Annotated in this window: 181 protein-coding genes and 2 tRNA genes (1 of these 183 cut by a window edge); 78 read left to right on the top strand and 105 right to left on the bottom strand. The window is 46.3% G+C overall.

Annotation, left to right across the window (positions count from 1 at the left end):
• The 4 genes from DW947_RS05485 to DW947_RS05470 all read right to left on the bottom strand — a co-directional run.
• Positions 1-429 carry the start of a serpin family protein gene (locus DW947_RS05485; protein ID WP_005827075.1) on the bottom strand. It extends 804 nt beyond the left edge of the window, so the window shows 429 of its 1,233 coding nt (coding positions 1-429); it begins with the start codon at positions 427-429; the stop codon falls past the left edge of the window.
• 209 nt (positions 430-638) lie between these two features.
• Positions 639-2,096 carry a methyltransferase RsmF C-terminal domain-like protein gene (locus DW947_RS05480; protein ID WP_117963456.1) on the bottom strand — a complete coding sequence of 486 codons (1,458 nt, stop codon included), beginning with the start codon at positions 2,094-2,096 and terminating at the stop codon, positions 639-641.
• 90 nt (positions 2,097-2,186) lie between these two features.
• A complete protein-coding gene (locus DW947_RS05475; RefSeq protein ID WP_005827082.1) occupies positions 2,187-4,610 on the bottom strand; it encodes a TonB-dependent receptor in 2,424 nt (807 codons plus the stop codon).
• A 64-nt stretch (positions 4,611-4,674) separates the two neighbouring features.
• Positions 4,675-5,016 carry a hypothetical protein gene (locus DW947_RS05470; protein ID WP_008664012.1) on the bottom strand — a complete coding sequence of 114 codons (342 nt, stop codon included), beginning with the start codon at positions 5,014-5,016 and terminating at the stop codon, positions 4,675-4,677.
• A 255-nt stretch (positions 5,017-5,271) separates the two neighbouring features.
• Here DW947_RS05470 and DW947_RS05460 point away from each other — a divergent pair, with 255 nt between their 5' ends.
• The 6 genes from DW947_RS05460 to DW947_RS05435 all read left to right on the top strand — a co-directional run bounded on the left by DW947_RS05460 (position 5,272) and on the right by DW947_RS05435 (position 9,443).
• Positions 5,272-5,895 carry a DUF6249 domain-containing protein gene (locus tag DW947_RS05460; RefSeq protein ID WP_005833085.1) on the top strand — a complete coding sequence of 208 codons (624 nt, stop codon included), beginning with the start codon at positions 5,272-5,274 and terminating at the stop codon, positions 5,893-5,895.
• A complete protein-coding gene (locus DW947_RS05455; protein WP_009037971.1) occupies positions 5,892-6,437 on the top strand; it encodes an RNA polymerase sigma factor in 546 nt (181 codons plus the stop codon). Before DW947_RS05460 ends, DW947_RS05455 begins: the two co-directional genes overlap by 4 nt.
• A complete protein-coding gene (locus DW947_RS05450) occupies positions 6,424-6,750 on the top strand; it encodes a DUF5056 domain-containing protein (RefSeq protein ID WP_005827095.1) in 327 nt (108 codons plus the stop codon). Before DW947_RS05455 ends, DW947_RS05450 begins: the two co-directional genes overlap by 14 nt.
• A gap of 62 nt (positions 6,751-6,812) precedes the next feature.
• Positions 6,813-8,042, top strand: a complete 1,230-nt coding sequence (gene cls, locus DW947_RS05445; protein ID WP_171029041.1) for a cardiolipin synthase — start codon at positions 6,813-6,815, stop codon at positions 8,040-8,042.
• Between the two features lie 72 nt (positions 8,043-8,114).
• Positions 8,115-8,909 (top strand): thymidylate synthase, encoded by a 795-nt coding sequence (locus DW947_RS05440; RefSeq protein WP_005827101.1) that lies wholly within the window; start codon positions 8,115-8,117, stop codon positions 8,907-8,909.
• A gap of 45 nt (positions 8,910-8,954) precedes the next feature.
• Positions 8,955-9,443: a dihydrofolate reductase gene (locus tag DW947_RS05435; RefSeq protein WP_005833093.1), complete on the top strand. Its 489-nt coding sequence runs from the start codon at positions 8,955-8,957 to the stop codon at positions 9,441-9,443.
• Between the two features lie 2 nt (positions 9,444-9,445).
• Here DW947_RS05435 and DW947_RS05430 read toward each other — a convergent pair whose 3' ends face one another.
• Positions 9,446-9,922 (bottom strand): Lrp/AsnC family transcriptional regulator, encoded by a 477-nt coding sequence (locus tag DW947_RS05430; protein ID WP_005827104.1) that lies wholly within the window; start codon positions 9,920-9,922, stop codon positions 9,446-9,448.
• 239 nt (positions 9,923-10,161) lie between these two features.
• On the opposite strand from DW947_RS05430, the gene DW947_RS05420 reads away from it, so the two are divergent.
• Both DW947_RS05420 and DW947_RS05415 read left to right on the top strand, forming a co-directional pair.
• Complete coding sequence (locus DW947_RS05420) at positions 10,162-11,439, top strand: IgA Peptidase M64 (protein WP_016272989.1); 1,278 nt, start codon at positions 10,162-10,164, stop codon at positions 11,437-11,439.
• A gap of 24 nt (positions 11,440-11,463) precedes the next feature.
• Complete coding sequence (locus tag DW947_RS05415) at positions 11,464-12,000, top strand: GNAT family N-acetyltransferase (RefSeq protein WP_005827111.1); 537 nt, start codon at positions 11,464-11,466, stop codon at positions 11,998-12,000.
• Between the two features lie 75 nt (positions 12,001-12,075).
• On the opposite strand, the gene DW947_RS05410 is transcribed toward DW947_RS05415, so the two are convergent.
• From DW947_RS05410 to DW947_RS05370, 9 genes are all read right to left on the bottom strand, one after another.
• Entirely contained in the window at positions 12,076-12,540 is a 465-nt protein-coding gene (locus DW947_RS05410; protein WP_005827114.1) for an ExbD/TolR family protein, read from the bottom strand.
• A complete protein-coding gene (locus DW947_RS05405) occupies positions 12,540-13,130 on the bottom strand; it encodes an ExbD/TolR family protein (RefSeq protein WP_005827116.1) in 591 nt (196 codons plus the stop codon). Before DW947_RS05405 ends, DW947_RS05410 begins: the two co-directional genes overlap by 1 nt.
• A gap of 36 nt (positions 13,131-13,166) precedes the next feature.
• Positions 13,167-13,652 carry a hypothetical protein gene (locus DW947_RS05400; protein WP_005827118.1) on the bottom strand — a complete coding sequence of 162 codons (486 nt, stop codon included), beginning with the start codon at positions 13,650-13,652 and terminating at the stop codon, positions 13,167-13,169.
• A 5-nt stretch (positions 13,653-13,657) separates the two neighbouring features.
• A complete protein-coding gene (locus DW947_RS05395; RefSeq protein ID WP_009037966.1) occupies positions 13,658-14,461 on the bottom strand; it encodes a MotA/TolQ/ExbB proton channel family protein in 804 nt (267 codons plus the stop codon).
• Positions 14,462-14,538: 77 nt separating this feature from the next.
• Positions 14,539-14,626: transfer RNA gene (locus DW947_RS05390), tRNA-Ser, on the bottom strand.
• A 162-nt stretch (positions 14,627-14,788) separates the two neighbouring features.
• Entirely contained in the window at positions 14,789-15,568 is a 780-nt protein-coding gene (locus DW947_RS05385; protein ID WP_005827124.1) for a TatD family hydrolase, read from the bottom strand.
• 8 nt (positions 15,569-15,576) lie between these two features.
• On the bottom strand, positions 15,577-16,278 hold the full coding sequence (locus DW947_RS05380; RefSeq protein WP_005827126.1) for a hypothetical protein: 702 nt from the start codon (positions 16,276-16,278) through the stop codon (positions 15,577-15,579).
• A gap of 18 nt (positions 16,279-16,296) precedes the next feature.
• Entirely contained in the window at positions 16,297-17,271 is a 975-nt protein-coding gene (locus DW947_RS05375; RefSeq protein WP_034525526.1) for a polyprenyl synthetase family protein, read from the bottom strand.
• 80 nt (positions 17,272-17,351) lie between these two features.
• A complete protein-coding gene (locus DW947_RS05370; RefSeq protein ID WP_005827130.1) occupies positions 17,352-18,038 on the bottom strand; it encodes an energy transducer TonB in 687 nt (228 codons plus the stop codon).
• 262 nt (positions 18,039-18,300) lie between these two features.
• Here DW947_RS05370 and cmk point away from each other — a divergent pair, with 262 nt between their 5' ends.
• The 3 genes from cmk to pfkA all read left to right on the top strand — a co-directional run bounded on the left by cmk (position 18,301) and on the right by pfkA (position 20,990).
• The gene (cmk, locus tag DW947_RS05365) at positions 18,301-18,996 is read left to right on the top strand and encodes a (d)CMP kinase (RefSeq protein WP_034525522.1); all 696 of its coding nucleotides are present in this window, start codon (positions 18,301-18,303) and stop codon (positions 18,994-18,996) included.
• Positions 18,997-19,003: 7 nt separating this feature from the next.
• On the top strand, positions 19,004-19,870 hold the full coding sequence (locus DW947_RS05360) for a 4-hydroxy-3-methylbut-2-enyl diphosphate reductase (RefSeq protein WP_005827134.1): 867 nt from the start codon (positions 19,004-19,006) through the stop codon (positions 19,868-19,870).
• Positions 19,871-20,009: 139 nt separating this feature from the next.
• Positions 20,010-20,990, top strand: a complete 981-nt coding sequence (pfkA, locus tag DW947_RS05355) for a 6-phosphofructokinase (RefSeq protein WP_005827137.1) — start codon at positions 20,010-20,012, stop codon at positions 20,988-20,990.
• A gap of 60 nt (positions 20,991-21,050) precedes the next feature.
• On the opposite strand, the gene DW947_RS05350 is transcribed toward pfkA, so the two are convergent.
• The 6 genes from DW947_RS05350 to DW947_RS05325 form a co-directional block, all read right to left on the bottom strand.
• Positions 21,051-21,890, bottom strand: a complete 840-nt coding sequence (locus DW947_RS05350) for an SDR family oxidoreductase (RefSeq protein WP_005827139.1) — start codon at positions 21,888-21,890, stop codon at positions 21,051-21,053.
• A 36-nt stretch (positions 21,891-21,926) separates the two neighbouring features.
• Positions 21,927-23,150 carry an NADH:flavin oxidoreductase gene (locus DW947_RS05345; protein ID WP_008664036.1) on the bottom strand — a complete coding sequence of 408 codons (1,224 nt, stop codon included), beginning with the start codon at positions 23,148-23,150 and terminating at the stop codon, positions 21,927-21,929.
• A gap of 79 nt (positions 23,151-23,229) precedes the next feature.
• Complete coding sequence (locus DW947_RS05340; RefSeq protein WP_005827144.1) at positions 23,230-24,000, bottom strand: DUF1295 domain-containing protein; 771 nt, start codon at positions 23,998-24,000, stop codon at positions 23,230-23,232.
• 246 nt (positions 24,001-24,246) lie between these two features.
• On the bottom strand, positions 24,247-25,590 hold the full coding sequence (locus DW947_RS05335) for a citrate/2-methylcitrate synthase (protein ID WP_009037962.1): 1,344 nt from the start codon (positions 25,588-25,590) through the stop codon (positions 24,247-24,249).
• Between the two features lie 12 nt (positions 25,591-25,602).
• On the bottom strand, positions 25,603-26,763 hold the full coding sequence (icd, locus tag DW947_RS05330; RefSeq protein WP_117600023.1) for an NADP-dependent isocitrate dehydrogenase: 1,161 nt from the start codon (positions 26,761-26,763) through the stop codon (positions 25,603-25,605).
• 3 nt (positions 26,764-26,766) lie between these two features.
• Positions 26,767-29,010: an aconitate hydratase gene (locus DW947_RS05325; RefSeq protein ID WP_044468479.1), complete on the bottom strand. Its 2,244-nt coding sequence runs from the start codon at positions 29,008-29,010 to the stop codon at positions 26,767-26,769.
• 132 nt (positions 29,011-29,142) lie between these two features.
• Between DW947_RS05325 and DW947_RS05320 the strand changes: the two genes are divergently transcribed.
• On the top strand, positions 29,143-31,038 hold the full coding sequence (locus tag DW947_RS05320; RefSeq protein ID WP_117963477.1) for an AAA domain-containing protein: 1,896 nt from the start codon (positions 29,143-29,145) through the stop codon (positions 31,036-31,038).
• Between the two features lie 61 nt (positions 31,039-31,099).
• On the opposite strand, the gene ilvC is transcribed toward DW947_RS05320, so the two are convergent.
• From ilvC to ilvD, 5 genes are all read right to left on the bottom strand, one after another.
• A complete protein-coding gene (ilvC, locus tag DW947_RS05315) occupies positions 31,100-32,143 on the bottom strand; it encodes a ketol-acid reductoisomerase (protein WP_005833131.1) in 1,044 nt (347 codons plus the stop codon).
• Between the two features lie 50 nt (positions 32,144-32,193).
• Positions 32,194-32,943 (bottom strand): acyl-[acyl-carrier-protein] thioesterase, encoded by a 750-nt coding sequence (locus tag DW947_RS05310; RefSeq protein WP_034523242.1) that lies wholly within the window; start codon positions 32,941-32,943, stop codon positions 32,194-32,196.
• Positions 32,943-33,503, bottom strand: coding sequence for an acetolactate synthase small subunit (gene ilvN / locus DW947_RS05305; RefSeq protein WP_005833135.1), 561 nt, complete (start codon positions 33,501-33,503; stop codon positions 32,943-32,945). The genes DW947_RS05310 and ilvN overlap by 1 nt, the downstream gene beginning before the upstream one ends.
• 32 nt (positions 33,504-33,535) lie before the next feature.
• Positions 33,536-35,287, bottom strand: a complete 1,752-nt coding sequence (ilvB, locus tag DW947_RS05300) for a biosynthetic-type acetolactate synthase large subunit (protein WP_057087213.1) — start codon at positions 35,285-35,287, stop codon at positions 33,536-33,538.
• Between the two features lie 84 nt (positions 35,288-35,371).
• Positions 35,372-37,174, bottom strand: a complete 1,803-nt coding sequence (ilvD, locus tag DW947_RS05295) for a dihydroxy-acid dehydratase (RefSeq protein ID WP_057087212.1) — start codon at positions 37,172-37,174, stop codon at positions 35,372-35,374.
• A gap of 488 nt (positions 37,175-37,662) precedes the next feature.
• On the opposite strand from ilvD, the gene DW947_RS05290 reads away from it, so the two are divergent.
• Positions 37,663-38,235: a peptidylprolyl isomerase gene (locus DW947_RS05290; RefSeq protein ID WP_005833142.1), complete on the top strand. Its 573-nt coding sequence runs from the start codon at positions 37,663-37,665 to the stop codon at positions 38,233-38,235.
• Positions 38,236-38,349: 114 nt separating this feature from the next.
• Here the strand turns inward: DW947_RS05290 and DW947_RS05285 are convergent, their stop codons facing one another.
• From DW947_RS05285 to DW947_RS05275, 3 genes are all read right to left on the bottom strand, one after another.
• On the bottom strand, positions 38,350-39,630 hold the full coding sequence (locus DW947_RS05285) for a serine dehydratase subunit alpha family protein (RefSeq protein WP_117749856.1): 1,281 nt from the start codon (positions 39,628-39,630) through the stop codon (positions 38,350-38,352).
• A gap of 149 nt (positions 39,631-39,779) precedes the next feature.
• Complete coding sequence (locus tag DW947_RS05280) at positions 39,780-41,114, bottom strand: DUF4925 domain-containing protein (RefSeq protein WP_117749857.1); 1,335 nt, start codon at positions 41,112-41,114, stop codon at positions 39,780-39,782.
• Positions 41,115-41,291: 177 nt separating this feature from the next.
• Positions 41,292-42,926, bottom strand: coding sequence for a DUF4925 domain-containing protein (locus tag DW947_RS05275; RefSeq protein WP_117749858.1), 1,635 nt, complete (start codon positions 42,924-42,926; stop codon positions 41,292-41,294).
• A gap of 524 nt (positions 42,927-43,450) precedes the next feature.
• Here DW947_RS05275 and aroC point away from each other — a divergent pair.
• The 4 genes from aroC to DW947_RS05255 are packed head-to-tail and all read left to right on the top strand — an operon-like array spanning position 43,451 to position 47,556.
• Positions 43,451-44,527, top strand: a complete 1,077-nt coding sequence (aroC, locus tag DW947_RS05270) for a chorismate synthase (protein ID WP_008664052.1) — start codon at positions 43,451-43,453, stop codon at positions 44,525-44,527.
• A gap of 9 nt (positions 44,528-44,536) precedes the next feature.
• Complete coding sequence (locus DW947_RS05265; RefSeq protein WP_008664054.1) at positions 44,537-45,892, top strand: dipeptidase; 1,356 nt, start codon at positions 44,537-44,539, stop codon at positions 45,890-45,892.
• A gap of 15 nt (positions 45,893-45,907) precedes the next feature.
• Positions 45,908-46,987 carry an anhydro-N-acetylmuramic acid kinase gene (locus tag DW947_RS05260; RefSeq protein WP_057252977.1) on the top strand — a complete coding sequence of 360 codons (1,080 nt, stop codon included), beginning with the start codon at positions 45,908-45,910 and terminating at the stop codon, positions 46,985-46,987.
• A gap of 14 nt (positions 46,988-47,001) precedes the next feature.
• Complete coding sequence (locus tag DW947_RS05255; protein ID WP_005827192.1) at positions 47,002-47,556, top strand: NUDIX hydrolase; 555 nt, start codon at positions 47,002-47,004, stop codon at positions 47,554-47,556.
• A gap of 11 nt (positions 47,557-47,567) precedes the next feature.
• Here DW947_RS05255 and DW947_RS05250 read toward each other — a convergent pair whose 3' ends face one another.
• The 3 genes from DW947_RS05250 to mutA all read right to left on the bottom strand — a co-directional run bounded on the left by DW947_RS05250 (position 47,568) and on the right by mutA (position 54,119).
• The gene (locus DW947_RS05250; RefSeq protein ID WP_119958466.1) at positions 47,568-49,757 is read right to left on the bottom strand and encodes a DNA topoisomerase 3; all 2,190 of its coding nucleotides are present in this window, start codon (positions 49,755-49,757) and stop codon (positions 47,568-47,570) included.
• A 314-nt stretch (positions 49,758-50,071) separates the two neighbouring features.
• Positions 50,072-52,219 (bottom strand): methylmalonyl-CoA mutase, encoded by a 2,148-nt coding sequence (gene scpA / locus DW947_RS05240; RefSeq protein ID WP_005833154.1) that lies wholly within the window; start codon positions 52,217-52,219, stop codon positions 50,072-50,074.
• 1 nt (position 52,220) lies between these two features.
• Positions 52,221-54,119 (bottom strand): methylmalonyl-CoA mutase small subunit, encoded by a 1,899-nt coding sequence (mutA, locus tag DW947_RS05235; protein ID WP_044467850.1) that lies wholly within the window; start codon positions 54,117-54,119, stop codon positions 52,221-52,223.
• Between the two features lie 270 nt (positions 54,120-54,389).
• Between mutA and DW947_RS05230 the strand changes: the two genes are divergently transcribed.
• The gene (locus DW947_RS05230; RefSeq protein WP_044467851.1) at positions 54,390-56,051 is read left to right on the top strand and encodes a putative transporter; all 1,662 of its coding nucleotides are present in this window, start codon (positions 54,390-54,392) and stop codon (positions 56,049-56,051) included.
• A gap of 77 nt (positions 56,052-56,128) precedes the next feature.
• Here the strand turns inward: DW947_RS05230 and DW947_RS05225 are convergent, their stop codons facing one another.
• Together DW947_RS05225 and DW947_RS05220 are read right to left on the bottom strand one after the other, a co-directional pair.
• Complete coding sequence (locus DW947_RS05225; RefSeq protein ID WP_044467857.1) at positions 56,129-56,758, bottom strand: AAA family ATPase; 630 nt, start codon at positions 56,756-56,758, stop codon at positions 56,129-56,131.
• Positions 56,759-56,862: 104 nt separating this feature from the next.
• Positions 56,863-58,215 carry an MATE family efflux transporter gene (locus tag DW947_RS05220; RefSeq protein WP_087331671.1) on the bottom strand — a complete coding sequence of 451 codons (1,353 nt, stop codon included), beginning with the start codon at positions 58,213-58,215 and terminating at the stop codon, positions 56,863-56,865.
• 235 nt (positions 58,216-58,450) lie between these two features.
• Here DW947_RS05220 and DW947_RS05215 point away from each other — a divergent pair, with 235 nt between their 5' ends.
• The 5 genes from DW947_RS05215 to DW947_RS05195 all read left to right on the top strand — a co-directional run bounded on the left by DW947_RS05215 (position 58,451) and on the right by DW947_RS05195 (position 64,050).
• Entirely contained in the window at positions 58,451-58,858 is a 408-nt protein-coding gene (locus tag DW947_RS05215) for an HU family DNA-binding protein (protein WP_087331669.1), read from the top strand.
• A gap of 93 nt (positions 58,859-58,951) precedes the next feature.
• The gene (gene lysS / locus DW947_RS05210) at positions 58,952-60,682 is read left to right on the top strand and encodes a lysine--tRNA ligase (protein WP_005827209.1); all 1,731 of its coding nucleotides are present in this window, start codon (positions 58,952-58,954) and stop codon (positions 60,680-60,682) included.
• A gap of 100 nt (positions 60,683-60,782) precedes the next feature.
• Positions 60,783-61,778: an NAD(P)H-dependent glycerol-3-phosphate dehydrogenase gene (locus DW947_RS05205; RefSeq protein WP_044467854.1), complete on the top strand. Its 996-nt coding sequence runs from the start codon at positions 60,783-60,785 to the stop codon at positions 61,776-61,778.
• 48 nt (positions 61,779-61,826) lie between these two features.
• Positions 61,827-63,164, top strand: coding sequence for a glucose-6-phosphate isomerase (locus DW947_RS05200; RefSeq protein WP_005827213.1), 1,338 nt, complete (start codon positions 61,827-61,829; stop codon positions 63,162-63,164).
• Positions 63,165-63,294: 130 nt separating this feature from the next.
• On the top strand, positions 63,295-64,050 hold the full coding sequence (locus DW947_RS05195) for an HAD family hydrolase (protein ID WP_119958465.1): 756 nt from the start codon (positions 63,295-63,297) through the stop codon (positions 64,048-64,050).
• Between the two features lie 55 nt (positions 64,051-64,105).
• Here DW947_RS05195 and DW947_RS05190 read toward each other — a convergent pair whose 3' ends face one another.
• Positions 64,106-64,732: a hypothetical protein gene (locus tag DW947_RS05190; RefSeq protein WP_016273017.1), complete on the bottom strand. Its 627-nt coding sequence runs from the start codon at positions 64,730-64,732 to the stop codon at positions 64,106-64,108.
• 202 nt (positions 64,733-64,934) lie between these two features.
• Here DW947_RS05190 and DW947_RS05180 point away from each other — a divergent pair, with 202 nt between their 5' ends.
• Positions 64,935-65,372, top strand: coding sequence for a PepSY-like domain-containing protein (locus tag DW947_RS05180; protein WP_005833165.1), 438 nt, complete (start codon positions 64,935-64,937; stop codon positions 65,370-65,372).
• A gap of 421 nt (positions 65,373-65,793) precedes the next feature.
• Here the strand turns inward: DW947_RS05180 and DW947_RS05175 are convergent, their stop codons facing one another.
• The 5 genes from DW947_RS05175 to DW947_RS05155 all read right to left on the bottom strand — a co-directional run bounded on the left by DW947_RS05175 (position 65,794) and on the right by DW947_RS05155 (position 69,020).
• Entirely contained in the window at positions 65,794-66,675 is an 882-nt protein-coding gene (locus tag DW947_RS05175; protein ID WP_022401425.1) for an alpha/beta hydrolase, read from the bottom strand.
• A 108-nt stretch (positions 66,676-66,783) separates the two neighbouring features.
• Positions 66,784-67,614 (bottom strand): MerR family transcriptional regulator, encoded by an 831-nt coding sequence (locus DW947_RS05170; RefSeq protein WP_005833169.1) that lies wholly within the window; start codon positions 67,612-67,614, stop codon positions 66,784-66,786.
• A gap of 90 nt (positions 67,615-67,704) precedes the next feature.
• Positions 67,705-68,178 (bottom strand): hypothetical protein, encoded by a 474-nt coding sequence (locus DW947_RS05165; protein WP_005833171.1) that lies wholly within the window; start codon positions 68,176-68,178, stop codon positions 67,705-67,707.
• Positions 68,179-68,184: 6 nt separating this feature from the next.
• Positions 68,185-68,736: a peptide-methionine (S)-S-oxide reductase MsrA gene (msrA, locus tag DW947_RS05160; protein ID WP_225982599.1), complete on the bottom strand. Its 552-nt coding sequence runs from the start codon at positions 68,734-68,736 to the stop codon at positions 68,185-68,187.
• Between the two features lie 211 nt (positions 68,737-68,947).
• Positions 68,948-69,020: transfer RNA gene (locus DW947_RS05155), tRNA-Arg, on the bottom strand.
• A gap of 212 nt (positions 69,021-69,232) precedes the next feature.
• On the opposite strand from DW947_RS05155, the gene asnA reads away from it, so the two are divergent.
• Both asnA and ung read left to right on the top strand, forming a co-directional pair.
• Positions 69,233-70,270: an aspartate--ammonia ligase gene (gene asnA, locus DW947_RS05150; protein WP_008664075.1), complete on the top strand. Its 1,038-nt coding sequence runs from the start codon at positions 69,233-69,235 to the stop codon at positions 70,268-70,270.
• A 104-nt stretch (positions 70,271-70,374) separates the two neighbouring features.
• Positions 70,375-71,037, top strand: coding sequence for a uracil-DNA glycosylase (gene ung / locus DW947_RS05145; RefSeq protein ID WP_005827240.1), 663 nt, complete (start codon positions 70,375-70,377; stop codon positions 71,035-71,037).
• Between the two features lie 3 nt (positions 71,038-71,040).
• On the opposite strand, the gene DW947_RS05140 is transcribed toward ung, so the two are convergent.
• The 3 genes from DW947_RS05140 to DW947_RS05130 all read right to left on the bottom strand — a co-directional run bounded on the left by DW947_RS05140 (position 71,041) and on the right by DW947_RS05130 (position 76,188).
• Positions 71,041-73,818: a putative LPS assembly protein LptD gene (locus DW947_RS05140; protein WP_005827242.1), complete on the bottom strand. Its 2,778-nt coding sequence runs from the start codon at positions 73,816-73,818 to the stop codon at positions 71,041-71,043.
• Between the two features lie 79 nt (positions 73,819-73,897).
• Positions 73,898-74,434, bottom strand: a complete 537-nt coding sequence (locus tag DW947_RS05135) for an HD domain-containing protein (protein WP_005827246.1) — start codon at positions 74,432-74,434, stop codon at positions 73,898-73,900.
• 20 nt (positions 74,435-74,454) lie between these two features.
• Positions 74,455-76,188: an ArnT family glycosyltransferase gene (locus DW947_RS05130; RefSeq protein WP_117589117.1), complete on the bottom strand. Its 1,734-nt coding sequence runs from the start codon at positions 76,186-76,188 to the stop codon at positions 74,455-74,457.
• Between the two features lie 187 nt (positions 76,189-76,375).
• Between DW947_RS05130 and DW947_RS05125 the strand changes: the two genes are divergently transcribed.
• The 7 genes from DW947_RS05125 (at position 76,376) to DW947_RS05095 (ending at position 80,549) form a co-directional block, all read left to right on the top strand.
• Entirely contained in the window at positions 76,376-76,753 is a 378-nt protein-coding gene (locus DW947_RS05125; RefSeq protein WP_005827252.1) for a GtrA family protein, read from the top strand.
• A gap of 51 nt (positions 76,754-76,804) precedes the next feature.
• Entirely contained in the window at positions 76,805-77,776 is a 972-nt protein-coding gene (locus tag DW947_RS05120) for a glycosyltransferase family 2 protein (RefSeq protein WP_005827256.1), read from the top strand.
• A gap of 358 nt (positions 77,777-78,134) precedes the next feature.
• Positions 78,135-78,422 (top strand): hypothetical protein, encoded by a 288-nt coding sequence (locus DW947_RS05115; protein WP_044467809.1) that lies wholly within the window; start codon positions 78,135-78,137, stop codon positions 78,420-78,422.
• Positions 78,423-78,678: 256 nt separating this feature from the next.
• Complete coding sequence (locus DW947_RS05110) at positions 78,679-79,161, top strand: GNAT family N-acetyltransferase (protein ID WP_035449346.1); 483 nt, start codon at positions 78,679-78,681, stop codon at positions 79,159-79,161.
• A complete protein-coding gene (locus DW947_RS05105) occupies positions 79,158-79,517 on the top strand; it encodes a DUF3795 domain-containing protein (protein WP_057097562.1) in 360 nt (119 codons plus the stop codon). The genes DW947_RS05110 and DW947_RS05105 overlap by 4 nt, the downstream gene beginning before the upstream one ends.
• A gap of 31 nt (positions 79,518-79,548) precedes the next feature.
• Positions 79,549-80,130, top strand: a complete 582-nt coding sequence (locus DW947_RS05100; RefSeq protein ID WP_117963683.1) for a Crp/Fnr family transcriptional regulator — start codon at positions 79,549-79,551, stop codon at positions 80,128-80,130.
• A 143-nt stretch (positions 80,131-80,273) separates the two neighbouring features.
• Complete coding sequence (locus DW947_RS05095) at positions 80,274-80,549, top strand: hypothetical protein (protein ID WP_005833197.1); 276 nt, start codon at positions 80,274-80,276, stop codon at positions 80,547-80,549.
• A gap of 12 nt (positions 80,550-80,561) precedes the next feature.
• Here DW947_RS05095 and DW947_RS05090 read toward each other — a convergent pair whose 3' ends face one another.
• Complete coding sequence (locus DW947_RS05090) at positions 80,562-81,515, bottom strand: transporter (protein WP_035449132.1); 954 nt, start codon at positions 81,513-81,515, stop codon at positions 80,562-80,564.
• 200 nt (positions 81,516-81,715) lie between these two features.
• Here DW947_RS05090 and DW947_RS05085 point away from each other — a divergent pair, with 200 nt between their 5' ends.
• The 3 genes from DW947_RS05085 to dnaA all read left to right on the top strand — a co-directional run bounded on the left by DW947_RS05085 (position 81,716) and on the right by dnaA (position 85,595).
• Entirely contained in the window at positions 81,716-82,951 is a 1,236-nt protein-coding gene (locus DW947_RS05085) for an N-acetylmuramoyl-L-alanine amidase (protein WP_005827280.1), read from the top strand.
• Positions 82,952-82,964: 13 nt separating this feature from the next.
• The gene (locus tag DW947_RS05080; RefSeq protein ID WP_005827282.1) at positions 82,965-83,858 is read left to right on the top strand and encodes an MlaD family protein; all 894 of its coding nucleotides are present in this window, start codon (positions 82,965-82,967) and stop codon (positions 83,856-83,858) included.
• A 351-nt stretch (positions 83,859-84,209) separates the two neighbouring features.
• Entirely contained in the window at positions 84,210-85,595 is a 1,386-nt protein-coding gene (dnaA, locus tag DW947_RS05075; RefSeq protein WP_005827286.1) for a chromosomal replication initiator protein DnaA, read from the top strand.
• 85 nt (positions 85,596-85,680) lie between these two features.
• On the opposite strand, the gene DW947_RS05070 is transcribed toward dnaA, so the two are convergent.
• On the bottom strand, positions 85,681-86,415 hold the full coding sequence (locus DW947_RS05070) for an NADPH-dependent oxidoreductase (protein WP_044468986.1): 735 nt from the start codon (positions 86,413-86,415) through the stop codon (positions 85,681-85,683).
• Between the two features lie 417 nt (positions 86,416-86,832).
• Between DW947_RS05070 and DW947_RS05065 the strand changes: the two genes are divergently transcribed.
• From DW947_RS05065 to DW947_RS21720, 4 genes are all read left to right on the top strand, one after another.
• The gene (locus DW947_RS05065) at positions 86,833-89,370 is read left to right on the top strand and encodes an adenosylcobalamin-dependent ribonucleoside-diphosphate reductase (RefSeq protein ID WP_009037933.1); all 2,538 of its coding nucleotides are present in this window, start codon (positions 86,833-86,835) and stop codon (positions 89,368-89,370) included.
• Positions 89,371-89,501: 131 nt separating this feature from the next.
• Positions 89,502-92,195, top strand: coding sequence for a 4-alpha-glucanotransferase (locus DW947_RS05060; protein ID WP_009037932.1), 2,694 nt, complete (start codon positions 89,502-89,504; stop codon positions 92,193-92,195).
• A 274-nt stretch (positions 92,196-92,469) separates the two neighbouring features.
• Positions 92,470-92,835, top strand: coding sequence for a dihydroneopterin aldolase (folB, locus tag DW947_RS05055; protein WP_009037931.1), 366 nt, complete (start codon positions 92,470-92,472; stop codon positions 92,833-92,835).
• A 458-nt stretch (positions 92,836-93,293) separates the two neighbouring features.
• Entirely contained in the window at positions 93,294-93,449 is a 156-nt protein-coding gene (locus DW947_RS21720) for a hypothetical protein (protein WP_165853734.1), read from the top strand.
• A 39-nt stretch (positions 93,450-93,488) separates the two neighbouring features.
• On the opposite strand, the gene DW947_RS05045 is transcribed toward DW947_RS21720, so the two are convergent.
• The 4 genes from DW947_RS05045 to mtaB are packed head-to-tail and all read right to left on the bottom strand — an operon-like array spanning position 93,489 to position 97,334.
• On the bottom strand, positions 93,489-94,007 hold the full coding sequence (locus DW947_RS05045; protein WP_005830204.1) for a methylglyoxal synthase: 519 nt from the start codon (positions 94,005-94,007) through the stop codon (positions 93,489-93,491).
• 47 nt (positions 94,008-94,054) lie between these two features.
• Entirely contained in the window at positions 94,055-95,071 is a 1,017-nt protein-coding gene (locus DW947_RS05040; RefSeq protein WP_009037929.1) for a glycosyltransferase family 2 protein, read from the bottom strand.
• Positions 95,064-95,963, bottom strand: coding sequence for a lysophospholipid acyltransferase family protein (locus DW947_RS05035; protein WP_057252971.1), 900 nt, complete (start codon positions 95,961-95,963; stop codon positions 95,064-95,066). The genes DW947_RS05040 and DW947_RS05035 overlap by 8 nt, the downstream gene beginning before the upstream one ends.
• A gap of 54 nt (positions 95,964-96,017) precedes the next feature.
• Positions 96,018-97,334, bottom strand: a complete 1,317-nt coding sequence (mtaB, locus tag DW947_RS05030; RefSeq protein ID WP_005830199.1) for a tRNA (N(6)-L-threonylcarbamoyladenosine(37)-C(2))-methylthiotransferase MtaB — start codon at positions 97,332-97,334, stop codon at positions 96,018-96,020.
• An 85-nt stretch (positions 97,335-97,419) separates the two neighbouring features.
• On the opposite strand from mtaB, the gene DW947_RS05025 reads away from it, so the two are divergent.
• The 3 genes from DW947_RS05025 to DW947_RS05015 all read left to right on the top strand — a co-directional run bounded on the left by DW947_RS05025 (position 97,420) and on the right by DW947_RS05015 (position 100,043).
• Positions 97,420-99,093 (top strand): long-chain fatty acid--CoA ligase, encoded by a 1,674-nt coding sequence (locus DW947_RS05025; RefSeq protein WP_008664099.1) that lies wholly within the window; start codon positions 97,420-97,422, stop codon positions 99,091-99,093.
• Positions 99,094-99,250: 157 nt separating this feature from the next.
• Positions 99,251-99,463, top strand: coding sequence for a hypothetical protein (locus DW947_RS05020; RefSeq protein WP_005833237.1), 213 nt, complete (start codon positions 99,251-99,253; stop codon positions 99,461-99,463).
• Between the two features lie 334 nt (positions 99,464-99,797).
• Positions 99,798-100,043, top strand: coding sequence for an RNA recognition motif domain-containing protein (locus tag DW947_RS05015; RefSeq protein ID WP_005830186.1), 246 nt, complete (start codon positions 99,798-99,800; stop codon positions 100,041-100,043).
• Positions 100,044-100,296: 253 nt separating this feature from the next.
• On the opposite strand, the gene rplI is transcribed toward DW947_RS05015, so the two are convergent.
• From rplI to rpsF, 3 genes are read right to left on the bottom strand one after another with little or no spacing between them, the layout of a single operon-like run.
• Positions 100,297-100,746, bottom strand: coding sequence for a 50S ribosomal protein L9 (gene rplI, locus DW947_RS05010; protein WP_005830185.1), 450 nt, complete (start codon positions 100,744-100,746; stop codon positions 100,297-100,299).
• 15 nt (positions 100,747-100,761) lie between these two features.
• Complete coding sequence (rpsR, locus tag DW947_RS05005) at positions 100,762-101,034, bottom strand: 30S ribosomal protein S18 (protein ID WP_004288442.1); 273 nt, start codon at positions 101,032-101,034, stop codon at positions 100,762-100,764.
• A gap of 2 nt (positions 101,035-101,036) precedes the next feature.
• Positions 101,037-101,381 carry a 30S ribosomal protein S6 gene (rpsF, locus tag DW947_RS05000; RefSeq protein ID WP_005657357.1) on the bottom strand — a complete coding sequence of 115 codons (345 nt, stop codon included), beginning with the start codon at positions 101,379-101,381 and terminating at the stop codon, positions 101,037-101,039.
• Positions 101,382-101,540: 159 nt separating this feature from the next.
• On the opposite strand from rpsF, the gene DW947_RS04995 reads away from it, so the two are divergent.
• Together DW947_RS04995 and DW947_RS21530 are read left to right on the top strand one after the other, a co-directional pair.
• A complete protein-coding gene (locus tag DW947_RS04995; protein ID WP_005830183.1) occupies positions 101,541-101,987 on the top strand; it encodes a MarR family winged helix-turn-helix transcriptional regulator in 447 nt (148 codons plus the stop codon).
• A 200-nt stretch (positions 101,988-102,187) separates the two neighbouring features.
• Complete coding sequence (locus DW947_RS21530; protein WP_005830181.1) at positions 102,188-102,364, top strand: hypothetical protein; 177 nt, start codon at positions 102,188-102,190, stop codon at positions 102,362-102,364.
• 88 nt (positions 102,365-102,452) lie between these two features.
• Here the strand turns inward: DW947_RS21530 and DW947_RS04990 are convergent, their stop codons facing one another.
• The 3 genes from DW947_RS04990 to DW947_RS04980 all read right to left on the bottom strand — a co-directional run bounded on the left by DW947_RS04990 (position 102,453) and on the right by DW947_RS04980 (position 107,161).
• Complete coding sequence (locus DW947_RS04990) at positions 102,453-103,154, bottom strand: response regulator transcription factor (RefSeq protein WP_005830176.1); 702 nt, start codon at positions 103,152-103,154, stop codon at positions 102,453-102,455.
• Positions 103,155-103,159: 5 nt separating this feature from the next.
• A complete protein-coding gene (locus DW947_RS04985) occupies positions 103,160-104,704 on the bottom strand; it encodes a sensor histidine kinase (protein ID WP_005830174.1) in 1,545 nt (514 codons plus the stop codon).
• Positions 104,705-105,004: 300 nt separating this feature from the next.
• Positions 105,005-107,161, bottom strand: coding sequence for an elongation factor G (locus DW947_RS04980; RefSeq protein WP_005830172.1), 2,157 nt, complete (start codon positions 107,159-107,161; stop codon positions 105,005-105,007).
• A 250-nt stretch (positions 107,162-107,411) separates the two neighbouring features.
• Between DW947_RS04980 and DW947_RS04975 the strand changes: the two genes are divergently transcribed.
• Positions 107,412-109,181: a gamma-glutamyl-gamma-aminobutyrate hydrolase family protein gene (locus tag DW947_RS04975; protein WP_117887776.1), complete on the top strand. Its 1,770-nt coding sequence runs from the start codon at positions 107,412-107,414 to the stop codon at positions 109,179-109,181.
• 147 nt (positions 109,182-109,328) lie between these two features.
• Entirely contained in the window at positions 109,329-112,649 is a 3,321-nt protein-coding gene (locus DW947_RS04970; RefSeq protein ID WP_119958464.1) for a beta-galactosidase, read from the top strand.
• 77 nt (positions 112,650-112,726) lie between these two features.
• On the opposite strand, the gene DW947_RS04965 is transcribed toward DW947_RS04970, so the two are convergent.
• From DW947_RS04965 to DW947_RS04950, 4 genes are all read right to left on the bottom strand, one after another.
• Positions 112,727-113,869 (bottom strand): glycoside hydrolase family 43 protein, encoded by a 1,143-nt coding sequence (locus DW947_RS04965; protein WP_057281598.1) that lies wholly within the window; start codon positions 113,867-113,869, stop codon positions 112,727-112,729.
• Positions 113,870-113,967: 98 nt separating this feature from the next.
• Positions 113,968-116,025 (bottom strand): RagB/SusD family nutrient uptake outer membrane protein, encoded by a 2,058-nt coding sequence (locus DW947_RS04960; protein ID WP_057281597.1) that lies wholly within the window; start codon positions 116,023-116,025, stop codon positions 113,968-113,970.
• 23 nt (positions 116,026-116,048) lie between these two features.
• Complete coding sequence (locus DW947_RS04955) at positions 116,049-119,327, bottom strand: SusC/RagA family TonB-linked outer membrane protein (RefSeq protein WP_005833257.1); 3,279 nt, start codon at positions 119,325-119,327, stop codon at positions 116,049-116,051.
• Positions 119,328-119,493: 166 nt separating this feature from the next.
• Positions 119,494-123,630, bottom strand: a complete 4,137-nt coding sequence (locus DW947_RS04950) for a hybrid sensor histidine kinase/response regulator transcription factor (protein ID WP_119958463.1) — start codon at positions 123,628-123,630, stop codon at positions 119,494-119,496.
• 156 nt (positions 123,631-123,786) lie between these two features.
• Here DW947_RS04950 and DW947_RS04945 point away from each other — a divergent pair, with 156 nt between their 5' ends.
• Both DW947_RS04945 and DW947_RS04940 read left to right on the top strand, forming a co-directional pair.
• Positions 123,787-124,227: a DUF6078 family protein gene (locus DW947_RS04945; protein WP_005830148.1), complete on the top strand. Its 441-nt coding sequence runs from the start codon at positions 123,787-123,789 to the stop codon at positions 124,225-124,227.
• 573 nt (positions 124,228-124,800) lie between these two features.
• Positions 124,801-126,894, top strand: coding sequence for a BT4734/BF3469 family protein (locus tag DW947_RS04940; protein ID WP_005830140.1), 2,094 nt, complete (start codon positions 124,801-124,803; stop codon positions 126,892-126,894).
• Here the strand turns inward: DW947_RS04940 and DW947_RS04935 are convergent.
• Entirely contained in the window at positions 126,891-128,111 is a 1,221-nt protein-coding gene (locus tag DW947_RS04935) for an ATP-binding protein (protein ID WP_005830138.1), read from the bottom strand. The two genes, DW947_RS04940 and DW947_RS04935, sit on opposite strands and share 4 nt — an antisense overlap.
• A 137-nt stretch (positions 128,112-128,248) precedes the next feature.
• On the opposite strand from DW947_RS04935, the gene DW947_RS04930 reads away from it, so the two are divergent.
• Positions 128,249-128,827, top strand: coding sequence for a DNA-3-methyladenine glycosylase I (locus tag DW947_RS04930; RefSeq protein WP_005830137.1), 579 nt, complete (start codon positions 128,249-128,251; stop codon positions 128,825-128,827).
• A gap of 125 nt (positions 128,828-128,952) precedes the next feature.
• On the opposite strand, the gene DW947_RS04925 is transcribed toward DW947_RS04930, so the two are convergent.
• The 9 genes from DW947_RS04925 to DW947_RS04885 all read right to left on the bottom strand — a co-directional run bounded on the left by DW947_RS04925 (position 128,953) and on the right by DW947_RS04885 (position 146,799).
• A complete protein-coding gene (locus DW947_RS04925; protein WP_117681301.1) occupies positions 128,953-132,048 on the bottom strand; it encodes a glycoside hydrolase family 2 TIM barrel-domain containing protein in 3,096 nt (1,031 codons plus the stop codon).
• A gap of 178 nt (positions 132,049-132,226) precedes the next feature.
• Positions 132,227-134,176: an alpha-L-arabinofuranosidase C-terminal domain-containing protein gene (locus DW947_RS04920; RefSeq protein WP_119958462.1), complete on the bottom strand. Its 1,950-nt coding sequence runs from the start codon at positions 134,174-134,176 to the stop codon at positions 132,227-132,229.
• Between the two features lie 54 nt (positions 134,177-134,230).
• The gene (locus DW947_RS04915; RefSeq protein WP_119958461.1) at positions 134,231-136,222 is read right to left on the bottom strand and encodes a glycoside hydrolase family 127 protein; all 1,992 of its coding nucleotides are present in this window, start codon (positions 136,220-136,222) and stop codon (positions 134,231-134,233) included.
• 57 nt (positions 136,223-136,279) lie between these two features.
• Positions 136,280-138,823: an alpha-L-arabinofuranosidase C-terminal domain-containing protein gene (locus DW947_RS04910; RefSeq protein WP_034532839.1), complete on the bottom strand. Its 2,544-nt coding sequence runs from the start codon at positions 138,821-138,823 to the stop codon at positions 136,280-136,282.
• A 225-nt stretch (positions 138,824-139,048) separates the two neighbouring features.
• On the bottom strand, positions 139,049-140,995 hold the full coding sequence (locus DW947_RS04905; RefSeq protein ID WP_005830125.1) for a glycoside hydrolase family 97 protein: 1,947 nt from the start codon (positions 140,993-140,995) through the stop codon (positions 139,049-139,051).
• Positions 140,996-141,025: 30 nt separating this feature from the next.
• A complete protein-coding gene (locus tag DW947_RS04900) occupies positions 141,026-142,966 on the bottom strand; it encodes a family 43 glycosylhydrolase (protein WP_005830122.1) in 1,941 nt (646 codons plus the stop codon).
• A gap of 110 nt (positions 142,967-143,076) precedes the next feature.
• Positions 143,077-144,204: a glycoside hydrolase family 88 protein gene (locus DW947_RS04895; protein ID WP_008664133.1), complete on the bottom strand. Its 1,128-nt coding sequence runs from the start codon at positions 144,202-144,204 to the stop codon at positions 143,077-143,079.
• A 17-nt stretch (positions 144,205-144,221) separates the two neighbouring features.
• Positions 144,222-145,553 (bottom strand): BNR repeat-containing protein, encoded by a 1,332-nt coding sequence (locus DW947_RS04890; protein WP_117963340.1) that lies wholly within the window; start codon positions 145,551-145,553, stop codon positions 144,222-144,224.
• Positions 145,546-146,799 carry a DUF2264 domain-containing protein gene (locus DW947_RS04885; RefSeq protein ID WP_005830116.1) on the bottom strand — a complete coding sequence of 418 codons (1,254 nt, stop codon included), beginning with the start codon at positions 146,797-146,799 and terminating at the stop codon, positions 145,546-145,548. The genes DW947_RS04890 and DW947_RS04885 overlap by 8 nt, the downstream gene beginning before the upstream one ends.
• A gap of 505 nt (positions 146,800-147,304) precedes the next feature.
• On the opposite strand from DW947_RS04885, the gene hemW reads away from it, so the two are divergent.
• The 6 genes from hemW (at position 147,305) to DW947_RS04855 (ending at position 154,328) form a co-directional block, all read left to right on the top strand.
• Positions 147,305-148,435: a radical SAM family heme chaperone HemW gene (gene hemW / locus DW947_RS04880; RefSeq protein ID WP_009037910.1), complete on the top strand. Its 1,131-nt coding sequence runs from the start codon at positions 147,305-147,307 to the stop codon at positions 148,433-148,435.
• A 20-nt stretch (positions 148,436-148,455) separates the two neighbouring features.
• Positions 148,456-149,001: an RNA polymerase sigma-70 factor gene (locus tag DW947_RS04875; RefSeq protein ID WP_057097576.1), complete on the top strand. Its 546-nt coding sequence runs from the start codon at positions 148,456-148,458 to the stop codon at positions 148,999-149,001.
• Between the two features lie 286 nt (positions 149,002-149,287).
• On the top strand, positions 149,288-149,806 hold the full coding sequence (locus DW947_RS04870) for a DUF4974 domain-containing protein (RefSeq protein ID WP_117963324.1): 519 nt from the start codon (positions 149,288-149,290) through the stop codon (positions 149,804-149,806).
• Between the two features lie 2 nt (positions 149,807-149,808).
• Entirely contained in the window at positions 149,809-152,538 is a 2,730-nt protein-coding gene (locus DW947_RS04865; protein ID WP_243635073.1) for a TonB-dependent receptor domain-containing protein, read from the top strand.
• Between the two features lie 12 nt (positions 152,539-152,550).
• A complete protein-coding gene (locus DW947_RS04860; protein WP_117963326.1) occupies positions 152,551-153,684 on the top strand; it encodes a DUF4249 domain-containing protein in 1,134 nt (377 codons plus the stop codon).
• A gap of 290 nt (positions 153,685-153,974) precedes the next feature.
• Positions 153,975-154,328, top strand: coding sequence for a hypothetical protein (locus DW947_RS04855; protein WP_005830102.1), 354 nt, complete (start codon positions 153,975-153,977; stop codon positions 154,326-154,328).
• Between the two features lie 138 nt (positions 154,329-154,466).
• Here DW947_RS04855 and DW947_RS04850 read toward each other — a convergent pair whose 3' ends face one another.
• Together DW947_RS04850 and DW947_RS04845 are read right to left on the bottom strand one after the other, a co-directional pair.
• Entirely contained in the window at positions 154,467-155,219 is a 753-nt protein-coding gene (locus DW947_RS04850; RefSeq protein WP_005833286.1) for a LytR/AlgR family response regulator transcription factor, read from the bottom strand.
• Between the two features lie 132 nt (positions 155,220-155,351).
• Positions 155,352-157,382: a histidine kinase gene (locus tag DW947_RS04845; protein ID WP_117749108.1), complete on the bottom strand. Its 2,031-nt coding sequence runs from the start codon at positions 157,380-157,382 to the stop codon at positions 155,352-155,354.
• 345 nt (positions 157,383-157,727) lie between these two features.
• Here DW947_RS04845 and DW947_RS04840 point away from each other — a divergent pair, with 345 nt between their 5' ends.
• The 7 genes from DW947_RS04840 (at position 157,728) to DW947_RS04810 (ending at position 166,435) form a co-directional block, all read left to right on the top strand.
• Positions 157,728-159,173 (top strand): serine/threonine protein kinase, encoded by a 1,446-nt coding sequence (locus tag DW947_RS04840; protein ID WP_005830096.1) that lies wholly within the window; start codon positions 157,728-157,730, stop codon positions 159,171-159,173.
• Entirely contained in the window at positions 159,160-159,930 is a 771-nt protein-coding gene (locus tag DW947_RS04835) for a BACON domain-containing protein (protein WP_005833292.1), read from the top strand. Before DW947_RS04840 ends, DW947_RS04835 begins: the two co-directional genes overlap by 14 nt.
• 72 nt (positions 159,931-160,002) lie before the next feature.
• On the top strand, positions 160,003-160,827 hold the full coding sequence (locus DW947_RS04830) for a double zinc ribbon domain-containing protein (RefSeq protein ID WP_117963330.1): 825 nt from the start codon (positions 160,003-160,005) through the stop codon (positions 160,825-160,827).
• Positions 160,828-160,839: 12 nt separating this feature from the next.
• Positions 160,840-162,114 carry an FHA domain-containing serine/threonine-protein kinase gene (locus tag DW947_RS04825; protein WP_005830090.1) on the top strand — a complete coding sequence of 425 codons (1,275 nt, stop codon included), beginning with the start codon at positions 160,840-160,842 and terminating at the stop codon, positions 162,112-162,114.
• 16 nt (positions 162,115-162,130) lie between these two features.
• The gene (locus DW947_RS04820) at positions 162,131-163,873 is read left to right on the top strand and encodes an FHA domain-containing protein (RefSeq protein WP_005830088.1); all 1,743 of its coding nucleotides are present in this window, start codon (positions 162,131-162,133) and stop codon (positions 163,871-163,873) included.
• An 8-nt stretch (positions 163,874-163,881) separates the two neighbouring features.
• Entirely contained in the window at positions 163,882-164,940 is a 1,059-nt protein-coding gene (locus tag DW947_RS04815; protein ID WP_005833300.1) for a PP2C family protein-serine/threonine phosphatase, read from the top strand.
• A 16-nt stretch (positions 164,941-164,956) separates the two neighbouring features.
• Positions 164,957-166,435 (top strand): serine/threonine-protein kinase, encoded by a 1,479-nt coding sequence (locus DW947_RS04810; protein ID WP_016273069.1) that lies wholly within the window; start codon positions 164,957-164,959, stop codon positions 166,433-166,435.
• A gap of 59 nt (positions 166,436-166,494) precedes the next feature.
• Here DW947_RS04810 and DW947_RS04805 read toward each other — a convergent pair whose 3' ends face one another.
• Entirely contained in the window at positions 166,495-167,625 is a 1,131-nt protein-coding gene (locus tag DW947_RS04805) for a DUF2027 domain-containing protein (protein WP_044467754.1), read from the bottom strand.
• 127 nt (positions 167,626-167,752) lie between these two features.
• Here DW947_RS04805 and DW947_RS04800 point away from each other — a divergent pair, with 127 nt between their 5' ends.
• Complete coding sequence (locus DW947_RS04800; protein WP_005830078.1) at positions 167,753-168,982, top strand: S-adenosylmethionine:tRNA ribosyltransferase-isomerase; 1,230 nt, start codon at positions 167,753-167,755, stop codon at positions 168,980-168,982.
• Between the two features lie 5 nt (positions 168,983-168,987).
• Complete coding sequence (locus DW947_RS04795) at positions 168,988-169,491, top strand: NUDIX hydrolase (RefSeq protein WP_005830075.1); 504 nt, start codon at positions 168,988-168,990, stop codon at positions 169,489-169,491.
• A 16-nt stretch (positions 169,492-169,507) separates the two neighbouring features.
• Here DW947_RS04795 and DW947_RS04790 read toward each other — a convergent pair whose 3' ends face one another.
• From DW947_RS04790 to DW947_RS04750, 9 genes are all read right to left on the bottom strand, one after another.
• Complete coding sequence (locus tag DW947_RS04790) at positions 169,508-170,863, bottom strand: alanine/glycine:cation symporter family protein (RefSeq protein WP_005830073.1); 1,356 nt, start codon at positions 170,861-170,863, stop codon at positions 169,508-169,510.
• 99 nt (positions 170,864-170,962) lie between these two features.
• Positions 170,963-172,351 (bottom strand): phosphoglucosamine mutase, encoded by a 1,389-nt coding sequence (glmM, locus tag DW947_RS04785; RefSeq protein ID WP_005830071.1) that lies wholly within the window; start codon positions 172,349-172,351, stop codon positions 170,963-170,965.
• Positions 172,352-172,376: 25 nt separating this feature from the next.
• Positions 172,377-172,988, bottom strand: a complete 612-nt coding sequence (locus DW947_RS04780) for a DUF4827 domain-containing protein (protein WP_005830068.1) — start codon at positions 172,986-172,988, stop codon at positions 172,377-172,379.
• A 103-nt stretch (positions 172,989-173,091) separates the two neighbouring features.
• Complete coding sequence (locus tag DW947_RS04775) at positions 173,092-174,129, bottom strand: DHH family phosphoesterase (RefSeq protein WP_005830066.1); 1,038 nt, start codon at positions 174,127-174,129, stop codon at positions 173,092-173,094.
• Positions 174,130-174,215: 86 nt separating this feature from the next.
• Positions 174,216-176,252 carry a ComEC/Rec2 family competence protein gene (locus DW947_RS04770; protein ID WP_005830062.1) on the bottom strand — a complete coding sequence of 679 codons (2,037 nt, stop codon included), beginning with the start codon at positions 176,250-176,252 and terminating at the stop codon, positions 174,216-174,218.
• A gap of 58 nt (positions 176,253-176,310) precedes the next feature.
• Complete coding sequence (gene rpe / locus DW947_RS04765) at positions 176,311-176,961, bottom strand: ribulose-phosphate 3-epimerase (protein ID WP_005830060.1); 651 nt, start codon at positions 176,959-176,961, stop codon at positions 176,311-176,313.
• Between the two features lie 265 nt (positions 176,962-177,226).
• A complete protein-coding gene (gene fmt, locus DW947_RS04760) occupies positions 177,227-178,198 on the bottom strand; it encodes a methionyl-tRNA formyltransferase (protein ID WP_005830056.1) in 972 nt (323 codons plus the stop codon).
• A 173-nt stretch (positions 178,199-178,371) separates the two neighbouring features.
• A complete protein-coding gene (locus DW947_RS04755) occupies positions 178,372-180,162 on the bottom strand; it encodes a chloride channel protein (RefSeq protein ID WP_005830052.1) in 1,791 nt (596 codons plus the stop codon).
• Positions 180,163-180,170: 8 nt separating this feature from the next.
• Positions 180,171-180,734: an L-threonylcarbamoyladenylate synthase gene (locus DW947_RS04750; RefSeq protein WP_005830050.1), complete on the bottom strand. Its 564-nt coding sequence runs from the start codon at positions 180,732-180,734 to the stop codon at positions 180,171-180,173.
• Positions 180,735-180,814: 80 nt separating this feature from the next.
• On the opposite strand from DW947_RS04750, the gene DW947_RS04745 reads away from it, so the two are divergent.
• Together DW947_RS04745 and DW947_RS04740 are read left to right on the top strand one after the other, a co-directional pair.
• Positions 180,815-181,249, top strand: coding sequence for an acyl-CoA thioesterase (locus DW947_RS04745; RefSeq protein WP_005830048.1), 435 nt, complete (start codon positions 180,815-180,817; stop codon positions 181,247-181,249).
• A 67-nt stretch (positions 181,250-181,316) separates the two neighbouring features.
• The gene (locus DW947_RS04740) at positions 181,317-182,489 is read left to right on the top strand and encodes a xylose operon transcription regulator XylR (RefSeq protein ID WP_005830046.1); all 1,173 of its coding nucleotides are present in this window, start codon (positions 181,317-181,319) and stop codon (positions 182,487-182,489) included.
• Position 182,490: 1 nt separating this feature from the next.
• Here DW947_RS04740 and DW947_RS04735 read toward each other — a convergent pair whose 3' ends face one another.
• The 12 genes from DW947_RS04735 to yaaA all read right to left on the bottom strand — a co-directional run bounded on the left by DW947_RS04735 (position 182,491) and on the right by yaaA (position 202,373).
• Positions 182,491-183,939, bottom strand: a complete 1,449-nt coding sequence (locus DW947_RS04735) for a PA14 domain-containing protein (RefSeq protein ID WP_005830044.1) — start codon at positions 183,937-183,939, stop codon at positions 182,491-182,493.
• Positions 183,940-183,951: 12 nt separating this feature from the next.
• A complete protein-coding gene (locus tag DW947_RS04730; RefSeq protein WP_005830042.1) occupies positions 183,952-186,273 on the bottom strand; it encodes a glycoside hydrolase family 20 protein in 2,322 nt (773 codons plus the stop codon).
• On the bottom strand, positions 186,270-187,721 hold the full coding sequence (locus tag DW947_RS04725) for a glycoside hydrolase family 125 protein (RefSeq protein ID WP_005830040.1): 1,452 nt from the start codon (positions 187,719-187,721) through the stop codon (positions 186,270-186,272). The genes DW947_RS04730 and DW947_RS04725 overlap by 4 nt, the downstream gene beginning before the upstream one ends.
• A 14-nt stretch (positions 187,722-187,735) precedes the next feature.
• Positions 187,736-189,340 carry an MGH1-like glycoside hydrolase domain-containing protein gene (locus tag DW947_RS04720; RefSeq protein ID WP_005830037.1) on the bottom strand — a complete coding sequence of 535 codons (1,605 nt, stop codon included), beginning with the start codon at positions 189,338-189,340 and terminating at the stop codon, positions 187,736-187,738.
• Positions 189,341-189,361: 21 nt separating this feature from the next.
• The gene (locus DW947_RS04715) at positions 189,362-190,504 is read right to left on the bottom strand and encodes an alkaline phosphatase (protein WP_008664179.1); all 1,143 of its coding nucleotides are present in this window, start codon (positions 190,502-190,504) and stop codon (positions 189,362-189,364) included.
• A 13-nt stretch (positions 190,505-190,517) separates the two neighbouring features.
• Positions 190,518-191,381 (bottom strand): endonuclease/exonuclease/phosphatase family protein, encoded by an 864-nt coding sequence (locus DW947_RS04710; RefSeq protein WP_005830032.1) that lies wholly within the window; start codon positions 191,379-191,381, stop codon positions 190,518-190,520.
• 18 nt (positions 191,382-191,399) lie between these two features.
• Positions 191,400-194,330, bottom strand: a complete 2,931-nt coding sequence (locus DW947_RS04705) for a GH92 family glycosyl hydrolase (protein ID WP_008664181.1) — start codon at positions 194,328-194,330, stop codon at positions 191,400-191,402.
• Between the two features lie 202 nt (positions 194,331-194,532).
• Positions 194,533-196,170 (bottom strand): RagB/SusD family nutrient uptake outer membrane protein, encoded by a 1,638-nt coding sequence (locus DW947_RS04700; RefSeq protein ID WP_005833325.1) that lies wholly within the window; start codon positions 196,168-196,170, stop codon positions 194,533-194,535.
• 22 nt (positions 196,171-196,192) lie between these two features.
• Positions 196,193-199,375: a SusC/RagA family TonB-linked outer membrane protein gene (locus tag DW947_RS04695; protein WP_005830023.1), complete on the bottom strand. Its 3,183-nt coding sequence runs from the start codon at positions 199,373-199,375 to the stop codon at positions 196,193-196,195.
• Positions 199,376-199,548: 173 nt separating this feature from the next.
• Positions 199,549-200,373 (bottom strand): ROK family protein, encoded by an 825-nt coding sequence (locus DW947_RS04690; protein WP_005833328.1) that lies wholly within the window; start codon positions 200,371-200,373, stop codon positions 199,549-199,551.
• Positions 200,374-200,456: 83 nt separating this feature from the next.
• Positions 200,457-201,452, bottom strand: a complete 996-nt coding sequence (locus DW947_RS04685) for a phosphatidylinositol-specific phospholipase C (RefSeq protein ID WP_044468795.1) — start codon at positions 201,450-201,452, stop codon at positions 200,457-200,459.
• Positions 201,453-201,599: 147 nt separating this feature from the next.
• Entirely contained in the window at positions 201,600-202,373 is a 774-nt protein-coding gene (yaaA, locus tag DW947_RS04680) for a peroxide stress protein YaaA (protein WP_005830017.1), read from the bottom strand.
• Between the two features lie 195 nt (positions 202,374-202,568).
• Between yaaA and recJ the strand changes: the two genes are divergently transcribed.
• From recJ to dnaG, 10 genes are all read left to right on the top strand, one after another.
• Positions 202,569-204,284, top strand: coding sequence for a single-stranded-DNA-specific exonuclease RecJ (recJ, locus tag DW947_RS04675; RefSeq protein WP_005833333.1), 1,716 nt, complete (start codon positions 202,569-202,571; stop codon positions 204,282-204,284).
• A gap of 210 nt (positions 204,285-204,494) precedes the next feature.
• Complete coding sequence (locus DW947_RS04670; RefSeq protein WP_117963334.1) at positions 204,495-206,405, top strand: ATP-dependent DNA helicase RecQ; 1,911 nt, start codon at positions 204,495-204,497, stop codon at positions 206,403-206,405.
• Between the two features lie 113 nt (positions 206,406-206,518).
• Positions 206,519-207,478 carry a tetratricopeptide repeat protein gene (locus tag DW947_RS04665; protein ID WP_057087153.1) on the top strand — a complete coding sequence of 320 codons (960 nt, stop codon included), beginning with the start codon at positions 206,519-206,521 and terminating at the stop codon, positions 207,476-207,478.
• Between the two features lie 21 nt (positions 207,479-207,499).
• On the top strand, positions 207,500-208,249 hold the full coding sequence (locus tag DW947_RS04660) for an endonuclease/exonuclease/phosphatase family protein (RefSeq protein WP_044468906.1): 750 nt from the start codon (positions 207,500-207,502) through the stop codon (positions 208,247-208,249).
• Between the two features lie 293 nt (positions 208,250-208,542).
• A complete protein-coding gene (locus DW947_RS04655) occupies positions 208,543-209,391 on the top strand; it encodes a prephenate dehydratase (RefSeq protein ID WP_005830004.1) in 849 nt (282 codons plus the stop codon).
• Complete coding sequence (locus DW947_RS04650) at positions 209,366-210,547, top strand: pyridoxal phosphate-dependent aminotransferase (RefSeq protein ID WP_005830000.1); 1,182 nt, start codon at positions 209,366-209,368, stop codon at positions 210,545-210,547. Before DW947_RS04655 ends, DW947_RS04650 begins: the two co-directional genes overlap by 26 nt.
• 214 nt (positions 210,548-210,761) lie before the next feature.
• On the top strand, positions 210,762-211,829 hold the full coding sequence (locus DW947_RS04645; RefSeq protein WP_005829998.1) for a bifunctional 3-deoxy-7-phosphoheptulonate synthase/chorismate mutase type II: 1,068 nt from the start codon (positions 210,762-210,764) through the stop codon (positions 211,827-211,829).
• A gap of 17 nt (positions 211,830-211,846) precedes the next feature.
• Positions 211,847-212,620, top strand: coding sequence for a prephenate dehydrogenase (locus DW947_RS04640; protein WP_005829995.1), 774 nt, complete (start codon positions 211,847-211,849; stop codon positions 212,618-212,620).
• A gap of 492 nt (positions 212,621-213,112) precedes the next feature.
• Complete coding sequence (locus DW947_RS04630) at positions 213,113-216,217, top strand: response regulator (RefSeq protein WP_117963336.1); 3,105 nt, start codon at positions 213,113-213,115, stop codon at positions 216,215-216,217.
• An 84-nt stretch (positions 216,218-216,301) separates the two neighbouring features.
• Positions 216,302-218,398 carry a DNA primase gene (dnaG, locus tag DW947_RS04625; protein ID WP_057255821.1) on the top strand — a complete coding sequence of 699 codons (2,097 nt, stop codon included), beginning with the start codon at positions 216,302-216,304 and terminating at the stop codon, positions 218,396-218,398.
• A 22-nt stretch (positions 218,399-218,420) separates the two neighbouring features.
• On the opposite strand, the gene folE is transcribed toward dnaG, so the two are convergent.
• From folE to DW947_RS04560, 13 genes are all read right to left on the bottom strand, one after another.
• Positions 218,421-219,008, bottom strand: coding sequence for a GTP cyclohydrolase I FolE (folE, locus tag DW947_RS04620; protein ID WP_005829983.1), 588 nt, complete (start codon positions 219,006-219,008; stop codon positions 218,421-218,423).
• 9 nt (positions 219,009-219,017) lie between these two features.
• Positions 219,018-219,476: an SPOR domain-containing protein gene (locus DW947_RS04615; RefSeq protein ID WP_005829980.1), complete on the bottom strand. Its 459-nt coding sequence runs from the start codon at positions 219,474-219,476 to the stop codon at positions 219,018-219,020.
• 101 nt (positions 219,477-219,577) lie between these two features.
• On the bottom strand, positions 219,578-220,333 hold the full coding sequence (gene tpiA, locus DW947_RS04610; protein WP_005829974.1) for a triose-phosphate isomerase: 756 nt from the start codon (positions 220,331-220,333) through the stop codon (positions 219,578-219,580).
• A 65-nt stretch (positions 220,334-220,398) separates the two neighbouring features.
• Positions 220,399-221,691 (bottom strand): BT_3928 family protein, encoded by a 1,293-nt coding sequence (locus DW947_RS04605; protein ID WP_005829971.1) that lies wholly within the window; start codon positions 221,689-221,691, stop codon positions 220,399-220,401.
• Positions 221,681-222,223 carry a DUF1599 domain-containing protein gene (locus tag DW947_RS04600; RefSeq protein WP_005829969.1) on the bottom strand — a complete coding sequence of 181 codons (543 nt, stop codon included), beginning with the start codon at positions 222,221-222,223 and terminating at the stop codon, positions 221,681-221,683. Before DW947_RS04600 ends, DW947_RS04605 begins: the two co-directional genes overlap by 11 nt.
• A 109-nt stretch (positions 222,224-222,332) precedes the next feature.
• Positions 222,333-223,202 carry a M23 family metallopeptidase gene (locus DW947_RS04595; protein WP_005837478.1) on the bottom strand — a complete coding sequence of 290 codons (870 nt, stop codon included), beginning with the start codon at positions 223,200-223,202 and terminating at the stop codon, positions 222,333-222,335.
• A gap of 269 nt (positions 223,203-223,471) precedes the next feature.
• Positions 223,472-225,568 (bottom strand): ATP-dependent DNA helicase RecG, encoded by a 2,097-nt coding sequence (gene recG / locus DW947_RS04590; RefSeq protein ID WP_005829964.1) that lies wholly within the window; start codon positions 225,566-225,568, stop codon positions 223,472-223,474.
• The gene (locus DW947_RS04585; RefSeq protein WP_005829961.1) at positions 225,556-226,230 is read right to left on the bottom strand and encodes a 2-C-methyl-D-erythritol 4-phosphate cytidylyltransferase; all 675 of its coding nucleotides are present in this window, start codon (positions 226,228-226,230) and stop codon (positions 225,556-225,558) included. Before DW947_RS04585 ends, recG begins: the two co-directional genes overlap by 13 nt.
• 48 nt (positions 226,231-226,278) lie before the next feature.
• Positions 226,279-226,833 (bottom strand): DJ-1 family glyoxalase III, encoded by a 555-nt coding sequence (locus DW947_RS04580; protein ID WP_005829959.1) that lies wholly within the window; start codon positions 226,831-226,833, stop codon positions 226,279-226,281.
• Between the two features lie 14 nt (positions 226,834-226,847).
• Positions 226,848-227,666 carry a TonB family protein gene (locus tag DW947_RS04575; protein WP_005829957.1) on the bottom strand — a complete coding sequence of 273 codons (819 nt, stop codon included), beginning with the start codon at positions 227,664-227,666 and terminating at the stop codon, positions 226,848-226,850.
• Between the two features lie 34 nt (positions 227,667-227,700).
• Complete coding sequence (locus DW947_RS04570) at positions 227,701-228,111, bottom strand: ExbD/TolR family protein (RefSeq protein ID WP_005833355.1); 411 nt, start codon at positions 228,109-228,111, stop codon at positions 227,701-227,703.
• 34 nt (positions 228,112-228,145) lie between these two features.
• Positions 228,146-228,862 carry a MotA/TolQ/ExbB proton channel family protein gene (locus DW947_RS04565; RefSeq protein ID WP_005829951.1) on the bottom strand — a complete coding sequence of 239 codons (717 nt, stop codon included), beginning with the start codon at positions 228,860-228,862 and terminating at the stop codon, positions 228,146-228,148.
• The gene (locus DW947_RS04560) at positions 228,862-229,575 is read right to left on the bottom strand and encodes a pyridoxine 5'-phosphate synthase (RefSeq protein ID WP_005829949.1); all 714 of its coding nucleotides are present in this window, start codon (positions 229,573-229,575) and stop codon (positions 228,862-228,864) included. Before DW947_RS04560 ends, DW947_RS04565 begins: the two co-directional genes overlap by 1 nt.
• A gap of 104 nt (positions 229,576-229,679) precedes the next feature.
• Here DW947_RS04560 and DW947_RS04555 point away from each other — a divergent pair, with 104 nt between their 5' ends.
• Positions 229,680-230,549: an NAD kinase gene (locus DW947_RS04555; RefSeq protein WP_005829945.1), complete on the top strand. Its 870-nt coding sequence runs from the start codon at positions 229,680-229,682 to the stop codon at positions 230,547-230,549.
• Positions 230,550-230,686: the final 137 nt, after the last annotated feature.

Genomic DNA, 230,686 nt, shown 5'->3' with positions numbered 1-230,686 from the left:
ATGAACACCGAACCCTTTCTTTATCCAGATGGAATTGGCAATTCCCAACTGTGTGGTATTGTCCAAATCGAGCAACGCCTCCACCAGCTTCTTATTATAGTTGTTCATTTCTTCCAACGAATAGCCCGAAAAGCCCAGGACATCTGTCATCTCAGATAGTGTGTTTCCCAACGCTCCATTGGCAATCATAGACAGACAGAGCGAAGCGCTCAAAGGAGAGATGAACAGATTGGGCTTTTCCACCTCAGTTTTACAAACCTGATTAAAGAAACGGAAAGCGAAATCCGTTCCTAAATCCATCATCTCCTGCTCGGCACGGGTCAAGGCAATGTCTTTGCGAGGCTTGGGTTGTGGTGAAGAGTTGTCGTCACTCTGGCAGGCTGCAAGGATACAAAGTAGGCTTAAGGCAGTAATCGTTTTTTTAAGCATAAGCAAATAGTATTAGTTTTAAAACAGTTATCTATATAGAAAATGCTTGAACAAACAAAATACTGCATTGAAGAAACAATAAAAAATAGTACATTCCTACTCTATTATTATACTGCAAAGTTCTGCATATATATTTGCAGTGTCACTGCAACAGCTCTGCAGTGCTACTGCAAAATATATACAGCAGCTTTGCAGTAACGTGATTGATTTCACCCGGTTATTGTTGCCAATTCCAGCACCCCTTCCGGCAAATATCCGCTGCGTATGCGCCATTCCTGGGGATAAAGATTATTGGCACGGTTACCTATATTCTTGACAAATCCTAGAGGTATCTGTTTGTAGGTGAGCAAGACAATGCCGCGCGGAGCAGTCTCCGAAAGGACAACAGCCTCCTTGCGCAGATAGCTGATGGCCTGCTCGCGGCCTATCTCTTCATGGGCAAAGGCATCCGGATTCAGTGCTATACTCATGGCGAGCCCATGAGCAGGCATCCAGTCTTTTCCTTTCAACTCGGCAACATCTACCCCAGCCTGCACGATACGGAGTGACGAACGCAAAGCCGACAGTTCGGAGAGATACGCTTTAGGGAAAGCGCTGACGTTGTTGCCATTGACGATAAATTCGTAATTATCCGGAACCGCAAACCACTCATACAGTGCCGAAAGCTGTTCTTTGGAAACACCCGGAGTTTTCGCTCCTTTTCCTTGAGGTTTTCTTCCTTTTTCCCAGGATTTCACCTGCCCGGCCCAGGTATTCCCATCGCTCACGCCCGGTTTGCGGAGAACTGCCAAAAAGAATCCTTCCCCCTTCGTCCGATGGGGCAGGAAACGATAGGCGGGAAAGTCCTCTCCCGACAATAGATTACCCGTAATATTCCAGTCAGTAGAAATTTCCAACGGCAATACCTCCGCCCCGAATTCATCCCGTATCCAACGGATGTTCTCTTCGTTTTCCTTTGTATTATAGGTACAAGTACTGTAGATGAGAATGCCTCCGGACTTCAAGCAAGGCCAGATATCCGTAACGATGCGACGCTGGCGCTGCCAGCAGATTTCCACATTCTCCCCACTCCACTCACTTACCGCAACGGGGTCTTTACGGAACATCCCCTCGCCAGAGCAGGGGACATCCGTCAATATGACGTCGAAGAAGTCCGTCAAGGAAGAAAAATCTGCCGGGTCATTATTAGTGACCACCACACCGGAATGCCCCCACTTCGTAAGATTCTCCGCCAATACCTGCGAGCGGTTGCGGATTACCTCATTGGCCACCAGCAGACTGCCTGCGGGCAACACGCTACGGGCATGCGTGGATTTCCCGCCGGGAGCCGCACAGAGGTCAAGCATCACCACCGGTCCTTCGCCCACATACCGCCTCAAAGCCTGCTCCACAAACATAGACGAAGCCTCCTGCACATAGTAGCAGCCTGCATGAAACAGCGGGTCAAAAGTGAATGTCAGCCGCTTGTCCAGATAGTATCCGGCAGCAGACCAAGGGACATGCCTAAAAGAGGAACGAAAAAGACTGAATGAAGATTCCGGTAATTTATCTTCATTCAGTCGGATACTGACCGGCTGCTCCCCTTCCAGGGCGGCAGCCAGCTTTTCATATTCTTCCACACCCAAGAGGGCGCGTGTATAATCGGTGAAAGATGAGGGTAGCTTCATGCTTTGAACTGTTTTATGGCAGCAAAGATAGTGCAAAATACGTTTCACCAATCTACGGGGCTAAACAAAAAGCACGGTTCAATACTCTTTTTAAAAACTGAGTTTCACCCCTGCAAAATAGGAACGCGGTGCACCCGGTCCGTAGATATAACCGGAATCGCGGCTCGCTCCTTTATCAAAATCTTTCTGATAAGAATTGAATATATTCTGTACACCGGCATTGAGCTGCAAACAGAACCCTTGAAAATCAAAGTCGTAAGCTATCTTTGTTCCAAGCTCAAAGAAGTCCGGACTCTTTACCAATACATCCGCCTCACCGTTCACCTCCGAAAGCAAATGGGGAACGTACATCCGCCCGGTATAATTGCCGTTCAAAGCTATTGAGAAGGCTTTAACCGGCATATAGGTAGCTGTAAAGTAGCCGTAGACGTCGGGAGTACGCAGTATCTTGTCGCTGTAACGTTCTTTCTCCGACAAGTGCTCCTCATCCGCACTCCATTCTTCGGGAGAGTCATAGATACTTCGTTGAAGCGTCAGCCCTGCCTGCAACTGAACCTTATCCTTATAGGCAACCTTTCCTTCCAATGTGCCGCCATACACTTTAGCTCCCGAACCATTGATACGGGTCTGTATCAGATAAGCGCTACCATCCGGGTCTTTCACCGGAGGCGTCAGGACAAACGGGTCGGAAAGTTTCGTGTAGAAGCCTTCCACCAGTAGGTTTGCCTGGAAATCTCCGAAATAGTGGTACCAATCTACCGAAGCATTGAAGCTGCGCGAACGCTCTTCCTTCAATCCTTTGGCGCGGACAATGGAAACCAACTCTCCACCCACATTACTGATATGCAGATCTTCATCAAACGCTTGTGGAGCACGGAATCCCTCAGCATAACTGAAACGGATATTCACATCCTGAGTAGGATTGTAACGGATATTGGCACGGGGACTGAAAACAGCCTTGTCCATGATGCTGTTTTTATCTACGCGCCCGCCAATCAGGAAACTCCACTGTTCGTTCTTCCACTCATTCTGGGCATAGACGCTTGCTATATTCACCACTTGGTTCAACGGGGCGGGGGTATATTTCTCAATCAGTTGTTGCAAGCGGTCACCCGTTGCCGTAGGATCTTCGGCCAAAGCAGCATCACGATACTTCTGTACGTCCGTTGCCTTGTCATGCAGATTGTCGTGATTGAACTCAATGCCTCCGGTCAAATCGGCAGGCATAAACAGACACTTGTCAAAATGATAAATATACTGGGCACCCAGCACACCGGTAAAGTCCGTAGTCATTCCATAAGCGCTGTAATAACTATTGCGCACGATGTGCTGAGCCGAAGCATAGGTACTGAACGTATGTTTCTGGTTTTTGGAGAAAGCCGTGAACTTGAGCCCACCCGTGTTGATGGAATGTTTCAGCTGTTCCACCAGTCCGGGCGCCCCGGTACCGTTCAATCCGGCATCCTCGGCTATATGAGGGGGAAGGCTGAAGCCACTTCCACCACGGCGGAATTCCTCCATATGATGGTATTCAAGGCTCAGCTTGGAATAGGCACTTGTCCGGTAGTAAGCATTCAGACCGACAGTCTGGTTCTTCAGCTTCGGTAATTCGGAAAAACCGTCTCCGTTGGAGTCCCATGCCGAACGATGCCTGCTCTGGCCGTACACATAAGCCCCCATCTTACTGTCCGAAGAAACCAAGGAAAGATTCAGGGTCGTGTTGTTGTCGAACGAGCCGGAACCGTCGAAATTGGAAATGGTATGCGAGAAAGAACCGGAATTGCGAATCGGTTCCTTCGTAATGATATTCACCGTCCCGGCAATGGCCGAAGAACCGAACAAGGCTGAACCACCTCCACGCACCACTTCCACACGCTCTATCATGTTGGCGGGAATCTGTTCCAACCCATACACACCGGCCAGAGAGGAAAAGATGGGACGTGAGTCTATCAATATTTGGGTATATTTCCCATCCAGCCCGTTGATGCGCACTTGTGAATAACCGCAATTCTGGCAATCGGTCTCCACCCGCACACCTGGCTGAAAGGCCAGTCCTTGCGACAAAGTATGCGAGTTTGTCTGCTCAAACAGTTTAGGAGTGACCACTTTGACCAAAGTGGGTGCCAAGCGCCGGGCAGTCTCATTGCGGTTGGCTGTGACTACCACCCCGTCCAGTGCCACCATGTCTTCTTCCAACTCAAAGTTCTCTTCCAAGGTCTTACCACGTTTCAGAACGACTTTGCGCTCCTGCGACTTATAACCTACGGCACTGACGGACAACGTGAACTCACCTTCAGGCAGATTCTTTAGGAAATAGTGACCGGTGGCATCGGTCATGGTCCCGATGGTGGTGCCTTTCAGCGAAACTGTCATATAAGGCAAATGTTCCCTTGTACTTTTTTCTATTACATGACCGACAATATTGGCATCGGTACTCTTCAAATCTTCGGCATAAACGGTTGATGAGAGTAACAGACATACTGCTCCCACCACAAAAAATATATATTTTTTCATGTACTTCTAAAATAATATGTTAATCAATGAGGTTGACGCAATCCCACAACGGAATTGCCTTAATCTATCGGATTTGAAAAAAAGAAGGGGGAGCACGCAGGCAAATACCGCCACGAAGCTTTACACACTTGATGCATTCCGTGGTAAGAATGCTCAGTACACACAACAAAACAAGGAAAACCGTCGCGGCAACCGGAAGCAACGGAAGGGAAGAAGAGACGAAAGAGGCTAGATAGAAAATGGTTTCCAACTGCACCTCTGTATGCTCATGCTGGCCCTTGAATGGATGGGAATGCACAATGATAACACCATTCACCACATGCGAGTGGGTAAACAGCGTAATTCCTCCCAGATAGGCAATGAACAGCAGAGGGAGGAAACACTTCATTATATTCCTCAACTTCATCAAGACTTCCCAATAAAAACAGATGCGCAAAGATAACAGTATTTACAATAAGAAACAACCCGGTTTGTATATTTACCTCTATTTACAGTCGCAAATACCTACTTCTTGTTATTCCGGAAAAAAGACAATAAGACATTTTCACGGAAAAATATCGCCTTATTTCCGGTTTTCTAAAAAAAATATCTTCTCTTTGCAACTTTATAAAGGTGACGACACGTCTAACCAACAAAGAAACAAATTAAAAGACCATAGATTATGAAACGTATCATTTTTGGATTAATGCTCGCCATGATGTTCTGCACACTGGTGCAAGGCGCAAACAGAACCGTAACAGAGAACGACGGTCAGGGGAACAAGAAAAGAGTCATCGAATTGAGAGACACTGTCATCAATGGAGAAACCGTAACAGACACACTCAGCATCATGACTTATGAAAACGGTACCGGCAGTAGCGATGCTCCGGAAAAATGGAGAACCCACCACAGCAGTATGGACTGGAACGGGTTCGACCTCGGGAGCAAGACCTCGGAGACCGTGATTGCCGTAACAGCCATCGTCTTTGTATTCGGACTGCCGCTACTCATCATATTCGTAGTATTCTTCTTCCGCTATAAAAACCGGAAAGCCAAGTACCGCCTGGCGGAACAGGCCCTGGCCAGCGGACAGCAACTGCCTGAAAACTTCTTCAAAGAAGCCGCAGCAACGGATATCCGCAGCAAAGGCATCAACAACATATTCGTCGGCATCGGCCTGTTCATCTTCCTTTGGGCCATTACCGGAGAATTCGGTCTCGGATGTATCGGCTTACTCGTCATGTTCACCGGCTTCGGACAATTGGTGATTTTCTACAGCCAACAGAAGAAGAACGAAGAAAAATGAGTCAGATGGGTGACATATCGTTAGTCGCACAGGTCGTGGTGTTTCACAACACCAGGGCCTTCGACCAGTTGGTAAAGAAGTACCAGTCGCCCGTGCGGCGGTTCTTCCTGCACCAGACCTGCGGCGACAGCGAGTTGAGTGACGACCTGGCACAAGATACGTTTATCAAGGCCTATACAAACATCGCTTCGTTCAAGAATCTGTCCAGCTTCTCAACCTGGCTCTACCGTATTGCCTATAACGTTTTTTATGATTATATTCGCAGCCGGAAAGAAACGGACGATTTGGATACGTACCGAGTGGACGCTCAATGCAGCACACTGCAGCAGGACGTGGGACAGCACATGGACATTTACCGTGCCCTGGCCACACTGAAGGAAATGGAACGCACCTGCATCACGCTCTTCTACATGGAAGACCAAAGCATCGAAAAGATTGCAGGTATCACCGGATGTCCGGCGGGAACGGTAAAAAGCCACCTCTCGCGGGCGAAAGACAAAATGGCTTCCTACTTAAAACAAAATGGTTATGATGGAAAATGATGATAAACTCCTGACTTCATTCTTTGCCGAACACCGGCAGGAAATAGCCGATAACGGGTTCAGCCGCCGCGTACTGCGACATCTGCCCGACCGTAGCCGCCACTTGGCGCAGATATGGACAGCATTCTGCTTTACTCTGGCCCTCGTACTGTTCGTCTCCCTCGACGGAGTGCAGCTGATACTGGACACCTTGCGCGAAACCTTCGATACTGCCATCCGGAGCGGAGCTTCGGAGCTTGACCCCAAGTCGTTAATCATTGCCGGAGTGGTATTGCTCTATTTCGGTTACCGCAAGATTTCATCTATGGCATAGTTGTTTTTCAATGATAAATCGTATCTTTGTCCCCTCATAAAACTAACTAAGAGGAGAAAGTTTTGAGAAAGATTCTATTCATCATATTATTCGTTTTTTCTATTGGGAATGCCGGGGCGCAAGCAACAAGCGATTCCATTGTCATGAATTACTTGAAGGAAATGGGCGCCCCCGTCACTTATAACAATGAAGTGAAATTGCTGATGACCGGCCATGACAAGTTCGTCGATCTCTTCGAGAATATCCGCCATGCCCGGCATCATATCCATTTGGAATACTTCAACTTCCGCAACGACTCCATAGCCAATGCCTTGTTCAGCCTTCTGGCAGAGAAAGTCAAGGAGGGAGTTGAAGTCCGCGCCATGTTCGATGCCTTCGGCAACTGGTCCAACAACCAACCATTGAAAGAACGCCATCTGAAATCCATCCGCGCCCAAGGCATCGAAATCGTTAAGTTCGATCCTATCACTTTTCCCTGGGTGAATCATGCCATACACCGCGACCATCGGAAAATAGTAGTGATTGACGGAAAGATAGGTTATACCGGCGGCATGAACATTGCCGACTACTACATCAACGGATTGCCTAAAATCGGTAAATGGCACGATATGCACATACATCTTGAAGGAGATGCCGTGCGCTATCTGCAGGGCATCTTCCTGACCATGTGGAACCGGGAAACGGGACAACACGTAGGTGGACCTGCCTACTTCCCGGATACTCAGCAACTGCCCGACAGTATTGCCGAAGAAATAGCCATCGTGGACCGCACGCCACGCGAAACACCACGCTCCATCAGCCATGCCTATGCAGCTTCCATACAAGCCGCACAGAAGAGCATCCGAATCGTGAATCCTTATTTCGTTCCGACCAAATCAATCCGCAAGGCAATCAAGAACGCACTGAAAAAAGGTACTGAAGTGGAAATCATGATACCTGCCGTGTCAGACATAGCCTTTACACCGGATGCCTCATTCTATATAGCACATAAGCTGATGAAGAAAGGAGCCAAGATATATCTCTTCAACGGCGGCTTCCACCATTCCAAGATAATGATGGTAGACAGCACTTTCTGCACAGTAGGTACCGCCAATCTCAACAGCCGCAGCCTGCGCTACGACTACGAGACAAACGCTTTCATCTTCGACCCTAAGACCACCAATGAGCTGAATGCCATGTTCGAACGGGACGTGCAAAACAGTACACTACTCACTCCCGAAGTCTGGAAAAAGCGTTCCGGATGGAAGAAATTCGTAGGCTGGGTGGGGAACTTGATGACCCCCTTCCTCTAATTTTTAATTATTAATTATTAATTATTAATTAATTCCCCTACCTTTGCGTTCGGATAAAAACAGAGCTACATCATGAAACAATATTTAGACCTGCTGAACCGCGTACTGACCGAAGGCGTAGAGAAAAGCGACCGTACGGGTACCGGCACCATCAGCGTATTCGGCCACCAGATGCGTTTCAACATGGATGAAGGCTTCCCCTGCCTTACTACCAAGAAGCTGCATCTGAAATCAATCATATACGAACTGCTATGGTTCCTCCAAGGAGACACCAATGTGAAATATCTTCAGGACAACGGTGTACGCATCTGGAACGAATGGGCGGACGAAAACGGTGACCTGGGACATATCTACGGGTATCAATGGCGCTCCTGGCCGAACTATAAAGGTGGATTCATCGACCAAATCAGCGAAGCTGTAGAAACCATCAAGCACAATCCCGACTCACGCCGGATTATAGTCAGCGCATGGAATGTAGGCGATTTGGACAACATGAACCTCCCTCCCTGCCACGCTTTCTTCCAGTTCTATGTCGCCAACGGACGGCTGAGCCTGCAACTGTACCAGCGTAGTGCGGACATTTTTTTAGGAGTGCCTTTCAACATTGCTTCCTATGCCCTGCTCCTGCAGATGATGGCGCAAGTCACCGGACTGAAAGCCGGAGATTTCATCCATACCTTAGGAGACGCCCACATCTATCTGAACCATCTGGAGCAGGTAAAGCTCCAACTATCTCGTGAACCGCGGGATTTGCCGCAGATGAGAATCAATCCGGATGTGAAAAACATCTTCGATTTCAAGTTCGAGGATTTTGAGTTGGTCAACTATAACCCGCATCCGCATATTGCAGGGAAAGTGTCAGTATAAATCCTACAATAAAAAGATAGAAAGAGAAAAGAATTTTACACACATATGATTAGTATTATCGCCGCAGTAGATAGAAAAAGAGGTATCGGTTATCAGAACCGGTTGTTATTCTGGCTTCCCAATGATTTGAAGCGTTTCAAAGCCCTCACCACGGGAAATACCATCATCATGGGCCGAAAGACCTTTGAATCTCTCCCCAAAGGCGCGCTTCCCAACCGCCGCAACGTTGTTCTGTCCACTCAAAAAGATTTGATTTGTCCCGATGCAGAAGTTTTTTCCTCACTGGAAGAAGCACTGAACAGTTGCCAGCCCGACGAACACGTCTACATCATCGGCGGTGCAAGCGTTTATCGCCAGGCACTCCCCTTTGCAGGTGCCCTCTGCCTGACCGAGGTGGATGCAGAAGCCCCTCAGGTGGATGCCTACTTTCCCGAAGTCGCTCCGACTGTATGGCAAGAAAAAAGCAGGGAGTCCCATCCCGCAGATGAGAAGCATCCCTGCCCTTATGCATTCGTCGATTATATCCGCCGGTAGAATTAATCTTCCTCTTCTTCTACCGTTATAGGCATCTGCCGCTTGATGGCTTCATGGAAAGATATCAAGGTTTCCGTACGCGCCAGTCCCAGCGGTTGCAACTTATCATGTATGATGCTCAGCAAATGATGGTTGTTGCGGGCATAAAGCTTTATGAACATATCATACTTGCCCGTTGTAAAATGGCATTCCACAATCTCGGGGATAGCTTCCAATGCTCTCGTTACAGCATCGAAGGAAGCAGGATCCTTTAGGTAGATACCGATATAGGCGCATGTTTCATATCCTATCTTCTCCGGATCAATCACATATTCAGAACCTTTCAATATACCTAAGTTTGTCAGCTTTTGAATGCGCTGATGAATGGCTGCTCCCGATACATTACAAGCTCTAGCCACTTCAAGGAAAGGAATGCGTGCATTATCGGCTATAAGTTTTAAAATCTGTTCGTCTAAAGTATCCAACTGATGATGTCCCATTTCAAATTCTAATGATTAATAAATTACTATATCTCCCGCATATCTATACGGCAACATGCAAAGTTAGCTATTTTTTCGCCAATAAAAATACGGTTTATAACTTTTCTTACAAAAAAAAGAATAATACCGCATATCAGGCATTTCAAAGTGCATATGCAAAATTCCATCTCGCACGACCGGAAAATTGCAGATGAGCTTTAAAGATATTATCTTTGTCGTAGCAATAATAATGAACTGTTATGAAAAAGTATTCCTTATTCCTATTATGCCTGATGGCGGCAATATCCTTGCATGCCCAACGCTTTGCCGATTATTTTGCAGATAAGACCCTGCGTGTCGACTATATCTTTACCGGAAATGCAGCCAGACAAGAAATATGCCTGGACGGATTGTCTTGTCTACCCTCTTGGGCAGGAAGGAAGCATCATTTGTCTGAGTTGCCCTTGCAAGGAAACGGACAAATCATTATGCGGGATGCAGCCAATGGCAGCGTAATCTACAAAACATCCTTTTCTTCGCTCTTCCAGGAGTGGCTGGAAACGGATGAAGCCAAAGCAGTGACCAAAGGATTCGAAAACACCTTTCTCCTTCCCTATCCCCTTCGTCCTGCAGAAATAGAAATAACACTTCTCGACCCGCGTAGAAATGTACGGGCAAGCATGAAACATACGGTCAGTCCCGACGACATCCTGATACATCAGAAAGGTACTGCCCACATCACACCACATAAATATCTGCTGCAAAGCGGCAATACGGCCAAATGCATCGACGTAGCCATCCTTGCAGAAGGATATACTCCCGAAGAGATGCCGGTATTCTACGAAGACGCAGCCATTGCCTGCGAAAGTCTGTTTGCCCACGAACCCTTCCGGTCCATGAAAAAGCACTTCAACATTGTAGCAGTGGCCAGCCCCTCCGAAGACAGCGGAGTAAGCGTACCACGCCTCGGAGAATGGAAACGGACAGCATTCAGCTCTCATTTCAGCACATTCTATTCAGACCGGTATCTGACAACCTCCCGTGTCAAATCCATACACGATGCGCTGGCGGGAATACCGTATGAACACATCATCATCCTTGCCAATACGGAAGAATACGGAGGCGGTGGAATCTATAATTCCTATACCCTTACTACCGCCCACCATCCCATGTTCCGCCCCGTTGTGGTACATGAGTTCGGGCATAGCTTTGGCGGACTGGCCGATGAATACTTCTACGACAATGACGTGATGACAGATACCTATCCACTAGATGTGGAACCCTGGGAACAGAACATCAGCACAAGAATCGATTTCACTTCCAAATGGAAAGATATGCTTGCTCAAGGAACTCCCGTTCCTACTCCCTCTTCTGAAAGTGGAACATATCCCGTAGGCGTATATGAAGGAGCTGGCTATTCTGCCAAAGGCATCTACCGTCCGGCAGACAATTGCCGCATGCGCACCAATGAATACCCTACTTTCTGCCCGGTCTGCCAACGGGCCATCTGCCGCGTCATTGAATTTTATACTGAATAAAAACAAACTAAACTAAAAGAACTTATGATCAGACTTCAACGTATTACAACAGCTGACACAGACTTGTACAGCTACATGGAGAAATTAATGACTCAATCATTCCCTTCAGAGGAGTACCGGGAACTGGAGGAATTGCGCAAGTATACAGATACCAAAACGCACTTCTATAACAATATCATCTTCCATAACAACACCCCGGTAGGTCTCATCACTTACTGGGATTTCGGACATTTTTACTATATAGAGCATTTTGCCATTGACCCCGCACAGCGTAACGGCGGATATGGAAAGAGCGTACTAAACCATTTATGCCAACTCTTAAAACATCCCATCGTCTTGGAAGTGGAAATACCCGAAGAAGAAATGGCTAAACGCCGCATTAACTTCTATCAACGGCAAGGATTCTCCTTATGGGAAAAGCCCTACCAACAACCACCCTATAAAACAGGCGACAACTACCTGCCTATGCTCATCATGGCCTATGGAGATATAGAATGTGGAAAGGATTTTGACTCTGTAAAGGAACACATCTACCGCGAAGTATATAATGTGAAATCTTAAAAAAACAATATACTTAAAACAATAAAGGTCGTTTCAACAAATGAAACGACCTTTATTATATCATTAAACTAACTTTTACTGACGCGGTTGCGCAGAATAGTTAATCTTCAAAGCATAAGCCTTACGAAGCGCTTCTTTGATATCTGTTACGATACCCATTTTCGTATCTTGGTCAACTTTCAAAGACACTGTCATCTGCGGCTGATCTTCTTCCTTCATACTGGCACGTTCACCAATAATGTAATCTTGAATTTCAGCAACTTCAGCATAGCTGTCGTTCAACTGGATACGGCTCTCATTACCTAACTTCTTACGAAATTCGGCAGTAGGTTTTCCTACATAGATAAACGTAACCAAAGACTTCTTTTCAAGTTTCTCCAATTCTGTAGCTTGCGGAACCTTAAACTCAACCTTCAATGTTACCTCACGCATCGTTGTTACAATCATGAAGAAGAACAACAAGGTGAAGATAAGGTCAGGCAGAGAAGAAGTGTTCAACGCCGGCATTCCACGTTTACCAGTCTTATTAAATTTTCCCATTACTTCTTTTCTCCGTACTTTTTAGGTTCTGCCTCAGAAATCTTCTGAGAATAAATTTCACGAATTGCATCTTGTTGTTCTTGATCCAACTCCATATAATTCTTCTGCCACTTTTCCTGAGCCAATTCATCACGCAACTCGTTATAAGCTGCTACCAACTCATTCTGTACAGACATATATGCTTTGTATGAAGAACCACGGTCACAACGCAAAGAAATCACATGGCCTTCCGTCACTTGTACTGTACCGAAGAAAGGAACATTCTTAGAAATCTTTTCCGGTTTTGTATCTTCGTTATACGGATTGGCAATAAATTCTTTTGCTTTTGCACGCAATTGGTCAACAGTAATATAATCATTCCCGCACATTAACTGGTCCTGCATGTTCAAGAAGACTTGCAATACGTTGCGTTCCTTCTTCTTTGCATCGTCCAACTTCTGGTCCTTTTCCGGTGGAGGCGGCAAACGTCTTGCCAAACCACGGTCGGTATCCATAGATGTTGTAATCAAGAAGAAAATCAGCAACAAGAAAGCGATGTCCGCAGTAGAACTTGAGTTAATTTCAGGAACTTCTCTTTTCTTTTTAGCCATTGTAATTATATCTTTAAATTGAGTTACCTCAATTGATTATGATAATTTTTTCTTAATGCTACTAAAAATGATTGCCAAGACTGTACCAGCAAACAAGATATAGATAGAATAAAGGAACATGTCAGTAAGCTTCAACCAGAAAGGTACGTTCTCAGTTCCGCTATAACCCGGAATAACAAGTGGTTCTTCACTACCCATAGTCCAAGAAATAACAACAACTGCAACCAATATAACCAAACCAATCAAAGATTTCAACGCTGCTCCCGGATTGTCTTTCAGTGCAGCTCCAAATTGGAACAAAACACCAACCACGGTAGCAATAATAGCTACAAAGAACAGAATGTACATCAAATAAATCAATGCGTCTGTATGAGCCGGTTGCCACATTTCTGCGTCAACGCTTGCCAACACTGCATCGCCCTGAGCATCTCCACCGAAGAAGAACATGCCCAACACTACCAAGATGATAGCGAACATGACATACAGTGCATAGTATGATACTTTATATGATAACTTAGCCATCTTAATTATTTTTTGTATTTCAAGTCATATTTGATAACCATATCCAACAGAGAGATAGAAGAATCTTCCATTTCGCTGGTCAAAGCTTCAATCTTAGCCAGGATGTAGTTATAGAATACCTGCAGAATCAAGGCAACGATCAAACCGAAGATAGTTGTAATCAAGGCAACCTTCATACCACCTGCTACAACCGTCGGAGAGATATCACCTACCTGCTGGATCTTATCAAATGCCTGCACCATACCGATTACAGTACCCAAGAATCCCAAAGACGGAGCCATAGCGATGAACAGTGTAATCCAAGAGCAACCTTTTTCCAGGTAACCAGCTTGTACACCACCGTAAGAAACTACTGACTTTTCTACTACGTCGATACCTTGGTCAATTCTCATCAGACCTTGATAGTAGATAGAAGCGATAGGACCTCTAGTGTTACGTGCGATGTCTTTAGCAGCTTCAACGTCACCTTTTTCCAAAGCAGCTTCAATAGCAGCCAAGAACTTCTTTGTGTTGATTTCAGCCAAGCTCAAATAAATGATACGTTCAATACAGAATGCAAGACCGATAACCAATGCGATAGCTACCAAACTCATGAAAGATGCAGTACCTTCAATAAACTTAGTTTTGAGTTCTTTGTGGATACCACCTTCTGCAGCTTCCATTGCGGCAGGAGCAGCAGCGTCAGCAGCAGGTGCTACAGCTGCTTGTTCAGTTTGTTCAGCTGCAGGAGCATCTTGAGCCTGAGCAAGTTGAGTTGAGCCAAATGTTAAGACTCCCATCACAGCAACAATTGCAAATAACTTTTTCATTGTGTGTCTAATTTTTAAGATTAATTAATTAATTTATTTATTATAATTTGTTGTTTTATCTCCATTTTATCACACTGCGGAGAGACGGGGATTCGAACCCCGGATACCCTTTAGGGGTATACACGCTTTCCAGGCGTGCCTCTTCAACCACTCGAGCATCTCTCCAATAGACGCCTTTTCTGAAATCGGGTGCAAATTACAAAAAAAATGCGAACCACCAGCGTTTTCAGCTACAAATGTATTCTTTTTTTTGTTGTTCTGCCTCATTCTCCCCGTTTTATATTAAATAAAATCTCAAAATTAATAAACTTTAAAATCTTAAAGAGCTTATTTGAGCATTCCGAACACTTTTAAAGCGTTATCAGAAGTAACCTGGGCCACCTTTTCAGGAGAGTTCCCATAGATTCCGGCCACCTTTACCAAAGTATCCTTAACATATGCGCTTTCGTTCCTCTTGCCTCGATTGGGAACCGGAGTCAGATAAGGGGAATCGGTTTCCAGCACGATGCGTTCCAAAGGAATATTCTTCAAGACTTCGGGCAAAGTTGATTTCTTGAAAGTCACCACACCATTTATTCCTATCATGAAATCCGCAAATTCCATAATCCTGCAGGCCTCTTCCGAGGTTCCCGTAAAACTATGGAAAATTCCTTTCAAAGGAGTCTGCTGATAGGGTTTCAACACATTATATATATGGTCAAACGCTTCCCTACAATGCAGCACTACCGGCAAACCGTATTCCAAAGCCCACTCAATCTGCTTGTCCAACACCCTTTGCTGCTCTCTAAGAAAAGTCTTATCCCAATACAAGTCCATACCAATCTCGCCAACCGCAACAAATTCATTCGGTGAAGCCAGCTCCCGGGCCACTATTTCCAACTCCTTTTCATAATCCGCACCCACAGAGGTAGGGTGCAATCCAATCATCGGATAGCAATACCCTTTATATTCACGGCACACCCGAAGCATAGGTCCTATGGTGGTACTATCGATATTGGGCATAAAAATATGCGTGACTCCTGCCTCACGGGCACGAGCCATCACTTGAGGCAAATCCTCTGCAAACTCTTCTAAAAAAAGATGGGAATGTGAATCAATCAATCTCATTCTTCAACTTACTCTTTGCGTTTCTCACCGGTACGGTAATAATAGATTATTCCATAATCACGGCATAAATCCAAACGTTTCTCATTGGGAGTGACCTCCTCGAATTTCTTTTCAACCTGGTTCCATATATCCAAAATCAAACCATCCGCCTCTGCACGCATCGAAGCCAAGGTGTCCAAACTGCGGGCTGTCAAAGATTGAAGATTCTTTTGCTTCTCATAACTATCCATGAAAATATCATAATGCACCCTCACTTTTGCAATCGTAGGGTTATAAATGGGAATTCCTCCCTGGGATATACGTTTGTTTTCCCCATCCACGATTTTACGCCCCCACTCTGCCAAGGCAGGCTCTGTCGATAAATCAGGCACATTATTGTTGCTTGTGTCCAAACCGTAATATTCCTTATGAGCAATACGCACTTCAGAACGGATGACAGCTAAATTCAACACCTGGATAAAATGAGAAATATACAGACGGGCAGTCTTTACATTAGCCTGATGCTTACGTCCCGCCCGAGCCTGCCGCTCAAAACAGTCGGCATAATAAGCTTGCGCAGCTTCAAACTTTGTAAGAAAATTCCGCGCATCAGTCAACGCCTTCAAAGATACGGCCAAATCATACACATTACATATATCACCCTTGACGACCACTGCTTTCAGCGCCCGTATTCTCGCTTGATCTGTATTAGGCAATCTTCTATAAGGCATTTTCTCCCGGATTTAAAGTTATACTTCCCGATGCATCAGGTTAGCCATCAGGTTCTTCAATTCCTCTTTCTTTTCATCTGCCACCTTCACCGCCAACAGACTTTCCATTGCGCGTTCACAATACTCTTCCATCTTTTTCTCACACAGTTCCTTGACGCCAATCCGGTTATACAGTTCCGTCACCGCAGCAACTTTCTCCTCCGGGTTGAATGCAACAGCATCCACCCAAGCATTCAAGCGGGTCAACTGCTCCTCATCCGCATGTTCAAAAGCCTTTATCAGCATGTAGGTCTTTTTATTGCACAGAATATCACCTCCAATATTCTTTCCAAAGACGGCAGCATCGCCATAAACATCCAGGAAATCATCTTTCAACTGAAAAGCGACACCCAAGTTCATGCCAAAATCATACAACTGCTCCGCATCTTCAGAAGAAGCCCCTCCCAAAAGAGCGCCAATCTTCAAGCTTGCAGCCAACAATACCGAAGTTTTCAGACGAATCATTTCCAGATACTCCTCTGCCTTCACATCCTTCCGATGTTCAAACTCCATATCCAGCTGCTGTCCTTCACAGATTTCCAGTGCAGTCAGGCTAAATATATCCATCACCTCTTTCAGGTGTTCAACCGGGCATTGAGCCATAAACTGATAAGCTAATACAAGCATTGCATCCCCCGAAAGGATGGCAGCATTGTCATCCCAAACTTTATGTACCGTCTCCTTACCACGGCGACGGTCTGCACGGTCCATCAAGTCGTCATGCAAAAGAGTATAATTATGATACACTTCAATCCCCGTTGCAGGGTTAAAAATACGGGTAATATCCTCCTGATACAGATTGTAGGCCATCAACATCAATACCGGACGGATTCTTTTTCCGCCCATGGACAACACATAGGTAACGGGAGCATATAAACCTTGAGGAGTACGGGTAAACTGCAATTCTGCAATATGAGAATTTATTCTTTCTAAAAGCTCGGAAGCTGTAAACATGGCATTTTCAGAATTTAGGGAATAGCGGATAATGAAAAGAGGCTGCATTCCGGCAGCCTCTCCCACTTATAGATATTTTATTACTGCAATCTAAACATTACAGGCACGGTATACTTAACACGAACGGGTTTACCACGCTGCATACCGGGTTTCCACTTCGGCATGCCCATAATCACGCGGACAGCTTCTTTGTCCAAATACGGGTCAACGCCTCTCAGAACTTTAGCATCTACGATACTACCGTCCTTATTAACCACGAACTGTACAGTTACACGGCCTTGAGTTCCGTTTTCCTGTGCAATAGTAGGATATTTAATATTCTTGCTCAAATACTGCATCAAACCAGCCATACCACCATTCGGGAACTCAGGCATCTGTTCTACCACCTCGAAAATAGTCTGTTCTTCCGGTTCTTCCTCTTCCACTGCTACGGGAACATATTTGATTTCCACTGCCTGGTTCAATTCTTCAGAAGATACAATGGCCGTTTCTTCCACGTCAGCATCGTCTTCAACGATAGTCAACGTCTCTGCAATTGAAGGGGCTTCGGGAGGCGGAGGAGTAACCTGCTCCGGCTGTTCTGTAATAGGGATGATTTCCTCTTCAAAAAATACGTCGGTAATAGCCTGGCTCGTGTCAATCTTGATGTCACGCTTTGTCCACTCGAACGCAACAAACATGAAAGCGAGCACGATTACATAACCGACAAGCAGCCAAGTCGACTTCTTACTCTCCAGGTCTGCCTTAGGTGATTTCTTAATTTCCATAATTTATAATATAATTTTAGTGTTTCTCATTTGGGGCAAATATAGCACTTTTCCCAAGAATGTTCACGCTCTGCTGTTTTTTTTTACACAATAGGCGCTCCATTTTCATTTTTTTAATCCTTCAAAAACCTCCATGTGCTTTTGTGCCACAAATGTAACGAGATATTTTAAAAATACCGTATCTTTGGCAAGAATTTTAAATGAAATATTGAAATTTTCTGTTTTGCAGGTGTTATACCTATATAACTATAGCATAAAAGTCATGAAAAAGATAACAATAGCAATCGACGGTTTTTCCTCTTGCGGGAAAAGCACTATGGCCAAAGACCTCGCCCGCGAAATCGGTTACATATATATAGATAGTGGTGCCATGTATCGGGCAGTAACATTATATAGTATAGAGAATGGTATTTTCCAGGGTGACCGCATAGATGCCGAAAAACTGAAAAGTCTAATAAAGGATATACATATTTCTTTCCGCCTGAACCCCGAAACCGGACGCCCAGATACCTACCTGAACGGAGTAAATGTAGAAAACAAAATCCGTACCATGGAAGTATCTTCACGTGTCAGCCCCATTGCAACATTGGATTTCGTACGCGAAGCTATGGTAGCACAGCAACAAGAGATGGGCAAGGCCAAGGGTATCGTTATGGATGGGCGCGACATCGGCACTACCGTTTTTCCGGATGCCGAGCTGAAAATTTTTGTAACCGCCACCCCCGAGATACGGGCACAACGCCGCTATGACGAACTAAAGGCCAAAGGGGAAGAAGCCAGCTTTGACGAAATTCTGGAAAATGTGAAACAACGGGACTATATTGACCAAAACCGGGATGTAAGTCCGCTGCGCAAAGCTTCTGACGCTTTATTGTTGGACAACAGCCACCTGAGCATTTCCCAACAAAAGGAATGGCTGGCGGAACAATTCGAACGGGTTATAAAGGAGAAGAACTGAACCGGATATGGCAAAAGTAGAAATAGACGAAGGCTCCGGCTTCTGTTTCGGAGTTGTCACCGCAATAAACAAGGCAGAAGAGGAACTGGCGAAAGGAGGAACCCTCTATTGTCTGGGAGACATCGTGCACAACAGCCGTGAAGTGGAACGCCTGAAGGCAATGGGGCTGATTACCATCAACCATGAGGAATTCAACCACCTCCACAACGCCAAAGTGCTGCTGCGTGCTCATGGAGAGCCCCCTGAAACTTATGACATTGCCCGCCGCAACAATATAGAAATCATTGACGCAACCTGCCCGGTCGTACTCCGCCTGCAAAAGAAGATTAAGCAAGAGTACGTCCAGGAAGACAACCGCGACAAGCAAATTGTCATCTATGGCAAAAATGGACACGCCGAAGTACTGGGTCTGGTAGGACAAACCACCGGAAAGGCCATCGTCATCGAAAAGCAGGAAGAGGCAAGGAAACTGGATTTCAGCAAAGACATCCGTCTCTACTCCCAGACCACAAAGTCTCTGGACGGATTTCAAAACATTGTGAAATACATAGAGGGACATATCTCACCGAAAGTCACTTTCGAGTCCTATGACACTATCTGCCGACAAGTAGCAAACCGGATACCTAATATCCGGAAATTTGCAGCTTCCCATGATTTAATATTCTTTGTCAGCGGCAAAAAAAGCTCTAACGGCAAGATGCTGTTCAGTGAGTGTAAAAAAGTCAATGCCAATTCACATTTGATAGACAGTGCCGAAGAAATAGATAGTTCTCTGTTAGCCGGTGCCAATTCCATCGGTGTCTGCGGAGCCACTTCCACCCCCAAATGGCTGATGGAAGAAATTTCAGAAGCCATAAAGTCAAAACTTAAATAACAGTTTGTCATCCTTTTGGAACAGCAAATTAACGTAATTTATTAGTCACCGCCTCAGCTTTTTACTATCTTTGCGGCATGAAAAAATAGTCCAAATCTATTTTTCATCATGATTATTAATACTAAACAAAAAGATTGTTATGGGAACAGTTAAGTGCATTGGTATCTTGACATCAGGAGGTGATGCTCCGGGAATGAACGCAGCCATACGTGCCGTGACACGTTCGGCTATTTACAACGGACTTTCAGTTAAAGGTATATATAGAGGTTACAAAGGTCTGGTAACCGGCGAAATCAAAGAATTCAAAAGCCAGAATGTCAGCAACATCATCCAGCTGGGTGGTACAATCCTGAAGACAGCCCGCTGCAAAGAGTTCACGACTCCCGAGGGCCGCCAGATTGCTTACGACAACATGAAGAAAGAAGGCATTGACGCCTTAGTGATTATCGGAGGCGACGGTTCGCTGACCGGTGCTCGTATCTTTGCACAAGAGTTTGACGTGCCTTGTATCGGGCTGCCGGGAACTATCGACAATGACCTTTATGGAACAGATACCACTATCGGCTACGACACCGCGCTGAACACGATCCTGGATGCTGTGGACAAAATCCGTGATACAGCCACTTCCCATGAGCGCTTGTTTTTCGTAGAAGTCATGGGACGCGATGCCGGTTTCCTCGCTCTGAACGGCGCCATCGCCTCCGGAGCAGAAGCAGCCATTATCCCGGAATTCAGTACGGAAGTGGACCAACTGGAAGAATTCATCAAGAACGGTTTCCGGAAATCCAAGAACAGCAGTATCGTACTGGTAGCCGAGAGTGAACTGACCGGCGGTGCAATGCACTATGCAGAGCGTGTAAAGAACGAATACCCCCAATATGACGTACGCGTAACCATCCTCGGTCACTTGCAACGCGGTGGTAGCCCTACGGCACACGACCGTATCCTTGCCAGCCGTCTGGGCGCAGCCGCCATCGACGCCATCATGGAAGGACAGCGCAATGTCATGATAGGCATTGACCACGATGAAGTGGTATACGTTCCCTTCACGAAGGCCATCAAGAATGACAAACCCATCAAGAAAGACCTTGTAAATGTATTGAGAGAACTGTCTATCTAATGACAGACAGTTCAGATACCCCATAAACAGAGAAGGCGACATATGCGCCTTCTCTGTTTTTTACAACCATTTTTTCACTATACTTTCCGTCCTCTCCCACAGTTCTTCCATCTGTACATGCCGGGTGTACTTCTCCGAAAGAGACTTGGGACGGCAACTGGCATTCAATGTCCCCGTACGTTTACCGGCATCCTCATCCAGCAATAAGCCGACAGCCGTTGCAGCTCCCTTACGGGGAGTACGGATAAAAGGCCTGAAAAGTATATCTGTCAGCGGGTCAAACCACATATGCATGGTGATGATATTGGTAGACACAATCCCCGGGTCGGCCGCATTCACAACAATACCTTTGTGTTTGACGCGACTGGCCAAGTCGATGGTGAACAGAGTCAATGCCAGCTTCGTGTTGCTATATATAGGAATGCGCCAAAAGCCACCCTTCCTTCCCCGGAGGAAAAAATCCGGAAAGTCAAGATGACCGATGGCATACGTACAAGATACCATATTCACAATACGGCTCCCCTCTCCCATCAATGGTAGCAGCTTGCGGGTCAGCAGGTAAGGGCCTACATAATTGACACTCACCGTCCGTTCCAGTCCGTCTTCGGTAATGCGGCGTTCCGTTTCCATGGTTCCGGCATTGTTCATCAGCAACGCCAACGGCTCTCCCCGCTTCAACAGATGCTCTGCAAATGCGGCCACTGAAGCCAGAGATGCCAAATCAATGGGAGCAGTCTCAATACGCGGATTACCGGTTTCACGCATCAGTAGTTGCCGCTTGGGTTCGGCAGCTTGGGGGTCACGGCATGCCATGATGACCTGATAGCCGGCAGTTGCCACTGCGCGGGTAATTTCCATGCCCATGCCACCGTCTGCCCCGGTTATAACAGCTAAATTCACTTTAATAATTAAAAATTGAAAATTAAAAACTAAAAATCAGCCTTTCGCTTCGATTTTCTCTATCTCCCTTTTCAGACAAGGTGGAAGCTCCTCCTTCAAATGCTGATGGCATGCCATCTCGATGGAATACATCCGGGCAATGCAATAATTACTATGCCGGCAGTTGCAACGTGCATTCTCTTCGGCACGCATGCGGTTGACAAACCCCGGCTCATTGAGCAGAGCGCGTGCCATTTGCACAGCCTCGAAGCCGTCATCCAGCACCTCATCTATCTTGTCCCTGGAAACCAGGCCACCCACATAAACCAACGGTATCTTCAAGGCGGCACGGAATTTCAAGGCATCTTCCAGGAAATAAGCTTCCTTAAACGGTACGCTCGGTATCATCCATTTGCCTACCATGCGTACACCGTATTTCAACCACCAGCAGGTCATGTAATGCGTCATGCTGCGGATAGGCATTTCGCCCCGCATGACATACATCGGCGCCTTACTGACGAACCCACCGCTCAAGACCAGCGCATGTGCTCCCGACTGCTCCAGCCTGCGCGCCACCTGCATCGTCTCGTCCAGCTCCATCCCTCCACGGAAACCGTCGCGCATGTTCATCTTCACCAGCACAGCCATATCACTGCCGGCAGCCTTCATCACTTCTTCCATCACCATATCCATAAACCGCATACGGTTCTGCAACGAGCCTCCGAACTCGTCTTTCCGATGGTTGGTGGACGGGGACAAGAACTGGCTGATGAGATAGCCATGCCCTGCATGAATCTCTACAGAATCAAATCCGGCCTCCCGTGCCAGATTCACCGAACGCCCATAAGCACGCGCCATCTCCGGCAGCTCATCGGCACGCAGTCCGCGCACAAAGGTAGGAGAGTAAAGATTGAAACCGGAAGATGCGCCGACGGGCATACAACCGCAAATGCTCTTATGGGACATATTGCCACAGTGTCCCAACTGGATGCCTGCCGCAGCCCCCTCCGCATGTATGGCATCAGTCAGCCTACGGAGTCCGGGGATAATCTCGGGACGCATCCACAACTGGCGGTCAAAAGACAGGCCGCTCTGAGTAACTGCCGCATAAGCAACAGTAGTCATACCTATACCTCCCGCCGCTACCGACCGATGATAGTCGAGCAACATGTCCGACGGAGCGTTTCCGGGACACATGCTCTCGAAAGCAGCCGAACGGATGGTACGGTTACGCAAGGTCAACGGTCCGAAAGTGACGGGTGTGAATAACTTGGATTCCATCGTTATGAGTTATGAGTTATGAGTTATGAATTATAAGTTATGAATTATTCATTTTCCATTTTCAACTTTCCATTTTCCATTAATAAAGAAATGGAATGATGCGTTTGCGCTTTCCTACCGCCTCATCGCCAAACTCCTCCCGATAACGGCGGTGAATGGCATCGGCACGGGGAACAAGGTTGGCAAACGTCCACCAAACGAACACCCAGGCGGCGGGAGAAGCTGTGAGTATGGCAAACCCCGTCCATTCCACCAGCTCACCGAAGTAATTGGCAGAAGTGACGTATCGGTAAAGCCCTTTTCCGGGAAGATAATGCTTCGTATCACCCGGCCTGCGCAGATGACGTATCACATAGTCGGAATGCAAATTGACGAACATACCCGCAAAAAACAGAATGATTCCCAACAAGGCATGAGGTTTCAGCAAATAGGCCCAGCCATCGGCATACAAGCCTTCGGGAGCAAAATAGAACAAACCGCCCGCCTGCATCATCCCGTTCAAAAGGTTGAAGACGATACCCATCGCCATAATAGCTACCGGCATCCGGCTTTTACCTTTCAGCAGGAACGGAAAAATAAAGGCCCGCTGAAGATAGTGCAACTGAAACAGCAGGAAAAAGAAATATACCGGCACGGCAAATCCCGCTCCACTCTTCCCCCACAACCCAAACATGACGATGAATACCGGCGCTTCCATAAGCACCCACGCCAGTTTATTATTGATGGAGATTCCCCACGAGGCAGTACGGAACATGCCATAACCCGCTTTGACAAAATAGAGCGCAATAAAGACAACCAATGCCACAGCACTCATTACCCACAGAAATATCTGAAAAGTTTCCTGATTCATAGTTCTTTATTTATGCGAAGCAAAGATAAAGAAAACTCACAACAAACAAATCGTTTTCCCCGGATAATTGTTTTTTCATACAAAAACCAGTGTTTTTTACTGAGAAGATTAAGCAGTAGAGATACGAAAATCTAATCGTTCCATCATGGAGTAAATTTCATTCCACCATGGAGAAAAAATCGTTCCACCATGGTGGAACGATTTTTTCCCCGTGATGGAACGATTTAAAAGATACAAGTCTAATCCTTACCGTTTCTTAATGGGCACATAAGCCACCTCATCCAAAACATTCTTATAGGCAGGACGGATAATACGCTTACCTTCAAAGTTCAATTCTTCATTGCGATGTGCACACCAACCGACAATACGTGCCATGGCAAACAAAGGCGTGAAGATTTCCTGCGGCAGCCCAATCATCTCGTAGACAAAGCCCGAATAGAAATCCACATTACTCGAAACCGTCTTGCCATTATTCTTCACACGGCCAAACACATCAATGGCGCGCTCCTCGAGCAGTTCAAGGAAAGCGAACTCGCGTTCTTTCCCTTTTTCGCGGGCAAGGTCGCGGGCAAGCTCTTTCAGCAGAATGGCGCGCGGGTCGGAAATGGTATAGACGGCATGTCCGATACCATATATCAAGCCGGTCTTGTTATAGGCTTCCTTGTTGAGCATGCGGGTGAAGTAAGTATCAATCTCATCCACATTCGTCCAGTCCTGAATGTTTTCCTGCAGATGGTGGAACATATCGGCAACCTGGATATTGGCACCTCCATGAAGCGGCCCTTTCAAGGAACCGATACCTGCCGCTATCGAAGAGTAAGTATCCGTCCCGGTAGAAGAAGTGACACGTACGGTAAAAGTGGAGTTGTTACCACCACCGTGCTCGGCCTGAAGAACCAGCAGCAGGTCGAGCGTGCGGGCATCCAGCTCCGTGTAGTCCTTCTTCAGCATATAGAGGAAATTCTCGGCAATGGAAAGGTTTTCCTGCGGATGGCGGATATGCAGTGAACGGCCATGGGTGGCATGGCGAAGCATGTTATAGGCATACGCAATGATGGTCGGGAATTTCGAAATAAGCTCAATGCTCTGCCGCATCAGATTATCGCGGGAAGTGTCATCTGCATCAGGGTCAAAACGATACATCTCGAGCACGCTGCGCGCCAGGATGTTCATAATGTTGTTTCCTTCGAGTTCAATGATATTCATCTTGGTCTTCTGCTCCAGCGGCATGTTGTCGTTGATGAGTTCACGGAAAGAAGAGAGTTCTTCCTTGTCGGGCAGGCGACCGGAAAGCAACAAGTAGGCAATTTCCTCAAAACCGAAACGCTTCTCTTTGATGATGGCGTGTGCCAAGTCATCCACATCATAACCGCGGTAGAACAATTTGCCGGGAATAGGCTTCAGCCCTCCACCGGGGATGCGTTCATAGCCGACCACATTGCCTATTTTGGTCAACCCCACCAAGACTCCCGTGCCGTCCTCATTACGCAAACCGCGCTTCACATCAAACTTCCTGAACAGTTCATTCTCAATCCGGGTAGCTTCCTTCAAATCTTCGGAAAGCTTGTAAATCAGATACTCCTTCTTCATAATCGTTTCGTTTTATTCGTTATTCCCATTTTCTATTCTCCTTACAATCTCCCGGGTGAAAGCCGAAGTGGACAGCGAGACGCCACCCGGCATAAAACGGGCCAAGTCGGCAGTAGCACGGGCTTCTGTGAAACTTTGCTCCAAGGCGTTCTCTATAAGAGAGGCTGCTTCCTTCCAACCCAGATATTCAAGCATCATCACAGCGGAAAGGATGATGGAACAGGGATTCACAATGTCTTTCCCGGCAATGTTCGGAGCCGTCCCGTGAGTAGCCTCAAAAATGGCATGCCCCGTTTTATAGTTGATATTCGCACCCGGTGCAATGCCGATGCCGCCTACCATGGCAGCCAGTTGGTCGGACACATAATCGCCGTTCAGATTCAACGTGGCAATCACGGAATATTCTTCGGGGATAAGCAACGTGTTCTGCAAGAATGCATCGGCAATGCAGTCCTTGATGACCAGACGCCCTTCTGCCAGTTCTTTACCAAACTCACGTTCTGCCAGTTCGTACCCCCACTTCTTGAAGCCGCCTTCCGTAAATTTCATGATGTTTCCTTTGTGTACCAAGGTCACGGAAGGCAGATGATGCTCAAGGGCGTATTGGCAGGCGGCACGCACCAAGCGCTCTGTTCCTTCTCTTGAAACGGGCTTCACGCCAAACGAGGAGGTTTCGGGAAAACGGACTTTTGTCACCCCCATGTCATCACGGAGAAAACGATAGAACTTTTCAGCCTCCGGAGTTCCGGCTTCCCATTCGATGCCTGCATAAATATCCTCGGTATTCTCACGGAATACGCACATATCCACCTTCTGTGGCTCTTTGAGTGGAGAAACAATGCCCTTATACCAACGTACCGGACGTTGGCAGACATACAAATCGAGCGTCTGACGCAAGGCTACGTTCAAAGAACGGATACCTCCACCGACGGGAGTTGTCAAAGGACCTTTGATGCCCACCTTATAGGTGCGGAAGGCTTCCATGGTTTCGTCCGGCAACCAGGAGCCGGTTTCGTGGAAAGCACGTTCTCCTGCCAGCACTTCTTTCCATTCAATGCCACGCCGGTCACCATAGGATTTCTTGACAGCGGCATTCACGACAGCCTGCATGGATGGGGTCACTTCTGCTCCCACTCCATCGCCGGTAATAAAAGGTACAGTAATTTTTTCCATATTCTATCTTGCATTAAGTGCAGAACCGGCCCGGAACCAGGCTATCTGCTGTTCGTTATACGTATGTTGTACTTCAAAACTTTCTTTACTCCCGTCCTCGTGATGAAGAACCACCTTCAACGTACGTCCCGAAGCAAAATCTTTCAACCCCATGACAGAAATCAGGTCGCGTTCCCGAATCTTGTCATAATCGGCCTTATCCGTAAAGGTCAGCGCCAACATGCCTTGTTTCTTTAAATTCGTCTCATGGATACGGGCAAAGCTTTTCGCCAAAATGGCGCGTACATTCAGGAAGCGTGGTTCCATGGCAGCATGCTCACGGCTGGAACCTTCACCATAATTCTCTTCGGCAACGACAATGGAAGGGATGCCTTCTGATTTATACAGCTTCGCAGTGCCTGACACTGTTCCATAGGTATTGGTGGAGCGGTTCCAAACCTTGTTCGTCTCTCCATTGAAAGCATTGACAGCCCCCATCAGCATATTGTCCGAAATATTCTCCAAATGTCCCCGGAAACGGAGCCATGGCCCCGCCATAGAGATGTGGTCGGTGGTACATTTCCCTTGCACTTTAATCAATAAAGGCATATTCAGCAAGTCCATGCCATCCCAGGCAGGGAAGGGAGTCAGCAGTTGCAAGCGCTGTGAATGAGGATTGACCGTAATTTCCGTCTGTCCCTTGTTTGGAGCAATATATCCTTTTTGTCCTCCGATGAATCCGTGTGCCGGCAATTCCTCACCGACTGGTTCGGACAGTTTCACAACCTCTCCTTTGGCATTGACCAGCGTATCCCGCAAGGGGTCGAAACAGAGGTCGCCTGCAATGGTCAGCGCCATGGTAATTTCGGGAGAAGCCACATAAGCAAAAGTATTGGGATTGCCGTCGGCACGTTTGGCAAAATTACGGTTAAAAGAGGTGACGATGGAATTTTTGCGTTCGGGGTCATCAGTATGGCGCTTCCACTGGCCAATACAAGGTCCGCAGGCATTCGCCATTATCGTTGCGCCAATATCTTCGAAAGCGGCAATCATGCCGTCGCGTTCAGCAGTAGCACGTATCTGCTCCGAGCCGGGATTGACAATCAGCGGGGAAGCAACCTTCAAATTCTTTTCCTTTACCTGCCGGGCAAGGGAGGCCGCACGGCTCAAATCCTGATAGGACGAATTGGTGCACGACCCTATCAGGCCGACTTCCATCCGGCGGGGATAGTTATTGGTTATCACTACCTCGGCAAATTTCGATATCGGTGTTGCTGCATCCGGCGTAAAGGGCCCGTTGATATACGGTTCCAACAGCGAGAGGTCTATTTCAATGATGCGGTCGTAATATTTTTCCGGATTTGCCAGCACTTCGTCGTCGGCGCGAAGGTCGACAGCTACGGAAGCAGCCATTTTTGCCACTTCTTCACGTCCGGTAGCCTTCAAATAAGTACCCATGCGCTCATCGTAAGGGAAAAGGGAGGTAGTCGCCCCCACCTCTGCCCCCATATTGCAGATGGTAGCCTTTCCAGTGGCAGACAATGAAGCGGTTCCCGGTCCAAAATATTCAATGATGGCATTGGTTCCCCCTTTTACAGTAAGAATACCCGCCAACTTCAGAATAACGTCTTTGGGAGCTACCCAGCCACTCAATTTACCCTTCAAGTGTACGCCTATCAGACGCGGCATTTTCAGTTCCCATTCCATGCCGGTCATCACATCCACCGCATCGGCACCACCCACACCAATGGCCACCATGCCCAAACCTCCGGCATTGGGCGTATGAGAGTCCGTGCCTACCATCATTCCACCCGGAAATGCGTAGTTCTCCAATACCACCTGGTGAATAATGCCTGCCCCCGGCTGCCAAAAACCTATACCATAGCGGGAAGAAACATCACGGAGAAAATTATAGACCTCCTCGTTGGTCTTCGTAGCAGTCGCAACATCTTCTTTTGCACCTTTATATGCTTGAATCAAATGGTCACAATGCACAGTGGAAGGCACGGCAACCTGCTCACGGCCTGCATTCATAAATTGCAATAAGGCCATTTGAGCCGTTGCATCCTGCATGGCCACACGGTCGGGACGGAAATTCACATAGTCTTCTCCCCGTCTGTAGTTCTTCACTTTATCCCCATCATACAAATGAGCATACAAAATTTTCTCCGCTAAAGTCATCGGACGCCGCAGTACGTTCCGTACGCGTTCTATCTTCTCCGAATAAGCGGCATAAAACGTTTTGAGCATCGTTAAATCATATACCATAACCACTATTTTTTAGTTTTTCATTATTGTAAAGATTACAAATTAATATCATAAACAAATAAAAAGGCTGAATAGTTTAACAAAATAAAGCATTTTTTCCGTCGGAAGCGAAGAATGATTACCTTTGCAACCATGAAGGAACAAGATTCAAATAGTCCTATTATTCACCTCCAACAGCAGCAACTTTTGCTGCGCATGGAATACGAATACGAAAAAGAGGAATTCAAACGCCAAACCGAAAACATGGGGATTGCCCGGAAAGTGAAACGGGGACTTTGCTGGTATCCTGCCACTCCGGGACGAAGTTACTATAATTCACTGAATCAATTAGTAATAGAAATTACACACACAGAAAATACCGATATAGAACATAATTTTGAGTTCGGCCGTCCCGTATGTTTTTTCCGCCAGTCTGCCGATGGAAAAATAACCTATATGAACTTCACCGCTACCGTAAGCTATGCCGACGAGACACGGATGGTAGCGATAATGCCCGGAGCCGGTGCCGTGATGGAAGTGCAGGAAACGGACAACCTCGGCGTGCAACTTTATTTCGACGAAACATCCTATCGGACCATGTTCGAAGCCTTGGAAGATACGTTACGCTCCAAAGGCAACCGCCTGGCCGAATTGCGGGACATATTGCTGGGAACCTCGAAAGCCGGTTTCCGAGAGCTCTACCCCGTACGGTTTCCCTGGCTGAACTCCACGCAGGAGACAGCTGTAAACAAAGTGCTGTGTGCCCGCGACGTGGCCATTGTACATGGTCCTCCGGGAACCGGAAAAACGACCACCTTAGTGGAAGCCATCTACGAAACCCTGCATCGGGAACCGCAGGTACTGGTATGTGCCCAAAGCAATACTGCCGTCGACTGGATTTCGGAAAAACTTGTGGACCGTGGCGTCAATGTCCTGCGTATCGGCAATCCGACCCGTGTCAACGACAAGATGCTTTCCTTTACCTACGAGCGTCGTTTCGAGAACCATCCGCTTTATCCGGAGCTGTGGAGCATCCGGAAAAATCTCCGTGAACTGGGCAGCCGTGCCCGCCGTGGCAGCTATGACGAACGCGAAGGAGTACGCAGCCGTATGAGCCGCCTGCGCGACCGCGCCACCGCATTGGAAATACAAATCAATGCAGAGCTTTTTGATGGGGCACATGTCATAGCCTCCACGCTAGTAAGCAGCAATCACCGGCTGCTGAACGGACGCCGTTTCGGCACCCTTTTCATTGATGAAGCAGCCCAGGCCTTAGAAGCTGCCTGCTGGATAGCTATCCGAAAAGCAGACCGCGTGGTATTGGCGGGTGACCACTGCCAACTTCCGCCCACCATAAAATGCCACGAAGCCGCCCGTGGAGGTCTGGAACGAACATTGATGGAGAAAGTGGTGTCCAACAAACCTGCCGTTGTCTCTTTGCTGAAAGTGCAATACCGCATGCACGAGGAAATCATGAAATTTCCTTCCCAATGGTTTTATAATGGCGAGTTGGAAGCCGCTTCCGAAGTGCGTTACCGGGGCATCCTGGACTGGGATACCCCTATCCACTGGATTGACACCTCCGAAATGGATTTCAAAGAAGAATTTGTGGGAGAGACTTTCGGACGCATTAATAAGGCGGAAGCGGACCTGCTCCTATCAGAACTGAAAATCTACATCAACCGTATCGGTGGCAGCCGCATTCTGGAAGAAAAAATAGACTTCGGCATCATCTCCCCTTACAAGGCACAAGTGCAATATCTCCGCAACAAGATAAAGGCAGACGCTTCACTCAAGCCTTATCGCAGCTTGTTCACTGTAAATACGGTGGATGGCTTCCAAGGGCAAGAGCGCGATGTTATCTTCATCAGCCTTGTCCGTGCCAACGAAGAAGGACAGATAGGATTCCTGAATGATTTAAGGAGAATGAATGTAGCCATCACCCGGGCACGTATGAAGCTGGTGATATTGGGAGAGGCAGAGACGCTGAAACATCACGGTTTTTACCGGAAGCTATTGGAGTTTATTCAAAATATAGGGAATCAATAATAAAGAAATACCCCCTCCGGTAACACCGAAGAGGGTATTTCACCTATTTATATAAAGCTGATTAATTGTTTTCCGGACGAAGTTTACGAACTGTAACAGCTGTCTGCCACATTTCGCTTTCACGCAAGGCTTTCAATTCTGCATTCAGCTTCTCACGATAATCGGGTTTGGAGTTACTGTCGATAGAAATCTGGGCTTCGTTGCCCGACTTCACACTTGCATACAATTTCTGTACAACCGGCTTGATGGCATCATGGAACGGGGTCATCCAATCCAGCGCACCACGCTGTGCCGTAGTAGAACAGTTGGCATACATCCAGTCCATACCGTTCTTGGCAAACAATGGCATCAAAGATTGAGTCAACTCTTCCACTGTTTCATTGAATGCTTCAGAAGGAGTATGGCCGTTTTCGCGCAATACTTCATACTGAGCCAACAGTAATCCCTGGATAGCACCCATCAATGAACCGCGTTCACCGGTCAAGTCGGAAGTGGCTTCGCGGATGAAAGTTGTCTCGAACAAATATCCCGAACCGATACCGATACCCAGTGCAATCGTCTTGTCAAAAGCCTTACCCGTAGCATCTTGATAGACGGCATATGATGAGTTCAAGCCACGCCCTTCGAGGAACATGGTACGAAGTGAAGTACCGGAACCTTTGGGAGCAACCATAATAACATCAATATCTTTAGGAGGAACCACGCCGGTACGGTCGTTCCAGGTAATAGCAAAACCATGAGAGAAGTAAAGAGCCTTCCCGGGAGTCAAATAAGGTTTGATAGTCGGCCATACAGACATTACAGCTGCGTCAGACAACAGACACATGACGATAGTACCTTTCTGACAAGCCTCTTCGATGCCGAACAAAGTCTCACCCGGTACCCATCCGTCAGCCACAGCCTTTTCGTATGTCTTACCCGGACGTTGTCCTACAATCACATTGAAACCGTTATCACGCAAGTTGCAAGCCTGGCCCGGGCCTTGTACGCCATAACCGATTACTGCAATTGTTTCATCTTTCAAAATCTCACGTGCTTTTTCCAAAGGAAATTCTTCGCGGGTCATTACATTCTCAATAACACCGCCAAAATTCAATTGTGCCATTTTTTGTTTTAATTTTTATTTGTGGCTTACGCCAACGTTGATAAATTTATTTATTTCTCTGTAAATATCACTTTAGAACGACAGACCACTTCGCTGCCATTCTTTTTCACCTCCACATCGTAAACGCCCTCACCGGCATCATCCATGAACAAAGTCAACTCATCCCCATAATAGCTTTCGGCTACATATGCCATTTCAAAACGACGGATGCGCTTCTCCTTATACATCTCTATCGGGAACAAATCAAGGATATGCTCGATGTAACGGATGCTGTTCACATGCCCGTTAATGTCAATATCACTGTATTTGGCTACCAAAGCAGCAACCGGTTCCTTTGAGGCCACCTTTATCCGCGAAGGTTTTTCTATCGGGCAAGGCTCATCGCAAACATAATCTACAATGCTGCCACTATGAAGAGCCAGCAAATCTGCCGGCTTACGGGTATTCATGCTAATCATCGCCCAAACGGAACGTGCATACCCAATCTTCTTACCCTCCTTATCGATGATAGCGAAATTACGGTCTGTAAAAAGGCGATAGACATTCTCCACCCAAGTCTGAATGGAGAAATCTTCGTACTGATAAGGCATTTCATCCAGTTCGACAGCCAGACGGGACAATACCCAAGTATAATTGTCCTCGTTTAGAGTCGCGATGCCAAAACCGCGGTCGCTGGCATGGAAACCCGCACAATTCAACAAATGGTTGCCCAATACTCCCATTGTCAGCCGTCCGGTAAAGTCGACATGAAACGGTTCGGCAACAAACTTGTAGGTACCTATCTTATTGTTCTCGCTCATCATGATTCCTGGTGTTTACTTTGACGATATTTTGCTTCACGGTCCGCCAGATATTCATTGACACGCTCAAAGCAGCTGGTCGTAATGGCTACGCGACCCGAACGGACGAACTGAAGTACGCAATCCAACTGGCGCAACTCCTCATAAAGATTGGTTATTTCCTCACTCATGCCATTCTTCTCAACAATGGCAAATACAGCATTCACCTCCACAATACGGGCATTGTACTTACGGATTACTTTGGACACCTCCGGTTTTTCTTCCAGCGTAGGGGTCGTTATTTTATAGAGAGCAATCTCGTGCTGATAGATTTCATCATCCGTAAAATAATGGGCTTGCAGCACATCTATTTTCTTGGTAATCTGCTTGGTCACCTTTTCAATGGTATCCTTGTCCGTCCAAGCGGTAATGGTATATTTATGTACCCCCTTGATGGAGGAGGCCGATACATTTAAACTTTCGATGTTTATCTGCCGACGGGTAAACACAGCCGTCACTTGATTCAGCAAACCGGCAAAGTTTTCCGAATGAACAATGATTGTATATAGTTTTTTATCCATAGATAGAGTAAATTCTTTAATTTCGCATGACTTCAGCATTCCAACAACATCTGATTGACCGAACCGCCCGGAGGTGTCATCGGCATTACATTTCCTTCTTCCTCCACACAAGCTTCGAGCAGGAACGGTCCGTCGGTTGCTATCATCTCGTCAATCGCTTTTGCCAGCTCCTCGCGGGTCATTACCCTGCGTGCAGGAATATCATATGCCGAAGCAATCTTCATATAATCCGGATTCATCATCGGAGTAAACGAATAACGACGATTGAAAAACATCGCCTGCCATTGACGAACATTGCCCAAGAAGTTATTGTTCAACAGAATCATCTTCACCGGAGCCTTTTGTTCCATGATGGTACCCAGTTCCTGCAGGTTCATCTGCAAGCCGCCGTCTCCCATGAATACGCATACCGTGCGGTCCGGACGTCCAAAAGTGGCACCGATAGCTGCCGGAAGGCCGAAGCCCATAGTACCCAGGCCACCGGAAGTAACAATGCTACGTTCCTTGCTGTATTTGAAATAACGGGCGGACATCATCTGATTCTGGCCGACATCAGTCACCAATATCGCCCCGTTATGGGTAGCCTCACTCACAGCACGCACCACCTCACCCATGCTTAGCGCTTTTCCTGCCGGATGTAATTCCGGACGGATTACCTTTTCCTCTTCCACTTCCTCGTATTGCCGGAAACTGTCAATCCATTCCTGATGGTTGGCGGGTTCCAGCAATTGGGTAACGGCAGCCAGTGTCTCTTTGCAATCTCCCAGGACAGCAACATCGGTCTTTACATTCTTATCTATTTCGGCAGGGTCAATATCAAAGTGGATAATCTTCGCCTGCTTGGCATATGTTTCCAATTTACCCGTCACACGGTCATCAAAGCGCATGCCTACGGCGATAAGGACATCACATTTATTGGTATTGATATTGGGCCCCAGGTTACCGTGCATACCAAGCATTCCTTTGTTCAACGGATGGTTCGTAGGTAATGCGGAAAGTCCCAATAAAGTGCATCCGGCAGGCATTCCGGCTTTCTCAATGAAAGCACGAAGCTCTTGCTGGGCTTCTCCCAGCTCCACGCCTTGTCCTACCAGCACCAAAGGCCGTTCCGCACCATTTATTAATTCAGCAGCCTGCCGTATGGCCTCCGGCTCCATTTCGGGAACGGGAAGATAGCTACGGACATAGTCCACCTTAGTAGGCGCATATTCTGTTTTCTCCACTTGGGCGTTTTTAGCAAAATCCAGCACGACCGGTCCCGGACGTCCGCTCTTTGCCACATAGAAAGCACGTGCCACTGCCCAGGCCACATCTTCTGCACGACGAATCTGGTAACTCCATTTCGTGATAGGCTGAGTAATGCCTACCAAGTCCACTTCTTGAAATGCATCCGTACCCAAGAAGTTCGTCCCTACCTGGCCGGCAATGACAACGATAGGCGTACTGTCAATCATGGCATCTGCAATGCCCGTGATAGTATTGGTAGCACCCGGTCCACTGGTAACCAGACAAACGCCAACCTCGCCTGATACACGTGCAAAGCCTTGTGCCGCATGGGTTGCTCCTTGTTCATGGCGAACCAAGATGTGGTTCAATTCCTTCCGGTGGTCGTATAAGGCATCGAATACCGGCATGATGCTCCCTCCCGGATAACCGAAAATAGTCTTTACTCCCTGATGCTCCAGAGAGCGCATCAATGCTTCTGCGCCTGTTATTAGAGCCTCACCCCGACCCTCTCCTTGGGAGAGGGAGGAAAAGTTACTCTTTTTATTATTATCAGCCATACTTTATCTTTTTATTAAAAACTTCGGAAATTTGTATCATTCCCTCCTCCCCTCTCTTTCGGAGAGGGGTCGGGGGTGAGGCCTTTAATCAATCAGCCTCACAGCCCCTTTGTCAGCGGAACTCACCATACAGGCATATGCTTTCAATGCTTTGGAGACTTCACGGTTGCGGGTTACCGGAGTCATAGGGCGTGCTGCAAGCTCTTCATCCGTCAACTTCACATTGATAGAACGGTTCGGTATATCAATTTCGATAATGTCCCCATCCTTAATCTTGCCGATATTACCACCGGCAGCCGCTTCGGGAGAAACATGTCCGATGCTTAGTCCGGAAGTACCACCACTGAAACGCCCGTCGGTAATCAATGCACACTCCTTACCCAGATGGCGGGATTTGATATAAGAAGTAGGATAAAGCATCTCTTGCATACCCGGTCCACCTTTCGGCCCTTCGTGAGTGATGACGACGACGTCTCCACTGACCACCTTTCCACCCAGAATACCGTCGCAAGCCGCATCTTGTGAGTCGAAGACTTTCGCCGGCCCCGTAAATTTCCAGATACTCTCGTCTACACCGGCAGTCTTGACAACGCAACCGTCCTGAGCTATATTTCCCTTCAAAACCGCCAGACCGCCATCCTTGCTGTATGCATGTTCCAAATCACGGATACAACCGGTCGCACGGTCCGTATCGAGTTCCTTATAAGACGCATTTTGTGAGCCGAGTACCAGATTGAACTTTCCGGCTGCCGCACTGGAGTATTTCTTGATTGCCTCTTTACATACATTAGAGCTGGTAATACTATACCGGTCGATTGCCTCTGCCAACGTCATTCCATCCACACGGTGGACATTCGTATCGACCAATCCGCCCTTGGCAAGCTCATCCATGATGGCAATGATGCCACCGGCACGGTTAACGTCTTGTACATGATACTTTTGGGTATTGGGAGCCACCTTGCATAAGCAGGGGGTCTTGCGGGAGAGCATGTCAATGTCGTCCATCTTAAAATCCGCTCCGGCTTCGTGAGCCACAGCCAACAAATGAAGTACCGTATTAGTGGAACCGCCCATCGCAATATCCAGCGTCATGGCATTCAAAAATGCCTCGCGGGTAGCAATACTGCGCGGGAGTACACTCTCATCCCCTTCTTCATAATATCTAAAGGCATTCTCTACAATCAACCTGGCTGCATCCTCAAATAGTTTCTTGCGATTTTCGTGAGTGGCTACAATCGTGCCGTTACCGGGCAGTGCCAATCCAATCGCTTCATTCAAGCAATTCATGGAATTAGCGGTAAACATGCCTGAGCAGCATCCGCAAGTGGGGCAGGCATGTTGCTCAATCTGTGCCACCTCTTTATCGCCCACACTTTCATCAGCAGATTTAATCATGGCATCAATCAAATCCAAATGTTGTCCGTTCCATTCCCCGGCTTCCATCGGACCGCCTGAAACAAACACAGTCGGTATATTCAGCCTCATAGCCGCCATCAGCATCCCCGGAGTAATCTTGTCACAGTTACTGATGCAAACCATAGCATCTGCCTTATGGGCATTTACCATATACTCCACACTATCGGCAATGATATCTCTTGAAGGCAGGGAATAAAGCATACCGTCGTGTCCCATAGCGATACCGTCGTCAATGGCAATCGTATTGAACTCCGCAGCAAAACACCCCAGTTTTTCAATCTCTTCCTTTACAAACTGGCCTATTTCGTGCAGATGTACATGCCCGGGGACGAATTGTGTAAATGAATTGACTATAGCGATAATGGGCTTACCCATCTGTTCCTTCTTCATACCATTCGCCGTCCACAATGCACGGGCTCCCGCCATGCGGCGACCTTGTGTGCTGAACGAGCTGCGTAACTGATGCTTCATTTTCAAATCTCCTTTTAATGAAAAAGCCTCTCCCACTATAGTGAGAAAGGCTTAATAAATTATCTTCTAACGTACGAATACATACATAACCTTTCTCACGCTCTTGATGCCACCACCACGACGCGAATAATATGCAGGACTGCCAGGTTAATAGATGTATGTAAATTCATAACTTAATTCTTCTTTTTTGTTTCAAACGTGCTGCAAAGGTAAGGGCTTTTTTATAATCTCCAAACAAATTGAAGAAAAAAATAAGATAAATATGAATAATCGTAAGAAAATATCGCCCTAAAATCCTATTTTATCACTTAACAGTTCTAAATAGCACCATTCAGACAGCCAATGTAAATGTATTGCCAATCATTGAAACCATTTAATAATCTGAAAATTACCAAAGGCTCTCTACATCCCGAAACAAATAATTCGTATCTTTGTCTCTTCAAATACTCAAAAAAAGTATTTACTAATTAAATAAAGATAGAAAATTAATGGAAACAGTAGAAAACAAGTACATCACCGTAGCATATAAGCTGTACTCAATCGAAAACGGAGAAAAAGATTTCGAAGAAGAAGCACCCGTAGAGCATCCTTTTCAGTTTATCTCAGGTCTGGGAATGACACTCGAACCCTTTGAAGCCCAGATAAAAGACTTGCAGATAGGCGATAAATTCGACTTTACCATTCCGGCATCAGAAGCTTATGGTGAATATGACGACGACCATGTTATTGACCTCCCCAAAGAAATCTTCATGATAGAAGGAGAATTCGACAGCGACCGTGTAGTGGAAGGCGCCGTCATCCCCTTGATGACTTCTGAAGGTCAACGCATCAATGGAAGTGTAGTAGAAGTAAAGGAAGACGTAGTTGTAATGGACATGAATCATCCACTCGCAGGTTGTGATTTGAACTTTACCGGAGAAGTGGTGGAAAGCCGCCCGGCTACGAACGAAGAGCTTGCTGAAGTTGCCCGTATGATGGGTGGCGGTTGCGGCAGCTGCGGTTGTGGTGACTGTGGCGACGGATGCGGCGACCATGAATGTGGAGGTGGATGCTGCCACTAAAGAATTAAGAATTAAAAATTAAAGAATTAAAAATTAAAGAATCAGACTACACAGTATTAAGCATGCCGCATGGTAATTCTTTAATTTTTAATTCTTTAATTTTCAAATTCTATATTATTTACTTGTCATTATCTCCAATACCAATTTATCCGTTTCATTCATTCCTTTAGAACCGATTTTTGTCAGATTACGGATACTCTGATCCACATCCTCATCAATAATACCTTCTACGGAAGTCACACAACGGTTTTCCATGGCCATGATGGCTGAAAGCACTGCGGTTGAAACTCCGGTAGTTACTTTCAATGCACAACTGGGTTTGGCACCATCACAAATCATTCCGGTAAGATTGGCAATCATGTTCTGTACAGCATATGACACCTGCTCGTATGTGCCTCCCATCAGCCAAGTTATACCGCAACTGGAACCCGTGGCAGCAACCACACAACCGCATAAGGCAGATAACCGTCCCAAACTCTGCTTGATATAAATTACCGTCAAATGACTCAACATCAAAGCACGGATAATTTCCTCCTCCGACTTTCCGTTCTCTTCTGCATAAACAAGTACCGGTAAAGTAGCTGAAATACCTTGGTTACCACTGCCTGAATTACTCATCACCGGAATCATGGCACCTGCCATACGAGCATCGCATGCACCAGAGGTATAAGACAAGATATGAGAGAACACACTGTCTCCCATAATTTTATGTTCATAGGTACCACGAAGTATTTTCCCCAAAGCATGACCGTAATCACCCTCAAAAGAACGCTCGGCCGCAGCCTTATTCAAACGGGCTGTCTCGAGAATGAATCGAATCTCGTCCAACGGAGTGGTCATTGCAAAATCATAGACTTTACGTAAAGACAAATCAAGAGCTTTTTCCTCTGCTTCTGTAGAGACCTCTGCTTGCCTGCTCAACAATATATCATTGTTGAGCGCTATATATATAAAGGTAGTATGCCCACCCGCAATGACTGCTGTAGATTTATCTTCTCCCGCCTCACAACAAACTTCAATATAAAGTTTCTCTTCAATGCCATCTTTTAATGATATATGGATTCGCTTCTCATCAATAAAACGCTTTCCTTCTTCCACGGTATCAGAAGTGCTATCCTTCAAAACTTCCAATTGATATGCTGATTTACCGATTAAGGCTCCCAATGCCACAGCAATAGGTAATCCAATCATACCGGTACCAGGAATCCCCACCCCCATTGCATTCTTCAAGATATTAGCACTTAAAAGGACTGTTATCTTTTCCGGACGTTTACCAAGAACCTCTGTAGCTTTTGCCACACATAATGCCACAGCTATAGGCTCTGTGCAACCTATGGCAGGAACCACCTCAGATTTAACTAAAGCATTGATCTGTCGTCTTTCAATTTCTGTCATTTTGTTTCCACTGTTTGATTATTCAATATGCAAATGTAGGAAAAAACTAATAAAAAAATCAGATTCGACAGCAAAACATAAGTCAAAAAGAAAGAGGGTGCTAATTGAAAATACCCTCTTCTTTCGCTTGCAACGCTATTTTAACAAGACTACTTAGAAACTTTATGAGAACCTGATGAAATATCAATTCCTATTTTGAATACGGTGCTCTCTTTCCACACCTGTTCTAAATCTGTCATAGATTCAATATTCAACATGGTTCTAATGTATTTACCAACCGGACTTCCCAATATCTTTATATCCAAACCATCTATCAAAGCATCCAATTCCGGCAACAATGGATAAATAAGCGGCATCAGCATATCAAAAAAGTCTTTATCGAGATACACATAAATGTTATCTATTGTAACTCCATCAGATACAGTAATCTCAGATATTTCATAATTCAACGGAAAGCCATCCAAAAGATAACCCACTAACTTTTCAACATCTGCATCCGAAATCTTTGTAAGATCCAACTTGGACAAAATTCCTTCGCTACCGAGATTTCCTAAAAGTCCAGACAAGAGGGCCTTTATTTCAGCACCTTTCATTCCTCTTAATCCTTCCAGAATTTCCGTTAAAGCAACCGTATTTTTAGTATCAGCACCATCTTGATTTTCCATGATCTTATTGATAATGCTTGAAAGATTCAATACGAGATTGATATGGTCGCCACTAACATACCAATAAGCAAAATTTGTCGGAGAAGTCACCCAGGAAACATTGCTCGTAGAAGGCAAACTTGACAATATACCTTTAACAATATCAGCTGTTTCAATATTGATTTCTTGTGCATAATCAGCTACAATATTCCCGTCTGCCTTGAACTCTACATCTTTTAGCAGTTTCACCATCACAGCCGACAAAATTCCACTGCCCAAATTGCTTATATTATCAGCTGTTTTACCTCCACTATAAGTTGAAAGTAAATTTATCTTGGCAGGCGCATAAGGTCTCCTTTTCACATCAGTTCCCGTGGTAGTGTAAAGCTTATCACAAAGCAACCACTTCTTCACCAAATCCCCTGAAGTTTCCGTCGTCACTTCAACTTTAGCTTTACCATCCATAGTTATATTACCATTAACTTTCACAGCAATGGAACTAACCAATTCAGATACTACTTTTGTTGTCGGAACAGAGGCCGTCCCCTGATACTGAAAGAGCCCACCTGTTTGTTCTGTAACAACTACATCAATCTCAATCTCATTGACACCTCTGATTGCTTTAGTCAAAGTCAGCACCCCATTATTTTCATCTACCATAGCCAATTTGACACTTGCACCTACTTGCGGTAAAGTATTTGTTGTCAAAGCCAAGTTTCCGGCAGAAATTTCTTGTGTAGGCAGCTTTTTCCAGTTTGGTTTGTCATCATCATCACTACAAGCAGTAAACATACTCATAGAACAAATCAATGCAAATAAGTAAAGCAACTTTTTCTTCATATTTTTAATAGTTTCAGTATATTGAAAGCCTCTAAAAGGGCCATAAAATCTTTTAAATTTAAAGGGCGAAGTACGCTTAAAAAGAATAAAAAAAGTTCTCTCTATCAAATTGAAAAGAGAGAACTCTTTATATAGCTATGGAACTACTTCAAAATACGGTTCCATGCATAAATCAGTTTACTTCGCAATCAAATCCAATCCCAAATTAAATTCTGAGGTTTGAGCAGAAAGATTCCAATAGTTACCAATCAACTGCACAAATATTCCTGCAGCCTTAGCTTCTTCCGGCAATATGCCAGAGGCAGCCAAAGCATCCCAAATATAAGTAAAATCAGATGCATAAACAGGACTTCCCCAATCATCAACTTCTCCCGTATCGGTCATTTTGAACAACGGGTCGAATACATCCTTATCTAAATATAAATATGTATGTCCATCTTTTGAAACCGGTACCATAGGAAAACCATTCTTAACCATACCCAGCAAATGCTCAAAAGAAGCATCACTAACCTTGTCTAAATCAAATCCAACAGTCTTCAAAAGTTCTTTAATCATAGCCGGCTGACCGTTCAACACTTGTTCTATGATTCCACTAAGATTACCCATATTTTCACCTCCGACTGTAGCTAAAATGGAAGCAATATCAAGTTTTACATAAATTTTGCCATCTTTCGGGAACCAATAGGCCAAATTCTTAGGTGAAGTTGTCCAACCACTTTCCGCTACTAAATCCTTAATTGTATCTTGTGCAGGAAAAGCACCGGACATGATGACTCCCATCATCCAACTCGCTTCAAAAACGATATTGGGCTTAGCAACATAATCGGCAGTAATATTACCATCCGCTGACAAAGTTACACCATGCAAAGTCTGTGGCAGCAAAGCTCCTCCCAAACATCTGAACAAGCCAGTCATCAGGTCAACATATTCTTCCGGTTTTTCCGTTACTACACCCTCTTCCATTACATTTGCTTTCCAAGTAGAATAAAGAGCTCCGGCAACTGGATAATTGGCCAATGTCATTCCCATACATTCAAAGCCTTCAACTGTTGAATAGGGTGCGAGTTCATAAGTCTTTGCCCAATCGGATGTATTTGCCAGAGTTGCATTCAACTCCAAAGAAAGCACTCCGGTAGCAGCTGAAAATGAACCTGAATACTTTACCGTATTATTTGCCGCCGTAGTAGCTTCACCAGAAAAACTTCCGGAAGCATCAGGTTGCACATTGGAAATCTTCACTTGATCTTCTCCCGGAACAACACCTTGCAAAACAAGCTCCATATTGCTACCATCCACAGCACTCAAAACAGCCGTTTTCCCAACCATTACTGAGCCACCATATTTCAATGCCAGCTTTTCTCCATTGTAAGTACCTACATATAATCCCAATCCAGAAGCTTTCATATCAACTTTGATAGATCCATCCAAATAAACAGTGCCGCTTACTTCAACAGTCATGATAGCCGGAACGCTTGCAGTTTCTTTCGTTATGGCTGGAGCTGTATTCAATTTTGCAGTACCTGCAAAAATAAAAGAATCACCTGATTGTTTCTGTAATTCAACATTAACAGGCACATTCTCATAACCTGGAATTACATTTTTCAAGGTTAAAATACCCTCAGATTCATTTTTAACAGACATTTGAACAGAACCAGAGGTTGATTTCACGCCATTGACAGTCAAATCAGCCTTATCTCCAGACAACTCTGTCTGAGGAATTTGCTGCCAAGTATCATCATCGTCATCACTACAAGCCGTGAATAAACTCATTGAACAGATCAATGCAAATAAATAAAATAAATTCTTTTTCATACTTTTTTGAGTACTTGTTTAGTTAATAAAAAGCTTCCAAAGAAGCTATTAATTTCCCAATTTTAAATCAAAGGTGCAAAGTAACACTTTTCAAGAATACCAGACAAGGTCTTTTCTAAAAAAAGGATGTTCTTTTTTTAAGGTACGTTTTACTAACATATTAAAGATAATCATTACTATTTTTAATTTTAATTAGCCGGGTACCGGAAACCAACTACTTTTTCCACCAATTATAATTCATTAGACTAAGGTCATACTTTCGTTATACCCAGGTTATACTTTCGCTATACAATGGTTTAACGAAAGTATAACCTGGGTATAACGAATAAATTTATGCGACCCAAAGATTAAGATCTGCCCTAATACGGCATAAAATCTTCGTCACAAGGGACTATTGTTTGCAAAAAAATGTATTCTGTTCAAACGAATCCCAAAAAAAGTTGTTATCTTTATAAAGTCAAAAGCATTTCTTATAAAGCGTATTGGCACATTAACCTCATATATAAACCTTTAAAGCATTTGATATGTTCAACTCATTTGGAAATATTCTCCGTCTTACCAGTTTTGGGGAATCGCACGGTAAGGGCGTGGGAGGAGTGATAGACGGATTCCCTGCAGGAATAGTCATTGATATGGATTTCGTCCAGGCAGAGCTCGACCGACGCCGCCCCGGACAGTCACGTATCACTACCGCCCGGAAAGAAGGTGATAAAGTGGAGTTCCTCTCCGGCATCTTCGAAGGAAAATCCACAGGCTGCCCCATAGGATTCATTGTATGGAACCAAAACCAACATTCTGACGATTACAATAATCTGAAAGAAGTCTACCGACCGTCACATGCCGACTATACTTATAAAGTGAAATATGGCATCCGCGACCACCGCGGAGGTGGACGTTCATCAGCCCGTGAAACAATCTCGCGTGTAGTAGCGGGTGCCCTGGCCAAATTGGCGCTGAAGCAGCTGGGTATACACATCACGGCGTACACTTCACAAGTAGGTCCTATCCGCCTTGAAGAAAATTATACCGCATACGACCTCGACCTGATAGAGACCAATCCGGTCCGCTGCCCCGACCCGGCGAAGGCAAAAGAAATGGAAGAACTCATCTTCAAGATAAAGGGAGAAGGAGATACCATCGGAGGAGTGGTGACTTGTGTCGTCAAAGGATGCCCCATCGGACTGGGACAACCCGTATTCGGCAAGCTCCATGCAGCACTTGGAGCAGCCATGCTCAGCATCAATGCAGCAAAAGCATTCGAGTATGGAGACGGTTTCAAGGGATTAAAGCAGAAAGGCTCGGAGCAGAATGATGTGTTCTACAACAATAACGGACGTATCGAGACCCGCACCAATCATTCGGGCGGTATACAAGGTGGAATCAGTAACGGGCAAGACATCTATTTCCGTGTAGCCTTCAAACCCGTGGCAACCGTACTGATGGAGCAACACACCGTGAACATTGACGGTGTAGACACCACCCTGAAAGCCCGAGGACGCCATGACCCGTGCGTATTGCCACGCGCAGTACCCATCGTGGAAGCAATGACAGCAATGACATTGTTGGATTATTACCTGATTGACAGAACAACACAACTATAATATTCACCCATGGAAATAAAGAAATACATCACCGAGAACGAGCCTAAAATGCTGGAAGACTTGTTCAGCCTCATTCGCATTCCAAGCATCAGTGCCAAACCCGAGCATCACGACGATATGCTTGCCTGCGCCGAACGCTGGGCACAGTTGCTGCTCGAAGCCGGAGCGGATGAAGCCCTCGTAATGCCCTCCAAAGGTAACCCGATTGTTTTTGGACAGAAAATCGTAGACCCGGACGCCAAGACCGTATTGGTATATGCCCACTACGACGTGATGCCAGCCGAACCTCTCGAACTTTGGAAAAGCGACCCCTTTGAGCCGGAAATACGCGACGGACATATCTGGGCACGTGGTGCTGATGATGACAAAGGGCAATCTTTCATACAAGTGAAAGCGTTTGAATACCTCGTACGCAACGAACTGCTGCAAACCAACGTAAAATTCATCTTCGAAGGAGAAGAAGAAATCGGTTCGCCCAGCTTAGAAAGCTTCTGCCAGGAGCACAAAGAGTTGCTGAAAGCAGACGTCATTCTGGTTTCGGACACCAGCATGCTTGGTGCAGACCTGCCTTCACTGACCACCGGACTGCGCGGACTAGCCTATTGGGAAATAGAAGTGACCGGCCCCAACCGCGACCTACACAGCGGTCACTTCGGCGGTGCTGTTGCCAACCCCATCAATGTACTTTGCCAGATAATCAGCCAAGTGACGGACGCAGAGGGACGTATCACCGTACCGGGCTTCTATGACGATGTGGAAGAAGTTCCCCAAGCCGAGCGCGACATGATAGCCCGCATTCCTTTCGACGAAGAGAAATACAAAAAGGCTATCCATGTAAAAGCACTTTTCGGAGAGAAAGGTTACAGTACGCTGGAACGTAACAGTTGCCGTCCGTCTTTCGACGTATGCGGCATCTGGGGCGGATATACGGGTGAAGGGTCCAAGACCGTGCTCCCATCCAAGGCATACGCCAAGGTATCCTGCCGGTTGGTTCCCCACCAGGACCACCACAAGATATCCCGGCTCTTTGCCGACTACATTCTGGACATAGCGCCGGATTCAGTACAGGTAAAAGTCACTCCGATGCATGGAGGCCAAGGATATGTATGTCCCATCACCCTACCCGCCTACCAAGCCGCCGAAAAAGGTTTTGAAAAAGCTTTTGGAAAGAAACCGCTGGCAGTGCGTCGGGGTGGAAGTATCCCCATCATCTCCACTTTCGAGCAAGTACTGGGCATCAAAACCGTTCTGATGGGCTTCGGGCTCGAATCCAACGCCATCCACTCACCTAATGAGAATATACCGTTGGACATCTTCCGTAAAGGAATAGAAGCTGTTGTCGAATTCTACCTCAATTATAAATAAAACAAGAAAATCAGGATGAAAGACTTCCAAATTCAAGCCATCGGCCTGATGTCCGGCACTTCCCTTGACGGGCTGGACGTATGTTGTTGCACTTTCCGGCAGCAAGCCGGAAAATGGTCTTTCCACATAGACTGTGCAAAAGGCTATAGCTACCCCGACGCCATGAAGCAGATATTGGGTACCGGTGCACAGACAATGAGTGCTTTGGAGTTCATCACTTTCCACAGCTCCTATGGAAAGTTTCTCGGTGAACGTGTCAACGAGTTCATGCAAGAATTTGGAGTCCACCCCGATATTATCGCCTCCCACGGGCATACCATCTTCCATGAGCCTCAAAAGAGAATCATGTACCAAATAGGTGACGGAGCCGCCATTGCCGCTGAAACCCGTATACCTACCGTTTCGGATTTCCGGCGGCTGGACATCATGCTGGGTGGGCAGGGCGCTCCACTCGTACCTATTGGCGACCGGTTGCTTTTTGCCGACTACGACTTCTGTTTGAATATCGGCGGTTTCTCCAACATCTCATTCGAGCAGGACGGGCGGCGCATCGCTTTTGACATCAGTCCGGTGAATTACGTCATCAACCATTACTGCCGGCAAATAGGATTGGAATTTGACCGTGACGGCGAGATAGCACGGCAAGGCAACATCTGCCAAGAACTGCTGGACGAACTGAACGGAATGGATTTCTACCATCAGTCCGGACCGAAGTCATTGGGACGGGAGTGGGTGGAAACGCTGGTATATCCCATGCTCGAGCGTTATGGCTTGAGTATGGAGAATATGCTACGTACCTTTTACGAGCATGCCGCCTGGCAAATATCACGCATCATCACCGCCCGCCCCTTGCCCGATGGTAACGGAAAACTGCTGATTACCGGTGGAGGTGCATTCAACAAGTTCCTCATAGAACGTATCGACGCCTTGTGTCCGTGTGAAATCGTGATTCCCAGCCGGCAAATCATAGAATACAAGGAAGCCCTAATCTTTGCTTTCCTGGGTGCCCTCTATATGGTGGACACACCCGGATGCCTCGCCTCGGTGACGGGAGCCACGACAGATAATATCGGAGGGATGCTGTTTAAAATATAGTCAATTTTACCATTATGGAAAAATCAAAAGACACCTGGACCGTCTTATCCAGCGAATACCTTCATCGGGCTCCGTGGCTCACTGTGCGTAAGGACCATGTAGTGCTACCCAACGGCAACCACATCCCCTCCTATTATATATTGGAATATCCAAACTGGGTGAATACCATTGCCATCACCCGTGATGGACAATTTGTCTTTATCCGCCAATACCGGCATGGCATACAAGAAACGTCCTATGAGCTCTGTGCAGGGGTATGCGAAGAAGAGGACGGCTCTCCGATGGTTTCCGCACAACGGGAACTTTTGGAAGAAACCGGCTATGGAAACGGAGTATGGAAAGAGTTCATGCAAATCTCTCCCAATCCAAGTACCCACACCAACATTACCTACTGTTTCCTGGCTACGGACGTGGAGAAAATCTCCGAGCAACAGTTGGAAGATACGGAAAACCTAACCGTACACCTGCTTTCCTTGCAAGAGGTCAAGGAATTGCTGCAGCAAGGAAGCATCCGCCAGGCGCTGATGGCTGCTCCCCTCTGGAAATACATGGCGGAGAGAATTATTTAATGTGATTACCCTTATTCAAACGGCTTACGGAATGTGCATCCGGATTTCCATTCGGAACAACCGTAAGCCGTTTTCCCCTTGATAACGGTACCTTTTCCGCAAAGCGGACAAGGCTGACCGACGAAATCGTCAGCTTGTACGGGAACCTCCACACTTGAAGCTGCCACAGCGCCCGAAGCCTGTTCCCTCTTTTTACCTGCGGCGGCAGACTTTCTCGGTGCTCTTTTCTTCGGCTCCTTTTTCGGCTTATCGGCAGCCTCTGTCTTGGCAGAAGCCTTACTGCCCTTTTCGGGAGCAGGCGCTTGGATGGTGATGTGGCGGTTGCTGTTATCAGAAAGTACACTCATCACGACTTCCGATACCATCTGCTTCAATTCTTCCAAGAATTGTCCGGCATTGTAAGTTCGTTTTTCTATCTCACGCAGTTTCTTCTCCCAAATACCGGTCAGTTCCGCCGACTTCAACAGCTCCTCATGGATAATCTGTATCAGCTCCACACCGGTAGGAGTGGCTATCAGGTTCTTCTTTTCCTTGCGGATATAGTTTCGTTTGAACAGCGTCTCGATGATGGCTGCACGGGTAGACGGACGACCGATACCATTTTCCTTCAGCGCATCACGCAGTTCGTCGTTATCCACCAGCTTGCCCGCCGTTTCCATAGCACGCAGCAGGGTGGCTTCCGTATAAGGCCGGGGCGGCTGCGTCCACTTCTCATATAAATCGGGAACGTGCGGCCCGCTTTCTCCTTTCACAAAAGCCGGAAGCACATTCTCCTCTTCTCCCTTTTCCTCTTTCTCCTCCTGCGATTGTGCCGAGGGGGTGCCGAAGATAACACGCCAACCCGGTTCCAGAATCTGCTTGCCGGTGGCCTTGAACTCTATGCTCTCTACCTCTCCCAATACGGTGGTAGTGGCAAACTTACAATCGGGATAGAATACAGCAATGAAACGGCATGCTATCAAATCGAATACGCGACGCTCCATATCCGTCAGATTCTGCGGATGCTGGCCGGTAGGAATAATGGCGTGGTGGTCTGTTACCTTCGAGTTATCGAAAACCTTTTTGGACTTCAACAATGCAGTTCCTGTCAAAGGGGCTGTAAATGTCTCGTAATCACGCAGACCTTTCAAGATGCCGGGGCATTTGGGATAGATGTCATCACTCAAATAGGTAGTGTCTACACGTGGATAGGTAGCCACTTTCTTCTCATACAAAGACTGAATGATTTTCAGCGTCTCATCAGCGGAATAGGCAAACTTCTTGTTGCATTCCACTTGCAAAGAAGTCAAGTCAAACAAGCGGAGTGGCGCCTCCCTCCCCTCTTTCTTGGTGACATCCGTCACGGTAAAAGGAGAATTCTTAATCTGGTTCAATAAAGCAAGCCCACGTTCGCGGTCGGTAATGGGGTCGATACCTCGATTCTCTTCTTCTTTTTTAGGTTTCTTCCCGGCAGCTATAGCCTCTTTCTGCTTCTCGGCTTCCAGTACCAGTTCCTCCTCACTTTTCCGGAGGATAGCGGAGAAAGTGGTATCACGATAGACGGTCTTCAGCTCCCAGTATTGCTTGGGAACAAAATTCTGTATTTCCAACTGACGGTTTACAATCAGCGCCAGTGTCGGCGTCTGCACACGGCCGATAGAAAGTACCTGCCGGTTCTGCCCATACTTCATGGTGTAGAGGCGGGTGGCATTCATCCCGAGCAGCCAGTCGCCAATGGCACGCGACAAGCCTGCTTCGTACAAAGGCTGGAAATCCGACGCATCACGCAGCTTGGCAAACCCCTCACGAATAGCTTCCTCTGTCAATGAAGATATCCAAAGACGTTTCACCGGACAACGTGCCCCGGCCTTCTGCATCACCCAACGCTGTATCAATTCTCCCTCCTGCCCGGCATCACCGCAGTTTATAATCATATCGGCATGTTGCATGAGGTTCTCTATCGTATGGAACTGGCGCTCGTATGTGGGATTACTAATCAGCTTAATGCCGAAACGGGGAGGTATCATGGGCAGGCTTCCCAAGCTCCATGACTTCCAATTAGGGGTATATTCATGCGGCTCTTTCAGCGTACAAAGATGACCGAATGTCCAGGTCACCTGGTATCCATTTCCTTCGATGTATCCATCTTTCTTTTCTCTCGCTCCCAATACATCGGCTATGTCACGCGCCACAGAGGGCTTTTCGGCAATACAAACTATCATTCGCTATTTTATTTAGTGGGACAAAGGTAATAAAAAGGGGGCAAGAACGAAACGATAAGCAAGGAACGATAACATAGACCTGGTAATTTTTTCTCCCCAAAAGCTGACATATGAACATAAAAAAAGGAGTACCGCTGTACTCCAACCTTTGTTAACCTTAAATCTAATACTATGAAAAACACATTGCAAAGATACGGACTTCTGATAAATCTGCAAATTATCCAAGAAAAAAAGCATGCTATATAACACAGATTAAGAAAAAAGGACGGATATGCAAACGCACACCGTCCTTTTTTAACATTTAACGTGTCGGATTATTCTTCATCCAACAAGATTTCCAATATCTGGCAAGCAGCCTTGGCAACCGGAGTACCGGGGCCGAAGATGGCAGCTACGCCTGCCTTGTAAAGGAAGTCATAGTCTTGTGCGGGGATTACACCACCGGCAATCACTACGATGTCCTCACGTCCCAACTTCTTGAGTTCTTCGATAATCTGCGGAACCAATGTCTTGTGTCCTGCAGCCAATGAAGAAACCCCCACTACATGAACGTCGTTCTCAACCGCTTCGCGGGCAGCCTCGGCCGGTGTCTGGAACAAGGGTCCCATATCCACGTCGAAGCCACAGTCGGCATATCCGGTTGCAACAACCTTGGCACCGCGGTCGTGACCGTCCTGGCCCATCTTGGCTACCATGATACGAGGCTGACGTCCCTCTTTCTTCGCAAACTTCTCCGCCAATTCACAAGCACGGTGGAAGTCGCTGTCATTCTTACTTTCTGATGAATACACGCCTGATATAGTTCTAATTACTGCTTTATAACGTCCTACAATCTTTTCGCAAGCATAAGAGATTTCCCCCAAAGTGGCACGGACACGGGCTGCCTCGACAGCCAGTTCCAGCAAGTTGCCCTTACCTGTCTTTACACATTCAGTAATAGCCTCCAAAGCCTTGTCCACTTCTGCCTGGTTACGTCCTTCCTTCAGACGCTTCAAGTTTTCAATCTGTTCCTGACGGACAGCCGTATTGTCGATTTCAAGAATATCAATCGGAGCTTCTTTCTCCAGACGATACTTGTTCACGCCGACAATGGTCTGTGAACCGCTATCAATACGGGCTTGTGTACGTGCAGCAGCCTCTTCGATACGCATCTTGGGAATACCGGTTTCGATGGCTTTTGCCATACCGCCCAGCTTCTCTACTTCCTGAATCAATTCCCAAGCCTTGTGAGCCAACTCATTGGTCAAACTTTCCACATAATAAGAGCCACCCCATGGGTCTACATTCTTGCAAATGTAAGTTTCTTCCTGAATATAAATCTGCGTATTACGTGCAATACGTGCAGAGAAATCCGTCGGCAAGGCAATAGCCTCGTCAAGAGCATTGGTATGCAGTGACTGAGTATGTCCCAATGCAGCAGCCATCGCCTCAATACAAGTACGGCCCACATTGTTGAACGGGTCTTGCTCTGTCAGCGACCAGCCGGAAGTCTGAGAGTGCGTACGCAAAGCCAGCGACTTCGGATTCTTCGGGTTGAACTGCTTCACAATCTTTGCCCACAACATACGTGCGGCACGCATTTTGGCAATTTCCATAAAGTGGTTCGTTCCGATGGCCCAGAAGAAAGAGAGACGCGGTGCGAAAGCATCGATGTCAATACCCGCAGCCGTTCCGGCACGCAGATATTCCAAACCGTCTGCCAGGGTGTAAGCCAACTCGATGTCTGCCGTAGCACCCGCTTCCTGCATGTGGTAGCCGGAGATGGAGATAGAGTTAAACTTAGGCATCTTTTGGGAAGTATATTCAAAGATGTCGGAGATAATCTTCATAGAGAATGCAGGCGGATAAATATAGGTATTACGCACCATGAATTCCTTCAAGATATCATTTTGGATAGTACCAGCCATTTCTTCTAACTTGGCACCCTGCTCCAGACCTGCGTTGATGTAGAATGCCATAACAGGAAGTACGGCACCGTTCATGGTCATGGAGACGGACATCTTGTTCAAAGGAATTCCATCGAACAGCACCTTCATATTCTCCAAGGAACAGATAGACACACCTGCCTTACCTACGTCACCCACTACACGTTCGTGGTCGGGGTCGTAGCCACGGTGAGTGGCCAAGTCGAAAGCTACGGACAGACCTTTCTGTCCAGAAGCCAAATTACGACGGTAAAAGGCATTTGACTCTTCCGCTGTAGAAAAACCTGCATACTGACGGATAGTCCAGGGACGCAATGTATACATTACAGAGTACGGACCACGCAAATAAGGAGGAAGTCCGGCAGCATAACCCAAATGTTCCATTCCCTCAAGGTCTTCTTTTGTATAAACAGGCTTCACCTCAATGTGTTCCGGCGTTTTCCAATCAGCATGGATGCCGTTAGCCTTTTGCCACTCAGCACCATTGACGGGTTGAAAAGCGGCATATATATCTAAGTTTTTAAAATCTTTTCTCATCTTACTTCAAAAGTTTAGCGTTGTATTCCTTTAATGTTTCCAGCACGTTGACACGGACATGGATAAAGTTCTCGATACCGGCAGCCTTCAAGTCGTCCATGCAAGCAGGAGCACCGGCTACGATAAACATGGCACGGCCATTCAGAGCCTTGAAGGCGGGAACAGCATATTCTGCATATTCATCATCACTTGAACACAATACCACGATGTCGGCCTTGGCAGCCATTGCAGCTTCTATACCTTCTTCTACGGTGGAGAAACCGAGGTTGTCTACAACTTCATATCCGGCACAAGCCAAGAAATTGCAAGAGTACTGTGCACGTGCTTGGCGCATGGCCAAATTACCGATAGTCAGCATAAACGCTTTCGGACGTTTGCCGGAAGCCTCTGTTTCGAGACGCAACGCTTCAAATTCACTGGCAGCACGGTCAAAGTTCAGTGTCGGAACATCTTTCTCGCACGTATGTCCGCCGCCGCAACAGCAAGTAGCCTCAACCGGTTTCTTATCCCCGGCCTTTTCATTGAAGTTGGGGAACTGGTTGGTACCCAGCAACACTTCCTTACGCTTGGCGACTGCAGCATGACGTGCCTTGTTGCTCTCGTTTACGGCAGCCTGCACTTTTCCGGCTTTCACGGAAGCATAGAAACCACCGTCTTCTTCTACAGCGAGGAAGAGGTCCCAAGCCTGCTTGGCAATAGAGACGGTCAAGTTCTCGATATAGTAAGAACCTGCAGCCGGGTCTATAACCTTATCGAAGTGCGATTCTTCTTTCAACAGCAATTGTTGGTTACGCGCCATACGCTCAGAGAATTCGTTAGGAGCATCATAAGTCTTGTCGAACGGAGTAACCGTCATTGAGTCAACACCAGCAAGGGCGGCACTCATCGCCTCAGTCTGCGTACGCAACAAGTTTACGTGTGCATCAAACAAAGTCAGGTTGAATGAAGAAGTTTCCGCATGAATCTTCATCTTGGCTGCACAGCGACACTCGTTATCCTTACCCTTGTTTTCGCAGTCGCGCAGACACTCAGGACTGTAAGAAGCCACAATATTAGCCCACAGCATACGTGCAGCGCGGAATTTGGCTATTTCAAGGAAGTAGTTGGAACTGATACCGAAATTAAACTTAATCTTCTTGGCTACCATTGCAGCCGGCAGACCGGCATCAACCAACTGATTCATATATTCATTACCCCAAGCCAAAGCGTAACCCAACTCCTGGAAAATATAAGAACCTGCATTGTTTAATGTCAACGCGTTCACATTCAATACACGGTATTTCGGAAGGGAAGCGGTAGCCTCGAGCAGCGCCTTGGCTGTTGCCACCATATCACCTTTTTCTTTACCTTTGGCCAGCATTTTGTTGAAGTAGTCATAGTTGATGGAGCCCTGCAATTTCGTCAAGTCATAATCCTTTTTCTGGAAATAAGCGACAAGAAGTTCTGCAAGTTCCACCACATGCCCCTGGCAGGTAGAAAAATTCAACTCGACACATTCCGCGCAGATATCTTTCAACAAAGTTTCAATATACTCTGCGTTCAATTCCTTGGCCTTTACATGGAAAGAGAGTGAATCTACACCTTTATTCAAGATGTCCAACGCCTTGGCATTGGCCTCTTTGGGGCATTCCACTTTGATTTCCTGACGAACAAGCCATTCATTGTTGTCTTTCTTGGTACCTCTGAGATAAGGAAACTCGCCGGGAAGGGCATCTGTCGTCTTCAAACCTTCCAAGTCCTCCATACGGTAGAAAGGTTTCACCTTAAATCCTTCGTTTGTCTTCCAAACGAGCTTCTTCTCAAAATCCGCCCCTTTCAGGTCTGCGGTAACTTTCTCCATCCACTGCTCAGTGGAAACGGGAGAAAAGTCGGAGAAGAGTTTTTCTTTACTGTCTGCCATAGTTTATTTAAAATTAAAATAGATGAATACTATTCATTTTTGTCATCAAGAGACTTGCAAATATAAGGAAATACTTAGAACAAAATCTTTTTTTAGAGAAAATTGCACTTACAGATGACTCCGCATCCATACGGATTCAGCGTATTCACCGGAAACACACCCTATTTTTGCAAAGTTGATATAGCAAAAAGTACCACAAAGCTTTTGTCAACTCCTTTTTATTAAGTAATTTTGCGCGAAATTTTAAAAAACGACATATTAAAAGGTACTATGAATTGGTTAGAAAGCTTGTTATGGGACCCTTCATCTGTCGCTCACATCGTTTGTTTGTATGCATTCGTAATATCTGTGGGCGTATTGCTGGGTAAGATTAAGATTTTCGGGGTATCGTTGGGGGTTACATTCGTCCTCTTTGCGGGTATCCTGATGGGGCATTTTGGCTTCACGGGCGAAACACACATTTTGCATTTCATCCGCGAATTCGGTTTGATTTTATTTGTATTCTGTATCGGTCTGCAAGTCGGGCCTTCCTTCTTCTCTTCCTTTAAAAAAGGGGGGATGCGGCTGAACATGCTTGCTGTTGGTATCGTGTTGCTGAATATCGCAGTAGCATTGAGCATCTACTTCATTGACGGAGGGATAGACTTGCCAATGATAGTAGGTATTCTCTATGGTGCCGTAACCAATACTCCGGGTCTGGGTGCCGCACAAGAAGCCCTGAACCAGATAAACTATACGGGAGACCCCATCGCATTGGGATATGCCTGCGCCTATCCGCTTGGTGTGGTAGGTATCATAGGTTCCATCATAGCCATCCGTTATATCTGCCGGGTGAACCTCAAGAAAGAGGAGCAGGAACTCAATACGCAGGAAGCAGATGTAAAGCATCAGCCGCACATGCTTCACCTCGAAGTACGCAACGAATCAATTTCCGGAAAGACCCTGCTCCAGATAAAGGATTTCCTGGGACGTCCGTTTGTCTGTTCACGCATACGCCATGAGGGGCACGTCAGTATCCCCAACCATGAAACGGTATTCCACGTAGGAGACCAGCTCTTCATCGTATGCTCCGAAGAAGATGCCGAAGCGGTAGCTGCCTTTATCGGAAAAGAAATACATGTAGACTGGGAAAAGCAGGACACCCCAATGGTTTCCCGTCGTATCCTCGTCACTAAGTCCGAAATCAACGGTAAGAAGCTGGGAAGCCTCCACTTCCGCAGTATGTACGGTGTAAATGTAACCCGTATCAACCGCTCAGGTATGGACTTGTTTGCTGATCCCAATCTGGTACTTCAAGTAGGTGACCGCGTAATGGTGGTTGGCCAGCAAGATGCCGTAGAGCGTGTAGCCGGTGTATTGGGCAACCAGTTGAAACGTTTGGACACTCCGAATATCGTTACTATTTTCGTGGGAATCTTCCTAGGAATCCTGCTGGGAAGCCTCCCCATCGCATTCCCGGGTATGCCGACACCGGTTAAGTTAGGTCTTGCAGGTGGTCCGCTGGTAGTGGCAATCCTTATCGGACGTTTTGGTCACAAAATGCATCTTGTGACGTACACCACCATGAGCGCTAACTTGATGTTGCGTGAAATCGGTATTGTACTCTTCCTTGCCAGTGTAGGTATAGAAGCCGGTGAGCATTTTGTACAAACAGTAGTAGAAGGCAGCGGATTACTGTATGTAGGCTATGGATTCCTGATAACCGTCATCCCTTTGTTGATAATCGGCATGATAGCCCGTTTCTATTGCAAAGTGAACTACTTCACCCTGATGGGTTTAATAGCAGGTAGCAACACAGACCCTCCTGCATTGGCATACGCCAATCAGACATCAGGCAATGATGCTCCGGCAGTAGGTTACTCCACGGTATATCCATTGACAATGTTCCTGCGAATTCTGGCGGGACAGATGATACTGCTGACAATGATGTAGGAGGAAATTAAGGAATTAAAATTAAAGGCTGCGCAATGTTGGTTTAACCCAACTACGCAGCCTTTAATTTTAATTCCTTAAAGTCTTAGCTTCTTCTTGACGAACTCTTCTATAAAGTCCACCGTAGCCTCAATACCTAATACGGAAGAATCGATACACAAGTGGTATGTTTCGGCAGCTCCCCATTTTTTGTAGCTGTAGTAGTTATAGTATTCGGCACGCTTCTTGTCCGCTTTGTTCATCATCTCCTCCGCTTCACGCTCAGAAATGGAATACATTCGGCAAATACGCTTGATGCGCTCCTCATTGGAGCAGGAAATGAAGACATTGGCACAGCGTGGATGTTCTCGCAGAATGTAATCGGCACAACGCCCCACAAACAAGCAGGACTTCTCCTCCGCCAATCTGCGTATCACGTCACTCTGCACTTTGAACAGAGCATCATTACTCAGGCAATTCGTGGCCGGGATAGCCCCGTCACTGACAAAAGGGAAACGCATGCCGAAGAGCCCTCCAATAATACCTTGTGAAGCTTTCTCATCAGCTTTCTCAAAGAACTCACAACACAGTCCACTCTCTTCAGAAGCCAACCTAATCAGTTCCTTATCATAAAAGTCAATACCCAGACGGGCAGCCAGTTTCTCGCCTATCTCCCGTCCGCCACTGCCCAGTTGACGGCCTATATTGATTATAAAATTATTGCCCATACGCTTATTCATCTATTGGTTTGCAGATAGCAAATATAAATATTCTTACGGAATATCTGCAGAAAGTAGGAAGAAAAATTCAGAGCCTCTCCCCCGACCTATCCCTACAAGGGAGAGGTTCTGAATTTGCGGAATTGACAAACCAACATCACCAATGCTATCAAACTTGCAAGCAAATCGGATACCGGCATGCTGTACCACACTCCTGCCACTCCGAAGAACTGCGGCAGGATAAGCAGGCAAGGAAGCAGAATCAGCATCTGTCGGGTAAGGGAAAGGAATATCGCTTTGCCTGCCATGCCTATGCTCTGGAAAAAGTTGGAAGTCACCATCTGGAAACCGATAATCGGGAAGAACATTACCGTAATGCGCAGTCCCGTAACCGAAAGCTCTGTCAGTTCCGCATCCGATGTAAAGATGCCCACTACCAGGTCCGGCACCAGCATACCGACCAGAAAGCCGAAAGTGGTCACTGCCGTGGCATAGATTATCGTCAGTTTCAGCACCTTGTTCACCCGTCCGTACAGCTTCGCCCCGAAGTTATATCCGGCAATAGGCTGCATACCCTGATTCAGCCCCATCACAATCATCACTACAATGAAAACCAGACGATTCACGATACCGAAAGCCCCGATAGCCAAGTCGCCGCCATACTTCTTCAACCCCTGATTGATAATGATAACGATGAAGCAGGCTGCCAGGTTCATCAGGAAAGGAGACATGCCGATGGCGAGCGAATCGAATACAATCTTACGTTTCAGACGGAATATCCCCCGGTGGAAATGCAACAGCTCATCCTTATTGCCGAAAAGCTTGAACTGCCACGTCAAAGAGATAATTTGCGCCACAATGGTAGCGACGGCAGCACCACGTATGCCCCAGCCAAAACCATAGATAAACACCGGGTCGAGTATGGTATTGATAACCACCGTGGCTATAGTGGCGTACATCGCCTTCTGTGGATGCCCTGAAGAGCGCAGCACTGCATTCAGCCCCAGATAGAGGTGCGTAACGGCATTTCCCAAAAGGATAATCTGCATATAATCCCTCGCGTAGCCCACCGTCTGGTCACTGCCTCCGAAGAAATAGAGAATCGGATCGAGAAAGAGCATGACAATGATGGTAAAGGCAATTCCCAGTACCATGTTCAGCACAAAAACATTGCCCAGCACACACTGTGCCGTGTCATAATCCTTCTGCCCCAGCTTGACGGAAATCAGTGTAGAAGCCCCCACTCCTACCAACGAACCGAACGCCGCAGCCAGATTCATCAACGGGAAAGTCAACGCCAATCCCGAAATAGCCATCGTCCCAACGCCGTGACCGATGAAGATACTGTCTACCATATTATATAAAGAGGATGCCGTCATTGCGATGATTGCCGGAACGGCATATTGCATCAAGAGTTTACCTATACTTTCCGTTCCCAACGCCGTGGGAGTCTTTTGTCCTGCCATATTATATACCTATTTCTTTTTAGCGGGTGCAAAGGTACTCTTTTTTTAAAACAGAACAGCAGAAAAAACACCTTAAACCTGCACACTATGCGGATGATTTATGCTATCTTTGCGATTCAATGATAAATAATAAGATATGATTACCATAATCATACCGTATGATTGGCACATTCATACCGTATGAACCATGCCCGACCTACCGGTTGAGCCGGACACATAATAACAACAAGCCCCCATGGCATTCTATAAGAAAGTAAAACAGAAAGGCGACGACAAATGGCACCCAAGAGCCGTCACCAAAGGACATCCCTATACAACGGATGAAATAGCCCGATTATTGTCGGAAATGTCTACGGTAACCCCGGGAGATACCTATGCAGTATTAATGAACCTTGGTGAAGTGCTGGGCAAGCTGATGAGCTCGGGACACTCCGTAAAGCTCAAGGGCATCGGGACGTTCTACTACACCTGCCGTTCGGAAGGCACCGGGGTAGACACCCCAGAAGAAGTGAGTCCGGCGCAAATCACTGCGGTGCAGATACGCTTCATCCCCGAATACTACCGCAGGCAATGCGGACAAGTGACGGAACGCACCCTCCTCTCCCCGCACATCGAATGGGTGGATGCCGAAGGAGAGGGTTAATGTCACCCCCGTTCCCTATATTTCAAGGAAAAAGGTTCTCTATCTGAAAAATGTTTCGTACTTTTGTACCCAAATTGAGTGAAATATAGCGAAATGAACGTATTAGAACTAAGTGAACAAGAAATCATTCGTCGCAACAGCATGAATGAACTTCGCGCGATGGGCATCGAGCCTTATCCCGCAGCAGAGTATGTAACAAATGCTTTCTCTACCGATATTAAAGCTGAATTCAACGACGATGCAGAGCCTCGCCAGGTGTCCGTTGCCGGACGTATCATGAGCCGCCGTATCATGGGTAAAGCATCTTTCATCGAATTGCAGGACTCCAAAGGACGCATCCAGGTATATATCACCCGCGATGACATCTGCCCGGACGAGGACAAGGAGATGTACAACACCGTGTTCAAACGTTTGCTCGATTTAGGCGACTTCATCGGCATCGAAGGATTCGTATTCCGTACTCAGATGGGCGAAATCAGCATCCATGCCAAGAAGCTGACCGTACTTGCAAAGAGCATCAAGCCCCTGCCTATCGTGAAATATAAGGATGGTGTGGCTTACGACTCTTTCGAGGACCCCGAACTGCGCTACCGCCAGCGTTATGTAGACCTTATCGTAAACGACGGCGTGAAAGAAAAATTCCTGAAGCGTGCCACCGTCATCAAGACCATGCGTGCCGTGCTGGATGAAGCCGGCTACACGGAAGTGGAGACGCCGATTCTTCAATCCATCCCCGGTGGAGCAAGCGCCCGTCCGTTCATCACCCACCATAACTCTCTGGATATGGACCTCTACCTGCGTATCGCCACCGAGCTTTACTTGAAGCGACTGATTGTGGGCGGATTTGAAGGTGTATATGAAATAGGCAAGAACTTCCGCAACGAGGGTATGGACAAGAACCATAACCCGGAATTCACTTGTATGGAGCTGTACGTGCAGTACAAGGACTACAACTGGATGATGAGCTTTACGGAGAAATTGCTGGAACGCATCTGTATCGCCGTAAACGGCTGCACAGAAACCGAGATAGACGGCAAGACCATCAGTTTCAAAGCTCCCTACCGCCGTCTGCCCATCCTGGAAGCCATCAAGGAAAAGACCGGATACGACCTCGAGGGCAAGAGCGAGGACGAAATCCGCCAGGTGTGCAAGGAACTGAATATGGAGATTGACGACACCATGGGCAAGGGCAAGCTGATTGATGAAATCTTCGGAGAATTCTGCGAAGGAACTTTCATACAGCCCACTTTCATCACCGACTATCCCGTAGAGATGAGCCCGCTGACCAAGATGCACCGCAGCAAGCCGGGACTGACCGAACGCTTCGAGCTGATGGTGAACGGCAAGGAACTTGCCAACGCTTACAGCGAGCTGAACGACCCGATAGACCAAGAAGAACGCTTCAAAGACCAACTTCGCTTGAGCGAAAAGGGAGACGACGAAGCGATGTTCATCGACCAGGACTTCCTGAAAGCATTGCAATATGGTATGCCTCCCACATCGGGCATCGGTATCGGCATCGACCGTCTGACCATGTTGATGACGGGCGAATCCTTCATCCAGGAAGTGCTTTTCTTCCCGCAGATGCGTCCGGAAAAGGTCATCCCCAAAGATGCTCCTGCACGATACACGGAACTGGGCATCCCCGAAGATTGGGTGGCTGTAATCCAGAAGGCCGGCTACAACCTGGTGAGTGACATGAAAGATGTGAATCCGCAAAAACTCCACATGGACATCTGCGGTATCAACAAGAAATATAAATTGGAACTGGCAAACCCGACCGTAAACGAAGTTGCTGACTGGGTCGGAAGAATTAAGAATTAAAAATTAAAGAATTAAATAGGCAAAATTAAAGATAGGAGGAAGGTGAAGGCGCGCTCCTTCACCCCCTTTTAATTTTTAGTTTTTAATTATTAATTTCGATATGAAACTACCCGGTAAGATAGCCATCATGGGCGGAGGAAGTTGGGCAACTGCCATTGCCAAAATGGTACTGGCCCAAGCGGAGTCGATAAACTGGTATATGCGGCGAGACGACCGTATTGCCGACTTCAAACGGCTTGGCCATAACCCTGCCTACCTGACGGGCGTCAAGTTTGATACCAAGCGTATCAACTTCAACTCCAACATCAATGATGTCGTGAAAGAATCTGATACGCTCATCTTCGTTACACCTTCCCCTTATCTGAAGGTTCACTTGAAGAAACTGAAGACTAAGATTAAGGATAAATTCATCATAACTGCCATCAAAGGTATTGTACCCGATGACAACTTGATTGTCTCGGAATATTTCACTAAGGAATATGGCGTCCCGGCTGAGAATATTGCTGTATTGGCAGGTCCCTGCCATGCGGAAGAAGTGGCTTTGGAACGCCTTTCTTATTTGACTATTGCTTGTCCCGACACCGACAAGGCTTGCACCATTGCCCGCAAACTGGCCAGTTCATTCATCAAGACCTCTGTCAGTAATGATGTTGCCGGCATTGAATACAGTTCGGTGCTGAAAAATGTATATGCCATTGCAGCCGGTATTTGCAGCGGTCTGAAATATGGAGACAACTTTCAGGCTGTGCTTATGTCCAATGCCATACAGGAAATGAACAGATTCCTGCAAACAGTACATCCACTGAACAGAAACGTAAATGATTCCGTTTATTTAGGTGACCTGCTGGTGACGGGATATTCCAATTTCAGCCGTAACCGCACATTCGGCACGATGATTGGCAAGGGATACTCCGTGAAAAGCGCGCAGATTGAGATGGAAATGATTGCTGAAGGATATTACGGTACAAAATGTATCAAGGAAATCAACAAGCATTATCATGTCAACATGCCTATTGTAGATGCAGTATACAACATTCTGTATGAGCGTATCTCACCGACGATTGAAATCAAGCTGCTTACCGATTCATTCCGGTAAGCGCGAAAAAAGATAAAACGAAATACTGAATTTAAAACCTAGAATATTATGATTAGTTTGAACATTGAAAAGACTCTTGGATTCATCTCCAAAGAAAACGTTTTCGCCTATGAAGCCCAAGTAAAGGCTGCACAGGAAGCATTAGAGAATGGTACCGGTAAGGGCAACGACTTCTTAGGCTGGCTGCACCTCCCCTCTTCCATCACTAAAGAGCACCTGGCTGACCTAAAGGCTACCGCACAGACGTTGCGTGACAACTGCGAAGTAGTAGTAGTTGCCGGTATTGGCGGAAGTTATCTCGGTGCACGTGCGGTGATAGAGGCTTTGTCAAACAGCTTCACCTGGTTGCAAGACAAGAAAACGGCTCCGGTCATTCTGTATGCAGGACACAATATCGGTGAAGATTATCTATATGAGCTTACCGAATACTTGAAAGACAAGAAATTCGGTGTTATCAACATCTCCAAATCCGGTACCACTACTGAAACAGCCCTGGCGTTCCGTCTGCTGAAAAAGCAATGCGAAGACCAACGCGGCAAGGATATGGCAAAGAAGGTTATCGTTGCCATCACCGATGCCAAGAAAGGCGCTGCCCGCGTAACGGCAGACAACGAAGGCTACAAATCCTTCATCATCCCCGATAACGTAGGCGGACGTTTCTCTGTATTGACTCCGGTAGGCTTGCTGCCCATCGCAATAGCAGGTTTCGACATTGAGAAACTGGTTGCAGGTGCAGTTGCCATGGAAAAGGCTTGTGGAAAAGATGTTCCGTTTGCAGAAAATCCCGCTGCCATCTATGCAGCTACGCGTAACGAGCTCTACAAGAACGGCAAGAAGATTGAAATCCTCGTAAACTACAATCCCAAACTGCACTACGTAAGCGAATGGTGGAAGCAGCTTTATGGTGAATCCGAAGGTAAGGAAAACAAGGGTATCTTCCCTGCTGCCGTAGATTTCTCCACCGACCTGCACTCCATGGGACAATGGATTCAAGAAGGCGAACGTACCATCTACGAAACTGTCATCTCCGTGGAGAAGACACAGCACTCCCTGCAGGTACCTTCGGATGAAGCGAATCTCGACGGACTGAACTTCCTGGCAGGCAAGCACGTGGACGAAGTGAACAAGATGGCCGAATTGGGAACACAGCTTGCCCACGTTGACGGCGGCGTACCCAACATGCGCATCGTTATCCCTGCACTGAATGAAGAAAGCATCGGAGGTCTGCTCTACTTCTTTGAAATAGCTTGCGGCATCAGCGGTTACATTCTGGGAGTCAACCCATTCAACCAACCGGGTGTGGAAGCATACAAGAAGAATATGTTTGCACTGCTGAACAAGCCGGGCTACGAAGAAGAGTCCAAAGCCATCCAGGCAAGACTTTGATAAATCAAGAATTGAGAGTTGAGAATTGAGAAATGACTGTGCAATAAGCGCAATGAAAAGCCGTTTCCCGATTTTCAACTCTCAATTTATTTACCCTGCATTCCTTAATTTTTAATCCTCAATCTACCAAGTGTTCGAAAACTCTATCGCCCGTTATCTGGAAAAGCACGGGCATTCCAACATCCAATTGAAAGCAGTTCTTTTTGACATGGACGGCGTACTGTTCAACTCCATGCCCTACCATGCCGATGCCTGGCATAAAGTAATGAAACGCCATGGCCTGCACTTGAGCCGTGAAGAGGCATACATGCACGAGGGACGTACCGGAGCCTCCACCATCAACATCGTTTATCAACGCCAGTATGGCAAGGATGCCACTCCCGAGATGATAGAAAGCATCTATGCAGAGAAAAGCGCCGAATTCAGTACCCACCCGGAACCGGAACGTATGCCGGGTGCTTGGGAAGTGCTGCAAAAGGTAAAAGCGGCAGGACTTATTCCGGTACTTGTCACCGGTTCGGGCCAACACTCCCTGCTGAACCGCCTTGCCCACAACTTCCCTGGTATGTTTCAGCGCGACCACATGGTGACCGCCTTTGATGTGAAATACGGAAAGCCTCATCCTGAGCCTTATCTAATGGGACTGGAAAAAGCCGGAGTACAAACCAACGAAGCTATAGTTGTAGAAAATGCACCTATCGGAGTACAAGCCGGAACAGCAGCCGGCATATTCACTGTGGCAGTCAATACCGGTCCGCTGGACAGGCAGGTATTACTGGATGCCGGAGCAGATTTATTGTTTCCGTCCATGCAGGCGCTTTGTGACGACTGGGAAAGGTTGCAAACCGCATTAGATGCCAGTAATAGCCTTCGCCACAAAGATTGACGGCGACCCAAACAATATAACAGTTGATTGGAGCTTATATAACCAAGTAATACCATTACTTGATATACAGAAGGCATCTATTGTCTTTCTTCTTAAAACGCTCCAATCTACTCATTTTCTCCTTCTCGGTTTCTTTAATAGGGAACGTTATCCTACGAGTATCTTTATCATAATCGTACAATTCTCTGGCAGGAACTACATAAACAGATTCCGGACCGTCACCACACCATCCAAAGCCAAAAACATAAAACAAGTTTTTTATCGGACGGTTCAACAGATTAGAGTTCATATACCTTTCGTACTTTTCAATGTCTTTTATATCGAGATAAAAACCTATCTTACTTCGCCATTTACATTCTACAGCTATAATATCTCCAACTTCATGAATGGTACTCGTAGTGGTAACACACTCCATCAACAAATCCGGAGATGATGAAGACAGAGGTCTATAACCCTCAATGTATTTATCACCTCTCCAATCTAAAAGCCGCCAAAATATTTTCTTGTCACAGAGGTCCGGATAACCTTCTTTACTAATATTAGAGTTCTTCACAACCCATTCCTCAAATCTATCTCCCAAATATTTACTTTTCTTCCTTTCTTTAAAATATTGAAAGGTATCCATAAACCGATATTGGAAAACACCTACAAAATCATCGATAAACTGATTTAATATTTTCATAGCCATAATAGTCTATTGTGTCTTTAAATAATATTCATTGCAAACAAAAATTCATAGGTGAAGAGCCGCAACACCCATTTTCAAAAATAGATTTTTTTTCATTTCCAAAAATAGAGTTTTTTTCCCAATTCTTTCCAGATTTCCTTCCCATCTTTGCAATACAGAAAACAAATAAAGTATTAATTATTAAAAATAGAAAAGTATGAAAAAGTTAGTTATGATGTTGGTTTGTATGTTTGCAGTGCACACAATGGTAATGGCAGATAATGATAAGCCGATAGAGGTGAGCCAGTTGCCGGCGAAGGCGCAGACATTTATCAAGACTTATTTTAAAGACCATAAGGTGGCAATGGCTAAATTGGAGTCGGGAATGTTTTATAAAAGCTATGATGTGGTGTTCACGAATGGGGAGAAGGTAGAATTTGATAAATCGGGAGAATGGAAGGAGGTACGATGCAGACAAAGTGAAGTTCCTGCACAGATTGTACCGGAAGCGATACGTAACTATGTAAAGACCAATTATCCGGATGCAAGAATTCTTCAGATTGAGTACGATGACAATGAGTATGAGATAAAGTTGTCTAATCGTTGGGAAATTACATTTGACTCTAAAATGAGGGTGATTGACATTGACGATTGATGACAAGAAAGATTTAGAATATGTAGATTATAAAGTTAAGTATCAAGAAGCTGAAAACAGTTGCTTGGAGAGGGTTTCTCCAGGCAACTGTTTTTTTATGCACTTCCGTACGGTAGCAGGGCATATGGTGCTGCGCTCATTGTACAACAGTAGTTGTACTACTATTCCAATTGCCCGGAGTCAACGAAGCCCCGGCTGCACTTTTGCAGTTTTTTAATCAGTGTGTCCGGAGAAGGACACTCAACCTTCTCCGGAGCTGAAAATACTGATTTATAAGGAAACGGCGCTTCTCGGCGCTTCCTGCCGGAAGGCGACTCAGGCTATGACGCTTTTAGGATTTTGGCAGACCTCACCATGGTATAGGTAGTCCCCTTAGTACAATGGCGCATATCATTCAGCTTACTGAAAAATAGATTTTTTTTCAGAGAGGTTCGTTCGGCAGAGAAATTCCAACCGCAGAACGGAAGAACAACGTTTTCAGTCCGTCATAAAATCCCGGAAGAGCAACCGTTCCATGCGTCTCTTCCGGGAACTTTTTTGATACCACCCGCAAATGCCGCTTCTCCATACGAGGAACTGCACTCCCTATAAAATCATCTGTCAGGGGAAAGTGGATCAGCTTCCTATCAAGACGCGGCTGAGTGGCAAACGCAACATACAGTTGCTTTCCTGAAAAGTCAACCTTATCCACCTGCCGTTCTACCTGTTTCTGAAAATATCCTTTATCCCACCATAAACTGGGGTCTATGGCGATGTATGTATCAAATGCACCGGGATAATTCAGCAAAACATGCAGCGTGAACAACCCGGCATAAGAATGTCCAGCCAACAAGTGTTGTCCATTCACCGGCAAGTCTTGTTCCACTGCGAGGCGTAGCTCCTCCGTCAGAAAACGGCAAAATTGTCCTGCCCCACCCCCTTCCGGTTTATCGCCCGGACGGACAGTTCCGTCACGCCGGGCAGCGGAACAGGTTGGCGTAAAGTCTCTGGTTCTGTTTGTATTCAGGACAGCCACAACGATACAGGGCGGTAAGGAAGAAACTTTGGAGGTGGAAAACAAGCGAGTAAAACCTACCACCGAATGAAAAAAAGAATCACCGTCCAGCAAATAAAGAACCGGATAACTTTCCTCTTTTTCACCCGGGCGGGTTGCAGGTACATACACCCAATATTCTCTAGCCTCATTCAAGACATGCGAAAACAAAGTGTGGCGAGTCCCGATAGAAATAGCTTCTTGCGCTCTCAGCGGAAAACCGAGCCAAGTGACAACTACCAATATGAACAGAATATGCAGGCTTCTCATTTCAATTCTTTTTTCAGTCTGCAAAGTTCGCAGAAAATAAGTTGACTACCTATCCCTATTTTTAGGTATTCTCACGGTTGAAAGCTTTCCGCAGAAATCAAAGGCTGATTAAGAAAGTTTGATGGGCAACTGAATTTCCGTCATCCATTCATCCACCGTTTCTTTGTTCCAAATGCCGTCAATATGGCAAAACCGGGCACGGTCAATGACCTCGTATCCATTTGTCTCGGCATACGCAAAAAGCTCGGCGAAAGTTTCGGGCATATGCTCATAAGCACCGTAATGGTTGACACAGAGCGCAACCGGCACTTCCGGAAGTTCCTTGAATTTAATCAGTTCCGAATCTTCCTTGCGTTCAGCCACCGCTTCAAAAAACTCGATATCAATATCAACCCCATATTCCTCATTATATTCCACCGTGAAACAATATTCCGGGGCAGGACATTCACAACCCAAACGGTACATTTCAGGCCCGATGATATTCGGACAAAGATTGAACAGCTCCTGATAAGAGTCTATTTTACGGCGATGGGTAGCAAAAATTCTTGAAGGGAGGGATTTCTTAAACACTTTTTCCATAACATTCTCTTGTTTATGGAGTAAATTTTCCAATTTGGCAAGTTCGGTCTGCCGCCATATCAAGTGTTCAATCTCGTTTTTGCAACGTTCTATTTTAACCTTCAACAATTCAGCATCCGGAAATTCCTTGCCATCGGCAAACAACTCGGATATCTCTTCGAGGCTGAACCCTAATTGCTTGAGGTAAACAATACGGCTCATACACCGGAGCTGGCTGATGTCGTAATAGCGATACCCCGTCCACTCATCCACTTCAACGGGTATCATCAATCCTATCTCTTCATAATGACGAAGCGTCTTAACGGTCACCTGGCAAAGTTTGGAAAACTCTCCGATTTTAAACTTCATTTTATTCTTCATAAACTCATGCGCATTTTGTTTATGATGCAAAGATAGGTCCTGCCCTTAGGGACGAGTCAAGAGATTGCTTCAAAAAAAACACATATTTCACTATTCACAACGGCAATAGGTGTTTGCACCGCACGTACAATGGGGTAACAACTGCCCACTCAGTTCATCGCGGTAAAATTCATACAGCCGCCGGTACATGGTTTCATAGAGTGCGGCAATTTGTTGCTCCTGCTCACTTTCATTTTGAAAACGATTTTTAAAGGGGTCTTCAAAATTAAAATGCACCTGCTGCTTGGCATCCAGAGTGATAAATTTCAGTTCTTCTCCGGCTTCTTTACATAGGGTAATCACGTAGTCCCACGACCGGTGCGTATAGGTCCCGACACCAGACGGTTTCTTGCGAGACACGCTGAAACCATTCTGTTCCATCACATTGCACACGGCATCGGGAACGCAGTTCCCCTCCATAATTCCTGCCGTAGAGATATTCATTCCCCTGCCAAATGCATGCAGGAGTTCCTGCGCGATACGGCTGCGGCACGTATCTTCATTACTTATTAACAGTATATCCATTGTCCGTTACTTTTCCAGGTTTAAATACTCGCCATCTCCTTCTTTCTTCATCTTCGCTTTACGTGCCAGGTCGAACAAGGTGGGGTTAATGTGACAATATCCACCAGGATTTTTGTCCAGATAGTCTTGATGATAATCTTCGGCGAGATAGAAGTTCTTCAAAGGCTCTATCTCTACAACCAACGGACGGGAGTAGTTGGCAGCCAGCCGGTCAACGGTTTCACGAATAACAGGCAGGTCGGCGGTATCCGTATAATAGATACCCGTGCGATACTGTGTACCTCTATCCCCCCCTTGCTTATTGAGGCTGGTAGGGTCAATCGTTTTGAAATAAAGGTCGATAAGGAAAGGTAAGTCCACCTCATCGGGATCATACTGTACTTTTACGGTTTCGGCAAAGTCCGTGGTACCGGTACACACCTGCTGATAGGTAGGATTGGCTATATTTCCATTGGCATATCCCACCTGGGTAGCCTCCACACCTTCTATTTGTTTCAGGAAATGTTCGGTACCCCAAAAACATCCTCCTGCCAGATAAATCTCTTTCATTGGTTTCATGTCTGTTCTCCTTTCTGACCGTCCTTCCGGCTTACCGGCATAGGACAGACAAGTCATTAACATTGCAAAAATAAATATTATTTGTTTCATACCTCTAACTCTATGGAAATTATAACAAGAAAGAGAACCGTATGGTTGACTTTTCTGGATGTATTGTATAAAAAGAAACTCCCTTTGCAAAATATTCATGCAAAGGGAGTTCCTTTCTTTGTGACCCCGGTGCGATTCAAACGCACGACCTTCAGAACCGGAATCTGACGCTCTATTCACTAAGCTACGGAGCCAAATGTGGATGCAAAAGTATAAAAAAATTAGCAGATTCCTAACATTCAAACGCTTTTTATATCAAACCGAGGAATATTTTTATTATTACTTTGAGAAGACTAACCGCAATTACACAAACATTTTGTTCTTTTTTCCCACAAAACAGAAGCAAGTATCAATATTATTCCTATCTTTGCCGAGCAATTTAATAGAAGTTATACTGAATAAATTTATGAGCTACCTGATAACACCTGAAGGTTACAAACCTTTATTGGACCTAAAACAGACTGAATTAGGGATTAAACAAATTAAAGAGTTCTTCCAATTGAACCTCTCTTCCGAACTGCGCCTGCGACGTGTGACAGCTCCACTGTTCGTATTGAAAGGAATGGGTATCAATGACGACCTCAATGGAGTGGAACGTGCCGTAACTTTCCCTATCAAAGATTTGGGCGACGCCAAAGCTGAAGTGGTGCACTCCCTCGCCAAATGGAAACGCCTCACGCTTGCCGAATACCATATCGAACCGGGATATGGCATCTACACAGACATGAATGCCATCCGTGCCGATGAAGAACTGGGCAATCTGCATTCCCTTTATGTAGACCAGTGGGACTGGGAACGCGTCATTACTGCCGAAGACCGCAATGTGGAATTCCTCAAGGAGATAGTAACCCGTATCTATGCAGCTATGGTGCGCACAGAATATATGGTATATGAGATGTATCCGCAAATCAAGCCTTGCCTGCCCCAGAAACTTCACTTTATCCATGCCGAAGAATTGCGCCAACTGTATCCGGACTTGGAACCCAAATGCCGCGAACATGCCATTTGCAAGAAATACGGTGCAGTGTTCATCATCGGTATCGGATGCAAGCTGAGCGACGGCAAGAAGCACGACGGACGCGCCCCGGACTACGACGACTATACCAGCAAAGGGCTGAACGACCTCCCCGGACTGAACGGTGACCTCTTGCTATGGGACCACATCCTGCAACGCAGCATCGAACTTTCCTCCATGGGTATCCGCGTAGACAAGGAAGCCCTGCTTCGCCAGCTCAAAGAGGAAGGCGAAGAGGAACGCCTGGAACTTTACTTCCACAAACGCTTGATGAATGATACACTGCCGCTTTCCATCGGTGGCGGTATAGGGCAGTCCCGCCTCTGTATGTTCTATCTGCGCAAGGCGCATATCGGTGAGATACAAGCCAGTATCTGGCCGGAAGATATGCGCAAAGAGTGCAAGGAACACAATATACACTTGATTTGATATACATTTATCCCGTCATATAATATAAAGTTCACCCCCTCAAAAGGTTGGACTTTATTTTTTATTTTGTACTTTAGCATCCGAAACTACTAACAGATCCAATTATGAATGTTCAAATAGAAGAAAGCTGGAAAGCACATCTGCAACCTGAATTTGAGAAAGATTATTTCCGTACATTGACTGATTTTGTACGGGACGAATATGGGAAATATGCAATATATCCTCCGGGAAAGCTGATATTCAATGCATTCAACCTATGCCCTTTTGACAAAGTAAAAGTCGTGATAATCGGTCAAGACCCCTATCATGGTCCGGGACAAGCACACGGACTTTGTTTCTCCGTAAATGACGGTGTTCCTTTCCCTCCTTCCTTACTTAATATTTTCAAGGAAATAAAAAATGACATTGGCACTGATGCCCCCACTACCGGCAATCTGACACGCTGGGCAGAGCAAGGCATATTGCTGCTCAATGCTACCCTCACCGTACGTGCACACCAAGCCGGTTCTCACCAAAACCGAGGTTGGGAAACATTTACAGATGCGGCTATCCGCATTCTCGCCGAAGAAAAAGAGCATCTTGTATTTATTCTTTGGGGAGCCTACGCCCAACGTAAAGGGGCATTCATCGACCGTAGCCGACATCTGGTACTCACCTCGGCACATCCATCTCCCCTATCCGCTTATAACGGCTTCTTCGGGAACAAGCATTTCAGCAAAACAAACGAGTATTTGCGGGAACATGGAGAGACGGAAATAATTTGGTAAACATCAATACCACTGAATATTACTCTGAGTCTGGCTTCTCTGTTCCCATTTCAAGTCTTGCAGGATACTTGCATTGGCACGGATGGTAAAGTTATAGTATTTCCAGCGTCCGAAAGGTGATATGGCAGCCGTCATGCTGAAACAGTGCAGGTCACGTGTGATGTTGAAAGCGGTCTGCGTTATCTCCTTCGCATTGAAGTCATAACCGGAATTGAAGCTGACAGCCCATTTATTGGTAAGCTTGACGTTACCGTTTATATTAAGGGAATTCAGGCTGAATTTGTACGGATAGCGCATGTTCTTACGATTAATGGGCTTACTGGTGTCTTCCGTAATATTGAAACCGGTACTGAAGTTGATAGACCAAGGCATCTTGAATACCTGATAGCCGTCAGCATCGGCAGCAGCCTTTTCCTTCTTCTTCTTCGGAGTGCCGTCCTCGGTAGTTTCCCCCTCCATGTCACCGTCTTCCTCCGTCGAGGCATTCTGGTCTTGGCCCTGCTCCTCGTCATCCTTCTGACCGGTGAAGAAGTTCCTTATTTTCTTCCACGAATCATTGTTCACGGTCCAACTGAACGACGTACCATATCCCGACCAACGACCGAAACGGCCATACGACCATTCCGTACGGTTACCGGGCACCACCCTTCCGTTCTCATCAAACTCGTAAGCATAAGTGGCAAAGGTAGAGCTCATACTCAACGTATAACTCTTGCTCAACTTCAGACGGAGATTAAAGCTCAAGTCACTCCAAGGACGCACCTGAGCAGCCGTGTTGTAACTGATACCCATACTCAAATCGTCAATCAGGCTCACCTTGCGGATAGAGTCATTCTTATCCTTGAACTTCATTTCAAGGTTATTGGAGATATTGAAACTGATAAGCCCCTGCTTTCCTCCACTTGGCGGACTGAACACCTGACCGGCATAATAGGAATACTGCACGGTATCGCGAATGCCGTTCTGGTCTTTTATATAAGAGTCATAATAGCCAAAACGGGACGAAGTGAAATCGGGTGCAGCGCTGAAACTGATGGAGGGAGTGATGACGTGACGTATCTGTATCTCCTTCTTCTTCATAAACAATGGCTTGTACATACCATAAACTTTGGTATTGATACCCAGACTGGCACTGTAGTCGTATACACGGTGAAAACCGTAGGTCGTATCATTCACCTCCTTGCCTTGCTCATCGTCCCAGTCCTTCTTCACCTTGCGGGTGTACCAACGCTCCGTATAGTTTACGGTAGGCGTCACATTGAAGTACTTGAACAAAGTAAACGTGGCACTTACCGGAATCTCATGCTGCATACCGTTCTCCCAATCGCGTATCAGGTTCTTCTTGAACAACAGATTGTCCTTCGTCTTGATACTGTTCTTCACACGGCCAGTATAGCGAACGGAAATCTTCTCATACCACTTTTCATCTCCCACTGCATGTTTACGCTTGAAAGGGAAAATGGTACTCAAGGAAATGGTCATGTCCGGTAAAGTCACCGCGATAGAGGAGTCGCGCATGGTCTGGGCAATATTACCTGAAGCGGAGATGCTCAGATGCTGGTCGGGAAAGTTACGCGAATAGCTGACACTGGAAGTCTTGGTATTCTGCGACATTGCCTGGGAGTTGTACATATTGCCGATATTGGTACGCTCATAACTACTGGTAGCAAAGTTCACACTGGCAGAAAAGGTAGAATTCGGACTCGCTTTCGGGTCCTGCCGGTGAGACCACACCACCTTGAAGTCTTTGGCAACCGAGTAGTCGGGCAAGCCTTTGTCACCGGTCTTGGTCACCTGATAGCTTGCCTGCAGCAAACCGGAATATTTGTAACGCTTCACATAGTTCGACTCCATATTCAGCGCCCAAGAACCTTTCGTGAAGATATCCGCCCGCAGCTTCAAGTCCATTTGGTCACTGATGGCGAAGTAATATCCACCGTCCGTCAGACCGAAGCCACGATTGGAGTCATCCATATAGGTAGGCATCAGAAAACCGGACTGGTAACTGCTAGAAAACGGGAAAAAGAAAAATGGAACGGCAAGCGGAAGCGGCACATCCTCTACTACCAGATAGGCAGGTCCCGTCACCACGTTCTTTTTCGGACGTACCTTGGCATAAGTCATCTGCATATAAAAATGGGGGTGGTCATGATGGTCACAAGTCGTGTAACGACCGCTCCTCATATAGAGTTCATCATTATTCCCTTTCTTGGCATTATTACCGGTCACGTATCCCTCGCCCTGCTGGCTGACAACATTGCTGATAAGACCTCTTTTACTCTTGAAGTTATAACGGATAGTATCGGTTTCGTAGGAGGTGTCCCCGTCTTTGAAGACCGGTCTTCCCTTGGCTGTTCCTACAGAATCGACCACGCCACGGGCAAAAACCGTACTGTTGTCCATATCCATAGAGATGACATCAGCCTCCAGGTCAGCACCCGGATAACTCACCTTTCCCTGGCCGTAAAGATGGGCAAAGCCACTCTGCGTAAATACAATGGAGTCATTGGCTTCGTAGGCTACGGGAGCATCCAATGCATCCTTCTTGGGAGGCGCAGCCGCTACCGTATCTTGTTGCAACGAATCGGCAGGAAGCCCCTTTCCCCCTTGCAGGGAGTCTCCCATCTGCAAACTATCCCCTACCTGCAACGTGTCTGTCCGCTGAATATTCGGAGGCGCGACCTTCGCTCTACGGCGCTGAGAAGCAGCCCCACCGGAGAGAAGAAGCAAGACGAATAGTAGTATGAATGATATGAATGTATTTGCTTTCAATGGCGTCATTAACTAATAGTTTACGCTTGGAGGGGCAAAAGTACATAATTTATACGGATAATCTCCCTTTTTAAAGAAATTTAGATTGCTACAAGAACTGTTCGCACCAATTATCAAAGCGCCGTACCCCTTCTTCACCATAACGTTCCAAACTTTTTCGGGCTTTTTCTACACTTTTCTCCTTTTCCAAATGAGTTTTTGAATAAAACTTATCGGCAAAACAGATAGCTTGTTCTTCCAAGCTGACCGGAACCATTTCACGATGCGGTACGGGCAAATCCTGCGCAATGATTCCCTCCAATGAAAGTCCGGCACCCGTATGGCGTTCACAAACCAAAGCATGGCGGGGATAGCCTTCGCCGCGTATCAGGTCGGCTCCCAAATAACCGTGACAGATATAAGGCTTGTCGCCAAAACAATGGATACCTGCCGCATCTGTAAGAAAAATGCCTATATCGTGCAGCATGGCAGCCTCGTACAGAAAATCCTTATCCAATGAAAGTTCCGGATGGCGGTCGGCAATCCATAACGACTTGTCGGCTACGGAACGGCTGTGCGTCAACAGTATATGCCGCAACTCATTCTCTTCCGGATAATATTTGTTAATGATATCTATCGGATTCATTTTAAGTTATGAGTTATAAATTATGGGTTATGAATGTCAATCGCCCTAAATTTATACATGCAGATTTCATTACGCATATCACAACTGCGTCTGTCTGTACGGAATATCTTTTCCAGATGATACGTCTGTTCCAGCTCTCCCAACATATTCTCCTCCTCCTTTACGGGAACCAACAAATAGCCCTCCCCGCTGGACGGACGTTCCTTTTCAATGTGCCGCATGCGGTCTTTCAGATAGAAGTTAACACCATAGAAACTCATTTTCGAGTAAGAATAGACCACACCTTCCGGAACATACGTATTGACCCTTTCAGCCAAATGTTTATCTGATTTCACAGCCAGCACCGTGGGCTGATAAACCGAATCCAATGATACGAAAAGACAAAGCATACATCCTGCTATACCATATAATAATGACCGGCTATCCGCACGCTTTACCACCATACATAATGTGCAGACAGCGGCTACTACGGGAAGCGCTACCAGGAGCCACTTGGGAACAGACAAAGCCACATCCTCCAACGCATGCATAAAGGCTACATTCTCAGCGGCATGGCGTCCACTTCCAAAAACGCTGTCGGGAACCAGGCCGAGACGAACTACGACAAAAACAAGCGTAAGCAACAAGCCCAAAGAAGCAAAGATGATTGCACAAATCCTGAAAACTCGTGCCCCCTTTTGTACCAAAGCCAACAGATACTCAGCTATCAGCACTGCCATAAACGGATAGATGGGAAGCAGATAAACGCTCCGCTTACTCTTGGGGATGCAGTAGAAGACAAAGATTATCAGAATGACCAGCCACGTGAACAATTGTACCGGAGACTGGTTGCGGAAAGCAGTCCAGCCCTTCTTCAACCGCAACAGCAGGGTCTCCCCTTCCGGCAGACAACGCATGTTTTTCCACTTCAAGCCAAACAAGGAAACTACCAGAACCAACGTCCAGGGAATCCATCCCCAAATCAAAGTCAGGAAATTATACCATATAGGATTTTCATGGGACTCGTAGGACATTTTGCCCATAAACCGCCTGGTATTCTCCTCCAGAACCAAATCGAGGAACGGTTGTCCACCTTGTCTGTAAGCTACGTATACCCAAGCTAAATAAGGAACAAAAGAAAGCAAGCCGATACCTACCAACGAGAAAAACGCTTTCCAGAAAGAACGTCCGCGCAACAACTGATACACACCGATACACGCGCAAGGGAATATGGAGCCTACCGGCCCTTTGGTCAACGTGGCACATCCCATCAGCAACACCGCAAGCCAAGGCACTCCGCGGCATCCCTTCTCATCCCAGCGGAACAGCAGACAAAGGGAAATAACGATAAAGGCAACCTGAACCATATCGACCCGACAAGCGACAGCCGCCCGATGCACCTCGAAAGAAGACAAAAGAAGAATAGAGGCCAGAAACGCCGTTTGAACGTTTTTACGTTTTGCCACAAAGGCAAAGAACATCAACTGCATGGCTAAAAAAGCCAATGCAGACGGGAAACGGGCAGAAAACTCCGTCACCTCTCCAAAAAGGGAAGAGACGGCGGCTATTGACCAGTAGAAGAAAGGGGGTTTATAAGCAATATCAGTACCATAGTTCACCGGAAGTATCCAGTTTCCACTTTCCAGCATAGAAAGGGCAACAATCGCCTCCCGCGGTTCCCCCTTGGAATAAAAAATGGTTTCTCCCAGAAAGGGAACAACCACAAGCACACTCAGCAGCGCAATAAACCAGAACGCCTTCTTTCTGTCCGACATACCTTATTTGTTTTTTATGTTTTCTGGACGCAAAGATAGCGCAAACCGAAAGCAGATGCAAATTTATTTGCAATTTGCTGAGATGCAGCTTAATTTCGCAAAGCAAAATTACAAATAATTCTGAAACAATGCCTAACTTTGCCGCCCCAATGATAATGGCAACAGAGAGTAGATATTTAATGTTAAGATGAAGCGGCTGAAACAACTACCGGAATTTGTACGCTTCGTAATGGTGGGCATCTTTGCGACAGCTCTGCACTACGGATTGTATTTTGTATTACAATGGGTTATCAATGTAAACATAGCCTATACACTGGGATATGCTCTCAGCTTCATCGCCAATTTCTATCTGACTGCTTACTTTACCTTCGGCCGGAAGCCCTCATGGAGAAAAGCCTTCGGATTTGGAGGGGCACACTTATGCAGCTATCTGCTACACATGGGGTTGCTGAACCTCTCTCTCTGGATGGGCATCCCCAAACCTCTGGCCCCCATTCCGGTTTTCGCCATCGCCATTCCGGTCAACTTCTTACTCGTACGTTTCGTTTTCAAAAGAAAAGAGTGATAATTTGTTTTTCTCCCGATTTCTTACGAATATTGCAAAAAGATTTGTTCTATGATGGAAAACTCTCCCATACTCGCCGTTGTCGTACCTTGCTACAAAGAAGAGGCAGTGCTGCATGAAACCCATAAACGATTGAGCCAATTATTCGACCGGCTGATACAAGCCCGGCAAATTTCCCCGGAAAGCTATATATTATATGTAAACGACGGAAGCACCGACCAGACATGGGCTATCATCAAAGAACTGCACCAAAATACGGCCTATGCCTGCGGACTGAACCTGGCAGGAAACGTAGGACACCAGAATGCCCTGCTAGCAGGACTCAATGCAGTAAAAGAGCGTTGCGAGATAGCCATCTCCATTGATGCAGACTTGCAAGATGACATCCAAGTGATTCCGGACATGATAAACAGCTATAAAGCGGGCAATGACATCGTTTATGGCGTACGTAAAGAACGGAAGACCGACACTTTCTTCAAACGCAACACCGCTTTGGTCTTTTATCGGCTGATGAAGGCAATGGGGGTAAAATCCGTCTACAATCATGCCGACTACCGCCTGATGAGCCAGCGGGCTGTACAACACCTATGCCGCTTCCGCGAGCGCAACCTTTTTCTTCGGGGACTGGTTCCCCTCATCGGCTACCAGACGGACAGCGTGTACTACAATCGTGACAAGCGTTTTGCCGGAGAATCAAAGTATCCTTTCCGGAAGATGCTTAATTTTGCCATCGACGGTATCACTTCCTTTTCCGTCAAACCGGTCCGTATGATTTTTTGGATAGGCTGCATCTTTATTCTTGTGGCACTGTGTGTCACCGGATGGACACTTCACTCTTACACACAGCATAACGCCGTCCCCGGATGGTCATCACTGATGATTTCCGTCTGGCTGGTAGGAGGTGTGATACTTGTGTCGCTGGGGATTGTAGGCGAATACATCGGCAAAATATACATTGAGGTGAAGGACCGACCGCGCTACAATGAAGAAGAACTGCTGATGCCGTCCGGCAAAACAGAATAAAAGAAGCCCATCATCATTCTACACAAAAGTTTTAAAAAGGAAAAACACTTCTCACACTATCACACTATAATAAAGGTATAGGGAACAGTGTGTGTCTTTCTTGCCGACAAGTTGGCAAGATTTTGCCACCCTATTGGCAAGACTTTGCCATAGGCATGGCAAAAGTTTGCCAAAAGCATGACAATGGGTTGGCAAAATTACTCTCTGGCAGACAATGAGTTAACATAACTATCAAAATCGTATCGTCACATCAGTTTATATCAAAAAACACAAAATCGCTTGCGAAAGCGACATAAATGCCGTATCTTAGTACACGTGCAAGCAAACCATTTTGCTTACACATGATAAGAATCTGCTTATGGGAACATTAGGCTGCATCAATGACATGCTACAAAGGGATAAAGAGAACCGTGCTCTCCGCAAGCTGAGCAGAGGACGGATGCGGGAGCACTACAAATACCTTGTAGACAGAAAAGGTCCTGAGAGAGCCGATGTAACCATTGAGGAAATAGAAAAAATCCGAAGAAATACTACTGAAAAGGAATTGTCAGATAAAGAACATCTATTCAGGGCAAAGACGATTCTTGCAGCATGTGCTTTAGTCTTGCTTTTATTGGGAGTACTTTGTTATAAATTGTTCTTATAAGCAGGTCTGAAACCGATTGACAAGAAATCTACCCGGTTAAATTCATCAGCCATTGGCTGGCGATTGAAAGCAGATTCCCATGCTTCATAAAAAATTCGCATACTTTTTATATTCGAAGCAGAGAATCAACAACTTGGTTTCCAAAACCAATAAATTAGAAATGAAAAAATTATCTTTGCAAACACAATAAATACATTGAAAAACTTTCTGTTAGAACATGGAACATCTAAAAGCATACATTTTAGCACTTAAAAACATGAATACAGATTTTACAATTAGAATTGCCCAACAGTCTGATGCCCTTGAACTTATGAGTTTGTTTCAAGAGACAGTCCTCCATATAAACAAGCGTGACTATTCAGAAGCAGAAGTGGCAGATTGGGCATCGTGCGGAAACGACCTCTCCCGCATAAAAGAAATGATTAAGACACATTATTTTATTGTGGCAACCAATCAACAGTCACAGATTGTCGGCTTTTCATCCATTACCCACCAAGGATATTTGCATTCTATGTTTGTTCATAAAGATTTTCAAGGTAAAGGCATTGCTACCATACTTCTAAATGAGATAGAACGGTATGCAACCGCAAGAGGAATCATGCGAATTACATCAGAAGTAAGCCTGACAGCCCGTCCATTCTTTGAGAAAAGAGGCTATATAGTAGAAGTGGAACAGAAACGCAAAGCCAACCAACTTTATCTCACCAATTTTTGGATGGCGAAAAGGCTGGCTGAATGAAATCGTATAACGGACGTATTCCTGCTTGTGGTGTCTTTTGTGGTGGTTGTCCCATATACACAAGAGAAAAAAGTCCCTGCAAAGGAGCAGAACAGAATGGTTCTCGCTGTGAAAAATGTAAAACATTCCATTTATGTTGCTTGGAAAAAAGAATAACACATTGTTTCCAATGTTCTGATTTCCCATGTACTAAATTCAAAAGATTTACCAAACGTTGGCTAAAATACGGACAAAACTTCATTGAAAACCAAAAGCTTTTAAAAAACGTAGGTGAAGTTAAATTTTTAAAGTATTATAATGAGAGAGTCCACGACCAGCTTACCAACAATGACAGAAAATCAGGAATAAAACAATAATTTTGTACCTTTCGAAAAACATGTGTTGTAAATGACAGATTTTAATTCATACATGGGCAATATAGACACTGACTTTTTTAGGGAACTGTGTTTAAGAAACGGAGAACTACGGTATTATAAAAGAAATGAATTTATCCTCCGAGAGGGAGAAGTCGGTTCTTTCTTCGGGTTTATTGTATCCGGTGTAATCAAATATACCTGCATCAACCAAACTGAAAACAAAACATATAATGTAGGTTTTTCTTTTGCCAATGAATTTATCTCTGATTATCCCAATTGTTTATATAACATAAAATCTGAATTGAATATACAAGCAATAACCCCATGTAGAATCTACATCTGTTCTTCCGAATTACTTCTACAAGAATTTGAAGAGAACAAAAAAAATCAACGAATAGCCCGCATTGCAGCCGAACAATTATTTTTTCAGTCGTATTCACGTTACTTGGATTTGTTCAGATTTACATCGGAAGAACGCTATCTCCAACTTCTTAAAAAATGTCCAGAAATCCTACAAATGGTACCCCTAAAAGAAATTGCGTCTTACTTGAAAATAACCTCTATTCACATGAGCCGCATCAGACACAAACAGAGTTTTGACAGCAAAGAATAAACATAGGTTTAGAAATTCAATCATTTAACAATATTCCAAGACAATATTGATTCTGTCAGGAAGTTCTCTTTTATTTTTGCCCTATCCTTTGGCTGATTCAGCGAAAGGCAGGAATGAAAGGAGTTAAACATAGAGTCCTATATATGAGAACAAGAAAAGTATTTAGAATGCCACTTGATAAAATTCTTTGTTTATCAGCCAATGCTATATTAACCATTATTGCACTATGGAGTATTGCATCAGTCTTTTTCGAAAACGCCACAATTGATTCTATAATAGCCCGTTTCAGCGTGGCTTCTGCCTGCATGGCCAACCTATTTTCAAAACATCGCCTTATCCGGATAATATTCCTCATTATGGCATTTGTACTGATAATTGTTGCAACCGCCCTCTATGTCCATAAAGCAAATAAGATGTAAAATACTCAGCAGTTATTCCGTCTCATTTTTCCTTTTCTTCCACAGCTGATAACTATTGATTATATTCTGCCACAGCACATACGATCCCGGACCGACGGAAGATAACGGATTAAGATAAGTATATGCCATCCAGATGGCAAGCACCGTATTCTTTTGCCCCAGCGCCTGCCCTCCACTGATGCGCTCACCATAATGACCGCCGATTCTCTTTCCCAAATAGAATTGTATACAGCAGGTTATCAGTCCCGCCAGGGCTATCAGCAGTTCAACAAATACCGGTGCATCACTATTGACCAATGAACGTACCGTCTGCCCTGAGACAATGGCAAGAGCTACCGCCCACAAATAGAAGGCTGCATCATGGAAACCCAACAGAAAATGATGCACCTTCGGCACAAACGCACGCAGAAACCATGCCAGCAAGAAAGGACAAAGCAGCAATGGAAAGACTTTACTCAGAATTTTCAGGAATGCAACAAAAAAAGTAATGTCAGCATGAGGCTCCACCAACGGGAAAACCAAAGGAACAGCCACAGCTGCCAGAAGATTGGACAACAACGTATAGGTCGTCAGGCTGGATGCGCTTCCACCCAGTTTACCGGTAATGACAGCCGCAGCGGTTGCAGTGGGACAAATGAGGCAGACCATTGCACCTTCAAACACTTCCCGGTAGACCTCCTCCATAGGGCAACACACCAACAATACCGCAACAATCAAGCAAGAAACCGTCTGGAACAGCAGTAACCATCCATGCCACGATTTGGGTTTCAGTTCATGCACCTCCACCTTGCAGAAAGTGAGCAGAAGTTGGGAAAAAATCAAAAGCGGAGTCAGGAAAGCCACTAACCCATTCACATAAGGTTTGGCAGGCGCCACAAAAGGAATGTCTGCAAAAAAGAAATATCCCAAAGTACCGGCAAGCATTGCCAAAGGCAACGTCCAGTTCTTTATAAAACGAACCAGCATACTTGATTTGCTATTTTAATTATCTGCCGCAAAGTTACGCATATTATCAATACATTGAGCCACTAATTACTCAAACACAGACATTAATTACACTAAAAATGAGAAGAAGAACAATAAAACTGAACATAATCCATTAGTTTTCTATAAATTTCCACTACATTTGCCAAGCGAAAAGGAAGCATTGTCTTTGCTACAATTATATGAAACTATACAGACGATACATATTATATATAAGTATATGCTTAGGGCTGCTTATCTCCCCCTTTTGCAGTGGCAGCGCTGAAGCGAAAGACTTTGTTGTCGTTATAGACCCCGGACACGGTGGACACGACCCGGGTGCAGTGGGAAAAATTTCCAAAGAGAAGAATATCAACCTGAATGTAGCACTCAAACTTGGCAAACAAATCAAGAAGAACTGCCCTGATGTAAAAGTTATCTATACGCGGGACCGGGACATATTCATCCCCCTGGACCGGCGCGCTGAAATTGCCAATAACGCCAAAGCTGATTTGTTCATCTCCATACATACCAATGCCCTGGCCAAAAACCGGACGGCCAAAGGAGCCTCCACCTGGACACTGGGTCTGGCAAAATCGGATGCCAATCTGGAAGTAGCCAAGCGCGAAAATGCCGTTATCCTCTACGAAAGCGACTACAAGACGCGGTATGCCGGCTTCAATCCCAACTCGGCAGAGTCCTACATCATCTTCGAATTCATGCAAGACAAATACATGTCACAGAGTGTGCACCTCGCCTCCCTCGTACAAAAGCATTTCCGCCAAACCTGCAAACGTACAGATCGGGGCGTGCACCAGGCAGGTTTTCTGGTATTGAAGGCCAGTGCCATGCCAAGCATACTGGTGGAACTCGGATTCATCTCCACACCGGAAGAGGAACGGTACCTGAACACTGAAGCAGGAACCACCTCACTTGCCAACGGTATCTTCCGCGCTTTCCTCACCTATAAGCGCGAGCAGGAAATCCGGTTGAACGGAAGCAGCAATACCATTCTTCCGGAGGATGTACCCGAGCCCGTTCAAGAAGAAGGCAACGCAGCTACAGCGACACCGGAAAAGAAAAATGCACCTCAAGCGGAGAGTAACCAAGCTGCCCAACGCCCGCAAAGGTCAGAAAATGCAGCCGTTTCCCAAACAGAACAGAGCGGCATCGTGTTTAAGATACAGATACTCACTTCTTCACGTCCTCTGGCCAAGAATGACAAAAGACTGAAAGGACTGAAAGACGTGGATTATTATAAAGAAGGCGGAATCTACAAATATACGTACGGCGCATCACCCGATTACAACAAGGTGCTGCGCAGCAAACGTAGCATTACGGACAAATTCAAGGACGCATTCATCATTGCGTTCAAGAATGGAGAAAAGATAAACGTCAACACAGCCATCAGCGAATTTAAAAAGAACAGAAATAAATAACAAAAGATACATCATGAAGTATATTACAAAAGAAGTTAGAATAGGAATAGCAGGCATAGCTGCACTTTGCATATTGGTATACGGCATCAACTACCTGAAAGGGATAAATATGTTCAAGCCCTCCAGCTATTTCTACGTGAAATTCCAGAATGTCAATGGGCTGACAAAATCCAGCCCGGTCTTTGCCGACGGCTTCCGCGTGGGTATTGTCCGCGACTTGTACTACGACTATACCCAACCGGGCAAAGTCGTTGCCGAAATAGATGTTGACCCAGAGCTGCGCATTCCCAAAGGAAGTACGGCAGAACTGGCAGCCGAAATGCTTGGCGGCGTAAAGATGAACCTGCTGCTTGCCAATAACCCACGGGAGAAATACCAGATTGGAGACACAATCCCCGGCGTGCTGAACAACGGAATGATGGAAAAAGTTGCCACCATGATGCCGCAAGTAGAGAAGATGCTGCCCAAGCTGGATTCCATCCTCGCATCCTTAAATGTCATACTAGCCGACCCCGCCATCCCTGCAACCTTGCATAACGTACAAGATTTAACAGCAAGTATGGCCGTCACAAGCCGCCAGTTGCAAACTCTAATGAAGGATGATATTCCACAACTGACCGGCAAGCTCAATACCATTGGAGACAACTTTGCACTCATTTCCAACAACTTAAAGGAGATAGATTATGCTGCCGCCATGCAAAAGGTAGACGCAACTTTGAACAATGTAAAAATGATTACAGACAAATTGAACCAGAAAGACAATACCGTCGGACTTTTGCTAAACGACCCTTCTCTATATAATAATCTGAACGCCACCACTGCCAACGCAGCAAGTTTATTGGAAGACTTGAAATCGCATCCGAAACGATACGTCCATTTCTCCCTATTCGGCAAGAAAGATAAGTAAAAGATGGACGTTATATAGATTTTGTCTAAATAATAAGTCTATAAAGGAATTAAAAGGAAAGCCCTCATTTGCTCTATACAAGGAGCGAAAAAGGGCTTTTTCCTGCTCTGGGCACAGAAAGAAAACAAGAGACGCAAAGCTACATAAACCACTATATGACAAAGTATTAGATAAATGCAACACACCTTATATAAGGAGTATACTCATAGTAACCGATAAGTAGCTGAAAGTAAAGAGCTTATTACTTTCCCTAAAAACGCAAGAAAAAAAGGATTTGTTTTTCTCGAATAAGATTGCCAATTTTGCAATCGTAGAAGTTATGCTTAATTAATAAATGTATTTATAGCCGTTATGAGTGAAATAGATCATGTCGGGCTGTGGAACCGCTGTCTTGAAATCATCAGAGACAATGTTCCGGAGCAGACATACAAAACATGGTTTCTTCCCATCATACCTTTAAAATATGAAGACAAAACGCTGGTCGTACAAGTGCCCAGCCAGTTCTTCTATGAGTTTTTGGAGGACAAATTTGTTGATTTGTTGCGCAAGACTCTCTATAAGGTCATTGGTGAGGGAACTAAATTGATGTATAACGTAATGGTGGACAAGAGCTCGCGGAAAACCGTCGACCTGGAGTCTACACAGCGTACCATCATACCGCAAAAACAAGTGATGGACAAAAGGATTCCGCAGATTCCCGTCCCCGAACTTGACCCGCACCTTAATCCAGAATACAACTTTGAAACCTTCATCGAAGGTTACAGCAACAAGCTGTCGCGCAGCGTTGCAGAAGCTGTCGCTCTCAATCCGGCTAAAACAATCTTCAATCCGCTGTTCCTATACGGAGCATCAGGTGTAGGCAAAACCCATCTTGCCAATGCTATCGGAACCAAAATCAAGGAACTATACCCGGAGAAAAGGGTATTGTATGTATCTGCACACCTATTCCAAGTGCAATACACCGATTCCGTACGTAACAATACGACTAACGACTTCATCAACTTCTACCAGACCATTGATATTCTAATCATTGATGATATTCAGGAATTTGCCGGCGTGACCAAAACGCAGAATACATTCTTCCATATCTTCAACCATCTGCATCAGAACGGCAAGCAGCTCATCCTCACTTCCGACCGTGCACCGGTATTGCTGCAGGGCATGGAAGAGCGTCTGATTACACGTTTTAAATGGGGAATGGTGGCTGAGCTGGAGAAACCTACCGTAGAACTCCGCAAGAACATTCTGCGCAACAAGATACACCGTGACGGCCTGCAGTTCCCCCAGGAAGTGATTGACTATATTGCAGAGAACGTGGGCGACAGTGTACGTGACCTGGAGGGCATCGTCATTTCCATTATGGCGCATTCCACCATATACAATAAAGAAATAGACCTGGAACTGACGCAACGTATCGTCCGCAAGGTAGTGAACAGCGAAAGCAAGGCAGTGACTGTCGATGAAATCATCAACACCGTATGCAAGCACTTCGGATTGGAAACTGCCACCATCCACACAAAATCCAGAAAGCGGGAAGTGGTGCAAGCACGACAAATAGCCATGTATTTAGCCAAAAACCATACAGACTTCTCTACTGCAAAAATCGGTGCGCTAATTGGACATAAAGACCATGCCACCGTATTGCATGCATGTAAAACCATCAAAGAACTGAAAGAGGTGGACAAATCATTCCGTGCGGAAATCGACGAGATTCAAGCCGCACTGAAAAAAGGATAAGAATAAAGGATAAGGGATTAAATGCAGCTAAGTATGCATTAGCTTAACCCCTTATCCCTTATCCCTTATCCCTAATCCTTAATTTTCAAAATCCCTGCTTTTTCATTATCTTCCAAAGATTCTCCGACATTGCCTCACTGTCTTTCTTCGTATAACGCACATCTGTAAAGACCTGCGCCAGCGTTTCCTTATTGTTCTCCAAGATGAACTGCTTGTTCTCAGGAAGCGATTCTTTATAGGCATACAACCGGTCAATGTCCTGAGGAGTATAATCATGATAAACCTCTTCGTGTACAATGGCCTCCAGCGGCAAACGGTCCACTTGTTCCGGCTGTTCGGCAGGCCATCCCACTGTGACTGTCGTGATGGGAAACACCAATTCCGGTAACTCCAACGCTTCGACAATCATCTGAGGGTTGTAAGTGGTAGTTCCCAGATAGCAAATGCCCAACCCCTTCTCCTCGGCAGCCACACAAAAAGTCTGTGCCACCAGCAAGGTATCGACAGCCCCCGTCACAAACCACTCAAAGTTGTTGTATCCCGGCTCAGCCTTACGTTGCTCACACCACTTGCTGAAGCGGCGCAAATCTATGCAGAAAGTAAGCACTACCGGCGCCGTCCGAACCATCGGCTGATTGAAATGTGCAGGCGCCAGTTTGGCTTTACGCTCTGCATCACGCGTCACAATCACACTATAAACCTGCATGTTCCCGACTGTAGAAGCCCGGAAAGAGGTTTCAAGCAAATCATTTAACAAATCAGCAGAAATATCCTTCTGCTGGTATTTTCGGATTGTTCTCCTTTGTTTCAAGCTTTCCATTCTTTCTTTTTTTGCAAAGATAATGTAATCCACGAACAATTCATTCAAGAGTTCACACTTTTTTTATCATCATATATCCGGAATAAAATACATCTTTTCAACAAGAAATGAACAATTATTATCTCTACGAGCAGATAAAAGTAACCTTATGTTCGACTAAACCGAGAACCTTTCAGCCCAACAAGTTGTTAATAAATTCCATTTTGGAAAACTTATTCGTTTACTCAAATCATTAAAACATTATAAACCAATAAATTAATAGCAATCAATAGAAAACTATATATCGGTTAATAAAAACATTCATTTTAATTTTGCCAAGTTGAAAAACATTCATAGCTTTGCAAATACATTTGTTAACGATAAGTACAACTTCTACAACTTTACTTATTTGTAACTAATCCTAAGAGATACAACATTGTGGAAAAGAAAAATTATTCTTATGACGAAGCCTACGGAGAATCTTTAAAATACTTCCAAGGCGACGAGTTGGCTGCCAGAGTTTGGGTAAACAAATATGCAGTCAAAGATTCTTTCGGAAATATTTACGAAAAGTCTCCGGAAGACATGCATTGGCGGATAGCCAATGAGGTAGCCCGCATTGAGGCCAAGTACCCCAATCCATTAAGTTCAGAGGAACTTTTCGGCTTGCTCGACCACTTCAAGTACATTGTTCCGCAAGGAAGCCCGATGACCGGAATCGGGAACAACTATCAGGTAGCCTCTCTGTCCAACTGCTTCGTTATCGGTGTGGACGGCGAAGCGGATTCTTATGGTGCCATCTTCAAGATAGACGAAGAACAAGTACAGCTGATGAAACGCCGTGGCGGCGTGGGACACGACTTATCCCATATCCGTCCGAAAGGTTCACCGGTAAAGAACTCGGCACTGACCTCCACCGGCTTGGTCCCCTTCATGGAACGCTATTCAAACTCTACACGCGAAGTAGCTCAAGATGGACGCCGCGGCGCACTGATGCTCAGCGTATCCATCAAACACCCCGACTCGGAAGCCTTCATCGATGCCAAGATGACTGAGGGCAAAGTGACCGGAGCCAACGTCTCCGTAAAACTGACCGACGACTTCATGCAGGCCGCCATCGAAGGCAAACCATATACACAGCAATATCCGATTGACGCCACAGAGCCGGCATTTCAAAAAGACATTGACGCATCCGCATTATGGAAAAAGATTGTGCACAATGCATGGAAATCGGCAGAACCCGGTGTATTGTTCTGGGATACCATATTAAAGGAATCCGTGCCCGACTGCTATGCAGACCTGGGCTACCGTACCGTATCCACCAATCCATGCGGCGAAATTCCACTGTGCCCGTACGACTCCTGCCGTCTGCTCGCCATCAACCTTTACTCATACGTGGTCAATCCGTTCAAGCCGGACGCCTACTTTGACTTTGAGCTATTCAAGAAGCATGTAGCTTTGGCCCAACGCATCATGGACGATATCATCGACCTTGAACTGGAGAAGATAGAGCGCATCATGAGCAAGATAGATGCCGACCCCGAAAGCGAAGACGTGAAACATACAGAACGCGTTTTGTGGCAGAAGATTTACAAGAAAAGCGCCCAAGGCCGCCGTACCGGTGTAGGTATCACGGCAGAAGGCGACATGCTTGCCGCCCTGGGATTGCGTTACGGTACTGAAGAGGCAACCGAGTTCTCGGAGAAAGTACACAAGACGGTGGCACTCAACGCCTATCGCTCCTCCATAGAAATGGCCAAAGAGCGCGGCGCATTCGAGGTGTACGACACAGAACGCGAAAAGAACAACCCGTTCATCAACCGCCTGCGTGAAGCCGACCCGGAAATGTACGAGGAGATGAAGAAGTACGGACGCCGCAACATTGCCTGTCTGACCATCGCCCCGACCGGCACCACCAGCCTGATGACTCAAACCACCTCCGGTATCGAGCCCGTATTCCTGCCCGTGTACAAGCGCCGCCGCAAAGTGAATCCCAACGATACGAACGTTCATGTGGACTTCATCGACGAAACCGGGGATGCCTTTGAAGAATATATCGTGTTCCACCCCAAGTTCGTGACTTGGATGGAAGCTCAAGGATACAACCCCGCCAAACGCTACACGCAGGAAGAAGTGGATGCCCTGGTAGAGAAATCACCTTATTATAAAGCAACCTCCAACGACGTGGACTGGCTGATGAAAGTCAAGATGCAGGGACGTATCCAGAAATGGGTGGACCACTCCATCAGCGTAACCATCAACCTGCCGAACGACGTGGACGAAGACCTTGTGAACCGTCTGTATGTAGAAGCATGGAAATCCGGCTGCAAGGGCTGTACGGTTTACCGCGACGGTTCGCGTTCCGGTGTGCTCATCTCTACCAAGAGCGACAAGAAGTCCGAGCTTCCTCCATGCAAACCGCCTACGGTCGTTGAAACTCGTCCCAGAATATTGGATGCAGACGTTGTCCGTTTCCAAAACAACAAAGAGAAATGGGTGGCGTTCGTCGGCTTGCTGGACAATCATCCCTACGAGATATTCACCGGTGTGCTGGACGATGACGAAGGCATCATCCTGCCGAAGAATGTGGTGTCGGGCCACATCATCAAGAATGTGGATGAGCACGGAAACAAGCGTTACGACTTCCAGTTCGAGAACAAGCGTGGATACAAAGTCACCATCGAGGGCCTGTCCGAGAAGTTCAACAAAGAGTATTGGAACTATGCCAAGCTGATTTCCGGTGTATTGCGCTATCGCATGCCTATCGAGCAGGTCATCAAGCTGGTAGGTTCACTGCAACTGGACAGCGAAAACATCAACACCTGGAAGAACGGTGTGGAACGCGCCCTGAAGAAATACATCCAGGACGGCACGGAAGCCAAAGGCAAGAAATGCCCCAACTGCGGCAACGAAACACTGGTTTACCAAGAAGGTTGCCTCATCTGCAAGACGTGCGGAGCTTCCCGCTGTGGATAATCCCACGGCAAGCACAAACGTTTGCATAGGAATTTAAATGACTTAGATAACGGTAGCTGCATGATTATGAGGAATAATTTCTATACTTGCATAATCATTGCAGCTATTGCTATTTCTAAATCTAATATAATATGACACTAATATTCAATATCGAGTATCGCACCAGCTGGGGTGAAGAAGTCAGAGTCCTGGGTTCCATCCCGGAACTTGGCAACAACCAGCCCAACAAAGCCACCCCCCTGCACACTGTAGACGGCATTCACTGGACCGCGGAAGTGGATATCCAGATTCCCGGTAATGGAAGCGTCGAATACAGTTACCACATCTATCGAGATGGCAGAACCATACGGACAGAGTGGAACAGCCTGCCACGCATCCTGCACGTTGCAGACAATCCGAAGAAAGTTTACCGCATAGAAGATTGTTGGAAGAATCTGCCCGAGCAGCAGTATTTTTATACATCCGCTTTCACAGAATCCCTGCTGGCGCATCGCGAACGCAGTGCCGCCCCGAAAAGCTACAAAAAGGGGTTGCTGATAAAGGCGTACGCCCCCTGCATAGACAGTGACCATTGCCTGGCACTCTGCGGAAACCAGAAGGCGCTGGGTGACTGGAACCCGGACAAAGCTGCCCTTATGAGCGACATCGACTTCCCCGAATGGCAGGTAGAAGTGGATGCCGGCAAAATCAGCTTCCCGCTAGAGTATAAATTCGTCCTTTACAACAAGAAAGAGCGCCGTGCCGTGGCCTGGGAGAACAATCCCAACCGCTATATGGCCGACCCGCAGATAGCCGCCAACGAAACGCTGGCTGTCGGCGACCGTTATGTATACTTCAATCTTCCTGCATGGAAAGGTTCCGGAGTAGCCGTACCCGTATTCTCCCTGCGCTCCGAGAAAAGCTTCGGTGTAGGCGATTTCGGCGACTTGAAGCGCATGATTGACTGGGCAGTTGCCACCAATCAGAAGGCGGTGCAGATTCTGCCCATCAACGACACTACCATGACGCATACCTGGACAGACTCCTACCCTTACAGTAGCATCTCCATCTATGCCTTCCATCCCATGTACGCCGACCTGAAGCAGTTGGGCAGCTTGAAGGACAAGAAGGTGATGGCCGAATTCAACAAACGCCAGAAGGAACTGAATGCCCTGCCCGCCGTGGACTACGAAGCTGTGAACAAGACAAAGTGGGAATACTTCCACCTCATCTTCAAGCAGGAAGGGGAAAAGGTGCTGGCATCGGATGCTTTCCGTAATTTCTACGAAGCCAACAAGGAATGGTTGCAGCCATATGCCGTCTTCAGCTACCTGCGTGATGCCTACAAGACCCCGAATTTCCGCGAGTGGCCCAAGTATGCCACCTACGATGCCAAGGAGATAGAGACATTGTGCCGGCCGGACTCTGCCGACTATCCGCATATTGCCATCTACTACTACATCCAGTTCAATCTGCACCTGCAACTGCTTGCCGCCACCGAACATGCGCGCGCCAACGGCGTAGTGCTGAAAGGCGACATCCCCATCGGCATCAGCCGCAACAGTGTGGAAGCCTGGAAGGAACCCCACTACTTCAACTTGAACGGCCAAGCCGGTGCACCGCCCGACGACTTCTCCGTGAACGGACAGAACTGGGGCCTCCCCACCTACAACTGGGATGTCATGGAAAAAGACGGTTATGCCTGGTGGATGAAACGTTTCCACAAAATGGCAGAATACTTCGATGCCTACCGCATAGACCACATCCTCGGCTTCTTCCGCATTTGGGAGATACCGATGCACGCCGTACACGGGCTGTTGGGACAATTCGTCCCCGCCCTGCCCATGACGCGCGAGGAGATAGAAAGCTACGGGCTGGCATTCCGCGAAGACTTCTTCCTGAAGCCCTATATCCATGAGTACTTCCTCGGACAAATCTTCGGCCCGCATACAGACTATGTGAAACAGACCTTCATAGAGCCGACAGACACGTGGGAGGTTTACCGCATGCGTCCCGAGTTCGACACCCAGCGCAAGGTGGAAGCCTACTTTGCCGGAAAAACGGACGATGACAGCATCTGGATTCGTGACGGGCTTTACGCCCTTATCAGCGATGTGCTGTTCGTGCCCGACCGCAACAATCCGCACGAATACCATCCGCGCATCGGCGTGCAGCACGACTACATCTACCGCGCACTGAACGATTGGGAAAAGGCTGCCTTCAACCGGCTGTATGACCAGTACTACTATCACCGCCACAACGACTTCTGGGGACAGCAAGCCATGAAGAAACTGCCGCAACTGACACAGTCCACGCGCATGCTGGTATGCGGTGAGGACTTAGGCATGATTCCCGATTGCGTGGCATGGGTGATGAACGACCTGCGTATCCTTTCCCTGGAGATACAACGTATGCCGAAAGACCCGAAACAAGAATTCGGCCACACAGACTGGTATCCATACCGTTCGGTCTGCACCATCTCCACGCACGACATGTCTACCCTGCGCGGCTGGTGGGAAGAAGACTTCCAACAGACGCAGCGTTACTACAACACCATGCTCGGGCACTACGGTGCCGCACCGGCAACGGCCACGCCGGAGCTCTGCGAAGAAGTGGTTCGCAATCACCTCCATAGCAACTCCATCCTCTGCATCCTCTCCCTGCAAGACTGGATGTCCATGGACGGCAAATGGCGCAACCCGAACGTGCAGGAAGAACGCATCAATATTCCTGCCAACCCGCGGCACTACTGGCGCTGGCGCATGCACCTGACACTGGAACAACTGATGAAGGCAGAAAGCTTGAACGAGAAAATAAGGTGCATGATAGAAAGCACCGGAAGATAAGAAAGGATTCTTAGCAAAGTATTATTTTAGGCACGGATTACATGGACAATCACGGATAATATTGAAAGCAACCGTGATAACCCGTATAATTCCGTGCCTAAAATAGTTCGATAAGTTTATTCCGACCCTCACATAATTGTATTCTATAAAAAACAATTTCGCGCTATTTTTATATTTTACAGAATACAATCCACAGCCTGAATCGTAATAACCGGATACTGATTTGCCCGTACCACAAAATATCAGTAAGTTTGCAGAAAACAATCTACAAGTAATGACCAGTTATATTTTCCTTGACACGCTTCGCTTCTTCGCCCATCACGGCGTGGGCGAACAAGAAACCGTGGTAGGCAATGAGTTTACCGTCAGCCTGCGCCTGCAAGTTGATATCCGGCGTGCGGCAGAAACGGACGACGTAGCCGACACCGTGAGCTATGCCGATGTACATACAGCTGTGAAGGCAGAGATGGACATTCCTTCCAAACTATTGGAACATGTATGCGGGCGAATTATAAACCGATTGTTCCGCGACTTCCCACAGATAGAGGAAATAACCCTCAAGCTGGCAAAGCGCAATCCACCGATGGGCGCGGATATAGAGGCTGCAGGAGTGGAAATATGCCAACGCCGCGGAGAATGACAGATTGCCGAATCACCCCATTCACTATTGATACACAGGCACTTCCCACTGCAAAGACACTGCATGCTTTTTGCAGTGGCGCTGCAAACGGTTTGCAGTAACACTGCACATATATTTGCAGTAGTACTGCAACAGCTTTGCAGTAACGCTGCAACAGATATGCAGTAGCACTGCAAAATGTATACAGAAGTTCTGCAGTGAGCATGCAGCAACTTTTCTGCCGTAGAATACAACCATTGATACCAATATTCCGTACCTTTGCCCCATCATCAACAAAAAGTCAATGAGAAACGCTATACAACGACTGGCATTACTCCCCATCGTCGCTCTCTTCCTGCTACCGGCCGCTTGCTATCAAATACAGCTCCGAGTTTCATTGAAGAAATGCCCTCTACCTGCCCACCCCTTACGACTTTACAAACCCATACAACTATGCAGACTTCAGAAGGAATGAACTATTGAAAATAAACCTCACAGAGTTCCGCTTCCCCTACCAATACCTCAACGACATAGAATGGGCAGATTCACCAACACCATTATTGTGCAACTCTATGACTTCAAACGGCAAGGGTGGGCTATCGCACCAGTGTGGGCTGTCCATGAACGAAGGGTAGCGATAGATTAAGAATGCCCAGTAGAACCGAGTTTCATCCTTATTTTTGCCGTTTCCGCTTCTTTGCCGATTCCACCGCTTCGGCCACCACCGGCTTATTTGCAAACCGCTTGGTGTAGTTGCTGTAATCGGGAACAGTGCGTTCATACGTTGGATCGACAAACAACGGGCTGGAAATGATATGGTCTGCCGTACTGCGGTTGCAGCAGAACACGATGTTCTCCACACCGGCAAGGCGGGTCAACGCCTTCACATCCGTATCGTGCGGCTGAAGGGTCATCGGGTCGGTGAAAAAGAAAAGATAGTCAATCTCTCCGTCCACAATGCGCGAGCCCATCTGCTGGTCACCGCCCAAAGGACCGGATTTAAGGATAGTGAAATCCCACTCCACATCAGGATGTTTCTCCCGGAGGGCTTCGAGGATAAGGGTACCCGTGGTGCCCGTACAATAGAATTTATGCCCCATCAGCAATTCCGAGTTCCACAGTACCCACTCGATGAGGTCTTTCTTCATGGCGTCGTGTGCCACTAATCCGATTTTTCTAACTAGTTTTTCCATAATTCAAAACCTTTAATAGATTGAACAATTATAAAAGGCAACAGTTCCTACAATTGGGAAAAGAATTTCTTTCCATGCAGATAAAACTGCGCCAATATACTGTTTTTTGTCCGTTCCGGTATTACGGCAAGCGTAGTTTTTTTCAGATTCTCTTTGCGGGACGCTGCTAATGAAGTGCGGAGGGAGTGGTAGGCACGGCGCGCACGGAATACGGCCAAAGCATTGGGTAACTGGCCTTTCAGCATGAAACTGAACGCAGCCACATAATCGAGCACCGCACGTACACGCATCACGGACGCCAAGTCCTCCTGCGGCAGATTCTTATAAAGCATGACAAGGTTATTACGAAAATTGAGGAAGGTCTTGCGCGGATTCTCCTTCTTCAAAGTGGCCCCTCCCACATGAAATACCACACTCTGCGGTATACATGCCAACTGTCTGCCACGGGCACGAAGCCGCCAACATAAATCTATCTCCTCCATGTGGGCAAAAAAACGTCCGTCCAGCCCACCCGCTTCCCGGTAGTCTGCCAGACGGATGAACAGAGCCGCCCCCGTAGCCCAGAAAATGGGTATCACCGTGTCGTATTGCCCCTTGTCCTCTTCTACCACGCCCATAATACGGCCGCGGCAGAAGGGATAGCCATAGCGGTCGATGAAACCTCCCGCAGCTCCGGCATATTCAAACTGCCCCTTGTTACGCCAACTGCGTATCTTCGGCTGGCAAGCGGCCGTCTCCGGATAGGCATCCATATACTCTGCCAACGGGACAAGCCAGTGCTCGGTGACCTCTACATCGGAGTTGAGCAGCACTACATATTCTGCCTCCACCTGCTTCAATGCCAGATTGTATCCGTCGGCAAAACCGTGGTTCTCTTCCAGCAGAATCAAGTGCACAGAAGGAAACTCGCGACGGAGCATTGCCACAGAAGCATCCGTAGAGCCATTGTCCGCCACATACACCACAGCACCATCCGCCTCCGAAAAACGCACAACAGAGGAAAGGAAGGAACGGAGCATATCACATCCGTTCCAATTCAATATGACAACAGCAATCTTATCCATGTTGCACAGCTTCTTTTCGTTTATTTTTCCAGCGTTTATGAGACCAGAACCAATAAGCCGGTTCGCGCCGGATGGTCTGCTCCAGACGACGGGCGAAGCACTCGGTTATCTCGCCATCCGCCGTCTGCTTGGGAGTTTCGGTAACCAAGTCGAAGAGCACTTTGCAATATCCCCTGGATGTCCGTTCCAATTCACAATAAAAGACGGGGAAGTCCATCAGCTTGGCAATGCGCTCGGCGCCATCCATGAACACGGTGTCCTGATTCAAGAAAGTGGTCCAATAATGGGCCTCGCTGCGGTTGGGCGACTGGTCTGTAATCAGGCCGATGGCTATCCGCCTGCCTTCACGGCGAAGCTTTATCACTTCGCGTGCCGTGGAATGTTTCGCCACATTGTATCCTCCGAACCGGGCGCGGATATGCTTAAACATCTCGTCCAGATACTTATTGCTTAGCGGTTTGTACACCTGCACCGGGATGTCGCCCGGATGCATGATGGCCCCCATGCCTATAATCCACTCAAAATTGGCATAATGGGGAATCAACAGTACAATGCCTCCATGCTTCTCTATCATGGCAAGGTATTCTTCCTTATTATCATACTTCATCCGGCGGCAGAGCTCCTCGAAAGACATGCGCAGCATCTTCACCTCTTCCAGCATATAGTCGCAGATATAATGGTAGAACTTGCGCTCTATCTCCATCAATTCGGTTTCCGACTTCTCCGGAAAGGAATTGCGAAGGTTGCGGCGAACGACTTTCTTCCGATAATGCACGACGTGGCGCATCAGGAAGTACAGCCCGTCGGACAATGCATAAAGCGCCCGGAAAGGCAGAAGTGCCACAAGCCACATGCCCGCATAAGTCAACCAATAGACAATTTTTGATTTCACTTCGTCAGTTATGAGTTATAAGTTATGAGTTATTTGTTGCAAAGGCGGCATTCCTCATTCCATTACTCCCAAGAGTGCGGTGCCGTCGGCATTGAAATCGCCCAGGCGCACAGACACGAGCTGGTTGTCCAAGGCAGCATCATGAGGGACTTCCACACGGATATAATTGGGAGTGAAGCCGTGCATCGGCAGTCCGGGTTTGGGACGTTCCAGCAACACCGGCATCGTCTGCCCGATATGGCGCGCATAAAAAGCACGGGTCTTTTCGTCCGAAAGCTCCAGCAATTGCTGGCTCCTGCGGTGCTTTTCTTCGGGTGCCACCACGTGGTCTATCTTCAAGGCCTGCGTGCCGGGACGCTCCGAATAGCTGAAGACATGGAGCTGCGTCACGTCCAGGCTCTTGATAAACTCATAAGCCTGCCCGAAATACTCCTCCGTCTCTCCACGGGTACCCACAATCACGTCTACCCCTATAAAGGAATCGGGCATCACTTCCTTTATCTTCTTTATCTTCGAGGCAAACAAGGCGGTATCGTAACGGCGTCGCATCAGCTTCAGCACCTCGTCACTGCCCGACTGCAGCGGTATATGGAAATGAGGCATGAAACGCCGGGAACGGGACACGTATTCTATGATTTCATCTGTCAGCAGATTCGGCTCGATGGAGGATATGCGGTAACGCTCAATGCCTTCCACCTCGTCCAGCGCCTTCACCAAGTCGAAGAAAGTCTCACCGGTAGACTTGCCGAAGTCTCCGATATTGACGCCGGTCAATACAATTTCCTTTCCACCTTCGGCAGCCGCCTGGCTGGCCTGCTCCACCATAGAAGCAATGCTGCCGTTACGGCTACGTCCGCGGGCAAAGGGAATGGTGCAATAGGAACAATAATAATCGCAGCCGTCCTGCACTTTCAGGAAGAAGCGTGTCCGGTCGCCACGCGAACAAGACGGGGCAAACGAACGTATATCCTTCAAAGCGGAAGTGTAGGCCTCGCCGGTCTCGTGCTTCTGCAGATTGCCCAGGTAGTGGAGCAGGTCCTTCTTCTGCTCGGCTCCCAGCACGACGTCCACACCTTCTATCTTTGCCACCGTCTCCGGTTTCAGCTGGGCATAGCAACCGGTCACCACGACAAATGCACCCGGATGTTGCTTCACCAGTTTGTGGATGGCCTGGCGGCACTTCTTGTCTGCCACTTCCGTCACCGAGCAGGTATTCACTACACAAATATCCGCTTTCTCACCCTTGCGCGCCGTACGTACGCCCGCTTCCCGCAAAATTTTACCGATAGTAGAGGTCTCCGAGAAGTTCAGTTTGCACCCCAACGTATAGTAAACCGCCGTCTTATCTTGAAATATATTGGTATCTATCATGAGCTTATAAACACATTTATGCTGCAAATATATACATTATTAATCTATTTTTCCTACTTTTGCACACTCAACTAAAATTTGTGCAATGATACAAGAGAACTTTATCAAACTATACGAGCATAGTTTCCGCGAGAATTGGGACCTCCCCTGCTATACCAACTATGGAGAAAACGAGAGCTATACTTATGGCGAAGTGGCACAAGAAATAGCCAGACTGCATCTTATTTTCAAGTACTGCCAACTGCGCCGCGGCGACAAGATAGCCGTCATCGGCAAGAACAATGCCCGCTGGTGCATCGCCTATATGGCCACCATCACCTACGGTGGTATCGTAGTCCCCATTCTGCAAGACTTCAACCCCAATGATGTCCATCATATCGTAAACCACTCCGAATCAACGTTCCTCTTCACCAGCGATGCCATTTGGGAACATCTGGAAGAAGAACGGCTTACTGGACTTCGCGGTGTGTTCTCGCTGAGCGACTTCCGCTGTCTGTATCAGCGGGACGGCGAAACCATCCAGCGTTTCCTCAAGCATCTGGGCGATGAGATGGAAGCGACCTACCCGAACGGGTTCCGTAAGGAAGACATCGTTTACACGGACCTTTCCAACGACAAGGTCATGCTGCTGAATTATACCTCGGGCACCACCGGATTCAGTAAGGGCGTCATGCTGACGGGAAACAACCTGGCCGGCAACGTCACCTTCGGCATACGTACCGAGCTGCTGAAGAAAGGGGACAAAGTGCTCTCTTTCCTGCCTTTGGCACATGCATACGGCTGCGCATTCGATTTCCTTACCGCCACGGCCGTCGGCACACACGTCACACTGTTGGGAAAAGTGCCTTCCCCAAAGATTCTGATGAAAGCTTTCGAGGAAGTGAAACCCAACCTGATTATCACCGTCCCCCTTGTCATTGAAAAGATATACAAGAATGTCATACAGCCCATCATCAACAAAAAGACCATGAAATGGGCGCTCAGCATTCCCTTGCTCGACGGACAGATATACGGGCAAATCCGCAAGAAACTGATTGACGCACTGGGCGGACGTTTCAAGGAAGTCATCATAGGAGGCGCAGCCATGAACCCGGAAGTGGAAGAATTCTTCCACCGCATCAAGTTCCCCTTCACCATCGGCTACGGCATGACTGAATGTGCCCCTCTCATCAGCTATGCTCCCTGGAATGAATTCGTCCCGACTTCCTCCGGACGGGTACTCGACATCATGGAAGCCCGTATCTGCAAGGAAAACCCGGACGACAAACTCGGCGAAATACAAGTACGTGGCGAGAACGTGATGACGGGTTATTACAAAAACCCCGAAGCCACCAAAGAAGTCTTCACCGAAGACGGATGGCTTCGCACCGGCGACTTGGGTACACTGGACGACGACAACAACCTATACATACGCGGACGCAGCAAGACCATGATTCTCAGTTCCAGTGGACAGAATATCTTCCCCGAAGAGATAGAAGCACGGCTCAACAACATGCCTTTCGTTCTGGAAAGTCTTGTCATCGAACGGAATAAAAGACTGGTAGCACTGGTTTATGCCGACTATGAAGCCTTGGATTCTTTAGGGTTGAACCAGCCGGACAACCTCAAAACCATTATGGATGAGAATCTCAAAAATCTGAATAATAGTGTGGCAGCCTATGAAAAAGTAAGCCAAATCCAACTTTATCCGACTGAATTTGAGAAAACGCCCAAAAGAAGTATCAAGAGATACTTATACAACAGCATTGCCGAAGATTAATATGTTGTAAAACATATAGATAGGGATAAAAACAGCCGAAGCTCCAAAAAAAATATAAAAAAAGTTGGGGTTTCGAGAACAACATATTCAAAAAGTACATACCTTTGCAACGTTTTAATAAAGCAATTGATTGTATTACGTTTTAAAAGTAAAGAAAATGAAAAAATTAGTTTTGATGGCTGCAGCTATCGTAGCAGTATCTTTCGCATCTTGTGGCAACAAAGCAGCTAACGCTGAACAAGCAACTGCAGATTCTATTCGTATCGCTGACTCAATCGCAGCTGTAGAAGCAGCAGCAGCTGAAGCCGCAGCAGCAGCCGCAGCAGCTGACACTGTAGCAGTAGATAGCGCAGCTGTTGTAGCTGAATAATTTTCAGTACAACACTCGAGAGAATTGAAAGTCTGACGTGCATATAAGCACACCAGACTTTTTTTATACCCTATCCTCCCCTTCTATTCCCTTCCAATTGTTAAGTCTTGGTCTTATTTCACAAAAAAGGATATTATACGGCAGATAAACGATAAAGTATAGTGCATATACCAAATAAAAGCCGTTACTTTGCATCAACAAAACAATAAGAGGTTTATTACGATCTGCTTTTCATTATGTTTCTCCTCGATTAACCACATTGAGAATTTTCATTTCTGACTACAACTTCCTAAGACTCCTTTATTGAATTATTAATTTTTTATTTTTGTATTTTATGAATATGTACATTGGAAACCTTAGCTACAACGTTAGGGAATCAGATTTGAGACAAGTAATGGAAGAGTATGGAACAGTAGAGTCAGTAAAACTGATTATGGACCGTAATACAAACAGATCAAAAGGTTTTGCCTTCGTAGAGATGCCCGAAGCTGCTGAAGCCCAACAAGCAATCAACAAACTGAATGGAGCAGAATATGTAGGCCGCCAGATGGTAGTGAAAGAAGCATTGCCAAGAAACTAAAAAATTGTTGACTGACAATAAGGCAAAGAGCATACCCCTGAGTGGGTATGCTCTTTTTTGCATTAGTAACCTCGTAAAGAGACACAAGAGTATTCTTGCCAAACCTCTATACCGCGCGCGTAAACCTCTATGTCAGCATGCGTAAACCGCAGCTTTACGTATCCCTCAATAAGCCCACACACATACGCTCCGAACATAGAAAAGCCCGGTCCTTTATCAGAACCGGGCTTCCTTATCATTATGAAGTCTTTTCTTATGCTTCTTCAGCAACTACTTCGAAAGGAATTTCTACAGAAACTTCCTTGTGCAGCTTAACGATAGCCTTGTAGTTACCCACTTCTTTCACTGCGTCCTTAACAACGATAATCTTACGATCGATGTTGTGACCCAATTTAGCCAGCTCTTCAGCTATCTGGATATTACCAACAGAACCGAAGATAGTACCAGTAGAGCTAACCTTAGTAGCAATCTTCAATGATACGCCTTCCAGCTTAGCAGCCAGTTCTTCAGCATCCTTTTTGATTTTCTCCAGCTTGTGAGCGCGTTGTTTCAGCTCTTCAGCCAACATTTTCTTTGCAGCCGGTGAAGCGATGACAGCTTTACCAGTCGGGATGAGGTAGTTACGACCGTAACCAGACTTTACTGTTACGATGTCGTTCTTATAACCCAAGTTTACGATGTCTTCTTTCAATATAATTTCCATACTTTCCTCCTCCTATTATTTCATCATGTCAGTTACATAGGGCAGCAACGCCAAGTGACGTGCTCTCTTCACAGCTTGAGCTACACGACGTTGGAACTTCAAAGAAGTACCGGTAATACGACGCGGAAGGATTTTACCTTGCTCATTCAAGAATTTCTTCAAGAATTCGGGATCTTTGTAGTCGATGTACTTAATACCGCTCTTTTTGAAACGGCAGTATTTTTTCTTCTTAACGTCTACTGAGGGCGGAGTTAAATATCTGATTTCTGATTGAACTTGTTGTGCCATGATTAATCCTCCTTTTTAGTTGATTTAACACTTCTTCTCTTCGCAGCATATTCAGCAGCGTACTTGTCTTGCTTGAAAGTCAAGAAACGGATAACGCGCTCATCACGACGGAAGTTTATTTCCAATTTCTCAATGACAGTAGGTTCTGCATTGAACTCAATCAGCTGATAGAAACCGGTTGACTTCTTCTGGATAGGATATGCCAGCTTCTTCAGTCCCCAGTTTTCTTCATTTACAATCTCAGCACCTTCAGCAGTAAGGATGCCTTTGAATTTTTCTACCGCTTCCTTCATCTGAACATCAGACAAAACGGGAGTCAAAATGAAAACGGTTTCGTATTGATTCATACTCGTTTAATTAAATAAATAAATTATTCGTTTTAAAAATGCGGTGCAAAGGTAGACATTTTATTTTGAACTACAAACATTTAATGTTTTTTTGTGTAGGGATATAGGAATTGTCTTCGGCTTGCACTATCTTTGCAAAGTTGTTTAAACAATAATTTCATGATAGAGCAATTCAACTTTGATATCCGCCTTATCTTTGCCATACTGAACGGTAAAGTGTCGGCTGCCATTAACCGAAAGCTGTCCCGCAACTTCCGCCAGAACGGTTTGGAGATTACTCCGGAACAGTGGACCGTCCTCATCTTCTTATGGGAAAAGGACGGGGTGACGCAACAAGAGTTGTGTAATGCAACTTTCAAAGACAAGCCCAGCATGACGCGCTTGATAGACAATATGGAGCGTCAGCATCTCGTCGTGCGCATATCGGACAAGAAAGACCGCCGAACCAATCTGATACATCTGACCAAGGACGGCAAGGAGCTGGAAGAACGCGCGCGCGTCATTGCCAACCAGACCCTCAAAGAAGCCTTGAAAGGCATCACCATCGAAGAGCTCAGTGTGAGCCAGGAGGTGCTGAGGAAGATTTTCTTCAATACGAAGGACTAAGATATAGGGATTAGGGGTTAAGGATTAGAGATTAAGGGAGGAGAAAACAAGGGGATGAAGCGTCATTTTTCATTCCTCATCTTCCATTCTTTATTAAAATATGGATTTTTTGCAAAAATAATTTCGCTTGTTAAAGAATTATGCTTTTCTTTGTGACAAGAATACGAAAGAATATAATAATCTAATTAAAATACACACACATGAAAGGCTTATTAAAAAATCTGGGATTGATATTAGTCGTAATAGGAGCTGTAATCCTGGTTGCATGTTCTTTTACCGGCAATGTTAACAACAATGCCATCTTGGGCAGTTCTGCCGTTTTGGTTGTAGTGGGATTGATTTCCTACATTGTCATCAACAAGAGAATTGTCGACTAATATCAAAAGAAAAGAAATAAAGAAGGCGGTTGCATATACATGCAAACCGCCTTTTTTATTTTCTCTCCCCCAGAGGAGCCGAGTCTCATCAAGACTCAGCTTCCGGAGTAATCAGTTTATATCCTTTTCCGTGAATGTTGATGATTTCAATCGAATCATCTTCTTTCAGGTGCTTACGAAGCTTTGTGATATATACATCCATACTACGTGCATTGAAATAGTTGTCATCAATCCAAATAGTCTTCAACGCAAAGTCACGCTGCAGAATTTCGTTGGCATGTGCACAAAGCAAGCCCAGCAGTTCGGATTCTTTGGTGGTCAGTTTAGTCTGCTTCTCGGCAGTCGCCAGAATCTGTTTCTGCGTGTCGAATGTAAACTTACCAATCTTATAGATGTTGCTCTCCTTGTTCTTCTTTCCGCGAACACGTCTCAGGATAGCTTCAATTCTGAAAGTCAGCTCTTCCATACTGAAGGGCTTGGTGATGTAGTCATCGGCACCAATCTTGAAACCTTCCAGAATATCTTCCTTCAATGTTTTTGCCGTCAAGAAGATAATAGGTATTTCGGCATTGGCCGCACGCACTTCTTGTGCCAGTGTGAATCCGTCTTTCTTCGGCATCATCACATCAAACACACACAAGTCATATTTATTCTTCAGGAAAGCCTTGTATCCTGCTTCTCCATCGGGATATAACTCGGCAGCGTAACCTTTTGCCTGTAAATATTCTCTTAAAAGCATGCCAAGATTTTCATCATCTTCGCACAATAAAATACGCAGTTTCTCGTCCATATCAATCAATTTTTTAATAAAGGTAATGCAATAATAAATTTAGTTCCTACGTTCAGTTCACTTTCTGCCCGGATAGTTCCCTTATGATCCATGATAATCTTCTTCACATAAGCCAGTCCCAAGCCGAAGCCTTTCACATCGTGCAGATTACCTGTATGCACGCGATAGAACTTCTCGAATATCTTTTTCAAATTCTCCTTCTTGATGCCGATGCCGTTATCTTGGATGGAAATCATCAGTTTGCCAGGCTCATTCCAAGTCTTCACCGTCAGTTGCAGATCCGCATCCGGACGTTTATACTTCACTGCATTATCCATGAGATTGAAAATCACATTGGTGATATGCATCTCATCGGCAAAAATGGCAGAGTTGGTAGCTTTAAGCTCCGATTCAATCTTTCCATTATAACGCTCCACTTTCAGTGTAAACGTGTTGATAACACCCGCTATCAGCTCGTTGGCATCCAGTTCCTTATTCTTCAAAGTAGCCTTCTGACGGTCAAACATCGACATCTGAAGCACTTTTTCTACCTGGAACCTCAAGCGCTTCGTTTCATCGTTGATGACACCCGATATATGCTGGAACATAGTCGGAGACTTGCCCACAGCCGGGTCTTTCAACATCTGTGCCGCCAGAGAAATCGTCGATATCGGCGTCTTGAACTCGTGCGTCATATTGTTGATGAAATCATTCTTCATCTCCGTCAGCTTCTTCTGGCGGAATACGATGTAAATCGTAAAGATGAACGTCACCAGCAGTACAAAAGTAAATATCATCGACGGTATCATAAACCTGACCGAATCGAAGATATAATCCTTCTTTCCCGGAAAATGTATCTTGACGATACTCATACGGGCTGGTGGGTCATTCAAAAACAATGGCTGCGAATAAGAGCTTTCACTCCCTGCATCGCTATAATCCGCACAACGGTATACCTCCCGACCTTCCCGGTCTATCACCTTGAAGTGATAATCCATATCACCGAGACCATTCTCTATCAGACCTGCTTTTAGATACTGGTCCAGACTTTTGAAATTAACACGCTCCTCAATCGGCTTGTCGCTGGCATTGTATACCATCTGCAACACCACCTCGTCCACCAATGCACGCTGGTAAAGATAGCGGTTTTTAAGCATCTCTATCTGCGAGCGTGAAGTCTGAGGAATGGTTTTTGCTCCGTGTTTGCGTGAAATCATTGCTCTTGGCAATTCAGAAGGCTCGTTACTGAAAGTTTTCAATTCCACCGAAGAACGGACACTGCCATCCGGAGCTGTCATCACAAACCGCTGGGTACGCATCACTCCGCTACTGCTTTGCGATTGTTCCCACGCCTTCTTTTCTGCCTCGGAGATATCCTCATTCAGCCAACGCACAACCTCTGCGGACTCTGCCTCTTTCGAAGCAGCCATCAACGCACGCTTCACCGATTCATCAAATTGTCCGTTACGCATCTTCACCATTTCCTCAATATAGCTTATCTGCAGATACAGCAAACTAAGGAAGGAAAGCCCCATAACAACACCTAATATCCATATAGTTGACTTTTTCATAGTCACAAAATTAACACTCCCTAATTAACACTCCTAACCAATTAACCTGATTTAACCGGACGTTCTCGTAAATTAACCGAAGACCATTTTTTAGGTTGTATTATGAGCATTATAACAAAAACACAAGCCTTTGGTTTGCAAATTTAATAAAAAATTAATCATTCAATTCACAATTCTGCATGTTCTTAATCTACGTTAATGAAAAAAGCCGTTATTACTTGCCATGAAGTAACAACGGCTTTAACAATTGTTATATTAGCAGCCGGTAGTTACAACAGCCAAACTACCAACCCCTGAAAATCATTCTTCAGCTTGCTTTGCCTCAAATTCCTTAATCAGTTTATCCTGCACATCACTCGGAACGAGTTCATAGCTGGCAAACTTCATGATGAACGAAGCACGTCCACCAGTCAGTGAGCTAAGTGCCGTAGAGTAGGATGACATTTCCTTCAAAGGCACCTTAGCACTCAGTTTTTCGTAACCGGCCTCGCTGCTCATACCCATAATCATGGCACGGCGTCCCTGCAAGTCACCCATCACATCACCCATCTTGTCCGACGGAACAAATACTTCCACGTCATAAATGGGTTCCAGAATCTTCGGGCCTGCATTCTTGAACGCTTCGCTGAACGCATTCCGTCCCGCCAGCATAAAGGAGATTTCATTGGAGTCAACCGGATGCATTTTTCCGTCATATACGATGACACGTACATCGCGAGCATACGAACCAGTCAACGGTCCCTGCTCCATACGTGACATGATACCCTTCAAGATGGCCGGCATGAAACGTGCATCAATGGAACCACCCACAATACTATTGACGAATACCAGCTTGCCACCCCATTCCAATGGAACTTCTTCGGTACCCTTGACGTTCATCTTGAACTCCTGACCATTGAATTTATAGGTTTCGGGCAACGGCATGCCTTCGTAGTAAGGCTCAACAATCAGATGAACTTCACCGAACTGGCCTGCACCACCCGACTGCTTCTTATGGCGATAATCCGCACGGGCAGCTTTGGTAATCGTTTCGCGATACGGTATTCTCGGTTCTTCAAACTTGATTTGCAGTTTTTCATTGTTTTCCAGACGCCACTTCAAGGTACGCAAATGGAATTCACCTTGTCCGTGTACAATAGTCTGACGCAATTCTTTAGACTGGTCTATCACCCATGTCGGGTCTTCCTCTCGCATACGGTTCAAAGCAACCATCATCTTTTCTGTATCCGACTCGTTCAACGGCTTGATAGCACGTGAGTATTTGGAGTTCGGATATTTAATGAAGTTGAAACGGTTTTCAGAGCCCTTACCGTTCAATGTATTGCCGGTATGTACATCCTTCAGTTTCACTGTACAGCCGATGTCACCGGCTACCATTTCCTCTACCTTGATACGGTTGGCACCGGCACAAGCATAAATCTGCGCGATGCGTTCCTTGGAACCGCGGTCTGCATTGGTAAAATCATCACCTTCGTGCACTTTACCACTCATAACCTTGAAGTATTGAACATCACCGATATGCGGCTCAACGGCAGTCTTGAAGAAATACAAGGAAGTCGGTCCGTTAGAATCCGGCTTCACCACCTCACCGCGTGTATTGTGCACCGGTGGCATTTCGTCCACAAACGGCACCACATTACCCAGGAACTCCATCAGACGGCGTACACCCATATCCTTGCCGGCACAGACGCAGAATACCGGGAACATACCTCGTGAAGCCAGTCCCTTGCGGATACCTTCGCGCATTTCGTCTTCTGTCAAAGAGTCCTGCTCAAAGAATTTTTCCATCAGGCCTTCGTCATGTTCGGCTGCAGCTTCTACCAAAGCCTTGTGCAGTTCTGTAGCCTTTTCCATTTCTTCGGCCGGAATCTCTTCAATAATGGGAGCGCCACCTTCGGGTCCCCACGAATATTTTTTCATCAAAAGTACATCGATCAACGAATTGAAGTTCGGTCCGGTAGCCAGCGGATATTGCACGGGCACCACCTTCGGACCGTATATGGTTTGCAACTGCTCAAGCACCATATCATAATCGCACTTTTCATTATCAAGCTGGTTTACCAGGAAAATAACCGGTTTGCCCAGTTTCTCGGTGTAGCGGAAATGGTTCTGCGTACCTACCTCGGGACCGTATTGCCCGTTCAGCAGCAGAATGGCAGTATCTGTAACGTTGAGCGCCGTCATGGCAGCCCCTACAAAGTCATCACTACCCGGGCAGTCAATGATATTCAGTTTCTTGCCGTTCCACTCCACATGGAAAACGGTGGAAAACACAGAATAGCCGTATTCCTGCTCCACCGGGAAGTAATCGCTGACTGTATTCTTGGCAGTAATCCTGCCGCGACGTTTTATAATACCACTCTCAAAGAGCAGCGCTTCCGTGAGAGTGGTTTTACCCGAGCCGTCATTGCCAAGGAGGGCAATGTTCTTAATTTCATTCGTCTGATATACTTTCATGATATATTAAGATTTTAAGTGAATAACCTGACATACGATGATGCCGTTAACTTTTTGTGAGGCGCAAATTAGGCATTAATTCAAAGAAAAGCAACATCGGGAAGCATGTTATATAACACACTTCCTCCACCAACAAAGAATATAATGTTCTTCTGCCAATAAACTGCCCGAATTCACAAGTCATCCAACTTCTTGGACGGCTTAAATATTTCTTATAACTTTGCAGGAAAAAGAATCCCCCCCGAAAACCATGAACAAACTACTGTTAACAACACTGCTCGTTCTATGTCCATATTTGGCAATGGGACAGTCCAACCAAAAAACAACCAGGAAAGCCCCTCTCATCGGCATTTCCTGCTCACATCCGGGCCGAAGCTCATCCACACAGATGACGTATACCGAGTCTGTAATCCAGGCAGGTGGAACACCTATACTGATTTCCATCACTACCGATAGCCTTGTCTTGACAGACATTGCCAACCGGCTGGACGGTATCATTCTGATAGGAGGAGGAGACATCCACCCTTCCTATTTCAATGAATCGCCCATCGAACAGCTGGGAGAGGTGGACTCCCTGCGTGATGTATACGACATGGCACTCATCCGCCTGGCTACCCGGCGTAACATTCCGATGTTTGGCATCTGCCGGGGAGAACAGTTAATCAATGTAGCTTTCGGCGGAACCCTTTATCAGGATATCCCTACCCAGCATCCCGACACCACTGTCTGCCACCAGCAGCAGGAACCGAGCAGTATACCAACTCATACCGTCCACCTCACTCCCGGTTCTGCCATGGCATCCATAACCGGACAGACACAACTTTTCACCAATACTCACCATCACCAGGCGGTCAAGCAAGTTGCCCCGGGATTCAGCGTAACGGGTTGGTCGTCAGACAGTATTCCCGAAGCTATAGAGTCTTCTCACGAATATCCGATATGGGGTGTGCAATTCCATCCCGAAGCTCTGGCTACGGCAGGCGACAGCATCTCTGCCAGATTCTTCTATTTTCTGGTTCAAAAGGCAGCTACCTACCGGCATGCCAAAGAGATTCATCGCCGCATCCTCTCCCTCGACACGCATACAGACACCCCACTTGATTTTGACGTTTCCTATAATATAGGTACGCGCGAAAAAACGCAGGTTTGCCTGCCCAAGATGCGAGAAGGAAAATTGGATGGACAATACCTGGCATGCTGGGTGCGTCAAGGCCCGTGCGATGAAGAGAACAGTCTGAAAGCCATTGACCGAGTGGATGAGTTGATACGCCACATCTACCGACAAGTGGAGATGAACGGGGAGCAATGTGCCATAGCCCGCACGCCCGATGATTTGTCCAGGCTCAAGACCGAAGGAAAGAAAGCCTTTTATATTGGCATCGAAAACGGATACGGCATCAGCAAGGATTTGAAGAATATCACCCGTTTCCATGATGCAGGCGTTACCTACATCACCCTTTGCCACACCCGCAACAATGACATCTGCGACAGTTCTTCGGACACGACTGCCCGTTGGAACGGCTTAAGTCCTTACGGTAGAAAAGTGGTGAAAGAAATGAACCGGCTGGGAATAATGATAGACCTTTCCCATGCAGCCGAAAGCACCTTCTGGGATGTACTGAAATATTCAAAAGCACCGGTCATAGTCTCCCACTCCTCTGCAAGCGCCATCTACAGACACGACCGCAATCTGACCGACGAACAGCTACGCGCCCTTGCCGCACATGGCGGTGTGGCTCAAGCCTGCCTGGTAGACGAGTTTCTGAACCCGGATGCCAAGAAAACCAACCTTACGGACTTCATGAAACACCTGCTGCACATGGTTGAAGTGGCAGGCATAGACCACGTGGGCATTGGCTCGGACTTCGACGGTGGAGGCGGGGTCAAAGGATGCAATGGGGACAATGATTTCATCAATATCACCGTCCGTCTGCTGGAACATGGATTTACAGAAACAGACATCGCCAAGATATGGGGTGGAAATTTCCTCCGGGTGATGAAACAAGTACAAACCAAATAGAAAAGACCGAAAAACATCACAAAAAGGAGAGATTAGAGCTATAATCTCTCCTTTTTGACACATTTACATACCCTCCATTTCTCAACTTTCGCATATCTTTGCCCAAAACATAAACGATTTATTAATTATCTAATACCGAATTCTTAAATGAAAAGGAAAATTATTTGGAGTTTTGCATTGCTGGCCTGCCTTTGCTGCCTGCCATCTGCAAAAACAAAAGCACAAACGAAAAATGCCGCAATCATACCCGGGGAAGTATGGAAAGACACCGACGGCAATCCCATCAACGCCCATGGCGGCGGCCTTCTTTACCACGAAGGGACCTACTATTGGTATGGCGAATACAAAAAAGGGGAAACCATCCTGCCCGAATGGGCTACGTGGGAATGCTACCGCACCGACGTAACCGGTGTCAGCTGCTACTCTTCAAAAGACCTGCTGAACTGGAAGTTCGAGGGTATTGTACTTCCTGCCGTGAAAGATGACGAGAAACACGACCTGCACCCCAGCAAGGTGTTGGAACGTCCCAAAGTGATTTACAACGAAAAGACAAAGAAATTCGTCATGTGGGCGCATGTGGAAAGCGCCGACTACAGTAAGGCATGTGCCGGCGTAGCGGTCAGCGATTCTCCTACCGGGACATTCACCTATGTAGGCAGCTTCCGTCCCAACGGTGCGATGAGCCGCGACCAAACAGTGTTCGTTGATGATAACGGCAAGGCATATCAGTTCTACTCGTCGGAAAACAACGCTACCTTATATATAAGCGAACTAACGGATGACTACCTGAAGCCCACTGGTCGCTATACACGCAATTTCGTGAAGCAAAGCCGCGAAGCACCCGCCGTATTCAAGTATAACGGCAAGTACTATATGCTCTCTTCCGGTTGTACCGGCTGGGATCCCAATGTTGCCGAACTGGCTGTGGCCGACTCCATCATGGGGCAATGGACTACCATCGGCAATCCGTGTACCGGTCCTGATGCAGATAAGACCTTCTATGCACAAAGCACTTACGTGCAGCAAGTATACGGAAAAGGAAATGCCTACATTGCCATGTTCGACCGCTGGAAAAAGAAAAACCTTGAGGACTCACGCTACGTATGGCTCCCGCTTGAATTCGGCAAGGACGGCACAATCGCGATACCCTGGCGCGACAGCTGGGACCCGCGTACCCAATGGGAAGGACAAGGCGACTTCTCTGCCGGCAAAGGAACATTCCTATTGAATGGCAAGCCGTTTGTCATCAAAGCCGCAGAGCTGCACTATCCACGTATCCCCAAAGCCTATTGGGACCAACGCATCAAGCTATGCAAGGCACTGGGCATGAACACCATCTGCCTTTATGTATTCTGGAACTCCCACGAGTCTCAGCCGGGAGTGTTCGACTTCACCGGACAGAATGACCTGGCGGAATTCTGCCGCCTATGCCAGCAGAACGACATGTATGTCATCCTGCGCCCGGGACCGTATGTCTGTGCCGAATGGGAAATGGGCGGACTGCCCTGGTGGTTACTCAAGAAAAAAGATATCCGCCTGCGCGAATCCGACCCCTACTTTATGGAGCGTGTAGGTATCTTCGAAAAAGCCGTTGCCGAGCAGGTAGCCGGTATGACCATACAGAACGGAGGTCCCATCATCATGGTACAAGTAGAGAACGAATACGGCTCCTACGGGGAAGACAAAGGCTACGTATCGCAAATCCGCGACATCGTACGCGCCAACTACCCCGGCGTAGCACTGTTCCAATGCGACTGGGCGTCCAACTTCACCAAGAACGGACTCCACGACCTGGTATGGACCATGAACTTCGGTACAGGAGCCAACATCGACCAACAGTTTGCACCGCTGAAGAAACTCCGTCCTGATAGCCCGCTGATGTGCTCCGAATTCTGGAGCGGCTGGTTCGACAAGTGGGGAGCCAACCACGAAACCCGTCCGGCTGCCGACATGATTGCCGGCATTGACGAGATGTTGTCCAAAGGCATCTCCTTCAGCCTCTACATGACCCACGGAGGGACCAACTGGGGACACTGGGCAGGAGCCAACTCACCCGGATTCGCCCCTGACGTAACCTCTTACGACTACGACGCCCCCATCAGCGAATCGGGACAGACCACTCCCAAATACTGGGAATTGCGAAAAGCATTGTCCAAATACATGAACGGCGAGAAGCAGGCTAAAGTTCCCGCTTTAATCAAGCCCATCCGTATTCCGTCTTTCCAATTTACAGAGATGGCTCCTTTGTTCGACAATCTTCCTGCTGCCAAGAAAGACCGCAATATCCGTACCATGGAGGAATATAACCAGGGATTCGGAAGTATTCTCTACCGCACCACACTGCCCGAGATGAAAACCCCGTCCCTGCTCACTGTGAACGATGCGCACGATTATGCCCAAGTTTTCCTGGATGGCAAATACATCGGCAAACTGGACCGCCGCAACGGTGAAAAGCAACTGGAATTCCCCGCCTGCCCCAAAGGTGCACGCCTCGACATTCTGGTAGAAGCCATGGGCCGCATCAACTTTGGACGTGCCATCAAGGACTTCAAGGGTATCACCCAAAGCGTAGAACTTACCGTAGACATCGACGGCCGTCCTTTCACCTGCAACCTGAAGGATTGGGAAGTCTATAATCTCGAAGATACATACGATTTCTATAAGAACATGAAGTTCCAGCCCATCGGCTCACTGAAAGATGAGTTAGGACAACGCATTCCGGGTTGCTACCGTGCCACCTTTAAGGTGAACAAGCCCAGCGACACATTCCTAAACTTCGAGACTTGGGGCAAGGGACTTGTCTACGTCAACGGGCACGCCATGGGACGCATTTGGGAAATCGGCCCGCAACAGACCCTCTACATCCCGGGATGCTGGTTGAAGAAAGGTGAGAATGAAGTGATTGTCTTCGACATCATCGGTCCCAAAGAAGTTAAGTCCGAAGGACTGAGCGAGCCATTACTGGACCAGTTGCTCGTCACCAAACCGCTGACGCACCGCAATGAGGGTGAAAATCTCGACTTGTCCGGTGAGCAGCCCGTCCTCTCCGGCAGCTTCAATCCCGGCAACGGTTGGCAGGAACGCAAATTCGACCAACCCGTCACCGGACGTTATGTCTGCCTGGAAGCACTAAGTTCCCAAGACGGGAAAGACTTGGCTTGCATTGCCGAAATGTACCTGCTGGATGAGAATGGAGAACGCCTGTCACGCGAGCCCTGGATTGTCAATTATGCCGACAGCGAAGACGTATCCCGTGTCAACTGTTCTGCAGACAAACTCTTCGACCTCCAGGAATCAACCTACTGGAGCACGACAAAAGGTACTCCATACCCGCATGCAGTCGTGATTGATTTGGGCAGTACCCGCACACTGACTGGCATACAATATCTTCCCAGAATGGAGAGCGAGGTACCGGGTGGAATCAAAGACTTCAAGGTTTACGTAAAATCCAAGGCTTTCAACTATTAAGCCGGACAGATTTATCCATAAAAAAAGGAGCTTGCCGCGATAACGGGGCAAGTTCCTTTCCTTTTTTCTCAAATATATCAGCAAGGATTCCAACTTTCTTTCCATTCGATAACCGGTTTACCAGTATCATCAAAACCAATCGGCAGCCAGATATACTTTGAATACATCAAACTCTCCGGCTTCCAGACATCAGCCATAAAGACAAATCTATTTTCCAGAGTAGAAATGACAAAGGTACTTTGACCGCCGAAAGTCTTTTCAGCCCCCTTACCTATAAAAGGATGCAGATGCTGTTTCCACGGTCCCCAGATGGAGGATGCTGAAAACAAACGTGCCTCATTGGGCTCCCATCCCGTACAGCCGGAAGTAATCATCCAATACGTACCGTCATGTTTGAATAGTGCCGGAGCTTCATTATGCCCTCCCGGGAAGAGACGGATATATTTTCCGGAATGTCCTTGATAGTCATCAGTCAGCTCGGCAATTTGCAAGGTTAGATTCTCTTCCGAAGAATAGATATGATAAGCTTTTCCATCGTCGTCAACATACAATGTCATGTCCCGGGACATCTGTCCTCCCTTCAAGTCACGTTTCACAAACAACCCCTTATTGACAGCCTCTCTCCACTCAGGCGTCCACCATTCTTCAAACTGTTCCATATTCCACTGTATGTCCCGTTCTTCGTCCGTCATATTCAGCGGAAATACTCCCGGACAAACACGACTTGAAGAAACAAAACGATAAGGTCCCGCCGGAGAGTCACTGACAGCCACTCCTGCACGGGCAGCCGCATAGCCCTTCCCTTTCAGTTCCAGATGAAACCACATGACAAATTTCTTCGTCTTTTCGTTATAAATCACCTTGGGACGTTCTATAATACAGCCTTTCTCTATTTCATTGCCAGCTTCCTCCGATACAGACAAGGGCACCCCCTCATATTTCCAATTACATAAATCGGCAGAAGAATAACATGTTACTCCTACCTCCGTAGAGAATCCTTTTGCAGGACGGTGTTCACCGAACCAATAATATTTACTGTCAAATAACAGTATACCACCACCATGTGCATTAATGTACTCCCCGTTTACATCGTTCCATACTCCGGCTGGAACGATTTCACCTTCCCCCCTTATAGGGACATCATTTTGTGCCTGCAGGCCGACGACTGACGCCACGACAACCAAGCATACCACTAAAAACTTGAAATTCAAATGAGTCATATTCTGTCTTGTTTCTATTTATAAAGAAGGGAGGAGGATACCTTCGCACCGGAAAGTGTATCCTCCTCCCTAAATCAAATACCTATTGAAAAATACCTTTATTTCTCAGCCGGCTGGTCAGCTACCACCGGCCAATAAGGGTTCTGGTAAAGAATAGAAGTCGATACATCCGCTCCCGAAGAGGCTGTCAACTGGAACTGTTTTATCATAATAGGATTCAAATAATGTGCCATCTTCCAAGTGCAGCCATTATAGGCAGACTGGTTGCTGCTTCTCTCGAATGGACGGAGATACTCACTCTTGTCTTTCGATGAGACATTAGCCTTGTCTGTCCCGTCAGCAACCAAAATGGATTTTCCATTATCATCCAGATACCAGTCCTCCATCGGAGTATTCCACAAATGCATACCTTCCAGATGGCTGGGAGCAGTCATCAGTTGGTCCATAGAACGCCAACGGCACAAGTCCATGTAGCGAAGACCTTCAGCCAGGAACTCGCAACGACGTTCACGACGGATATTATACAGAGTCTTGTCAGAGATGACACTTCCACCCGTATAGGCTCCCCAATCATTTTCAGCCTCCTTGCTCATGTCCGTTGCAGCGATAGTCTTGTCAAAATCAGTACTGATGCCGGCACGTTGACGAAGTACAGTCCAATATTCACGAGCCGTAGCATCCAGCGTTCCATTGAGCAGATAACTTGCTTCCATATAATTCAGCAGAGCCTCAGCCGCACGGAAACATACAGCTGCCGTATAACCACCGCCATTGGCATAATACTTACGGTTGAATGAACCACCCTTGCGCAATGCATAGCCGGTAGCATAGCCACGCTCACCGTCACCACTCGTAATGGCCGGATAGGGCTCTTCCATCACAACTTCCGTACCTTCATTATTATCAACTTCAAAAAGGATGTTCTTCTGTCCCGGTTCTTTCAGGAAGATACTGAGACGCGGGTCACGGTTTACACGTACATCAGCAACCGTCTTGTCGCCCATATAATAGCCGTCACCATCCGCATAAGAACCGTGAGCATAAACCGGAGTACCATCCTTCATCAGGAAATTCTGTACGAATCCACGGGTCAGACCGATACGGTAATTACCACGTCCGGCAGCGGCATTGATGTTATGAGTAGAGAGTCCGCGGGCATACTGGCGCCACAACAGTACTTCCTTCACATCCGAAAGGTCTTCTTGTGCAAACATATCAAAGTAAGGATTTGACGGGTCATCAGCTGATTGTTGCAACACACCGGTATTCTCCGTCAAACTCCCTTTGTATTTATCTGCTACAAGTTTGGAAGCCTCTACGGCCTGTTCCAAGAAGTACTTCACTTCATTATCAATGTTTCCGCTCGGATACTGATAATTGTTGTGAAGAGATGCCCCCGGCCAGCCTTCTCCACCAGGTACGAATGCCGTACCCTTGAAATTCTGCAACCAAGTAGCCTCGAACAGTGCCACACGTGACTTAACCAGCATCGCAGCATCCTTATTGATACGCGTCGTCGCCATATCGACATCACTCATATAGGCATAAGCCTTGTCAAGATCGGAAATGATGAAACGTGCCACTTCATTACGCGGAAAACGTTTGCTGGCTTCACGGAGAGCTTCCATCTCATCGGCAAGCGGTTGGTTGATAATCGGGAAGTCGCCGAACAACTGGAGCTTCTTAAAGTACTCGTAAGCACGCAGGAAGTACATTTCTCCGATATAGTGCTTGATGGTGGCTACACTCCCGGAAATTGTATTTTGTGAACCGATCATGTCCTCACCGAATTTGGGAAGTGCTTCAGACAAAAAGAAATTAATACGATAGATGCGTTCGAACTTCCAATTGTCACTTTCGCTATGAGGTACTTTCCAGCGATCCTGGGTATAGCGGTCATTGGCATTCACCTCTATCTGGTTATCGGTTCCTTTGTCTTCACCGAAGATGCCATAAGTCCACTGGCCGAATGACGGAAGGACATTGGGATATTCATCATTCAGATTGGCTTCCAACTGGGCCGCAGTGGAGTAATAGGTTTCGGGAGAAATGCTTGACATCGGCTCTCTGTCCAGAAAATCATCGCAGGAAGTCGTTCCGGCAATCACTGCCATTGCCATGAACGCTTTTACAATATATCTATAATTCGATTTCATAATATTCTTCATTATTTATGGGATTAAAGTGATACGCTAAGTCCAAAAGACCAAGTTCTTGAAAGCGGGTATGCATTACCGGCACTCTTGATAGGTGCAGAAGCATTGCTGTCCGTGTTACCACCGCTGATGGTTTCGGGATCGAACAACTTGCTCAGTTTGGTTCCCGTCCACAGATTCTCGCCCGATACGAAGATGCGGCAGTTGGTGATACCGATTTTGCGAATCATGGAAGCAGGCAATGTGTAGCCAAGCTGGAAGTTCTTCAAACGGATATAAGACGCATCCTGCAGATAGCGGGTTTGGGTTTCCTGGTTCTGGGTACTGTCAAATCTCGGACGCGCATAGTATGAATTGACATTGGCGGCAATCTCATGACCGGCCAGCCCGACGGGTTCATCACGGAAGTAATCTTCGTGTTCCTTCAAACCGGTTGACCACCACATACCCCATTGGCCAACGCCCCAGAAGATATTGGAACCCTGCCAGTAGTCACGCTTCATCACTCCCTGGAAGAAGAGGCGAACATCAAATCCCTTGTAATTGGCATTCAAGTCAAGACCGAAATGATAACGGGGAGTATTGTTGCCTATCACCTTCAAGTCACCGTGGTCCTCCAAAGTCTGTGCACCTTTGGTGATGCCCGGTTTTCCATCCTGGTCGGCATACATGATGTCACCGGCAGTCCAAACGCCGGAACCGATGGCACTTTGTCCGCCCACTTTATTCAGATGCGCCTGCATCTCATCATCTGTCTTAGCAATTCCCACGGTTTCAAAGCCCCAGATTTCACCAATCTCGCGGCCTGCGATATAAGTATTGATTGAGTTTGTCGGGTTACCCGGGTATCTGTCTATATAAGTACGTGCATCAGAAACATTGAACTTAATGCCATAGCCCATACCGAAGTTGGTGCGGTCCTGCCATCCGATGGTAAGTTCCCAACCCTTCGTCTTCAAGTCACAGTTATTGGTCTTGGGAGTCGCAATACCCAATGTAGCGGGCAACTCTACAGACGGACCTACCATATTGTCCGTATAACGGATATAAGCATCGAATGACCCGGTCAGACGGTTGTTGAACAGCCCCCAGTCAAGACCGATATTCCAGGTACGCACTTTCTCCCAAGTCAAGGCTGTACTGATAAGGTCGCCTACATAAGCAGTGTTTGGTTTCAGTCCATTCTGCAGCCAGCTTCCGTTTGCCTGCTTCAATGTCATGGCACGATAAGTAGGATACCAGCCGTTTGTATTCATATTCCCCAGTTCACCATAAGAGAAACGGAACTTCAACTGATTGCAAACATCCGCAAAATCTTCCCAGAAGTTTTCCTGGGCAATGTTCCAACCCAAAGAGAAGGAGGGAGACAACTGCCAACGATTGCCACGGCGGAAGCGGGAGGTACCATCATAGCGCAAATTGGCCTCTGCCAGATAACGACCTTTATAATCATAGTTCAAGCGGCCAAAGAAACCCGCTGTGGCCCACTCATTACGATAGCCACCCACCTCGGGCACCTTATCCTTACCGGCGCCGTCAATATTCGATATCAAGTCCAGTTCCGGAAGGTCTTCCACCTGCAAACCATATCCTTTGGCACTAAAAAACTTCTGGCGCATTTCTTCGGACTGAAAACCACCCATTACCTTAAAATTATGATCATCATTGATAGCAAGAGAATAAGTGGAGTAAATATTCCAGTTCATGTAGCTCTCTTTCTTGTAGTCTTGATAGAGACTTGAGGTTCCTTGCGTATCCACAATATTTCCACTCACATCGTGGTTATAGTAAGGAAGTCCGGTTTCACGTGTATCTATAGAATTGGTACTATAGTTGAACTCAACATTGGTAATCCAATTCTTCACGGGTTCGAATACCAAGCTTGCTTGATGATAAACCTTATCTGTCTGCACATCGCGCTCACCACCCAATGCAAGTGACATCGCCGGCGTATCGGCATTACCATTAAAATAATAGCCGTTTTCATCATAAACCGGAAGATTAGGCCAAGTCTGACGGCCGATTCTCTCATACAAACCGCCACCAAAATTGGTAGGACGGCCAAGGTCTTGACGGACATAACGCAAGCTGTAATTGAACTTCAACCATTTGGTCAGCTCGGCACCAAATTTGGCAGTAGCATTATAGCGCTTCAAGTCATCGGAACCATGACGGAGCAAACCATTCTGATCCAGATAGCCCAATGAAGCATAATAATTGAACTTGTCACCACCACCGCTTACACTGAAATTATGTTCTTGCGAGAAGGAAGAGCCCTTGTAGATTTCGGAAAACCAGTCAGTATTGGCATACGCCGTAGTAAACGGGTCGCCTGCCGGTTTACCCCATACATTGCCATCAGTAGGCAAACCGCCACGATTAGTACCTCCCGCAGCCTGGAAGTCAAGCATCTGCTGCATCACTGTATCAGAGAACTGGGCATTGTCCTGACCGTTGCGTGCAGCCTCATTGAAGTAGTTGGCAAAGGTATAGGAGTCCATCATCTCCGGCAGATTCACCGGACTGTTGAAGCGGAAGCTGTTGTTGTAGTTGATAGTCGGCTTGCCCGATTTGCCTTTCTTGGTAGTCACCAAGATAACACCGAACGGTGCACGCGACCCATAAATAGAGGAAGCGGCAGCATCCTTCAATACAGAAATATTCTCGATGTCCTGCGGATTCACCGTATTGATGTCACCTTCCATACCGTCAATCAAAATCAGCGGACTTCCGCTTGAGCCGTCACCGATGGTACCGTTGCCACGGATATTGATGGACATATTCTTGTCCAGTTCACCGGTATTGGTCGTAATCTGCAAGCCCGGTACCAAGCCCTGCAATGCCTGCGTGGCATTCGCTACCGGACGTGCTTCAATTTCCTTCGCCGTAGCCAGCCCCACAGAACCTGTCAGGTTCACCTTCTTCTGCGTGCCGAAACCTACCACTACCACCTCGTCCAGCATTTCGCTGTCTTCTTTCAGAGTCACAGTAAAGGATGTTTTTCCAGCCACCGGCAGCTCTACCGTCTTATAACCGATAAAGCTGATTGTCAAAGTGGCATCCGAAGGGACTTTCAAAGAGAAATTACCGTCAATGTCGGTAATTGTTCCATTCGTCGCATTCCCTTTCTCCACTACACTGGCGCCAATCACCGGTCCCATCGCATCATTAACCACACCTTTTACATTGATTGTCGAACTCTGTGCGTTCAAGAACTGAACATTCAACAGAAGGGCCATACAAATGGCCAAAGTGACATACACTTTCAGCCCGAGTCCTTCAAAGAATCTCTGTCTTTTCATTGTATAAACTTTAAGATTAAACATTAATTGTTTCACTTTCACTCTTCATTTTAACCGTGAAAACAATGGCAAATGTAGGCGAATGCTGATAGGAAGACCTCCAATAATGCTTCTACGAGGTAGAATTTTAGTTATTCGACCTAATTGAAGCATAATTTGACTTGATCTATGACTGTATGAAGCGTTCCTGATATTCCGTCGGCAACATGCCGAATTCCTTTTTGAAACAAGAACTGAAATATTTCGGGTCATTAAAACCGACGGCATACGCCAGATCGGAAACACGCACAGAACTCCCCTTCTCCTCCATAATGCGGCAGGCCGCTTTCAGACGGATGTTACGGATAAAGGCAGAAGTATTCAGTCCCGTCAGGGATTTCAGTTTCTTGTAAAGGGTGGACTTGCTGGTGCCCATCTCCTCCACAAACTGGGGCTGGTCGAAGTCTGAATCTTCCAGATGGCGGTTTACGCAGTCAATGGCACGCTGCATGAAGTCCTCATCAATGCTGGTATAGTCCAGTTCCTTGATTTCGAACACTAGTTGGTTCTTAAAGTCATGCGCCTTGCGTTCTTTGTATTTCAGCAGATTGCGGATGCGTGCATGCAGCACGGCCAGGTTGAACGGTTTACTGATAAAGGCATCCGCCCCCACTTCATAAGCTTCGGCACGGTCTTCCTCCTTGTTCTTGGCTGTCAGAAGAATCACGGGAATATGACTGAGTTCCAACTTGTTCTTCACATACCTGCAAAACTCGATGCCGTCCATTACGGGCATCATCACGTCCGAAACAATCAGGTCAATATCCTCATTGTCAAGCACAGTCACAGCCTCCTGACCGTTTTCGGCCGTATGGACATTGTATTCACGTTTCAGCAGCCGGACCATTAACTGCAAAAGCTCCTCATTGTCCTCCACCACCAGTATGGTATGCGCTTTGGGCTTTTCAGCAACCACATTCTCCGCATTCTCCTCTTCAAGATAGGTAACGGTTTTCTGTACCGGAAGTACAGCTTCCTCATCAATCTGTTCTTCCTTAAAATAAGAGCGGTCTACGGGCAAGGTCACGATGAATTCCGTTCCCCGGCCTTCCTCGCTCTCCACTTCAATGCTTCCTCCATGCAGCTCCACCAAGTCCTTTACCAAAGAAAGGCCGATGCCCGTACCAATGGTGTTGAACTTCCGGTAATCCCCCTCGTAGAACCGCTTGAAGAGGCTCTTCTGCTTGTCCTTTGAAATGCCACTGCCATTATCCTTTACATGCAACCGGACGAAGTCCCTGTCTTCGGCATACATCAGCGTGACTTGTATATAGCCACCCTCCTTATTATATTTGGCGGCATTGGAAAGCAGGTTGTAGAGAATCTTGTCCAGCTTGTCCGTATCAAAATAACCGATAATCGACTCCGGATTACAGAGTACGGAGAAATGTATCTTGCGCTTTTTGACAAGCGGCAGGAAAGATTCGGCTTCATTTTTCACAAACGCCGCCACATCTCCTGGAGAGACACGCAACTTCAGATTGCCGGTTTCTGCTTTACGAAATTCAAGAATCTGCTGCAACAGACGGATGAGCCTGCTGATATTGCTACCCATTACCGTATAAAGGTCGTCATGCCCGGGAAACCGCATCTTCAACTCATCGACGGTAGCCGAGATAATGGTCAGCGGAGTCAGCAGTTCATGCGTGATATTTGTAAAGAACTGCAATTTGGCATGATTCAGTTCTTCCAGTTTGGACTTCTCCATCTCCCGAAGATGCAGCTCATTACGCAGCTGCATCCTGTTCTTTGCTGTCCGGAGAATGAAGCAGACAATAGCTGCCCCTATCAGTGCATAAATGATATAAGCCCACCATGTAGCCCAGAACGGTGGTAATACCACCACCTCAAGTTCACGGATTTCCTGACTCCAAATGCCATTTTCATTGGTGGCTTTCAGACGGAACCGATAAGTGCCGCTCTTCAAATTATTATAATAGGCAAAACGGCGGTTGGCATCCGTATATTGCCAATCCTTGTCAAAACCTACAAGCTGATAGGCATACCGATTTAAACCGGGATTCTTATAAGTAAGGGATGCGAATTCAATACTGAAATTATTATATCCGTAAGGCAGATCTAACTTCCGTGTAAACGAAGGCATGACAGAAGAAATCCGTTCTCTGACCTCCGGTTCCAATACCGCAAAAGAACGGTTGAAGATTTTTATATCCGTAATCAGATAAGGCACGGCTTCATTGTCTTTCTCCAGAGATGCAGGAAAGAAACTGTTATAACCCTTATTTCCTCCAAAGAATAACTCGCCCTCCCTACTACAAGAAGACTGTGATATGAAGAAGTTATCCTGCAGACCGTCTGCTGTCGTATAGACACGGACCGTAGCCAAATCCTCGTCCATCGGTACAAAAAGCTGTACCAGCCCCATATTGGTCCCCATCCATAGACACCCTTGCCTGTCTTCCTCTATAGACCCTATCATGTCAGCGGACAGCTGATATTCCTGATTCTTTTCCGTAAATACATTTTCCTTATAATCATATAGATACAACCCTCCTCCCTCAGTTCCGGCCCATAGCCTTCCCGATTTATCCACATGCAAACACAACACCGAGTTCGTTGCCAGCTGGCCGTTGTTATAACTATAGTTACTATATTTCAGCGTTTCGGGATGCTGCACATCCCCCATAATATGTATAATTCCATAGTTGGCTGTCGCAATCCAGAAGCTGCCATCCGCATCCTCCACAATGTCCTTCACATGATACCAATCTGCCAACCCGCCTCCGGCAAAAGAAAGTGTTCCGAACCTATAATGCCCTCCATCGGCCAAACTGATTCCCATACCGCCGCGACAGCCTACCCAACAATTCCCCTTACTGTCCTCACACAAGGCCGAAACGCAATCCGAATAGAGATAAGGCGTGTCGGATTCAGTCAGCACCTTCACTTTCTCTCCTTTCTCATAAATCAAGATACCACCGTCATAGGTAGCGAACCATACTTCTCCATTCTTACGCTGAATAATGTAATTGACCGTGGGTACACCGGGAATATCCGAGAATTCCGGGATATGGGAAAAGAACGACAACACACCGGTTTCATAATCCTTGCGTGCCAGCCCATAACTTCCGGTACCCAGCCAAAGGTCTTTATCTGCATCGGCAAACAAAGCGCGGACGGCAGTAGTAGGCACGTCATCCTCTGCCAGATTCAAAGAATAGAAAGTAAATGGAGATTGTTTCGTGTCTATCATCAGGACACCGCCGCCAATGGAACCCAGCCAGATATTATTGAAGCGGTCGCGCAACAGTGAATTTATTTCATCACAAGGTATATGATATGCCGAATGCAACGACTTGTAATTAATGAATGTACCGGGATTCTCCTGCTTCATAATGCTCAGCCCCACCCGGGTCCCTATCCACAAGGTATGGGTGTGTACATCCTCCACAATATCATAAACAATATTGTCCGACAAGCTGGCATCATCCCCTATCCGATGCGAATAATGTGTATAAAACACGTTTGCCATATCCTTGGGATGATTCAAGAGAAATAATCCGCAATCCCAACCACCGACCCACATTTTCCGGTTGGAATCCTGATAGATAACATGTGCCGAGTTCCGTTCATTGATTTTGGGATATGCATAGAATTTATCCTCCTTCCGGGAATAACGAAAAAGACCACTGGACCAGGTACCGACCCACAAATCCCCATCCGAGTCCTCGAACAACGATTTGATGGAAGCTGCGGGAAATATACCATCGGTGGACTTGCCGTCATACATCACGAAGGAGTCCTTCTCTGCCACATACCGGCATAAGCCGGAATCCGTACCAATCCATACCTCATTTTCCCGGGTGACCAACAGGCATGAGACCGCATTGTTTGGAATGGCAGGCGCAGTATATTGACGGATTTCTCCGGTTTTCTTATTGAGTGTGTTCAACCCCTCTTGTGTACCAATCCACAAGAAGCCGTCATTGTCATCGGCAAAACAATAAATGTTGTTACTGGTCAACAAACCGGGAGTATTCAAGCTCGATTTATAGACAGTAATCTGGTAACCGTCGTATTTACAGAAACCATACCGGGTAGCAAACCACAAAAACCCTTCCTTATCCTGATATATTTTCTGGACCTCATCCGTCGGTAATCCGTCTAATGTAGAAATCTGCTTGAACTTCAAACGGGAAATAACATCCCCATCAGCCGCATGCCCCAAGGCAGGATACATTGTCCAAAAGCTGAACAGGAGAAGACACGTATGCAGACAAAAAAAACTTACTCTATTTTTCATATACCAGATATTAGGAATTATGACAAATATAGCAAGTTCAGCTCACTTTAAAGAAGAATTATACTCTTTTTTTGTCTGCAAATACTTCAAACGAGGCTTTATTCCTTACCTTTACAGCCGTGTTCTACACCCTAACCGTAGACAAGCAAACAACATATGGAAAATAAATTCGACTACCAGTCTGTGCCTTATGGCTTTGCACATTGCTTCAACAGCCAGTGCGTCCATAAGGAAGAATGCCTGCACCACTTGGCTGCTACCAATTGCACCTCGCAATGTCCTACTTTAAGCATCATCAATCCGAACTGTATCCCTGCCGATACCACCAACTGCCCTCATTTCCGGAAAGCCCTGAAGTGCCGGGTTGCATGGGGCATCCGGCACCTGCTGGACAACGTACCCCACAAATGTGCAGCCCCGATGAGGAACCAGCTTGTAGGACACTTTGGCAAGACCACCTATTATCGCTTTTACCGCCAGGAACAAGGCTTGTTTCCAAAGGCACAAGCATATATCCGTCAGGTTTTCAAACAATACGGAATTGCCGAAGAACCGAAATTCGAGAGATACAGCGAAGAATACAGCTACAACGATTGAAGCATCCGGACAGCTCAGCTTCTACAAAGTTTATTTTTGAAAAACATCTGTCATGCTATCACGCAGAGGGGGATATCCTTTTGATTATAAACCGATTAAAGCGTGAAAGATACCCGTGATAGATAAAAATCTTCACAACCATCCATCACGCCATAACAAAAGCAGTATCCGATACTTACTTCATTCACCACAGAATAGTGATATATGCTTAGTTCTCAGTATGAAACTTTTAGTTTCTTAAACAAATACCAAAAGTTTCAACAACAAATACCATTGGTTTAAACCTTCTAAAATAAAAGTTTCAACAAGAGAAACTGAGAGTTTTCCTTAGGAAAACTATTGATTTCAACAAGCAAAACCTTTTGTTTCAACAAGCAAAAACCAGCGTGGAAGTCTGCACAAAGCATCCCAAATCACCTGCTTTTTCGACTCAAAACATCAGATTTTCCACAGAAAAACGCTGGAATAGACCTAAAAAAGCATGGAATCACTTGCAAAAAGAGCCTGATTGTCGTACCTTAGTACACTGTAAGCAAACCATTTTGCCTGCATGTGACAAAACAAAAAATAGAAATGAAAATCACCCAACTGAGAGAAAAAGACGGGAATCTGACACTGAGCACGACAGACTTAGACACCTTCCTACAGAAAATCAAAACGGAGACCAAAACCCAGCCCGTATCCACTTTCCGCCAGCAACTGCGATACTGCTTGCCCGGCAAGCGCTGCAACGAGGCAGACCGACTGCCCAAAGTACTCCCGGCAGCCGAATTCCGCAAGACGAACGGTGTCTGCCAGATGAAAACCTACAACGGCATCGTGGAACTGACCGTAGGCCCGCTTTCCGGCAAGTCCGAAATAGCCCTTGTGAAACGTCTTGCCTGGGAACAGCCCCAGACGCGGCTCGTATTCACCGGTTCCAGCGGACGGACTGTAAAGATTTGGACTACCTTCACCCGTCCGAACAATTCGCTGCCGGGCAAACGGGAAGAAGCCGAAGTATTCCACGCCCATGCCTACCGCCTTGCCGTGAAATGCTACCAGCCCCAACTGCCTTTCGACATTCTGCTGAAAGAGCCCAAGCTGGAACAGTACTCCCGCCTCTCCTTCGACCCCGAAGCCATGTACCGCCCGGACTCCATACAGTTCTATCTTGCACAGCCCGCCTCCATGCCCGACGAAACCACCTATCGGGAAGCCCTGCAAGACGAGAAGTCACCCCTGACGCGCGCCGTGCCGGGATATGAAGCCGAAGAAGCCATCATCATGCTGTTTGAAGCCGCCTTGCAGAAGACTTTCGCCGAAGCGACGGGTGCCGGTGCCGACAACAGCCTGCACTCCCTGACCGTACGCCTTGCCGAGAACTGTTTCCGTTCGGGCATCCCCGAAGAAGAGACCGTGAAGCGTACCTATTTCCATTATTATCTGCGCCAAAAAGAGACTGTCATCCGGCAGATTGTAAGAAGCGTTTACCAAGAGAACAAAGGCTTCAATACCCAAAGCAGCCTCAGCAAAGAGCAAAGACTTGCCATACAGACGGACGAGTTCATGAAACGCCGCTACGACTTCCGCTACAACACCCAAGTGGGTGAGGTGGAATACCGTGAACGCCACTCGTTCCGTTTCCGCTTCTCCCCCATCGACAAGCGCACGCTGAACAGCATTGCCCTCGACGCACAGAGCGAAGGCATTCCCCTGTGGGATAGGGACATCAGCCGATATATCTACTCCAACCGCATCCCGGTATTCAATCCGCTGGAAGATTATCTGTACGACCTTCCGCACTGGGACGGGAAAGACCGTATCCTGGCACTCGCCCAGACAGTACCCTGCAACAACCCGTACTGGGCCGAACTGTTCCACCGCTGGTTTCTCAACATGGTGGCACACTGGCGCGGCAATACCGACAAGAAATATGCCAACAGCGTCTCCCCCTTATTGGTAGGTGCACAAGGCACCCGCAAAAGCACCTTTTGCCGAAGCATCGTCCCGCCCGAGCTGCGTGCCTATTATACGGACAGCATCGACTTCTCGCGCAAGCGCGACGCCGAACTTTACCTCAACCGTTTTGCGCTCATCAACATCGATGAATTCGACCAAATAAGCAGCACCCAGCAAGGATTCCTGAAACATATCCTCCAGAAGCCGGTGGTCAACGTGCGCAAGCCATACGCCAATGCCGTGCTCGAGATGCGCCGATACGCCTCGTTCATCGCCACCAGCAACCAGAAGGACTTGCTGACCGACCCCAGCGGCAGTCGCCGGTTCATCTGCATAGAAGTGACGGAAGCAATAGACACCAACCGCCCGATAGACTACAACCAGCTTTATACCCAGGCCATGCACGAACTGGACCACGGCGAACGCTATTGGTTCGACCAGTCGGACGAACGGATTATGACGGAAAACAACCACGATTTCGAACAGATACCGCCCGAAGAGCAACTGTTCTACCACTATTTCCGCGTTGCCGGAAATGACGAGGAGGGAGAATGGCTGTCGTCTGCCGAAATACTGAACCGCCTGCGCCGGTACAGCGCCATCCCGCTGTCCACCAAGAGAGTGAATGTATTCGGAAGGATACTGCAGAAACATGAAGTGCCATCCCGCAGAACACGGTTCGGCACGCTGTATCATGTGGTGGAGTGCAAGAGACAAGAAGATTAGTCTTTAAAATATTCAGACACCGGCAATGCTTCTATCGTTTTATCTCCTACGGAAAATTTGTCATGTTGGTTATAAGTGAGTATCAGTCCATGCCCCATCTTGAAGAAAGACAAGGCATCCAGTAAGCCATCTACTTCCCTTTTCCGGTTTTCTGCGGTCAAGGCATAGCATACCTGGATGGCAAGCTGGGGCACAGAATTGCGTACAACTATAAAGTCGCATTCCTTCCGGTTCTCATTATAATAGAATATCTCAGAATAACGGCGACGCAATTCCGCAAAAACCATGTTCTCCAGCCTCCGACCCTCATCACGGGTGAAAGATGGAGAGGTGACAAATACAACACCATTGTCCACACAATACACTTTCTTCGGGTTCAACAGTTGCGCTTTATATGAATATGAAAATTTCGGAACAAAGTTTATCAAGTAAGTCTGTTCGAAATAAGAGAAATAATCAGACACAGTAGAAGTACTTTTCATTCCCAGTATCTGTTTCAGTTTTGTAGCAGACACCAGATTGCCCACATTCCCCATCAAATAGGCCAAGAGACTTTTCAAAGAGTGGTCATCACGTATATTATATCTCACGGCAATATCACGATATACTATATCATTGACTAAATCCGTCAGAACATCCTGATCATCCAGTTGCAAGTATTGAGGGAAGCCACCCTGATGCAGATAGTCGTACAAGGAACTGTCACCGATAGTCTTACCCGTAAAACCGCAATATTCAGCATACGAAAAAGGGAACAGTTCTTTCGTAATATGTCTTCCTGTCAACTTCGTGCCCAATTCACGACTCAACATCGAAGCATTGGAGCCGGTGATTCCCACATAAAACCCTTCATCCAACTTGCCCCGAATATACACCTCCCAACCATCAACAATCTGTATTTCGTCAAAAAGAAGAGCGATACACCCTTCATGTTCCTTAATAACTTCATCCACTATACGGAAATCACTGAATTCAAATCCATACAGTAAAGGGGTATCAAAATTCAAGGAGAGCACCTCTTCCGGCTTGTATCTATCCACCGATAATTGTGCCAGCAATGTACTCTTACCACAACGGCGAATACCAGATATAATCAGTGCATAGTCTGCTACCAAGGGAGGTAAAGACAACAATAGGTCACGTCGGAAACTTTGAAATTTCCTCAACCGTTCACGTTGCACACGTATGGCTTCTACTATATCCGATTTGCTTATCATAGGGCTATGTCATTTATATTCAGATACAAATATAAACATTCCATTCTGAATAAACAAATCTATCCATTTAGAATAGATAGATTTGTTTATTCGGAATGAAAGCACTACCTTAGCACCTCATTACAAAAATAACGCTTATGCAAGACATTATAAACGGACGTTGCGGCTGGTGCGGAACCGACGAGCTGTATGTGAAATACCACGATGAAGAGTGGGGAAAAACGGTAACAGACGACAAGACACTATTCGAGTTTCTTGTATTGGAAAGTGCCCAGGCGGGACTGAGCTGGATAACCATCCTCAAAAAGCGGGAAGGCTACCGCAAAGCCTTTTGCAATTTCGATGCCGCGCAAGTGGCGCAAATGACCGACGAAGACGTGGAACGGCTGATGCACTTTGACGGCATCGTGAAAAACCGTCTGAAAATCAAGTCGACCATCACCAATGCAAAGCAGTTTCTTGTCATACAGAAAGAATTCGGCAGCTTTTACAACTATACGCTATCCTTCTTCCCCGACCGGAACCCCATTATCAATCATTTTCAGTCATTGAGTGAGATTCCAGTATCATCTCCCGAATCAGATGCCATGAGCAAAGACATGAAAAAACGGGGATTCAAGTTCTTCGGCTCTACCATTTGCTATGCCCATCTGCAAGCTTCGGGGTTTATCAACGACCATCTGACGGATTGCATTTGCCGAAATCAGAAACAATAAAACAAAGAAATATACAGAAGCAAGCAAAACATCAACACAAAGCGGTCACCCTCCCCCATCGGAAAGGCGACCGCTTCAGTGTTATAAAATCTGTTTCTCAGTATGTAATACACTGAGAAGAAATGTTATTCTATTCCGATACTATGGCATACGGGAAAAAGGATGAACGTAAACTCATAATCAGCGTATGGCACCAGGTATTCCGGACGGGCTATACGTCCCCAACTGTCTTCGCAACCCAGACCGGCTTGCACCTTGTCGATACAGAGATTAGTCAAATCAGCTTCATCCACCTCTTGCGAGTGTCCTTGCTCTTTGCTCCAGCCTTCATCTAAAGACTCGATGGTATAGTGCAAGGCAGATGCGGAGAAGGGAGCGGCTGCCACAATCTTGATGCCATTACCAGACTGATCCAACATCTTCCACCAACGAATATCGGTCTTTGTTCCATTTTCCTGCGGACGGATGTAGGGATAGAACTGCTCGGCCACACTTTGGCGATAAATGCCTAAGTCGGCGCAATGATTACGGTCAATATAGTTTTCAACCGGACCGCGTCCATAGTATTCAACGGTTTCAAAGCTGCGCGGCATAGGCATCTGCAGACCGAAACGGAACATGTTCGATACTTTGGCATTCTTGTCGGCAGTCAGCTTCTGGGTCACCTTGACGGCACCGGCATTGTTGATGACATAAACAAGGTTCAGCTTAGCTGAAACACCCGGCATGTCGTAAGCAGATTCTACAATCACCTGATTGTTCTCCGTGCGCTGTTTGAAAGAGGTCAGTTTGATTTCCGGATTCTTCCAAGCGATATATTTGCGTTGCAGATTGGCACCGTAGTCGTTGTCAACAGGCGCACGCCAGAAGTTTGGTTTTAAAGCCTCGCCGTCTTTAATCATATCCCGGCCATTCACTTTGTACTTGGTCAGATAACCGTTGTGCTTGTTGATTTCTACACGGAAAGCATCACCGGAGACGATGAGGTAGTTCCAATCGTTATCCTGTACTTGGGGAGCCGTCATCTCGATATTGCTCTGTTCGCAGTTCTTCAATTCCATGGAAGGAGCTTGGTAAGGATTGAGCGTCAACTGGTCTTTTGCCACTACATGTCCGGCGGAAAGCAATCCTTCACGGTTCTTCAGCTTATAGGAAACATTCAGCAACCACTCGGTGCATTGGCAAGTCTTGCCCAAGTCCAACTTGATTTTGGCTGTCTGTTGGGGAGCTACATTCAGATTATCCACACGACCGGTCCGTATCACCTTACCGCCTTTCAGTACCTCCCACTCCATATAATAGGCAGAAAGATCACGGAAGAAGTATTCATTGAACACATTGATTTCGCCGTTCTTCAAGTCGGCCGGAGTAGTCCAGATGTCCTGATAGATACGGCCTACCTCATACATGTGGGGATTGGGCACACGGTCGGGGCTGATAAGACCGTTATCGCAGAAGTTACCATCGCTGGCATCAAAACGGTTAAAGTCACCGCCGTAGGCATAAATCATCTTACCGTTTTTTCCTGTCCAACGTACAGACTGATCAACAAAATCCCAAATAAAGCCACCTTGGAATTTGGAATATTTACGCACCAAATCCCAATATTCTTTAAAACCTCCTTGCGAGTTTCCCATCGCGTGAGCATATTCGCACTGAATCAGGGGCTTTGTCATAGAATCATCCTCACTGTATTTCTTACATCCGTCATAGCCATAATACATCGGGCAATAGATGTCTGTCTTGCCTGTTTTACCGGCTTGTTCATATTGTACGGCACGGCTCGGGTCTTCAGCCTTTATCCAATCGTAGGCAGCTTCGAAATTAGCGCCATAGCCGGCTTCGTTGCCCAAAGACCAGAAAATGATGCTGGGATGATTGAAGCTACGCTGCACATTGCGCTGGTTACGCTCCATATGTGCTTTCCTATAGTCCTCACGTTTGGCAAGTGTCTCTTCCCCATAACCCATTCCGTGGGATTCGATATTGGCTTCGGCCACTACGTAAATACCATATTGGTCGCAGAGGTCGTACCAGAGATTATTGTCGGGATAGTGGCAGGTGCGCACGGCATTCAGGTTGAACTGCTTCATCACCTGAATATCCTGAATCATGCGTTCGCGAGAAATGACGTAACCACCGTCCGGATCCATCTCGTGGCGGTTGGCTCCCTTGAAGAGAACGGGCTGGCCGTTGACAAGTATCTGACTTCCTTTCAGCTCTATCTTTCGGAAGCCCACCTTTACGGGAATCACTTCACTGCTGCCTTGCAAAGTGGCACGTAGGGTATACAAGTAGGGCGTTTCCGCCGTCCACTTATGAGGATTCTCCACATTTATCAAGGCAGTAGCGTTACCTTTGGCGACAGCTGTAGCCACCTGTTTTCCGGCAGCGTCCAGCAGTTCAAGACTGACATTGCCGCCACCCTTCACATCAAGCTGTACTTTCAGGGAACCGTTCTTATAAGCAGTATCCAAATCGGGAGTGACACGGATGTCCTGAATGCGCTTCTTGTCACGGGCATACAAGTAGCAATCGCGCCCTACACCGCTATAACGGAAGAAGTCCTGGTCTTCCAGATACGTCCCGTCACACCAGCGGAATACCTGAAAGGCTATCAGATTCTTTTGTCCCGGCTTCAAGTAGGGTGTCAGGTTGAATTCAGCCTCCAGTTTGCTGTCCTCACTATAACCTACGTACTTGCCGTTTACCCACAAATACATATTGGAAGTCACGGAACCGAAATGAGCAATGATGTCCTTACTCTTCCAGTCGGCAGGTATTACAATCTCACGACGGTAGGAACCTACATTGTTATTCTCCGTTGGCACCTGCGGTGGATTGTTCTTGAACTGATTGCGCCAGGCATATCCGGTATTCACGTAGATAGGGTCGCCGAAACCGTTCAGTTCCCACATACCGGGAACGGCCATATCGCTCCATCCCTTGTCGTTGAACCCCACTTTCCAGAAATCCGTGGGACGGGCATCGGCATTCTTCACCCAGAAGAATTTCCAGATACCGTTCAGAGTCATGTAATTGGAAGAATGTTCTTTTGCTCCACGAGCCGCAGCATCTGCCGACTCATAGGCAAAATAGTTGGTGTGCATCGGAGCACGGTTCACGGCATTCACTTCAGGGTTTTGCCATTCAGTGAAGGACTGTGCGCTTGCGGCAATGGCAAAAGTCGCAAGCAGTCCGGTAATGAAATGTTTCTTCATGGTAAATAGTTTATAAAAATTAGCAACGGCATACAAGCAGAACCGGTATGCCGTCACAAAGATACGCCTATCCTATAATTAAAAGGAAGAATAATCGTTCAAAAAAGGCTGAATTTAATTCTTTAAATAAGTGTTCATAACTAGTTCACATAATTAAATTAGGTGACTAAATGGGAATTTATTTTGATTGAGTACTTATCCGCAAACGATAGACTCCGAACGAACGGGGCTGAAGCTCCAGGCTCAGAGAACGGGAAGCCACCTCCACCGGACGAATACGTGGAACAATAGCCTCCTGCTCCAGTGTATTCTTGGCTTTCCAGTCATCACTTTGCAAATAGGTGCAGGAACCCGAGACAAGCTGCCGCTTCTTCAATCCGCTGAACTCTATCTGTACCTTCTCCGATCTGCTGCCCGCATTGACAAGCTTCAGAATTACTTCTCCCGTAGGAGCATCCAGCACTGCCGATGCATAAAGGCTGTCCTGCCCCGTCACGGGTTTTCCGTCCATTTGCAGGTTCAGCACATCTGTTCCGGCATTCATACCGTACATCTGCTGTACGTAATAGTTGGGAGTCCGCATCATACGGAGATTGTCGAACCAAATCAAATCGGGATTCCACTGCCAGGCATCCACATGGGCAAACAACGGAGCATAGGTAGCCAGGCGCACCACATCGGCATTACGTTCCAGTCCCGTCATAAAAGCTGCTTCGGACAGTGCCGCCAAGAAATTATTGGCTTTCCCGGTGGGGTGGTCATGCGATGCATATTCACCGGCAAAGACTTTCGGTCCTTTACGGTCATAGTCATCATAGCGGGCAGCATTGGCAAAGAACCAGTCGGGAGCCATATAATAATGCTCGTCCACCAAATCCACCCCGATGCGTTTCATTTCGGGCCATAGGTAATCGAACTTGTCCCCATCTGCACTCGGACCGGAAGAACCTACAATCTGCATATCGGGATATTCCGCACGGATGGCTTTCGTGAACACTTCCAGACGCTCGGGATAGACTTCCCCCCACTGTTCATTGCCGATGGCAATCATTTTCAGACCGAACGGTTCGGGATGTCCCATATCGGCACGCACCTTTCCCCACTTGGAGGTTGCAGCACCGTTGGCAAACTCGATGAGGTCGAGGGCATCCTGCACGTACGGGCCGAGTTCTCCAAGGGGAACCACTTCGTTGCTTTCGTATTGGCAGGACAGCCCGCAGCTCAGTACCGGCAGAGGCTCTGCACCGAGGTCTTCACTCAGCAGGAAATATTCGTAAAAGCCAAGTCCGTAACTCTGGAAATAATCCGGGAAAGCTTTATGCTTGAATGTATAGTTCCAGCGATTTTCGTTCAAAGGACGGTTCTCTACCGGACCCACGGAATTCTTCCATTGATAACGGGTGGCAAGGCTGTTGCCTTCGATGATGCAGCCACCGGGAAAACGGAATACTCCGGGATTGAGGTCATAGAGGGCTTGTACCAAGTCGGCACGCAATCCATTCTCACGCTTCTTCCAAGTGTTCACCGGGAAGAGAGAGATGTGGTCCATATCTACTGTACCCTCCGTCTGCAACACAACACGCAGACGCGAGCGAACATCGGTAAAAGGAGCTTTCAGCACAGCCGTCAGCTTCTGCCATTCACTGCCTTTCACTTCCAGTTCCTTCTTCAGGAGATTCTCTCCGTTGGAATTCACCAGTTCGACGGAAAGCTTCATTGGTTTGGTATCCGGCGTACGGACATAGGCGGAGAAACGGTAATCTTCTCCTTTTTTCAGGCCGATGCCACGATAACCTTCATTATCCAGTCCGGCACGCAAAAGACAGCCGTCATTGGTAATGCGCACATAATGCGAATTGCGGTCGAAGCAGGGCCGCTCGTCCTGTACCGTCACCTCGCCGAAAGGTATCCACCCCACCAGCGGCTGCGGGAACTCAAAAGAGCGGTTCTTTACCAGTTCGGCATACAAACCACCGTCCGCACCGAAATTAATGTCTTCGAAGAAGATTCCATACATGGCAGGATTTATCCGAGCCGTCGGTTTTGATACATCAACAGTCATCACATGCTGTTGCGCCTGCATGCCAAGAACAACGAACAATGTCAATAGAAATAAAAGTCTTTTCATGGTTTTAATCTGTTTATAACGATAGCATAAGCTAAATTATGACGACATACTTACCTATTCTACATCAATCCTATTTACCGGCAACCATACATCCATCTTGCCCTCACCCCGGTGTGCCCATGCATAATAAGGTATCAGGGTCAGCGTCACATCTCTGGTTGCCAACTTTCCGGCAGCATCAAAACCAAGAGCCTGCACTTCTGTGGTAATTTCGTTGACGCCATACAGCAGTTCGGGCTTCTCCGTCACCTGGAATTTCGGATGACGGTTCAGGATGATATTCTGTATATTAAAATCATTATCGGCCCACTCGGCACAATAAACGATAGGACCACGCTCAACGGCCACCCGTCCACGGTCGGCAACCACTTTTTCATTGGCTTTCACCACACGGGGTTGCATGTCGAAATGCACCTCTACCACATCCCCTTTCTTCCACTTCCGGTCTATCCGGAGATAGCCTTTACGAAGTTCACCGGTCACCTCCTCGCCATTCACCAATACACGATAGCCCAACTTCAGGTCGTCGGCATACGAATAAAGGTCACTCGGAAGTACACTGCCGCGCACCCAACCCGGAATACGGATATTCATCGTAAACGGCAGGTTGCCCTGAGCCACCTTCACACGAATATCTCCGTTCCAGGGGTATCCGGTTTCCTGCTCCAGCACCACTTTCTTTTCATTCAACTTCAGCTCGGCACGGTTGGACAAGAAAAGGTTGACGTACACCTGATTGTCTTTCACGGCATACACATATCCCGGCAAAGAAGGAATGAACCGGCTGATGTTGCTGGGACAGCAGGCACAACCAAACCACGGCTGGCGTGTAATCGTATGGTCGGCATTAAAGTGATACTTACCATCGCAAGACAACGGATTGGGATAGAAGAACTTGCCTCCGTCCAATGAAACGCCGGAGATTAATCCGTTGTAAAGCGTACGTTCCAGCACGTCGAAATACTTGGAATCGCCATGCAGCAGAAAGAGGCGGTAATTCATGTAAACATTGCCGATGGCGGCACAGGTCTCATTGTAGGCAGTCAGATTCGGCAATTCATAGTTATCACCGAAAGCTTCGCCCGCATGACGCGCACCGATACCGCCGGTAATATATATCTTCTTGCCGACGATATTCTCCCATATCTTGTCGATAGCCTTGATGTAGGAGCTGTCACCCGTAATGGCAGCCACATCAGCCATACCGGAATACATGTAACCGGCACGTACGGCATGTCCCACTGCCTCTTCCTGCTCCAGTACAGGCTTGTGCGACTGCAAATAGATGTCCTTGCGTGCCGTAGTGCCGCGCGCGTCGAGGAAGAACTTGGCCTGGTCGAGATATTTCTTATCTCCTGTCACGGTATAGAGGCGTACCAATGCCATTTCGGCAATCTGATGTCCGGGAATCACACGCTTCTGTCCGGGGCCTTCACCGATATTCTTGCATACGCAGTCGGCATAACGGATAGCTATATCCAGGAAGTTCCGCTTGCCTGTAGCTTGATAATAAGCCACAGCCCCTTCCACCATGTGACCCAGATTATAGAACTCGTGGCTCAAATTCTCCACCTCCGACCAGCGTTCCGGCCCCGACCAATCGTGCGGATGCTTGGGGTTCATGGTACGTGCGGTGTAAAGATACCCGTCCGGTTCTTGGGCGGCGGCCACTATGACCAATACGCTGTCGATATATTCTTCCAGTTTCTTGTCCGGGTAAGTCTGCAAGGAGTAACTTGCACCTTCAATCGTCTTATAGACATCCGTATCGTCAAAGGAGAAGCCTCCCACCTTATACTTATCACTGGGATGAGTAGCTTTCACAAAGTTTTCATAACGTCCGGTTTCCTCACACTTACTGAAAGCCAACGGGATGGTTACCTCGCGGCTTGCCTTCAAGCGTTGTCCCCAGAAACTGTCCGTCACCTTCACTGAAGTGAAAGGAACCGGGTCGATGGGATAACCGGAATGCAAAGTCCGTTGCTTTTGTGCCGACACACTGCCGGTCATGGCTGCAACAAGTGCCAAAGTCAATAATCGTTTCATATCTTTTAAGTTTTTAAGTTCTTAAGTTCCCACGCACGGAATTACACGGATTTATCCTTATTTCCCCTTATTCTCATGGATACGTATCACCGTAAACGAATAGGCAGGCAAGGTATAAGGAAACTCCGTACCGCCGATGTCGACGAAGGCGGAAGTCACGGAACGTGCCTGCTTGTCTTTCGGGTCACCCGTCAGGAGCGTCTTCACTGCCGAGGGATTCTGCAAGTCGATGCCCTTCAGCTTCACTGTAGAGGAAACCTCCACCGGAAGCAGGTTCACCAGCTTTACGATATGGTCACCCGTGGCCTCATCCTTTACCACCGAAACGCCGACGCGCTTGCGGACAGCCTCTTGCCCATTACTCAGTGTGATGTGCGAGGTGATGTACTGCGTACCCGCATTCTGTCCGTACATCTGCTGTGTGTAGTAGCCCACGGTAGGCTTCACCTCCGTGTTATTGAAATAAATCAAGTCGGGATTCCACTGCGTATGCCCTTCCTTTGCCAGCAACGGAGCGTATGAGGTCATTTCCACCACATCGGCATTACGTTCCACAGAAGTCAGATAGAGGGCTTCTGCCAACGCTGTCTCTATGTTGTTGGGACGTCCGGGCAGGTGGGCGGCATATTCGCCCAGATAGACCTTGGACTTGGTACGGTCATAACGGTCGTAGTAGTCCTGGTTGTGAATCATCCAGCCCGGATCCACGTAATAGTGTTCGTCCACCATGGGCACGCCCATTTCCGTGGCAAGGCGCCAGCCCTCCGCATAGTCCGTGCCTTCGTAGAAGGGACCTACGGTGCCGACAACCGTAATCTCGGGATGCTTCTCCCTGACAGCCTTGTATATCATGGCAAAGCGCTCCTCAAACACTTCGGTAATCATATCCTCGTTGCCGATGCCGATATACTTCAGATTGAAAGGCTTGGGATGGCCTGCCTCAGCACGCTTCCTGCCCCACACGGTGCGGCGTGCATCGCCGTTGGCATACTCTATCAGGTCGAGCACATCCTGGATATAGGCAGGCATCTCTTCCATCGGGATGCCACCCTGCTGGCCGTAGCGCATCAGTTCCTTGTTGGCCCCCTGCGGACAGTTGTCGGCATAGTGCGAGTGTGTGCCCGAATTCTGGCACGGCACGCCCGCTGCCAATACCGGCAGAGGTTCGGCACCTATATCTTCGCAGAAGCGGAAGTACTCGAAGTAGCCCAGTCCGCGTGTCTGATGATACCCCCACAGATTGCGCAACGGCTTACGCGCTTCGAGCGGTCCGATAGAGCCTTTCCAGTCATAGATATTATCAATGCCGTCGCCATGAGCCACGCAGCCGCCGGGGAAGCGGACGAAGCGTGGATGCAGGTCGGCAAGCGTCTGCGCCAGGTCGGCACGCAAGCCGTTCTTATGGCCCTTGAATGTATTTTGCGGAAAAAGGGAAATCATATCGAGATGCAGTGTCCCCACCGTCTGCGGCTGGAGCGAGAGGACGGCGGCACGCACGTCGGCATTCGCCGTCAGCACCGTCTGCTGTTTCTTCCACTCTTTGGAGGACACATTGACGGAAGAGCGGGCAATCTCACGGCCCGTCTGGTCGAGCAGGCAAACAACCACCTTGCCTCCCTTGCTGCCCGGTGCCACGCGGGCGAAGAGAGAGAAATCGTACTTCTCCCCTTTCTTCAAGCTGATGCCGTCGAAACCGTCGTTCTGCAATGTCACTCCGGGACGCGCCTCCAATACGGCATAATGAGGGTTATTGGGATGAATGGGGTCGGCAGCGGCAATGGTAACGGCAGCCGAAGTATTCCCCTCTTTCACCGCCCAGGCATATGTGCCGTCCCAACCTTGGTGTGAACCGTCCTTAGACGAATACTCGAAGTCGCGGTTCTGTACCAGCTCGGCATACAGTCCTCCATCCGCAGCATAGTTGATGTCTTCGAAGAAAATACCTATCAGATGCTTGCTGATGGTTTTTGCACATTCCGTCTCCACTTCGATAGTCGCCTCCACCGGTTTCAGTCCGGCAAAACGTACGGGGTCTTGCTCGGTACGTTCGGCATGGAGTGCCTGGCGGTACTTCTTATGCTCTGCAAAGGAGATGACACGCTGCACCGTGGCATACGGTACACGCTGCATCCAACCCTGCTGTACGGTACCGTTCAGCAGAACCTCCTTCCGCACGTTAGGATAGACCTCCGCCGGCCGGTATTCGGCAAGGCGAGAACGGTCAAAGTATTTCTGCGCTTTCCATTGCAGCAAGTCGGGAGACTCGACGTATGCAAGGGAGTTTCCGCTTTCCGTCAGTTCCCAGATACAGTGCCAACGGTCGTCGGCACGGGTCTGCATCAAGTGCGGTTTCAGCATCCGCTTCATTTGCCCCCAGGGGCCGAAGTCCGAGTTGACAAAGGAGCTGCCCTCTGCCACGCTGAACCATCGGTTGCCATCGGGACTCCAGGCTAGTTTCAGACCGCCACTGCCGTCGGCATGGGAGTAGGAAAAGAGATAGACTGAATCGGGTTCATTCGCCACTCCATTCGTTATAGCCTGCAAAGGAACGGTCAGTGTCAAGAACAGACACAAGGACAATAATTTCAAGAATCTATTCATGGTATTAAGTCGGTATTAATCATTCACATTTAGTTCGATAGTCACAATCAGCCGTATTCTGAATGCCATTCAGTCGTATAGTGAATAGGGTTCAGTCGTATAGTGAATGCCATTCAGTATACGACTGAATCAGGACAATTATAAACCTCTGATAATCAAAGATTTGCAAAAGGAGTAATCCGTTATGATATATCATTACAAAACAAGGGTTGCTCCATGCCTTCTTTATTCCACGATTACCGCCCCTCCCTGCGGCTGAACCGTGAGTTGCAGAGAGCCGTCAGTCTTTATCTTCTGCAGCTTTAATTGAGGCTGCATCTTCTTGTCATCACTATACAGAGACACCTCTTGTCCTGCCAGCACAGGAAGGTCAAGCTTCAGTTTCAATGGTTCCGCCGTTGCATTGACAGCGGCTATGTACCACGTGTTGCCATGACGACGGGCAAGAACAATATATCTCCCCGGATAGCCGTCAATGAAACGGGTCTCGTCCCAAGTAGTGGGCACTTGTTTCATAAAGTCGAGGCAGATTTGCGGAGCATCCGTCAAGTTATTAGGTGCCAAGGCGAAGTTCTGGATAGGATTTTGGAACAGCACTGCCGTTGCCAGCTGAAAGATGTCCGTGGTGCGGCGAATAGTTCCGCCATCGTTGCTGCGGTTCAAACGCTTGTTCAGGAACACACCGCCAAACTCCATGCATCCCACAGCATTGCGGATGAAAGGGTGCAGCGTGGCATTGAACGCCTCGTTATCACAGAAATGCTGGCTAAATACCAGATTCTCGGAAGCCAGCACCGCCTCGCTGCCTACGTAATTGGGATACATCCGTTCCCAGCCGCGAGGCAAGGTACAGCCGTGGAAGATAACCATCAGACCGTGGTCGTCGGCATCGCTCAGAATCTCCTCGTACAAACGCAGGGTCTCCTGCTTGTCACCGCCGAAGAAGTCTACTTTGATACCCTTCACACCCAGACTTTGCAACCAGCGCATCTCTTGCTTGCGGGCAATGGAGTTATCCATCCGGTTGACGGGACTCTGCTCTATATCGTTCCAGTAACCACTGGAGCTATACCACAAGAATACCTCCACACCCTTGCTACGGGCATACTTGATAAACTGTTCCATGCGGTCGCGACCGATGTTGTTGTCCCACCAGTTGTCAATCAATACATATTCGTATCCCATGGCGGCTGCCAAGTCAACATAGCGCACCTGGTCGTCGTAGTTGATGCTGCCGTCCTGCCAGAGAATCCAGCTCCATGTGCCACGGCCCGGCTTGTAATCATGGGTGGTGGTATAGCGTGGTTCCACTACATCCCAGGGGACGGTGGTTTCCACAATCGGCTTCAAGGTTTCCCCCACCGTCACAGTACGCCACGGCGTGGAGCCCGGCAGGGAAAAGGCAGGTGACACCGTTCCGTTGCCGTTGTTCTCTTCCGGCATGGGGAAAGCAATGCGATACACGCCGTTATCCCAATCACTCAAACGCGAGCCACAATAACGGCTGTCCACTCCGGTTTCACTGAGCAGTACCCAGCCGTCATCCCCCACCTTGAACAAGCAGGGAAATGTATATCCATGTCCATAACCCGAACGTTCGTTCATCGGGGCATCTGCCTTATATTCTTCTTCGTAACTGGGTTTGGTACGCTTCCACCCTATCATGGCGTCGCTCTGCGGACAAAGGAAAGTGGTGGTCTGCGACGGGAAGCGGAAGCCGGTCCGTTCGCTGTTCACCGTGACGCTTCCTTTTCCCTGCTCCCTCGGCAGGGTGTAACGGAAAGCCACGTCATTGTTGCTGACGCGGAAAGTTATCTGCACATTCTTCCCCTCACCGTTGACGAATGAACAAAGCAATTCGTTTGCCCAGTAATGGATGCGCGAAGCTTTGATCCGGGATTGTTCATAAACCGTATCGAGAGCTGTGACTTTATGTTCCTTCAACTGCAATCCTCTATAGAAATCACCCACATTTGTCTCCATCCCCAAGGGAGAAGATTCCAGCATTTGCTTTCCATTGTAGGTGACGGCGTAAGACACTTCGCCGTTGGCTGACGGGCAGGATACCGTAAGCTGCAATTTTCCATCCGGACCATTGACAGATACACTCTGTGCTGCCAGCGGACCTGAGAGGGCAAACAGCCAAACCAGTAATTTCAATCTATTCTTCATGGTATTAAATTATTATGTTACATCATTAAATCAAAGGGTAGGCACCACCGGCTTGATGGTTCCGTCTTCATTGAACTCCATCCGGTCTATGCAGACTTCACGATGAACGCCGGGACCATCTTTCAAGTACCATTTATTGATACGGTGGTAAACGATTCTCCACTCATCTGTACCGGGAATCTGCAATACAGCGTTGTGTGCCGGACCGTAAATCTCCTTTTCCGGATTCTGAATCAGTACAACGGGTTGCTTGGCAACTTCGATAGGACCGAGCGGCGACTTGGACGTACCGTATGCCACATGGTAATTGGGCGAACCGGTATCGTCTACCGACCACATGAAATAGTAGAGCCCGTTGCGATAAAAGACATAGGCTGCTTCGCGGAAAGCATAGTCCTGCAAGGTGCCTCCCTCCGGCGTCATCACCGTAACGGTATTTTCCTTGATGGACACCATATCGTCGTTCAGCTCGGCACCTGCCATGTAGCCGTTGCCCCAGTAAAGATAGGATTTGCCCGAAACAGGGTCTGTAAACACATCCACATCAATCTGTTGCCCGCCACCGACGGGTGAAGCAGTAACGACAGGGCGTCCCAAATCGGTGAAAGGGCCGGCCGGAGAATCGCTCGTAGCCACTCCAATCTGCTTGCCGCCGCCATTCTTGGGGTTTCCACTGTAATAGAAGAAGTATTTATACTTACCGTCCACTTTTTTCTCTTCAATGCAAGGCGCCCAAGCATTGCCATCTGCCCAGGGCACTTGCTCCGACTTCAAGTCCAGCATGACGCCTTCATCCTGCCAGGTCTTCAAATCCGTGGAGGAGAATACGGTGAAATACCAGCCTCCCCAACCCGGCTGTCCGTCCGTAGTAGAATAGATGTAATACTTTTGGGTCTGATGGGAATAAAGGATTTCCGGGTCGGCATGGAAACCCGGCAATACGGGATTGTTGGGCAATGCGCCCAGTTCTGTCGGCTTGCCCCATTCATCGGTAATGCGCAACAGCTCATGGCGGGTAATGGGGATAATGGTCCCATGACGGGGATGGAAGTTCATCTTCACCTCGCTGTCTATCACCTTAAAATTCTTCAAGTCAGTGGTTTCCGTAAACTGATAGCTTCCTTTCATATAGACGTCGTACATCAGGATATACTTATCCTGCCCTATCAGTTTGAAAGTGCCCGCACCCTCTACGGCTTCCTTAGTCTGTTGCTTGTAATCGGGCTCTTCCGTCCATGCCCCGGAGGTCAGGGAACGGGTGGTGGCCACCTTTATGCCGTTTCCATGCCCTTCCGTCTTATAGAAAAGGTGGAAAACACCATCCTTATAGACAATGTCTCCATCGATGCACGATTTCCCGTTCTCCGGCAGAAACAATGGCTTGGGCTCTCCCTCCAAATCCGTAAACTCCGCATTGGCATAAGCATAATATATGACATCGGCTCCATCGCCATGCAGCATAGACCAATACACCATGTACTTTCCCACCTCCGGGTCGTAGATAGTCTGCGGAGCCCATACACGCTTCAAATCCTCCTGACCTGAATAGCGCTTCTGTATATTGATAACGGAGTGAGACCAGTTGACCAAGTCGGTAGATTTCAGCAAAACCATGGCACGGTTGGAACTCCATCCATTGGCTGAAACCATATCTGTCACTACCATATAGAAAGTCTTGCCATCCTCGCAACGAAGGATATGCGGGTCGCGGACTCCCCCGGTGGAGCTGATGACTTTCGAGTCGATTACCGGTTCATTATCATTCAATGCCCAGTAGGTATAACCGTCCATGCTTACAGCATAGCGCACAGCTTCTTCATCGCCACTATTCCCAGTGAAATAAGTGAACAAATAAGCTACATAATCTTTTTCGGGAAAGGATTTTTGCCAGGAATATCCCGGAAGTGCAAACAACGACAATAACATTGCCGCCAAAAGCATCCGGAAAGTGTTTTTCATCCGTACAATCATAATCTTTTTATATTAAACCTTTTAACGGGTGTAAAATTAACACTATATACATTATAATACAAAGAAAGTGTATATGTTGTGTAACATATACACTTATTTAATCTCTCCAATCAGTCGGCATTCAAAAAACGCACCATCTCACAAGCTGCCAGCAGAAATGCCCCTACCCCAAAGTTAGCAGTAGAGTTGGCATCAACCACTTGTCCGGGAATGGCTTTCTCGCCAATCGGCTGTACATACCCTATGCGGCCATCGGGCTGCAAGGCTACAGTAGTCAGATAATTCCACGCCTTCATCACTACGGGTTGATAAGTAGCCTTGTCCAGCAAGCCGTTGTTCATCCCCCATAACAGACCATAGGTAAAGAAAGCCGTACCGCTGGTTTCAGGACCGGGAGCATGCTCAGGGTCGAGCATACTGCGTGTCCAGTAGCCTTCCGGCTGCTGGCAGGCAGCCACGGATTTGGCCATCGTCTGGAAGCGGTCTATGTACTCCTGGCGGTATTGGTCTGTTTCGGGCAGGTCTTTCAGTACCTTTGCCAAGGCAGCCAGCACCCAACCGTCGCCACGTGCCCAGAAGTCTTTCTTACCATTCACACTTTTGTGTTTTGGATAAATATATTTGCCGTCGCGATAGTATAGGCCTTCCTCCGAATCGTACATGATACTGTTGGCATAGGTCCAGTATTCATGCAGTTTCTCCAGATATAACGGATTGCCGGTCAGCTTGTACATCTTTGTCATAACGGGCATTACCATGTAAAGTCCGTCTGCCCACCACCAATAATCGTTCTTGTCCGTACTCATCTGGTATTCCATCACTTCGCGCGCACGGGCTATCTTCCCGGAATCCGGCTTCACGGTATACAAATCCGCATAAGTCTGGAAACAAATCTGATAATCACCGAAAAGCACATAATCATCACTCTCCCCATAGCTGTACTTCCACTCTTCCTTGTTGTCACTCTTCGCGCCTTTCCATTCATTATGTTCTGCCCACGCCTCGGAATAGGCATAGCATTCCGGATTACCGGTCAGGAAGAACACCTCCATGTTTCCCGTATGATAGGCGGCATTGTCCCAGAAAGAGCGCCCATGTTGCGGATGGGTCTCCTGCCAATAGTTGTTCACCCGATTGATAATCTCAATCACTTCTTCCGGTTTCGGCTGCTGAGCGGTGCATGAGAACAGTCCCCAGCAAAAAGCCAAACCCAATAAAAATAAGCATGTCGTTTTCATATACTAATACTGTTCTTTTATCTTATTACTTCCAATACATATACCGATTGCGGTGCAAACTCCACAACCCGCTCTCCGTCTCCTTGCTTGGCATGCTGCACAAATAGATGCAGCCGCTTCCTGCTCTTCCACAATTCCGTGTCATGAGACGGTTCCCAGGCACCGACAGTGAAGTCGGTCAAATCGCTGATGCTCCACTTACTGTTTGCCACATCCGTAGCGTGCGCCAAAGAGACTTTGCTCCCCCGTTCTTCATCCCTAAATACATAAAATATCTCCCCGCCATCTACTACGATGCGCGGACGGGCCATCGGAATCATCTTCGTGCCTCCACCTTTCAGGGAAAACGGAGTGGTACGCCCGGAGACCTGGCGGCTGTGCCACATCTGCCCGTCATGCCAGACAATCCGGTATTGCGGGACGTCGCTGTCCGGGTCACGCCAATAGGAAGCAATGTAGGGATGACCGCCTGCATCGGCACTCATGCTGGTCTGGTTTATCAGTTCCGAATTCTGAGGAATGCGGCAGGCATACTCTGCATTACCCAGACGGATGGGCAAATCATATTTCTTGCCATTTGCCTTATACCATGTTACGCCATTGTCAAAGGAACGGGCGTAGCATAGGTCGTGGTTGGTTTCCACATGCCAAGTCTCGCGCCAGACCCACGACAGATGGATGGTTCCAAGCTCATCTACATATAGCTGCCAGTAAGCATTGCGCTTGTTCTCGCCATCAATCAGCACATCCTGCACACGGCTCCATTTCTTCTCTTTCAAGGAATAGCGGTTCATCACCAGGTTGCCTCGGCCGGAAGAACCGGAACGGTATGCAAACAGCAGGTCGCCTCCGGACAGCAGATAAAACTCCGGATAGGTTACATTGCCTTCATCCACGCCCGTCATGGGCTCCTTCTCACCCAATTCCAGTGAATGGGGTGCAATGCTGCGACAGTAGTTCAAGGGCTGTCCGTGATGGTCGAAGGCTACATGAATATACCCGTCACCGTCCAGCATCATGCTGATGACGTTATGGGCATCCTTCACATTCCCTTTATACTGTGTGCGGTGCAGTGTCCACTGTCCGGCATGGAGGTTCCGTTTTCCAAGAGTCAGAAACCCTTCCGCATCATAGTAACTGATGTATTGCTCGTCACCTTGCGTCACCAGCGAATTATTACGGAATACGGCAGTGTTGACGGAAGTCTGGCTGTATCCTTTCCCCACTTCCACCAGATGCGTTTCGGGAAGGACACCGGCAGCACCCTGTGCACAGAGTGCCACCGGAAATCCACCAATCCCCCAAACAATTAATATAAATACTATAAAAAATGAATCAGTCTCACTCATAATAGGCATGGTCTTTGGGGAATTCTTCACCACCCCACGCCTTTTTCGAGGTCCATGCCTGCGGAGCATCTGTCCAGAACGGATGGTCGGCGGGCAAGCCCAGGGGCAAGAATGCCAGGGAAGCCATGTAAAGGCTGCCGTTGTTAGTATACCAGTCGGAGATATGAGGCTGGGAACCATTGAATCCCAATGTCAGAAAACCTTTCTCGTTGAAGTTCCGGTTGTCACCGAACATACGGTTGATGACAGCTGTCATGGCAGCACGTACCTGTCCGTTCGACAATTCCTTGGGCAACCATCCACGCCATGCCAACAAAGCCAATGGTTGGAGGGTACCGGTGCGGTAGGTAATGGAACGCCCGAATACGGGGAAGGCCCCCTCGGGAGAGATGAAACGTTCCAGAATCATGCCGAAACGCTGCATGCGCTTCTGGGCACGCTGGAAATTGCAATCCGGCGCATTCCATATCTTATTTTTTCCACTGTTCGTAAAGACTTCCAGACACTCCACATACATGGGATGGAGTACGAAGCTGTTGTAATAGTCAAAGGCAAATCCCGGTCCGTCGCTATAGAAGCCGTCACCTACATACCACTCTTCCACCTTGCGCAGAGCGGAGACAATACGGTAAGCATCACTCTTAGCACCAGCCTTGCGCAGGAAACATTCTACCGTAGACGAGAACAGCAGCCAGTTGGTATAAGGAGGGTCCACACGGCGCAACTGGGTAAACTCTTCAATGTAACGCCGTTTAGTCAAACTATCCAGAGGCACCCACAAAGCATCGTATCCTCGCAGGAAGCTTTCAGCAACATAAGCGGCATCGACCAGCGGCTGTCCCTCTTTCCGCCAAAGTAGGTAATCCTGACTTTCCGGGTCTACCGCCTGCGCATAACTTTTCAATGCCCATTCGCGGAGCTGCCTGCGCTGCTTGCCTTCGGCAGTGTCATCGTCCGGCAAAGAGAGCCAGGGCGCCAACCCCGCCATCAGACGTCCGAAACATTCCATATAGGTCACCCGTTTGTCGCGTCCATCCCAAGTGGGGCTAAGCTCCACCTGCATATTTTCCTGGAGCTTCCCTTCACTCATATTGCTCAGTACCGGAGCAGCCATTTGATACAACACCCCGGCCCAAAGTTCGCGGTCTGTCACTTCCTTCTCTTTTTTCTTCTTGGCAGCCATTTCCTGAGCGGGCAGCAATAAAACTGCCACCAGCAGCAGCCATAAGTAGTTACTTTTTCTCATGATATTATTTAAGTTTGTTTTTCAATACTGCAAAATTACCCCATTCCCGGTAATTTCGGGGGCACTATTGTTTCAAAAAGGGGTAAATATCGGTCATTAGTACCCCAAAAGCTCAGAAATCACAAGAAAAAGCCTAAGATTAAACCGTGCTACGACGGAAGTGAATAAAGTATTTGCCGCTATATTTGTTTCTTCATGAACTGCACCAGTACGAGGGCAATGCAATAAGCTATAATCTGTTCAAACCAAAAGTCAAGTCCTTCAAACATATTACTCATTATTTTAATAGACACCCATTCCTTTTTCTGATAACAAAGGAAAGGAGTTTATTCGGAATAATAAATTTCCATACGACTCAAAAAATGTTCTATTTTTCCGGATTACAGACAAAACTGAGAATATCCACCAAGACACTGACTACTTCCATATTACATTAAATGTCCCGAAAACCGATATATTCTCCTGCCAAAAGACTATTTTTGCAACAAATATCCATAAGCATACCATGGCAGGCATCTATATTCATATACCTTTTTGCAAGACACGCTGTATCTATTGCGATTTCTATTCCACCACTCGCAGCGAATTGAAGCAGCAGTACATCCGTGCCTTGTGCACTGAACTGAAAACCCGCAAGGGTTATCTGAAGGAAGAACCGATAGAGACCATCTACTTTGGCGGAGGAACTCCCTCACAGCTCGCTCACGAAGATTTCGAGCAGATATTCCGGACTATCAAAGAGGTGTATGGAACAGAACATGCCGAAGAAATTACCCTCGAGGCCAATCCCGACGACCTGACGGAAGAATATGTGTCCATGCTGCGCACCCTCCCCTTCAACCGCATAAGCATGGGGATACAGACATTCGACGCCCCCACCCTGAAACTGTTGAACCGCCGGCACAATGCCGCGCAAGCCATCGCAGCCGTACACCGCCTCCGCCAAGCCGGCTTCCGGAATATCAGCATCGACCTTATCTATGGACTGCCGGATGAAACAGACCAACGGTGGGAACGCGACCTGCAACAAGCCGTCGGCCTTGATGTGGAGCATATCTCCGCTTATCATCTGACTTACGAAAAAGGCACCCGCATCTACGAAATGCTGCAGAGCCATCGTATCAGCGAAGTAGATGAAGAGAGTAGCGTGCGCTTCTTCTCGGCGCTCATGGACACCCTGGGAGCCGCGGGGTATGAGCATTACGAAATATCCAACTTCTGCAAGCCCGGCATGTACTCACGCCACAACACTGCTTACTGGAAAGGCATTCCGTATTTGGGCTGCGGCCCTTCAGCCCACTCCTTCAATGCGGAGACAAGGGAATGGAACACAGCTTCTCTGGAAGGATACATAAAGTCCATTGAAGAGGGACAGCGTTCCTCCGAAACAGAAATCCTGGATAAAGTGACCCGTTACAATGAATACATCATGACTTCCCTGCGTACCATGTGGGGAGTCTCCCTGACATATACGGAAGAAGCCTTCGGCACAGAGTTGCGCCAATATTGCACGAAGATGGCAGCCCCCTACCTCCAAAGCCACAAACTGGAGATGCAGGCAGACCGCCTGCACCTGACCCGGGAAGGCATCTTTGTTTCGGACGGTATAATAAGTGACCTGATGTTCATTGAATAACAACAAAACCGGGAGACTGCATGACCGAACAAGAAGTCAGACGCTACTTGCGCCAAATGAAGGAAGAAGACTCGGAACGGGCTTTTCACAGTTTCTACAATCTGTGCTACGACCGCTTGTTCCGTATTGCCTGCTATTTCGTGAAGCACGAAGAGTGGGCGCAAGAAATTGTGCTCGACGTCTTCATGAAGCTTTGGGAACAACGCGCCCGGTTGCCGGAAGTGAACAACATAGAGGATTACTGCTTTATCCTTACCAAAAACGCCTCCCTCAATTACCTGGAAAAAGAGAACCGACACCCTACACTCTCGTCCGAACAGCTTCCCGAACTTTCCGGCCAGGCCGATTCTCCCGAAGACACTCTTATCAGCGAAGAACTGTTTGCCCGATATGTCAAGGCGCTCGACCGCCTGCCGGAGCGTTGCCGTGAAGTATTCATCCGCCTGCGCGAAGAGAAACAAAGCTATGCACAAGTGGCAGAGGAGCTGAACATCAGCACAAAGACAGTAGACGCGCAACTGCAAAAAGCACTCACAAGACTCAAGGAAGCATTGCTGACGGAGTGAACTCTGCTTCATCTTCCTCGCAAGAAGCCCCGTATGCATGTATGAGATGCACATCTCAAGCTGCATGAGATGTACATTTCGCACAACATGAGATGCACATCTCATGCAGACTTTCCCTATTGATTGAAACAGAGAAGCAAGGAAGTCACACGTAGGCAGGACGGACTTTCACGGACAAAGAGCTTTAGATTAACATTATTTCAGGATATAGGCATAGGGAATTCCTGAAAAGCAGCTGTCTTTACATACGGAAAAGGAGTCATAGGCTCTTAATAAATTGCCAAAAATGAAAGTGAATAACGAGAATTTCGACAAGGTACTGAACAAACTGGTTGCTTCTACCCGTTCCCCACGAGGACGCTTTACGGCAGAGAACAGCTGGAGGCTGCTGGAAAGCCGTTTGCTAAAGCGCCGCAGCATGAAGCGGTTCTGGATGCGTACAGCCAGTGCCGCAGCCGTAGTCCTGCTCTGTGTAACGAGCTGGGCAGCCTATCAGTTCTTATACGTAGCACCACAACAGGAAGCCATTCCCACAGAAGCCGTACATACTACCGAGGAAACCCAAGTAATCCATAGCGTACTGACATTCGACCAGCAACCCTTGCAGGAAATCGTCCGTCAACTTTCCGAAACGTTCCGTACCGATATACGTATCGAAGGAGACAGCCTGAAGAACTATCACATGACAGCCACCTTCCGCGAAGGGGAGAGTCTTACAGAAATCCTCGACCTACTGAAGGACGCCGGCAACTTTACCTATAAAAAAGAAAACAACACTATTATCCTTACTACTAAACTTAACTGACAATGACCAGCTCTACTATCTGTTCGCACCACCGCATCAGAACCGTACTTCTGATGTGTGTGGTTCTTTTAAGCGCCTCACTCCATGCACAGGCACAAAACAAGGAAACACGTATAAACCTGAATATCCGTAACGCAACTTTAGAGAGTTTCGTGAAGCAACTGGAAAATGCAACCGGATTCTCCTTCATCTATGGGGAAGAAGTAAAGCTCACGCACCGCATCACACTGGAGATGAAACAAAAGAACATCAGTGAGATATTGCAACGTGCCTTTGAAAATGAACCCATCACGTTCGAAATATCCGGAAAGCACATTCTACTCCATAAGCGGCCCGTGCCGCAGAAACCCGTTAGCCGTAAGTTCACCATCAGCGGATACGTGACCGACGGAGCGTCTTCCGAGACGCTGATTGGTGCCAATATCCTTGAGAGTCGTCGTTCCACAGGTACTGCCACCAATCCTTTCGGTTTCTATTCCCTCACCCTGCCGGAAGGGGAAACGGAACTGGTTTTCTCCTACCTGGGCTACGAAAGCCGGCATAGCCGGTTCGAACTGACGAAAGACACCTTACTCAACGTCAGGCTGGACAGCAATAACCAGCTGGCAGAGGTCGTAGTGCTCTCGGACAAGCGGGAGGCCGGCATAGAAAGCACAGCCATGGGAGCGCATGAGATACCGATGACACAAATCAGGCATACCCCGTCCATATTGGGAGAAGCCGACCTGCTGAAGACCATTCAGCTGATGCCGGGTGTGCAAGCCGGTATGGAAGGTTTTGCAGGCATGTATGTGCGAGGGGGAGGTCCCGACCAAAACCTGGTTATGCTGGATGGAATTCCTGTTTACAACGCAGACCACCTGCTGGGAGTATTCTCCATCTTTACGCCCGAAGCGGTAAAGAACACCACACTCTTCAAAAGTTCTTTTCCTACCCGCTACGGCGGGCGTCTTTCGTCTATAGTAGATGTACGGACCAACGACGGGGACATGCATAAATACCACGGCGCATTCAGCATAGGCCTGCTGACGGACAAACTGCATATCGAAGGCCCTATCTGGAAAGAACGGACCTCCTTCAGTTTCAGCGCACGAGCCATCCCCACCCTATTCTTCAAAAATCTCATTGTAGACAAAGACGACACCTATTCCGACAAATACAACTACTATTTTTACGACGTCAATGCAAAGGTCAACCATAAGTTCAGCGACCGTAGCCGCATCTTCCTCAGTTTCTACAAGGGGAAAGACCACTATCATTATGACAGTGACTACCACGGTGACAATTACGACAACAGCATTAAGAATTATTCCAAGGACAACAGCCATCTGAATTGGGGAAACACCATCGCCTACGGCCGCTGGAACTATGTATTCAACAGCAAGCTGTTTTGCAACACCACCGTCTCATACAACAAATATGAGATGGGGCTGGACGGAAACATGGAAGATACCTATACTGTCGCCAATAAAGTACAAGACAGATACTATTACTCCTCCAAGTTCAACTCCGGTATCCGTGACTGGAGTGCGCGTATGGACTTTGACTACACCCCCATGCCGCAGCACCACATCAAGTTCGGTGCAGAGTACATCCACCATACGTTCCGTCCGGGAATAGCTACCTCGAAAATACAAGATATAGATAATGGCGCCCTCCAGGAAGATACGGTTTACAATACCAGCAACAGCCATGCCATGCGCGGACAAGAAATCTCCCTTTACGCCGAAGACAATTTCAATGTAAACGCCAGGCTCAGTCTGAATGCAGGTGTACGCACATCGCTGTTCCACACACAAGGGAAAAGCTACTATTCGCTGCAGCCCCGCCTTTCCGCCCGCTATGACCTCGGACAAGGATATTCCGCCAAAGCATCCTATACGTGCATGGCACAGTATGTGCATCTGCTGTCCTCCACTCCGCTGTCTATGCCTACCGACCTCTGGGTGCCCATTACCAAAGACATCAGTCCGATGTATGCCAACCAGTTCTCCATAGGAGGCTACTATTCCGGACTGCCGGGTTGGGAGTTCTCCGTCGAGGGATATTATAAACAGATGAAACACATACTTGAATATCAAGACGGTGTATCCTTCTTCGGCACCTCTACCAACTGGGAAGAAAAAGTGGAAATGGGCGAAGGCCGCTCCTTCGGTCTGGAACTGATGGTACAGAAAACATTGGGCAAGACTACCGGCTGGCTGGCATATACCCTATCCAAGACCGATCACCGTTTTAAGAACGGTACCATCAACCAAGGCCGATGGTTCCCCTACAAATATGACCGCCGCCACAGCATCAGCCTCAATCTCAGCCATAAGTTCAGTGACCGCATTGATGCAGGAGCTTCCTGGATATTCAATACCGGTGGATGTATCACTATCCCCGAGAGGGCCACTATTATCGTCAGCCCCGATGGAGTCATCGAAGAGACCGGCTACATCTCCGGACGCAACAACTATCGCCTGCCTGCCAGCCATCGTTTGAACCTAGGTGTCAACTTCAACAAGAAGACCAAACATGGCATACGTACCTGGAACATCAGCGTCTACAATGCATACAATGCCATGAATCCGAACATCGTTTACAGCAAATACAAGAAAAGCAGTTATCTATACCAACCGGATGGTAATGGAGGATTCATAGAACATAAAGAGGAAGGGAAAATCAGTATCAAAAAACTGACCATCCTGCCCTGCATCCCTTCAGTTACCTATACTTACAGATTTTAAACACATCAGCATATGAAGATCCAAATGAAATTACACCTATTATATATAATAGCTATTGTCTTGTTGGCATCATGTGAAAATGAAATTCCTTACAATCCAGACAACCAACAACCGCTACTCATCATGAATGCCCAACTGGATGCAGGAAAAGACGTTAATGAAGTCTTTCTGCACTTGAGCAAGGGCAGCAGCATAGTACGTTTGAACGAAGCTACACTGACCTTGTTTATCAATAACCGCATTGCTGAAACTCCTCAAGCACTGACACCGGAGGAAATCTTCGGTCCACCGGAAAATTATCCGGAAGACGCCATCTTTGTATACGATGCTATCTTGTATAAGCTGTTTCGCCTCAACACCCCTTTGCATCCCGGCGACAACATACGCCTAGAAGCCACTGCCGAAAACGGAAAATACCATGCCAGTGCCGAAGTCACCGTGCCGCAACCGATAGAGAGCCTGCACGTGGACACTTGCTTGGCCTACCTGCGCGAGTACAGCGGACAAACCCTTTACCGCCAATACAAAATTACATTGCAAGACCGCCCCAACGAGAAGAACTACTACCGGCTGGACATTTGGAATGACCGTAGTTACTATTGCAAATGGAAAGAATACCTGGAAGATGAAAACGGCAGCCTCATCAAAGTGGAAGACGAGGACGGCTCTTGGCATTGGGCCTCCATACCCAGAGACACTACCATCCTTGCTCCCCGACAGAACGAAATCATCAACCGGGAAGATGTTATACTGACTGACGGCCACCCTGGCAACTATGATGATGAAGAAAATGAATTGTTTCCCACCATAAATAACAAATACAACATATTCAATGATAACACTTTCCGTGATTCGTATGCCACATTAAAAGTATATACCCCTCTCTACCAAGAATATTATCCGGTAGAGGGACACTACTACGACCATATATCCCGCAAACAAACCATCACCGTACGGCTGCTTAGCATCACTGAAGCCGAATACCGCTACCTGAAAGCCTTAAACTGCCTGGATGATGGGGATTACGACGATGCTTTAATGGAACCTATTAGTCTGCCTTGCAACGTCATAGGCGGATTAGGCTTTGTGGGAGTCTGCTCGGAAAGCAGAGTAATCATAGAATTGCCCGAAACTGTTTGGCGATAACATTTTGACTAATAAAACCCCTTTTATCCATTATAATAAACTGAATTTCATTTAACCCACATTACATTCGTATTACAAAAAGCATCCAAACAAAGCATTTTCACACTACAAAATTGATTTAAGTCAAGAAATGAAGGTATAAACTACACTTTTTCACGTATTCATTTTTGTGTTATAAAACATATACCTATATTTGCATAGGTAAAAAGAAAAAGCTAAGCGCTTAGAGAGTTTTCAATAGGTATTAGATTGAGATTAGTTTTTAGGAATAACAATTAAAAGTAGGTATTATGAAACGTTTAGGATTAACATTAGTGGCAGCAGTCTGCCTGACTGCTACAACATTTGCAGCAGGAAACCAACCTACAACTGCAAAATGGGAAGGTAACATCAACATAACAAAGTTGAGCAAGTATTTGAATCTGGATTCCAACCAGCATGAAGAAGTGGCAAACATCTGCGAATATTTTACAGAACAGATGGAACGCGCTACAAATTCCAAGAAGAATCAGGAGAAGTTACTCCGTAATGCAGTTTATGGTAATCTGAAGTTGATGAAAAAGACTCTGAATGAAAAGCAGTATGCTGATTATGCCAGAGTATTGAACGTCACACTGCAGAACAAAGGTATAGAAGTGAAATAAACTTCGCTTCTGATAAATACGAAAATAGTATTTGATAAATAAAAAGGCATTGGACTTTAGAGGTTCAATGCCTTTTCTTTACGTCAACGCCACCAAAACCTGCGGCGTCAACTCCCTAACCAAATAATTCTTATCACTTTACAAGCAGAATCTGTCTTGCAGCTCTTTCTTATACTTTCTGGAAACCAGTAGTTCCGTCACTTTGTCAAATGGTGGATAAAGCATGCATTTGCTATCCTTTATAATCATCAGATAATCAATATTGATAATATACGATTGATGTATCTGCACGAAACTGGATGAATATTGAGTAATCTGCTCAGCAGTCATTCCGCGACGCAACACCAACGGCGGCTGGTTGTTTAGTATCACCTCCCATTGTTTACGCTCGGAACAATAGCGAAAAAAACCGATTTCAGCCGGACGCAACGCACGCATATCATTAGTTGGCGTAAATACGATAAATGTCTGTCCGGTATGCAACGGTGCACCAATGGGATATGACATTCTCTGCCCAGCCTCTGCCTGCTCTACAAAACGCGCAAGAATATCCCGCAACTCCTGCTCTTCAAAAGGTTTCAGCAGATAGTCGAACGCAGCCTCCCGGATAGCCTGAATCATGTACTTATCATAAGCCGTATAGAAAACAATCCGCATATTCCACGAAACACTGTCACGTATTTCCTGCAGTAATTCCATTCCAGTCATGTCCGGCAGTTCCACATCCAAGAACAACAAATCCGGCTGTACCTTGGCAATGAGTTTTTTCCCTTGTTTACCATTACGGGCAGTTCCTTTCAAAAAGAAGCGTGCATCCTTTCCCAATTCAAAACTCAGATTCTCAAGAGCCACCTCATCGTCGTCAACTATTGCAACCTTATATTTATCCATGTTCCTTTTATGTTTTTCTTCTCGCGAATATATACATAATCCTACTCCCATACAAAGCAATAGAAGGTCATTTACGGACTATTTATCCGTAAACATGCCTATCCTTGCAAAAAATAAGATTAAACGGTTCTTTTAAATTCCGTAATCGTAGTTGTCAGGCAACCAGAAAGTCACCTCACAGCCCATCTCACCACTCTGTAGAGAGACATTGTGCACCAAAACATCAATGGCCTCCTTGTTCTTATTGTTGAGAATCTGAATGGTCTGCATAATGACTTTCATTCCCGTCCCCGTGCCCCGGTTCCGACTGTCCGGACGATAACCGCCACCATTATCCGTTATCTTTATACAGATACCGCTTCCCCGGCGGCAGACCGAAACCCAAAGATTACGTTCACCTTCCTTCTCGCGCAACGCATGCTTCACTGCATTTTCAACCGGAATTTGAATCATCATAGACGGAATCCTTATTTGCTCCGGCTGCACATCCTTTTCTATCTTCAGTTCCGAATGAAAATCCGGACCTAAAGAACGGCGTTCCAGATTAATATATGTTTTCACAAAATCCAGCTCCTCTGCCAAGGTTACACACAGTTGTTCCGCCAATTCCAGATTGCGACGCATCAGTTTTACCAGCGACGAAAGCTCTTGCTTTCCTTCCACATTCCGCTCCGCCATCTCCCGGTTCAGCACATTGAAGATGAAATGAGGGGACAAGCGGTTACGGATATTCTCCAGACGAAGTGTAGAGACTGTGCGATGATTCCGTGCAAGCAACAAAGCACGTTTCTTTTTGCTGTACAGATAAAGGAAAACCGCCGTCAATATAGATACAACAGCTACAGCAAACACGACAAACTGTGTCTGCCTCAGCACCAGCACCTCGTTTTTCTGCTCCTGAAGCAAAACCCGATGTGCCATCAAGGTAGAATCCTGCTGATAACGCAAAGTCAAGTCTGCCGTACGCATCCGGACACGCTCATTCCTGATAGAATCATCAAGCTGGTTGTTCCTCTGCAGATAGTGATAAGCCCTCTTGTAGTTGCCGGTTTCCTCGTAAAACTGCTGAAGGTATTTATTACGGATATGTACCATATCAGGGTCGATGCCCGGAGGGACTACACTCTCGGACAATAAACGACGTGCCTCTTGAAAGTCTTTCTGAAGCAGAGCCAATTCTATTTTCTGCGTATCGATATAATATAGTGCAGTACTTACCCCCATTTCCTCAAAAAAAAGTTGGCATTCATTTATATATTTAACAGCCAAATCAACCATATTCAGTTGAAGATAACAGTCTCCTAAATTCAACCTCCCCAGATTAAGTTCAAAACTCATATCAGCATATCCTTCGACTAAATCAATAACCTTTTGGAAATATTTTATCGCTGTCTGGTAATCCTCCCTATAATAGTAAGAAGTCCCTCTATTATTCAAATAAATATATTTTTCATAAGGTAGCATACTATCATAGCTTTCTCCTGCTAGATTATAATAGTAATCACACTGTTCAAAATCACGCATGGTAACATATACTTGTGCCAAACCATAATAAATGGGAGGTTTCTTGGTAGAAGCTATATGCAAAGAGTCGCACATCAACAAAGCTCTCCTATACCAAGCTGCCCCTATATCCAATTTTCCTAAACGGTTATTCGCATCTGCAAGATTCATCAAAATATCCGGCACCACTTCAATCCTAGTCCCTCTCATCCGTAATTCATAAGCCTTCCGGAAACAAATTTCGGCAGAATCCATATTCCCAACACGTGCAAAGATATTTCCCTTCATATTGAAACATTCAGACTCCAAATCTGCCATTTGAGAAGAACTATGCTGCCTTTCTATAAAGTCATGTATCTGCTGGATTACGATTTGTGCCGAATCAAGCTGTGAAGTAATCAAATATGTTTTCAGTGTCATTGCCAGATAATTATACTTGACCAAGCTATCCTTTGCCTCTTCCATCTTTTGAAAAGCCTTCAACCTTACCTTTCGGGGCACAATGGCCACAGAATCTCCATTTATATGGGAAAAATCCTCAAAAGCTCTCATTTCTGTGTATACGTCCTCTTTATCTCCGGGCGCACAAGCTCCTAGAAGCACAAACCCTAATATCCAATAAATGTAAAATCGAATTCGCTTATCCATCCTCTCTCCCATGTTTCTCGTAATTAGATTATTTATTCAATACATCTGCAAACTTAAAATATTTTTGCGAAATACCGTCAAGCATAAGGCGTATTTCTCAACCACAAAAGAGCATACGCTACCGCTTTATTAAAACGAAACAAAAAATCACATCATAGTACAATATTTAGCTACATAAGCCATTAAAACAACATTTTAGTACATTTCAAGCTTTTTCTCATTTTCTTATTTACATTTTTATTAATTACTTTGTGGATAAAGAATTGCGAATATACTCAATCAAACAAAATAATACAATCACACAAAGAAAGGCTGTTTCCAAAAGAAAACAGTTCTTTTACATAATTTATAAGTTCTATGTTAGACAGTGGACAAATCATAGCAGATAGATACGAGCTACTCAAACAACTAGGAAGAGGAGGATTTTCTGAAGTTTGGCTGGCACAAGACAAACTTACGGATGTTAAGGTCGCCATAAAAATATATGCTCCGGGGATGGGGCTTGACGATGCGGGGATATCCCTTTTCACACAAGAGTTCTCCCTCGTATTTGATATGAATCATACCAATTTACTGCATCCTACTTATTATGACTGCTGGGAACGGATGCCATACCTGATTTTGCCTTTTTGCAAAAATGGTTCGGCCTTCCAATACCTTACTGACAACAACCGGATAACAGAAACGGAAAGCTGGCATTTGCTCCATGATGTTGCAGAGGGACTGGCTTATCTTCATGCAAAAACTCCCCCGGTTATCCATCAGGATATAAAACCCGATAATATTCTGATTAATGATGAGAATAGGTATATGATTACGGATTTCGGAATCAGCGCACGGATTAGAAGTACATTACGCAGGAACCAAGGCCAAGAATCCAGTGGAGGAACTTTGGCCTATATGGGACCAGAACGTTTTGGTCCATCTCCCGCCCCTATTATGGCCAGTGACATTTGGTCATTGGGAGCAACAATGTATGAGCTTCTAACCGGTATGCCGCCCTATGGTGATCATGGAGGCGTATTGCAAAAAAACGGTGCAGACATTCCACTTATCAACGAAGACTTTTCTCAAGAATTAAAGGATATCATTTACAAGTGCCTTGCCTTAAATCCATGGGACAGACCCACAGCCAGACAAATTGCAGACTACACTTCCCAACATATCAATGGAAGTCCCGTCCCCTTTAGTCTGTCAAACAACAGCCATGATACTTTGCAAGAGGAAGAGGACAAAACCCATGAGGATTCCATTAGCGCACACTCTTCTGACATAAATAAGATGTCACCCTATCAAGACAAAGGGAAACGCAAAAAAGTTATAGTCGTAGCAGCAATCACAGCTATATTCGCAACAATTGTCATCATCTTTTCGCTAATAAGCGGCAAAGAACCAGTAGTGGAATCCATACCGGAACCGACTCCAACGATTGATTACGACCAAATGTGTCTGTCAATCATTCAAGAAGGCGAAAACTCTAAAATACAAGGAGATGTTTTCCGATTTGACATTGACACTTTAAAGCAAAACAATGATTCCGTATTTGAGGATTTTTACATAAATGCCATTGGCAAATACCGCCAAATAAATTACTACAAAGATTCCATCTCCGCGAAAATATACTTAAATGCAACAGAACTGAAACAGCAAGTAGAGGCCATACTGGATTCTGCCTATCATGTTTTTAAAGAAAAGGCAAATATCATGAAAGACCTTGACCAAGCCGTAGCAGCCCAGGCTTTTGAAGACCGTGCAAAAAAAATAGAACCATATATAAACATAGACAACAATGAAAATGAATAAACTTATCAGACTGATTGTTTTAGCGTTCGCTCTCTCTATGCCAATAAGTATATGGGGGCAATGCGCCTCCATCTATCAAAAGGGAGAGACATACATGAAAAGAGGAAGATACAGAGACGCTATTAAAAGTTTTAAAGCAGCCATGAAATGCGACAGCAATCTGGAGCAAGCATGCAAAAATAAAATCAAAGAGTGTGAGGAAAAAATAAATCCCGCTCCCAAGCCAGCGCCTCCTGCCGAAATCACCAGACTTACCATAGACAGAAAAAGCCTGGAATTTGGGTGTGAGACAAAGACTGCAGAAAGTATAAAAATAGAAAGTCTTCCAGAACAATGGACTGCAATATCAGATGCAGACTGGTGTCAAGTGACTCCCGGTGAGAAGAAACTCTCCATAAGCTGCCAGACCAATTGGCTGACTATCGAACGTAAAGCCACCATTACAATCAGTAATGAAAAGATGAAAGCTACGGTCAGTGTTACCCAAGGTGGCCAAGAAGAATTCATTAATATCGCATTAGATAAATTGGAATTCGGCTCCAAAGGAGAAATTAAAGAACTGCAAGTAGACTCCAATGCCGAATGGGAAGTTGCAGATATTCCTGAATGGTGTGAAGCTATAGCAAAAGACCGTGGCAAACTCATTCTAAAAGTGGGAAAAACCAAGAAGGCCAGAGAAGGAACTCTCATAGTTAAAAGCAAAGGAGGAAAAATATCTTCAATTATTCTTTCCCAGAAAAAGGGAGGTCTATTCTAAATTCATGGTAAACCGACAATGGTGAGAAACTCTGATTTATACAAAGTAATTCCATTATTAAAGTAAAATCTTATGAGATGTATGAATTGCGGTTGGGACAACCATTCCAACACAACAGTATGCCTAAAATGCGGGCAACCTTTGCGAATACCGGAGAATTATGCCAATAGTCAGGACATTTTTATTTCAAAAGAAGGCCATGGAGAAGCTATACCCAAACCGACAGTATTGAATGTCAGCTCCAATGAAGAAAAATGCAGAAAAACTGTGGTGTTTTCCACAACAAATGAAGAAGAGAATCATTCTACTGTTGTACAGCCAATTATAGAATGTCCCAATTGCAATTACCCGGTAGTAGGAGATTTCACAAGTTGCCCTTGCTGCGGAACTCCATTAAAAAGAGCAAACATATCAACAAACAATGAATACAAAACAATAAGAGTAGAAGAGGAAGTACCTTCCGTTTCTGAAGAGAAAATGCTCTGTCATGAATGTGGAAGTAAGATAGCAATAACCTGCTCTTTTTGCCCGAACTGCGGTGTCCGCGTACATCGGCCAACCATACGCCGACAAATAAAGAACATCACAGAGACAGAACCGGAAACCAAACCTCACTGTTCATTAACAATTATACCGGAAGAAGAAGAGAACATTCTTCCGGAAAGATTTGAATATGAAGGGAACTCCATCATCTTGAACCGGGAAAATACAGAAATGTCTAATCGTACAATCACCTCAAAGGAACAAGCTGAAATAGTTTTCGATGATGGTCATTGGTATCTGCTTGACCGAAGTATGCTTCAAACGACCTATATCCAGGTAAACAGAAAAATAGAAATCATACCGGATGATATCATTGTACTAGGTGACCGAAGATTCAAGTTTGAATGTGACTAAATATAACCTCTTGTGAATAACCGGACTGTCGACAGATGTGATTATAATGTAGGGGAATATATCAATAACCGTTATAGGGTTTCCCAAACATTAGGCGAAGGTTCATTCGGTAAAGTATATCGGGTTACGGACAGCGCAAGCAAAGATTATGCGCTTAAACTACTGAGATTATGGGAAGTTCCTCCTGAAATACGTAAACCATTAATGGAACGTTTCGAGATGGAATTCAAAACTGGGCAAATTGATTGTGACTATTTAGTGCGTTCATTGGACTACGGTACAGTTGGAGGCAACCCTTATATTGTAATGGAATACTGTTCCGGAGGAGATTTAACACCTTATTTAGGTTCTGGAAGCAGTAAGATTCCTCTAATTTGCCAACAAATTCTAATAGGTTTACATGCTTTGCATACCAGAGGCAAGGTTCACCGTGACCTAAAGCCGGAGAATGTCCTTTTCAAGAGTAACGGAATCGCTGCGTTGACAGATTTCGGTATAGCAGGGGATAGAAACAAACGTATGACTGAACGCAATATTTTTGGTAAACCCAACCAAATCTTCGGGACTTATGCATATATGCCGCCAGAACAAGTGAACCGCATGCGAGGTGAGGCCACTGTCCTACCCACTACGGACATTTTTTCTTTTGGAGTATTAGCCTTTCAATTATTAACTGGCAGTTTGCCCTTTGGCGAATTGAGCAGTCATAATGAATTGGCACTATACCAGAAACGTGGGAAAAATGGAGATTGGAACCGGCAGAAATTGACACAGTTGAAACATAGAGAGCAGTGGCAGCAACTCTTTGCAGGATGTCTTAATCCAGATTTCAAAAAACGTTTCCAGTCTGTGCAAGAGGTATTGGAACACCTGCCAGCAATAAGCCAAGTCCCTATGGAAAGAGGATATTGTCCACCACAAACAGTCAATGGTTTCTGTATACGTATTATGCAAGGTGAAGAGTACGGAAAAATATATCAATTAAGTGAACTTATAAAATATGGCAATAGAATCCTTACTATCGGGAGAGAACGCGACAATCTGCTACATATAACAGAACAGCAAAGTGCCTATATATCACGCCATCATTGCACAATAGAAACAAATCCCGCCACTGATAAATGGATTATTCGAGACGGGCAATGGCAGAAGGAGTTAAAGTTGTGGCAGGAGTCCAGTAATGGGACTTATGTCAATTCCACCCAAGTCACCAAACAAGGGCATATACTGAAAATTGGAGATATCATCTCCATTGGGGATGTAAAAATGAGATTTGAAAACTATTAATTATATATCAAGTAGTATGGATACACAAAATTACAAACGTACCTTAGCCGGCTCAGTAGGGGCTGGTATGGGGGCATTAATGGGTGCTTCCGGTAGAACTTACTTTATTTTGGAGCACAAGACCTCTTCAAAGTATCATCAAGCGGGAGAATCCCAAAAAATCATTGTCGACCAAGTAGAATTAGGTAGAGACGCTTCCTGCCAAGTACGCTTTGATGAAAGTTTCGAAACAGTTAGCCGCAAACATGCTGCAATTGTACGCGACGGTGAAAACTGGAAACTTATCCACCTTTCACACTCCAATCCGACATTGGTCAACGGACATCCTATAAATGGGTCCTACTATTTACAAACAGGAGATGAAATACAATTATCCGTTGGCGGACCACGCTTGGGATTCATTGTTCCACAAGGTCGCCAAGCATTAACTTCCAGCATTGGATTGACTGAGAGAATGAGCCTTTTCCGCAAACAAGCCTTACGCCCCTACAAGACCGCATTAACAATCATGGGAATTGTTTTCGTACTGGCGGTGGCAGGATTGGCTGCCTGGAACTACAGTTTAGGTGTAAAAAATGATTTGTTGGCACAGAAGACAGAAGAACAAGAACTTCAACTGAAAGGATACCAAAACCAATTGGATTCACTGGGGACCGAAAGAGCATCTCTAGAAGCACAGCAACGGGAGTTAGAGACCAAATTACGAAACAGTGACGGTAATGCAGAGGCCTTAAAAACACAGTTGGACAACGTTAATAGTCAATTAAAGAATGTCAATGCAAGTTTCTATAAGGTCAAATCAGACTTGGACAATCTCTCAAACAGCATAAGCACTAAAAGCATTGAGAATTCAAGCAATGCCATTAACGCAAATATACAAGAAGGCACCAGACTCTCCAAAGACCAATATTATGAAGACCCTGATATAGCAGATGAACAAGACAGTAATGCTTCAGGAGATTTGAAAGATTATTATGATTATATCTATACAATTAAAGTCGACCGTATTGAAATCGAATATAATGGAACAAAGTTTGATCCGGGCATACAAGTTTCAGATATAATCTGCGGAACTGGCTTCATGCTATCAAACGGAATGTTTGTAACAGACAGGCAGAATGTCGAGCCATGGATATACTCCAACACAGAGTGGAAAGACCCATGGCGTAAACTATTGGCTGTATACAAAGGAGCAGGATGTAATATCATTATCCATTACCGTGCATACAGTACCAAAGGAACTGGAAAGCCTCTGACATTTACCAGTAGCGATTTTGCCAAAGACGGACGAAATGATGTACAAGTGACCGAAATAGAAGTAGATAAATCCATCAGGGTACAACTAAGGGAACATGGGATAAAATTGACCTATACACGTAGGAAATATATCAGTGTCAGCATTGTTACCCCTGCTGCCAACAGTTGGGCATACATTAGAGGAAAAGGCGTTTATGGTGAGGGATTGCCTTACGACATTACCGCCGCAGACAACATGAGTGGAGGTACAGAAGTTCAAATGGTGGGCTATGCAGGTTATGCTGATATTCATAATCTTACTCCGGCTCATTTCAATGACCATACCAATATAGCCGACACAAAATATGAGACTACCATATTACAGAATCGTGTGGCAGAGCCCGGTTATTATGGTTCTCCAGCATTCCTTCTAGAAAATGGTTCTTACAAAGTAGTGGGTTTCATGGTAGGAAGCATAGAGGGTAAGGATCGTTTAGTACCAATCAGAAATTTAATACATTAAAATTAAACATGTCCGAGATAAGCATTAAATTAGCGGCAGGTACCAATGTTGGTTTAGTCAGGAAAAACAACGAAGACAATTTTGTTGTCAATCGTGATTTATGCCAATCAGAGTGGATTATCCCCCAATCGATAGAACCCATTTCTTTAGGACGGTATGGCAGCATATTGGTAGTGGCCGACGGAATGGGCGGCACCAATGCCGGAGAAGTTGCTTCTGCCATAGCCATTGAGACGGTGCAAAATGCATTCACCCCCGAGAATTTAGGAGATATTATTACGCAGGAAGGCATTGTTACCTCAGAAGAAGCCGTTGAAGAATTTCTGGGTAGAACTGTCAAAACCGCTGATTTAAATATTGTCAATGCAAGTAAAGAAGATAGTAGTACCCAGGGAATGGGTACTACTATTGTCATTGCTTGGATATTGAACGATAAAGCCTATATCTGTTGGTGTGGCGACAGTCGTTGTTATGTATTCAATGGCAATTCAGGTTTTTGCCGTTTATCTAAAGACCATTCCTATGTACAAGATTTAGTAGATCAGGGAAAACTAGATCCTGAAAATGCGTTTGACCATCCTTACAGTAATATCATTACCCGCTGTTTGGGAGACCCGACCAATCGTTCCAATCCCGATTTCCGTTCCTATAATTTAAAGGATGGCGATACTCTCCTACTATGTAGTGATGGGTTATGTGGTTTATGCCACGACGAAGAGATAATGCAAATTATAGAAGAGAACCAGGATGATTTAATGACATGCAAGGATAGGTTGATAGAAGCTGCTCTTGAAGCAGGTGGATATGACAATATTACGATTGTGCTATGCCACATCATGCTACAGGATACCGAGCCCAAAGCAAAGTTGAACAATACAGTGTTCAGCAAACCCAACCACCACAAAATCCGGAAAATTCTTCTGTTACTCCTGGTACTGGCTTTAGCGGCAGGCTTCTATTTATATAGAAATCCACAGCAATATGCAAAATGGAAAACGATACTATATCAGGCAGATACGGTTCTGGTTACAGAGACAGACACTACTAACACTACCCTAACAGATTGATTACTATTGTGAAACTATGCAACTGAAAAATGGTGATATATTTGCTGAACACTATCAGCTGAAGAAACTATTAGGAGTCGGAAGCTTTGGTGAAGTCTGGCTTGCCCGAAATATATTGGCAGATGTAGACGTTGCCATAAAGTTGTACGGACTGTTGGATGACAACGGCATAAAAGATTTCCGGGAAGAATTCAAACTTGCCTACAAATTACACCATCCCAATCTACTGCACCTTAATCATTTTGATGTTTTTGGACAGTGCCCTTTTTTGGTAATGCCTTACTGTCCCAAAGGGTCCTCAGCGAGCTTGAAAGGCAAAATGTCTGAAAAGCAAATCTGGCGCTTCATACGCGATGTATCATGCGGATTGATGTTTCTTCATAATCAGAATCCTCCTATCATTCATCAAGATATAAAACCCGATAATATTTTGATAGGGGATGATGACAAATTCATCATCTCAGATTTTGGCATCAGCCGTAAACTGGAGCATACTTTTCGTAAAAGTATCAACAAAGTAGAAAGTTCCGGAACACTCGCCTATATGGGACCAGAACGTTTTGCAGAGAAACCACTGATTGTGGCTACCAGCGATATATGGTCTTTAGGGATGAGTGTTTATGAATTATCCACTGGTCTTGTATTATGGGAAGGTATGGGAGGTTGTGTCCAACTGAATGGTGCACATATTCCAGCATTAGATGAGAAATATTCTTCCCAATTGTCCCAGTTTGTTCACGCATGCCTTGCCCTCAACACTTGGGACCGACCCACAGCCCAACAAGCCTATGAGTTTGCTTGCTCCATACTAAAACAAACAAAGACAGACTCTCCTTCAGTACAGCTGAAGCCTATTGCTCCACTTTTTCCTAAAACAACATCACCACGCCTTAAAGAAAAGTTCTGTCCTTCGAACATGCATAAACGCATAGCAGGATGGACCGGCCTTGGTATAGTATTGATTCTATTGCTTGTCAAAGGAGGTTCCATATACTTTAGACACCTTGAAGAAGAGCGCAAGTACGCTGCATGCCGTACAGAAGAAGACTACAGAGATTTTCTAAAAGAATACCCCTCCTCATCTCATGCAAACTTTATAAAACAATTTTTGGGAAACAAGGTAAATCCAATCTCCCCAATAAATAGAGAAGAAAACATCGTTATGGACTCGGTAAAAACGGATACTGCAAAACTTGAACAGTTCCAAGAGGAACCTAAAAAACAGATTGTCCACCCGCATCCACAATCTTCTTCACAGCCAGAACTTCCCATTACTGATATAAGAGAAGTCAGAAGAGAAAATGAAGAACGCCTCTTCTATAGTTGCCAGTCAGTAGCAGATTACGAAGAATATTTGCGAAAATATCCCAAAGGCAGGTTTGTACATAAAGCCAAAAGAGCAATCCAGCAAATAGAATCAGAAATGATGCAGTCCAATCCTTCCACTCAAGAAATACACATAAGAAAAAATACAAGAGTCAATGTCAGACTATAAATAATGAATAGGGCATTCCAACGTTTGAACTGCCCTATTCACTATTCAAATACTTGATTTTATTTAATCGTCACCATCGTCGCCCCAAATCCATACTCCTGGAACGAAGCATCCTGATGGCGGCAGTCAGGATATTTACGTTTCAGCTCGTCCAGCAAGGCTTTACGCAGCACTCCATCTCCCTTGCCGTGAATAAAGACGATGCGTTGTTCGCGCTTTTTCTTGTATTGTTCCATCACTTCACGAAACTTATCCAACTGATAATTCAATATTTCGCTGTTGCTCATACCGCAGGTGTCATCCAGCAACTCGCCGATATGCAGGTCAATCTCGACAATCCCATTCTTACCGCCACGCTTGATAACCGTCTGCGGTTTGGACGGAGTATCTGCCGTTTTTTTCTGTATTAAAGCCTCCTTCAGTTCCTCTGCCGAAACATACACCTGCTTGGCAGGCTGGTCATTCCGGACAATATCATACACCAAAGCCGGTGTTTCAAAGAAAACCGTCTGCTGGAATGTATGCAGTTTATAGAATTTTACCATATCTATGCGGACTTCCACACTGACAGCCGGTTTCATTGTGAACGCACGGTTATCTTTGAATGCCACCAGCTGTACCATCACACGTTCACGGTCGTTCAACTCGGACTTTTCGAACTCCTCCAGCAGAAGTTTCGTATTCGGCTCTATCAAACCATGCGAACGGGCTGTCCAGGACTTTCCTTCGGCACTCGAATAGGTATAATACATATAATAATTACTATCGTTCACCAAATATGTCTCGAAAGGTGTAGTGCTGACAGCCTTGATATCCTCCGGAACAAAAGCCAGAAAAACATTCAGGATATCTCCGCCTTTCATCTCGGGCTGACGATAAACAGATATCTGCGGTTTCTCCAAACGGACCGATTGAGGCTCCGAAACCTGAGACTCCATAGCAGACGGCCTTGCCGCAGTAGCGGCCGTGCGCAATTGTTGCTCTTCTTCCCGCTTCTTCTTGGCAGCCGCTTTGGCTGCCGGAGTGGGGATATTATAATCATCGGTCTCTATCACCACACATTCGTTTATGGGCATCGGTATGTCAAAACCGTCGGCATCTTCCACCAACACGATGTTTTTCCCTTGAAATCCTGTCACAACACCGCCCCCAACTTCGCTGAGGAAACGAACTTTATCTCCTATCTTCATAGTAACTTATCTTTTAGTTTGTCTTTTCCTACTTTCTTCCTGCAAAGTTAGGAATTATTTCCCTTATTCTTCAAATCTTCCCAAATATCCGTACCTTTGCAGCCGATATAATAAAGAGAAAGCCATCATGAAAGAAGACCCCAGACATATCAGAATCAGCGAATTCAACTACCCGTTGCCGGACGAACGCATTGCAAAGTTCCCATTGTCCGTACGTGACCAGTCCAAACTGTTATTGTATCGCCACGGAGAAGTTTCAGAAGACAGATTCACTTCACTGCCGGAGTATCTGCCATCGGGAAGCCTGATGATATTCAACAATACCAAAGTCATCCAAGCACGCCTGCATTTCCGGAAAGAAACGGGAGCACTGATTGAAGTATTCTGCCTGGAACCCATACAGCCGAACGACTACGCCCTCAACTTCCAGCAAACCGAGCATGCCGCCTGGCTCTGCATGGTCGGCAACCTGAAAAAATGGAAGGAAGGCATGCTGAGACGTGAGATGACCGTGAAAGGCAAGTCACTCACCCTGACCGCCGAACGGGGTGAATGCCACGGAACCAGCCATTGGATAAACTTCCGCTGGAATAATCCGGAAGTGACTTTTGCCGACATTCTCGAGGTCTTCGGTGAATTGCCCATCCCCCCCTACTTGAACCGGGAGACCCAGGAAAGTGACAAGGAGACTTACCAGACTGTCTACTCCAAAATCAAAGGTTCGGTGGCTGCCCCTACAGCGGGACTGCATTTCACCCCACGCGTATTGGACGCATTGCGCAATAAAGGAGTAGAATTGGAAGAGCTGACACTCCATGTGGGAGCCGGAACCTTCAAACCGGTGAAAAGTGAAGAAATAGAAGGGCACGAAATGCATACGGAATACATCTCTGTCTCGCGCAACACATTGGAAAAACTCATAGTACACGGCGGCAAGGCAGTGGCCGTAGGAACAACTTCAGTGCGCACATTGGAAAGCCTTTATCACATCGGAGTCACTTTACTGAATAATCCAGAAGCCACAGAGGAAGACTTGCACGTCCACCAATGGCAACCTTATGAAATGTCTGCCAAGGCCACCGCCACCTCTGCAGTAGAAGCCCTGCAAGCCATTGCTGCCTACCTGGACAGACATAGCATGGAGGCTCTGCATACCAGCACTCAAATCATTATCGCTCCGGGATATGAATACAAAATCGTGAAGGCTATGGTGACTAATTTCCACCAACCGCAAAGTACCTTGCTGCTGCTCGTATCAGCTTTCGTACACGGTGATTGGCCGAAGATTTACAACTATGCACTGGCACATGATTTCCGCTTCCTGAGCTATGGAGATTCATCATTATTAATACCCTAAGCACAATGAACCACGATAACAATCAAGAGATGTTCCCCCTTGTCGACGAACAAGGCAACATCACAGGTGCCGCCACCCGTGGCGAATGCCATAACGGTAGCAAACTGCTTCATCCGGTAATCCATCTTCATGTATTCAATTCCAAAGGTGAGTTGTATCTACAGAAACGTCCCGAATGGAAAGACATACAACCGGGGAAGTGGGACACCTCCGTAGGCGGACACGTCGATTTAGGTGAAAGTGTAGAGATGGCGCTAAAACGCGAAGTACGCGAAGAGCTCGGCATTACCGACTTTATTCCCGAAACCGTCATGCATTACGTCTTCGAGTCTGCCCGCGAAAAGGAACTGGTCTTCGTACACAAAACTGTCTACGACGGTGAAATACATCCCAGTGACGAGCTGGACGGAGGACGTTTTTGGAGCCCCGATGAAATCAAGGCAAATATCGGCAAAGGTGTATTCACCCCGAATTTTGAAGGAGAGATAGGAAAGGTCATCAACTTGTAGTGGAAGCTGCTTTCTATCAGTTCGCAAAATATTCCTTCATCTTTCTCCTGACCCGTGGAGCAAGTAACAGCAGTGACGTCATCGTAGGCAATGCCATCAAGGCAAAAGCCAAATCCATGATGGCAACCACTGCTCCCAACGGAATCATGGCAGCCACAACAATCATCACCAAATAGAAGTAGTTATAATACTTGGCATTCTCCGCACCAAACAAGAAGTTGGTGCACTTCAGTCCATAATACGAATAAGAGAACATGGTAGAAAAGGCAAAGAAAAAGACCATCACCATCAACAGATAATGCCCATAGCCGGGAAGGAGCTGCTCAAAAGAATTCAAAGCAATATAAAGGCCTTTTATGCCTCCTTCCGACGCATAGTTTCCAGCTATAAGAATAGGGAAGGCCGTCAATGTACAAACAAGCCCCGAGTCGATGGCCGGTCCAATCATGGCTACCAGCCCCTCACGAATGGGATTGTCATTACGGGAGGCGCCATGCATCATAGAGGCCGTACCTACACCTGCTTCATTGACGTAGGCAGCACGGCGGGCACCAGTCAGTGCAGTTCCCAAAATTCCACCGATACCGGCTTCCAGGCTGAAGGCAGACTGGAAAATGGAAGCCAACACTCCCGGCAACTTATCAAAATTCAAACAAAGAATAACGAAGACAAGCAGCATATAGCAAGTAACCATCACCGGCACTATTTTAGCCGAGATAACCGAAATGCGCCGGATGCCACCGATAATGACCGCCCCTACCACCAGGCTAATGACAATACCCATCACAAAACGCAGACCGAGTGTATTCTCTATTCCTGCCGGAGTAGTAAATACCGTAGTGACAGACTCGACCAACTGATTGGCTTGCATTACACACAACGTACCTATCAACCCCACCACCGCAAAGAAATAAGCAAACGGTTTCCAGCGTTCGCCCAACCCATGAAGAATGATATACATCGTCCCCCCTTGCGGTTCTCCGGCAGAATCGTGTCCTTTGTACATAATGGCAAGAGCCCCTTCAAAGAATTTGGTGGACATACCCACAACGGCACTTACCCACATCCAGAAAATGGCTCCGGGACCTCCTACTGTAATAGCGATAGCCACCCCCGCAATATTCCCCATACCCACTGTTGACGCTATGGCGCTCATCAAGGCCTGGAAAGAACTGATTTGTCCTTCGCCCGCCACTTCCGATTTATAGCGCAAGGCCTTTATCGAATATCCGATGCGGCAGAGGGACACAGCTCCGGAATAAAAGAACAAGAAAAGTCCTCCCCCTATCAGAAGGATAAATAAGGGATACCCGCAGACAAAGTCACTGACAGTGGTTATTGCTGAGCCTATAGAATCTAAAATACCATTCATAGTAGTAGTTTGATGGAGGAGTTCATGGGAAGGTTTAAAAAAAGTCCCACTTCTCTTTCACGGGAAAGTGGGACATTCATTATAACATTTCGTTCGGCCTTATTTAGCCAGGTCTTCAATCACCTTCATAATCTGCTGGCCGATTTCCTCGGCAGCCTCCGGTGTGGCAGCCTCACTATAGACACGGATAATCGGTTCCGTATTGCTCTTACGCAGATGAACCCATTTGTCGGGGAAGTCAATCTTCACACCGTCTATATCATTGATTTCTTCATTCTTATACAGCTCCTTCACCTTGGCAAGAATAGCATCTACATCTGTTTCAGGAGTCAAGTCTACACGATTCTTTGCCATGAAGTATGCAGGATAGGATGCACGGAGTTCGCTCACCTTCTTACCTTCGTGTGCCAGATGGCTCAAGAACAAGGCAATACCTACCAAGGCATCACGTCCATAGTGGCTGGCCGGATAAATTACCCCACCGTTTCCTTCGCCACCGATAACGGCACCTACTTCCTTCATTTTGGTAGTTACATTCACTTCACCTACGGCAGAAGCGTAATATTCTTGCCCATACTTGCGAGTTACATCGCGCAAGGCACGGGTCGAACTCAAATTGGATACCGTATTGCCCGGAGTATGTTTCAATACGTAGTCGGCAACAGTAACCAGTGTATATTCTTCACCGTACATCTTGCCGTCTTCGCAAATCATTGCCAGGCGGTCTACATCAGGGTCTACAACAAATGCAACATCTGCCTTCCCCCCTTTCATCAGGTTCATGATGTCACCCAAGTTCTTTTCCAAAGGCTCGGGATTATGCTGGAAGTTACCGGTCGGTTCGCAATAGAGCTTCTCTACGTGCTGAACGCCAAGTTGTTCAAGTAGTTGCGGCAGAATAATACCACCTACAGAGTTTACACAATCGATGGCTACACGGAAGTTTGCCTTTCGGATAGCTGCCACATCTACGAGGTCAAGTGCCAATACGCTGTCGATGTGTTTCTGGTTGTAGCTTAAATCCTGACGGTACGAGCCAAGTTGGTCCACTTCGGCATAGTCGAATTCTTCGGCGGCGGCAATGCGGAGTACTTCCTGGCCTTCGGCAGCGTTCAGAAATTCACCCTTTTCATTCAGCAGTTTCAACGCATTCCACTGCTTGGGATTATGTGAGGCAGTCAGAATAATACCTCCACTGGCACCTTCCATGGTTACAGCCAGCTCGGTAGTCGGAGTAGAAGCCAAATCAATATCCACTACATCCCAGCCCATACCCATCAAGGTACCGACTACTACGTTCTTGACCATCTCGCCAGAGATGCGGGCATCACGCCCTACCACGATTTTGTTACTTTTTACAGTACACGTCTTACGAATCAGGGTAGCATAAGCTGAAGTGAACTTCACAATGTCGAGCGGATTCAATCCCTCGCCAGCACTACCGCCAATTGTTCCGCGGATTCCAGAAATAGATTTGATTAGAGTCATAGGTTAATGATTTAAAATTTATCGGTTAGTTCCAAATTTGGAGTTTATGTAAATCGTAATAATAAGGATGAACGTCCCGCATAGCATCCGACTGTCCCATCTTGGAAGGAACAATCAGCTTCACATGTGCTCCGTTACGAATATAATTCAACGCAACCAGCCAGCCAGCAGGTACAGACGAACCATGATATATAAGCATATAGCCTTGAGTGAAAAGTCCGGCAATAGACGAAGAAGTAACAGAATATCTAAACTCATCCACAACAGTCGGACTATTCATATTGGTTATATACGATTTCACCCCTCCAACAGCTATCAACCCTTGTTCTTCAAAGCGCACCAAAATCAAATCATTCGGTTTAACTGTATCTGCAGGATTCGTCGAACCTTTATCCACAATCTGCATATACACCCCGCTTGCCAGCTGCACATACTCATTCCTGCTTACATCCGTTGTCGAATCTTGCGCATAGAATTCACTTTGAGAAATAACGACAATGCTACTATCTTTGATAAATGCTTTGATGGCATCTTTTTCTTCCTCAAGCATTTCGGCATAAGTTTTAGAATTATCGCATGCCTGGAAGGCTAAACAAACTGCAAGTAAGGCAAAAAAGAATAAAGTAAGTTTCTTCATTTCTGTTATTTAGTAATTTCGTACAAAAGTATCTGATTTCCTTGAAAGTTGAAAGCTGCGGATAGAAAGTTCGTAACTTTTAACCTTTACAACTGAACTTTTTTTATCCTTTGGCATTCAGCAGCGGTTTGTATTTCTCCAAAGCCTGCTCAAAGACCTTGCGGGCCTCATCCATCGTTCCATAAAATTCACCGCCGGAAGCATTCAAATGACCGCCGCCGCCAAAGAACTCGGCAGCCAGCTGATTGCAGGGGAATGTACCGACCGAACGTAAAGAAATCTTTATCATCGGCTTCTCCGTATCTTCACGCAGGAAGCAAGAGAAAATCACCCCTTTGATGCTTAAAGGAATGTTCACAAACCCCTCACTATCTCCACGCACATAGTCGAACTGGCTTTGTTCGGCTTTAGTCAGAGAAATTAAGGCTGCATGATAGTCCGGATAGACCTTCATTTGTGACAAGACATATCCCATTAGGCGCAAACGGCTTTCTGAATAAGTATTGAACACCTTGCGGTAAATCTCGTCCTTGTCAATACCTTTCGACAACAGTTCGCTGATGATGAAATAGATTTCCCGGTTATTGGAATTATAGGTGAACCCGCCGGTATCCGTCATCATACCCGTATAGATGCACTCCGCTCCTTCCCTTGAAATGTCACTGAAATAGCCCATACGGCAAATCAGGCGGAAAACCAGTTCCGAAGTGGAAGATATCTCCGGATGGGAAATGATAATCTTGCAGAAATCCTCCGGATGGAGATGATGGTCTATCAGTATTTTTCTTGCCGGGGATGCAAGAACAGCGTCACCCATGGCATCTATACGATGGATAGCATTAAAGTCCAGACAACAAATGACATCCGCCTCGGCAATCAGCTTGTCAGCGAACTCCTTGTAGCGGTCGTACAGAAGGACGTCCTTGCTCCCGGGCATCCATTTCAAGAAGTCGGGAAAGGCGTTCGGCACAATAACATTCGCCGTCTTTCCCTGCGAGCTGAAGAAGTGCCACAAGCCCAGAGAAGAGCCGATGGCGTCCCCGTCGGGACCCACATGCGAAACGATTACTATCTTGTCTGCACGGTCAAACCATTTGGTGAAATGGTCTATCTTGGATTGTTCTATTACTTTGGTCAACATATTTTTATTTACTATTTGACGATTGACTATTTACTATTTGGCGTTTATAACAAATTGAAGGGGCAAAAGTACGAAAAGTTTGTGATTTATAACAATATGCGGTAAGAACCTTTTTGAGAAAGAAGAAGATAGGGAATACCTAAGCGAACGCAATCATTGGCAATCTTATTCTGATAATAGTCTGAAAGAGAAGCGTCAAGCACCACCATGCCCATGGAAAAGAGCGAAGTAAGTTCCTCTATCCCACCTTGATACCCCTTGGAGACATACAGATAATCAACTGAAAGGGGATGGGAAGAGCTCTTGTTTCTCCAACGGTTGTCGGAAAGAAGACAGATGCGCTTACCGGCGTAAGAGACAATCTGGTTGCGCATGGATAAGCCGGAAGTGGTATAATCTCCGGCAACCAGTCGGGGAGTCTCCAGACGCAGGCGGTTCCAATGCGGAGAAAGGGCACGGCACAAACACGGCATATCCGGCAAGCTATCGGCACATGCCAACCAAGAATGACGGTTGTCTGCCATACAATGGACAACGGGACAGCCTCTCACGCTATAAAAAGCAATCCCCTGCCGGGAAGCATTGGACATGATGGAAAGGGAATGCCAGGAAACCACTGCCAACAATGCCAGCAACGCAAAGCAGACTCTACGTACCGTAAGGCGTAGAAAGCCATAATATGCCATCCCCAAGAACAGATAGACGAGCAGAACACCCCATATATCCAACCAAATATCATCGACAGCAGCGCCGGGAAGACGCTCTATCCAGCGGAGCACTTCATTCTGGACATGTACCAATGCCTCTACTACCCTTGCAAACAGATGTTGTACAAAAGGCAGCGGCGTAAGCATCAACAGAAAGACAGCAGAATACAGAACGAGCGACACCATGGGAATTACCCAAAGATTAGTCAACAGAAAATGAGTGGAAAAACGGGAGAAATAGAAAATGACCAAAGGGGCCGTACCCAGCTGAGCCGCCACAGACACTGTCATAAGTCCCCACAAATATCGCAGGAAACGATTGTCAACCTTCCAAAGGGCATATAACTTAGGCTGTACAAGTACAATAGCTGCAACCGCCGAGAATGACAACTGAAAACCGACATCAAACAACCAGACCGGCTTGCACAGCAGCATCAGGAAAGCAGTTGCCGCCAGCGTATTCAGAGTCAGCGGCTTTTCCGGCTGCAAACCGGCAAACGCCAACAAAGAGAACATGATGACCGACCGCACCACCGAGGAAGACAATCCCGTGAAAAAAGCAAAACTCACCAAGAAAAGGACCAGAAGCAAAAGCAACAAAGGTTTCAACCGCCGCCATCGCCTCCACAAAGGACGAAGCACAAACAAGAGCAAAGCATACAGAAACCCTATATGCAATCCCGAAAGTGCCAGTACATGGCTGGCTCCCGAGACGGAGTAGGTCTCCACAATATCATCACTCAGTTCCTCTTTATCCCCCACTGTCAACGCAGCAAGTACCGCCAATTCATCAGTTTCAAAACCCAAACTCCGGTATAAGCCAATCACTTTCTCCCTATAATCCAGTGCCACCTGGCTGACAGTGCGGGAGGCATCATGCCCCGTCTTCCGCCAATGTCCGTCAGCCACGTAGGCCGTGCCGCTATAACCTTTCCGCCTCAGGTAGCGAGCATAGTCAAACTCGTCGGGATTACCATTGTTCGCCGGAGGAGCAAGCCGGGTAGATACCAGCAACTCATCACCACGGCACAAAGTGACCGTAGCAGAATCTTTCGGGAAATAAGCCAGAAAAAGATGATTCCGGGGACAACCCGTAACTGTATCCTGCTCCACCTCTCCCAGCAGGGCAACCCTGCACAATATGCTGCGCTCCCTCTCTTCTGGATGCTCACGGATACAAACCCTATAAACAGCAGGTTTGCCCGAAAAGGGAAATACCGTCTTTCCCTGCTGCCAACTCATCAAGCAGAACCCCGTACCACCCAAGAAAAGGTATACCGCCGCTCCATACACCCATCCGGTATGCTTGTATCTACCTATAATAAAAAGAAAAAGCAGAAAACCTGCCACATACTCCCATGCAGAAAGCACATGTGGAAACGCATCTCCACACAAAATACCAACTACCAACGGCATCAACAGTCGAAGGAAAGGATGCCGTTGCCAGCTGTCGATTATCAATCCAGAAGACGGATTACAGATTCCTTAATGCACGGATGGCCTCTTTCGGGTCGGGAGCCGAGAAAACGGCATTGCCTGCCACCAGTACATCTGCTCCAGCCTCTACCAGACGCGAACCGGTTTCCAAGTTTACGCCACCGTCCACTTCTATCAAGGCCTGCGAACCGGTAACCGTAATCAATTCACGCAATTCGCGCACTTTATCAAGAGAATGCTCTATGAACTTTTGTCCGCCGAAGCCGGGATTTACGCTCATTATCAGCACCATGTATACATCATTAATAATATCCTTCAACAAGGACACGGGAGTTGCCGGATTAATCGTTACTGCCGGCTGCATCCCTGCTTCGCGAATTTGCTGCACCACGCGGTGCAGATGCGGACAAGCCTCGTAATGCACATTCATGACATGTGCTCCCAGAGCCTTCACCTCCGGAATAAACTTCTCCGGCTGTACAATCATCAGATGCACATCCAAAGGCTTCTGCGACAGTTTTGCCACATACTTCAGTACCGGGAATCCGAAAGAAATATTAGGGACAAACACACCGTCCATGATGTCGATATGTACCCACTCCGCCTCACTTTCGTTAATCATTTCAATGTCTCGTGCCAGATAACCAAAATCGGCAGAGAGAATAGAAGGGGATATGATTGGTTTCATAATGTTATGTTCTAAAGTTTACGAACTTTGTTATGTACAAATATAGAGAAAAGATTTAATTCAGCCTAACATTGGAAGTCAAAACTCTCACTGCAAACTTACTGCATACCTTTTGCAGCGTCACTGCAAACGTGTTGCAGTGCTACTGCAAAGCAGTTGCAGTCACACTGCATATTAGTTGCAGCAACACTGCAAAGTGGTTTGCAGTGACGCTGCAAAACGAGTGCAGTAGTTTTGCAGTAGGAAGTCACTGAATGACAATCAGTTATTTCATCACGTATCCTTCCGTCAACCGGAAGCCGCGCAACAGTTCATCCGTTTTCAGTCTCTTCTTGCCCGGAAGCTGGAGGGAGCAGATGCCGACAAAGCCATCTTCGGCAGCAACGCGGATATAGGTCTTCCCGTCTGTCTGCAAGGTTCCGGGAGTCAGTTGATGGGATTCCCCTATTTTCTCCGTCTCGAAGATTTTTACCACAACAGATTCTCCACCGGGTTGGACCAGCTCCGTCCAAGCGGCAGGATAGGGAGAAAGACCGCGTATAAAATCGTAAATACGCTTCACCGGGCGGTTCCAGTCAATACGACAAGTATCTTTGAAGATTTTCGGTGCCGGACGCAGTTCACCCACGACGGCCATTTCTTCTTGAGGAATACTTTTCACTGTACCGGCAAGAATGGCATCTACGGTTTCTACCACCAGGCGACCGCCCAACAGCATCAGTTTGTCGTGGACGATACCCACGTTGTCCGTATCGGCAATGGGTACCCGTACCTGCTGGATAACCTCACCGGTGTCAATCTCATGTTTCAGGAAGAAAGTGGTGATGCCCGTTTCCGTATCACCATTAATCACCGCCCAGTTGATGGGGGCTGCGCCGCGATACTGCGGAAGCAGGGAAGCATGCAGGTTGAAGGTGCCCAATCGCGGCATGTTCCATACCACCTCCGGCAACATGCGGAAAGCAACGACTATCTGCAAATCGGCCTTCCATGCACGCAACGCCTCCACAAAAGCCTCATCCTTCAGCTTCTCCGGCTGAAGAAGCGGAAGATTATGTTCCAGTGCATACTGCTTCACCGGAGAAAACTGGAGTTTATGTCCCCGTCCGGCAGGCTTGTCGGGCATCGTAATGACACCCACCACATTGTAGCCTCCTTCTACCAGGCAACGAAGAGCCTCCACCGCAAAGTCGGGAGTACCCATATATACAATCCTCAAATTCTTCTTTTCCACCATTTCATTTACAGTTTACCATTTACAATGTACCATTTGCGAGGCAGCTCATTTGCCCATTTACAATTTACCATTTACAATGTACGAAGCATCTTCTTTGCGATTTACAATGCCCCATCACCCCGAACGGCAAATAGTAACTTGTAAATAGTAAAATAGTAAATACCAAAAAGTCCTCAGTCTTCCGAAAAATGTACCAATACTTCACGGTACGAGTTGAATATCTTCGACTTGGACACGAAGCCCAAGTATTTGTTTTCCGCATCCACCACCGGCAGATTCCACGCCTTCGTATCATCAAAGGTACGCATCACCCGCTCCATACTGTCCGTATCATACAGACGTGCCGGAGCCGAAGTCATCAGTTTTCCCACCGTAAAGCGATGATATAACTCCTGGCGGAACATAATGTTCCGGATATCGTCCAACAAGACAATGCCAATCAGCACCCCTTCCTTATCCGTCACGGGAAAGACATTGCGATGCGAGGCAGAAATGGCCTTTACCAGTTCGCCCAAATCCATTTCGGGATGCACGGTCACAAAATCCTTTTCCACCACATTCTCCATCTTCATCAGGGTAAGGATGGCCTTGTCCTTATGGTGCGTCAACAGTTCTCCTTTCTTGGCCAAACGCATGGAATAGATACTATGAGGCTCGAACATGATGATGGTAAGATAAGAACTGACGGAAACAATCATCAGTGGCAGAAACAGGTCGTATCCTCCCGTAAGCTCGGCTATGAGGAACACGCCGGTCAGCGGAGCGTGCATGACCCCACTCATGACCCCCGCCATTCCCATCAAGGCAAAGTTCTTCTCGGGCAGATAAGCCGTCATCTCTATTTCATTGCTGAAATGTGAAAAGACAAAACCGGCAATACAACCCAGATACAACGAAGGTGCGAAGATACCGCCGCAACCGCCCCCGCCATTCGTGGCACTCGAGGCAAAGACCTTGAACAGAATAATCAGTATGAGGTATATCAGCAACAGATTGCCGTGCCCGTAGAAGAAGGAATTATTCATCACCGTGTCCCATTCGGCATTGCTCATCCCATTCAGCAACAATTCTATCGTATCGTAACCTTCGCCATACAACGGTGGGAAAAGGAATATCAGGATACTCAGCATGGCACCGCCCATTATCAGTTTCTTATAGGGAGTTCTCAACCTTCCGAACACGCCTTCCACAGAGTTCATGGCCCGGGTAAAATAAAGGGAAACCAATCCGCAGAAGATACCCAGCATAATGACATACGGAATACGCTCCAGTTCGAAAGCTTGGTCCAGATGGAATTTGAACATGGCATCCGTACCCGTCACGATATAGGAAACAGTTGCAGCCGTCACCGCAGATATCAGCAACGGCAACAAGGAGGACATTGTCAAATCTATCATCAGTACCTCCAGCGTAAATACCAGACCGGCAATCGGCGCCTTGAAAATGCCTGCAACCGCACCGGCAGCACCACATCCCACCAATAGCATCAGCGTACGATGCTCCATCTTGAAGATGGTTCCCAGATTGGAACCGATAGCCGAACCCGTCAGCACAATAGGCGCCTCTGCCCCGACCGAACCACCGAAACCGATGGTAATGGAACTGGCTATGATGGACGACCAAGTGTTATGCCGTTTGATGCGTCCCTGCCGCCGCGAGATGGCGTATAGGATTTTGGTAACACCATGACTGATGTCGTCCTTCACCACGTAGCGGACAAACAATCCGGTCAGGAAGATACCCACTACCGGATAGACCAGATAAAGGTAGTTGGCTTCCGTCGCATTGAAATTATCCGTCAGGAAGTTCTGTATCCAGTGTATGATGACTTTCAGTATCAGTGCGGCGAATGCCGTAAAGATACCTACAAGAAAACTGAGAATCAGTATGAACCGCTTTTCCTTGATATTCTTTTCGCGCCATATGATGAAGCGCTGCAACAAACTCCTCTTGTCCTCTGCCATTTTTCCTTTTATTCGCGAATAATCTTAATGACTCCGCCCTTGCCCAACTTGATGATACTGGACGGTTTCGGGCGTCCCGTTTCCTCCTGGCGGTATCCTACTATATAATCCACCGCAGACTTGATGTCTTCACTTATTTCACTGAAGTTACCGGGAGACGGTTGCCCGCTGACATTGGCAGAAGTAGAGACTATCGCCTTGCGGAACTGCTGACAAAGCCGTTTTGAAAATGCCTCACTGGTGACACGGATACCTACACTACCATCTTCGGCAAGCAAGTTAGGAGCCAGATTACGCGCTCCGGAATAAATTATGGTAAGGGGCTTGTCAGCCAGTTCTATCAAATCCCAGGCAACCTCCGGAACATCCTGCACATAGAAATCCACCTTTACCGGAGAATCTACCAATACCAGCATCGCCTTACTGTCAGAGCGTTGCTTGATTTCATATACACGGCGCACCGCTTCTTCATTGGTAGCGTCACAACCTATACCCCAAATCGTATCTGTCGGATACAGAATTACCCCGCCCTCGCTCATTACCTGGCAGGCTTTTTTGATGTCTTCTATCATTTCTTGATATATAAGTTCACGGATTAACACGCAAAAATAGTATTTTTGCAGCGATTATAAACAAAGTTTAAGAGAAAACAATGGAAGAAATTCAATTTAACCACACCCTGCCCATACAACTACGCTTCAATGACGTCGACAAATTCGGCCATGTAAACAACACTGTTTACTTCTCTTTTTATGATTTAGGAAAAACGGAATATTTCGCTTCCGTATGCCCGGATGTAGATTGGGAAAAGGATGGTATCGTTGTCGTCCATATTGAAGCAAACTTCCTCGCACAGATTTATGGTTCGGACCATATCGCCGTGCAAACTGCCGTCACTGAGATAGGAACCAAAAGCTTCCACCTCGCCCAACGGGTCATTGATACGGAAACCCAAGAAGTAAAATGCGTATGTACCTCCGTCATGGTAGCCTTCGACCTCGCCAAACACGAGTCCAAGCCACTGGAAGAAAAATGGATTGAAGCAATCTGCAAATATGAGGGAAAAGATTTGAAGAAAAAGAAATAAAATCCTATATTTGTCAATTAAGCTAACATTTGTATAAGTAACAATCAGTTACATTTAGTCAACTGCTATGATTCGATTGATATTATTGACCGATTTTACAGAGTCCTTTTCGTACAATCTGCTAAAGGGGGTATTGGCCTATTCCAAAAGCCATGAGCCATGGGTAGTATGCCGTATGCCACCCTCCTACAAAAACAGTCATGGTATAGAAGGAGTCTTGAAATGGGCAAAGACATGGCATGCAGATGCAATCATCGGCAGATTTGACAATGATGACAACGTGGAGCTATTCCGTGAAAACGGAATTATCGCATTGGCCCAGGATTATAAATCAAGGTTCAGCAATATTCCAAACATCACCGGCGATTACCGCAAGACCGGCAGAATGGCAGCAGAGTTTTTTCTGAGTAAAGGCTTTCAGAACTTCGCATTCTATGGTTATCGCGATACGGTATGGTCACAAGAACGTTGCGAGGGTTTCTATGAATGTATAGCAGCCCAAGGGTTTGGAAACAATTTCTATTCTTATCAGGACCAATCCCTTGATGACTTATGGTTTTATGAAGCACCGCCCCTGCTCAACTGGTTAAAGTCATTGCCACAACCTACGGCACTCATGGCTTGCGATGACAATCAAGGTAACCGCATTACGGAAATCTGTAAAGTCAACAACATCAGAGTGCCCGACAAGATAGCAATATTAGGAGTCGACAATGATGAGATTATATGCAATCTTTCAGACCCTCCCCTATCCAGTATCAGCCAAAACATTGTAAGAGGCGGATTTGAGGCAGCTGCCCTCATAGAACATCTATTGAATGATGAGGAGGCCACTTATCAGGACGTAGTGCTCCAACCAGTTAATATAATCAACCGGCTTTCGACCGACTTCTATTCTACCACCGATGCCCATATCCAAACCGCTCTGAAATATATCCATCAGAATATAGCGGCTGATATCACTGTATCGGATATAGTGAAACAAGTACCATTATCACGCCGTTTATTGGAGATTCGTTTCAAGCAAGTCACCCAGCAGTCCATCCACAAATATATCTTCAACCTTAGGATGGAACGCTTTGCCCAATTGCTGTTGGCCAGTGATGCTCCGATTGCAGATGTGGCGGAACAAGTCGGAATAAATAACCTGAAGAACTTGTCCCGCCAATTCAAAGCTTTGAAGAAAGTCTCTCCCAATGAATATCGGAAAGAGTACCAGACAAAGAGTTACCAGCGCTGATTTAATCCGGTACAAACAACATGGTATCAGGTAACACGGTTTCCAGAACATTCCGTCCCGAATACCCGACTTCCAATTCCTGGCCCATGTAATCTTCGAAATACAGCAGATGCAACTCGTGGTACCCTGCTTCGAGAGCGACTTTCCCTTCGGCACGGCGTCCGCTGTGTCCACCGTCGTTATCAACAATCAATTTACCGTCTATGTATAGTTTAGAACCATCATCGGAAAAAGTATAGAAACGGTATACTCCCCTTTCTGGAATTTTCACCAACGTACGGAAATCATAAGCAAAATGATCAGGGACGGCTACTTCTTCAATCGAGAAGTTCTTCATCACCCCTTCCTTCACTTTATTGCAGGCGGCAATATCGGCAACACGTTTACATTTGCCTTCATAATAGGTATATGCCACGCCCTGCTTCTTGGGAGAAGTTCCCGTAGCCGGCAAATAAGCCATACTCTGCTCCTCATCCGAATTCAGACCTGAAGGGTAATAGTAGGCAGCCTCCCTTCCCGAAGGAGTGGAAATCCATGTGTCAAATTTGAATTGGTCTTCGTACAGTTCAATGATACGGGCTCCTCTCGTCAACTCTCCATACGCATCCGCACCGGTCACCCGTCCGTATCCCAATGCAATACCTTTATCTATTCCTATAAAATCGTTATCATGGTCATGTCCTACAAATACTCCCATTACATCCCTCATGTCAAGGAAGGAAGCAAACATACCAGAATTGATATTAGCAGAGGCAACTCCACCTTCTTTGTCATTGCCATAAGTTTTCCCGTCACCTCTGATTTCGTTGTATTCAATCAGCGGAATATGGAAAAAGGCCAAAGCAGGAACGGGATTACCACCGTTCTTCTCTGCAAAGTGTTTACTTTGCTTTCTGTACCATTCTATTTGGTCGAAATGAATCCAGTCGTAAGCACCATAGATTTTATTAGGCTGATAGTCGTTGGAATCCATGCAATAGAGCAATGCCTCTACCTGGTCCTTCTTCTCCGGACTATAAATAGAAATCACACAATTACCACATCCCATAATATCTTCAGGGCCTTTTGCCCCCACATAGTAGGGAGACTTCAAGAGGAAATCATAGATTTCATTGCGCGTCAAGTATTCTGCATCATGGTTTCCCATCATCACCACAAAAGGCATCTTGGCTTCATTGAAAATATCCACTACACTTTTCCATCCATCCATAGCAGGGTCATCGGTCACCACATCCCCACTCAGTATAGCAATGTCCGGATGTTCGGCTGCCAGGACAGCACGGATAGTAGCTGCCGTTTCGGCACACTTTGCAGAACCCGGCATCCAGTGCAAATCTGTAAACTGTGCTACTACAAACCTGCCATCCTTAAAAAAGAATTGCTTCTGCGCAAAAGCCGTTACCGGCATACAGCCCAACAGTACAACTAAAAGAACAACTATTTTCTTCATAATTTCTTGAGATTAATATATTTCTATTTCATCTATTGCCAACTCACTCTGCAACCCTTCATGAAAATATCCTTTCGGGCACAAGCCACCACTCAATAATTCCAAGCGGACAAATGTAGCTTCCGTTTCGGCAAATGAAAGAGATGCCGGAAAACGGGTGCCTTCCGTCAAGCTAAAATCATAAGTCAGCCGTTTAGTGCCCACCGGAATAAAAGTCTGACCATCCATTGAAACAGAAACACTCATCGCCCTTGCCGGCCATATCTCATTTACCGGCCGCCATAAAGAAGAAAAGGCCACTTCCTTGACTTTTTGAGGTTTCTTCAGTTCCACTACAATCTGTACAGTATCCTGGTAGAAGCTAATCCAGCGACGCATGTCGCGGGCATAGCCACGTCGTCCATCAGTCAGCCCGAAGCCTTCATTCAGGTGTTCCCATCCTGCTGCAGGATTACAAGTATAGTCACATCCGGTTGCCTTGTTTACAGCAAAGCTCTTGCGGGTCACTTTCCCCAACGGCTTACCGTCTCTGTAAACTGCCGAATAAACAGTTGCATCCTCGTCCAACGGTATCGGAGTCTTATAAAGGGAAGATGAAGTGTTGACCGTTGAATCATTTACCGCATAGTAAATATCGGCATCCGGACAGAAGGTGTTCAAAGTCACCTCATAAGTCTGCTGCGACTTGTTCCACGCACCAGCCTGATTGACTTCATAGAAGTTGCGGCAAGCATTCACTCCGCAATAATCCAATCGTTCAAACTCCTTATCCAGCCTACGGGCAAACGACTCGAAGTCCTTATGTTCCGGCTGTGTCCATTGCACCTCTGACATAGCCAGCAAACGAGGGAAAGCCATATATTCAAAATACTCGGGAGTCTGTATGTACTCTCCCCAGATATTGGCTTGTACACCTATTATATAAGCTTGTTCTTCCGGAGTCAGTTCAGCAGGAAGCGGGTTATAATTGTACACCGTATCCAACGGAAGAAAACCGCCGATAGCCAACGGGGCAAATTCCGGACTTTCCTGGTAGTAATCCAAATAACACTTTTTGCCGGGTGTCATAATGACTTTATGCCGTTGGTGAGCCGCTTCGATACCTCCTTTTTCGCCACGCCATGACATGACGGTAGCATTAGGAGCAAGCCCTCCTTCCAGAATCTCATCCCACCCGATGATGTCACGCCCTTTACTGTTCACAAATTGCTCAATCCGATGGATAAACCAACTTTGCAGAGCTTCTTCGTTGGGCAGACCTTCCCACTTCATCAAATGCTGGCAATGGGCACACTTCTTCCATGCTTTCTTGGGACACTCATCTCCACCAATGTGGATATAATGGCTGGGGAAGAGTTCCATAACTTCGGTCAGCACATTTTGTAAGAATTCAAATGTATGCTCTTTGGGACAATAGACCTCATCAAAAACATCAAAATAATCACGCACCACATAAGTCTTTCCCAGTCCGCAAGAAAGTTCCGGATAGGAAGCCAGTGCTGCGGATGCATGTCCCGGCATTTCAATTTCGGGAATGACCGTAATGAAACGGTCGGATGCATACTTCACAATTTCCTTTATTTCTTCCTGCGTATAATAGCCTCTCTTTTCTTTTCCATCGTAACGCCGTGGAAAATAATAATCAGAGTGTCCTATCTGAGTCTGTTTACGATAAGAACCTATTTCAGTCAGTTTCGGGTATTTCTTTATTTCTACTCTCCATCCTTGGTCATCTGTCAGATGAAAATGGAATTTATTCAATTTATAGAATGCCATCAAATCAAGAAACTTCAGCACTTCCTCTTTTGGCAGAAAATTACGCCCTACATCCATCATAGCCCCACGATGAGGGAAACGGGGAGCATCCGTAATGCTGACAGCAGGAATCCTAATCTTTCCTTCGTATTTCCGGTCACCATCATAAATGGCTGCCGGCATGAGCTGCAGCAAAGACTGGACACCATAAAAAAATCCGACGGCAGTTTCATTGGAAGATATATTTATCCTATCGGAAGAAACCTCCAATGTATAGGCCTCATCGGGCAAGGAATTATCTATAGATAAGCAAATATCGGCCTTTCCCGTTTCCGAAATACCCTTCAGCGTTACAGAAGTGTTTTTCAACGCATCCTCCAAATAATGAAAAACTTTCATCGCGGCTTCCCCGGAAGGGACAGCCACTGTTTTTTCCCCTTGCAGGACATACACTCCCTGCATTGGAGCAAGTTCATTCGGCATGGGTATAATACCATAGTTTGCCGCTACATCATCAGCCACTCTCCCACAAGAGAGAAAAATGAATGACATAGCCAGTAACCAATATCTTATCTTCATAGTATTTGGGATAATAAGTTGGGATATTCCTTGATTGTATTCAGTATCAGTTCACCGAACAAAGTATTTGTCCAGGCAAACCAGGAACGAGTAAAGTCCGCGGCATCCTCCGAATGGAAAGACTCATGCATAAAGCCCGTCCCTCCATCCGTATCACGAAGTTGCTTCAGACAAGCACGTATTTCTTCGGAATCATCCGTTGTAAAAGCCTTCATAATGATGCTCATCGGCCAGATATAATTCAATCCCACATGAGGGCCTCCTACCCCTTCACCGGCTTTTCCTTTAAAGAAATAAGGATTATTGCCGCTCCATATCATTTTACGGGTATTCTGATAAATCGCATCTTTAAAAGAACAATAACCCAGATAAGGCGCAGCCAGCAAACTGGGTACATTGGCATCGTCCATACAAAGCGCGTTACCAAAACCGTCGACCTCAAAGGCATAAATACGTCCACAAACCGGATGATTGAAAGTACCATACCTACGGATAGCTGCATCCACTTCATCTGCCAATGTTATACATTCTCCGGAGAAGTCCTTGTTTCCATAAACTTTATCCTCTATCTCAGCCAATTGGCGCAATGACACAACCGCAAACATATTAGCAGGAATCAGAAAACCGTATTGTGTAGCATCATCTGACGGACGGAAAGAAGAAACGATTAAGCCGACCGGCTTTACCGGTGCTCCCCATCCGTTGTTAATCTGCGAATCTGTAGGGCGGTCGCAATCGCGCGTAAAGCTATAAGGTCCTAAGCCTTGTTTCCTCTGTTGCTCTTTAAAGGTCTTGACCACCAGCAGCATAGCTTTATGCCAATTTTCATCGAACACAGACGTGTCTTCCGTGTATTGCCAATAATGATAAGCCAGACGAATGGGATAGCACAAAGAATCTATCTCCCATTTGCGTTCATGCAGTTCCTTAACCATATGTTGTGTATGGTCGGTTTCCCAATAGCTGCCCAACGGCCCGTCGTTGAAGGCATTGGCATACGGGTCTATCAAGATACATTCAGTCTGTCTGTTGACAAGTCCTGCCACCATCAACTGCAAGTCCTTATCTTTCTTCATCAACGGCAGATAGGGCCATACTTGCGCTGAAGAGTCGCGCAGCCACATGGCATCTATATCACCTGTAATGACGAAAGTATCTGGTCTGCCATTCTTCACTCTATATCTGACAGTAGTGTCAAGCGTATTGGGAAAACAGTTCTCGAACATCCAACGCAACTTCTCGTCCTTTATTTTAGGCTTTGCTTCTTCAATAGCAGCATCTACTGCCTTCGAAATGAAGCTCCTTTTGCTTGCAGAAGGACGCAACGAAACATATCTCTGGTTGAAAGTCCCGGATGAAGATAATACGGAAGCGGGCTGAAAGGTCATTGCAGCCAAGGCAAGCCCGCCAGTCTTCAGAAATTGGCGTCTTGACATATTGTTTTTCATGATTGATTTCTTCTTTAATAGGTATGCTTACCGGATGTCACATTTATCTTTTTCTCTTTTCCACCATAGAGTACACACAGTTCAAAATCAATATTAGAATCTACTGTGATACGGGGTTCATCACTTGCAGAACGGCGTGCTTCAGCTTTTAAGGAGATAAGCCCTTCGGGACCAAAAGGATAGCGTTCTATGCCGTTAATCTCCGTCAAATTCATATCCCAGATAATCTGCTTTTTGGCATAATCTCCCCGAATACCGATAATAAATTCTATCAATTCAGCAATAGGAGGAAGTCCTGCCCAACCCACAAAATTATCCCTTGCCATAAATCCCGGCTCAGCACTTTCCGGAGCATAATATTCCCAAAAAGTTCCAGTCTTCTTATAGACCTCAAACACCTGGGCATAATGATTCAAACAAATCTCCCGTGCCAGTTTACCATAACCTTTCTGCACAAGGCCCTGCATCACCATGTAATTAGTTCCCGGCCATACGCCACCCTGCCAATAACGGCCATTCTCCTTGTACTTGGGATTATCGGCAGACAAAGAAGGAATACGGTGTTTCCGGTTGAATGTGGCAGGATTATCCAATTCCTTCACCATACGGTCCAACTGTACAGAATCCAATACATCAGTAAACAGAGCCCAATAGGCACCTATTCCCTTAGTTGTACAGAGCGTACCGTCAGCATACTGGTCATAAAGGAAACCGGTCTTTTCATCCCAAAGATTGTCATGGATATATTTTCCCAGCATTTTGGCTTCGTCTTCAAACTCTTCTATCTCTTGCCAACGTTCCAGATAAAAGCCCATCTCAAGTAGTAAATTGGCAGTAAATAATTGCTGTAGGTTTGTATCTAACCAAATCATATGCCCGTGACTGTAGATAGGGCTGTATTCCGACGGAACACGGGGCATATTATCCATGCCGGTCCCCCATCCGCTTGACCAGTAGGTTCCATTTCTCCAAGTATGGTTCAATTTCAACCACTTATAATAAGCACAAAGTACCGGAAATATCTTGTGCAGGCGTTCCGTATCACCAAACTGATGGAAATAGACCATCTCACACCAAGGCATCAAATTCGGTCCGGTACTCACCGGATCATAGCGTTCAAAGCAATCGGCACCATCCGCCTTTATTTCACGGCAAATGAAACCGTCGGGATGCTGCTTGGCGTAAAAGTTGTTCAGCGTATTCTGGAAAGGAAAGAAACGGGTACCATAGCGGGCAAACATCAGAATGAAAGAGGAATCCCACATAAAGATATTACCATTATAAGCTGTATCCAAATAGCTTGAGACAAAACCCGAGCCTGCTTGAGGAGCACGAATATTGCCGATAGCTATTTCCCATGCCTTCCAATACATTTCAAGTTCCTTGTCATGTCCACCCCAAATGGGATTGGGAAGAATCTGCCGAGCTTCTTCGAAGCTTTTCGGCACAATCGTCTCAGGTTTTGCCACACGATACTCATTTTCAGTGACCAGCGGTTCCTTTACATATGTATTTTTATAAGGCAAATGATACTTTTCATCATTGCCACAGCTCTGAGCTTTCAGCAAAGGGAGAGTGGAAAAAGAAAGCAAGCTTACCAATAAAATGTGTTTCAACATAGGAAATAGTTATTTTTTAAATTACAAATTGAGCAGTTTTTTTATCTTGTCAAAGATAGCAGTATTTTCAAAAATCCCTGTAAACTCCTCTGCACCGGGACCAAAAGCATACACTGGTACCATTACACCGCTATGACCACCGGTAGAGAACTTACATACGATTCTGCCTTCTGCCAAATCTCCATCAACCAACGTAAGTCCACCAGTCTCATGGTCTGCAGTAACTACTACCAATGTTTCTCCATCCTTGGCAGCCCATTCATAAATGGCACCGATAGTACGGTCAAAGTCATGTGTTTCCTGCATCAGCAAATCAATGTCATTGAAGTGTCCGTAGTCATCCAGCTGCGAACCTTCTATCATCATAAAGAAACCGTTTTTATTTTGGTCCAGCAATTCGATACCTTTCAATGAAGCACGTGCCAAAAGGTCGCCACGTTCAGCAGGAAGAGGAGTATCGACGGGATAAGGTACGGCAAATACCTTACCACTCTTTATGCCAGCCAATTCATCCCAACTGCGAGGAGTCTGAAATCCTTTATCGCGTAGTTCCTTAAACAAGTCACGTCCATCTTCACGGTTTTCGAAAAGCTTGGCACCTCCACCGAATACATAATCGGCACTGCAATTAACGTAATCTGCTACGATTTCAGCTTCCGCATCCCTATCCTTGTTATGGCAACAAAAATCAGCAGGAGTGGCATCCCACAGACGGCAAGTCACCGCTATACCGGTCGATTTACCTTTAGCAGCAGCCAGGTCTACCAATGATTTCAAAGGACGTCCTTCGGTATCTACACCCACAGAATGATAGTTTGTCTTCTGCCCCGTAGCTATGGCTGTTCCACCCGCTCCCGAGTCTGTAATCAGCTTGTTGGCACAATAGGTTTTAGACAAACCCACTACCTGGCAGTTATCCAAAAACAACTTGCCTCGATTGGCTGTCCAGGCAGAATATACGTGCATAAGACTCATGCCATCACCAATCATCAAGATGACATTCTTTATCTTCTTGCCCTGGGGAGGGGTAATCTTTGTCACCTCATAAGGTTGGTCCAAAACATAGGTCTGTTCTTTATCACGGCGGCTTTGTGCCGATAACTCTACCGGCAGTAGCAAGACTGCCAAGAGCATAACGATACATATTCTTAATATCTTAGTCATAATTATTGTTTTATTATTCAACCGTTACTAAAATAGGGGCATGGTCGGAGAGGAAAGCATTATTCTCTGTTTCAGCCAATACACCATACCTCAAAACTTTCAGTCCATTACGTACAAAAACGTAATCAATCAGCGGACGTTTATCGTAAGGAATCTTTCCGAAATCATGGAAACTCCATGCCGGACCATAAACAATTGCCGATGCCTGGCGTGCATCTGTCAAGTGTTCCGGATTGGAAGGGTCAGTCACGTGTTTGATGACATCCGATTCCGGACTAGCATTAAAGTCGCCCGTTACTACTACGGGTAAGTTACCACTCAACTCATTTACTTTATCCAGCATAAGGCTTATACCTTCACGACGTGCAGCAACACCTACATGATCCAAGTGGGTATTCAATGCGAAGAACTCCTTGCCACTTACTTTATCTTGCAGTTTTGCCCATGAAGCGATACGCTCACAAGCTCCATCCCAGCCCTTGGAACCGGCAACTTCAGGAGTCTCGCTCAACCAGAAATAGCCAGAATCCAGCAAGTTGAAACGATCTTTCTTATACCAGAGTGCACTATATTCACCCTTTTCCTTTCCATCTTCACGACCTACACCGATGACTCCGTATTCCGGCAATCGTTGTTTAAGGTCTTCCAACTGATTATGAAGTACTTCTTGCGTACCCAATATATCCACATCATAAAAACGGATGGCATTTGCCGCGCGGTCTTTACGGTATTGCCAGTTGTCCAAGCTATCTTCCGGATTGTCATAGCGAATATTGAAACTCATGACATTAACGGGCTCTGGTGCAGGCGCCTGCTGCTTCACCTGTCCGCATGATGCAGCGAACAAAGGTAAAAATAACAAAAATAACTTTCTCATAGCATATATATTAAACTATTATTTCACAAATAAAGCCGATGCAGGGATGGGTGCCAACTTCTCGGCAGAAGGCAGTTTCCAAGCCCAGCTCAAATACTCACCTTCATAATCTTCAAAGTAATAGAGCTTGTAAGGATGAAAACCTTTCTTCAGCGCGACCATTCCGGTAGCAGGAATTGCAGCATGGGAAGCATCATTATTGACTACCTGCTCATCGTGAATGTACAAGACACTGCCATCGTCCGAACGGGTCTGGAAAGTATAGACCCCATCTTCGGGAACATTTATCAATCCAGAAAAGATATAACCGAAATGATCCTCCTGCTTAGCACCCTTAATAGAAGGTTCGGGCATGACACCAGACTCCAGCAACGGTGACTTTTCTACATCAGCCACTTTCTGGTAAGTGCCTTCAAAGTACTTATAAGATGTACCATTCTGAGTAGGATTTACAGAAAGAGCAGCCTTTAATTCAGCTTTCGTTGCCGATATGGATAATGTTCTGCTTGAGCGGAGACCTTCCTTGAATCCTTTGGCTTTTATTAAAGTGGTCTTGTCCAGTTCAAAAGGCTGCTCGTACAATGCCGACTGCTCTGTGGGCTCGCTGCCATCCAATGTATATCTGATTTCGGCATCCTTGGTTGTTGTGGCCAATGCAACCGTTACCTTATCCATAAACAAGTTCAAATCCTTATCCACATAGGGAATGGAAACGACTTCATCTTTAGTATAGGAATAAGGGGATGCTTCAGAGGAAACACCTCTCTCCATATTCGGCTTATCGGACAAAGTAAAACGAAGTTCTCCACCTTCCATCAACTGTGCATAAGTAATAAAATTTACATCTATCGGTTGTCCGTTCAATTCTACTTTTGTGATATAGACATTCTTCTTCGGATTGTTGGCAAGGATGGTCAAAGTCTTTCTATTTGCCAGGTTGACAACCGCTTTCTCAAATAGAGGAGTAGTCAGTGCAAATTCATTGCTTCCCGGACAAACTGAATAAATACCCAAGCTGGATAATATATACCAACCGGACATCTGTCCACAATCTTCATTACCAATGATTCCTTCAGGCGTAGGAGCGTACATTTCATGGAGCAGACGGCGTGTCATTTCCTGCGTCTTCCAAGGCTGTCCGACGTAATCGTACAGATAGGCGATATGATGGCTCGGCTCATTGCCATGAACATATTGACCTATCAGTCCGGTAATATCCACTAAATCGCCATGTACATCCGACTCTACTGTAAAGATAGAATCGAGTGCGGTAATAAACTCTTTCTTACCACCAAACAGTTGTGCCATACCGCTTACATCGTGAGGTACAAAGAAACGATACTGCCAGGCTGTGGCTTCCGTATAGGCACGACCTATCTCAATAGGATTGAAGGGAGTTTCCCAGTTCCCATCCATCCGCTTGGGGCGGAAGAATTTTGTATTACCATCAAAAACATTGATATAGTTCTGGGAACGTTGAATATACTTTTGATAAATATCATCCTTACCCATTTCCTGAGCCATACGTGCAATACACCAGTCATCATAGGCAAACTCCAGCAAACAAGAGATGGACTCTTTCTTTATATTAGAAGGAATAAAGCCATTCTGAATATAGTAATCAGCTCCCTTTTTGTTCTTTTCAGAAGAAACTACCATAGCTTCCAACGCCTTTTCCGCGTCAAATCCTCTAATACCCTTCATATAAGCATCTGCTATAACGGACACTGCATGATAACCAATCATAGTTCCCGTCTCTCCGGCAGAAAGCGGCCAGATAGGAAGTTCACCCGAAGATTCGTAAATGTCCAGAAAGGAATTTATCATATTATTGACCAAAGTTGTATCAATCAAAGTCATCAACGGATTCCATGCACGGAAAGTATCCCAAAGCGAAAATGTAGAATATTGCACTTTGCCTTTTGGCAATTGCCCAATTTCCATATTATGACGGCGGTACTCACCATTGACATCACTCACGACATTGGGTACAACCATAGAATGATACATGGCTGTATAGAAATTCTTCAAGTCGTCCGTATTGCCGCCTTTTACCGTAATAGCAGAGAGAGCTTGTTCCCAAGCGGAACGGGCAGCACTACGCACGGCATCAAAATCGAAACCTATCACCTCGGTTTCCAAATTCTCACGTGCATTCTTTTCACTGACAATGGATAATCCAACTTTGGCTATAACCGGCTCTCCATTACTATTATCGAAGGACAAGCAAGCCTGCAAATCGGTACCGTTCAACTTAACTCCTGCAGAAACCATCTTTTTATTCTGTATAAAGTCTATGGCCTGAAAAGGTTTCGAGAACTGGGCTACAAAATAAACGTACTGATTGTCCGTCCATCCCCTGGTTCTGCGCATACCTGTTATTTCGTTGGCGGCAGTCTGTTCAAGTTCAGCCTCATAAATATATTCGTTATCAAGCAAATGAGTCAAATCTATAATAATAGATGCTTCTTTGCCGGAAGAAAACGTATAGCGGTGCATACCGGCGTGTGCCGTTACCGTCAATTCAGCTTTTATTCCTTCTTCTTTCAGAACAACCGAATAATATCCGGCAGAAGCATCTTCGTCTTTATGGGAAAAAGCCGCTGGCTGGTAAATGCTTTCCGTAGTCAAATCCGGTTTCAGCGTAGTAGGACGAAACAGTATATCCCCAAGATCAATGCATCCGGTCCCACTTAAATGTGTGTGTGAAAAACCTTTTAGAGTCGTATCATTATAATGATACCCCGAACAAGCATCCCAGTTTCCGGCACGCGTGTCAGGACTTAACTGTACCGCCCCGAACGGAACGGTTGCCCCCGGATAAGTATGCCCATGAAAGCCGGTACCTATAAAAGGGTCTACATAGTCTACGGGAGATAGTTCACCGGATGTACAAGAGCAGCAAGCCCAAAAGGCAGTAGTTGCACATATAAGAGTTTTTAATTTCATCAGACTGTATATTTGAAGAGCGCTGCAGACTGTCGGGAATGCCGTCTCTCCGTATATTAAAATGATTTTATGAATAGCCTTTGCAAATGAAAGAAAAAGAAGAAATATCTGCAAGGATCAATACCCGAAAATACCAACCCCTGCAGATTAGACCAATGGCAATGAGGTCTTTTTTTATATTTTATCTCTTTCAGAGAAAATATCAATCATAATGAGGATTCTGTTTTAATTTACCATCAGATTTGGTAATCTGAACCGAAGGATAAGGGAATACGATCATGTAATCCTGATAAGCAATCTTATCCGTATAATCCTCATACTCACCTACAACGAATGTGGAAGCAGGGTCCTGGCGGTTGGCATAATGACGTACGCGCGGACGGGCATTCAATTCGGCAGCAGCCAAAGCCTTTATTTCAGTATTGCCTGAGCGATACCAGCGTTTCAAATCATATAAATGGTCTGTAAACTCAAATGCCAATTCACAACGGCGTTCATGATATAGGTCAGCCATAGTAGCAGTGCCCGTCAATAATGCAACATTGGCACGTTTACGAATGCGATTCAAATCAGCCGTAGCCAAGTCCGCTTTATTAGTCATCAAATAAGCTTCCGCACGGAAAAGTAACATTTCTGCAAAACGGATAACCGGAAAATTAATACGTACCGTCGGCCAGTCTCCGTTTGTATTGATATACCCCTTATTGGCTGCATCTTCATACTTAAAGGGATCCATGTATTTATTAATCATAAAACCGGATTCAATATCCGAGCTTGAATAAAAAGCACGGGATTCACCCAAGAATTGAAATTCCTGACCATACTCTAAAACCGTACGAACCAAACGGTCATTACCAGCTCCGTCTTTCAACATCTCTTCGTAAATATCATAAGACGGCTTGTTCTGTCCCCAGCCATTATATTGTCCCCAGCCTTTGTTCTCAAGGACAACTCCCGGAAACTCCGAACCGCCACCTTGAGAGCCACCATTTCCAGGAATAGTCCAAATATACTCTTTATTCCACCATTTAGAGAAATCAGAAGAGAACAACTCTTCATAAGTACCGGCTAAATCACGTCCGTAAGCAGTTTCCAGTTCATTGACCATACTGATTACATTTCCCCATTGTGTAGCATCCCAAGTTGCCCAATAAGCATAAACTTTAGCTTTAAAAGCTACTGCAGCCGCATCGTGCGCGCGTCCTCTATCATTATCTCCATACTCTTCAAAACGGGGCAAATACTCTATTGCCTTGTCCATATCCGAGATAATCAATTTATAATTATCGATGACCGAAGCTTGCTGAGGAGGAATAGAATTGTCATAGCCACCTTCAAAATCTTCATAACGGACAAAAGGTACCCCTTGTGTATCAAGACCGTAACGATAAGCAATCAAGAAATGAGCCCATCCACGAGTGAAGTAAGCTTCACCGAGACTTCTCTTTTCAATATCACTCAAAGTGGTGCTTTTCCCTTTCTTAAGCAACTCTTGTATTACCCAGTTGGAACGTGCCATCACTTTGTACATAGTATCAAAAATAGTACGCAAAGGGGATTCGTCTCCTGTATATTTCAATGTAGCAAGTGTTGGAAAATCACGGGTCTTTCCCCACACAACGTCGCACGCGGCACCTTGTTCCCAAAACAGTTCGCGTCCATATACAGCTTCCTGATGAAATCTTTCATACAATGCATCTACAGCATCAATAGCCTGCAGGTCATTGGTAAAATAAGTCGTTGTAGTAGCATCTCCCTCTGGTTGCACATCAAGGAAGTCACTGCAAGAACTCATAAGCAATGTGGCAGACATCGCAAAAAATAATATATTTTTTTTCATAATCATTCTTCTCTATTAATTATTAGTAAGTCAATTTTACACCAACAGATAATACGCGAGATACCGGATATTTCAAAGCATCCCAGCCACCACATTCAGGATCCATACCAGAATATCCAGTGATAGTAGCAAGATTTTCACCACTGAAGTACACAGACAAACGGCTGTTACGGTCATTCAAATGAGACCACTTGCGGAATACATCGCTTAAATCATAAGAAAGGGTTACATTCTTCAAACGCAGATAAGAAGCATTCTCCAAATACCAATCAGATGCAGTCGTAAAGTTTCCATTCGGGTCATTCTTTGACAAACGAGGAATATCAGAACCGGTATTTGTAGGACTCCAAGCATTCAATATCCCGCTGGAACGGTTAAAGTTTCCTTCTACATCACTCAACAGCATGTACTTTCCTACATATAAAGCTTTTGCTCCACCTACTCCCTGGAACATGGCACTGAAAGAAAGTTTTTTCCACGTCATTCCCAATGTAAAGGCAAAAGTCGTCTTCGGAGTCGCACTACCCATATACTGACGGTCTGCATCCGTAATTTTACCATCGCCATTATGATCCACAAACTTCAAGTCACCAGCCTTGGCATTCGGCTGAATACCTACCCACTCTTTTTCACCATTATCATTGGTCACATATGTTCCATGTTTAGCATTCCACTCGGCAACTTCTGCATCACTTTGGAACAAACCATCTGTCTTAATCAAGTAGAAGGAATTCAGAGGTTCCCCTTCCGTACTCTGCATCATATAAGGGATGCTACGGAACCTTTTATCATTAGGCCACAAACCCGGATTGCCATCCGCATCCTTCACACCTATATCTGATACCCAGTTCTTTAAATACGAGAAGTTACCCGATACGAAATAAGAAAGGTTTTTGTTAATCTTATCGCTCCAATTAGCTTGAATCTCAAAGCCACGGTTACGCACTTCACCTTGATTGATTAACATGGCATCGAGTCCCATAGTAGAAGGCCACCCCATTGATTGTGTCTGAATCAAATTGAAAGTACGTTTATCAAAATAGTCTAATGATACCGACAAACGGTTTTTAAACATCTCAACATCCAAGCCCAAGTCAGTCTGTTCTGAAGTTTCCCAGGTCAAATCAGGATTTAACGCAGAGCCGTTGTAAATCAAAGTATTCCAGATATTATTTGCCTCAGGACCATATTGTGCTTGTTCTGTCCACGAGCTTTTCTTCAACAAAGCAGACTTATAATTAAGCCCTATAGAGCTCAAATTACCTACACGCCCCCAAGAAGCACGCAATTTCAGCAAACTGATAAAATCACTCTTCTTAAAGAATTTTTCATTAGATATTTTCCATCCAAGGGTCACTGCAGGGAAATCACCATAGTTATTTTCCTTAGGCAAACGTCCAGCATAATCACGACGCCAAGATGCAGTAGCAAAATAACGGTCATTATAAGAATAAGCCAAACGGGCAATCAACGACACATTGGCATCAGGTCCAGTCAAATAGTCAGATGCTGTCACTGATCCTGCATACGCCATGTATTGTAAAAATTCCGATTCATCCGCAAAATCCTTACCCGTCACTTCCAGTCCACGCGTTTCAGAATGATCTGCCGTAGTCGAGAACAAGGCACCAACCGTATGTTCACCGAATGTCTTATCATAAGTCAGGGTATTTTCCGTCTTCCAAGCATCTCTACGGTAAGTAGTTTCTTGAAGATTATTCGACAAAGCCGGTTTACCTACTTCATCACGAATAGGATTGAACTTCTTGTAATGATTAGTCTTCATATTATAAGTAAAACGACTCGTAAACTTCAATCCAGGAAGTACATTAGCTATCTCCAAGCTGGTAGTGCTCCATATGTCACTTATCTTGTCATACAAATTCTCTGCTTCCAATAGACGTACCGGATTTACAGCATCCCCGTGGATATCAGAGAAATTCGAACCATATTTTTCAATATAGGCAGGATCTTCCGTAGTCACACCACCATAACTTCCGTCCAACGGATTATAGACAGTGGCACTTGCCGGCATGTAGATAGCCGAAAGGATAGGTCCTGTATAAGCATCGTTATCCGTAGCTTTGGAACGTTGGGTAGTGTTCTGCCATACAAAATCCTCACTGACGCTCACCCACTTGTTCAGCTGCATTTTACCATTATAACGTAATGTAAGATTCTTCTTGAAAGTATTAATCAAAACACCTTCATCATTATCGTAAGCAAAAGATATACGATTTGAAAAATTATCAGAACCTACATTCAACGCTACGTTATGACGTTGGTAGAAGGCAGTGCGGAAAATCTCATCCATCCAATCAGTACGAGTCGTACCTATCCATGGATTTTTGGTAACATCCCAACCGACTGGAAGCGAAAGTCCTGCATTTTGATGAGATATCTTACGCATCTCAATCTGCTGCTCCGCATTCAGTGGTTCTATCAAATTGGTAGCCTGACGAATACCAAAAGTGCCGTCATAAGTCAACGAAGGAGCACCTTGTTTCGCTTTTTTGGTAGTTACCAACACAACACCACCTGCACCAGACTGTGCGCCATAGATAGCAGCAGAAGCAGCATCCTTCAAAACAACGATACTTTCAATATCATTCATGGATGAGATAGGTGCACCGGGAACACCGTCCACAACCCAAAGTACATTGTCTCCATCTTGTGAGCCTTGACCACGAATCACAATGTTAGGAGAAGAAGTTGGGTCGCCACCATCGGCCGTAATGGTAACACCTGCCAGCTGTCCCTGCAGCATGCCTTCGGTAGAAGTTACCGGGCGAGCAGCCAATTCTTCAGTATTACTTACTACACCCACTGAAGCAGACAAGTCCTGCTTACGTGTATTCGCACCATACCCTAATACAACAACCTCATCCAGAAGTTCTGTATCCTCTTTAAGCACAATTACCATTTGTTTTTCTGCCACTGGTACTTCCTGAGTCACATAGCCGACAAAACTGATTACCAATACGCCGTTTTTATCGGCCGAAACATTAAAGTTTCCGTCAACGTCCGTAATCACTCCATTAGTCGTCCCCTTTACTAACACATTGGCACCAATCACAGGTTCGCCAGTCTGATCCTTTACTGTTCCTTTCACAGAAATCTGCTGTGCATAAGCACCTGCCGACAAGAACAGTCCCAACAATAGGGTCAGAATCGTTCGATAGATTCTAAGATTTACTTGTTTCATGCATTCAAAATTTAAAGTTTATAATATAGAAAATTATAATTCCGCCACAAAGGTCAGAAAGCAGAATTACATAGTTATTACAAAAGGAACAATTCCCTAACAGTCCTTATTTATGCGTAAAATAATATAACTGCAAAATATTTATTATTTTCAATCAAACCGTATAGGGATTATTACTCAAGAAGAGCGGCAGCACCCAATAAACTGGAATCCTTTTGATGCGAAGCCACCACACTCACATTATCCGATATAATCTTGTAGGGAAAACTTTGCATTGTTTGTTCCATAGCATTTTTAAAGAAAGGAAAAGCCGATACAATACCGCCTCCTAAAACAATAGCCTGGGGAGCATAGGCAAAAAGAATTGCCTTTATAAGATTACCCAAATGCCTCCCAAACTCTTTCCAAATCTCCAATGCAGCTTGTTCTCCTTGCTGGGCTTTTTCAGCTACTACCGCACCGGTAGTGCCATAACGTTTAAACAAGAAACTACTGCAATAGTGTTCAAAATCAGAGTCCAAATAAGGAAATGAGCCTATCTCACCGGCTCCCATATATTGCCCACCATACAAACGACGGCCAATGACAACGCCAGCTCCAATTCCGGTCCCGATAGTAACGCCTACCATGTTGGTATAAGATTTTCCTTCGCCGTATAGGCTCTCCCCCAAAGTGAAACAGTTGGAATCATTATTAATGGCAACTGCCACCTTGAATTCGTTCTCCAAAATCTCCTTCAAGTGTATTTCTTTCCAAGAAGATATATTTGCTACATTATATACAATTCCTTTCTCCGGATCAACAATTGAAGGGACACCGATACCGATACCATCTACCTGCTCATTCATCATATTCCGAATAAGCTGGGAAAGCTGGTTTAGCACAGTAGAAGCATCTTGCTGAGCTAAACATGGAACCGACACTTTATTCAAGCAGTTCCCTTTTTCCACTTGGGCTATTCGAATATTGGTTCCTCCTAAATCTATTGACAGTTTCATAGTATATAACATTAAGGTGTTCAACATGTGCAAAATTAAGAAAATGCTTTTTTTTCAGTATTCCCAATTGCGCATATAAATCTTCATTTTGCGCAAACATTACTGCCAATCAAATATTCCACCAAATCTTTTCCTCCAGGTTCACTGACAAAATCGATAAAAACAATACCGCAATTCCGGCTATTCTTTTGTTTTAAATAGTCAGCAATAGGCTTGTTTACCTTATCAGCAAAGACTTTAGGGGTTCCCAAGGGCAGCCCCGTCGCACTTACAAAAGTAATTCCCCACCGACGTGAGGAAACCGGCTCAGCAGACATCCCTTCAATATTACGGACACAAACCCCTACCTTCTTCCCGGCCTCCTCACCCGATTCATATTGATATTCATCTTCGAGCAAAGCCACTCCTTCCTTACCATCTTTATTGCGAAGAGTGAGCAGGCAAGTACTGTCATCCTCCCAACCTACACATGCTGCTCCAGGATAATTATCCATAGCATGATCCCTATGCAGGAAAAGAATCTTTCCACGGCAATCTTTCAGCGTCAATTCAGGGCGAAAGTCCATCACGAAATAACTTTGATACTCAGGGCTGCTTAAAGAAACGGACAGCAGAGAAGCATAATCCCGCAATTCTCCCCCTTCCTTTTTCAAGGAAACAATCAAAGTCTCAGAAGGATATGTTTGCAGAAAGTGTATAAAAGCAGGTAAAACATCATCTTCCCAATATATATCCTGAAAGGCATGACTGTGAAACACCCCCAGTTTATTACCTTTCTTTTCCAAACGGATATCGAAAGCACGGATGCCTTGCCGTAATTGAGCAGGAATATCTGTTGCTTGTGTTTTCAACATATGCCCTCCTTTGATACTACCGCTATCGTGTGAACCAGGAATAGAAATCTTACATATAGGAAGCGTATCATGGAGAATCCTCATCCACTCAGGCCGCAGTGCAACCTCATCCCGCGCCTCCGCACAAGTATCCTGCAATCTGGAAGCTGTAGCACAAACCGGAGCATTCAATAGAAATATGGTCAAAGCTAATACAACAACTGTTCTTAATCCGTTTCTCTTCATAGTATATTGCTTTTAAGTTTACTGCATGCAAATGTAGAGGGTTCATTCTTTTCCCTCATCCTAAATTGCGTATTTAGTTCTTCATTTTGCGCAAACATCGAAAGCAACATATAGTAACATCTGAGCCAAACGTAATGTACCTTTTCATTACATAAATGTACCTAACGAAAAATGCCATACATTCTCCGTACTGCGTATCTCATCCCAGACGAAGCCCTCCCAAGAAAAGGATTTCAACTCCTCAGGACACTCCAGACGGTTCTTGACAATAAAACGCGTCATCTCTCCGCGACACATCTTGGCATAGATAACGACAGTCTTCGGCTGTCCGGCCTTCCAAACTTGAAACTCGGGCGTAATAACACGCACCTCTTGCTCCACCCGCTTCCAGTCGAACAAATCTTTCATTTCAGCACTTGCCAAATTAATGAGAACACCGCCACAGTTTTTAATTTCCTCTATGAAGTAATCCGTCAACAAAGGCTTCCAATAATCAAACATGGATATTCCACCTTTTTCGGGCAAACGGACATCTCCTTCCAAACGATAGGGTTTGATACCGTCCAGCGGGCGAAGCAACCCATAAAGAAAAGAAGTGATACGTAGATGTTCTTGCGCATAACGAAAATCCTCCGCTGAAAAATCTTTCGGAAGAATGCGTTTAAAAACAGCTCCCGTGTAGGCGCAAACGGCTGGCATCGAACGATTCTCCTCCGAACAGAAATCATGAAAACGCAAACGGTTCTCGGCAGCAATTTTGGTATTCACCCGAAGAAGCCTTTCCAATTCGGATACTGAATACTGCGACATTTCCAACGCATTCCGCACAGCCTCCGTTTCGAATTTCGGGACTGTGACTTCGGGCACGACAACAGAGCAGCGCGCTGCCATGGTCTTTGCACAAGAGATAAAAACAAGCATAGCGATATTTTTTAATGGATACAAAAATAAAGTTTTTTAGTGGAGAATACATATACTTATAAAGTTTTTCCGCAGAATTCACCTCCGTTTCAAGAGTTTTTCATACCTTTACACCTTGTTGGAGAAAAGTGCACGTATTGAACCCCTCTACTCCCCCAACATCTTGAGATAGAAAAAGAAAAAATAATATATAAAATGACTCACAAATGGAATTATCAACCCATTACACCCGAACAGGCAGAAGCAAGCCAACAACTGGCCCAAGAATTGGGAATTAGCCCAATATTGGGAAAATTGCTGGTGGAGCGGGGAATAACAACGGCAGCGGATGCCCGGAAGTTTTTCCGCCCCCAACTACCGGACTTATACGACCCATTCCTGATGAAGGATATGGATATAGCCGTAGAGCGCCTGAACAAGGCAATGGGAAAGAAAGAGCGCATTCTTGTTTATGGAGATTATGACGTAGACGGTACCACGGCTGTGGCATTGGTCTACAAGTTTATTCAACAGTTCTATTCGAACATCGACTACTATATCCCCGACCGTTACAATGAGGGGTATGGAGTTTCAATCCAAGGAGTAGACTATGCCGCAGAGAGTGGTGTAGGTTTGATTATTGTATTGGACTGCGGTATCAAAGCCGTCGAAGAAATCACATACGCCAAGGAGAAAGGCATTGATTTCATCATCTGCGACCATCATGTCCCCGATGATGTACTGCCCCCTGCTGTAGCCATTCTGAATGCCAAACGGGAAGACAACACCTATCCTTATGAACATCTGTCCGGATGCGGTGTAGGCTTTAAGTTCATGCAGGCATTTGCCCTCAACAACGGTATCGAGTTCCATCACCTTATCCCTTTACTGGACCTCTGCGCCGTCAGTATCGCATCGGATATTGTCCCCATTATGGGTGAAAACCGCATTCTCGCCTACCACGGTTTGAAGCAGTTGAACAGTAATCCCAGCGTAGGCCTGAAAGCAATCATTGATGTCTGCGGACTGACGGACAAGGACATCACCGTCAGTGACATTGTATTCAAAATAGGTCCCCGCATCAACGCCTCCGGACGTATCCAGAACGGGAAAGAAGCTGTTGACTTGCTTACTGAAAAAGATTTCTCTCTTGCCCTGGAGAAAGCCGGACAAATCAACCAATACAACGAGACACGCAAGGACTTGGACAAGACCATGACCGAGGAGGCCAACAAGATTGTAGCTGACCTGGACGGACTTGCCGACCGACGTTCCATCGTATTGTACAATGAAGACTGGCATAAAGGCGTCATCGGCATCGTAGCCTCCCGGCTGACGGAAATCTATTACCGGCCGGCAGTAGTACTGACACGTACGGATGACATGGCAACCGGATCTGCCCGTTCCGTCTCCGGATTCGATGTCTACAAAGCCATTGAATACTGCCGCGACCTTCTGGAAAACTTCGGAGGTCATACCTACGCCGCCGGTCTTTCCATGAAGGTGGAAAATGTACCGGCCTTTATCGAACGCTTCGAAGAGTTCGTATCACAAAATATCCTGCCGGAACAGACATGCGCCGTCATCGACATCAATGCCGAGATTGATTTCAGAGACATCACTCCGAAATTCTTCAGCGACTTGAAGAAATTCAATCCATTCGGACCGGACAATGCCAAACCCATTTTCTGTACGCACAATGTCTATGATTATGGTACCAGCAAAGTCGTAGGCCGCGACCAGGAACATATCAAGCTAGAACTGGTGGATAATAAATCGAACAATGTAATGAACGGCATCGCTTTCGGGCAAAGTTCCCACGTACGCTTCATCAAGACCAAACGTTCCTTCGACATCTGCTATTCCATTGAAGAGAATACCCATAAGAGGGGTGAAGTGCAGTTGCAGATTGAAGACATAAAGCCGAACTGAAAGCCTCTCCCCTAACCCCTCCCCCACAGGGAGGGGAATAAGAATAGTCTCCTTATATTAAGGAAATGATGAAAATTGGTTGATGCTATAAGATAAGTAATCACTACTATTAGCATAGAGAAGGAAAGAATATCAATTCAACGATAAGAAGTAGCAAGAAAGTTCAATAAGACCATGAGCAGCAGTAGTAACTTCAAAACTCCCCTCCCTATGGGGGAGGGATTGGGGGTGAGGCTTCTGAAGCAATACTGGGGATACGATACCTTCCGGGGAATCCAGGAAGATATCATCAACAGCATTACCGAGGGACGGGACACTTTGGGACTAATGCCCACGGGAGGAGGAAAATCCATCACTTTCCAAGTTCCGGCACTTGCTAAAGAAGGACTTTGCCTGGTCATCACTCCGTTGATTGCCCTCATGAAAGACCAGGTACAAAACCTGAAAAAACGGGGAATCAAGGCGCTTGCCATCTACTCAGGCATGAGCAGGCAGGAAATCATCGTCACACTGGAGAACTGTATATTCGGCAATTTCAAGTTCCTCTATATCTCCCCCGAAAGGCTCGATACTGAAATCTTCCGCACCAAACTGCAGAAGATGAAAATCAGTATGATTACGGTAGACGAAAGCCACTGCATATCGCAATGGGGCTACGATTTCCGTCCCGCCTATCTGAAGATAGCCGAAATACGCGAACTTCTGCCCGGCGTACCCATCCTGGCATTGACAGCCACCGCCACTCCGGAAGTAGTGAAAGATATCCAGGCCCGTCTGCATTTCCGTGAGGAAAATGTGTTCCGCATGAGTTTCGAACGCAAAAATCTCGCCTATATCGTCCGTAAAACGGAAAACAAGACGGGAGAGCTGTTGCACATCCTGCGCCGTATGCCCGGAAGCGCCATCATCTATGTGCGCAACCGCCGCCGCACCAAGGAAATTACCGAACTGCTGCACAACGAAGGCATCACCGCAGATTTCTACCATGCCGGACTGGACGATGCCACCAAAGACATCCGCCAACAACGCTGGCAGACGGGAGAAAGCCGCGTCATGGTCGCCACCAATGCATTCGGTATGGGTATCGACAAACCGGATGTACGGATTGTCATCCACATGGACCTGCCCGATTCCATAGAAGCCTACTTCCAGGAAGCAGGACGTGCCGGAAGGGACGGACAAAAAGCCTACGCGGTCGTCCTTTACGCCAAGTCGGATAAGGCAACACTGCACAAACGCATTCCCGACACCTTTCCTGAAAAAGAGTATATAAAGGAAGTATATGAGCATCTTCAATACTATTACCAGATGGCAATGGGAGACGGACAAGGCTGTGTACGCGAGTTCAATATAGAAGACTTTTGCCGAAAGTTCAAGTACTTCCCCGTTCCCGTGGACAGTGCCTTGAAGATTCTGACACAAGCGGGATACCTGGAATATACAGACGAACAAGACAATGCATCCCGGCTACTGTTCACTATCCGTCGAGACGAACTTTATAAACTGAGAGAGCTCGGCGAAGATATGGACAAACTCATCCAAACCATTCTCCGCTCCTATACCGGGGTCTTCACAGACCATGCTTTCATCAATGAAGATTCACTGGCCATACGCACTGGACTCACACGCCGGCAAGTGTATGAACAGCTCATCCACCTAGCCAAGCTACGTATCGTCAGTTACATCCCCCGCAAAAAGACACCATATATAATATACACGCGAGAGAGGGTTGAAATGCGCCACCTGCAAATCTCTCCCGCCGTGTACGAGGAACGCAAAGAGCGGTATGAGAAACGCATAAGTGCCATGCTGGATTACGTGAGCAGCGATACCGTGTGCCGTAGTCGAATGCTGCTACACTACTTCGGAGAGAAGAACGAGCATAACTGCGGGCAGTGCGACACTTGCATCAATTTGAAGAACAAGAAACCTTCCGGCCACCTTTCGGAAAAGGAACTTTCTGAAAAGATTCTTCAAGCCCTATCTGATAAACCACAAACTCCAGCCACTTTGGCAGAACAGATACCGGACGATAAAAACATGCTCATCGATGTGTTACATGAATTGTTGGACGAAGGTAAGGTAATTGCTGTCAACGGAATGCTTCAAATCAAAAAATAATTCATTACTTTTGCCGTTGGAAAAGAATGTCCTGCCGCTGAGAGGAACATCTCTTATCAGCCATGCCCCTCCTTTTCCTTTTTAATTTTTAATTCTTTAATTTTTAATCACCTATGGGATTCTTTAAATCTTTTTTCTCCGGCAAGTCAGACAGTCCGGCAAATGAGAAACAAAAAAACGAACAGAAGAATTTTGAGATATTCAAGTATGACGGTATGCGTGCACAACGCATGGGCCGTACAGACTACGCCATCAAATGCTTCACTGAAGCCCTTGCCATTCAAGAAGACTTTGAAACCATGGGCTACCTTGCCCAAGTCTACACCCAGACCAGCGAACTGGACGAGGCCCACAAACTGCTGCAGCGTATGACCGAAATAGAGCCGGAACATACCTCCACCTACCTCAGTCTTGCCAACGTATGCTACATGCAGGAAGACTATCCCGCCATGGCAGGAGCGGCAAAGAAAGCTATCGAAATAGAAGAAGGCAACGCCATGGCACACTACCTGCTAGGCAAAGCAGACAATGGGCAAGGGGACGGCATCATGTGTATCGCTCATCTTACGAAAGCCATCGTACTGAAAGATGATTTCATCGAAGCACGTCTGCTTCGTGCCGAAGCACTGGTCCAAATGCAGCAATACAAGGAAGCGATGGAAGACATAGACACCATTCTGGCACAAGACCCGGAAGACGAAAGTGCCATCTTGCTCCGCGGAAAGATAGAAGAAGCTACGGGAAACAAAGAAAAAGCAGAAAGCAGTTATCAGAAAGTGACAGAGTTGAATCCCTTCAACGAACAAGCCTTCCTCTACTTAGGACAGCTTTACATCACCCAAAACAAGCTGGCAGAAGCCATCGAGCTCTTTACGGAAGCCACAGAACTGAACCCTAATTTCGCAGAGGCCTATCATGAGCGCGGACGTGCCAAGTTGCTGAACGGAGACAAGGAAGGCTCTGCGGAGGACATGAAGAAAGGACTGGAACTCAATCCTAAAGAGATACAGAACTTTAACGGACAATATGGTAACCAACCGGGGGGAAGTACCGGTAATATCCTAGGATTATAACAAATTCAATTATTGCCGCCAATGAAACGAAATTTATTTCTATCAGTACTTTTTGTACTGATGTTCGCACCTGCCCATGCACAGCAAGTGAACATATTGTCCTATAACGTACATAATTGCATCGGTATGGACAAGGAGTACAATTACCGACGCATTGCCAATGTTATCAGTCAAACTTCTCCGGACATAGTCGCCCTGCAGGAACTTGACAGTGTAACGGTGCGCAACAAAGGAATCCATGCTCTCGGAGAACTAGAAAAACTGACCGGAATGCACGGGACTTATGCAGCAGCCATTCCTTTTCAGGGTGGAAGCTACGGCATCGGAATCCTCTCCAGAGAGATACCCATAAAATACAAAATCATTCCAATGCCCGGACGGGAAGAAAAACGTACCCTCATTATTGCAGAATTTAAAGATTATGTATTTTGTGCCACACACCAGTCCCTCACTCCAGAAGACCAGCTCCTTGCCGTACCATTGATAGAAAAAGCCTTGCAAAACGTCGATAAGCCCATCTTTATGGCAGGCGACATGAACTCTGCACCAGCAAGCGCTCCCCAGCTGGAATTGGCAAAACATTTTGCCACCCTCAATGACACAACCTCTTATACTTTCCCGGCAGACCGTCCCAACCGATGTATAGACTACATCTACGGCTATTCCAAGAATGGGTATCGGTTTGACGTACAATACCGGAAAGTCATAGAAGACACCATTTCATCCGACCATCGTCCGGTTCAAGTCATTGTACAAGTTAAAGGGAAATAAGTTAAATTGCTACTATCCCTAAAAAAAACATTGTTTTTTGTTTGTATATAAAAGAAAAGCATTACTTTTGTCACGTAATTCAAAAACAGAGAATACAAGTATGAAGTCATTTACTTATGCATATTACTTCTTTTTTTACTTTTACTTTAGCCAGAAAGTAGAGCGGGAGTTTGTATGTATCAAGTGACAGTGATGCTTAAGGACTGAATAGAGAAACAAGTAAATATACAGAATCCCGCTCCATCGTATGGAAGCGGGATTTTTTTTATAGCATAACCAAGAAAATAAAAATAATGAAAAAGGTAGCCATTCAAGGAACATTAGGCTCGTATCACGACATCGCCGCACACAAGTACTTCGAAGGAGAAGAAATAGAGTTAATCTGTTGCGCCAACTTTGAAGACGTGTTCGGTGCCATCAAAAAAGACAGTCAGACCATAGGAATGCTGGCAATAGAAAACACCATTGCAGGCAGTTTGCTGCATAACAATGAGCTATTACGCCAAAGTGGCGCACAGATTGTCGGCGAGTACAAGCTACGTATTTCCCATAGTTTTGTCTGCCTGCCCGATGAAGACTGGGATGATATTACCGAAGTCAACTCCCACCCTATCGCCCTGATGCAATGCCGTGAATTCCTGGGACAACACCCCGGAATCAAAGTGGTGGAAGGCGAAGATACCGCCCGCAGTGCCGAAATCATCCAACAGGAACATCTGAAAGGCCATGCAGCTATCTGCTCCAAAGCTGCTGCAGAGCGTTATGGCATGAAGGTCCTGCAGGAAGGTATCGAAACCAACAAACATAACTTCACCCGTTTCCTGGTCGTAGCCGACCCTTGGCAAGTAGATGAACTGAACCGGCATCGCAGCAAGGACGTCAACAAGGCAAGCATGGTATTCACACTTCCCCATACTGAAGGAAGCCTTTCCCAGGTATTGTCTATTTTGTCTTTCTACCGCATCAACCTGACCAAGATACAATCACTGCCCATCATCGGGCGTGAATGGGAATACCAGTTTTACGTAGATGTCGTCTTCGACAATGTGCTGAGATATAAACAATCCATTGCGGCCATCACACCGCTGACCAAAGAACTGAAAATATTAGGAGAATATGAAGATGGAAAATCAAACGTGTAGAATAAAGCCTGCCGACCGCCTGGCAAGCGTAAGCGAATACTACTTTTCGAAGAAGCTGAAAGAAGTGGCACAAATGAATGCCGAAGGAATGGATGTCATCAGCCTGGGAATCGGAAGCCCCGACATGCCGCCTTCCGAAAAGACAATCCGGACACTTTGCGAAGCTGCCTGCAATCCGGACGGACATGGTTACATGCCCTACGTAGGTATCCCCGAATTGCGCCGCGGTTTTGCGGACTGGTACCAAAAATGGTACGGTGTAGCATTGAATCCCAACACAGAGATACAACCGCTCATCGGCTCCAAAGAAGGCATCCTGCACGTGACGCTGGCCTTTGTCAACCCCGGTGAACAAGTATTGGTTCCCAATCCCGGCTATCCCACCTATACTTCATTAAGCAAGATTCTGGGTGCCGAGGTCGTGAACTATAACTTGAAAGAAGAAAACGGCTGGATGCCCGACTTCGACGAACTGGAACGGATGGACATGAGCCGTGTAAAACTGATGTGGACCAACTATCCCAATATGCCCACCGGGGCGAACGCAACACCGGAACTGTACCGGAAACTGGTGGACTTCGCACGCCGCAAGGACATCGTCATCGTAAACGACAACCCCTACAGTTTCATCCTGAACGAACATCCCATCAGCATCCTCAGTATTCCGGGTGCCAAAGAGTGCTGCATAGAATTCAATTCCATGAGCAAAAGCCACAACATGCCGGGATGGCGTATCGGCATGCTTGCCTCGAATGCCGACTTCGTGCAATGGATATTGAAAGTAAAGAGCAACATCGACAGCGGTATGTTCCGTGCCATGCAACTGGCAGCCGCCACTGCCCTGGAAGCAGAGCAAGACTGGTATGACGGCAACAACGCGAATTACCGCAACCGCCGTCAGTTGGCAGGAGAAATCATGCATACCTTGGGTTGCACCTACGACGAAAACCAGGTAGGCATGTTCCTCTGGGGCAAAATCCCCGACAGCTGTACAGACGTGGAAGAACTGACTGAACACGTGCTGCATAAAGCCAGAGTGTTCATTACTCCCGGATTTATCTTCGGAAGTAACGGGAAACGGTATATCCGCATCTCCCTCTGCTGTAAGGACAATAAACTGGCAGAAGCATTGAAGCGTATCAAGGACATGAAATAAATGCTTACAAGTAAGAGATGAACACCCTAAAGCCGGAATCCCGTTTACTAAAACTCCACCGGAGATTTACTAAAACGGGAGGAACGATTTAGTAAATCTTCTCCGACGTTTTACTAAATCTCCGGGACCTTGCTCAGAAAGTCTTCTGAAAAGGAGGAAACGTCACAAGGAAGAAAAAGCATAATTAAAGAATATTATTAAACAAATAAAGAATATGGAACTCGAATTAGAACCTATCACATTACCTGGTGTTGAAGACAAACGCCCTATGGTAATAGCCGGCCCCTGCAGTGCCGAAACCGAAGAACAAGTAATGAGCACCGCCAAACAATTGGCAGACAAAGGCCTCAAGCTATTCCGTGCCGGCATCTGGAAACCGCGCACCAAACCGGGCGGCTTCGAAGGAGTAGGCGTAGACGGCCTTGCATGGCTGAAGGAGGTAAAGAAAGAAACCGGCATGTACGTTTCAACAGAAGTTGCTACCGCCAAACATGTATACGAATGCCTGAAGGCTGGAATTGACCTTCTTTGGGTAGGTGCACGTACCACCGCCAATCCTTTCGCCGTACAGGAAATTGCCGATGCACTGAAAGGCGTAGATATCCCGGTACTGGTGAAGAATCCGGTAAATCCTGACCTGGAGCTGTGGATTGGAGCTTTGGAACGTATCAACAATGCAGGCTTGAAACGTCTGGGTGCCATCCACCGCGGGTTTAGCAGCTATGACAAAAAGCTCTACCGTAACTTGCCCCAATGGCATATCCCCATTGAGCTGCGCCGCCGAATTCCCAACCTTCCTATTATCTGTGACCCCAGCCACATAGGTGGAAAGCGCGAACTGGTTGCTCCACTCTGCCAGCAAGCTATGGATTTGGGCTTCAACGGACTGATTATCGAGAGCCACTGCAACCCGGACTGTGCCTGGAGCGATGCAGCCCAGCAAGTCACCCCGGATGTGCTGGATTACATCCTCAACCTGCTGGTCATCCGCAAGGAAACACAAAGCACCGAGAACCTCAGCGAATTGCGCAAGCAGATAGACGAATGCGACAACAATCTTATTCAGGAGCTGGCCAAACGGATGCGTGTGGCACGTGAAATCGGTACATACAAAAAAGAGCATGACATGACCATCCTGCAAACCGGACGCTACAACGAAATCCTCGAGAAACGCGGCTCGCAAGGCGCATTGTGTGGCATGGATGCTGAATTCATCAAAAAGGTATTTGAGGCGATACACGAAGAGAGTGTAAGACAGCAGATGGAAATTATAAATAAGTAATTGGCACATTAAACATCATGAGAATATTAATACTTGGAGCCGGGAAAATGGGCTCTTTCTTCACAGACATCCTGAGTTTCCAGCACGAGACGGCTGTGTTCGACGTCAATCCGCACCAACTGCGTTTTGTCTACAACACCTACCGCTTCACCACACTGGAAGAAATCAAGGACTTCGAGCCGGAGCTGGTCATCAATGCCGTTACGGTGAAATACACGCTGGACGCTTTCCGCCAAGTGCTGCCTGTACTGCCCAAAGACTGCATCATCAGCGACATCGCTTCGGTAAAGACCGGATTGAAGAAATTCTACGATGAAAGCGGCTTCCGCTACGTGTCGACGCATCCTATGTTCGGTCCCACTTTTGCCAGCCTCAACAATCTGAATACGGAGAATGCCATCATCATCAGCGAAGGCGACCACTTGGGGAAAATCTTCTTCAAGGACCTCTACCAGACCATGAAGCTGAACATCTTTGAATATACCTTCGACGAGCATGATGAGACTGTGGCATACTCCTTATCCATTCCGTTTGTATCCACTTTCGTGTTTGCAGCGGTAATGAAACACCAGGAAGCTCCGGGCACCACCTTCAAAAAGCACATGGCCATTGCCAAAGGCCTGCTGAGTGAAGACGACTACCTGCTCCAAGAAATTCTCTTCAATCCGCGCACCCCCTCACAAGTGGAGAACATCCGCCTGGAACTGAAGAACCTGCTGGAAATCATCAGCAATAAGGATGCAGAAGGCATGAAGAAGTATCTGACTAAAATCAGGGAAAAGATTAGATAAACAATCAACAAGTGTGTGCCTCGATGCCAAGGTACACACTTTTATCCCAACTAAACACCCCGGATGAAAAAGACAGTCACCACCTCAGGCTATCCGTCGAAGTAGCCCTTTGAAGAGGTGCATGAATCACCGGAAATCCTAACAGTTGACACTAAAAGACAAAAAAATGTCTCCGGTACCATTTTCAAAAGCGGGTGCAAAAATATCACTTTTTTCAAGATGAAAATATCCTTTTTATCTTTTTATTACAATCTGCCAACTTCCTTTTCTATCTCCTCTCACCCTTGTACTCACTTGCTAGACAACACAAAACAGATATATAAAATAATAATTACATTAAACTTCCAGTGTATAGAATAAAAAGACGCCGTTAATTATTTTTAATTTTAGCAACTATATTTTACGATTAAAATGCATTTGTATTATTTTTGTATAAATAACACGTGGCAATTAAATTGCCATTAGACAATATACTACTTGAAAAATCAGGTTATGAAAATTTTTCTAGATAAAAGATGCATAATCAATTTATGTTTCCTTTTTTTATATTTAAGTTCGGCTTTTGCCACAGCAACCATAGTCGGCAAACACCGCAGATTACTTATTATAAACTCGTACAATGAAAGCGCACCCTGGAGCCAAGAACTTATAACTCCCATCCTGCTGCAAACATCTCCTATAGAGGACATCACAGCCGATGTAGTACACATGAACGGGACGTTCATTCGTAATGACTCATTGTATATCCGGATGGAGAATGGCATTTTCGAACGTTTCCAGGATAAGAAACCCGATTATCTTGTACTTCTCGGCAACATGGCTTTTACTTTAAGGGAACGTATTTTGAGTGAGTGGGGAAATATTCCAATAGTATTGATCGGCAACGAAGACACGTATGCTCCACGGGAATATTATTTCACCGGACGTCCTATACACATTTCCAATGCCATCACATCTCCTCTGGTTGACCTGCAGCCGCAATACAACTTTACTTTTATCGAAACGCCGTATATGTACAAAGAGACCATCGACATGATGGTACAGATGCTGCCAAAAATGAAAACGATTGTATTCGCAGCAGATGAACTCTATCATAACCAAGACTTGGACCGGCTTATTCATGCCTATATAACGTCAAAGTATCCAAACCTCCACTATGAACGCTTAATAGGTAATGAAAGAAACCAAAACGAATTACAGGCATATCTGCTAAATGATGAACCGGAGACGGGTATGCTATTTTCCACATGGTTTTACGAGCGTAAGAATCTACTCGGTTTTCCTACACTCATCAGTGGAGACTTTCAGTTAGTTGCATCATCGCCTCAACCCGTATTTGCATTAAGGAATGCCTATGTGGGTAAAGAGGGGTTTGCGGGAGGATATTTCTATGACCGCATGGAAGTGCAAAACGCGCTTTCTTCAGCCCTCAAACAGATATTTGCAGGAGAGGATGCACAGAATATCCCATTTACATATAGCAAGAAATCCTATCCCTTCATCAACTACCAGCAACTGCAGATGGACGGTCTGGACACCACACTCTGTCCTAAGGACTCGGTATTCATCAATAAACCGCTTACATTCTGGCAGAAGTATCAATGGTGGATTATTTGCGGAGTAGTGTTGATACTCTCACTACTTATCATAGCTTTAGTCATTTATCGGTTCCAGCAAAAGAAAATCACCTTGCTAAGTGCCCATGATACCCTTTTACGTAATATGCCGATATCTTATACTCAAATAGAGGTTTTCTTCGACAAAACGGGACAGATAGCAGATATGAGCTATCGATGCGGCAATATTATTTTCAACGACCAGTTTACGCCAACTACCGATGGTTCACAAAAAAATGCCTTCTCCCAAATAGAGCACCTAACACATTTCATGGAAATGGTATTCCAAGAAAAGCAAACGGTAACATTTACTCATTACTTCAAACAAACAAACAGCTTTTACGAATTCATTCTTTGCCCGGCATCCCAAAAACACACTTTGGATGTCTTTGCCGTAGATATTACAGCGCGCAAAGATGCCGAAAACACATTGCGAGAGATTAATAAAAAACTGGAAATGACATTGGGCATAGCACGCATCATACCATGGCGCTGGGATTTAAAGGAGGGTCTGATTTATTGCGAAGCACAAAAGATATTAGACCACATGAACTTTACAAAGGAGAAGAACTCTACAGTCCAAGTAGATATTATCAAGGCGTCAGAATATTTCCGAAAGATACACCCGGAAGACTTCGAACGTATGCACCATGTACATGAAAATCTCATTTCAGGCAAGTTGCAGCATATCAAAGAAGAATATCGTATCATCACCGAAGTAGAAGGGCGAAAAATAACAGATTGGATGGAAACCAACGCAGTAATTGACCAGCGCGACAAGAACGGCTATCCAATATCGCTTGTCGGCTCCCTTTTACTGATAACAGAACGCAAGAGGCAAGAAGAAGCGCTTATCCGAGCACGAGAAAAAGCCCAAGAATCCGACCGGCTGAAATCTGCATTTCTAGCCAATATGAGCCACGAGATACGTACCCCCTTGAATGCCATCGTAGGATTCTCCAGCCTGCTGACTGCAACCGAAAACGAAACCGAACGCAAAGAGTTCATCAGTATCATAGAAACCAACAACCAGTTGCTATTGCAACTGGTAAGTGACATCCTGGATCTTTCAAAAATAGAAGCAAATACACTGGAATTCAATTATCAGAATGTCGACTTAAATCAGTTGGCAAAAGATGTGGAAAACACTGTACGAGGCAGACTGCAAACAGGTGTTGCCCTACAATTCGTTCCTGAAGTACCAGTTTGTTATGTACAGACAGAACATAACCGTCTCTCTCAAGTCCTCATCAACCTGCTGGTCAACGCTGCAAAATTTACAGAGAAAGGTGAGATTATGTTTGGATACAAAATCCGTGGAGAAGAACTCTATTTCTACGTAAAAGATACGGGCATAGGCATCTCACTAGAGAATCAGAAGAAAATATTTGAACGGTTTACCAAAGTAAACACCTTTATACAAGGAACGGGATTAGGGCTCTCAATATGCAAAAACATTGTCACAAAAATGAAAGGACGCATCGGAGTAGAATCCGAAGGAGAAGGTAAAGGAAGTACTTTCTGGTTTACAATACCTTATAAACCGAAAGAGGCTCAAAAGGAAAATAATCTAACTTTAATGCCTCTTCTGAACGAGAGAAGCAAGGAAAAGCCTATAATCCTGATAGCAGAGGACAACGAAAGCAACTATATGCTGTTCAAGTCTATCCTACAGAAAGATTATGAGTTGGTTCATGCTTGGGATGGGGAGGAAGCCGTGGAACTCCATCAGAAGTTTCATCCGCATGTGGTCATCATGGACATCAATATGCCTAAAATGGATGGATATGAAGCTACTCGCGAAATACGTAAAGTATCCAAAACGGTACCTATCATTGCAGTAACGGCATACTCCTTTGCTTCGGACAAAGAAAAGATTATGCAGAATGGCTTTAACGGATATATGTCCAAGCCGGTTGACATACAAAGATTGAAAGAAAAACTCGACTATACAATCCACGGGAATTTTATGATGATGTAGGGTTCCGGTCTGCTCTTTCCTATATGATATTTTTTGATTATCCAAGAAATATCATGTACTTTTGCACAAGTTAGAAAAGAGACAATGATAGACCAACCCACCATAGACCGCATACTTGATGCCGCACAGATATACGATGTCGTATCAGACTTTGTCACCCTGCGCAAACGCGGTGTGAACTATGTAGGTCTGTGCCCTTTCCACGATGACAAAACCCCTTCCTTCTATGTATCCCCCGCCAAAGGGCTCTGCAAGTGTTTTGCCTGCGGAAAAGGAGGAAATGCAGTGCATTTCATCATGGAGCACGAACAGATGTCTTATCCTGAGGCGCTGAAATATCTCGCAAAAAAATACGGCATTGAAATCAAAGAACGCGAACTATCCAGCGAGGAGAAGATAGCACAGAGCGAACGGGAAAGCCTCTTCATTGTGAACAACTTTGCCCGTGACTACTTCCAGAATATCCTAAAGAACCACGTAGACGGACGGAGTATCGGCATGGCCTATTTCCGCAGCCGCGGCTTCCGGGATGACATCATCGAGAAGTTCCAGTTGGGCTATTGTACCGAGAGCCACGATGCCCTTGCCCAGGAAGCTTTGAAAAAAGGCTATAAAAAGGATTATCTTGTCAAGACCGGCCTCTGCTACGAGACGGACGACCACCGACTGCGCGACCGCTTCTGGGGGCGGGTCATCTTTCCGGTACACACTCTCTCCGGTAAGGTGGTGGCTTTCGGGGGACGTGTGCTTGCCGGCGCCACCAAAGGCGTCAAGGTGAAGTACGTCAACTCGCCTGAATCGGAGATTTACCATAAAAGCAATGAACTGTACGGCATATATTTTGCCAAACAAGCCATTGTGAAACAAGACCGTTGTTTTCTGGTCGAAGGTTATACAGACGTCATTTCCATGCACCAATCGGGCATAGAGAATGTGGTTGCCTCTTCGGGCACAGCATTGACATCCGGACAAATCCGGATGATTCATCGTTTCACCAACAATATGACAGTGCTCTACGACGGTGATGCTGCCGGTATAAAGGCTTCTATCCGAGGTATTGATATGTTGCTGGAAGAAGGCATGAACGTCAAAGTCTGCCTCCTGCCCGATGGTGACGACCCGGACTCCTTTGCCCGCAAACACAATGCGACGGAGTTCCAGGCCTTCATACAAGAGAATGAAACGGACTTTATCCGCTTCAAAACCAATCTGTTGCTGGAAGATGCTGGAAAAGACCCCATCAAGCGTGCCGAGCTTATAGGAAACCTTGTGCAAAGCATTTCCATCATTCCCGAAGCCATTGTGCGTGATGTCTATATCAAGGAGTGCGCCCAATTATTGCACGTAGAAGACAAACTGCTGGTTTCTGAGGTTGCCAAGCGTCGAGAAAAGCAAGCCGAGCAACAAGCTGAGCGAGCAGAACGTGAGCGTCGGTCGGCCAATGCCGCAAGAGCCAATGCAGAAGCGGAGGTCAATGGCAGTCATACTGCAGCTACCAGCCCCGACGCACAACAAGCTGGCTATCCGTCCCAATCACTGCCTGCCGGTCTCCCTTCCGAAACACCTCCACCTTTTCCACCCGAGGAAGAATATGTATCCTTCATCCCGCAGGAGGGCAAGGAGGGCCAGGAGTTCTATAAATACGAACGACTTATTCTGAAGATGGTAGTGCTCTATGGTGAGCGGGTGATGTGCAATGTCACCAATGAAGAGGGGCAGGAAACCCCTATCACTGTAACTGAATATATAGTCAATGATTTAAAAGAAGACGAACTTGCCTTCCACAATCCGCTTCACCGGCAAATCCTGACAGAGGCTGCCGAACGTATCCACAATGAGGGTTTTACCGCCGAACGGTATTTTGTGGCGCATCCCGACCCCGTCATCAGCAAGCTGAGTGTGGAGCTTATCAGCAACCGCTATCAGTTAAGGAAATCACAGATAGAACAAATGGTGACGGACGAAGAACGCCTCTATGAGCTAATTCCACGGTTAATGATAAACTTCAAATATGCCATCGTCTGCGAAGAATTGAAGCATACCCTATTTGCGTTACAGAACCCTGCCATAGCCAATGATGAAACCCAGTGTAACAGCATCATGGAGCGCTACAACGAATTGAACAAAGTAAAAAGCATCATGGCAAAGCGGCTGGGAGACAGAGTCATCCTGAATTTTTAAATTCAATTCGGGGAGTTCTCCGTCAAGAATTATGCCTGATTAAATTCATAAATTCCTCGCGGGTCTTCGCTTGGTTGAATGCTCCGGTAAAATCGGATGTAGTGGTAATGGAGTTCTGTTTCTCTACTCCGCGCATCTGCATGCACATGTGTTTGGCTTCCACAACAACCATAACCCCCAGCGGATTCAGCGTCTCCTGAATACACTCTTTTATTTGGAGAGTCATACGTTCCTGCACTTGCAGGCGGTGAGAGAAAATATCCACTACGCGGGCTATCTTGCTCAGTCCGGTAATGTAGCCGTTAGGAATATATGCCACATGTGCCTTTCCGTAGAAGGGAAGCATGTGATGTTCGCAAAGCGAGAAGAAATCAATGTCTTTCACAATCACCATCTGACTGTATTCTTCTTGAAACTTGGCTGAACGGAGTACCTCGTGCGGGTCCATATGATACCCTTTCGTCAACGACAACATGGCCTTCGCCACCCGTTCAGGTGTCTTCTGCAAACCTTCACGTCCGGCATCTTCACCCAACAGAGTAAGGATGCGGTGATAATGTTCCTTCAATTCATCTAATGAAGGAGATACAATTTCTTCTTTTCCTAACATGATAATTCTTTATAAGGGGATGTTTATCTGCTCTTTCACGATAGAAACTTCCTTGAATACACCAGTAGCCCGCAACTGACGCATCATGGCATCCGCTTCTTCGATACTGCGGAAATCTCCTGCACGGCACAGCCAACGGGGGGGATTGAAAGAGGTATAAACTGTAAGTTCGGGAAAATGTTCCTTGATGCGGGTAGCTACCGCATAAGCTTCGTTCTTGGCCTGACGGGTATTATTCCCTGCATAAACTTGTATGCGGTAACCCGAACTTTTAATCACTTTCTGCTCATCCGAACCGGCAGGAACATACTCCGAACCTATCAATGCCGCAATGCGTGCATCTTGATGGATAGTCACCTTGCCTTGTCCCGGCACATTACGTTCCAGGCTTTTCACAATATTATTCTGCGCTACAGAAATCGTTGCAAAAGCGAAACATGCAACTAAAAGTAAACCAAGCTTTTTCATGAGTCAATATCTTTATATAACGGAAAATGGAAAGCTGAAAATGGAAAACAGTTATGCAGATACGACATGCAATCCATTTTCAACTTTCAGCTTTCAACTATTTAATTAAAGGCATCGATGATACCCTTGAAGTCAGAAACCTTCAAAGCAGCACCACCAATCAGACCGCCGTCAACATCCGGGTTGGCAAACAGTTCCTTTGCATTAGAAGGCTTACAGCTGCCACCATAAAGGATAGAGCAGTTGTCAGCAATTTCCTTACCATACTTTTCAGCAATCAAGGAACGGATGAAAGCGTGGATTTCCTGTGCTTGTTCTGCAGTAGCAGTCTTACCGGTACCGATAGCCCAAACCGGCTCGTAAGCCAAAATAATCTTAGAGAAATCTTCGGCAGACAAAGAGAATACAGAAGCCAGCTGAGCGGCTACCACTTCATTCTGCTTGTTTGCTTCGCGTTCTTCCAGTACCTCACCGATACAGAAAATCGGAGTCAGACCGTTAGCCAAAGCCAATTTTACTTTTTCTTCCAGAATAGCAACTGTTTCACCATAGTAAGCACGACGTTCAGAGTGACCCAGAATGACATATTTTGCACCAGTAGAAGCAACCATAGCAGCTGATACTTCGCCGGTATATGCGCCTGACTCCTTGTCTGCACAGTTTTCTGCACCTACACCAATCTTGGCAGCGTCTACCAAAGGAGTAACAGATGCCAGGTGGATAAACGGAGTACAGATGATTACATCACAGTTAGGCTTTTCGTTAGCCAATGTTTCATTCAGTTCTTTTGCAAGAGCAATACCCTCTTGGAGGGTTTTGTTCATTTTCCAGTTTCCTGCAACAATGTTTTTTCTCATTTTGTTTTATTATTAAAAGGGTTAATGTATTTACTATTTGACAATTTACTATTTACTATTTGATACTATTGTTGTCTGAGGCGTTGTTTCTCCCGGCGCCTTACGACTAAAATATCGACACAAAGCACCATCATCAGAGGAAGGATGAACCACAGCAACACATAGCCTATTGTTTGTAAGTCACTTTCCTGCTTCTGCTTGCCCAATTCCAACTTGTCCAGGCTATCGGTCAGCACATATTCATCAGGCAGCCGGTTGTCACTCCACTTATTCAAAATTGTTCCGTCCTTTACCAACAGCAAACCGGGATTTGAACGGATAATGGTCTTCAGCGTAATATCATCTGTCTGGCAGAAAGGGTATTCCGCTCCAGTCTTGTCACGCCACAATTCTATCTCGTCTTCCGGAGATGAAGTCAAGGCATAAAAGCCATAACCATGCTCCACACTGTAATCGTATATTTCATTGATAAGGTCGATGTTACTGTCGTCCGCTCCTTCTATCCGATGGGCAACCAGCAGAAACGTATATCCTTTATCCGACAGTACGCTGTCCGTTATATCTTCCCATGTATCCAGACTCATCATGGAAAAATCATGAATGGGAGGTTCATAACCTTTTTCCTTCAGTATCGTACGCGATTCTACAAACGTCCATGTACTGTCCGGATAGTTGTCCAATGTAAATTCCTGACGCTTTCCTCCTTTTTCCAAAATGAACCGGCTTTCAAACACACTTGGTTTAGCACCTTCCGGAATTTCCATGCCCGCCTTGATATTCGCTCCAATTCTGTAAGGTCGGAAATCAAGTATCGGCAAATTCTCCAGGCAATAGAAGGACAACGCAAACACAAATAGAAACGTATACATGGAAATCATCCACTCCATCTTCGGAGTAATGAAACGCACCAGTAAATCCTGCCACTTGAATACAGATACTGCCGCCACCAACAATACTACGTTCTTGCCGAAAGTCTGCCAATTGGTCAATATCCACGCATCACCGAAGCATCCGCAGTCGGATACCGGATTCGCCAAAGCCAGATAAAGTGTTAGCGGAGTCATTACAACCATCAGCAATAATGCCAATACAGATGCCACCTTCCGGCGTATACCCAAAAACAAGAAAACACCTACACTGAACTCTATGGCAGACAACGCTATCCCTACCAGCAAGGGCGCATAAGAAGGAAACCAGGAAATCATGCCGAAAGCCGTCAGGTAATCTTGAATTTTATAGAAGAAACCCAACGGATCAACAGCTTTCACAAATCCGGAAAATATGAACAAAGCCCCCAGCAGAAAACGGCAGAGGTTCACCCAAACTTTCCCGACAATATGTTTCTTGTCAATCTCCAAATTCAATCTTAATTAAGCCGAATACGGAATAGTTAATCATATCCATATAATTGGCATCAATACCTTCCGAAACCAAAGTCTCCCCGGACAAGCTTTCAATCTGCTTTGTCCGGTAAATCTTCATCAATATCAAATCCGTATACGAACTGATACGCATACTACGCCAAGCCTCATCATAATCATGATTTTTGGCAAGCATCAACTCCAAAGAGGTTTTGGCATATTTGTCATACAGCACCAATGCCTCTTCATTGGTCATATCGGCAGCTTCGGCATAACCAAGTTCCAACTGTATCAGCCCTACAATTCCATAGTTGACAATAGCTATGAATTCAGAACGGATGCCTTCGTCTACCAAAGTCACCCCTTTCGTTTCAATACTTCTGATACGGTTGGCTTTGATGAATATCTGATCTGTTACGGAAGACGGACGAAGAATGCGCCACGCCGGACCGTAATCATGAAGTTTCTTAGAGAACAAGTCACGGCAAACCGCAATGACATGTTCAAATTGTTGCTTGGTATCTTTCATTTCCTTTTTTCACAGTGCGCTGCAAAGATAGGAATAATTAAAGAAAAAGAAAAAGAGGGCACTCTAAAATCTATTAAAGTACCCTCTTCTATAGAGATTGTTTACGTTTTTATGAGCAGCGCAATACTTGTCCCGGTCTCAGGATTGTTTTACGCGTAATTCTGTTCAGTTTGCAAAGCTTGTCGATGGAGGTTCCCTGACGTGCTGCAATCCGTCCCAATGTGTCTCCCTTCTTTACCTTATAGAACAGACCTTCACCCGATGCCATGCTACGCGCCGTACCGGAAGAGCCTTTTGTCTTATGGAAAGTATAGGAATCAGCTACGATATCCTGCTTTTCAAAATCAAACATAAGCGCAGGATTGATGGGAATACCCAAGAAACGGGTTTCAAAGTGAAGGTGTGAACCGGTAGAACGTCCGGTATTTCCTCCCAATGCAATCGGTTCGCCGGCTTTTACCAACTGGTTTGTATCAACTAATTGTTTAGACAAGTGTCCGTAAACTGTTTCCAAGCCATTGTCGTGACGAATAACGACGTATTTGCCGTATCCACGACGACCTTGATTCTTGACAACGCGTACTTTTCCATCAAAAGCCGCACGGATTGTATCGCCTACATACACCTTGATATCCAAACCATAATGAGCTCTTCTTCTCCGGGGACGGTAACCGAATACATCTGTGATACGGGTATTGGGAGTAGGCATACAAAAACCGGTCAAATCAAATGTATAGCTCTCAGGCACAATCGCATTGCCATAGGCTTGTACGAATTCGTTATTCCAGTTGGGATACAAATCCAAACCCGGATACAATGATTGTTCCGCACGTATCTGTTTTTGCAAAGCCAGTGAATCTACACTCTTAAGTTTTCTGTCGATGGGGGCCTGGCGGGCAATCAGGTCTTGCGAGAAAGAATTCAAGCTAACCATTGCCGTCGCAGCCAATAAAGCAGTTTTTATCCAATTAAAATTCATCCGTTTCGTCATTCATTTTGATATCCGTTGCAAGCATCTCGGCAAATCAAACACCACTTGTTCTACGCGAATATCCAGATTGATTTTCAAAAATTCTCCCAAAGGTAACATTTCTCTCTGAAAAACGACATCAGTCATTAACTATTTTTTCGAAGAGGAGGAAACTGTAAAGCTCGCAAAGATGTCTTAATCCCCTATAGATAGGAGATTTACAAGCAAACATGTTTTACAACATAAAATGCAATAAAAGTGCATGTTTAACCGTTTTTTCAGCTAATGGCAGCCCAATTAACGTTCGTTTTTCTCAACGCTTTCAGTTGTCGCCACAAGACCTCGTTCTCAGGCAACATGCCATGTGGATCTGCATCCACCACCGTTTGCGCTACTTCACGGACATATTGCAGCAGTTGTCCGTCACGGGCTATATCGGCAATCTTCAGATCGAAAGCAATGCCGCTCTGCTGTGTCCCTTCCAAATCTCCAGGACCACGCAGTTTCAAGTCTGCTTCCGCTATTTCAAAGCCGTCATTAGTCCGCACCATTATCTCCAAACGCTTCCTTGTATCCTCCGCCAACTTGTAGCCGGTAACCAGGATACAATAGGACTGGTCAGCTCCACGTCCTACACGTCCCCGAAGCTGATGAAGCTGGGACAGCCCGAAACGCTCGGCGTTCTCAATCACCATCACCGAAGCATTGGGCACATTTACACCTACCTCAATCACGGTGGTAGCCACCATTATCTGTGCCTCGCCGGATACGAACAATTGCATCTGAGCATCCTTTTCAGCAGGTTTCATCTTTCCATGTACCTTGCAAACCCTACACTCGGGAAACTCTTCACAAACATGCAGATACCCTTCTTCAAGATTCTTCAAGTCAATCTTTTCGCTTTCCTTAATCAGCGGGTAGACAATATAGACCTGCCGGCCTTCGGCAATCTGCTTGTGCATGGACTGATACAAGCTTATCCGACGGCTATCAAACTGATGAAGAGTGACAATCGGTTTACGTCCGGGAGGCAATTCATCGATGACAGACACATCCAAATCGCCATAAAGCGTCATTGCCAATGTACGGGGAATCGGGGTTGCCGTCATCACCAATACATGGGGAGGCTGCACATTCTTTGTCCACAACCGTGCCCGTTGGGCCACACCGAAACGATGCTGCTCGTCAATCACAACCAAACCGAGCGAAGCAAAATTCACCGTATCTTCAATGACGGCATGGGTACCTATCAGTATATGTATGTCTCCCGTCAACAAACCGGCAAGGATAGCTTCGCGCCGCTTGCCCTTAACAGAACCGGTCAACAGTTCCACACGTACCTCCATTCCATACAGCAGCTCACGGATGGTTTCATAGTGCTGGTTTGCCAAAATCTCGGTAGGTGCCATCATGCATGCCTGAAAGCCATTATCGAGCGCCATCAACATACTCATCAGTGCGACAAGCGTCTTTCCACTTCCCACATCCCCTTGCAGCAAGCGGTTCATCTGCTTTCCTGAGCCTACATCCTTACGGATTTCCTTCAATACCCGCTTCTGTGCATTGGTCAGTTCAAAAGGAAGATTACGGGAGTAGAAAGTATTAAACACTTCGCCCACCCTTTCAAAAATATAACCGCGATATTTCCGCTGACGGTCTTTTGCATACCTCAGGATATTCAACTGTACGTAAAAAAGCTCCTCAAACTTCAGGCGATACTGTGCCTTACGCAATAAATCCGGATTAGCGGGAAAGTGTATATTGACCAAAGCTTCCGTCAACGGCATCAGATGATGCTCGGCAAGTATAGCGGGAGAAAGGGTCTCGGGCAACGGCTCACGCAACTGCTGCACCACCGTATTCATCATCTTCTCGATGGCATGCGAATTGAGAGAACTCCGTTTCATCTTTTCAGTCGTATTATAATAAGGTTGTAACCCCATGGACGACAATTTCAAATCCGAAGCAGAGTCTATATCCGGATGAGCCATATTTATTCTACCATTGAAGAAGGTCGGTTTTCCGAACACAATATATTCCTGATGCACTTTATACTTCCCTACCAAATATTTGATGCCCTGGAACCAAACCAGGTCCACTACCCCCGTACCGTCCGAGAAATGAGCTATCAGCCTGCGCTGGCGCCCTTCTCCAGCCGTCTCAAAACTTAGTATTTCACCTTTCAGCTGAATATAGGGCATCGTCCCATCAATCTCCTGAATATAATAAATCCGACTGCGGTCTACATATTTATATGGAAAGTAATATAGCAAATCGTGCAAGGAGTAAATGCCCAATTCCTTATTGAGCACCGAAGCACGCTGCGGCCCGACGCCCGACAAATATTTTATGTCACGCGTGGCTAAATCGAACATGAACCTATCAGAGCTGTGGCTATTTTTAAATCAAAAGGAGTGGTTATTTTAATGTTTTCCCGGTTTCCCGGCGTCAAAAAGACAGATACGCCCAATGCTTCCACCACAGAAGCATCATCGGTAAAATGGGGTGTATAGGGCTGCTCGTATGCCGCTTTCAGCAGTTCCGCATCAAAAACCTGGGGAGTCTGCACCAATCTATAATCATCCCTGCCGACAGTCACACTGCCTTTCCCTCCCATACGGCGAACGGTCTCCACCACACCTATTACCGGAACCACAGCCTTTTTCCCGGCAGCCAAGTCATAACAGCGTGCAATCACTTCCCGGGCTACGAATGGACGTACCCCATCGTGCACACCGACCAAAGCAGGTGTCTTGACCAAAGCCAAACCGTTCTTTACGGAGTGGAACCGCGTCTCCCCTCCATCTGCAATGGCATGCGGCAATGAAAAACAGTACTCCCTGCACAGCTGCCTCCAGTAATCCTGCTGGCTGTGGGGAAGCACCAATATTATCCGTATCTCAGCATTGTAGTCATAAAACGCCTCCAGAGTGCGCATCAAAACAGGTTTCCCCCCTATCGGGAGAAACTGTTTGGGGAGTTCGGTCCCCATGCGCAAGCCCTTGCCACCGGCAACAATCAGAGCATACTGAACCATTTATGATTTATGATTTATGATTTATGATTTATGATTTATGATTTTAAATCATAAATCCGTTACGCACATAGCTTCTTTCAGTTCCTGCACCTTCTCTTTGCCTTGCAACAGCTCCACTACGGCCAATGCAAACTCCATGGCAGCGCCCGGTCCTTTACCAGTGATGATATTGCCGTCTCTTTCTACCGGAGCACCCGTACATTCGGCACCTTCCAAATACTGTTCAAAGCCGGGATAGCAAGTAGCCTTCTTGCCTTTCAGCAATCCCAGCTTACCCAATACCATAGGAGCCGCACAAATAGCAGCAATCGGTTTCTGCTCTTGGGCAAAACGCAGTACCAGATTACGCAGTTCTCCACACTTCTCCAAAGTGGACGCACCCGGCATACCGCCAGGCAATAATACAAGCTCTGCATCAAAGAAGTCGCAGTTCACTACATTCTTATCGCACAAGACCGGAACATCGTGTGCTCCCGTCACTATTTCATCAGGGGTTACCGTCACCATTTCTACGTTCAGTCCGGCGCGTCTCATCACATCCACAGAAGTAAAAGCTTCTATTTCTTCAAATCCGTCGGCAAAAAAAACATAAACTGTACCCATAATTGTTCCTCCTCTTATTTTAGATTAAAATAATACGTTATTGTTCCCGTCTGATTGTTCAAGCCGCTTACCGCATTGAAACGGGCTTTCTTGGCAGCATCCTCTGCCGCTTTCCGCAATGCGGGATTGACGGTATTGGTCTGGCGGTTGATGCTGGTTGCTATCACATGTCCGGCAGGGTTCACTGTGATGGTCACCACAACCCTACCTTCATCCTGCACATTATATACCGGCCGCGGCAATCCGCCCTCACCAAGAGAACGTCCGCCCAAATTAAACGAGCCGTAGCCTCCCGTACCCGAAGTGGCTCCGGACGGAGCATTTCCCGTAGGACTTCCTTGAATACCTTCGCCTTCCGTATCGCCTTTACTACCCATTTGGGCACCTTTGCCAAAAGCGCCAGCTACCCGTTTACGGGCAGCTTCCTCGGCTTCCTTACGTTCCCGTTCGGCTTTTGCCGCTGCCAGTTTGCGGGCCTCTTCCGCTTTTTCGGCTTCCGTCTTTTCCGGTTTCTTCACCTCCTCCTTTTTCTTGGGTTCGGCTTTGGGCTTTATGGCAACGGTTTCTTCAGTTTCCTGCGTAATGATGTCCTGCTCCACCGTTTCCTGCACCTGAGGAGCGGTTTCCTCCGGCATGACATCCACCTTTACTAAAGAAGGGTCGGCAGCGCCCAGTGCATCGGGCACCTCTCCCAGCATAACGGGTACACCGCCTTCTTCCGAGGGTTCCGGCGGTGTGAATCCTACCAGTATCAGAAGGGCAATAATGGCAACATGCACCACAAGTGCACCTGCCATACCTATATATTTTCCTTTCTTCTTCCGATTCACCATTGCATTTACAATTTAGCCATGTACAATGTACGATTTAGTTTTCCGGTGGTCGTGTAGCCAGCACCATCTTGAATTTATTCTCGTTTGCAATGTTCAGCACCTTCACGATTTCCCGGTAAGGCACTGTTTCGTCAGCATACAAAGCTATATACATTTCAGGCTCCCTCTCCGCACACGATTGTAGGAAAGGAGTCAATTCTTCAAGCGTCAGAGACAGTTCCTTGTCATTGCCAAAAGCAGCATAATAATTCAGATTCTTATCTATGATGACTCTTGTCAAAGGCTTTGCAGAAGTCTGTTGCTTTCCCTGCGGCAGCAGTACCTTGATAGCATTGGGCGATACCATGGTAGATGTTATCATAAAGAAAATCAGCAGCAGGAAAATCAGGTCCGTCATGGACGCCATACTGAAATTGGGTGATATTTTAGCTCTACGTTTTAACACGCCTTTAAGTTTTAATTCTTAATTCTTTAATTAATCATTTCGCCGGTTCGTTCAACAAATCCATGAATGCCATTGTCTTGGCTTCCATCTTGTTGACCACGCCATCTATCAATGTCACCAGGTAATTGTAGGCAAACATAGCTATGATACCGACTATCAAACCGCCCACCGTAGTAATCATCGCCTCATAAATACCACCGGAAAGCAACGTTATATCAATATTATTTCCGGCATTTGCCATTTGCCAAAATGCACGTACCATACCCGTCACCGTGCCAAGGAAGCCTAGCATAGGAGCGCCACCGGAAATCGTGGCCATAATCGTCATTCCCTTCTCCAGTTTGGCAACCTCAATATTACCCACATTCTCGATGGCAGCCTGCACATCGTTCACCGGGCGTCCCAAACGGCTGATACCCTTTTCAATCATACGGGCCGAGGGAGTATCCACACTGCGACAATAAGCAATGGCAGCTTTCAATTCCCCACCCAAAATATAATCCTTTATCTTATCCATGAACTGGGGGTCTTCTTTCCCCGCCTTCCGGATAACATAGTTGCGTTCGAACAAGATGTAAAAGCAAAGTACGGACATCAAGCCCAGGACAACCATAATCCAGCCGCCCTTGACGGCCATGCTCCATAAGTTCATTTCGTCGGAAGCGTTTACTTGTGTCAGTACCGGATTGGCACCTGCAATAGAGTCAGTCAGTGCCGGAGCCACTTGGGCCAATAACAACATTACATTCATCAGCGAAGACAGTTTTTATATTCCTTGACCGTACGCTCCAATCCCAGATACAGCGCGTCACTAATCAGCGCATGCCCGATGGACACCTCGTCCAGCCACGGAATGTTTTGATAAAAATAATTCAGATTCACCAGGCTCAGGTCATGTCCGGCATTCAGCCCCAGGCCTAAGCTGCGGGCCACCTTGGCAGCCTCGACAAAAGGAGCTACAGCCGCTTCCCGTCCTTTGGGATAAGCCGTAGCATAAGGTTCCGTATATAGCTCCACGCGGTCGGCACCGGCTTTGGCAGCATATTCTATCATTTCGGCATCGGTGGAAACAAATACGGAAGTACGGATACCAGCATTGTTGAACTCATCCAACACTTCGTTCAAGAAGTCAAAATGGGTCTTGGTATCCCAGCCTGCGTTTGAAGTCAGCTGTGTAGGGCTGTCGGGCACCAAAGTTACCTGATGCGGTTTCACCTTCAAGACCAAATCCATAAATTCGGGTGCAGGATACCCCTCGATATTGAACTCTGTCCGCAGCAACGGCCGCAAATCATATACATCCTTACGGCGGATATGCCTCTCGTCAGGACGGGGATGCACCGTAATGCCATCAGCACCAAAGTCTTCACAATCCAGCGCTACCTTCACAACATTCGGGACATCACCTCCACGGGCATTGCGCAGCGTTGCCACCTTATTTATATTAACGCTTAATCTAGTCATAATTCGGTTTATAGTTTGGGACAAAAGTACAAATAATAGTTATATATTGGCAGCATTCTGAGAAAAAAATAGCATCTTTGCACTTCAATCCAACAGAATTGATTATGAAATTTGCCATATTCGGAAATACCTACCAAGCAAAGAAATCCTCGCATGCAGAAAACCTCTTCCGGTTGCTCGGACAGCATAATGCACAGCTCTGCATCTGCCGGGAATTCCATCACTTCCTGACTGCCGATTTACATTTAAACATACCTGACGCCGAATTGTTTGACGGAGATGATTTCTGTGCCGACATGGTTATCAGCATCGGTGGCGACGGCACTTTCCTAAAAGCAGCCAGCCGTGTAGGAAAGAAGAATATCCCCATATTGGGCATCAATACCGGCCGGCTGGGTTTCCTTGCCGACATCTCACCGGAAGAGATGGAAGAGACCTTCGATGAAATCTACAATAATCACTATAAGGTGGAAGAGCGTAGTGTACTGCAACTGAGGTGCGACGATGAACGCTTGATGCAATCCCCTTACGCCCTCAATGAGATAGCCGTATTGAAGCGGGACAGTTCGTCCATGATCAGTATCCACGCCGCCATCAATGGCGCTCCGTTGACCACTTATCAAGCTGACGGCCTGGTTATCTCCACACCTACCGGTTCCACCGCCTACTCACTCAGCGTCGGCGGTCCGGTCATTGTGCCCCACAGTAAAACCATCGCCATCACCCCGGTGGCTCCACACAGCCTCAACGTCCGTCCCATCGTCATTTGTGACGACTGGGAAATTACACTTGATGTGGAAAGCCGCAGCCACAACTTCTTGGTTGCCATCGACGGCCGTAGCGAGTCCTGCAAAGAAACGACCCGGTTGCACATCTCACGTGCCGACTATAGCATAAAGGTAGTGAAACGGTTCAACCATATTTTCTTTGATACCCTTCGCAATAAACTAATGTGGGGGGCGGACATCAGATAAGCCTATATCACTTCATTCACTCCAGCAGGATAACCTATTCACTCCAGCAGGATAACTTATTTACCTCAGTGGGGAACTCCATTTTGTCTTATCCTGATATAGGTAGACACATTTACAAACTAATAAATGTGTTACTA

This window comes from Bacteroides sp. AM44-19, assembly GCF_003603395.1.
GTDB classification, from domain to species: domain Bacteria; phylum Bacteroidota; class Bacteroidia; order Bacteroidales; family Bacteroidaceae; genus Bacteroides; species Bacteroides uniformis.
Note: the sequence above shows the minus strand (reverse complement) of the source record. Positions and strands in the feature narration are given on the sequence as shown.

Bases quoted from the DNA above. Each gene is read 5' to 3' on its own strand.
- DW947_RS05180 (WP_005833165.1), top strand. From the start codon at position 64,935: ATGAAAAAGTTAGTTATGATGTTGGTTTGTATGTTTGCAGTGCACACA.
- DW947_RS05290 (WP_005833142.1), top strand. From the start codon at position 37,663: ATGGAAACAGTAGAAAACAAGTACATCACCGTAGCATATAAGCTGTAC.
- DW947_RS04745 (WP_005830048.1), top strand. From the start codon at position 180,815: ATGGAAGAAATTCAATTTAACCACACCCTGCCCATACAACTACGCTTC.
- DW947_RS04995 (WP_005830183.1), top strand. From the start codon at position 101,541: ATGATAGAGCAATTCAACTTTGATATCCGCCTTATCTTTGCCATACTG.
- DW947_RS05125 (WP_005827252.1), top strand. From the start codon at position 76,376: ATGAAGCGGCTGAAACAACTACCGGAATTTGTACGCTTCGTAATGGTG.
- DW947_RS04840 (WP_005830096.1), top strand. From the start codon at position 157,728: ATGTTAGACAGTGGACAAATCATAGCAGATAGATACGAGCTACTCAAA.
- DW947_RS04900 (WP_005830122.1), bottom strand. From the start codon at position 142,966: ATGATTGTACGGATGAAAAACACTTTCCGGATGCTTTTGGCGGCAATG.
- DW947_RS04805 (WP_044467754.1), bottom strand. From the start codon at position 167,625: ATGAAGATAGGAGATAAAGTTCGTTTCCTCAGCGAAGTTGGGGGCGGT.
- DW947_RS05015 (WP_005830186.1), top strand. From the start codon at position 99,798: ATGAATATGTACATTGGAAACCTTAGCTACAACGTTAGGGAATCAGAT.
- DW947_RS05335 (WP_009037962.1), bottom strand. From the start codon at position 25,590: ATGAAGAAGGAGTATCTGATTTACAAGCTTTCCGAAGATTTGAAGGAA.
- DW947_RS04865 (WP_243635073.1), top strand. From the start codon at position 149,809: ATGACCAGCTCTACTATCTGTTCGCACCACCGCATCAGAACCGTACTT.
- dnaA (WP_005827286.1), top strand. From the start codon at position 84,210: ATGAGTGAAATAGATCATGTCGGGCTGTGGAACCGCTGTCTTGAAATC.
- DW947_RS04970 (WP_119958464.1), top strand. From the start codon at position 109,329: ATGAAAAGGAAAATTATTTGGAGTTTTGCATTGCTGGCCTGCCTTTGC.
- aroC (WP_008664052.1), top strand. From the start codon at position 43,451: ATGTTCAACTCATTTGGAAATATTCTCCGTCTTACCAGTTTTGGGGAA.
- DW947_RS05170 (WP_005833169.1), bottom strand. From the start codon at position 67,614: ATGAAGAATAAAATGAAGTTTAAAATCGGAGAGTTTTCCAAACTTTGC.
- rpe (WP_005830060.1), bottom strand. From the start codon at position 176,961: ATGAAACCAATCATATCCCCTTCTATTCTCTCTGCCGATTTTGGTTAT.
- DW947_RS04640 (WP_005829995.1), top strand. From the start codon at position 211,847: ATGAGAATATTAATACTTGGAGCCGGGAAAATGGGCTCTTTCTTCACA.
- DW947_RS04795 (WP_005830075.1), top strand. From the start codon at position 168,988: ATGAACCACGATAACAATCAAGAGATGTTCCCCCTTGTCGACGAACAA.
- DW947_RS05460 (WP_005833085.1), top strand. From the start codon at position 5,272: ATGAAACGTATCATTTTTGGATTAATGCTCGCCATGATGTTCTGCACA.
- DW947_RS05275 (WP_117749858.1), bottom strand. From the start codon at position 42,926: ATGAAAAAGAATTTATTTTATTTATTTGCATTGATCTGTTCAATGAGT.
- mutA (WP_044467850.1), bottom strand. From the start codon at position 54,119: ATGGCAGACAGTAAAGAAAAACTCTTCTCCGACTTTTCTCCCGTTTCC.
- icd (WP_117600023.1), bottom strand. From the start codon at position 26,763: ATGGAAAAAATTACTGTACCTTTTATTACCGGCGATGGAGTGGGAGCA.
- DW947_RS05070 (WP_044468986.1), bottom strand. From the start codon at position 86,415: ATGGAAAGCTTGAAACAAAGGAGAACAATCCGAAAATACCAGCAGAAG.
- DW947_RS04705 (WP_008664181.1), bottom strand. From the start codon at position 194,330: ATGAAATTAAAAACTCTTATATGTGCAACTACTGCCTTTTGGGCTTGC.
- DW947_RS04800 (WP_005830078.1), top strand. From the start codon at position 167,753: ATGAAAGAAGACCCCAGACATATCAGAATCAGCGAATTCAACTACCCG.
- DW947_RS04935 (WP_005830138.1), bottom strand. From the start codon at position 128,111: ATGATAAGCAAATCGGATATAGTAGAAGCCATACGTGTGCAACGTGAA.
- DW947_RS04885 (WP_005830116.1), bottom strand. From the start codon at position 146,799: ATGAGAAAAAGTAACTACTTATGGCTGCTGCTGGTGGCAGTTTTATTG.
- DW947_RS04905 (WP_005830125.1), bottom strand. From the start codon at position 140,995: ATGAAGAATAGATTGAAATTACTGGTTTGGCTGTTTGCCCTCTCAGGT.
- DW947_RS04730 (WP_005830042.1), bottom strand. From the start codon at position 186,273: ATGAAGATAAGATATTGGTTACTGGCTATGTCATTCATTTTTCTCTCT.
- DW947_RS04780 (WP_005830068.1), bottom strand. From the start codon at position 172,988: ATGAAGAAACTTACTTTATTCTTTTTTGCCTTACTTGCAGTTTGTTTA.
- DW947_RS04960 (WP_057281597.1), bottom strand. From the start codon at position 116,025: ATGAAATCGAATTATAGATATATTGTAAAAGCGTTCATGGCAATGGCA.
- DW947_RS04835 (WP_005833292.1), top strand. From the start codon at position 159,160: ATGAAAATGAATAAACTTATCAGACTGATTGTTTTAGCGTTCGCTCTC.
- DW947_RS04740 (WP_005830046.1), top strand. From the start codon at position 181,317: ATGATTCGATTGATATTATTGACCGATTTTACAGAGTCCTTTTCGTAC.
- DW947_RS04870 (WP_117963324.1), top strand. From the start codon at position 149,288: ATGAAAGTGAATAACGAGAATTTCGACAAGGTACTGAACAAACTGGTT.
- DW947_RS05205 (WP_044467854.1), top strand. From the start codon at position 60,783: ATGAAACTACCCGGTAAGATAGCCATCATGGGCGGAGGAAGTTGGGCA.
- DW947_RS05430 (WP_005827104.1), bottom strand. From the start codon at position 9,922: ATGGGACATCATCAGTTGGATACTTTAGACGAACAGATTTTAAAACTT.
- DW947_RS21530 (WP_005830181.1), top strand. From the start codon at position 102,188: ATGAAAGGCTTATTAAAAAATCTGGGATTGATATTAGTCGTAATAGGA.
- DW947_RS05165 (WP_005833171.1), bottom strand. From the start codon at position 68,178: ATGGATATACTGTTAATAAGTAATGAAGATACGTGCCGCAGCCGTATC.
- scpA (WP_005833154.1), bottom strand. From the start codon at position 52,219: ATGAGAAAAGATTTTAAAAACTTAGATATATATGCCGCTTTTCAACCC.
- DW947_RS05380 (WP_005827126.1), bottom strand. From the start codon at position 16,278: ATGCCTTATAGAAGATTGCCTAATACAGATCAAGCGAGAATACGGGCG.
- DW947_RS05090 (WP_035449132.1), bottom strand. From the start codon at position 81,515: ATGCTGGTTCGTTTTATAAAGAACTGGACGTTGCCTTTGGCAATGCTT.
- DW947_RS05265 (WP_008664054.1), top strand. From the start codon at position 44,537: ATGGAAATAAAGAAATACATCACCGAGAACGAGCCTAAAATGCTGGAA.
- DW947_RS04910 (WP_034532839.1), bottom strand. From the start codon at position 138,823: ATGAATAGATTCTTGAAATTATTGTCCTTGTGTCTGTTCTTGACACTG.
- rpsR (WP_004288442.1), bottom strand. From the start codon at position 101,034: ATGGCACAACAAGTTCAATCAGAAATCAGATATTTAACTCCGCCCTCA.
- tpiA (WP_005829974.1), bottom strand. From the start codon at position 220,333: ATGAGAAAAAACATTGTTGCAGGAAACTGGAAAATGAACAAAACCCTC.
- DW947_RS04750 (WP_005830050.1), bottom strand. From the start codon at position 180,734: ATGATAGAAGACATCAAAAAAGCCTGCCAGGTAATGAGCGAGGGCGGG.
- DW947_RS05130 (WP_117589117.1), bottom strand. From the start codon at position 76,188: ATGTCGGACAGAAAGAAGGCGTTCTGGTTTATTGCGCTGCTGAGTGTG.
- DW947_RS05110 (WP_035449346.1), top strand. From the start codon at position 78,679: ATGAATACAGATTTTACAATTAGAATTGCCCAACAGTCTGATGCCCTT.
- dnaG (WP_057255821.1), top strand. From the start codon at position 216,302: ATGATAGACCAACCCACCATAGACCGCATACTTGATGCCGCACAGATA.
- DW947_RS05120 (WP_005827256.1), top strand. From the start codon at position 76,805: ATGATGGAAAACTCTCCCATACTCGCCGTTGTCGTACCTTGCTACAAA.
- DW947_RS04810 (WP_016273069.1), top strand. From the start codon at position 164,957: ATGCAACTGAAAAATGGTGATATATTTGCTGAACACTATCAGCTGAAG.
- DW947_RS04650 (WP_005830000.1), top strand. From the start codon at position 209,366: ATGAAGATGGAAAATCAAACGTGTAGAATAAAGCCTGCCGACCGCCTG.
- DW947_RS05085 (WP_005827280.1), top strand. From the start codon at position 81,716: ATGAAACTATACAGACGATACATATTATATATAAGTATATGCTTAGGG.
- DW947_RS04695 (WP_005830023.1), bottom strand. From the start codon at position 199,375: ATGAAACAAGTAAATCTTAGAATCTATCGAACGATTCTGACCCTATTG.
- ilvN (WP_005833135.1), bottom strand. From the start codon at position 33,503: ATGGATAAAAAACTATATACAATCATTGTTCATTCGGAAAACTTTGCC.
- DW947_RS04655 (WP_005830004.1), top strand. From the start codon at position 208,543: ATGAAAAAGGTAGCCATTCAAGGAACATTAGGCTCGTATCACGACATC.
- folB (WP_009037931.1), top strand. From the start codon at position 92,470: ATGACCAGTTATATTTTCCTTGACACGCTTCGCTTCTTCGCCCATCAC.
- ilvC (WP_005833131.1), bottom strand. From the start codon at position 32,143: ATGGCACAATTGAATTTTGGCGGTGTTATTGAGAATGTAATGACCCGC.
- DW947_RS04775 (WP_005830066.1), bottom strand. From the start codon at position 174,129: ATGTTGACCAAAGTAATAGAACAATCCAAGATAGACCATTTCACCAAA.
- DW947_RS04660 (WP_044468906.1), top strand. From the start codon at position 207,500: ATGAAACGAAATTTATTTCTATCAGTACTTTTTGTACTGATGTTCGCA.
- DW947_RS04700 (WP_005833325.1), bottom strand. From the start codon at position 196,170: ATGAAAAAAAATATATTATTTTTTGCGATGTCTGCCACATTGCTTATG.
- DW947_RS05450 (WP_005827095.1), top strand. From the start codon at position 6,424: ATGATGGAAAATGATGATAAACTCCTGACTTCATTCTTTGCCGAACAC.
- DW947_RS04630 (WP_117963336.1), top strand. From the start codon at position 213,113: ATGAAAATTTTTCTAGATAAAAGATGCATAATCAATTTATGTTTCCTT.
- DW947_RS05325 (WP_044468479.1), bottom strand. From the start codon at position 29,010: ATGGTATATGATTTAACGATGCTCAAAACGTTTTATGCCGCTTATTCG.
- DW947_RS04830 (WP_117963330.1), top strand. From the start codon at position 160,003: ATGAGATGTATGAATTGCGGTTGGGACAACCATTCCAACACAACAGTA.
- DW947_RS05260 (WP_057252977.1), top strand. From the start codon at position 45,908: ATGAAAGACTTCCAAATTCAAGCCATCGGCCTGATGTCCGGCACTTCC.
- ilvB (WP_057087213.1), bottom strand. From the start codon at position 35,287: ATGGCTGATAATAATAAAAAGAGTAACTTTTCCTCCCTCTCCCAAGGA.
- DW947_RS05115 (WP_044467809.1), top strand. From the start codon at position 78,135: ATGGGAACATTAGGCTGCATCAATGACATGCTACAAAGGGATAAAGAG.
- DW947_RS05025 (WP_008664099.1), top strand. From the start codon at position 97,420: ATGATACAAGAGAACTTTATCAAACTATACGAGCATAGTTTCCGCGAG.
- DW947_RS05480 (WP_117963456.1), bottom strand. From the start codon at position 2,096: ATGAAGCTACCCTCATCTTTCACCGATTATACACGCGCCCTCTTGGGT.
- DW947_RS05375 (WP_034525526.1), bottom strand. From the start codon at position 17,271: ATGTTTACAGCTTCCGAGCTTTTAGAAAGAATAAATTCTCATATTGCA.
- DW947_RS05345 (WP_008664036.1), bottom strand. From the start codon at position 23,150: ATGGAATCCAAGTTATTCACACCCGTCACTTTCGGACCGTTGACCTTG.
- DW947_RS04945 (WP_005830148.1), top strand. From the start codon at position 123,787: ATGGAAAATAAATTCGACTACCAGTCTGTGCCTTATGGCTTTGCACAT.
- ilvD (WP_057087212.1), bottom strand. From the start codon at position 37,174: ATGAAGCATCAGTTACGCAGCTCGTTCAGCACACAAGGTCGCCGCATG.
- asnA (WP_008664075.1), top strand. From the start codon at position 69,233: ATGAGCTACCTGATAACACCTGAAGGTTACAAACCTTTATTGGACCTA.
- DW947_RS04600 (WP_005829969.1), bottom strand. From the start codon at position 222,223: ATGAAAGATACCAAGCAACAATTTGAACATGTCATTGCGGTTTGCCGT.
- DW947_RS04770 (WP_005830062.1), bottom strand. From the start codon at position 176,252: ATGCCGTTGGTAGTTGGTATTTTGTGTGGAGATGCGTTTCCACATGTG.
- DW947_RS05405 (WP_005827116.1), bottom strand. From the start codon at position 13,130: ATGGCTAAAAAGAAAAGAGAAGTTCCTGAAATTAACTCAAGTTCTACT.
- DW947_RS05415 (WP_005827111.1), top strand. From the start codon at position 11,464: ATGATCAGACTTCAACGTATTACAACAGCTGACACAGACTTGTACAGC.
- DW947_RS04645 (WP_005829998.1), top strand. From the start codon at position 210,762: ATGGAACTCGAATTAGAACCTATCACATTACCTGGTGTTGAAGACAAA.
- DW947_RS04955 (WP_005833257.1), bottom strand. From the start codon at position 119,327: ATGAAAAGACAGAGATTCTTTGAAGGACTCGGGCTGAAAGTGTATGTC.
- DW947_RS04725 (WP_005830040.1), bottom strand. From the start codon at position 187,721: ATGAAAAACAATATGTCAAGACGCCAATTTCTGAAGACTGGCGGGCTT.
- DW947_RS05395 (WP_009037966.1), bottom strand. From the start codon at position 14,461: ATGAAAAAGTTATTTGCAATTGTTGCTGTGATGGGAGTCTTAACATTT.
- DW947_RS04665 (WP_057087153.1), top strand. From the start codon at position 206,519: ATGGGATTCTTTAAATCTTTTTTCTCCGGCAAGTCAGACAGTCCGGCA.
- msrA (WP_225982599.1), bottom strand. From the start codon at position 68,736: ATGAAACCAATGAAAGAGATTTATCTGGCAGGAGGATGTTTTTGGGGT.
- DW947_RS04720 (WP_005830037.1), bottom strand. From the start codon at position 189,340: ATGTTGAAACACATTTTATTGGTAAGCTTGCTTTCTTTTTCCACTCTC.
- DW947_RS05470 (WP_008664012.1), bottom strand. From the start codon at position 5,016: ATGAAGTTGAGGAATATAATGAAGTGTTTCCTCCCTCTGCTGTTCATT.
- DW947_RS04710 (WP_005830032.1), bottom strand. From the start codon at position 191,381: ATGAGAAAGTTATTTTTGTTATTTTTACCTTTGTTCGCTGCATCATGC.
- DW947_RS04985 (WP_005830174.1), bottom strand. From the start codon at position 104,704: ATGAAAAAGTCAACTATATGGATATTAGGTGTTGTTATGGGGCTTTCC.
- DW947_RS05410 (WP_005827114.1), bottom strand. From the start codon at position 12,540: ATGGGAAAATTTAATAAGACTGGTAAACGTGGAATGCCGGCGTTGAAC.
- DW947_RS04925 (WP_117681301.1), bottom strand. From the start codon at position 132,048: ATGAAGAAACATTTCATTACCGGACTGCTTGCGACTTTTGCCATTGCC.
- DW947_RS04855 (WP_005830102.1), top strand. From the start codon at position 153,975: ATGAAACGTTTAGGATTAACATTAGTGGCAGCAGTCTGCCTGACTGCT.
- DW947_RS05360 (WP_005827134.1), top strand. From the start codon at position 19,004: ATGGCAAAAGTAGAAATAGACGAAGGCTCCGGCTTCTGTTTCGGAGTT.
- DW947_RS04895 (WP_008664133.1), bottom strand. From the start codon at position 144,204: ATGAAAACGACATGCTTATTTTTATTGGGTTTGGCTTTTTGCTGGGGA.
- DW947_RS05215 (WP_087331669.1), top strand. From the start codon at position 58,451: ATGGCATTCTATAAGAAAGTAAAACAGAAAGGCGACGACAAATGGCAC.
- DW947_RS05020 (WP_005833237.1), top strand. From the start codon at position 99,251: ATGAAAAAATTAGTTTTGATGGCTGCAGCTATCGTAGCAGTATCTTTC.
- DW947_RS05250 (WP_119958466.1), bottom strand. From the start codon at position 49,757: ATGATAGTTTGTATTGCCGAAAAGCCCTCTGTGGCGCGTGACATAGCC.
- folE (WP_005829983.1), bottom strand. From the start codon at position 219,008: ATGTTAGGAAAAGAAGAAATTGTATCTCCTTCATTAGATGAATTGAAG.
- DW947_RS05190 (WP_016273017.1), bottom strand. From the start codon at position 64,732: ATGAAAATATTAAATCAGTTTATCGATGATTTTGTAGGTGTTTTCCAA.
- DW947_RS05060 (WP_009037932.1), top strand. From the start codon at position 89,502: ATGACACTAATATTCAATATCGAGTATCGCACCAGCTGGGGTGAAGAA.
- DW947_RS05225 (WP_044467857.1), bottom strand. From the start codon at position 56,758: ATGGGCAATAATTTTATAATCAATATAGGCCGTCAACTGGGCAGTGGC.
- DW947_RS04965 (WP_057281598.1), bottom strand. From the start codon at position 113,869: ATGACTCATTTGAATTTCAAGTTTTTAGTGGTATGCTTGGTTGTCGTG.
- glmM (WP_005830071.1), bottom strand. From the start codon at position 172,351: ATGACTCTAATCAAATCTATTTCTGGAATCCGCGGAACAATTGGCGGT.
- DW947_RS05135 (WP_005827246.1), bottom strand. From the start codon at position 74,434: ATGAATCCGATAGATATCATTAACAAATATTATCCGGAAGAGAATGAG.
- lysS (WP_005827209.1), top strand. From the start codon at position 58,952: ATGAACGTATTAGAACTAAGTGAACAAGAAATCATTCGTCGCAACAGC.
- recJ (WP_005833333.1), top strand. From the start codon at position 202,569: ATGACTCACAAATGGAATTATCAACCCATTACACCCGAACAGGCAGAA.
- DW947_RS04595 (WP_005837478.1), bottom strand. From the start codon at position 223,202: ATGAATTTTAATTGGATAAAAACTGCTTTATTGGCTGCGACGGCAATG.
- DW947_RS04615 (WP_005829980.1), bottom strand. From the start codon at position 219,476: ATGAAAAAGCTTGGTTTACTTTTAGTTGCATGTTTCGCTTTTGCAACG.
- DW947_RS04790 (WP_005830073.1), bottom strand. From the start codon at position 170,863: ATGAATGGTATTTTAGATTCTATAGGCTCAGCAATAACCACTGTCAGT.
- DW947_RS04755 (WP_005830052.1), bottom strand. From the start codon at position 180,162: ATGGCAGAGGACAAGAGGAGTTTGTTGCAGCGCTTCATCATATGGCGC.
- DW947_RS05280 (WP_117749857.1), bottom strand. From the start codon at position 41,114: ATGAAGAAAAAGTTGCTTTACTTATTTGCATTGATTTGTTCTATGAGT.
- DW947_RS05080 (WP_005827282.1), top strand. From the start codon at position 82,965: ATGAAGTATATTACAAAAGAAGTTAGAATAGGAATAGCAGGCATAGCT.
- pfkA (WP_005827137.1), top strand. From the start codon at position 20,010: ATGGGAACAGTTAAGTGCATTGGTATCTTGACATCAGGAGGTGATGCT.
- DW947_RS05320 (WP_117963477.1), top strand. From the start codon at position 29,143: ATGAAGGAACAAGATTCAAATAGTCCTATTATTCACCTCCAACAGCAG.
- DW947_RS04585 (WP_005829961.1), bottom strand. From the start codon at position 226,230: ATGGTTCAGTATGCTCTGATTGTTGCCGGTGGCAAGGGCTTGCGCATG.
- hemW (WP_009037910.1), top strand. From the start codon at position 147,305: ATGGCAGGCATCTATATTCATATACCTTTTTGCAAGACACGCTGTATC.
- DW947_RS04575 (WP_005829957.1), bottom strand. From the start codon at position 227,666: ATGGTGAATCGGAAGAAGAAAGGAAAATATATAGGTATGGCAGGTGCA.
- DW947_RS04845 (WP_117749108.1), bottom strand. From the start codon at position 157,382: ATGGGAGAGAGGATGGATAAGCGAATTCGATTTTACATTTATTGGATA.
- DW947_RS04850 (WP_005833286.1), bottom strand. From the start codon at position 155,219: ATGGATAAATATAAGGTTGCAATAGTTGACGACGATGAGGTGGCTCTT.
- DW947_RS04975 (WP_117887776.1), top strand. From the start codon at position 107,412: ATGAACAAACTACTGTTAACAACACTGCTCGTTCTATGTCCATATTTG.
- DW947_RS04715 (WP_008664179.1), bottom strand. From the start codon at position 190,504: ATGACTAAGATATTAAGAATATGTATCGTTATGCTCTTGGCAGTCTTG.
- DW947_RS04990 (WP_005830176.1), bottom strand. From the start codon at position 103,154: ATGGACGAGAAACTGCGTATTTTATTGTGCGAAGATGATGAAAATCTT.
- DW947_RS05200 (WP_005827213.1), top strand. From the start codon at position 61,827: ATGATTAGTTTGAACATTGAAAAGACTCTTGGATTCATCTCCAAAGAA.
- DW947_RS04920 (WP_119958462.1), bottom strand. From the start codon at position 134,176: ATGAAAAGACTTTTATTTCTATTGACATTGTTCGTTGTTCTTGGCATG.
- rplI (WP_005830185.1), bottom strand. From the start codon at position 100,746: ATGGAAATTATATTGAAAGAAGACATCGTAAACTTGGGTTATAAGAAC.
- DW947_RS04980 (WP_005830172.1), bottom strand. From the start codon at position 107,161: ATGAAAGTATATCAGACGAATGAAATTAAGAACATTGCCCTCCTTGGC.
- DW947_RS04735 (WP_005830044.1), bottom strand. From the start codon at position 183,939: ATGAAGAAAATAGTTGTTCTTTTAGTTGTACTGTTGGGCTGTATGCCG.
- DW947_RS04915 (WP_119958461.1), bottom strand. From the start codon at position 136,222: ATGAAACGATTATTGACTTTGGCACTTGTTGCAGCCATGACCGGCAGT.
- DW947_RS05340 (WP_005827144.1), bottom strand. From the start codon at position 24,000: ATGAATCAGGAAACTTTTCAGATATTTCTGTGGGTAATGAGTGCTGTG.
- DW947_RS04560 (WP_005829949.1), bottom strand. From the start codon at position 229,575: ATGACTAGATTAAGCGTTAATATAAATAAGGTGGCAACGCTGCGCAAT.
- rpsF (WP_005657357.1), bottom strand. From the start codon at position 101,381: ATGAATCAATACGAAACCGTTTTCATTTTGACTCCCGTTTTGTCTGAT.
- DW947_RS05420 (WP_016272989.1), top strand. From the start codon at position 10,162: ATGAAAAAGTATTCCTTATTCCTATTATGCCTGATGGCGGCAATATCC.
- DW947_RS05100 (WP_117963683.1), top strand. From the start codon at position 79,549: ATGACAGATTTTAATTCATACATGGGCAATATAGACACTGACTTTTTT.
- ung (WP_005827240.1), top strand. From the start codon at position 70,375: ATGAATGTTCAAATAGAAGAAAGCTGGAAAGCACATCTGCAACCTGAA.
- DW947_RS05400 (WP_005827118.1), bottom strand. From the start codon at position 13,652: ATGGCTAAGTTATCATATAAAGTATCATACTATGCACTGTATGTCATG.
- DW947_RS04565 (WP_005829951.1), bottom strand. From the start codon at position 228,862: ATGAATGTAATGTTGTTATTGGCCCAAGTGGCTCCGGCACTGACTGAC.
- DW947_RS04950 (WP_119958463.1), bottom strand. From the start codon at position 123,630: ATGAAAAATAGAGTAAGTTTTTTTTGTCTGCATACGTGTCTTCTCCTG.
- DW947_RS05045 (WP_005830204.1), bottom strand. From the start codon at position 94,007: ATGGAAAAACTAGTTAGAAAAATCGGATTAGTGGCACACGACGCCATG.
- DW947_RS04890 (WP_117963340.1), bottom strand. From the start codon at position 145,553: ATGAGTGAGACTGATTCATTTTTTATAGTATTTATATTAATTGTTTGG.
- DW947_RS05040 (WP_009037929.1), bottom strand. From the start codon at position 95,071: ATGGATAAGATTGCTGTTGTCATATTGAATTGGAACGGATGTGATATG.
- DW947_RS05095 (WP_005833197.1), top strand. From the start codon at position 80,274: ATGAGAACAAGAAAAGTATTTAGAATGCCACTTGATAAAATTCTTTGT.
- DW947_RS04940 (WP_005830140.1), top strand. From the start codon at position 124,801: ATGAAAATCACCCAACTGAGAGAAAAAGACGGGAATCTGACACTGAGC.
- DW947_RS05285 (WP_117749856.1), bottom strand. From the start codon at position 39,630: ATGACAGAAATTGAAAGACGACAGATCAATGCTTTAGTTAAATCTGAG.
- DW947_RS05255 (WP_005827192.1), top strand. From the start codon at position 47,002: ATGGAAAAATCAAAAGACACCTGGACCGTCTTATCCAGCGAATACCTT.
- DW947_RS04555 (WP_005829945.1), top strand. From the start codon at position 229,680: ATGAAATTTGCCATATTCGGAAATACCTACCAAGCAAAGAAATCCTCG.
- mtaB (WP_005830199.1), bottom strand. From the start codon at position 97,334: ATGATAGATACCAATATATTTCAAGATAAGACGGCGGTTTACTATACG.
- DW947_RS04815 (WP_005833300.1), top strand. From the start codon at position 163,882: ATGTCCGAGATAAGCATTAAATTAGCGGCAGGTACCAATGTTGGTTTA.
- DW947_RS04820 (WP_005830088.1), top strand. From the start codon at position 162,131: ATGGATACACAAAATTACAAACGTACCTTAGCCGGCTCAGTAGGGGCT.
- DW947_RS04860 (WP_117963326.1), top strand. From the start codon at position 152,551: ATGAAGATCCAAATGAAATTACACCTATTATATATAATAGCTATTGTC.
- recG (WP_005829964.1), bottom strand. From the start codon at position 225,568: ATGTTCGATTTAGCCACGCGTGACATAAAATATTTGTCGGGCGTCGGG.
- DW947_RS05175 (WP_022401425.1), bottom strand. From the start codon at position 66,675: ATGAGAAGCCTGCATATTCTGTTCATATTGGTAGTTGTCACTTGGCTC.
- DW947_RS04580 (WP_005829959.1), bottom strand. From the start codon at position 226,833: ATGGGTACAGTTTATGTTTTTTTTGCCGACGGATTTGAAGAAATAGAA.
- DW947_RS05475 (WP_005827082.1), bottom strand. From the start codon at position 4,610: ATGAAAAAATATATATTTTTTGTGGTGGGAGCAGTATGTCTGTTACTC.
- DW947_RS04670 (WP_117963334.1), top strand. From the start codon at position 204,495: ATGGGGGAGGGATTGGGGGTGAGGCTTCTGAAGCAATACTGGGGATAC.
- DW947_RS05105 (WP_057097562.1), top strand. From the start codon at position 79,158: ATGAAATCGTATAACGGACGTATTCCTGCTTGTGGTGTCTTTTGTGGT.
- DW947_RS05455 (WP_009037971.1), top strand. From the start codon at position 5,892: ATGAGTCAGATGGGTGACATATCGTTAGTCGCACAGGTCGTGGTGTTT.
- DW947_RS04875 (WP_057097576.1), top strand. From the start codon at position 148,456: ATGACCGAACAAGAAGTCAGACGCTACTTGCGCCAAATGAAGGAAGAA.
- DW947_RS04690 (WP_005833328.1), bottom strand. From the start codon at position 200,373: ATGAAACTGTCAATAGATTTAGGAGGAACCAATATTCGAATAGCCCAA.
- DW947_RS05220 (WP_087331671.1), bottom strand. From the start codon at position 58,215: ATGGCAGGACAAAAGACTCCCACGGCGTTGGGAACGGAAAGTATAGGT.
- DW947_RS05230 (WP_044467851.1), top strand. From the start codon at position 54,390: ATGAATTGGTTAGAAAGCTTGTTATGGGACCCTTCATCTGTCGCTCAC.
- DW947_RS05370 (WP_005827130.1), bottom strand. From the start codon at position 18,038: ATGGAAATTAAGAAATCACCTAAGGCAGACCTGGAGAGTAAGAAGTCG.
- DW947_RS05385 (WP_005827124.1), bottom strand. From the start codon at position 15,568: ATGAGATTGATTGATTCACATTCCCATCTTTTTTTAGAAGAGTTTGCA.
- DW947_RS04930 (WP_005830137.1), top strand. From the start codon at position 128,249: ATGCAAGACATTATAAACGGACGTTGCGGCTGGTGCGGAACCGACGAG.
- yaaA (WP_005830017.1), bottom strand. From the start codon at position 202,373: ATGCTTGTTTTTATCTCTTGTGCAAAGACCATGGCAGCGCGCTGCTCT.
- DW947_RS05140 (WP_005827242.1), bottom strand. From the start codon at position 73,818: ATGACGCCATTGAAAGCAAATACATTCATATCATTCATACTACTATTC.
- DW947_RS05435 (WP_005833093.1), top strand. From the start codon at position 8,955: ATGATTAGTATTATCGCCGCAGTAGATAGAAAAAGAGGTATCGGTTAT.
- DW947_RS05440 (WP_005827101.1), top strand. From the start codon at position 8,115: ATGAAACAATATTTAGACCTGCTGAACCGCGTACTGACCGAAGGCGTA.
- DW947_RS04685 (WP_044468795.1), bottom strand. From the start codon at position 201,452: ATGAAGAGAAACGGATTAAGAACAGTTGTTGTATTAGCTTTGACCATA.
- cmk (WP_034525522.1), top strand. From the start codon at position 18,301: ATGAAAAAGATAACAATAGCAATCGACGGTTTTTCCTCTTGCGGGAAA.
- fmt (WP_005830056.1), bottom strand. From the start codon at position 178,198: ATGGTGGAAAAGAAGAATTTGAGGATTGTATATATGGGTACTCCCGAC.
- DW947_RS05310 (WP_034523242.1), bottom strand. From the start codon at position 32,943: ATGAGCGAGAACAATAAGATAGGTACCTACAAGTTTGTTGCCGAACCG.